Origin of the sequence: Vibrio parahaemolyticus (assembly GCF_900460535.1) — a bacterium.
In the GTDB taxonomy this organism is placed as follows: Bacteria; Pseudomonadota; Gammaproteobacteria; order Enterobacterales; family Vibrionaceae; genus Vibrio; species Vibrio parahaemolyticus.
On sequence record NZ_UHIL01000002.1, the window covers coordinates 805,539 to 1,036,224 of the forward strand.

The following is a 230,686-nucleotide window of genomic DNA, read 5'->3' on the forward strand; positions in this document are numbered from 1 at the left end:
CTGGCCCTTGTGTATTCCTAGCGTCTAAAGCTGCGGATTACATCAACGGCTACACCATCGCAGTAGATGGTGGCTGGCTAGCGCGCTAATCGAGTTGCGAGAAGGTGATGGTGGATACCACGATATTAGCGCAAGCTTTAGGGTTTATTAGTTTTGGTTTGGGATTCTCCGTCTTCTACCAGAAGAATGACAGGTACCTAAAAATCTTGATGCTGATTTTTAACCTCAATCATCTTCTCCACTTTTTATTGCTGGGTTCGATGGTCTCTGCGCTGAGCGCTTTGCTGTCGGCGCTCAGAACGACCACGGCGATTTTTGTCTCGTCGAAACGAGTTGCTGCTGTCTTTATTGTGATCAGTTTAGTCAGTGGCTTTTGGGTAGCAGAGCAATGGCGTGATTTATGGCCGATTATCGGGACGGTGATTGGTACATACTCGGTGTTCTGCTTGTCAGGGATCAGGATGCGCATTGGCTTTTTGCTCGGCGCGTCTTGCTGGCTAACCAATAATATTCTGGTGGGTTCCATTGGTGGAACGCTGTTAGAAATGACCGTGATCGTGATGAATTTATTGACGATTTATCGCTTACATCGTCAGCAATCAGAATCCATGATTAATCAATCAAGTTATTAGGTGAACCATGTTCGTATTTAACCAAGACATTCCGATGGAAGATCTCGGCGAGGGGATTTCACGCAAAGTACTGGCACACAGCGACAACATGATGTCGGTAGAAGTGCACTTTGAAGAAGGTGCAATTGGTGCGATGCACTCACACCCGCACGAGCAGCTGACTTACGTGCTTTCTGGTGAGTTTGAATTCACCATCGGTGATGAGAAAAAAATCGTCAAAACGGGCGATACTATGTACAAAGAGCCAAACATTGAGCATGGCTGCGTTTGTCTGAAAGCGGGTGTACTTATCGATACTTTCACCCCAATGCGCAAAGATTTTGTTTAAGAATTGAAATTTGAATGCGGAGTTTCCGCAGGAGTAACACATGAAAATTGCACTAATGATGGAAAACAGCCAAGCAGCGAAAAACGCAATGGTGGCTGGTGAGCTTAACTCTGTAGCAGGTGGCCTTGGTCACGATGTTTTCAATGTTGGTATGACGGATGAAAACGACCATCACCTAACTTACATTCACCTAGGTATCATGGCGAGCATTCTGCTGAACTCAAAAGCTGTGGACTTCGTGGTAACTGGTTGTGGTACTGGCCAAGGTGCATTGATGTCTTGCAACCTACACCCTGGCGTTGTTTGTGGTTACTGCCTAGAGCCATCAGACGCGTTCCTGTTCAACCAAATCAATAACGGCAATGCGATTTCTCTAGCATTTGCGAAAGGTTTTGGTTGGGCGGGTGAATTGAACGTTCGTTACATCTTCGAAAAAGCGTTCACAGGCAAACGCGGCGAAGGTTACCCAATTGAGCGTGCAGCACCTCAGCAAGCGAACGCGGCTATCCTAAACAACGTGAAATCAGCGGTAGCAAAAGACGTGGTTGAAGGTCTACGTGCTATCGACCAAGAGCTAGTGAAAACTGCAGTAGGCAGCACGCAATTCCAAGAGTGTTTCTTCGCGCACTGCCAAGTACCTGAAATTGCAGAATATGTGAAGTCGCTACTAGACTAAGCACTCATTTTATCGGGAAATAGGTTAAGGCCAGCCATTGTGCTGGCTTTTTTTGTTTTTAAGCCGGAGAGAATGCCATGCACGTTGCGCCGATTACTTCACTACAGACTTGGTTTCCTGAGCATCTCGTTTTGCCTTTGTGGTCTGAGCCTCAAATCCCCTCCCATCTGGTGCAAAGTTATCAAGAAAGAAATCCGAACGAGTTGTTACCAGATCGCGCAGTGTTTGAGATCACGCATCCCGAAATGGTCGTGTTTGAACCAGAGCAATCCAACGGGATTGGTATTTTATTGATGCCCGGTGGCGGTTATCAGCGAGTCTCGGTGGATAAAGAAGGGGCGGACAGCGCACGCGTGTTGAACCAAGCAGGTTTTACCGTGTTTGTGATGACCTATCGCATGCCAAATGAAGGGCATGAATTTGGAGCTTGGACGCCACTGGCGGACGCGCAGCGAGCAATGCGTTTGGTGCGTCAGTTGCCTTTGGCGTCTCATTTATCATCGATTGGTGTGTTAGGTTTCTCGGCTGGCGGACACGTTGCAGCGAGCTTAGCGACGAGTCACGCATTGGATATTTATCCTCTTCAAGATGAGGCGGACCGTGTATCTGCCAAGCCCGATTTTTGCGCTTTGATGTACCCGGTGATCAGTATGAACACCGACATTGCGCACATGGGCTCGCGTGCCGAGTTACTGGCTAATTTGGAACGTGAATCTGACCTTCTCCGATTCTCGCTAGAAAAACAGGTGACGTCAGACATGCCGCCTTGTTTTCTTTTACATGCCAGTGATGATACTGCCGTGAGCGTGGAAAACAGCATCGTGTTTTGGCAAGCACTTCGCCAGCACGAAATCGCGACCGAAATGCACTTGTTTGAGCAAGGTAAACACGGTTTTGGTATTCGCGATGCGCAAGGTTTGCCTGTCGCGGCGTGGCCGCAATTGCTCTCTGCATGGCTACAAAATCTGACCGAGAAAGCACGCAGATAGATCAAGCTCACGAAATAAATGAACCGTTGTTTTATTTTTATTGTTAACTGGTTTTGTAATTGCAATAATGGCGACATCAAATACTGAGGAGACTTCCCATGAACCCAATCAGTCGTGTCGCCATCATCGGCGAATGTATGGTGGAGCTTAAAAAACATGACGGCGTGCTACAGCAAGGTTTTGGCGGTGATACGCTCAATACCGCGGTGTATCTTTCTCGTCTAACCAAACAACACGGGGTCGAAACTTCGTATGTGACGGGATTAGGACATGATCCGTTTAGTCGTGAAATGCTAACGGCATGGCGTGAAGAGGGGATCAATACGGACATGGTCTATCTTTCTGAAGATAAGTTGCCAGGCATTTACGCGATTGAAACCGCCGAAGATGGCGAGCGTAGCTTCTTTTACTGGCGTAATGATGCGGCGGCAAAATACTGGTTGCGTGAGCGAGCATTGTTGTCGTTGGTGAAAGATCTTTGTCAGCATCAAATGATCTACCTGAGTGGCATTAGCTTGGCGATCATCTCGGACGATTGTCGTCAGATGTTGATTGAGCTGCTAACAATGTGCCGTAAAGAAGGTGTGAAAATCGCATTCGATAACAACTTCCGCCCTAAGCTCTGGCCTAACATCGAGCAAGCTCGTGATTTTTACTCAAAGATCCTCAGCGTCACCGACATGGCATTTTTGACCTTCGATGACGAGGTCATGCTGTGGGGAGATAAGCACGAAGATGAAGCGATCAGCCGTACGAAAAACTTTGGTGTGAAAGAGATCATCGTGAAACGTGGCGCGGACGACTGTTTTGTTGTAACACAAGATCAACAACATACCGTTGCGGCCTTGAAGGTCGATGCTGTGGTGGATACTACGGCGGCGGGTGATTCTTTTAGTGCGGGTTATCTTGCAAAACGAATTTTAGGCGGAGACGTTGCTGAGTCTGCGCTTGCTGGGCACAAAGTGGCTGGCACGGTTATTCAACATCGCGGCGCGATCATTCCAAGCCAAGCGATGCCAACTATTTAAGGAACGATGAAATGAAAGATCTGAACCAACAACTTTCAGAAATTAAAGTAGTCCCTGTTATCGCGATCAAAGACGCAGGTAAGGCAGTGAAACTGGCACAGGTGCTGATTGAAAATGGCCTGCCATGTGCTGAAGTGACGTTCCGTACTGAGGATGCCGCTTTAGCGATCAAAAACATGCGCGAAGCGTACCCAGAGATGTTGATTGGCGCGGGAACTGTGCTGACAAGCGCGCAAGTGGATGAAGCGATTGATGCGGGCGTGGACTTTATTGTGAGCCCAGGTTTCAACCCAACTACAGTGAAATACTGCCAACAGCGTAACGTGACCATCGTCCCTGGTGTCAACAATCCAAGCTTGGTTGAACAAGCAATGGAAATGGGTCTGCGTACGCTGAAGTTTTTCCCAGCAGAACCGTCAGGCGGCGTCGCGATGCTAAAAGCATTGTCTGCGGTTTACCCTGTAAAATTCATGCCAACCGGTGGCGTGAGCCCAAGTAATGTTAAAGATTACTTGTCTATTTCTTCAGTCTTAGCGTGTGGTGGTACTTGGATGGTACCCGGCGATTTGATTGACAACGAGCAATGGGATGAACTGGCGAAGCTGGTTCGTGAAGTTGCGGGAATTATCGAATAATTCCTCACCCCGGTTAGCGCCGAGAACTATCGTAGATAGTCGAACGATCTTTTGAGCAATTTGCCAACGCCTGCGGCTCCACCGTAGGCGTTTTTTTATGTGCAGTTTTGGCGAGTTAAAAGCCAGCTTTCCACTAGGCGCGACACAAAACAACGCGCCCAACACGGTTTACTTACCCATTTACTTACTTAGTTTTTTGTTTCTGCCAAGCACGTTTAGAGTGCTGGGTAGGTTGTAGTAGGAACAAGCTAAACAGCAACACGATGCAGCCAATTGCGACAAAGATGGATTGAGAAGAGCCCGCTAACACGACGCCGGCAAGAATCAGTAACATGCCCGCCAATGCTGTGATGGAGCCGACATAAAGTCCTTGCTTATGATTGATAGGGGACTGCTCCTCGTCGCTGATCGGTGTGGCTAGTTGAATCGCAAGTGCAGTGCGACTTTGCTGGATTGATGGTGACTCTTTGGCATAAAAGACCCGAGTAGACAGGAAGAAGCCTCCCGTCACCAGTAAATGAACGGCAAGCGTTGCGACCACGGACAGGTCTTTGCTTTCTCTTGGCGTTAATGGCAAGGAAGAGAACCACTGTGCATCAAAGATAAACATCATAAAGAGCGATACTGCGCATCCGACCATAACGGTGGCCCACCCCGACCAGTTTGGTGTTTTCAAACTGACAAGCGCAAGCAGAGATGGGATGTTGATTGGCATCTGAATGAACGCCGCGAACACAATCATCATGTCGAACAAGCTGTACGACTCAACAGACGACAGCAGCAAAGCTGTGACCGTGGCTAATATGCCAGATACTATCGTCGCAATTTTTCCAACCATCAACTGCTGACGACTGGTAGCATTTGGGTTGAACCACACTTGGTAGAGGCTTTTGACCACAATGCCAGCGTTGCGGTTGTGTGCTGATGAAAGCGGCGCAATGGTCGCGGCCACCAATGCCACCATCACCAATCCGAGTAAACCTTGAGGCATGTAATGTTGGATGTAGTAAAGATAAGCGGCGTTGTTCGCACTCTGCTCTAGTGCAGGATAGATCGCCAGTAAATCGATGTTTTGCGCTGCCACGAACCACGCTGGCATAAACCACAGTACAGGGGCAAAAACAAACAGCACACCAGCAACGAATGCGGCCTTGGTGGCGTCTTTATCGTTGGCGGTGGTCAGAAAGCGATAGCAGCTCAAGGTGTGGTTATTACTCATGGTTTGTTGCAGCAGCATGGCGATCGCCCACATCACAAACAGAGACGGCATCCTGATCTGTTCACCATAAATTGGCGTGGTGTACGCAAACACTTCGCTTGGTGAGTCAAAGCGTTGCAGTGCGGTATAGCCGATCACTAGAGTAATGGCGATCAGCAAAATTAATTGAATCACATTCGTCACAGACACTGTCCACGCGCCGCCACTCACGGCGATCAAAGTGACGATCACCCCCATAGCGAGAATGGTGGTCGACATCTCAATGGCAAAAACGGCAGAGAAAAAAGACGCCAATCCGTTTATCCAAATAGCACAGGCGATCAAAGTCAGCGGAAAGCTTAACCATGTGAATAGCTGTTCTGATGTGTGGCCAAACCGCACTCGAATCACTTCCATGGCGGTTTCTACGCGTAACCTTCGATAGCGACGCGCAAAAAATGCTGCCGCGACGAAAAATCCCAACGCATTTCCCCAAAAGATAAACATCACGCTGATGCCATCTTCATACGCTTTGGCTGCGGCACCCGTAAACGTCCACGCTGAAAATTGCGTCATGAATGCAGTCGCGCCAGCCATCCACCACATCATGGCTCCTCCACCTTGAAGGAAGTCGTTCGACGAGGTGGAAAAGCGGCGAAATAGCCACGCAGCGATCCCAATAAAGAGCAGATAGATCATTACGATCATCGAATCCAATAAAGTCATGTGTCATAGCTCACGAAAAAATTAAAACACCGTTTTAAAGATCACAAAAATACCGATAAGAACTTTATCAGTACGTAATAATGAATATATTAAAACAAGATTTATTATAAAATAAAATGGTGTTTCAAAATGAAAGTTAGATACCTTACTTCTGCACTCTTACTTGCAATGACTTCTGGTTTAGCGGCTGCCGCATCGGTGGATATTCGTCATGAATATGTGCCTGATCGTGATGGTGACGAACATCGAGATCGTATTTACGTTTCTCACCGTTTCGACAACCAAATCGGTTTTAGCGTGGAAGCAAAATGGAACTACAAAGATGGTCACATGGGCAATGCAGGCCATGAAACTGGCGTGAGCTACCGTTGGAAAGCGACCGACAATTTCTCTCTAACGCCGGGCATTAACATTGATGCCAGCCCATCGGGTGCGTCAGTGTTCAAGTACAACTTGACTGGCGCGTACAAAATCAATGACGAGTGGGATGTCGCTGCGCGTATTCGTCATGGGTACAAAAACACAGACGACTCGCGTTATAACCAGCTCAACCTTTACGCAAACCGTAAGTTTGAATGGGGCAAGCTTGGCGTAGAAGCGGAGTACAAAGATATTCATGGCGGTGAAGGTGGCTGGAAAGACAAAGGTCATGATCAGCTGATCGACTTTAAAGGCGAATACACCAAGTTAGAAAGTGGCGTGATTCCATTCTTCGCTATCGCGGCTATCACGCACAAGGGTGACGGCTCAGAGTTTAAAGATGAATATGTTCCTCGTTTCCGTGTCGGTTTGAAATACAACTTCTAACAAGGAAAAGTGACCATGAAAAAACACACTTTAGCCTTGTGTCTGGCGGCCATATTGGCCCCAGCCGCACACGCTGCTGAGATTAAGGTCGAAGACCTGACTTGGAAAGCGATCACTTTTGGTCAATCGACCGACATGAACTTTGGCTCAACCATTTTGCCTGAAAAAGTCGGCGTGAACCAAGTGACGGTCAATGGTGATGTTGTCGCTGCTGGTAAGTTAGCGTCCACATTTACCATTGAAAGCCGCGGCGGCAAGTTAGCTAACTCGCATGAAGGACTCACCTTTTACTACACCGAGCTACCAACTGATGTGAACTTTACCCTCAGTGCCGATGTGGTGCTTGAACAGCTTGGCCCGGAAACAGGCGCGACACCCAACCGCCAAGAAGGCGCAGGTTTGATGGTGCGCGACATTCTAGGTGCCGAGCGTTTAGTGCCGCAACCTGAGGGCCATGAAGAGTTTCCGTCTGCATCGAACATGGTGATGAACCTAATGCGTTCTCACACCCGCACGAACGATGGCATGACCAACATCAACGCATCGTTTCGTGAAGGCGTTTATCAACCTTGGGGAACACCGGGTAACCGTTTAAGCCGTGTCGATTATGTGGAAGGGGTGCCTTACGGCACGGCTGAAACCTACCGCATGACGCTGACACGCACCAATGATGGTTTCAAAGTCAGCTACCGTAATGGCGAAAAATTTGTTGAGCAAGCGGTAAAAGGCGCGAATGCCAATATCGTTGAAATGCAAAACTCAGACTCGCAATACGTCGGCTTCTTTGCGTCACGCAATGCAAAAATGACGGTGAGCAATGTCGATTTGCAGCTTGCTGCGGCGGATACCGTGGACGCTCCAAAATACGCGGCCAAGCAGGGCGAATTGGTATTCCAAATCGCTTCTTCACCTCGCTCTGCAACCAAGGAGTATCCGGTTCAAGCTCGTGCCAACTACTCGGGCGAATTTGAAGTTCTGCACAATGGCAAAGTGGTAGCGAAGCAAACCGTGACGGCGGGTGAGCTGTTCAGCCAGTGGCTGACACTTGATAGCGGCGCGAATCAAATGGAAGTGAGATTCACCGCCATTGACGGCCCAAACAAAGAGACACAAGCGCACCGTTACAGCGTTGACGTTGTTTCTCTGCCAGACCCAATGACGCTGTATGTTGCACCAAACGGCAGTGACAAAGGCAACGGATCTCAAGCGCAACCGCTTGATTTAGCTACCGCAGTAGAACTGCTTCCTGCTGGCGGTACCATCATTTTGAAAGATGGCGACTACCAAGGGATGGAAATCCCGCTGACAGCGAGTGGCAGTGTCGACAAGCTCAAGCACCTACGTGCGGAAGGAGACAATGTTCGCTTTGTTTCGGAACTTCGTCACGAGGCAAATTACTGGCATTACCAAGGAATTGAAGTCGCGGGTGCGCAGTTCATTGTTCATGGTAGCCACAACACCTTCGAAAAAATGGTGACACACGGCGCGCCAGATACTGGTTTCGTGATCACCTCTCCTGAAAACATTGGCCGCGCACTGTGGGCAAGTTACAACCAAGTGATTGAAAGCGAAAGCTACAACAACATGGATCCTTCGCAGATCAACGCAGACGGTTTTGCGGCCAAGATGCGTATCGGCGATGGCAACACTTTCATCCGTTGTTTGTCTCACCACAACATTGATGACGGTTGGGACTTGTTCAACAAAGTGGAAGATGGCGCAAACGGTGCGGTGACCATTTTGGATTCCATCTCGTTCAGCAACGGTCGCACACTCGATGTTGCCAACAAGGGTGGCACGATTGGTAACGGCTTCAAGCTAGGCGGCGAGGGGATTCCGGTTCCACATGTGGTGAAAAACAGCCTGTCTTTCAATAACAACATGGACGGATTTACGGACAACTTTAACCCTGGTGCACTGGTATTGAGCGACAACGTGTCGATTGATAACAAGCGCTTCAACTATTTGTTCCGTAAGAGCCCATATTCCGGCGAGATTGAGCAAGGCACGTTCACCAATAACCGTTCTTACCGATTCCATGTCAGCAGCAAATATGACGACGTGATCAACAGTGCGAAATCGACTGGCAATGCGTTGGTCGAAAATGGCACAACTTACACCAGTGATGGCAAAGCGGTCGACAGCAAAACGCTCGCGCTATTAAAGCAAGCGTCAGTGATTGATACCCAGCAAGCCATTCCGGGTAAGCAAGAGGCGATGCAGCTTAAGCAACTTATTCACTAACGAGTAACCACGGGCTCTCAGGAGCCCTTTTTTTCGTCAAAACTCACCTTACAACGGTCGCATTTTTACGCTTTTCGACTTGTCAGTGACAATCTCTTTTTGGTTCTAAGATTAACTAAGGGAATGCAGCAACGACGAGTATGGATCCGCAGTTATTTACAAGACGCTCACTATTGATCTTCATCACGTTTGAGCGCAAAAAATAAAAAATGAACCGTTGTTTTGATTTTTGTCTCAGTTAGTTTTGTTTTTGAAAATATAATTTATCTAAATTAAAACAGCGTTTCGAGGTTTCTATTATGGAATACGATTACTTAGTAATAGCAGGCTACTTTGCCCTGATGGTGGCAATCAGCTTGCTGTTCAAAAAAATGGCAAGCAATAGTACCAGCGACTATTTCCGCGGGGGCGGTAAGATGCTTTGGTGGATGGTTGGTGCCACAGCATTTATGACTCAGTTCTCTGCATGGACGTTTACCGGTGCAGCGGGTAAAGCGTTTAACGATGGCTTCGCAGTATTGGCTGTGTTTGTTGGCAACATGGTGGCGTACGTTTTCGCTTACTTCTACTTTGCTCGCCGCTTCCGCCAAATGCGAGTCGATACGCCAACTGAAGGGGTAAAACGCCGCTTTGGTAACACTAACGAGCAGTTTTTCACTTGGGTAATCATTCCGTTAAGTGTGATTAACGCGGGTGTTTGGCTAAACGGTTTAGGTGTGTTTGCTTCTGCGGTATTTAATGCCGACATCGTGACTACTATTTGGGTGACTGGCCTTGCGGTATTGGCTATCTCATTGCTGAGTGGTGCGTGGGGCGTAGTGGCGTCGGACTTTATTCAAACGCTGGTTGTTGCGGTTATCTCCATTGCTTGTGCGGCAGTTGCATTGTACGTCGTTGGTGGCCCTGGCGAGATCGTTGAGAACTTCCCTGGTGGCTTCATCATGGGCCCAGATATGAACTACCCACTACTGTTAGTTTGTACGTTCATCTTCTTCGTAGTGAAACAGCTGCAAAGTATCAACAACATGCAGGAGTCTTACCGTTTCCTTAACGCGAAAGACTCGAAAAACGCAAGTAAAGCTGCGCTGATGGCGCTTGTGATGATGCTATTTGGCGCGGTAATTTGGTTCATCCCACCTTGGGCTTCAGCAATCCTGTACCCAGATGCAGCAACGCAATACTCATCATTGGGTGCGAAAGCAAGCGATGCGGTTTACCTTGTCTTCGCTCGTGAAACAATGCCTCTAGGCACCGTTGGTCTGCTCATGGCAGGTCTGTTTGCGGCGACCATGTCTTCGATGGACTCTGCACTAAACCGTAACTCAGGTATTTTCGTTCGCAGCTTCTACTCAAACATCGTGCGTAAAGGCCAAGCTTCGGATAAAGAGCTACTGCGTGCTGGTCAAATCGCATGTTTGGTGAACGGCATCCTCGTTATCATGATGGCTCAGTTCTTCAACTCACTGAAGCACCTAAGCTTGTTTGATCTAATGATGCAAGTGGCGACGCTACTTCAATCACCAATCCTCGTTCCATTGTTCCTTGGCATCATCATTCGCAGAACGCCGAAATGGGCACCATGGGCAACAGTTGTGGTTGGTATGTTTGTCTCTTGGTCTGTGGTGAAAATCTTCACTCCAGAATTTGTTGGTAGCTGGTTCGGTATGGATGAGCTAACACGCCGCGAAGCAGGTGAAATGCGCACAATGATCACCATTGCTGCTCACCTTGTCTTTACTGCTGGTTTCTTCTGCCTATCGACTCTGTTCTACAAAGAAGAAACAGACACGCACAAAGAGACAACGGCGGAATTCTTTAAAGATGTGGACACCGAGTGTGTTGCAGAAGAAGGCCAAGACATTGTTGACCGCATGCAACGCGCGAAATTGGGTACGCTGGTTATCTACATGGCCGCAGGTTTAACACTGATGGTGTTGATTCCAAACCCACTATGGGGCCGCTTATTGTTCCTTGCCTGTGCAGCGTCAGTCTTTGCTGTCGGCTACGGCTTGAAGAAGAGTGCCAAGCTAGACACACAGCCCTCTAAAGTAGCCGCGACAACGACCCAATAATCTGAATTTTTGTTTTGGCTGCCCTCGCTTGGGCAGCCCTTTTGTGGAGATATATTATGGCTAAAGGTGATGTGATTACTCTCAACTTCGAAACGTTTGTTGATAGTGATACCCAAGTGAAAGTGACGCGATTAACGCCAACGGACATGATTTGTCACCGTAACTACTTTTACCAGAAGTGCTTTACTCAGGATGGAAAAAAGCTGCTGTTTGCAGGTGATTTCGACGGAAATCGCAACTATTACCTGCTTGACCTTGAAACGCAACAAGCAGTCCAACTGACGGAAGGTAAAGGTGACAACACCTTTGGCGGTTTCATTTCGACGGATGAGCGTGCATTTTTCTACGTGAAAAACGAACTGAATTTGATGAAAGTCGATTTAGAAACGCTGGAAGAACAAGTCATTTATACGGTCGATGAAGAGTGGAAAGGCTACGGTACTTGGGTGGCAAATTCTGACTGTACCAAGTTAGTTGGTATCGAGATTTTAAAACGTGATTGGCAACCGCTGACATCGTGGGAAAAGTTTGCCGAGTTCTACCACACCAATCCAACTTGTCGCCTAATTAAAGTGGATATCGAAACCGGTGAGCTGGAGGTGATCCATCAAGACACTGCGTGGCTAGGTCACCCGATTTACCGTCCGTTTGATGACTCAACGGTTGGTTTCTGTCATGAAGGTCCGCATGATTTGGTGGATGCGCGCATGTGGCTGGTCAATGAAGATGGCAGCAACGTTCGTAAGATCAAAGAGCACGCAGAAGGTGAATCGTGCACGCACGAGTTCTGGATTCCAGATGGCAGCGCAATGGCGTATGTTTCTTACTTCAAAGGTCAAACTGATCGCGTGATTTACAAAGCCAACCCAGAGACATTAGAGAATGAAGAAGTGATGGTGATGCCACCTTGTTCTCACCTTATGAGTAACTTCGATGGTTCTTTGATGGTTGGTGATGGTTGCGATGCGCCAGTTGATGTTGCAGATGCGGACAGCTACAACATCGAAAATGACCCGTTCTTGTATGTATTGAACACAAAAGCGAAATCGGCGCAAAAACTGTGTAAGCACAGCACATCTTGGGATGTGTTGGATGGCGATCGCCAAATTACTCACCCGCATCCGTCATTCACACCGAACGATGATGGCGTGTTGTTTACCAGTGACTTTGAAGGCGTTCCTGCGATTTACATTGCGGACGTGCCGGAGTCTTACAAGCACTGATTACATCAAACATGATGATGAAAAACGCCCGGTGATGCCGGGCGTTTTTATTAGGATGAGAGCTGGAATCGAAAAGACATGAACCACTATTGATTGGATTCCGCGTCTTCACGTTTAATCACTTTGTGCCCATCTTCAGACACGCCTTGCTTCCAATAGCTGCTGATGTAGATATTCTCGCGATCGACTTCTTTCTCATTGCGGAAATATTGGCGCAGCGCACGCATTGAATCGAACTCACACGCACACCATATCGAAGCGTTACCATCTAACCACTCGAGTTCGCGAACGCTATCAGCCAAGGCTTGCCCTTCGGTTAACCAAATCAACTCCATGTCTGCTGGCGCGTGTAGGGGTTGGATGTCGGCTGGAGACATCACGCTGATCACTGCATAGCCTTTGGCCTCTTCTGGCAACGTACGAATTTTCGCAGAAAGCGCTGGAAGTGCCGTCATATCGGCAGCCATGAAGAACCAATCCGCCTCAGTATTTAAGTTGGAGATGCTACCTGGCCCCACGATGTTGATCGTGTCGCCTTTTTGCGCGGCTATTGCCCAACGTGCTGCAAATCCGCATTGCAGATCTTGCGTTACGTGTCGGACGAAATCCACTTCGATTGAGCTGGTTTCTGGATGAAAACGTCGAATTGTGTAAGTGCGCATGATTGGTCGGTCGTCTTCTGACAGGATGCTCAGATCCGCGCCGCCCATATCGTTAAACAGTAATTTGATGTAACTGCCTTCGCAGTCACGAGGAAAGTGGCTCAGCGCCTCACCTTGCAAGGTAATGCGCTGCATGTTTGGAGTGATGGTTTCTGTGTCTGTGACAACAAGCGTTTTAGGTTGAGGCTTCTTTTTCATTGTTACTTTACTCGATAATTATTCTCTTTCTCATTTAAAGATTATCAAGTTCCCTAACAAGAGGGTAGCGTCTTTAAACAAATTTACACTGTGAATTAACGCCAAAGCCTCAAGAAAAATATTACCTTTATCCTTTCTCTAACCACGTAAAGTGAGTCGTTTTTTAACCATAAATGGACTTATATCATTGGAATCGTAGACAAAAGCAACAGAGCTGCCATGCTGTAGTTGAACCCCTTAATGCGTTTATCGGTGGTCAACCAACGCTGCAATTGCATGCCTGCCGCCGTCCAAAATGTCACCGATGGCAAGTTGGCTAAACAGAAGATACCGGCGATAAAAGTCAGTTCAAGCCAAGAACCGCCGCTGGTGTATACCGTAATCGCCGTCAACGCCATCGACCAACCTTTTGGGTTCACCCACTGGAATGCGACAGCCCCTAAAAAAGACATCGGGCGAAAATCGTGTTTTGCTTCGGTTTTGTCGCTGGTGGCGATTTTGTACGTCAAGTACAGCAAATAACTCAAGCTCAATACTTTCAAAATGGAGTGGGTGAGCGGGTAGGCATGGAACAGGCTCATCAAGCCAATGCCCACCAAAATTAACATGGCACCAAAGCCGAAGGTAATGCCCAACATGTGTGGGATAGTGCGTTTAAAGCCGACATTTGCCCCTGAGGTCATCAACATAATGTTATTGGGACCCGGCGTAAAAGTGGAGACAAAAGCGAACAACGCCAAAGCGCCCAGTTGATGATATTCCATAGATTGTTCCTTGAATCAGTTCTCGATAAGTTGAGAACAACTATAAGTAGAACTGAGGTCAATATTGTGCTTTTATTTGATGATTAGAAACTAAATAAGCAATGAAACATCATCATGGATAGATTTGACGAAAGAATATTGCAAGTGCTCAAACGAGACGGAAGAATCTCCAATGTGGAGCTGTCGGAACGCGTTGGTTTATCTCCATCTGCAACCTTACGCCGAGTGCAAGATTTAGAGCGTAAAGGCGTGATCAAAGGCTACCGAGCGGTACTGGATAATCAGCAACTTGGCGTGGGTTTTGTCGCTTATGTGTCGATTGGTTTGGCCTCGCACTCTAAGCAGGCGCAGCTGGGTTTCGAAGAGCATGTGCGTTTTGTAAACGAGGTGGTGGAATGTCACAACATCACTGGTGCGAACGAGTATTTGCTGCGTGTGGAAACGCAAGATCTCGCCGCTTATAAAGCGTTTCACGCTGATGTGTTGGGTGAGTGCGAACACGTCAAGTCGATCACAACCATGGTGGTGATGGACACACCAAAAGACGAGCGCTAGCCAAACGAGAGTGACAATTTTTGTGGCACACGAATTTGAAGTGACTCGAAAGAGTCAGTCGAGTATGAGAATGGTTCACAACAAATGCTGGAAAGCAGATGGCACTCTTACAATTTCCATATTTATTCTCACCTTCTAAATAATCCCATCCTGCTAGTTTTGCTTAAACCGCTTGTGTTTCAGAGCGGCGAGTCAGCAAAATTAAGGATGAACGATGAAATCACATGTAACACTTCCTCTTTTGAGCTTAAGCGCTGTTGCCGCATTGAGCTCATTTAACGTCAACGCCCATGGCTGGGTAGAGTTTCCAAGTGCTCGTCAAAATACGTGTTATTTAGACGGTGGCTTTTGGACCAACGAGATCCCTAACCAAGCGTGTAAAGCGGCTTTCGAAGAATCTGGCGCGTACCCGTTTGTGCAACGCAGCGAAATTGCGGCGAACGTACCAAACTACCGTGACATGGCACACGTTCAGGCGGTGGTTCGTGACGGTGAACTGTGTTCTGCCGGCGATGCGGCTAAGAAAGGCTTGAACATTCCTTCTCCAAACTGGCAGCGCACCAATGTTACGCCAGATGCAAACAACCAGATTGAATTGGTGTTTTACGGCAAAGCGCCGCACAATCCATCGTACTGGGAATTCTATCTCACCAAGCCAACTTATGATGATTCAAAGCCTCTTGCTTGGAGTGATTTAGAGCTGATCGACACCGCAGGTGATGTGTATGTTGATGCGGAAAAACGCTACCGTATTCAGGTGACTTTCCCTGCTGATCGTTCGGGCGATGCGGTACTTTACACTCGTTGGCAGCGTATTGATGTTGCTGGTGAAGGTTTCTACAACTGTAGTGACATTACGTTAAACGGAACAGGCACGACGCCACCGACTGACCCTGTTGATCCAACCGAACCGGGCAACAATCTGACATCTCTAGGCTACTTTGTTCAGCAAGGTTTTGGGCCAGTAGAGTCTGGCGATACGGTGCGTTTCCGTACGTTTAATGCGACGGGGAATGAAATTGTCGATATTTCACTACCAATCAGCACAAACAATACGGCTACTTGGGCGGCAGAAATAGCAGATCAATTTAACGCGCAGCAAACGGGCGATTGGTATGTGGGCATTTGGCATCAAGAGATGAATCACTACATGTTCGATAGTAAGAACGTGAATGCAAACCAAGTATTAGCGCCAAGTGCAGACTTCAGTTATGCGTTGTCACTGATCAAAGCGGATGTACCGCCACCAGTTGAACCAACCAACTTGTGGGACAAGACGGCCGTTTATAACCAAGGTGATGTGGTGACGCACAACGGCAAAGAATGGACTGCCCAGTGGTGGACGTCTGGTGAGGAACCTGGCACTACGGGTCAATGGGGTGTATGGCGTTAAGCCATTTATTCTGGCCCTGAACAGTAAAACCCTTCTCATGTGAGAAGGGTTTATTTTTTCAGTCTAAAACGACCACTTTGGTCGAGTGGTTGTCTTGAAAATCAGAGCACATATCGTTATTCGCTTGCTCTCCACTCGCTCCAGTTGAGCATCGCGTAGTCTGCCAGTTTTAGCATCGGAATGTCTTCGTGTGTATCACCGTAGGCATAAACAGACGCAAACTCGTCGAGCGAAAACGCCGCCTTAACGCGTGAGACTTTTCTTTCTAAACTGCAATCACCTTGCTGGTAAAAGCCACTCAGTTTTGGCTGTTCTGAGATCAGTTCACTGCACAGCAAGTGGTAACCGTTCGCCTCACACCAAGGCTTGAGATACGCATTGAGTGATGCCGACACCACTACAATGGTATCGCCTCTGTGTTGATGCCACGCCAATCTTTCCATCGCTTCTGGCCTCAAGTACAGCGGGATCACTTCATGGGCAAACTGAGCGCCAATCGCTTCAATTTGCTGCGTTTCTTTCCCTGAAAATGCAATAAAACTGCTGAGTGGGCGCATAACACGAGCGGGTAACACTCCGAGTTTGTACAGCGCATAAAATGGCATGATAGCGACCTTTCCTACTCGTTTGCGCAGACCATAAGCAGAATAGTGGAGGAAAAGGCTAAACATATCCTCTCGGGTGATGGTGCCATCAAAATCAAACAGTGCCAGTGACGGCTTAGTAGTATCGAGCAAATTCAGCGCCTATTTTTTGGTTTAAGATCGTTTTGTGTTTATTGATAAAACACCGCCAACCAGATGGTTTCTTGTGTTGGGTCAGTCCAGCTCACTTTGTGTTTGGTATGAGCGGGAATCGTAACGTGCTCGCCTGCCTCAAGTCGTTGCACTACACCTGATTCAAACGTCAGCTCTCCAGCTCCTTTAAGAACCAATACCCATTCATGTTCTTCTTGATCGTACCAGCCACTTTTGGGCGAGGTTTGCCCCGTTGAGACAATGCGTTCTATACGCAGGTTTTTGTGGGTCAGCAGGTCTTCGAACACTTCCTCGTCGAGGTTATTCGGTAAGTCTTTAAACAGGTTCATGGCCTTTCCTTAGAGAATGATCAGTCCAAAAGGCGCAAGCAATTGCTCTTGTTGCCAATCACAAATTTTAACACCAAACAGAGAAACGCGGCGAACATCCAGCCCGTCCAGTTCGACATGAGTCAGATCACACTGCTCAACGTTAAAGGTTCCCCATTGTTCTGGCGAGAATTCGCAGCGAGATAAATCCGAGCCTTTGAGAGTTGCCCCTGCGAGGTTCGCACCGTTCCAACGGTTTTCAAAGAGGTCACATTTTTCTAGTAACACTCGCTCGAAGTTACAGTAGGTGAGGTTGCAGCCAGTAATAAAAGCAGAACAGAAAAACATGGTGTTACTGACGCGATTAGCAAAGTTCGCACCTTGGAAGTTTGCCCCTTTGAGATCGCACTTACGCAGCTCCAAGCCCATACAATTTGCGCCGTTAAACAGGCTCATCGCCAACATACAGTTCGTAAAGCTGGCATCTTTTAAGTTCGCGAAGCGAAAACTACACCCTTCTAGCGCTTTGGATTCGATAAAGCGACAGTCGATGAACTTAGCATCGCGCAGATCGGCATGGTCGAAACTGCACATATAAAAGTGGCAGTTTTTAAAGGTGGCATTCTGAAAATCGTGATGAGAAAAGTTTTCTCGTTCAAAAATGAGATCGGTTTTTAACATGTCTTCTCCTTAGCTGCGAGCAGACTAGCACTCCAAGTGACTGATTTTCCAGAAAAATAACTTCTTTTATTTCAGTGTTTTACAAACCCCTTAAATCGCGATTTTAAGGGGTCAAACGAGAGTTTTAAGTGGGTTGTTTTTTGAAAATAGAAGACGTAGAGGAAGAAAAAAGTTTTTGCTGGCTACGAGCCTTAGCGAGAGGATTCGTGTTTCTGAGTAAGCATGGCTTCTCACACGCACAGTTTGCATTACAGAATTGTATCCGATTTGCATAATTTGTTGATCGGTATGGCGTTTCTCTATACAAAAAACCTATATTTTTCACAAATTGATTTCCATCAAAATAGTAGGGTTTCTATGTGCTAGATTGCGCGCAGCTCAAAAAAATATAGATGCCCGTGTGCTTCAAGGCGCTGAGTTTACTTGAAATCTAAGGCCAGTCAGCAGGCACACCTTTGGGTACGACATAACGAAGCCCTACAAAAGGAAATAAAAAATGAAAAAAACAATCTGCAGTCTAGCAGTGGTTGCTGCACTCGTGTCACCAAGTGTTTTCGCTCATAAACAAGGTGACTTCGTTCTTCGTGTTGGTGCGGCGTCTGTCGTTCCAAATGACAGCAGCGATAAGATTCTTGGTTCTCAAGAAGAATTGAAAGTGGATTCAAATACGCAGCTTGGTTTGACGTTTGGCTACATGTTCACAGACAACATCAGCCTAGAGCTTCTAGCAGCAACACCATTCAGCCATGATATTTCAACAGACTTGTTAGGTCTTGGTGATATCGCGGACACCAAACACCTTCCACCAACGCTTATGGTTCAGTACTACTTTGGCGAGCCACAAAGTAAGTTCCGTCCATACGTTGGTGCAGGTCTCAACTACACCATCTTTTTTGATGAAGGCTTTAACAACAAAGCGAAAAACGTGGGCTTAACTGATCTTAAGCTAGACGATTCATTTGGTTTAGCAGCAAACGTAGGCGTGGACTACATGATCAACGATCAATGGTTCCTTAACGCATCTGCGTGGTATGCAAACATTGAAACAGAAGCAACATACAAATTTGGTGGAGCGAAGCAAAAAACCGACGTCAAAATTAACCCTTGGGTATTTATGATCAGCGGCGGTTACAAGTTCTAAGAAAAGCGGTAGTTACACACATTACACGCGCATTACAATTATTGGCATGACTTTGGGGGCGGTTACGGGGACTGCCCCTTTTTTTATCTGCATTTCCGTGTGTATTAGATTGCACACGATTCAAGCAATAGTTCAAGGTTTAAAACTGGATCTTAACCTTGCAGATCATTTTATTGTTCCAAGATCGAAAAGTCCTACACTGGTCACATAATTGAACAAGTGGACAATATAAATGAGCGGCGACATCGCGAAGCATTCTTCCGCCAGATCTAAGCTGGTAAAAACTCTTTTCTTCACTCTTTGTGTTATCGCATTTGGTGCGATGTATTGGTCTTGGCAGTATTCAGACAGTCACCCAAGCACAGAAGATGCCTATGTTAGGGCAAAAATTTTGTCGGTAGCGCCTCAGGTAAAAGGCCAAGTGGTTTCTGTGGATGTCAAAGACTTCCAATCTGTTAACAAAGGTGACCTACTGCTGAAGATAGATTCACGCCCATATTTGTTGGCAGTGAAGCAAGCAAAAGCGGCATACCAATTGGCGGTCCAGCAACATGACGTTGCCGATAAGCAGGTAACTGAAGCTGTTGCGGGCTTAGATGCGGCGCGATCTAACCTGACAGAAGCGCAAGTGGAGTACAAACGTACGGATTCTCTAGTGAAACGCAAACTGGCGTCAGACCAAGATTTAGATACGGCGAAAAACAAACTAGCCAATGCCCAAGCGAGCCTAGAGCAAGCGCGCGCGACGGTAGAAAAAGCCATTGCGAACCGTGGTGAAGAAGGCGCAGAGGCTGCGGTCGTTCAACAAGCTGCAGCACAGTTAGCGCAAGCGGAGCTGAACTTGAGCTACACCGACATTACGTCACCAGTGGATGGCATTGCCGGTGAAATCAATACGCACGTAGGCTCGGTCGTTAGCGTGGGTCAAACGCTGTTCCCTGTGATTTTAAAAGACAGCTATTGGGTACGCGCGAACTTTAAAGAAACCGATCTTACTCATATTAAACCTGGCATGCATGCGGATGTGGTGATTGATATGTACCCAGACGTGGTGTGGAAAGCAACGGTAGAACAACTATCGCCTGCGAGTGGTACATCGTTCTCCTTGATGCCACCAGAAAACGCAACGGGTAACTGGGTTAAAATCAAACAGCGTTTCCCTGTACGTTTGGCATTAGAAGTACCGGCCGATGCGCCGCAACTTCGCGTGGGTGCGAGCTCAGAAGTCACCATTGATTTGCAAAGTAGCGTGCAATGAGCCATCAAATTACGGCAGACAAACGGGGGATTGCCACCGTCGCCGTGATGCTTTCTGCCATCATGGTGTTAATCGATATGACCGTTGCGAACGTGTCGCTATCGCACATGATGGGCGCGTTGGGCGCAACGGCAGACCAAATTACTTGGGTGCTGACGGGTTACAGCATGGCGGAAGCGATCTTCATTCCGATGACCAGTTTCTGGGTGTCGCGCTTTGGTGAACGCAAAGTCATGCTGGTTGCTGTGATCGGTTTTGTGATTGCCAGTGCGCTTTGTGGGCAAGCACAGTCTCTTGAAGAGATGGTGCTGTTTCGCATTATCCAAGGCGCTTTCGGCGCGTCGGTGATTCCATTGGCGCAGTCGACGTTAGTGCAGATTTATCCGTATGAGCAAAAAGGCAAAGCGATGGCAATTTTCTCCATCGGCATTTTGCTTGGTCCTATTTTGGGCCCAGTTGTGGGTGGCGTGATCACCGACAACATCAACTGGCGTTGGATTTTTTACATCAACTTGCCATTCGGTTTGATCTGTACCTCTTTGATTTATCGCTATATCCACATCGACAACAAATCCAAACCTAACTTTGACTGGTGGATCATCGGTTACATGGCGTTAGGTGTTGGCGCGTTGCAGTTTGTGTTGGATAAAGGTAACGAAGAAGACTGGCTCAACTCACGCATGATCCAGACCGCGATATTACTCGCTGTCATGGGGTCGGTGATGTGGATTTATCGCAGCTGGAAAACCAAAAGTCCAATAGCGCCATTATGGCTGCTTAAAGACCGAAATCTTATGGTCTCGTCGTTGATGATTGCCGTGGTGTCGATGGCGATGTTTGGTCTGACGACTCAACAACCTATGTTGTTGGAAAGCTTGCTGGATTATCCGGTCTCAACCACTGGCTTATTAATGGCACCGCGTGGATTGGCGTCAGCGGCGATGTTAATTTTGGTGATTAAACTCAATCCGCAATTCGATCCCAGAATCAAAATAGTCTTTGGCTTGAGCTGCATCGGGATTGGTAGTTATTTGATGACGCAATACTCACTGCAGATCGATACATTTTGGATTGTGATGCCGAGTATGATTCAGGGGATGGGGCTTGGTTTAACCTTCTCGACGCTGTCCACCTTGGCGTATTTAACGATTCCGAAAGAGCAATCTGTCGCGGCGGCAAGTATTTACAATCTGTTCCGTACGATTGGTAGTTCGTTTGGTATCTCTATCGCCACCACGTTCCAATATCGTGATAGTCAGCAGCAATGGCATGCGCTGGGAGAGGGTATTAATCCTTATAATCCTAACTTGCATGACTGGGCGGCCAATCAGGGGCTTTCCATTACCGACCCGGTTGCGTTAGACCAATACCAACAGATGTTGCAGCAGCAATCGCAAATGGTCGCGTTTGTGCACACCTTCCAGCTTGTGGGAGTGATGTTCGTGATCATGATGCCGATGCTGGTTTTCATCCGGTCGCGTGAATAACAACAAGTTCAGGTGAACCGTGTAAGAGAACGCCTCTCAAGTTGTGACAGCTTGAGAGGCGTTTTTTATTGGACGGCGTCAGTGAAAGAAGGACGTTTACTCAAACGTCACTTCGTCAAAATGCGGATTGGCTTTGAGCGCGCGCATTGCGACTAATTGTTCAGTCGGGAAGGCGGTGTGCTCACCATCCATATCTAAAAACAAGCACTCTTGTCGCTGCATGTCGTAGCCTGTGTCGAACGCGTTGCCCTGATGAGTTTCACCATTTTTTAGTGTGATCTCGATAGGGAGCTTAAACATACAGGCGATTTCAATAAAATCGTATTGGCTGCAAGTCACCATAGTTTTCTCCTTTCAAACCGACGCAGTATTCAGAAGGTTTGAGAACCGTATCCTTAAATAGAAGACGTTTGATTGAAACTGAATCTTCATCTTACACCTCATTTTGGTCACGAAATAGACATACACGCACGTTTTAATAAACCTACTGTTGAGCGTTCGCAAGCGAGACAAAACTACGATATGTCTGAGACGATACTTAAGCGCACATACCTAACGAGTGAACAAAAGACACAAAAGCCAAGTTCACTGATTCCGCCTCAAACCTACCATGCGCAGTTGGCGCACCGTGTTCACCACTCGCCTCAATTTGAAAACGGCCGCGTTAAAAACGAGATGCCAAATGTCCCTAGTCCACAATCATTCTGGCAGGTGTGTTGGAGTTATCTTGGTGGTAGAACGCCGTTGAGTCCTAACGAACATCTGCCACATTCCCCAATTCAACCCACGCAGTTTGCGCAGCGAAGTGAATCGATGCGCCTTACTTGGCTGGGCCATTCCACCATGCTGGTGGAGGTCGATGGCATTCGAATTCTGACCGATCCGGTATTTGATTACGCTTCTCCGTTCATCGCAAAAGCGTGGTTTGAACGCAATATTCCCAATACCCATGCCAGAGATTGTTTGCCGATTCCTGAAATCATCGTGATTTCGCACGATCATTACGACCATTTAGAAGCATCGACCATACGTTTCTACGCCGATAAACCCGTGACGTTTTATGTACCCTTAGGGGTTGGCAAGCATCTGATAAAGTGGGGCGTTTGCGCAGACAACATCGTGGAATTCGATTGGTGGGATAGCGTGCACTATGCTGGAATCGAACTGATTTGTACGCCTGCTAACCATAATTCGGGTCGTACTTATTTCGATAAAAACGCGACCCTGTGGGCTTCTTGGGTCATCAAAGGAAAAGAAGAGACGCTCTATTTTAGTGGCGATTCAGCTTACGATTCGCACTTTTCCGAGATCGCACAGCGATGTGGACCAATCGACATTGCCTGTTTGGAAGTGGCTGCCGATGTGAAAGGCCAAGGTTATCCGGTCGAAAACTGGGGGCACATGCAGGCTCATCATACCGTGCAAGCGTTTCGCGATTTAAATGCGAAAAAACTGTTGCCAGTACATTGGGCTACATACGAGCTATTTACTCACCGTTGGGACGAACCGATTTTAGATTTGCTTGCCCATTGTCAAAAAGAACATATAACGCTGCTGACGCCAATGCCGGGGGAGAGTTTTCACGTTCATCAAGAACATATAAATAAACAATGGTGGCGAGAAAAAGAAATATGTGAGCCAGCTAGAATTTTGACTTAATAATATGATCTTAATTCAATAATTATTTTGGAAATTAACCTTGTTATTTTCAGAATATAACAAGGATTTTACTGGTCATTGAAATTAAAAATTTCCATAGATTCACTTTCCAATTGTGATCTCACGCTTTTATAAATCGATTGGTGTCATTTTTTGATACTTTTCATCTGAAAATTTGCGCTCTTATCAGAAAAGTTTTAGTAAAAATCTTTGCCATCTTAATTTTACTCTTCAAAACAATTATACTGACTATTATCTTGATAAGCCCATAGAGCAATGGCTATAACTTGTTCTGGGTGGGTGAAATGTATCCAGTTAAAGAAAAGTAAAAAATCTAATGGATAAGACATGTTTTACGCCAACAAGATAGAATATTGAGACCAAAATCACAAGAGTAGGACTCTCTTGAATTTATCATCATGGATGCTGAATAAATAAAATACAGGCATTGTTCGATGAATAATTCTGCAACGTATTTACTTGCTGCTTTACGAGAAAAAATAAAAGAAAAAGGCATTGGATATTCCGAGCTTTCTATTGGACTTGGAATCCCGCTTTCTACCATAAAAAGGCAGCTTCACAATACGTCTCTTGGTTTAGATAAAATCTTGTTGTACGCCACGCACCTTGATACGGATTTGGTTGAGTTATCCATGCGAGGTAAGCAGCTGCAGCAAGAGAGTGAACAGTTTATCACCGACACCAACAGTGAGATTTTCCATCAATATCCTCACTTATTTGATTTTCTTTATCTTTTGCGTCGACCTGAGTGGTCTTTAGAAGAGATCGCACGGAGATACCAGCTGAGTGATACTTCCGTTGCGCTCTATTTACGTGCACTAGAAATGATGGATTACATTGAACTTAAAGGGGATAAACACTATCAATTTAAAGATACAGGCCGCTTTATTTTTGAAGAAGGTTCAAATTTAGACACGCTATTTGCACAGCGCTTTCGTGAAGAAGTGTTTAGCCACGATATTCGACCTCCAATTTGTGTTGGACGCATTGCGATTACCGAAGAACAAGAAGAAAAACTGGCAAATGAAGTGTACAACAAATTAATTGAGTTTGATGTTCAAAATAAAACCAGTGAAAACAGTCAACGACTAAAAAATGTTTTACTCACTTTTACGCCTGGTAATCAGATATTTTTGGCTGACACAATTCCGAATATTAATGGCGATTTATTAAAAGCCATCACTGTCGCTAAAGAAAAATAAAATAATAATTATTGGAAGCTCGTGCTTATTTAGTGCGAGCCGGGCTTCTGCACACTAAAAACACTCATTTATATAAATGAGAATATAAAAATAACGTAAATAATAGGGAAAAAGTATGTTTAAAAAGAGCACACTTGCCATTCTGATCGGGGCTACTATTTCGCTTGTTGGATGTGGTTCCAATGATAAAACTGAAATCCGTTTACCACAGGCGCCAACTTCAGAATTTACTAACGTGATTGATCGTACTGGTAATCCAACTTACCTGCGTGATTACGACAGTTATTCGAACCTGAAGTACAACGCACTCACGGACAACGGCGCGTGGCATGGCCATTTGCTACCTGAAGATGCGGCGGGTTATGGCGCTTTCGGCGGTATTATGCAAGTGACGCAAGAGTACGCGCATTTTATGTCTGGCCAAACGTTCGACAAGCTCACGTTGACCGACAAAGTGAGTGGCCAAACTTACGATTTATCGAACGCAGAAGCGAAAGTCTATTCCATTCCAGGGGCATTAGTGCAGGTGTTGGACTTGGATGATATTCACGTGCAAATGGTGCTGCGCTTCGTGACTGACCGCTCTTCGCTGGTGGAAACGCTCATCACTAATAAAACTGATCGTGATATGAACTTGGCGTTGGAGTGGGACGGCGAGTTGGTGAAATACGCGCTGTCGACGCGCAAAGACCAAACCGTGGCGCAGTACTACCCAGATTACAAGCGCCAGATTTCGACCATTGAGAACGGCATTAAAATTAACTTTAGCGAGATGAAAGACAACTGGGCGATCCGTAACGACCGCGATGCCGAGTTCCGCATTACCCGTTCTCTACCGACGAAGACGTTCACCAACGAAACCTCATTCAGTTCTACCGCGGAGATGAGCCTACCAGCTGAGCAAACATCGGCGGTTTATACGGCGTATTCTAACCTGCACAATGCGAAAGAAGTGCAGTCAGAATCGTTGAAATTGCAAGATGTGTTGGCGAATCCAACTCAATACATGGAAGCGTCGAAAGCGCGTTGGGACGGCTATTTAGCGAATGGTCTTATCAACAAAGAAGCGACAGCAGACCAAGCTCGCGTAGCGGTAAAAGCGATGGAGACCCTAAACGGTAACTGGCGCTCTGCGGCGGGCGATATTGAACAAGCGACAGTCACGCCATCGGTCACTGCGCGTTGGTTCTCTGGTAACTTAACGTGGCCGTGGGATTCGTGGAAACAAGCGTACGCGATGGCGCATTTCAACCCAGATGTTGCGATGGACAACATTCGCACGGTATTCCAAGAGCAAGTTCAAGCTGATGACAAGATTCGTCCGCAAGATAAAGGCTACTTGCTGGATGTGTTGACGTACACCAAACCTGTTAGTCGTGGTGGTGCTGGCTCTGAAAACTGGAACGAACGTAATACGAAACCATCGTTGGCGGCATGGTCTGTGATGGAGGTGTATTACGCTCTCGTGAACCAGTTTGATCGCCCAGAAGACGCGCAAAAATTCATTGATGAAATGTATCCGAAGTTGGTGGCATACCACGATTGGTGGCTATCAAACCGCGACCACAACCAAAATGGTGTGCCTGAATACGGCGCGGCAGTGGACCCAGCACACAACACGGAAGAAGGCGTGATGTACGTTTGGGTAGAAACGCGCGATCCTAACTTCACGACCATTATTCCAGCAGAAGACATCATCGAGCAAAACGGTAATTCTTATAAAGTAAAAGGCATGGCGTCTTACAATAAGATTCTCGATGAAGTGGATTACATGACGATTCACGTCGGCGCACAAGAAGCGGCGGGCTGGGAATCGGGCATGGATAACGCGGCTCGTTTTGGCTTTATCTACAACATCCACAATATGAATTCGCAAGCTGAAGACATCAGCAATCCAGACAGAAATGTGGATCAACTTGGTCGCTACGCGGCAAGTGCGTACGGCTTTGATAACAGCATCAAGCTGGAAGGCGAAGAGTGGGTGTACAGTAATACGTCAGCGGAAAACTTAGCGAAACTCGATCTTGCGAAGAAAGATTGGGAAGTTCGTTTTGCAGAAAACCGCACCAACAATAACGCAGCGGACGGCGAGCTGCTTGGCTTCTCTATGCTGCAAGAATCGGTGGATCAAGCCTCTTACATGTACTCAGACAACAAATACTTAGCGGAAATGGCGAAGTTGGTGTCCGATGGCGTAGAAGGTAAAGACCGCGCGCAAGAATTCCTGAACGGTGCCGAGAAAATCAAAACGTACATTAACCAATGTATGTTTGATGAAAGCACAGGATTCTTCTACGACATTCACTTAAATGTGGCTGAAGATGGCACTACTCCTGCGCCTCTTGCAAATGGCTGTGCGGGTTTGCCTATTGTAGAGCGTGGACGTGGCCCTGAAGGTTGGTCGCCGCTGTTTAATGGTGCAGCAACGCAAGAGCATGCCGATAAAGTGATCGCGGTAATGCGTGATCAAGACGAGTTCAACACGCCAGATAAATTCCAAGGAACGGGAGTGCCTTTGCCGACCGCATCGCAAACCAACCCTGCTTACGGTAAAGATGTGTACTGGCGTGGTCGTGTGTGGCTAGACCAAGTGTACTTTGGCTTCCGTGCGATGGAAAACTACGGCTACAAAGAAGAAGCGATTGCAATGGCGAATGAACTGTTTAACAACGCAGAAGGTATGACGGGTGACATGCCAATCCGTGAAAACTACAACCCAGAGACGGGCGCGGTACAAGGTGCGTCGAACTTCTCTTGGTCTGCGGCGCATTTGTACATGATGTACAACGGATTCTTCAAAAACTAGATCGCACACATTAGGCGCTTTGGATGACCCCCCCTAGCATTCGTAACGCTTAACGAACGATAATTCAGTGACAAATAAGACAAACCGGACTGTATTGGCAGTCCGGTTTTTTTATGCCTCTTGTCACAAAGATTTCAGTGCTGGGTCAGGGCGTGTTGCCATATCGAAAGCATCTCTTCACTAAACAAGTAAAAGCGCATGTCGAGTGCCGCGTATTCCGGTCTTTGGCAAACGGCCATCGCGACTTCTGCTGCTTCTTGGGGTGGGTAGCCATACACTCCGCAAGAAATCGCAGGCAGCGCCACACTTTGGCAGTGGTTGGCGAGCGCGAGATCCAGCGAACGTTGATATGCAGATTCCAACACCGCCTTTGGATCGGCGAATTTATCGTAAATTGGGCCAACGGCATGAATGACGTAACGCGCGTTTAAATTGCCAGCCTCAGTAATGCGTGCGTCACCAAACGGGCATCGAATACCGTCGACATCCTCAACGGCATAACACGCATTGATAAGCGCAGGCCCTGCTGCGCGATGAATGGCACCATCGACGCCACCTCCGCCGAGCATTCTCGGGTTTGCTGCATTCACGATGGCATCGACATGTGCGGTGGTGATGTCGCCTTGGACTAACGAGATCGCGTTCATTTTTTTGAGCCTTCTACAATGGTGAGAAACAAATGGTCAGTAACAGAGTTAAGTGTAGCTTACTCATCAATCACTTGAGGTTTTAACTCGACGACATTTCCTTCCGGATCATGAATATAGAGTGAGCGACCGAACCCTTGTGCGCCGTAGCGCTTCGCAAAATCTTCGGTTTCAATGCCGTTCGAACGCAGATATTCCAGTATTTCATTTTCGCAAAAAGGCGCTAGTTGCAGGCAAAAATGGTCAATATTACGACCATTTTGAACTGGTGGCTTTCCGCCAAGTTGCCCTAACTCGCTGTCCACCGTCACCACATCAATCAATGCGTTACCAGCCCTAAGCTGGGTTAAACCAAGCTCCATTACTTCGCGCTCGACTGGGCAACCCAAAATATCTCGATAGAAATGCAACATGGCGTCGAGGTTGCACGTTCTTAACACGACATGATCAAGGGCTTGGATTGCGATTGGGTTGTTGGTGGGCATGCTTCACTCCTTTTGTGCGGTTATGGAAAAGTATACGACCTGAACGTCCATATTGATCGTTAAGCCATTTTTAACATATGCACTTTTGGTCATAAAGAATGCATTTAAGAATAGAGAAAGAGTTTTTGGCGAAACGCCTTGATGTGCGACCGCGTCAGGCGTTTAGGCCTGCAGCAAATTGGTCACGCGCCCAAGCTCGCAAACATTGATGGGAAGTGCTGGATTCATCTCGTTTATGGAAAATCAGTTTATAGCTGACCGGCTCGGAAAACATTGGAGTTTGAATGACTTGCAGATTCAAAGCCGATTGCCATTTCTGCGCCAAAGACAGGGGAAGCACGCCTAAGCAATCGTGTTTCGCCACATAAAGCATCATGCCAGAGAGCGATGTTGTCATCATTTCCACATCACGCTCTTGCAGCCCTGACTGGTGAATTTCGGTGTCGCTAACTGGGAAGTCTTCGTCTCCGACAAATCGACAGTGCTTTTCAGAATAAAACCGTTCTTGTTCGATTTTTCCTGCGATACGTGGGTGATCTTGACGACAAATCACCACCATTGGTTCTTCAAAAATTGATTCACTGATAAACGATGGGTCATGAATGGTCGTTGGGCTAATAATCAAATCGATCTGTTTAAGTCGTAGATCATTCAATAACGAAGGTAAATCCGTATCGGCGCAAATGCTGATCGTGTTGGTTGGTGTGATGCGGTGGATCAGCGCCTCGTTACAGCTCAGGCGGAAAGTGCTTTGATCGGAAATGGCATCATTAATCATCGCAAACGCCTGATGAAATTTAGGTAGCAACTGATGCGCTACAGAAGTGAGTTTGATTTGTCGCCCATCCTTCACAAATAACGATTTGTTGGTTTCTTTTTCCAAACGCTTCATGGATGCGCTAATCGCAGGCTGAGTTAGCCCTAGGTGCTCTGCGGCGCGAGAGTAAGATTGATATTCAGCAACAATTAAAAAGGTTTGGATTAGATTAAAATCCATACGATACCTAAATAAAAATAATCACTAGATTCAGTGGGCGTCTCTTTGATTTTTGGGCTTGATGTTCGCCCTAGACAACCACCTTGAAATAAGCCTCCTTAACGTACTTACGAGCTAAGGAGGCGACAGAGCAGTGGTTCGTTAAAACGAATTATTTAACTACTTTGATCTCAGGCATTTGATACTCACCACTTTGGATTGCATCGTCAGCGCCGTAGAAACGCATGATGGCGTAGAACGGTTTTTCAGGTACTGGCAAGAAGTTTGGATCGTCTGCACGGCCTTTCTCGTTCGCACTCATGTAAATGGTGTAGTAACCGTCTTTGTCCGCTTTCATGGTTCGGTCGCCACGGCTGTGACGGTTTAGGTCGTTTTTCGCCATCAAACGGTTGTCGTTGCCGTAAATAGTAACAGACCAGAATTCGCTGACGTTCGGCGCTTTAAAGCGCATCACGTAATCATGCTTCGAACCATCCAGTTTTTGACCAGTGCTGTCGAAATCTGATTTACGGTAAGACGCTTCGATAGGTGGTAAGCCCCACTGACCAAGGTAAGTACCTTCTGCAAAAATATCGCGTGGCGCATCACCCAAGGTATCGCGTGTACCAAGCAACGTACGAGCATCTGTCATTTTAGGCGCAAGTTCGACGAGGTGTTCCATGCCTTTCTTCTCACCAATTTTTGCCAGTTTTAGCTGCTCAGGTGTGAAGTCAGTTTTGCATGGTTCAACGCCGATAGATTGGTATTTGTCCAACCACTGTTTGTCTGCACTACCCATCGAGCCATCACATAGCACGAAGTTCACGCGTTCAAGCCATGTTGAACTTTTTGGATCTGGGTACGTTCTTTGTACTGGTTTTGGCCCGTTCTTACCTAAATATTCCGATAGGGTACGAATGTTCCATTGGTCCATGTAGTTAAGCGCGACTTTCGCATCTTCGTCATTCACTGCCATGATGCGACCCATCAGCTTCACAAGATTGCTGTCTACGCGAACCACTTCGTCGACAGAAGCTGGCACTTCTCCTTGCCAATCTTGTGCTGCAAACATGAACTGGCCGCCTTTTGTGCCGCGAGTACGAGAACTGAACGCTGCGTTGGTGTAGTGGCCCATGTCCATTGTGTGCAAGATCCAGTAACGGCCTTCATCCATATCAGGCACGCTCACAATGACAGGTTCTGCAGCAACATCTAACCAACCCATAAGGTGAAGCGTATCGTTATTAATGGTTGGGTGAGCGGTGTAAGAGTCATCAGCTAGAGCTCGAATATTCTGAAAGCGGTTGAGCGGATAGTTGTTTTCTACCGCCGTGTGATAGAAAAACTTGTACGCTTCATCAATAGAGTAGCCGTAGATATAAGCATCTTCTGCAAGATCAACATTGGTGTTAGCCGCAAATACAGGGCTGGCTCCTAGCGCTGATAATCCCAATAGAGTAACGAGTAATTTTTGTTTCATGGCTGGTTTCATCCATTTGGTTGTGAGGATATGTTTCCAGCTAAGCTTAGTCGTTAACCCGTTTATTACAGAAATGAATTGTAGGTATTTAGTCTATATCAAAAGTGATATGCTTTGAGAAAAGCTAAAGAGATAACGTTGATGAACTTTGATTACAATTTGCTCAAGGTGATTGCGGTGATTCTTGAAACACGCAACACCACAACGGCTGCGGAGCGTTTGTGCACCAGCCAGCCTGCTGTGAGCCGAAGCTTGCGTAAAATTCGGGATTTGTTTAACGACGACATTTTAGTGCGTAAGGGCACCAATATGGAGCTCACGCCGAAAGCCGAAGAGATCAAAGCGCAGCTTTCTGGGATCATCAACGACATCGATAAGCTAGTGAATGTTTCTCATAGTTTTGATCCCGCGACCGAAAGCAGTGTGCTGCGTGTTGCGATTAACTCGTCCATTGCGCAATGGTTTTCTGCCGCGTTTACTCAGCTGCTAGCCAAAGAATCGCCGTTTATGAACTTGGTGATCGAAGACTGGACGGAAACCACGCCAGACAAAATCGATGCGGGTGAAATCGCTTTTGGTATCAACTATTTCCCTATGGAATTGCCGAAGCATCTGGTTCAGAAGAAAGGCGGGCGGGACGATTTTGCTCTGGCCTGTCGCGCGATGCATCCGCATGGTGGCAAACGCATGTACTTGGATGACATTTCAGAGTACGCGTACGCGGTTCACATCATCCAACATTGGAATGAAAAAGAAGATCACATCTCGCGCTTATTACAGCCTTTTTTAGTTGTCCCAAGAATTCAACTGCGTACCACGCACATCAACACCATTTTGAATTTGGTTGCGGATAGCGATGTGCTGTTTCCTTGTTCGCGTCACTTGATCAATCAGTTAGATAAGCGTTTTTCTTCTATCGAATTTGATGACGCGCTGCCGAAATTAGAGGGTAACTTCGGTTACGTTTACAGCGTAAAGCGCCGCAATGATCCGTTGATATTGTGGGTTAACAATACCGTTGAATCGTTGATGAAGTCGTTAGGCATTGAGTCGTAACAATGGTTGGTAAAACGGTTTGAACAACCGGGTTCGATAACGCATTGATCCCGGTTGTGTTGCTTGATGCAATTACTCGTATTCAGAAGCGTAAGTTTCTTCATAAGTGTGCGAGTAAAGCTCGAACAGGTTGCCGAATGGGTCTTCTAGATAAACCATTTTCGCAGGCTTGTTATCGTCTTCTGGGTGGTAACGCATGATGTCCATACGCACTTTGCCACCCAACGCTTCAGTGCGCTTGATTGCACTTTCAAAGTCGTCTGTCTGCAAACAGAAATGGAAGATACCGATGCGAGAAAAATCCACTTCATGGCGCTCTTGACGCTCTTTCATTTCAAATAACTCAAGTCCGATGCCATCGCTTGTCACTAGATGCGCAATGTTGAAGCCTTTAAAGCCCTCACCAAAGACCGCAATACACATTCTGCCAATTGCGGTTTCGCGCTCTTCAATCACTTTCGTGTTGCCCATAACGACTTTTAGACCAAGCGCTTGCGTGTAAAACTCAACCGCTTTATCCATATCTCCGACCATAATACCGACATGATTCATTTTCATTTGTTTGCTCCCAACATGTGTGCTTAAACGTTGTTTTGTTTCGATGTGGGAGAGTATATGGCGCGGTTTTAATTACATAAAATTATCATAAATTATAAAAATAATAATTTTATGTAATCAATATGAGCCAAGTTCGAGTTAATTGGCTAATGCCTCAACTGCTTGCTGTACCGAGGTGAAGTGTATTTTGATGATGCACCTTTGTGCGAGACAAAACTCATGCGACTGGATGAGTGACGTAACTTCCTCGACGGACAGAGTGCGTTCTTCCGGTTGTAAAACGGTGGTGTTCGAATCGTTGTATTGCAACCCGAACGTGTTGCTATTTGAGTCAATTACGTAATCATCTGGCCCCAAAATGAGCGCTTCGCATTCGGAATCAAGATCAGCATGAGAACGCAAATAGATAAGTTCATCGTCGCCATCGAGTTTCAATAAACATGGCCATGTAACCATGGGGCCTCCAGTGTAGTGGCTAAAATTGTTTCAATGTCTGAAAGGGCAAGGTGAGCGCTGGCATTCAAGGTGTTGACCTTAAACCGCAGTCAAAAATTACGTGTGTTGAGCAATAATCGAAAACAGCTCGTCAACCGTTCTTGCCACGTAATCTGGTTGCACGCTCCAATGCTCTGGCATCGCGCCGCTGTACGCTGCTGCAACGGCAATCACTTTACTTTGGCCACCCAACTGCTGTTCGATGTTGCGTGCGAATTGCGTGTCGGCTTCATGGTCACCGATGTATATCAGCTGTCGATTTTCTGCGTGACCAAAAATCGACTCAACGCATTTGATGCCACTGTACGCATCGGGCTTTTGATGCCCGTTCGAGACGTCATCATACCCGACGATGGATTTAAACGGCGCGCTGATGCCGTTGTCGGACAGCACTCGACGAATATTGCTTTGTGAGTTTTGAGAGCAAATGCCGTGAGGCAGCTGCGCAAACTCTTTAATAACGCCATCAATGCCTTCAAACAGGGTTACTGGTGTTTGGTTCTTCTCTTGATGCTCTGCCCATAAACCACCAGCTTTTAGCATTTCATCATGGGACATGCCGTAGTAATCCACGTAGAGCTCTTGCCAGTTTTTCGCCGCGTGGTTTGCGTAGTGATAGTTGGCTTCTGAATGGAGATATTTCGGTAAATTATCGCCAGTTAAATGCGGGGCTACGATGGATAAGATCGCTTTGGTGATGTCGATGTTTTTCGGTACAGAGTTTACGAGTGTCCCATCGTAATCCCACAATATGGCGTCTAATTTCATTCAACGTTCTCGTTGTTATTGATGGTTAAAAGCTGGAACCGGGTTGCTGCAAAAATGCTAACTCTTCAGGTGTGCTTTCTCTACCCAAGATGGCGTTGCGATGTGGGTAACGTCCAAATTGGTCGATGATGGCTTTGTGTTTTAGCTCAAAATCGTAGTTATTTTCAAGCCCTGATGCGCGAAACAATTTCTCAGCTTCGACATGAATGAGGCGAGATTCGCTGTGCATAAACGGCATGTACAAAAAGCTTAGCTGCTCAGGCGCTAATTCTTGATCGTGTCCTAACCGAATTGCTTCTTGAGCCAATGCTAATGCGAGCGGGTCTTGCGCAAACGCTTTTGGGGTGTTGCGATACACATTACGTGAAAACTGGTCGAGGACGATGATTTCGGCCAATCGTCCTTGTGCGCTGTCACGCCAATTAAACAGTTCACAACGAGCGGCTTGTTCTAGTACCGAGGCAAATCGTGACGCAATATGTTTGTCCAGTTCTGGGTTGTTTTCAAACCAGTTTTGAGGCGTTAGCTCCTCGAACCAGAACTTGATGATTTGTTGATGCATGGCGCTTCCTTTTATTGTGCCTTAATAGCAAAAAGCCAGAAGCGTGACTTCTGGCTCTTGGCGTGTTATCGACCGTAAGTCTCTACGATGTAACGTTCAAAATCGTCACACATTTGTTCGTCAGAGATGGCGTTGCTTGCCAGTTCTTTACTGCCGTCGACGACTTTAATCATCGCGTTTAGTGAAGCGACTGGTGCTCGTTTTCGCGTTGCAAGTGAGTCAATTTTCTTCTGCTGCACTTCCCACGCCTGTTCTGGGGATAGGTTACACACGTCTGCAAGGTACTTGGCGTTAAAGCCTTCACCAGTCAGGCTGACAATGGTTTCGTTGTGCGACAAATGATTGCCTGCGTGCCAGTAGTGTTTTGCCAACAGAGGGCCAATTTCTGGGTTATCCGTCAGATAGCCAAACTTCTCAAGGAAGTATGCTCGGGTCTGGTACACCGCCATGTGCGCGAGTAGGTAACCTTGATACGCACAAGCCGCTTCGTCGGATAGCAAATGTGGAATCGCCATCAGTGGGCGAGGGCTGCATTCCAAACCAAGGATCTGTTTTTCACAATCGCGAGCCAGCTTAGTGATGCGCTCTGGTGTTAACTCGTCATCGCTCAGTTGATATAACGCGCGCTCAAAGTACGGCACAACCAAGATGCTACGTTCTTCGTAGGCTTTGAATGGTTGACGACTGTTGATCATCGCTTGAATTGTCTCATCAGGAACCGAATTCCCTTCATCATCCAGTGCGTACTGTTTTAGCCAATCGGCATCGGTTAACAGGCTGTCACAGAACATCGACTGAGTTTCTGCATAAGCCATTGAAGTCGGCGCAAACTCCTGCGAAAAACAAGGCGCATTCATTTTTACGTTCGCAAAGTGTGCTGCGTGGCCACCTTCGTGGAACAGCGTGTTTATGCCATCGTAGCCGCTGCCCACTTGGTCTGGTTTGGCATTGCTGGTGAAGTTCACCTGTGCTGCGACCCATTCGCCTTGATTGTAGAAAGAAGGGATCGGGCCGTGGCAGAACCCGTTCGGGTACTTACCTTTGCGGTCTAACAAATCCAGCGTTAGCGTCGCGCCAGAGTAATCAATATTCAGACGACCAAACGATTCTACCCAGCGTCTCAGAGATTTAGAGAACGGCACGTATGGGTCAAGGTCACGCATGACGTCACCCGCGAACGAGTAAACAAAGTTGTAGCCTGTTAGTGCGCTTGCGCCTTTCTCTTTCGCCAAGTTTTCTAAGCTGTTTAGGTGCGCATCTCGCGTGCGTTGTTCGAAATCTTCCAAAATCTCGAATAGCTGCTCAGAGCTCATCTTTTCCGTTTTTTGCACGGAGTAATCAAAGAAGGTCGCATAACCCAGTGAGCGAGCGAACTGGTTGCGCAGTTTGATCAGTTCTATAAAGCCGTTTTGCAGTAGCCATTGTTCAAGGTTCAGCAACGCTTGATGAGCCGATTGGCGAACTTCTTCATGATTGCTGGTGCGAATGGTTGAGCTCAATACTGGCAGTGAACCTTCCACTTGCTTGCCGTTTTCATCGGTAAACGTTTGTACGTGGTTCTGTTTTTTCTCGAATAGTTCAGCTTCAAAGGCAATGAGCTGATTTTTCAACGCTTGTGCTTTTTCTCCCTCGATTGCGTGAGATTCAAACATCGCTAGCCAACCAGAAAGACCCGTAATGGTTTGCTGTTTCTCTTGTGGGTCGGTAATTGAGTCCGCGGCTTCAAGCTGTTGTTTGATGGCAGTAATTTGCTCGGCGTTGCTCAAAAAGCTTGTCCACGCCGTTTGTGCTTGCGTCGAGCCATCATGGTCATCGCTGATCCCCATGTAAGTTTCCCAAAAGAAATCTTCTTTGGTGCGGTGAATCGCGAGGTAACGTTGATTGAGGTCGTTGAGATAATCCGTTGCGGTCATTTTGATCCTTCAAATGGTTTCGTTATGTAGACAGTTGATTATTGCACGCTTGGCCGCGAGAAAGGAGCGACAATCTCATTTGTCGATTTTGCATCGCGTAAACGTGATTTTACTATTTGTTTACATTTTAAATGGTTAGTAGGTTATTTGTTGTGGCGCACCTTACGTTTGGGCGCTGATGGTATACAATTTATAAAATTTCTTGTTGCAGTCGTACAAAGCGGAAACGAAATGATAAATAAAGCAAAAATAACGTTGCTGACGCTAGGAGTGGTTTTAGCGGGATGTTCGTCAGTGACGGCTCCTAAAAAGGATGCCATTGAGAGTATTCAGCAAAAATGTGCGGTTATTCTGAGTAGTGATGTTTCTGATGATCACCGTTGGCAGGTGTATAACGAGCTGATGCAGGAATATGCGGTACATGCCATTAAAACTCAGGCTCAACTTGACCGTTTTGAAGCGTTTGTTCAGCGAGTGCAAAGTGATGATTCAGGTCAGCTGATTACTGAGCTGATTGAAGTCACTGACTGGGGATGCTCAAACGGTAATTATCTTGAAGAGATGGATATGTTCATTCAAGAGGTTCAAAAGTAAAAAACCGAGCGTTAAGTCGCTCGGTTTTTTGTTTTTGTAGCACTCTTTTTTGTAGACTCTAGTGCGCTGGCTCGTCGGGACGTTTACTCTTCTGGGTACTCGCCCATACCCTCAGTTTTGCCTTCTGCTCTCCAGTGCTCATTGGCATCATAAGCTTCATCGCATAAGTCCACGGTGTAGCCCATTTCAGTAATTTCTTTCAAAGTGAGGTTGTCAGCAATTTTGGCAATTTCGCCCGCTTTATTACGCAATTCCATCGTGTTTCCTCCGTTATCGCTCGCTTGCAGCAACGTGACTACGACGCCTAGTAACAAGGCATCGAAGTCTCTTTGCTTTAAGTATATATCCCTCTGTTCAAAATGAAGGATTAAACCCTTTTTTATGTGTGGTTAAGGCGTAATGATTTGAGCTACGCCTGCAATTTGCATCGACAGCATCGCGATAGCACGCTATTTGTGATTTATTGAGTGATTTATTTATAAGTTTGGAAAATCGAAATGGTGATTCTCGACCACTCCTTAGCACAGCAAATTGTTGATCGAACCATGTCCATCATTGGTCACAATGTGAATGTGATGAACTCAGCAGGCATCATTATTGGTAGTGGCGATCCAAAACGCGTTGGGCAAGTGCATGATGGCGCGGTATTGGCGTTGAATCACGGCGATTCGCTAGAGCTGAATGAGCAGCAATGTTTGACGTTGCAGGGTGTCAAACCCGGAATCAATATGCTGTTGAAATTGCATGGTGACGTGGTCGGTATTGTTGGTGTGACAGGTGAGCCGGAGAAAATCCGAGATTTCGCCAAACTGGTCAAAATGACCGCTGAATTGACAATCGAGCAAGCTGCGCTGGTGGAAAAATTTCAGTGGGACAGACGTCATCGCGAAGAGTTTATTCTGGCTTGGATCAATGGGAAACTGACCGATGAAGAGCTGAAAGATTGGGCGATGCGTCTTTCTATCGATGTTACTCAACCACGGGTGGCAACGGTGATTGAAGTCTCGACGCCGTCCGCCTCAAAAAGCATGAAGAGTGTGCGCAATATTGTTGAGCTGCTTGAATACCCAGAGCGTAACAACCTGGTTGCGATTGTCTCAGTGAATGAAATTGTGGTGCTGAAACCGTGTCATTCCGCCAAGCAGTGGGATAGCCAAATCGAAAGTGAACGCATTGATAAGTTGATGTCACGTTTAAGCGATCACGATTCGCATACGTTTCACATTGCGCTAGGGCAGCTGTTTAATGAGCCTAAAGATGTCGCGTTGTCATACCAAAGCGCGAAGCAGGTATTAGCCATTGGCAAGCAATTCTACCCAGAGAAACGTAAGTACCTGTTCGATGAACTTCGTTTGCCTGTGCTGTTAGCGCCGTTGGCGGATATTTGGCAAGGTGAACAAATTATTGATGGCGTGAAACGGTTGAAAGAGAAAGACAAATCTGGGCAATTACTGAAAACCCTAGATGCGTTGTTTGAATGCAATGGCAATGTGACAGAATGCTCTAAAATGCTGTTTATTCATCGGAACACACTGCGTTATCGGCTAGAAAAAATCACCGAGATAACAGGGCTGCCAACCACCAATTTTGTGGGGTTAGCGGAGCTTTATATTGCGACTCGGCTCTCAAAAATGGCGTGATATTGTGCATTTGCACAATACGCGTCATTTTTTGACCACATCATTTGTCACTCCGCCTAAAGGAATTCTAAAGCAAACGATTAATAATTCATGCGTCCCTACATGTTGAGTGAGCCAACACGGACTCGCTCAGCAAAATAAGAATAAATGGAGTTATCATGAACCTTATATTAATCCTGCTCGGGGTGATCGCATTTATTGTGCTCACGACCACCAAATTCAAATTACATCCCTTTTTAGCGCTGATCATCGCGGCGTTCCTTGCGGCATTTGCTTACGGCTTACCGGCAGATAGCATTGCCAAAACCATTGCTTCTGGCTTTGGCGGCATCCTTGGTTACATTGGTTTGGTTATCGTTTTAGGTACCATCATCGGTGTTATTTTGGAGAAAAGCGGTGCGGCGATCACTATGGCCGATACGGTCATCAAAGTGTTGGGTGAGCGTTTCCCAACATTGACTATGAGCATCATCGGTTACATCGTTTCTGTTCCGGTATTTTGTGATTCAGGCTTTGTCATTCTGAACTCGCTAAAAGAATCACTCGCGAAGCGTTTAAAAACCTCAAGCGTTGCGATGAGTGTGGCGTTGGCAACTGGCCTATACGCAACGCACACGTTTGTGCCGCCAACTCCTGGCCCGATTGCCGCTGCGGGTAACTTAGGCCTGGAATCTAACCTTGGTTTAGTGATTGGTGTGGGTGTGTTTGTTGCAGCGGTTGCGGCGCTAGCAGGTATGTTGTGGGCGAACCGATTCCAAAATGTAGAACCAGATGGCATTGAAGCCGCAGATGAAATTCAGCATGATTGGCAAGCACTCAAAGCGTCTTACGGCAAATTGCCAACGGCGAGCCAAGCATTCGCTCCTATTTTTGTTCCAATCTTATTGATCTGTTTTGGCTCTATCGCGAAATTCCCAAGCTTACCGCTGGGCGAAGGTTTTGTGTTTGATGTTCTGACTTTCTTAGGACAGCCACTAACTGCATTGGTGATTGGCCTGTTCCTTTCTGTTCGCCTACTCAAGTCAGACAACAAGATTGAAGAATTTGGCGAGCGAATCAGCCAAGGTATTACGGCTGCTGCGCCTATTCTTTTGATTACCGGTGCTGGTGGCGCATTTGGCGCGGTATTAAAAGCAACGCCGCTAGGTGAATACTTGGGTACGACGCTATCGGCGCTGGGCGTGGGTATTTTCATGCCATTTATCGTTGCGGCTGCGCTAAAATCGGCGCAAGGTTCGTCAACGGTTGCACTGGTGACCACATCGGCTTTGGTTGCGCCTATGCTTACGCAATTGGGGCTAGATTCAGAAATGGGCCGCGTATTAACGGTGATGGCGATCGGTGCAGGTGCGATGACGGTTTCTCATGCAAACGACAGCTTCTTCTGGGTAGTTTCGCAGTTTAGCCGCATGTCGGTGGGCTTAGCCTACCGCGCGCAAACCATGGCTACGCTCGTTCAAGGTGTCACGGCAATGGCATTGGTGTACATTTTGAGTCTCGTTCTCTTATAAGTCTCTGGAAATACGTATGAAAGTGGTAATTGCACCTGATTCATTTAAAGAAAGCTTAACCGCCAAACAAGTGAGCGAGGCGATCAAAACGGGTCTTGCTCGCGTATGGCAGGATGCCGAGTTTATTACGGTTCCGGTCGCAGACGGTGGCGAAGGCACGGTTCAATCTTTGATAGATGCAACTCAAGGCGAACAAGTATTCACAGCAGTGACCGCGCCATTAGGGAATGATGTCGAAGCGTTTTATGGCATCCTCGGCGACGGCGAAACCGCGGTTATTGAAATGGCGGAGGCCAGTGGGCTGCACCTTGTGCCGAGTGACGCTCGCGACCCAAAACTGACCAGCAGCATTGGTACCGGACAGCTGATCAAACACGCGCTAGACAGAGGTATTCAACGCTTAATCATTGGTTTGGGCGGCAGCGCTACCAATGATGGTGGCGTGGGCATGTTGACCGCGTTGGGGGTAGCGTTTCTTGATGAATCTGGTCATGCAATTACCCCAAATGGAGGCGGGTTAGCGATGCTTGCCTCCATCGATATTTCTGGTCTTGACCCACGTTTAGCAACTTGCGAAGTGTTGGTAGCGTGCGATGTTGATAACCCACTCTGTGGCGACAAAGGCGCGTCGGCTATTTTTGGCCCGCAAAAGGGAGCGACGGCGTCAGACGTCACTCTGCTCGATAACGCATTACGCAAGTTTGGTGAGTTGACGGAACAAGTGACGGGTAAGCACGTACTGACTCGTGAAGGGGCGGGTGCTGCTGGTGGTATGGGCGCGGCCTTGCTCGGGTACACGCCAGCACGTTTGCAACCGGGAATTCAGATTGTGCTAGAAACGGTTAAGCTTGCTCAGCATGTTGCGGATGCGGATATCGTATTCACAGGCGAGGGTCGCATCGATCATCAAACCGCACATGGCAAAACCCCGATGGGCGTTGCTAAGGTGGCCAAACAGTTTAATTTACCAGTCATTGCATTAGCAGGCTGTGTGGGCGACAACTATCAGGCGGTTTATGAGTGCGGAATTGATGCGGTGTTTGCTTGTGTACCAAGGGCGATGAGCTTATCTGAGGCCATGAAAGAGGCCGACGTCAACGTTGCTAATTTAGCCGAAAACGTCGCGAGAATATGGCAAATTAAGTCGCACTGAGGGCGATAACGATACGAGAAAACTCCACCTTTGCGTGGAGTTTTTTGTTGTTACCTGTTTGCGTGTGTGGGCATAAGTTCATTTAGCAAGAGCGAGTTAACAGACATGCTTGGCTATCAACTTTGCCAGTGTTTGCATCGCGTGACTCCAATCGGTTTCATGACCAAAGTTTGCCACGCTGAGGCGCACGCAATGTCGATATTGCTCTTGAGTGCCAAATACGGTGCCGGGAAGTAGGCTGATTCTGTGCTTATTGCACGCTTGATACAACGCATAACTGTCCGTGTCTTCGGGCAGGCGCAACCAAAGCAAGAACGAGCCTTGCACGGCGTTGATCTGGTACCGATTTTTTAGAGATTCGTATTCATCTAAGTATTGATGAAGCATCTGGATAAATCGGCGCATGTTGTTTTGATAAACCCGACCCATTCGCGCAGTATGCGTTCGATACTTGCCTGACGTTAGAAACGTTGCCACGGCTGACTGCATCAGGTTCAAACTGCCCATGTTCTCACACAGTAGATATTGCTCAATTTGATCTCGATATCTCCCCGCCAGCATCCAACCAATTCTCAAACGCGAATCGAGTGTTTTGGATAACGAATTCACGTAAATCACGCGTTGCTTGTCATCGAGCAAGCTCAAGCTTGGCAACGGCTTATCATAACTTAACCCGCCAAACACATCGTCTTCGATAATAGGAACATTGCCGGACGCCAATAGCAATCGCTGGCGCTTTTCTAACGGCATCATGGCACCAGTTGGATTGGTGAAGTTTGGCGTTACGATGATCGCTTTTATGTCCCATGTCGACATCGCTTTTGCTAAGGCTTCGGGGCACATACCGTCACGTGGGCAACTCGGAATTTCCACCACTTTGAGGCCGAGTGATTCGAGCATCAATAAATTACCAAAATAGCAAGGGGACTCCACCGCGACGATATCGCCTTTTTGTGTCGTTGCGCGCAGCGCTAGGCTAATGGCTTGTTGTGCGCCGTGCGTCACCATGATCTCATCCAACTTGGCTGGCGTGCCCAAATCTTGCGTGATTTTCGCCAGTTGTTTGATTAATAGGTGATCTCCGGGTGGCAATTGGTAATGGCTCGGTACATGCGTTTGCTGGCGGCTGTGACGGCCAATCTCGGCGTACAAGCTTTTGATCGCGGGGGAATCAATGTTTGGGTGGGCAGAGCCAGCGGGCAAACGCTCTTGGTATTCAGGATACGTGAGGATTTCTTTACAGATCGAGAGCAAATCCACACGAGTCGGATCCGGAATTGAGCGAGAGGTCGGCAAGGCGATTTTCACTCGATAACCCGATTTGGGAACCGAGTACACCAAGTTTTGCGCTTCCAGCTCTTGATATGCACGAATCACGGTGTTTTTGCTGACGTTTAACTCTTGGCTCAATGAGCGAATGGAGGGCAATCGATCATCCGCTTGATAAACGCCACCATTGATGGCTTGTTTGAGGTGTTTTTCCACCACGAGGTACTTATTCCCTTCACCGCTTCCCAATAAATCTGTACCCATAAAAACACTTCCATCTGTCACTTTTTGAAAACACTGTACCTAATTACATTAGCAGTATCTCAAAACATAAAACAAGCGTGAGTGAGACGAACATGTTAATCCGAGCCATCCCTTTTGTATTTGTCATCCTTTGGGCTTCTGGATTTGTTGGTGCGCGTTTTGGTTTGCAATATGCCGAGCCAGCGACACTACTTTCTATCCGAATGGCATTCAATGTCCTACTGTTTTTGGTTCTTGTGGCGGTATTGCGTAGAAGGTTGCCGACAGGGAAAGATTTTTGGCACAGCTGCGTGGTCGGGGCGTTAATCCACGGTTTCTATCTGGGCGGTACTTATTTCGCTATCGCTTTGGGTATGCCTGCGGGGTTGAGTTCGTTGCTGGTGGGCATTCAGCCGATTTTAACCGCGGCTTTGCTGGTGGCGTTTGTCCGTGAGGAATTTAAACCCTCGCAATGGTTGGGTTTGGCTCTTGGTTTTGTCGGTATCGCTATGGTATTGATGGGCAAAATGGAGTGGCAATCCGAGCAGCACAAAGTGTTGGCCATTGGTTTGTGTTTATTGGCTTTGGTTGGTATCACGCTAGGGACGCTGTATCAGAAAAAACATTGCCAACAAGTGGATATGGTTGGTGGTGCGACAGTGCAATATTTGGCCGCGCTCATCATGTTTCTGCCTGTTGCGATGCTGTTTGAAACCATGCAAGTGCAATGGGAACTGGAGTTCATTTTGACCGTGTTGTGGTTGGTCGTCGTGCTCTCTTGTGTGGCGATTCTATTGTTGCTGTACATGGTGAGAAATGGGGCGTCTTCGAGTGTGGCGTCTGTGTTTTACCTAGTGCCGCCAACGACGGCGATTCAAGCTTGGCTCGCGTTTGGAGAGTCGTTTGATTGGATGGGCATTTCTGGCTTTGTCCTAGCGGCTACGGCGGTGTATTTGGTGGTTAAAAAACCAGATCTGACGATAAAAAAGGCTATCAAAACGGAATATACCTAAATTAGGTAGGGACATTCACGTGCCAGTGAGTACAATTCTGCCTCATCTTAATCCGTGGAGCAGAGTGATGACGGCAAAGCCAGACCGAATGACCGCGATGCGTAATATCATCGACCAAGTAAAAGCTGAACTACCGATTTACGAACCGGAAACCTTTGTGTGTGGGCCGGAGGGGCAGTGCATCGGTTGTCCGAAGAAGTTACTGGAAATGGTGGATTCAGAGCTGAGCTATTGGGAATCGGCTATGGAGCGCGGCATTGTTCCGCAATTCGATGAAATTCGTCGTTTTGGCAAAATGTGCACGAATGTTCGTCGTGGTCTGGTGCGAAATAATGTGCCTTTACTCAATAGCTAGAGAGTAAAAATCTTCTAATATCTGATACATAGCGTCGTTTTGTTGCACTGCTCTTTGGCTGCTGTTCTCAAGTTTGAGTGGTGTTTGTCTCTTCTTACCCCTTGGGCCTTTAATCGTAAGAAATTGGCGATATATTGGCTCGGTCTCACATGGATGTGGGGCTATTGTCTTGGGCTAGTTGAGATAGGAAACGTGAAATCAAAGGGATTTACGCTGATGGAAATCACCATAGTGCTCACCACTTTGGCTTTCATCGCATTAGCTGCTTTACCAGTACTACTCGATATTCATCGCCAAGCATACGCTGCGATGCTGCACAGTTCTCAGTCTTCTTTAGGTACGGCTCTCAAATTCTTCCATGCTCAATCTGTGATTGATAACGCTTACGACCAAGAGCACGTTCACTACATTGACCGACAAGTCAAAACACGCAAAGGCATGCCAGAAGCCAGCGCCGACAGTATTCGTGCTTTATTAGAAATAGACCTGCCTGCCAGAGGCTACTCGAAAATTGACGTGCCGTGCAAAGGCAGTGATTTTTGTATCATCGGTCAGCAGCACCCGAACAGCGCTCATTTTGTCGCGATTCCTGATTATCAGTTCTTAGATAAATCGGGCTTTGATCGCGTGGTGTACATTTGGCCGCAGGGTTACACATTGGCAGAAGAAGCGTGCTACTTCTACTATGTGAATCAAGCCTCGACCGATTCAATTGTTCGAGGGCATGTGACGCAAGGGTGTTAGTCCCAATTAAGCTTTGTGAAAAACGGTTATCGAGAATCTACAAACCGGGGTTGTTCGAACGGTGTTGCGCTTTATTCAATACCATTTTTTGACTCATTAAGACCTTGCCATTTGGCAAGATCACTTCCCCAAGCTCTCCCTGATGTTCAAACCCAAAGCGTTCATACAAAGCAATCGCTGGTGTGTTGGTTTTGTATACGTTGAGTACGATTTGGTCGTAGCCAAACGCCCAACCGCGCGCGATTGCCATTGATAATAATTTCCGTCCTAATCCTTTGCCTCGGTAGTTTTTGTCGATGTGAATACCAAGAATACCGACGCGAATGAGTTGCCCGCCTTCGTAACCGCACATTTCTGCAGGGAAGATTTCAACGCTGCCGATCAGTTCTTGGCGGTCAAACGCGACAAACTGAGGGATGGATTCGCTCTCAACTCGTTGCAGGATGCTACGAAGTGTTGCGTTATCGGGGGCTGGAGAAATCAAAAACTCCCCCTCGGAGTACACCCGATTCCACAGCGCGGTGAAGCGCTCGAGATCGCTCACCTTGATGGGTCTGATTTGCATTCATCTTCCTTGATTAGTGCAGGTAACGGTTAGGGTATAAGCTCAGATAAACAGCGAATTTGATTGGGAATGGGATCGGCTGGTGCATCAGCGCCCGTTGGGTTAAACCAAATTGTGTTTACGCCCGCTTGCATGGCGGGATAAATGTCTTTGTGAGGTAAATCGCCGACCATGGTTATTTCACTCACGTTAACCCCTAACTGTTTTGCGACGGCGAGATAAAACTCAGGTTGGCTTTTAGCGATACCGAGGTTGGCAAAACAAAAATAGCCATTTAAGAATTGGTCCAAGTCGACGCGGACGAATGCACGTTGAACCTCTTCCATGTTGGAGTCAGACGCGCTGGTCGCAATGTAAATGGGATGATTTTGGGAAAGTACTGCCAGCGTTTCGGTGGCCTGAGGAACCGTTTCTACGTGTTCCCAATCGCACATTTTTCCTTGTGCGTGAGGGAAATCTACCATCAAGGTGTTCCCCCAATCGAAAAGATAAATCATGTTCGAATCTCCTTTATACCCAAGCATCTTGAAGTCACTTGGGTATATCAGTACATCATATCGCCTTTTCTAAAATCGGGGGACAAATCGAAGTGATAAATGCGATTTAGTCGGCTTTAGTCGTGAAAAGCGTTTAATTGCCGTTATCGTTACAAATGTTTCAGCATAATGCGTGAGTTAGTTTTAAAACCTTGATTATCGTAAAAACGCTGTGCTGGCTGATTGAATTCCATCACTTCCAATCGAACTTGCGTGGCATTGGCATCGCGCGCCCATTGCTCGCAAGCTTGGAGCAGTTGACGACCGATTCCTTGCTGTTTTTGCTCTTCATCGACAACGATCGTCCCCACGCGGCAAATTGGGTCTTTGATCAGAAAACTGACGGTGTCGTTTTGGGTGATCATCGCGGTTAAGAAGCCGAGAATTTGCTGTTCGCGTTCTGCAACCAAAAAGAGCCGCTCTTTGTTCTCAAGTGCTTGCGCAAGAAATTCGCGATCAGCTTCTGTAGGCGCAACAAAGGCTTCTGGCGCATTCGCAAAATGCAGTGAATTGATCTGCAAATTAAGCTGAAAAATTCCGTCTAAATCATTGGGAGTAGCTTGTCGGATATGGATTTGCATTCTATCTGCCTCCAGCAATATCGATAAATGATCCTGTGACATAAGAAGCTTCGTCACTCAGTAGCCAAGCGATCGCATTCGCCACTTCTTCTACTGTGCCGCCGCGTTTAAGAGGAATTTGAGGGCTCAGTCTATCCACTCGGTTTGGTTCTCCGCCGTCGGCATGCATATCGGTATAAATGAAACCAGGTCGAACGCCATTGACGCGAATATTGCGTTCTGCCAACTCCAGCGATAGCCCTTTGGTTAGGGTATCCATCGCGCCTTTTGATGTGGCGTAATCAACATACTCAAATGGCGCGCCTGAGCGTGACGCTCCAGAGGATACATTCACAATGGCACCGCCCGCACTGAATCGCTTCGCCGCTTCTCGACAGCAGAGGAAACAACTGACGACATTAGTGTTCATCACAGTTTGGAAGCGCTCCAAGCTGATGTCGGCCAAAGGCGATTGGGTAAACAGCACGCCCACGTTGTTGACCAAGTGCGTCACTGCACCAAATTCGCGTTCTGTTTCATCAAACAAGGAGAGCACTTGCTGCTCATCGGCTACGTCTGCGGCGATGGCAATGGCTTTCCCGCCGTTTGCTTGTATTTCTGCTACAACTTGGTCGGCGGCCTCTTGCTGAGTGCGGTAATTAACACAAACGCGATAGCCTTGCTCGGCCAGCTTTTTCGCGGTTGCGGCTCCAATGCCTCGGCTTGCGCCGGTAACGATGACTACTTTATTCAAAATACGTCCTTATTTTTGTCGCGAGTAGATTTTATCGGCGTAGTGTTTGCCACCGATTTGGTATGCGTCTGGAATGACTTGAGAGAGTTCGAAGCCGCATTTTGCGAGTACGCGCTCTGATGCGACATTTCCTTCGGTCACTGTGGCGGAAAAGCGGCGGATATCGTGCGTGGTTTCTGCCCAGTGCAGCAAAGCCTCAAGTGTTTCTGTGCCGAATTGCTGGCCATGAAACTCGGGCAGCAGCAAATAGCCTACTTCGGCTTTGTCTTCCTCTAGTACAAAACCCGTGATCCCAATAGGTTGTTGAGTATTTGCATCGAAAATGGTCAAGCACAACCAATGGTCACACTCTGGTGTCCAGCTCGCTAAACGAGATTCAAACTTGTCGCGTAACACTCGCTCGTCAGGTTTATCGAAGCAGAGAGCGATGACACTAGGCTCGATATGTAAACGCTGAAATAGCGCCCAATCTTCTGCTCTGATCGGGCCCATTTTGGTTCTGGGTGTAGATATGAGAGTCGACATGCACATCCTTAATGCATCGAGTTGAATTGCCAGTCTCTCATTCTCTTAGCTTATTGATCAAACCGTTCAATTTAGAAAAGTGATTTATGTTGTGAATGTCGAATTGTGCAAAAAATTTGCGTTAGATATGAATTCATGGGAGCTAAATAACGAAATTTCATTCTTGAGACGCAGAGAGCAACACGGTAATGATGTGGATCAAGAGTTATCTACCCACAAAGTAGTAATTTGCGACCTATAATTACATTTTATTTGGAAGTGTTGCGAATTATGTCAATAAAAAAACGATATATTGCATTGCTAGTTGCTGCTGGCGTTGGTGTGGGTTGGTTAACTTTGGGCGGCAGTGCAGCGGTGATGCACTACACGTCTGACACTGAGTTTTGTGTCTCATGCCATTCTATGGAAATCCCTTATAAAGAGTATCAAGGCTCAGTTCACTTCAGTAATGCAAAGGGCATTCGCGCGGAATGTTCTGACTGTCATATTCCTCAAGAACCAATGGATTACCTGATCACCAAAATTCGTGCGTCGAAAGACATTTACCACGAATTTGTGACTGGCAAGATCGACACGCCAGAGAAATACGAAGCACATCGTAAAGACATGGCTGAAACTGTATGGGCTCAGTTCCGTGAAAACGATTCAGCGACGTGTCGTTCGTGTCATGATTTCGATGCAATGGAAGAGTTTGAGCAATCACGCGATGCGGCGAAGATGCATGAATACGCGAAAGCGAACGATCAAACGTGTATCGATTGTCACAAAGGTGTGGCTCACTTTGCACCAGAAGCAGAGTTAGACAGCAAAGCATTCGAAACGCTGATGAGCTTCACGACGAAGACAGCTGCTAACGCGAAGGTAGTTTACCCAGTAACGACGATTAATATGGGTGAAATGGGTACCATCAATCCAACAACAAAACTGGAAGTGATGAGCGCGGAAGGCGACAACCGCACTGTTAAGTTGAACGCATTCCAAATGAAAGGTGCAGAACAAGTGCTTTACATGGGAGAAGGTCAACGTGCCATCGTAGCAACGCTAACAGAGCAAGGCCAACAAGCGCTTGAAGCTGGTGAATTTGAGGCGGATGTTTACGGCAACAAATGGCGCTCGGTTTCTCTAACAGGTGCTATTGATTCTCCAGTTGTAGACACGCTTGATCCAGTATGGTCATACGCAGAAGAGTTGGACAACGTTTACTGTGCAACTTGTCACGCGAAAATTCCTTCAAATCACTTCACAGTGAATGCATGGGGACCGGTAGCGAAAAGTATGGGTGATCGAACTGATATTTCAGCCGAGAACCTAGAAATTCTAACCAAGTTCTTCCAGCACCACGCGAAAGATGTGGTTGGTCACTAACGATAAATAGAAGGATAAGATTATGACTAATATGACCCGTCGCGGATTTCTAAAAGGCACTGGTATGGCGGCTGGTGCAATGGCATTCACTTCATTTTCACCTATGTCTGTTGCGTCTTCTAATGCTCGCGGCAAAGGCATTCTAACTGCGGGCCGCATGGGCCCAATGTTGTGTGAAGTACAAGATGGTAAGTTGGTTTCGACCACCAATGCTCTGCCTCAAACGGTACCAAATAGCCTACAAAGCACTGGTCCTGACCAAGTGCACACTAAAGCGCGTGTTAAGTACCCAATGGTTCGTAAAGGTTACTTGGCAAACCCATCAGCTCCCGAAGGCGTTCGCGGCAGCGATGAATTTGTACGCGTGTCTTGGGATGAAGCTTACAAGCTGATCCACGAACAGCACATGCGCATTCGTAAAGAATATGGCCCGGCTTCTGTGTTTGCTGGTTCTTACGGCTGGCGTTCAAGTGGCGTGCTGCACAAAGCACAAACCTTGCTGCAACGTTACATGAGCATGGCGGGCGGCTACTCAGGCCACTTGGGTGACTACTCAACGGGTGCTGCGCAGATCATCATGCCGCACGTTGTGGGCTCTATCGAAGTGTACGAGCAACAAACCACGTACCCAGTGGTATTAGAGCACAGCGATGTGGTTGTGCTTTGGGGCTTAAACCCAATCAACACTCTAAAAATCGCGTGGAGCTCAACAGACTGTGCTGGTCTTGAATTCTTCCATCAATTGAAAAAATCAGGCAAGACGGTTATTGCGATTGACCCTATTCGTTCTGAAACCATTGAATTCTTTGGCGAGAATGCGGAGTGGATTGCTCCTCACCCAATGACCGACGTGGCAATGATGATGGGTATCGCACACACCTTAGTGAAACAAGGTAAGCACGATAAAGCCTTCCTCGATAAATACACCGCAGGTTACGACAAGTTTGAAGCGTACCTGATGGGCGAAGAAGACGGCGTAGAAAAATCAGCAGAATGGGCATCACAAATCTGTGGCGTACCTGCGAAGCAACTTGAGCTACTGGCTGATATCTTCAGTAAAAACCGCACCATGCTGATGGCGGGTTGGGGCATGCAGCGCCAACAATACGGTGAGCAGCGTCACTGGATGCTGGTTACACTGGCAACGATGTTGGGTCAAATCGGTTTACCGGGCGGTGGTTTTGGTTTCTCTTATCACTACTCAAACGGTGGTAACCCTGCTCGTGATGCTGGCGTACTTCCTGCGATTTCGGCATCACTGGGTGGTGGCTCTTCTGCGGGTAACGACTGGGCAGTGTCTGGCGCGGTGCAAAGCTTCCCTGTGGCGCGTATTGTCGAGGCGTTGGAAAACCCAGGTCAATCCTACCATCACAACGGTCATGAACTGACGTTCCCGAACATTAAGATGATTTGGTGGGCTGGCGGTGCGAACTTTACTCACCACCAAGACACCAACCGCTTGATTAAAGCGTGGCAAAAGCCTGAGCTGATCGTAATTTCAGAGCCTTACTGGACGGCGGCTGCGAAGCATGCGGATATCGTTCTGCCAATCACCACATCGTTCGAGCGTAACGACTTAACGATGACGGGTGACTACAGTAACCAACACTTGGTGCCAATGAAGCAAGTGGTTGAGCCGCAAGGTGAAGCGCGTAATGACTTCGACGTATTCGCGGACATGGCAGATATGCTAGCACCGGGTGGCCGTGATGTGTACACCGAAGGCAAAACCGAAATGGAATGGCTGTACGGCTTCTACAAAGCGGCGCAACAAGGTGGCCGTGGCTCTCGCATTGCGATGCCGAACTTCAGCAAGTTCTGGGAAGATAACCAACTGATCGAGATGAAGTGGAACGAGAAGAACGCACAGTTTGTTCGTTACGCGGATTTCCGTGAAGACCCGATCATGAACCCGCTAGGTACGCCAAGTGGTAAGATTGAAATCTTCTCGAAAACCATTGAAGGTTACCAGTTGGAAGACTGTCCTCCACACCCTACGTGGATGGCACCAACCGAGTACACCGGCAATGCAAAAGATGGCGAGTTGCAGTTAATGACCGCGCACGCAGCGCATCGTCTACACAGCCAGTTTAACTACGCGAAGATTCGCGAAGAGTACGCAATTGCAAACCGTGAACCTATTTGGATTCACCCTGAAGATGCGAAAGCGCGTGGTATTAAAACGGGCGATCTAGTTCGTGCGTTTAACAACCGTGGCCAAGTATTGGTAGGCGCGGAAGTGACTGACCGAATCAAGCAAGGTTCAGTATGTATTCATGAAGGCGGTTGGCCGGATTTGGATCCGAAAACCGGCATTTGTAAGAACGGCGGTTGTAACGTGTTAACGTTGGATATTCCGACCTCTCGACTTGCAAACGGCTGTGCGGCGAACTCGGCACTGGTTCGTATTGAAAAATACACTGGCCCAGAATTAGAACTAACAGCGTTTGAACCACCAAAAAATGGCTAGAAAAAAGTAGCGCTTGAAAGCAAGAAGCCAGCGAATCGCTGGCTTCTTTTTTTCTAGTAATCGTTCACATTAGCGTGAAGCAAGAGAAACAAACGGCATCTGTTTCTTAATCTGAAATGTCGGGAGTAAAGTAAATACAATCGCGACAAACAAGACTGAGCCTATTAAATCTTCAGGGCGATGCATGCCCAGCCATAAGCGGCTATATGCGACGCTCATACCCCACATCCACAATGACAGTGCAGAGATATAGCACTTGTTCTGTAAGAACAACCCACCAAAGAAAGCCAAACAAATCGAAACGAAAATCGTATGGCCCGACGGGAAAGAATAGTCTTTCTCGCCTTGCCAATGGCGCGTCCGCCAATCACTGACTTGTTCAGAAATCTGGTTAATTACGTTGGCTTGCTGCTTTGTATCCAACTGATAAAACGTTTCTGGTGTTTCAATCAATTGTTCTGCTGCGAGCAATTCCGTGTATGGGCGCGGGCTTTCTGTCATCAGTTTTAGCCCCGTTTTGCTGGCAAAGCCAATCACAAGTAACAACCCTAACATTGAGAGTTTTTGTATCCACTCAGTGCGACTTGGTTTAAAGCGAAATAAAGAAAGCAGTAGCAGCGTTAAGGTAATTAAAAAGCCTTTGCTGCCAGCAGAATCAGTGAGCAAAGTAAAAGTAATACCCAGACTTTCAGGCACCTGTGAAGTGAGATTGTGATAAGAGCCAAACAGCGACATTGGGATGATGCCAAGAACAAACAAGGCGAGCATCATCAATCCATATTTTTTGGTTTTCATTGAGAGCGTTTTGTTTTTATTGAGGGTTATTCAACCACGTGAAAATAAGGGGCTTATCTTACGTTATCTGGCGTGAAAAACTTATCAACGCTTTGTCAATTTGACGAGAGAATGAAGGTTGAGTGATGAATTGATGACATTTATCCGGAGGGTAAAGGCGCTCATCCTTAAGCGTTGGGGTCTTAATCCATCAGAGAAAGTAAGTACTCTGCTGCTTTGGTTGGGTTTTCTGCATGACAAATGGCAGAAACCAAAGCCAAACCATGTACACCTGTCGCACTCAGGGCAGGAATGTTGGTTTCGTTGATGCCACCAATAGCGACGATTGGTAAAGACGTGGTGTTCAGCGCCATCTTCAAACCTTCGATACCCCAGTGTTTTTTGGTGTTGGTTTTGGTCGGCGTAGCGAAGATGGCACTCAAGCCGATGTAATCAATGGGCAGAGAATCCGCCTCTGCCAGCTGATCTTCAGTCTCAATCGATAAGCCGAGAATCTTGTTTGGGCCAATCAATTGGCGAGCGATCTCTGCTGGCATGTCTGACTGCCCGAGGTGAACACCATCGGCATCGACGGCAAGGGCAACATCAACACGATCATTGATGATTAACGGGACGCCAGTGCCTTCAAGGATCGTCTTCACGGCTTGAGCTCGTTCAATAAATGCACGAACGTCACCATGTTTTTCGCGCACCTGTACCATGGTGACCCCACCTTCTACCGCCTTTCTTACAACGTGTTTGAGAGTGGATAAATCTTGTTGGTCGTCGGTGACCAAATACAAACGATAGGCGTTCATTGTGTTTCCTTTCGCCTCCCACTTTCGTTGGAGTGAGAGGCGTTTAAAGCATTGAGAAGCGATTTATCTCACTTGTAATTTAAGACGTGTTGCCAGTGTTTCTTCATCCAGTTGGTAAAGCTCATCCAAAAGATGCATTTGCAAGCTACCTGGCCCTCGCGCTTGCTCTGCCGCAATTTCACCCACAACGCCAAGCACCGCTGCCGCAGCAAGGCCTGTTTCGTCGCCGATTGCTGCGAACGCGCCTGTCAGTGCGGTTAACGTGCAACCCATGCCCGTTACGTATGGCATCATCTCGTGACCATTATTCAGCTGGACGGTTTGCTCTTTTGTCACGATGTAGTCAGTTTCGCCGGAGATCACCACACTTGCTCCGTATTCTTCAACTAAGAAGTGAGCGGCCCCAAGGGCTGCATCACTACTGTCGAGTGCATCTACACCTTTGCTTTGCGCTTGCTCACCAGCGAGAGCAATGATTTCGGAAGCATTACCACGAATGATTAACTTGTTTGCAAGGCGGGCGATTTCGCGCGAGGTTTCAGTGCGCAGTGAACTTGCACCGCAACCGACAGGGTCGAGCACAACAATTTTACCGTTCGAGTTGGCTTGCTCGACGGCATAGCTCATGCGCGGCGTCCAAACGCTGTCTAGGGTGCCGATGTTTATCACCAAAGCGCCTGCAAACGACATCATTTCTGCCATTTCTTGCTTTGAATGCGCCATGATTGGCGAAGCTCCGATAGCCAACAAAGCGTTCGCCGTGTTGTTCATCACCACGTAGTTGGTAATGTTCACGACTAAAGGCTTTTGCTGACGCACTGCGGTTAATGCTTGAGTTATTTGTTCTATTAACATGAGATTCTCCAATTAACCTTATTGCGCGTTTAGACCTTGTTGCCAAAACGCCACTTCCATACGCGTTGCGGTTTTGAAGACCTGAATCAGGTTTTGACCGCGCTGGCTGTGGATGTCGATTTCAGCCAGCAACTGGTTAAAGTGTTCGGCCCCACTTGCCACGCCAGATTGGAACTCTTCACCGCCGTACAAGTTAATCCAACTTGCGTAAGGATTGCCTTCGAATACCGTGTTTTCATCTTCAATCAGCATTTTACCAATGACGGCGTAGCCGATGGAGCAAGGGGCGAGCGCGGCATACAAGTCAACTAAGTCGCCCGTCATTCCCGCATCCAATACGTAGCGCGTGTAAGCCACCGTGCCAAAATCTTCCGGCTCGTTTTCGAGATCCGATTCCGTTAATCCCCACTGGCCGCAGTAGGTAACATGGTGGGTAATCTCTGAATCTAAAAGCGCATGTACGCTTGGTAGTGCGCGGCGCATGTCGTCTAACGTACGTGCTTTGTAGATTGCTAGCGCATAAGCTCGCGCGTACTGTTTTAGGAATAAGAAATCTTGCTTCAAGTAATGCAGAAAACAAGGTTGAGCCAGTGTGCCTTTGGCTAATTGCTGCACGAAGGCATGCTCGGTGTATTCTTGCCAATCTTGGCGGCAAGCGTCGATCAAATCTTGGTATTTCATAATGGGGCAGCCTCGTAATTAGTCAAAGCTCGGTACGTAATCTTTTGCTTTTGGTAGCGTTTCGATGATTTTTTGTGAGTACATGAACTCGGCGTAATCGTCGTAGCGTTTTAGGTCAACTGCCGATGGGCGAAGCGCGAAACGAGTTAACGTGTCATTCCAAGCGCGTTGGTTGAGCTCGTTGTTTAGCGTGTCTGGTGAGTAAGCTACAAACTCTTTCCAGGACTCTTTCGGATGGTTGACGATGTAAGTGGTCGCTTGCTCCAGCGCTTTGTTGAACGCTTTGATAGCGGCTTTGTCGTAGGTTTTTGCATTCGCCACAAACACCAGTTCGTCATACGCTGGTACGCCGTGCTCTTCTGGGAAGAAGGCTTTGGCTTTGTAGCCTTCTAGCGCAAGTTGGTTGGTTTCGAAGTTGCGCAAGCCGCCCCAAATAGCGTCTACTTTACCGGATGCGAGAGAGGAAGAGAGTGCCCAACCGACGTTGATGATTTGCACGTCAGAAAACTTCACGTTCTCCTGCGCAAGCATGGTGCCGATTGTCGCCTCTTCGTTACCTGCGATCGCAATACCGATCTTCTTGCCTTTAAGGTCGCCAAGGTTGTCGTTCTTGCCGTTGTCCAACACCATCAATGTGTTGAGGGGGGTAGCAATCAAGGTCGCAGAGCGAATTAATGGCAAGCCAGCCGCTACGTCGATGGTTAAGCTCGGCTGGTATGAAATCGCCATATCGACTTTGCCAGCCGCAACTAGTTTGGGTGGTGTGCTTGGGTCGGCGGGTTCTTGGATATTGACCTTCAAACCTTGCTGTTTAAAGTAGCCGCGCTCTTGTGCGATCACGATAGGGCCATGGTTCGGGTTAACGAACCAATCCAGCATTAAAGTAAGCTCTTTTTCGGCAGCAAGTACGTTAGTTGAAACCATTGAAGCGAGCAGAGTAGCAGCGCTCATGAGTTTGTTTTTATTCACGGGGTTCTTCCTTTTTCTTTCCCTATTTGTTTTCCCAGGGAATGGCTTTTTTCAGTAATTTGTCAGTGGTGAAATAGAGTGCGATAGACAGCGCGGCGAGAATAAACAGTGCCGCGAACATCTCATCGATGATCATGCGAGCGTTGGCTTGCAGCATCAGATAGCCCAAGCCCTCACTTGAGCCGACCCATTCACCTACCACGGCACCAATCGGCGCAATAACCACGGCAACACGAATACCAGACGCTAACGTTGGCAGGGCGGCAGGTAGTTGAATATGGCGCAGTAATTGCCATTTCGATGCGCCCATGGTTTTGGCAAGATCGAGGTAACCAGTTGGTGTATTGCGTAAACCGTCGTAGCAGCATGTCGTGACGGGGAAAAAGATGATGATCGCCGCCATTACTACTTTCGATGCAATGCCGTAACCCAGCCAAAGCATGAGCACTGGCGCGATAGCAAATACTGGAATTGCTTGGCTAGCGATAAGAATCGGCAATAGCCAGCGTTTGAGCGGCTCGAACATCAGCATTTGCAAAGCGAATAGCAAACCCATCGATAAGCCGAGTGCGAGGCCAAGTAGGATCTCTTGTGCAGTGACCCAAGTGTGTTTGAGTAGCACGTCGTATCGAGTGATTAATCTATCCAATACTTCAATTGGCGAAGGCAAGATGAAGTTTGGCATGTCAAACACCACTACAATGAGTTGCCACAAACCTAAGATCACCGCTGCGCTGATCAGCAGACGCAACGCCGGATGAGTTACGCGTTCCTTTTTACTAATACGCGCCGAAACGGAGTTGTACTGAGTCATATCACTCATAGTCTTTCTCCAACTGATCCAAAATCGCTTGCTGCAATGTTGCGCATTCTCCATCAAGTAGGCGAGGTGGTGGCGAATCAGGTACATCAAGGTGCAGTGCTTGAGCAGGCGTGCCTTGCAACACATAGAGTTGGTGTGCCAATCGCACTGCTTCTTGTGGATCGTGCGTAATCAAGACAACGGTTTTGTCCTTTAGTAACTCGGCAGAGAGAGTTTGCAATTTGTGGCGAGTCACGGCGTCCAATGCTGAGAAAGGTTCATCCATCAAAACCAAAGGCTTGTCTTGCATCAGAGTGCGAGCAAGGGCTACGCGCTGTCGCATACCTCCAGAGAGTTGAGCGGGTTTGGCGTAAGCGTAATCTGCCAACCCAACGTGCTCTAACAAGTTGAGAGCGCGTTGTTTCTCATCCGCTGAATTTGAGTAGGCGTGAGAAAAGCGCGAGCTGAGGCAGACGTTATCCAGCACGTTAAGCCACGGTAGCAATAAATCCTGCTGAGCCATGTAAGCGACACGGTCATGCAGTGCGGCGCCATCGGTTGTGATGAGTTCGCCATGCCAGTCAACTTGGTCATCCAGTAGGCCAGCTAAGTAACGCAATATCGTGGTTTTTCCGCAGCCACTTCGCCCGAGTAATACCGTCCATCGACCGATAGGAATGACCATGTTCACTTTCGCTAAAGTCGGTGTTTGGCTGTCTTTGTATTGCAAACTGGCGTCGGAAAGCTGAATGCCAATCGCGTTAGCGAACATAGGTATGACCCGCAAAGAAGTGATGTACTGGTCCGTGACCTTTCCCCACTTCCAATTCATCCGCATGAGCGATGGCTTGGCTGATGTACTGTTTTCCTAAATGCACAGCTTTGTGCAGGTTGTTGCCTTGACCAAGGTAAGACGCAATAGCGGAAGACAGTGTACAGCCCGTACCGTGGGTGTTTTGGGTCGGAAAACGCTTGGCGCTGATTAACTCGACACTGTTTTGCATGATCAGCAGATCGTTGCTGTTTTCATCTTCTACAAGGTGACCGCCTTTGAGCAGAATGGCTTTGGCACCAAGCGCACGAAGGTCGTCAATCATGTCACTCATTTCTGCCTCAGATTGAGGTACAGGCTTACCTGTCAGTGCTGCACCCTCTGGCAGGTTAGGAGTGATGATGTCTGCCAGAGGAATTAGTTCTTCTTTTAATGTGCTGATTGCTGATTGCTCAAGTAGCAAATCGCCGCTGGTGGCGACCATGACGGGATCTATCACAAGATGTTTAGGCTGGTACTGTCTGATCTTGCTGGCCACCACTTTGATGATGTTCGAATCCGCCAGCATGCCGACTTTTACCGCCACAATATTGAGATCGGTAAACACCGCATCGAGTTGGCTTTCAACGTGATCAAGTGGGATAGGGAAAATGGCAGAAACGCCTTGTGTGTTTTGCGAAGTGATGGCGGTAATGACCGAGCATGCAAAACTGCCTGTTGCCGACATCGCTTTGATGTCTGCTTGAATACCTGCGCCGCCGCCACTGTCGGAGCCTGCGATGGTCAATACGATAGGGGTAGGTAAGGCTGGCGTCTGATGTGAATAAGGCTGTGATTGCTGTGTCATGGTCGCTCCTATTACAAGACGTATAGGAACTGACTTTGACCGCTGTGGGCAGATCGATTGTTCGATCGTTTCACTCGCCAAAGAGAGGCGGCGAAAGGCAAAGTGTGCATAGTTCCCTACGTCAGTGCTAACTGAATCAGGTTCAACGGGTCTCGAATTTCGATCTCAGCCTACGCTTATCACGTGGCCCCCCGACTATTTCGCTCGGATGATAACAGGACGCTAACTCAAGAGATACGTTTTTTGAGAGTAATTATTATTGAGTATTCAATTATGCGAAGTGAGGGATAGAGTAAGCTTCTTAATACTTTGTTGCGCGGAATTTTCCAGTGCAACGCTCTGATGAAAGAGCAGAAACTGGAATATTAAATAAAGAGTCGTGGTCTCTTTTGGCAAGGATTAGCATAAAACAAGGTTAAAAAACTGTTAAGATTTAACGCGTTGCCAATTTAACTTTACGGAATTTATCGGAAGTTATTTAGGAAGGCTAAGACGATCATCGAGCAAGGAGACTTCATGCTTAATTCTGTAACAGCGAAGGCAGTGATCGATCATGCTCTCTTTTTAGGAGCTGATTTCGCTGAGCTATTCGTTGAACATCACCAAACCAACACCGTCCAGATCGCATCTGGTGAGGTGGATAATGTAAATTCAGGTATCGATTTTGGTATCGGTATTCGCCTCTTCTTCGGTCACAAAGTGCTTTACGGTTACACCAACAGCACGGACGAAACCGAACTAAAACGCGTGACATCACTGCTTGCAGCGAAAGACAAGCGTGAGCAAATCGCGTCAGCGGGTTCTTTGAATTTGAACCGATACCCAATCCAACATGGTTGCAGCATGCCGCTAAGTAAGGATGCTAACCTAGATTCAAAAATCGCATTTCTATTGAAAGTTGACCAAGCTGCGCGTGCAGAAAGTGAATACATCAGCCAGTTCATTGGTAGTGTGCTTCAGCGCGAGCAGCAAGTGTCTATCTTCAACTCAGAAGGTTTGCATGTAGACGATACGCGTCACTACATTCGTGTTGCGGGTAACACAGTTGCCCAGAAAGGCAATGAGCAATCTTCTGGCATGGAAGGCCCGGGGGCACTTGCTGGTTGGGAATTCAGTGAGCAGATCGATGCGAAAGAGCTGGGTCAAACTATCGCGCAGCAAGCGCTGGTGAAATTGGGCGCGGATGCTTGTCCATCGGGTGAAATGCCTGTGGTAATTGGTAACGGCTTTGGCGGCGTTATCTTCCACGAAGCGTGTGGCCACCTGCTAGAAACCACTTCGGTTGCGAAGAAGGCGTCGGTATTCCACGACAAAATGGGTGAGATGATCGCTCATACTGCAGTAAACGCAGTAGATGACGGCACGATGACCAACGAATGGGGCTCAATCCACGTTGATGACGAAGGTTTGCCAACGCAGCGTACCCAACTGATCAAAGACGGTAAGCTAACTAGCTTTATGGTCGACAAAATGGGCGGCATGAAGACAGGTTACGAGCCAACAGGCTCTGGTCGTCGTCAGAACTACAAGTTTGCACCAACCTCACGCATGCGCAATACCTTTATCGAAGAAGGCGAGCATTCACTCGATGATATGCTTGCGGGAATCGAACGCGGTATTTACGCCAAGAAGATGGGTGGTGGCTCCGTTCAACCTGGGACGGGCGAATTTAACTTCGCTGTTCGTGAAGCGTATTTGATTGAAAATGGCAAAATTACCAAGCCTTTGAAAGCGGCGACACTGATCAGCACTGGTCCTAAAGTATTGAAAGAAATCAGTATGGTCGGTAAGGACATGGCACTTGCTCCAGGTATGTGTGGTTCAGTGAGTGGCTCAGTACCTACAACAGTCGGCCAACCAACCCTTAAAGTGGACAATATTCTGGTAGGAGGCGGTAACTAATGAGCCAAGAACAACAACTTCTTAACGCGGTTGATTATGTCCTGTCAGAAGCCAAACGCCAAGGTGCGGAAGCGGACGTGATTGTGAACCGTAACAGCAGCTTTTCGCTGAAAGCAAACCAAGGCAAGCTGGATGAGTACAAAGTCAGCTCAAGCCAAGTGCTGGGTGTTCGAGTCATTAAAGATGCCCGTGTCGCGACCAGTTATTCTGAATCACTAGAGCAACCAAGTTTAGATTTGATGCTCACCAACGCGCTGCAAAGTGCTCGTTTTTCTAAGCAAGATGAACATCAAACCATCAGCTGCGTAAACAGCAAAATCACCACTGATGTTGCAGAAATTGCGCAAGCCGATACCACATCGGTCGATGAGAAAATTGAACTGTCCCTCGCGCTTGAGCAAGGTGTTGTGGCTCTGCCTCACGCTTCAAGCTCACCATACAATGGTTACAGTGACGGTGAAACTCAGCTCATCATCGCGAATACTCAGGGTACGTTATGTCAACACTTCGAGCGATCGTTCACTTGTTACGCGTATACCTTATTTGAAAAAGATGGCAAACAGTCGATGGCAGGTAGAATGTCGCTAGGTCGCCGTTTTGATGAGTTGAATCCAACTTATTGCATTGAAGGCGGTTACAACCTTGCTCGCGACCTCCTTGATGGCGCACCAGTTGCGACAGGTAACTATCCAGCCATCTTCCACATCAATGCGCTAAGCAGCCTGTTTGGTGCATTTGGCAGTGCGTTTTCTGGTGTGAGTGCGATGAAAGGCATCTCGCCACTGGGTGACAAGCTTGGTCAAAGCGTAGCAAGTGAACTTCTCACCTTTACCGATGCGGCATATATGCCAAATGGTATGGCTATCGCAGGGTTTGATAGTGAAGGTTTTGCCACTCAAGACAATGTGTTGATCGCCAATGGCCAACTGAATACGCTATTGCACAATAGCCAAACAGCGAGTTATTTAGGTGCAGTGTCGACGGCAAGTGCATCTCGCAGTGCGAAATCGAGCCTAGACGTATCGGCAAATCATAAAGTGATTGCGACAGGCAACAGCAGTGCGTCAGAAATCAAAGCAGGTGAATACCTAGAATTAGTGGAACTGCAAGGGGTTCACTCTGGTGCAGATGCTGTCAGTGGTGATTTCTCATTTGGTGCGAGTGGTTTCTTGTGTCGTGATGGTCAACGTGTTCAACCTGTGCGCGGAATTACAGTTGCAGGTAACTTCTATAAGATGCTGCAAGAAGTAGAAGCTGTGGGTGATACGCAGCTTATTAATGATAGCCGCACTTTCTTCGCGCCAGATGTGCGTTTTGCTCGATTGTGTATTGGCGGTAAATAAGCGCGGCATAGAAAGTCAGAAACAAAAAAGAGGACTCAATCGAGTCCTCTTTCAGCATCTAGCAACGTGTACGCGAATAACTAGAATTCGCGGATATCCAGTTCGTTGTGGATCAATACTACACACTGAGAAGCAAACAGCATCTTAGGTCCAAGGCTGATTTTCTCAGTACCTAGGCGCTTCAAGCTGTTGAACGACTTCTTCGGCATCGGAATGTGGTCGGTTAGCAAGAAGCATGGGTTTTCACCAATTTCTGCATCACGAACAAATTCGCCTTTCTTGTCCAACATATAAAGTTGGTGGTCTTCCGCCAGTTCTTGAACCAAGCGTTCGAAGCTCACTGTACGAACCGTAATACCCTGCTCAACTTCACGAAGCTGCTCTTTACCCATACCAACAGATGCGTCCAACGCACGGGCAACGGCAGCGATCAACGTTGACTCGTGAAAACCACCAATATTGGTAATGTCGTTTGAACGAATGGTAATCGTGCGCGAGTAATCCTTCGTGCTCTCTAATACCAAATGGACAACCACATCTTCACGGTGAGATTGTGCCACGAACATGGTGTTCATCATGGTATGAGCAAGGATCTCGGTATGCGCCTCGTTACCAACACCTTCTAATAGTGCTTTGCTGGTGGTTGGCGCCGCGCGAGCTCGTAAAACAAAAGAGCGCATGAATTTAGCCTCTATATAGAAAGAGTGAATGCGCGGAAGTATATACCTAAGCAGGGAACGGATGCGAGTTTAATAGTAAATGTGAACTTACTTACAAAGCTTCGATTGTGGAGCTGGGTGTGCTCGTTAGAATAGGAGGCTACCCTGTTAGGAGTGGTATATGGAAATCAAACAGATAAATAAAGACATTTATAAAAAGAAAGTAAACTTTGTGATTGGCGGTTTTGTTGCGTTGCTCGCCATCTCCTCTCTTGCCTTTAGTACCTTGCTGATTGTTTTGTTTGGCAACACTGAAGTCGTACCAGAACAATCAACGGGCAATTTCTATTGGAATTTGATTGGTGTCGTTCTAGCAGTTGCAACTTCCCTCTCTTTATTGAATCAAATTAAAACTCGACCATACATGGAAGAGGTGCTGTACGTTTGGAAACTCAAGCAACTGCACAACAAAATCTTTCGTAAACTAAAAAGCATTAAAGCAGCCGCGAGCAATGACGATGTAAAAGCGCTCACTACACTTAAGTTCTATTACACCACGCAACGCCAAGTGTTTGAGCTAGACAACAACACATTGACGATGAGTAGTGTAAATAAAGAACTAGAGGCAATAGATCAAATCGAAGTCGACAAATCACTGCACCTTGATATTGCAAGCTTTGAAGAGGGGTGGGTAGACACATACTGATTGCTTATTTGCTACTTGAAGTTAACAACTGAGTACTAAAAACAAGCGTTTGAATGAGATTTCATCACTCGACGCTTTTTTTTGAATTTTTTTCTAAATAGGGGTTGCCAAGAAAACTCATCTCCCTATAATGCGCCTCCGTTGTCAGGGCAAAGCGGAAACGCAAAAGCAGTTGGCAATAAGGCGAAAAAGCTTCTAAAAATTAATTTTAAAAAGTGTTTGACACTGAAAAATAATTCCTTAGAATACGCCTCCGCTTCGATAGCAAAGCTTACGAAGCAAGCTCTTTAACAATATAGACCTATCAATCTGTGTGGGCACTCGTTGATGATGATCCAATTAGATATTTCTTTCTTAACGGAAAGTGGTATCAAATTAGGTTTCAATGAAACGAAGTGACCATTGAATCTTCGGATTCAGCACAGTCAATTCAAACATTACTTTATGTAATGTTCAGTATTCATTGAGCCGAACAAAATCTTAAATTGAAGAGTTTGATCATGGCTCAGATTGAACGCTGGCGGCAGGCCTAACACATGCAAGTCGAGCGGAAACGAGTTATCTGAACCTTCGGGGGACGATAACGGCGTCGAGCGGCGGACGGGTGAGTAATGCCTAGGAAATTGCCCTGATGTGGGGGATAACCATTGGAAACGATGGCTAATACCGCATGATGCCTACGGGCCAAAGAGGGGGACCTTCGGGCCTCTCGCGTCAGGATATGCCTAGGTGGGATTAGCTAGTTGGTGAGGTAAGGGCTCACCAAGGCGACGATCCCTAGCTGGTCTGAGAGGATGATCAGCCACACTGGAACTGAGACACGGTCCAGACTCCTACGGGAGGCAGCAGTGGGGAATATTGCACAATGGGCGCAAGCCTGATGCAGCCATGCCGCGTGTGTGAAGAAGGCCTTCGGGTTGTAAAGCACTTTCAGTCGTGAGGAAGGTGGTAGTGTTAATAGCACTATCATTTGACGTTAGCGACAGAAGAAGCACCGGCTAACTCCGTGCCAGCAGCCGCGGTAATACGGAGGGTGCGAGCGTTAATCGGAATTACTGGGCGTAAAGCGCATGCAGGTGGTTTGTTAAGTCAGATGTGAAAGCCCGGGGCTCAACCTCGGAATTGCATTTGAAACTGGCAGACTAGAGTACTGTAGAGGGGGGTAGAATTTCAGGTGTAGCGGTGAAATGCGTAGAGATCTGAAGGAATACCGGTGGCGAAGGCGGCCCCCTGGACAGATACTGACACTCAGATGCGAAAGCGTGGGGAGCAAACAGGATTAGATACCCTGGTAGTCCACGCCGTAAACGATGTCTACTTGGAGGTTGTGGCCTTGAGCCGTGGCTTTCGGAGCTAACGCGTTAAGTAGACCGCCTGGGGAGTACGGTCGCAAGATTAAAACTCAAATGAATTGACGGGGGCCCGCACAAGCGGTGGAGCATGTGGTTTAATTCGATGCAACGCGAAGAACCTTACCTACTCTTGACATCCAGAGAACTTTCCAGAGATGGATTGGTGCCTTCGGGAACTCTGAGACAGGTGCTGCATGGCTGTCGTCAGCTCGTGTTGTGAAATGTTGGGTTAAGTCCCGCAACGAGCGCAACCCTTATCCTTGTTTGCCAGCGAGTAATGTCGGGAACTCCAGGGAGACTGCCGGTGATAAACCGGAGGAAGGTGGGGACGACGTCAAGTCATCATGGCCCTTACGAGTAGGGCTACACACGTGCTACAATGGCGCATACAGAGGGCAGCCAACTTGCGAAAGTGAGCGAATCCCAAAAAGTGCGTCGTAGTCCGGATTGGAGTCTGCAACTCGACTCCATGAAGTCGGAATCGCTAGTAATCGTGGATCAGAATGCCACGGTGAATACGTTCCCGGGCCTTGTACACACCGCCCGTCACACCATGGGAGTGGGCTGCAAAAGAAGTAGGTAGTTTAACCTTCGGGGGGACGCTTACCACTTTGTGGTTCATGACTGGGGTGAAGTCGTAACAAGGTAGCGCTAGGGGAACCTGGCGCTGGATCACCTCCTTAAACGATGATTACTCACGATGAGTGTCCACACAGATTGATACGGTTTATAAAGTAAAGAGAAGAAGAGTTCCCAAACTCTTCAATCCAGTGTCCCGTTCGTCTAGAGGCCTAGGACACCGCCCTTTCACGGCGGTAACAGGGGTTCGACTCCCCTACGGGATACCATTGGGTCGTTAGCTCAGTTGGTAGAGCAGTTGACTTTTAATCAATTGGTCGCAGGTTCGAATCCTGCACGACCCACCATTCCTTCCATTAGGAATTAAAACTCAAAATATGGGGCTATAGCTCAGCTGGGAGAGCGCCTGCCTTGCACGCAGGAGGTCTGCGGTTCGATCCCGCATAGCTCCACCATATTTTGAAACAATGGGCGATTAGCTCAGTTGGGAGAGCACCTGCCTTACAAGCAGGGGGTCACTGGTTCGAGCCCGGTATCGCCCACCATCTTTAAGCGCATTCGATGAGTGCTTTTAAAAATGGTTACTTCATTAGAAGTGATTAGCTCTTTAACAATTTGGAAAGCTGACAAAACAACAATTTATTGTTGTTTGTAAAGTTCTCAATGTTTGTCTTTAAGACAAACACCAAAATAACACATTCAAGTGTTCTTGGAATTTGAGTCCGGCAAAATCGAGTCTGCATCATGTATAAAAATTGCAGACAACTTTGGTGACTTGTTCATCAGCTCGAAACTCCTTCGGGTTGTATGGTTAAGTGACTAAGCGTACACGGTGGATGCCTTGGCAGTCAGAGGCGATGAAAGACGTAGTAACTTGCGATAAGCCCAGATTAGGTAGTAACAACCATTTGAGTCTGGGATTTCTGAATGGGGAAACCCACGTGCATAAGCACGTATCCTTACCTGAATACATAGGGTAAGGAGGCGAACCGGGGGAACTGAAACATCTAAGTACCCCGAGGAAAAGAAATCAACCGAGATTCCGAAAGTAGCGGCGAGCGAAATTGGACTAGCCCTTAAGCTTTACACGCGTTAGACGAACGGTCTGGAAAGTCCGACGATACAGGGTGATAGTCCCGTAGTTGACGACGTGTGTTCAGTGAAATCGAGTAGGGCGGGACACGTGATATCCTGTCTGAATATGGGGGGACCATCCTCCAAGGCTAAATACTACTGACTGACCGATAGTGAACCAGTACCGTGAGGGAAAGGCGAAAAGAACCCCTGTGAGGGGAGTGAAATAGAACCTGAAACCGTGTACGTACAAGCAGTAGGAGCAGGCTTTGTCCTGTGACTGCGTACCTTTTGTATAATGGGTCAGCGACTTATATTCAGTGGCAAGGTTAACCATCTAGGGGAGCCGTAGGGAAACCGAGTCTTAACTGGGCGTTCAGTCTCTGGATATAGACCCGAAACCAGGTGATCTAGCCATGGGCAGGTTGAAGGTTGAGTAACATCAACTGGAGGACCGAACCGACTAATGTTGAAAAATTAGCGGATGACTTGTGGCTAGGGGTGAAAGGCCAATCAAACCTGGAGATAGCTGGTTCTCCCCGAAAGCTATTTAGGTAGCGCCTCGGACGAATACTACTGGGGGTAGAGCACTGTTAAGGCTAGGGGGTCATCCCGACTTACCAACCCTTTGCAAACTCCGAATACCAGTAAGTACTATCCGGGAGACACACGGCGGGTGCTAACGTCCATCGTGGAGAGGGAAACAACCCAGACCGCCAGCTAAGGTCCCAAATTACTACTAAGTGGGAAACGATGTGGGAAGGCTCAGACAGCCAGGATGTTGGCTTAGAAGCAGCCATCATTTAAAGAAAGCGTAATAGCTCACTGGTCGAGTCGGCCTGCGCGGAAGATGTAACGGGGCTAAGTAGTAAACCGAAGCTGCGGCAATATACTTTTGTATATTGGGTAGGGGAGCGTTCTGTAAGCGGTTGAAGGTGTGTGGTAACGCATGCTGGACGTATCAGAAGTGCGAATGCTGACATGAGTAACGATAAAGGGGGTGAAAAACCTCCTCGCCGGAAGACCAAGGGTTCCTGTCCAACGTTAATCGGGGCAGGGTAAGTCGACCCCTAAGGCGAGGCCGAAAGGCGTAGTCGATGGGAAACGGGTTAATATTCCCGTACTTCTTACAATTGCGATGGGGGGACGGAGAAGGCTAGGTGGGCCTGGCGACGGTTGTCCAGGTTCAAGTGCGTAGGCTTGAGAGTTAGGTAAATCCGGCTCTCTTTAAGGCTGAGACACGACGTCGAGCATCTACGGATGTGAAGTCATTGATGCCATGCTTCCAGGAAAAGCCTCTAAGCTTCAGATTGTAAGGAATCGTACCCCAAACCGACACAGGTGGTCGGGTAGAGAATACCAAGGCGCTTGAGAGAACTCGGGTGAAGGAACTAGGCAAAATGGTACCGTAACTTCGGGAGAAGGTACGCTCTCGACGGTGAAGTCCCTTGCGGATGGAGCTATTGAGAGTCGCAGATACCAGGTGGCTGCAACTGTTTATTAAAAACACAGCACTGTGCAAAATCGTAAGATGACGTATACGGTGTGACGCCTGCCCGGTGCCGGAAGGTTAATTGATGGGGTTAGACTTCGGTCGAAGCTCTTGATCGAAGCCCCGGTAAACGGCGGCCGTAACTATAACGGTCCTAAGGTAGCGAAATTCCTTGTCGGGTAAGTTCCGACCTGCACGAATGGCGTAATGATGGCCACGCTGTCTCCACCCGAGACTCAGTGAAATTGAAATCGCTGTGAAGATGCAGTGTACCCGCGGCTAGACGGAAAGACCCCGTGAACCTTTACTACAGCTTGGCACTGAACATTGACCCTACATGTGTAGGATAGGTGGGAGGCTTTGAAGCACGTACGCCAGTATGTGTGGAGCCGTCCTTGAAATACCACCCTTGTAGTGTTGATGTTCTAACGTCGACCCCTAATCGGGGTTGCGGACAGTGCCTGGTGGGTAGTTTGACTGGGGCGGTCTCCTCCCAAAGAGTAACGGAGGAGCACGAAGGTGGGCTAATCACGGTTGGACATCGTGAGGTTAGTGCAATGGCATAAGCCCGCTTGACTGCGAGAATGACAATTCGAGCAGGTGCGAAAGCAGGTCATAGTGATCCGGTGGTTCTGAATGGAAGGGCCATCGCTCAACGGATAAAAGGTACTCCGGGGATAACAGGCTGATACCGCCTAAGAGTTCATATCGACGGCGGTGTTTGGCACCTCGATGTCGGCTCATCACATCCTGGGGCTGAAGTCGGTCCCAAGGGTATGGCTGTTCGCCATTTAAAGTGGTACGCGAGCTGGGTTTAGAACGTCGTGAGACAGTTCGGTCCCTATCTGCCGTGGGCGTTGGAAGATTGAAGGGGGCTGCTCCTAGTACGAGAGGACCGGAGTGGACGAACCTCTGGTGTTCGGGTTGTGTCGCCAGACGCATTGCCCGGTAGCTAAGTTCGGAATCGATAACCGCTGAAAGCATCTAAGCGGGAAGCGAGCCCTGAGATGAGTCTTCCCTGATACTTTAAGTATCCTAAAGGGTTGTCGGAGACTACGACGTTGATAGGTCAGGTGTGTAAGTGCTGTGAGGCATTGAGCTAACTGATACTAATTGCCCGTGAGGCTTAACCATACAACACCCAAGGGGTTTTGATGGACTCGAAGCAAGAACAGAATTGAATGTGTAGAGAACACAAAAACAGCTTTCCGAATTAAAGAATTTGCTTGGCGACCATAGCGTTTTGGACCCACCTGACTCCATTCCGAACTCAGAAGTGAAACGAAATAGCGCCGATGGTAGTGTGGGGTTTCCCCATGTGAGAGTAGGACATCGCCAGGCTTTAAATATCGTTACTCGTACTACGTGTAACAACATCTTCAGTGTAATAATCTGATGATGACAATTTGTGGAGAGATGGCTGAGTGGTTGAAAGCACCGGTCTTGAAAACCGGCATACGTTAATAGCGTATCTAGGGTTCAAATCCCTATCTCTCCGCCACTATACAGAAAGCCTGCAAAGAAATTTGCAGGCTTTCGTCATGTTTGACGTTTGAGAATTAGATGGGATTTGTATTAAATCCCAAGTCGGTCACGACCCAGACTCTCTGTACAATTAAGAAGCCTCGCTAGAAATAGCGAGGCTTTTTTTATTTCAGCGCAAACTGGAAATGATAGAGGTTTAGAAAATCCCCGGTTGAGATCCCCTCCAAATTAGGCGCCCTGGTTCTAATATTCAGCACACAATCACTCAATACAAGGTTTGTTCTTAAATGAATGATCTTTAGCATACAGATGTTCCATTAAGGCTTTCGAACCTATCAAAGTGACGCTTTCTAAAGCAGCAAGCCTTAAACGCTGTGAGATTGAGCGGCTGGCAACTTGAGTTTTACTGTTGCACCACACCTTGCAGCTATTCAACTTCCCTTTTCTCTAGTTCATTCAGATACAAAAAAGCCCAAGCGATGGGCTTGGGCGTTCTTACATTTAATGTGTTTGTCGAGTGTATTAGAACTCTTTCGGTGCGAAGCCAGTCATCACGTCTAGGCGTAGTTCTTTACCCATTTTAGTCATAGGGTGAACGATAACCAGGCCGCGTACGCGTTTCTTCAGTTTACCGATGTCTGCCTGTTCTGCTTTAGTGATTTCACGAGAGAATGGCATATCTAACAGGCTTTTACGTTCTTTATTTAGTTCGTATGTTTGTTTGTGCTTAAGTTGGTTAAGCTTCTTTGTTAGATCTTCAACTTCATCCGTGAATTTAGAAATCATTTCGTGATCACCACGAGAACGTGCTGCATCCAGCTTACGTTGGCAGGTATCTACGCGGTTATGCAGCTTTTGAATATCAGTTTTAATGCTCATGGTAAATAGACTCAATTTTTTAATGGTCGAGGAGTATAGCATAGCTGAAAATCTACGCTCTACTATCCTCCTCGATTCTATGTTTAGTTGATTAGTTCATTCCCTGAAACTTGGCCGGAGAAGAAGGCTTCTACGTTGTTCAATGTCACAGATGCTATGTTATTCAGCGCTTCGTGAGTTAAGAAAGCTTGATGGCCAGTGAACAGAACGTTGTGGCATGCCGATAAGCGGCGGAAAACATCATCCACGATAACGTCGTTGGATTTATCTTGGAAGAACAAGTCCTTTTCGTTGTCGTACACATCTAAACCGAGAGCGCCAATCTTACCCTGTTTAAGTGCTTCGATAGCGGCGACAGAGTCGAGTAACTCACCGCGGCTTGTATTGATGATCATCACGCCATCTTTCATTTGAGCAAAAGCGTTTTCGTTCAATAGGTGGTAGTTTTCTTCGCTCATTGGACAGTGAAGAGAGATAACATCTGCATTGGCGTAAATCTCTTCAAGAGAGCAGTATCGTGCACCCATTTCTAAAGCCAGAGGATTTTCGTAAGGGTCGTAGCAAAGCAGTTCCATCCCTAAGCCTTTAAAGATTCGCATCGTGGCGATACCAATCTTGCCTGTGCCGATAACGCCAACGGTTTTGCCGAAAAAGTTGAAGCCAACTAATCCTTCTAAAGAGAAGTTGGCATCACGGGTGCGTTGATACGCTTTGTGGAGACGACGATTCAAACACATCATCAAACCGACGGTATGCTCGGCGACCGCTTCGGGAGAGTATGCAGGCACTCGCACAACTTGAAGGCCAAGCTCTTTAGCCGCTTGTTGATCTACTTTATCGAAGCCAGCACAACGCATCGCAATGAGTTTTGTTCCGCCCAAAGAAAGTTGTTTTAGAACGGGAGCAGAAAGATCATCATTGACGAAAGCGCACACCACGTCACAACCGTGCGCCATTTTTGCGGTTTTTTCGGTGAGTCGAAAGTCGTGATAGTGAAATTCGAAGTCGCGATTGTTCTTAATTTTATCAAAAGAGGCTTCGTCATAGGATTTTGCACTAAAAAAAGCAATGTTAATCATAGTTCCCTCCCAAAAAGTATGGGTTTTATAAATAAATCTACTTATAAAGTAATGCAACTTAGGCTTAATGAATAGCGAAATCTTTGCTTAAATCTCAGTAATATCAAGATGCGATTAGCACCGTCTTTTTTACGTCTCAACGTTATAATCAGATTGCTTTGTGAGCATCATCTGACTAGCATAGCTTCTCTTTTATTTCCTTCTGACTCTTGGTCTGGGCGTTCTGGCAATGTCGATAAAATGGTGTGCTTTAATTCTGTGTGGATTGGTTACGTTCAGTACGTACGCGGCTGTCGATCTGGTTAAAGTTGATAAATCGAAACGCAGAATGTACTTGATGGAAGATGGCATCATACTAAAAGAATATCGTATTGCATTGGGTGCTAACCCTAAAGGTCATAAGCAAGAAGAAGGCGACAACCGAACGCCAGAAGGCAGTTACACGCTCGATTACGTGATTGAGGATTCTGCCTTTTATCGCTCGGTGCACATTAGCTATCCTGATGCTATTGACACGTTAGAGGCGCACCGGAGAGGTGTCTCCCCGGGTGGGAACATTAAAATTCATGGTTTAAAGAATGGTGAGACGCAAGATCCTAGCTTTATTCAGAGTTTTGATTGGACCAACGGGTGTATTGCGCTCACCAATGAAGAAATGGATGAATTCATCCAGCTTGTCACCATGGGAACACCGGTCACGATCGAGTGGTAGGACTCGTTATCCCACGGGAGCTTTGAAAGGTTACTGCATAAAACGTTTTGGATGGTCACTAAAAATGCCATCTAATTGCGGAAGGTGCTTGAGCTTATTCGGGTTGTTGACCGTGTAACACATGACCTTATAGCCCGCTTCTTGCAGCTTAATGATCTGACGCGAACGAACCCAGTTAATATTTAGGTTACAGCTGTACGCTTTCACTTCATCTAACAATAGCCCGTCCTTTTTTGTAAAAAACTCACTTAAAACACCCAAACGATAACCTTCGCAATGCTGGTAAAGTGCTCTGATGACATCATGACTAAAGCTTGAGAGTAAAAGGTTCTCTCTAGGCATTGAACTTTCGGTAAGCACTTTTGCAAGCGTTTGTGCGACTTCATCCGCTGGATGGCGGTCTACTTTAACTTCAATATTCAGATTTAGACCTCGCTCAGTAGCCAAGCTCAATAGCTCCTCAAGAGTCATGATAGTTTCGCCAGCAAAATCTTCGCTGAACCAGCCACCGAAATCTAATTGTCTTAGTTCTTTCAACGTATGCGCATCAACTCGTCCTTTGCCATTGCTGCATCGATTTAACGTATGATCGTGGCAAACCACAAGTACGTTATCTTTTGTTGGCTGAACATCTACTTCTACCCATTTTAGGCCGAGATCAATTGCAGCTTGAACGCTGACTTTTGTATTTTCTGGGAACGAGCCGGCAACGCCGCGGTGACCAATTAACAGAGTTTCCATTTTGTTTGCCTTCTTGAATGAGATGTCCAGATTGTACTCGCTTTTGGCCGTTGATATAGAGGTGAAAGGCTTCTTCAGGGCGGTAACGTCACGATTCAACGGTGTAATTTTCACCAGACAAGCATGGTGCGGAAATGAAAGACTAGATTGGTAACAGATTCTGAGCTACAAAATGACGTTGGACTTTTATGTTCTTGCCGCTCATTTTTAAAGAGCGACGTATCTTTCAAGAGCCGCATTTTTTCAGGGAGAGTAAGATGAAAATTGGTGTGATTGGCGCTGGCGCCGTTGGAGTTGGTGTTTGCAATTATTTGCTCACGCTAGGCAGCGTCAGTGAACTTGTTCTGTTAGACCAAAACTTAGAAAGAGCTGAAGGGGAAGTCTTCGATTTTCGTCACACAGCGGCGTTAACCTTTTCCAAAAATACCCGCATTATTCCCTCAGATGATTACCTCGATTTGTTAGGTGCCGATATTGTTGTGATAACGGCAGGTGCGCAAATTCAACAAGGACAAACACGTTTAGATATCGCGGAAATCAACGCGAAGATTGGCGTCGAGATCGCTAGCAAAATAGAGCGTGTTGCGCCAAAGGCGGTTTTGATTGTCGTGTCCAACCCTTGTGACATTGTTGCTCATTTTATTACTACCAATACGGGCTTTGAGCCAAACAAAGTGATAAGCAGCGGGTGTGTTATCGATACAGCTCGCTTGATGAGTATTGTTGCTAACCGTGTGGATCTCGACCCTAAAAACATATTTGGTTATGTGCTGGGAGAGCACGGAAGCCACTGTTTCACACCAAAGAGTCTGATCTCTATTGCTGGCCAGCCTGCGGATTATTATTGCGATACGCACAATATCGAGAGAATCGATGCTGATGAGTTGCTCGAAGCGGTTAAGCAAGCGGGTTACGAAATATTTCGTCGCAAACATAATACGGTGCATGGTATTGCAGCCAGCGTATTTCGAATCATTCAAGCCATCAAAATCAATGAGCGCTCTGTGTTGCCAGTTGGCACGATGATGTCGGGTCAATATGGTGTGAGTGGCGTCGTGCTAAGTCTACCGACGGTGATCGGGAAAAAAGGTGCAGAGTCGGTTCTTACTCACCCGTTTACAGAAGAGGAGCTTGAAACATTACACTCTATCAGTATGAACTTGAGATCCATTGTTGAGAATGTCGCGCAATCGACAGGTTTGAAGTGCTGATTGTAAACAAAGAAATTCTCCGTTTTGCCTTATATAGCCTACTGTTTAGTAGGCTTTTTTGTGTCTTCCAAACAGAGAAAAGCCCCATAAACTATGGTTGTTTAATTTGCAAATGAGTAATAGAATGCGAACCATTTTTATTTAATTGGTAATTTGGCATGTCTCGAGTTCTGATTGTTGATGATGACGTTCCTTTGTGTGAGCTTTTAGAAGTAGTTTTGCAAGATGAAGGATATACCGTCTCTTCTGTGCATTGTGGTGAAAGCGCGCTGCAGTACATGGAGAAAACGCCAGTCGATTTAGTGTTGCTCGATGTGATGTTGCCAAACTTAAATGGGATGCAAGTTGCTCGTCGTATTTGCCAACGATTTGCTACGCCAATTCTGATGCTTACAGCATTGAACGATGAAAACTCGATGCTGGATGGCTATCAAGCGGGGGCCGATCAATACATCGGTAAGCCATTCAACGTCGCTGAGTTGCTAATGCGTATCAAAGCGATCTTGCGTCGAGTGGGCTTGGAGCGTCAACGCCAAACCATTTGTAATACCGCCCAGAGTATCAGTGATCAGCTAACCAGCTTACCGTTGACCAGCACAGAAGCGGAGCTTTTGAGCCATTTGGTTAAGAATCAAGGCGTGGTGATCTCCAAAGCTGAGCTACAGACAGAAGTGTTGAAAAAAGAACTCAGCCCGTTTGATCGCAACCTAGATATGCACATCAGTAACATTCGCCGCAAATTGGTTGAAGCGGGCTTATCTAAACAGCACATCAAAACGTTTCGAGGCAAAGGCTACAGTTATTTAGAATCTGTGGGCGCGTGATGAAGCTGGTGTGTCCATCCTACATAGCAAAACGCAAAGACAGCCTTGCGTTTAAGCTTTTCAGTTACATGACCGCGATAGTCATCAGCATTTTGCTGGTGCAAGCGTTAGCGGAACAAGCCTTGGTGAAAGCTATGTTGAAAGTTCCAAATAGCGTCAAAATGGAAATGTTGGATCTTGCTCACCAAGCCAACGTGCTGATTGAACATGGCGACATGGATGAGTTGGCTGATTGGGCGAACGCGCAGCAGTTCTATTTGTTTGTACTGAACGAGCAACTTCAACCAGTGACGCATCGTCTCATGCATCCACATTTTGAATTTAAGCTCCAATTCAAACGCAGCATTGATGATCAATTGGAAGACAAAGTGAATCGACCAATCATCAGCATTCCATTGGTTCAGCAGCACAACTTAGTCATTCAACTGCCGCATCGCTTACATCCTGCGAATGACTTCATACTGTACTTTTCCATTATCAAAGTGGTAATTGCCGCCGTGATTTTGGCTTTGTTCTCGCTTTTAATGGCACGCAACTTACAGCAACCGTTGGACAGACTCAGAGAGGCGAGCAAGAAGCTTTCTAACGGCGATTTTAATGTCAGTGTTGTGCAGGAGCTAAAGTCCAACACGCGAGAATTTAATGAACTCGCGCAAGATTTTGACCACATGACGAAAGAGATTCACTCGCTAGCGGAGAAGCAACGTCTTTTGATTCGCGATGTGTCCCATGAACTAAGAACGCCTCTTGCTAGACAGAACTTGGTTTTGCACCTATTGCGTAAAAGAGTTGGTGAAAGCGAACAAGAACTAGTGACGCGGTTGGAAGACGAAGCCAAAGAGCTGAATCATCTAATCAGTGACATTTTGGAATTTAGTCGCCTTGAGAATGCTCGCTACGACAAAGAGACCAAGCGTAGTGATCTTGAAGTGCTACTAGCCCCACAAGTTGAGCGTTGCAAAATCGATTTGAGGGAATCACAGAGCATTGTATTTATTTCTCGTGTGACCGAGCCGAGAGCTTACTGTGAAGATACTCTCGTGGTGCGTTGTCTGAATAATCTAGTTGGCAACGCTATCAAATACGCGGGTGAAGATGCTCGGATCGAAGTGACTCTGACTAATCAAGAAATCAATGGGCAGGCTTATCTGGTTATGTCTGTCTCTGACGATGGGCCTGGCATCCCAGAGAACAAGTTATCCGATATCTTTAACCCGTTTACCCGCTTGGATGCCTCGCGAGACAAAAAGCTTGGTGGATACGGCCTTGGACTGGCGATCGTTAAGGAATCGATGCGAATGATGGGTGGTTCCGTCAATGCAGAGAATCGTTCTCAAGGTGGTTTAACCGTGAGTTTGGTGTTCAGACAATAACGGGTAACAATGAAGTGAACTCGATTTGTGATCTGGATCTCGTATGAGCGGTTCTTCATCAGAGAGTTCTTTACAAAACTTTGCAAATGCAAAGAATGTAAATTTAATGCAAATGGTAATGCTTATCACTTATATTCACTCGCAAAATAAATAAGAGGGAATCACATTCACTGAATGTGCGACCCGAAAATAATCGGAGTGAAAGGATATGTTTACTAAGAGCCATTTGGCATTAGTGATCGGTGCGGTGCTAGCAGCGCCTGCAGTGGCAAACGTTCAAACAGATGAGCACCTAGTTGTAGAAGGTCGCGAGTTCGGCTACAAAGCTGATACCAACAGTACAGCGATGCGTATGGAAATGACGCAGCTAGAAACTCCGGGACAGGTTGCGGTCATCGACGAAACCGTCATTGATGAGCAACGCGCAAGTACTTTAGGTGAAGTGTTACGTAACGACGCGAGTGTAAGCGCGGGTGGTACTAGCCGTAACCGTGAACGTTTCTCGTTACGTGGTTTTGAACTAAGTAGCTCTGATGGCTTCTTACGTGATGGTCGTCAGCACTGGTCACATTACCGTCAGCCAATTGAGCTTTTAGAGCGCGTTGAAGTGCTAAAAGGTCCATCTGGTCTACTTTATGGTAAGTCTGAGCCGGGTGGCTTAGTAAACATGGTTTCTAAGAAACCAACAACACAAACACAGGTCAGCTTGAGCCAAGATATCGGTTCAAACGAACATTCGCGTACCGTACTTGATGTAAGTGGTTCTTTAAATGACGCAGAAACGCTACGTGCTCGCGCTATTTTTGCGAAAGAAAACTACAGCTCTTGGCGTACGTATGGCGATGGCACAAAGCCGCAAACTGACCGTGTTGTGGGTGGCCTGGTTGTTGAGTATGACATTACTGAAAACATCATGGTGTCAGCGCATTATGACCGTACAAAAGACGAAGGTAGCGTAGATTCAGGTGCTTACATCGTGGACGGAAAGCCAGTTCGTGGTGATAAGTACATCTGGGACGCTCAGTGGTCAAAAATTGATAACGACGTAGAAAACTACGGTATCGATATTAATGCTCAAGTGACTGATAACGTGAATGTGAAAGCGGGTTACAACCGTCAAGACTTTAAGCGTTTTGATGTAGAGTCTTACCCTAAGTTTGACAATTATGACAAAGATGGTGTGATTCGACATAAAGGGAACGAGCGCACAGATAACTGGGTATTCGATACCGCGTACTTAGACGTAACAACCAACTTCTCTTTGTTGGGTACAGAAAATACGTTTTTGGTGGGGGCGAACTACCTCGACTACAAATACGACCGCTTTATGGCTTTCCATGCAGGAGAGGATGTAGCGGCAGGCACGACAGTTACTCGTCCAGGAACCGTACGCTCGAAAAAATCCCCAAGACGCGAGCATGACACTTGGGGGATTTACGCGCAAAACATGATGACGATTAACGATTACTGGCAAGTACTTGCGGGTGCTCGTTATGACGAAAAGCGTGAAGATTCGCTAACAGAGAACCAAGTTTCTCCAAAGTTAGGTGTCATTTTCCACCCGACATCGAATGGTTCGATTTACGTGCAATACTCTGAGAGTTTTATGCCGCAAGGTGAAGTCAGCAACGGTAGTCGTATTTACATCAATGATGGTGAGAAACTCGACGCTGAGCGTGGTATCTCTTATGAAATCGGTACGAAGTGGGAACTGTTTGATCAGCGTTTATTTGTATCAGGTGCTGTATTTGATATCACGTTAGAAAATATCTCGCTGGATGTTGAAAGTGGTAAAGATGCTAGTAATCAGCTCCTACACAAGAAAACGCAAGGTGGTGAGCAAGTTCACAAAGGTGCTGAGTTAATGGCTCAAGGTTTTGTGACTCCAGAGTTGTCGCTAACCGCTTCTGCAATGTACTTGGATGCCGAGTTGAAGAAGGCAGAAAGATTTGAAGGCAACCGCCCTGCAGATGTGCCAGAGTTCTCGGCAAGTCTATGGTCTAGCTACAAGGTTCAGGACAATACGAACCTAAACCTTGGTTTGATTTATGAAGGTGATCGCTACGGTGATGCAAAGAACACCTTCAAGAAAGATGGGTACGCTCGCATTGATATGGGCGTGTCATACAAACATAAGTACGATGAAAACTTGGACATCATCGCTCGATTCAATGTCGAAAACTTATTCGATACTGACTACCTCGCAGGTGGTGGTAGCACGAACGGTGATCAAAAAGGCGCGAGTGGCGTAGTGGTTGGAGAAGAACGAAACTACATGGCGACAATCCAGTTCAAGTACTGATAACAATTTGATTAGTAAAGGGGAAGTCCGGTCTTCCCCTTTAGTCGTTTTTAGGAAATAGCATTTAAACTCGTATGAATCTAATGAAATCAAGTATCGCTCTGTTGATCTCATCCGTTTTGATTCCTGCTCAGGCGGCGAATTTAAACGATGCACAAGCAGTGCAGAGTAAAACTAACCAAGCATCAGCGGTTAGCCAAAAACGTATTGATGCAAGCGCAGAAAAGTCTCTGACGCTGGAAGCGGAAATCGAACAGCTTCAGGAAGAAGTCAGCAACTTGAAGATTTATCGTGATCATCTTTCAAGTTTGGTCGAAAGCCAACATCAAGAAGTGAACAGTTTGAACGAGCAAATTGAGCAGATTGCTCAAACTCGTCAGGGTGTCGTGCCATTGATGTATCACATGCTTGAAGGACTCAAGCGTATAGTGGCCAGCGACAAACCTATTCGTAAAGCTCAGCGTGAAGAACGCATTGCGAAGCTTGATGATCTGATGACGCGAGCTGATGTTGCCGACGCAGAGAAATTCCGTCGAATCCTAGAAGCCTACCAAATTGAAATGGACTACGGCACCAAGCTTGGTATCTACCAAGGCAAAATTAAACTAGATGCTAACGAAAAAGTGGAAGCTGATGTCCTTTACTTGGGCCGTGTATCTTTGGTTGCGCGTAGCCTGTCTGGTGACAAATTCTGGAGTTGGTCGCAACAGCAACAAGCCTGGCAGCCTGTTGGTTCGGAACAAAAGACCGAGCTAGATAAGGCGTTTGCTATGGCAAACAAACAAATTGCACCGAGTATGTTAACTCTGCCAGTGTCACTAACGGTTGCGGAGGGCAAGTAAATGATCAAGAAATGGCTATCGGTTGCTCTTATCTCAACCGCGGCGATGATGCCTCACACGACGTTCGCGAGTGATACGTTGTTGCAAAAAGCGCAGCAAGAAAATCGTCAGCAGCAAACGCACAATGCGTCACGTGAATCGGGTTTCAAGAAAACCGAACAAGAGCTGCAAGCAATTAAAAACAAGCTTGTTGCTGAGCGTGCAGCCCTTCAAGCCGAAGCTGATACATTAAGCGTCACGTTTAGTGAAAATGAAGCGGAACTGGCTCAGCTAGAAGAAAAATTGCGCTTAGAAACGGGCAGCCTAGGCGAACTATTTGGTGTTGTTCGTCAAAACGCGAAAGAGCTTGAGTCAGAACTGAAACACGCAGTGACAGGCGTAGATGCCAACTCATATCAAAAAGACATTGAAGCTATTGTCGCGGCGAAGTCTCTACCGACGTTGAAGCAGTTGCAAGCGATGTGGCGCAGTATGGAAGAGCAAGTTACCGCAAGTGGCGAACTGGCGAAGGTCTCTTTCACTTTGCTCGATGGAGAAGGTAAAGAACAGACAGTCAACGGTGTTCGTCTTGGCGCAATGGCACTACTTGATGACAATGGCTATGTGAAATGGAACGGCCAGCGTGGTGACGCAGTGAGCTATTTGCGTCAGCCAGAAAATGGTCCGACAGCGAGCGCATTCACCAACGGCGAATTGGATTCGTTAGTCATTGATCCATCGCGTGGCATTCTTTTAGAACAGCTAGCGAACTCGCCAACGCTGAAAGATCGTCTAAATGCGGGTGGCGTAGTTGGCCAGATCATCCTTGTTCTATTAGCGATTGGTTTGATTATCGCGTTGGTTCGCGGTGTGTCTCTTTTCATTGCTCGCCAAAAAATCGCGAAGCAGCTAAAGAATCCAACCAAAGCAGAAGATAACCCTCTAGGTCGCGTTCTTTCTGTTTATCAAAACGACAAACATCGAAGTGTCGAAGCATTAGAATTGCGTCTACTTGAGGCGGTGGTTGATGAGCAAACGCACCTTGAAAAAGGACTATCGATGCTCAAACTGCTTGCAGCGCTGGCACCAATGTTGGGTCTGCTAGGTACGGTAACGGGCATGATCGAAACATTCCAAGTGATCACTCAGTTTGGTAATGGCGATCCAAAAGTCATGGCGGGCGGTATTTCGATGGCGTTGGTGACAACGGTTCTCGGCTTGGTAGCCGCAATACCACTGCTTCTGGCGCATAATGTGCTGAGTTCTCAAGCCGAGAGCATTCGCAACATTCTAGAAAAGCAGGGTATTGGCTTAGTTGCTGAACAAGCAGAGCGCGATATGTCTAACAACAAAGGCAACCGTAACACGATAGCGGAGAACGCAGCATAATGGAGCAGATCCTACTCAACACTTTGGGTTTGATCAGTGAGGATTGGGCCAATACCTTGATGAGCTTTATGCAGCAAGGTGGCCAAATCCTATGGTGGTTGGCAGCCGTTGTAGCGGTGTGTTGGTTACTGGTTATGGAGCGAGTGGTTTACTTAACGACGGTATTTCCGAAGGTAAACAAACAGCTTCGTGAACAGTGGTTGGCACGGTCAGAGCACCACTCTTGGTATGCACATCAAATCCGCGATGGATGGATTGCAAAGGCACAAATCGAATTGCGCCAAAACCTTTCGACGATCAAGCTATTGGTGGCCATTTGTCCCATGCTTGGTCTGTTGGGTACTGTCACTGGCATGATTACCGTTTTTGACGTGATGGCCTCACAAGGCAGCAGCGATCCAAAATTGATGGCTTCGGGCATCTCTTTAGCAACGCTGCCTACTATGGCAGGTATGGTGGCAGCATTGGCGGGCATGTTTGTACATGCTCGTTTAAGCAAAGTATGTGAACGTAAAGCGATCCAATTAGAACAATCTTTAAGGAGTCAGAAGTGAGACTCGGACGCAGACCAAATCAACAAGACGAAGCTCAAGTCGATTTAACATCGATGCTTGATATTGTATTTATCATGTTGATTTTCTTTATTGTTACCAGCTCTTTCGTGCGAGAGTCTGGCGTGGAAGTGAACCGCCCTCAAGCATCGAACGTGGTCAGTCAAAAAGACGCAGGTATTTTCATCGCCATTACGGCAGCAAACGATGTATACATCGACAAACGCTTGGTCGATCTGGAACGCGTAGAAGCGTCTATTGAGCACCTATTGCTAGACCAGCCAGATGCATCGTTAGTGATTCAGGCTGATGAGCACGCTTACAACGGCACCGTTGTGAAAGTGATGGATGCCGCTAAAGGTGCTGGCGTGAAGAACATTGCACTGGCAGCGGAGAAACCTTAATGGGTAGGCTGTTAATTGCGTTACCAGCGTCATTATTGATCGCCGTGAGTTTGTTTAGCTTTATGGCGTGGATGGTCGATAACGGCAATCAACGCGCACCAAAACCGTCTGAGGCAGTGCGTTTTGATATGGTCATGGTTGAAAACGATGCCGATGTGCAGCGTCGTCAACGTTCAGTACCAGAGCAGCCAGAGCCACCTCAAGCACCAGAGCCGATGGAGCTGTCTCAAGCCAACACGCAAGTTGAGCCGATGAGCCAAGTAACACCGATCAGCGCGCTTGGGTTAAACACGGCGTTAGATGGTATTGCGATTAATGCGCCAAACCTAAAGGGAACCATGGGCAATCAACAAGCGTTACCGCTGTATAAAGTTGAACCTCGTTACCCAAGTAAAGCATTAAAACGCAAGGTTGAAGGCTATGTGATCATGCGCTTTACGATTGACACGACAGGTCGTCCAAAAGACATTGAAGTGATCGATGCAGAGCCAAAGCGTATGTTTGAAAAAGAAGCCATTAGCGCGTTGAAGAAGTGGAAATACCAACCCAAAGTTGAAAATGGTGTGTCAATTGAGCAGTTCGGACAAACCGCAAAAGTGGAGTTCAAATTAGGCAAATGATGAAGAAATTCTTAATCACAACGCTGCTTAGTTTGACCGCAGCCAGTGCGATAGCTCAAGAGCTTAGCCAGTACACCGCATCTAGAGTGCAGCGTGCGCACAGCCTAGCTCAAGAAGAGAAGCTTAAAGAAGCGATCTCAACTCTCGAATCGTTAGACCTATCGCGTGGTTACGATCAAGCGTTTGTTGCTCGTATGCTTGGTATTTTTTATTGGCAGAATGAGCAAGTTAAGCCAGCTATCAAGCAACTGGATTTCGCGGTAAGCAGCGGTTTATTGCAAGATGAGCAAGCGTGGCAAACACGTAAAATGCTAGCGGATATTTTGTTGAACGAACAACAGTTTGCTAAAGCCTTGCCGCACTATTACGAGTTGAGTAAATCCGTACCTAAAAACCAGAAAGCTCATGAAGTTTGGCTGCGCATCGCACAATCGCATTACCAGTTGAGCCAATGGAATAAAGTGTTATCAGCGATGGGTCGCTACGAGAAGTTTGGTCAGCCAGATGAACTCGGTCCATTGTCGATTAAGCTTTCGTCTGAACTGGAACTCAAAAAGTGGCAGCCTGCTATTGTCACCATCAAACGTTTGATTGCAATTGAGCCTGAACGAGTTGAGTGGTGGCGTCAGCTCGTCGCTTTGCATTTACGTGTCGATGACAGTAAACGCGCACTAGATGCAATGGCTTTAGCCAAGCTACAAGGTGTCGCGCTCAGTCAAGATGATTTTAAACTGCTGGCACAGCTTTATGCGAAACGTGGAATCCCGGAGCGTGCTGCTTTAATTATGGAGCAGTTGGAAGACCTTAACGTCGATAGCCAGTTAAAAGCTCAGCAGGCGACCTATTGGCAGATGGCAAAAGAGTGGGATAAATCCATCGATAGTTGGCGAATTGCCGCGAAGTTGGATTCTAAATACTACTGGAACTACTCTCAGCTACTTGTTCAAGAAGGCCACTACCAACAAGCATTGGCTGCTTTGGATAAGGTAAAAGGTCGTAATGCTGACGTCGCGCTCATCAAAACCAGAGCCTACTACAAGTTGAATCGATTGGATGACGCATTGGCGAATGCGAAACGTGCGAATGAAATCAAACCATCGAATCAAGCCAAAAGTTGGGTGAAATACTTAACCCAACGGCGTAAAGCGGAAGCAACACAAAGCTCTTAACGCAGAACAAATGAAAAGACCCGAAGTCATTCTCGGGTCTTTTTTTGTTTTTGAGCCTTAAATTACCTTGCTCTAGAAGGTGTTTATCGTTTCATCTCCACTAAACGTAAACAATGTAAATTAAATGCCAATAAGAATGATTATCACCTAAATTATGCTCCACATTTATTGGTGATGATTGTTTTCTATGTTGCTTAAAAGCAAAGGTGTTCAAACGTGGGCGCGCCGTCTACATATCTATATTTCGATGGCTCTTTTATTGGTGACGCTATTTTTTGCGCTCACTGGCATCACGCTAAATCGTCCTGAGCTGTTTGAGCGAAAAGAACCCATCATTCAACAGCACACCATCATCATCCCGCCGCAGACCTTGTTTTTGAACGGCGAAAGCTTCCAGCCAAACCGCGTTGCACTCATTGACTTTTTGACCCAAGAAGTGGCTTTACGCGGCACTCCATCTGCTTTGGACGTTTACACCGAAGTGGAGCAAGGTGAATTGGTGCTTGGCGAGCTCTCTCTGGATTTCAAAGGGCCGGGTTATAACGCCACGGTTTTCGTTGATATGACCACTGGCGACGCTGATATCGAAACCACCAATTATGGCGCGGTCGCACTGCTGAATGATCTGCATAAAGGTCGTAACAGTGGTGATGTTTGGAAGTGGTTTATCGACATCACTGCACTACTGATGGTGTTTTTCGTCCTGACCGGTGTATGCCTGTTATTGCCGAAGAAAAAGACGTTCAGAACATCACTACAGTGGATGAGCTTTGGCTCGTTGCTGTCGCTCGTCATTTATTTTGTTGCTGTGCCTTAACAGCCAGTTGTAGAGAAAAGCTTATGTTGAACACAGGCAAGTTACTTCGCCAAAACCTATTTTGCAAAGCGGCGTTGGTAGCGGCTTTAGCACCATGGCCAGTTTTGGCTGCGCCTTTACCTGATGCTGCCAAAATCGACTTTGAATTTGAATTGCCGAAGATCGATACCTCAATGTACGCCCGTCCTTACGTCGCAGTGTGGGTTGAAGATGAACAACGTCAATCCGTTAAAACCATTCAGCTTTGGGTCGGTAAGGATGAGTGGCTCAAAGACATGCGCAGCTGGTGGCGAAAAGTGGGTCGTTATGATCGCGATCTGATTGACGCTGTGACGTCTGCGACTCGCCCTGCTGGGCAGTATCGATTTGTTTGGGATGGTACTAACGACGCAGGCGAACGCCTTGAGCAAGGTGATTATACCTTACATGTTGAGGTCGTTCGTGAACACGGTGGTCGCAATTACTTGCGCCAAAAAATGACATTAGCGGACAGTGAGGTGCGCTACCAACTCAAACCAACTCAAGAGACGGGGGTCATCACCGTCAATTACCAAGTTAAGTGATAGAAGGACACAACAATGAAAACCAAAATGAAAGCAGTGGCGTTAGCAAGCGTAATGGCAATGGGATTCGCTGCAGCGACAACGGCACAAGCGCATCCTCGTTGGGTTTTGCCTTCGCACTTTACCGTTTCTAAAGAAGGTGGTGATTGGCTCACGTTCGATGTGACGGCTTCTCATGGCACATTTGTATTCGATAAGCCAGCAGGTAGCGAACAAGCTTTTGTCATCATGCCGGATGGCCGCTCTGAGCGTCCGAACTTTGTAATACGCGGTAAGCGTCGTTCGATGTTCGATTTCTTCTTTGTTGAAGAGGGCACGCATAAGGTTGCGATCAACAATGAGCCGAGCTACTACACCCAGTACAAAGCAGGTCGCCGCGATACTGTGAAGTGGGTTAGAGCCAATAAAGCTGAGCGCGCTGATGTGCTACCAGAAAAAACGCGTGATGTGGTGACTCAGCTAAGCTACACCCGCGCAGAAAGCTACATCACGGTCGGTAAACCAACAGAAAAAGCGTTAGAAATTGAAGGCAAATTGCTAGAGCTAAAACCGCTGACTCACCCATCTGACATCATTGAAGGTGAAGCGGTGACGTTCCAGTTCTTCTTCGATGGCAAACCTCAACAAGGTGTGACGGCAGAGATCACGCGTGAAGGTACGTTGTATCGCAACCATCAAGAGCAAATTGACGTGGTGAGTGATAAAGACGGAAAAATTACTTTTACGCCAGACGTGGCAGGGCGCTATCTAATGAAAGCGAACTACAAAGGTGAGTTGAACAATCACCCATTAGCTGACAAAACCAGCGCGAATGTACACCTAACGTTTGAAACTCTACTCAACTAATCGAATTAGGCTCAGCAAGCGATGAGCCATTTTGGAATCAACATGAACAACACTTCTATTCTTAAAGCTGCTCTGCTATTGGCTGGACTTTCTTCCTTTCACGCTTCTGCTCACTTTCCTCTAATGAGTTGTCATTTATCTCAAGATAAAGTGATTTGTGAAACTGGCTACTCTGATGGCTCAACCGCGATTGATTACGATGTCGAAATGTACGACTACGAAGATAACCTCATCGCCAAAGTCAGAACAGACAAGCGTTCTATTGCCGAGTTTTCTCATCCAGAGACTGATTTCTACTTGGTTTTCGATGCCGGTCATGAAAGCCCAGTTGAAGTGGATGTGGTTGAGCTGAAAGAGAAATGATCACACAAAAAGTTCGTCCCGATAACGGTAGCCGAGAAGGGAAATGGGTGGCACTTACCATCGCTGGTATTCTTGCTTGCGCCAGTGTTTTGATGCCTCTGCACCAAGTTGATTCTCCCCATTCTGCAGTGCTTTCTCATCAAATTCGAATCACGGACTTGCGCCAAGAAGAGCTCGGTTTGATTGCCGAGCTAAAACTGGCGCATGAAGAACTGCGCGATTTACACGCAGAGTCCGGTACTTGGCCAGATACGGAAGAGATGGCGTTACTGTGGATTGCTCCCTTTGTTCAAGATCAAAACTGGAAGCGTAAAGGTTCGCATCAATGGCAGAGCATTGGTGACGGGATCTACTTGGGCATCAGACAGAGTGAGCAAGGGGCGGCTTCAATGATTCTAGATAGTCGTCAAAGCCACGCCGACATTTGGCTAATCGATGCCCATGGTTTTACGCCAACCCCAACATTGAGCGAAGAAAGCCATCGCCATCAACAGGGGTGGCAACAGCTAATTCTCTCTTCTCCATCTTCTGCTCATCCTTCGCACACTTAACTCAATTCAAAGAATACATATTATGATCACACGTTCGCTTTTACGTTCCATGTTTGCATCTTGCGCTTTATTGGTCGCTAGCACGTCCAGTTTCGCGAGTGACAAAATGAAAATTGGTATCACGCTTCAGCCTTATTTCAGCTATGTGCACGCTGTTGTTGGTGACAAAGCGGAAATCTTGCCGCTGGTGGATGCTGGCTTTAATCCTCATAACTACTTACCGCAACCGAATGATCTAAAACGTCTTAATGAAATGGATGTCATTGTGGTGAATGGTATTGGCCATGATGATTTTGCATTGAAGGTGATCAACGCGTCGCAACGCGATGATCTCGTTGTCATTGAAGCCAACAAAGAAGTTCCGCTATTGCCAGCAATGGGACAATCAGTCGGGCAAGGCGCGGTGAATCCACATACGTTCGTTGGGCTATCAACAACGATTCAAAAGGTTTATACCATCGCGAGCGAGTTGAGCAAGCTCGACCCTGAAAATGCCGATTTCTACCGTAAAAACGCGCGTCAATACGCCAAAACTTTTCGCATGATGAAACGTGATGCCATGTTGTCGTTGGGCGAATTGGACACGGCGGGTATGAAGGTTGCGACAACGCACAACGCATACGGCTACATTCTGCAAGAGTTTGGTGTGGATGTTGCCGCAGTGATTGAGCCAGCTCATGGCGTGGAGCCGAGCGCGAGCCAACTGCAAGAGACGATCGAGAAGATCAAACGATCTGGCATTGATGTGTTGTTTTACGAGCTGAATATGCCAAATCGCTTTGTTGATACCATCGAAGAAGCGACAGGAGTTAAGCTCTACCGTTTTTCTCACATGACGCATGGGGAATACGAAGCGAACAAAGTGGAAGTTGAGATGCGCGAAAACGTTGAGACCTTGATTGAAGCGATGAAGTTCGTGGCAAGCAAACACGCACAGGAGAAAGCGTAATGCTTGGTCCTTCTATCTCGATAGATAATTTAAGTCTCCAATACGGTGACAACGTGATATTGCAAAATGTCACGACAACCTTCGAGCCGGGCAAGTGCCATGTGATCATGGGTCCAAATGGTGGAGGAAAAACCTCGTTGTTGCGCTCCGTACTTGGACTTACGCCTTTTACTGGCGATATTTCCGTTCACTGGCCGAATAAGACTCACAATAAGCTTGGCGGAAACGTTGGTTATGTTCCTCAAAAAGCGATGTTTGAAGCCAGCTTACCGCTAACGGTGATGGATTTTGTGTTGCTGAACCAAACACGAATCCCACTATTCTGGCGCCGTAAAACCAAACAAACACAACGTGCGTTGGCGCAATTAGATCGCGTCGGCATGGCCGCTCGCTCAGATCGTCGTATGGGGCAACTTTCTGGTGGTGAGCAACAGCGAGTGTTGTTCGCTCAGGCTTTGTTAGATGACCCAAGCTTGTTGGTGTTGGATGAGCCTACAACAGGGATGGACGAGCAAGGTGTGCGTTACCTTGAAGGGTTGATTCATGAAGTTGTCGCGCAGGGCAAAACGGTGTTAGCGGTTCATCATGATGTCACTGCGGTGCGTCGCTTAGATGCAGAAGTGCACGTTGTTAACCGTCAGATTGTGGCGTCCGGACACCACTCGGATGTTCTGAGCCCAGATCGTATTGAAACACTATTTAAGCACTACACAACCAAAGTGGAGGCGGCGTAATGGAGTGGTTACGAGCACTGGCGGTGAGTGGTGTAGACGCTGGATGGTTGAGCGACAGCTTTGCGTACGCTTTTATGGTGAACGCGATGGTCGCTGCGCTGATTTTGGGCCCGCTACTCGGCGGGCTGGGCACATTAGTGATTGCTAAGCGTTTGGCGTTTTTCTCCGAAGCAGTAGGCCACGCAGCACTGACGGGTATCGCTATTGGTGTTTTACTTGGTGAACCGCCAGAAAACCCAATCATAGGGTTGTTTAGCTTCTGCATGATCTTTGCGTTGCTGCTGCACTTCGTGAGAAATCGCACGAATGTACCTTATGACACGTTGGTCGGTGTATTTCTGGCGTTAGCTCTGGCGGTCGGGGCGGCGTTGCTGATGTACGTCGCACGTAAGATCAACATACACATGCTAGAAAACGTACTGTTCGGTTCGATTTTGACGGTGACCGATAGAGACATCACGTTGCTTGCAGTGAGCTGCTTGATCATCCTGCTGCTGCTGATTCCGACATTTAATCGCATTTTGCTCACGTGTATCAGCCCAGATATTGCTCGCGTGCGTGGCTTCAATACCAGCTTTTACGACTACCTATTCGTCATGATGATCACTTTAGTGACGATCGCCGCAGTGAAGATCATTGGTGCCGTGTTAGTGGGTGCGCTGTTATTGATCCCTGGTGCGACAGCTCGGTTGCTCACCAAGCGAATGGGAAGCTTTGTATTGCTTTCTTCTCTGCTTGCGACGGTTGCTTGCTTGGTTGGCACCATATTGCCAATGGAGCTCGACTTACCGGTGCCATCGGGCGCGTCGATCATCATTGTTTCCGCTGCTTTCTTCTTAACTGCAACGGTTTATCGAATTATTCGTAAAGCGTGATAACGCTTTTACCTACCCAACTTAAGTATCTCGACATGAAAATGAAAACTCTTACTTTAGGTTTAGGATTGATGGCGGTGAGTACATTGTCATCATTGGCGATGGCCAAAGATATTTTGACCAGTACCCTTGTGACTTACATGCTGTCAGAGCAACTGATGAAAGGAACGGGCGTGGAAACCACATATCTGCCTCCTAAACGCTATGGCATTGAACGCGTGGCGAATTGGTTTGCCACTAAAGGTGCAAACCAAGTTTCAGAGGCAGGAAAGAGCGCAACCGTGGCTATTACCATGAGAGCCATTTGGGACCAGGACCCGACGTATGTCTACGCACGACAAGGCAACATTCGTTTGATCGAAATTGATGCATCACAAGCGATTTCCCCTAGAGCTCAAGGCGTTGCGGCCTTAAAGCTGGAAGATGGAGCCACATCTAAATACGTTTGGTTGAACCCCAGTAATTTAATTCGTATGACAGCGATTGTCGGTGACGATCTGCAAAAGTTGTATCCACAGTTCCAAGAGCAAATCCAAAGTAACCAACAAGCATTAATGCTTAGCGTGCGTGAGTTGATTAACCAACAACAAGCAGTGATATTTGAAAAAGAGATCGATTCAATCGTGTTGATGAGTGAATCACTAGAAGATTTTGCTTCAGGAAACCAACTTTTTGTCGTCAAACGTCAGTTCAAACCAGAGTTAGAATGGAGTGAAAAAGACAAACTATCTTTAAAAGCTCAGTTTGAACAAGATAAAACACTATGGTTGGTGACGGATAAAAAACCATCAAAAACCTTAACTTCTTTGGTATCACCGGATCGCATACTGCAAATTGATAATATTGACCGCTGGGGCAGTAAGGGTATCAAAACTGAGAAGCCACTCGCACGGTGGAAGATGTAACACGTAAAATGCCACAGAAGTAATGATAGGGAATGAAAAGTTCCCTATTTTTTTGGGGCGTAGATCAAGAATTGAGTACAAATAACACCAGTTGCATAAGAAAGTGTTTGTTTCATTTATATTTCATTACTACTTTGTTATCTGTTCGTTGCGAACGATTCAGTTTTATTCTGTTTTGAAACGAACCGGTACAAACAACTATACGGATGTTAACAATGAAAATGAAAACTCTAGCCGTTGCAGTGGCGGCACTAGCATGTGGTTCACAGGCCTTCGCAGCAGAAGTTTATAACAGCGATGGTACATCTTTATCGATTGGCGGTCACGTTTCTGTTGGCGTGGGTGAGTATTTCGAAGATGAAGTGAAAGTTCACCAAGTGTCTCCGCGTATCAACGTGGCGGGTAAAAAGGACATTGGCAACGGTGTTACTGTAGATGCGAAAGGTGAGTGGGCTCTTAACTACCTTAAAGGTGGAGAGCAATCTTTCTCTACTCGTTTGGGTTACATTGGTGCAACCCATGAGCAGCTTGGTCGTGTTGTTGCTGGTACTCAGTGGGCACCTTATTATGATGTTGCGGGCGTAGCGGATTTGCCAATCGCGTTTGCTAACGATTTCTTATACGACAATCATAATAATCTGGGTACTGGTCGTGCTGAGAAAATGATCAGCTATCGTAAAAGTTTCCAATTCGGTGAAGGTTTTGCTTTCAACCTTGGCCTAGGTTGGCAGGGTGAAAACGATGACACAGGGTTGTCACTTGTACAAAACCCGAGCACTGGCCTTCCTGAGTATGTTTCTAAGGGAAACAAGTATGACCAACGTGGTCAAATCGCACTAAGTGGCTCTGTTGCGGGCTTCGGCATTGGTTACGTATACAGCGGCGGTGATGTTGAGATCTCTTCTTTAGGTACTAAGTCAGCTGAATCACACCTATTCTCTGTAAATTACGGTGAGTACGGTTCTGGTCTATACGCAGCTGTTGTTTACGGCATGAACGATTACTTCTACGAGATGCGTGAAGAGACATCTCAGCTTGAAGGTCTATTGGCGTACGGCGTAAATAACTGGACGTTCAGCGTTAACTACGAAGGCGTAGAAGACGACAAAGACAACAAGACAGTTAAGAGCGAAACAGCACTACAAGCTGAGTACTCAGTGACTCCTTCGTTCGTTACTTTCGTTGGTTACCAATTCGACCTAGGTAATGACTACAACAACGAAGAGAACGATTACTGGACTCTAGGCGCTCGTTACTACTTCTAATAAATAGGACAGTTTCTACTGCCTAAACACATTTATTGTGTTAACGCCTACTCGTTGTGAGTAGGCGTTTTTCTTTCCGCTTTGGTGGTGATTTCCCCCTAAGCAGGTGGAATGAGGTTTAGGCTTAAATTGCTTCTCTGCTTCGAGAATGTGTCCAAACAAAAATGCCCGCAGTGTGCGGGCATTTTTATGAGTGGTGTGTATATGCTTATTTTTTATCGAGCAAGTCGAGGAAGAACGCGTATTCCAGTGCATCTTCTTTCAAACGTTTGAATCGGCCAGATGCGCCGCCGTGTCCTGCTTCCATATCGGTTTTGAACAACAAGACGTTATCGTCGGTTTTCATTTCACGAAGCTTGGCTACCCACTTCATCGGTTCAAAGTACTGCACTTGAGAGTCGTGTAAGCCTGTTGTCACCAACATGTTCGGGTAGTTTTGCGCTTTGACATTGTCGTAAGGCGAATAACTCAACATGTAGTCATAGTATGTTTTGTTGTTCGGGTTACCCCATTCATCATACTCATTCGTGGTGAGTGGAATCGATTCATCAAGCATCGTTGTAACAACATCGACAAATGGAACATGTGCGCCAATACCGCGATACAACTCAGGGGCTTGATTAATAATGGCACCCATCAATAAACCGCCAGCAGACCCACCAACGGCGAAGACTTTGTCTTTCGCGCCGTAGCCTTGCTCAACCAAACCTTTAGTCACATCAATAAAGTCGTTGAAGGTATTCTGTTTGGTGAGTTTTTTACCATCTTCATACCAAGGTCGGCCTAGCATTTCAGAACCGCGAATGTGAGCGATTGCAAATACAAAACCACGGTCCAACAGACTTAGTCGTGTAGAGCCGAACGTTGGTTCGATGGTCGCACCGTAAGAGCCGTAACCGTATTGGTAAAGCGGATTTGTACCATCTTTCTTAAACAAGTCCTTACGATACACCAGTGACACAGGGACCTCTTTTCCATCACGTGCTTTGATCATGATGCGCTCTGATTGGTAGTTATCCGCATCAAAGTCACCCAATACAGGTGTCTGCTTCATGATTTCAGATTCGCCCGTTTTCAGATCGAAGTCGTAGTAGGTTCCTGGAGTAGTCAAGCTACTGTAGTAAATGCGAACTTTTTTGTTATCCAGTTCGAAGTTGCCTGTTAAGTATGCCGCGAACGCATCGTCATTAAATGTGAGCGGGAATTCTTTTCCTGTTGAAAGCTGACGCACAGTGACGCTCGCTAGACCGTTAGAGCGCTGCTCATAGACGAGGTGGTCATCGAATAGCTCGAAGTCAACAAGTTGAGTATTGTCGTCTGCGGCAATCACATCTTGCCATTTAGAACGATCGTGCATCTCCTCTTGCTTAACTTTCATCAAACGGAAGTTGACGGCTTGATAGTTGGTATAAATGTAATACCAATTGTCTAGCTTGGAAATGCTGTATTCAATGCCATCTTCACGAGGGTAGAACGGTTCCGCCTTCGCTTTAGGATTGTTCGCATCGATGATGGAGACGCCGCTGGTCTCTGTACTCGAATGCCAAATGTAAACCTCGTCACCATCTTTGCTTTTGCTTAGTGAGGTGTAATAGGCGCTGTCGGTTTCTTCAAAAATCAGCTCATCGCTGCTTTGTGGTGTGCCCAATACGTGACGATAAACTTGATAGCCTAGCAAGGTTTGTGGATCTTTTTTGATGTAATAGAACGCGTTGTTGTCGTTCTGCCATGCGACAGCGCTTGACGCCCCTTCAATTTCATCTTGTAAGTAATTACCTGTGGTCAGATCTTTAATCTTAATGGTGTAAACACGGCGGCTTAATGTGTCTTCGCCATACGCCAATAAGTTTTCATTCGGGCTGACGTACAGGCCACCAATACTGAAAAATTCATGCTCTTTCGCAAGTTCATTGACATCTAAGATGACTTGTTTGTCTTTACCAGCAAAATCTTTTGCTCGAAGATGAACTTCGTATTCGTTATCTCCGGTAACTTCACTTGAGTAGAAGTAGTTTCCTTTACGCACAGGAACGGAATTGTCGTCTTTTGCTATGCGACCTTTAATTTCTTCAAATAGCTCATTTTGAAGAGCTTCAGTGTGCTTGAGAACGGTTTCCGCATACTGATTTTCTTGCTCTAGGTGCTGCAAAATTTCTGGATCTTTACGCTCGTCGTCACGCATCCAGTAGTAGTTATCAACGCGAGTATCACCATGATTGGTCATCGCGTGAGGGATTTTTTTTGCAACCGGGGCTTGAGTTTGCTGAGCAACGATCTGTGATTGGGAATATTGAGTCATGGTTGGAGTTCCTTGATTGCTGCATCCGGCGATAAGCGCGACCGATACGGCCAACGTAGTTAAAGTGAAACGCATCTGTTAATCCTTATATTTTATACCTAAGTTGCCTCATCCTGAGGGTATGGACTTTGGTTTCATTGAGAGTTTTCAGGCTGGTCACGCTTTTGTTTTAGAGAGCAGAAATGTGGTTCGAGAAGTGAATACTCTCCCCATTTCTGAACGGCTCATTGTTGTGACCTGTTGGCTTGAAAACGCATTGTGTAAGCAACTGTTATTTTTAACAAATATCACTTCTAAAGTTAAATCATTCTCATCAATAAATAGAGGGAGTGTGATATGAAAAAAGGGACACACTATTTCGTGTGTCCCTTTTCAATGCTTTGGTCAGATTGAAATGGCGGTTAAATGACTTGTGGCATTTCGTTTGAGTGATCGTGTGCTCTGTGTACCCACAATAGGCCAAGCATCGCGACAATTGACATTGCCATCATCAAAACACCAAGCGGCATTTGGTTATGTGTTGGAAATAGTGATGCAAGCAAGGTTGCAATACCTGCGCCCAAGTTCTGCATGCCACCCAGAGTCGCACCAGCTGTCCCTGCGTGGTAAGGGAACGGAGCAATTGCGCCTGTTGTTGCCGCAGGGAACAGAATGCCCGCACCTAGGAAATAAATAGTTGCGCCACCTATTAACGTCAGTGCAGTTGTTACGCCAAACAAGCCTGGGATTAATACGACGGCTGAACCGATAAAGATCGACACCAAGCCAACGTTTAACGCACGACGCTCAGAGCGACGCTGCGCGATATAGCTAGACAAACCTGCTCCCACTAAGTAGCCCGGGATCGGCAAGATGAACAGCAAACTTACGGTAGTGGCTGGTAATGCCAATACACCACCTAGTAATACCCCAGCAGCTGCTTCGAACACACCTACGCCAGCAAACGTCGCAACTAGGCAGATTAAAAAACCTTGGAAGCGGCGGTCAGACAGAACGTGCTTGTAGCTTTTTGCCACTGGTTCGAACTTGCGTTTCTCTTTTGGCAGAGTCTCCATCATGCTGGTCATCATGGTAATCACCACCGCGATGCCGAAGAGGGCTAGAAATAGGTAGCTAGAGCGCCAACCAAATGCTTCTGTTAGGTAGCCGCCAAGTACTGGTGCCATTAGTGGTGAGAAAATCACGCACATGCTGATCAAGCTGTTTGCACGATGCAGCTCAGCACCTTCAAAGCAGTCGCGAGTTAGAGTTCGTGACATCGCGCCGCCACAACCGATCCCCAAACCTTGAATGAAGCTACCAGCCAAGAACCACTCAAATTGATGTGCAAATAGCGCCACCAAAGTACCTATGATGTAGATAAGTAGACCGACGATGATGATCGGTTTACGACCTAAGCGGTCTGATAGCGTGCCGTACGCAAATTGAGACAAGCCATATGGGATCAGGTAACAAGCCATCACTGCTTGAAGTGATGACGCAGATACCAAAAACTCACCCGCCATATGACCGATTGAAGGCACGTACATTGTCTGGGTCATTTGACCCACGGCAGTCAATATTGCGATTAAAAAGGTAAGTTTCGCTAATGGAAACGAGGCAGACATTTGCGTATCTCTCCAAAAAATTTAAGACGTAAAAACCCTTAGCTCTCCAAGTCGAAGTGCCAATTTATCGCTGGTGTTACGGGGTTATTTGCGCGAGATATTAGTGCTTGCCTATACAATTAGCAATCTAAAAGTGTGAACTTGAGCAAGATAAAAATCTATGATTTGGATTAGAAAAACTAATCCTTATTTTGTGGGGGTAAACGCATGATGCCATTTTCTCAATTCAGGGGAGGTTTCTATGTCGATTCGACATATGGTTCTTGCTAGATCATTGGTTCTACTGATAAAAACAGTAGATGAGAAAGTGCAAATCTTTAGTGTGGGAAAAAGCGAATCCTAGGTGAGGAAAAGGCTTAAAAAGCCGTGATAAAGAAAAAGGGAGCCGAAGCTCCCTTAGAAATGATTATGTTTATTCGCGGCCAGATGCGTATGCGTAAAGCATTTCTAGCGCAATGGTTGCTCCCGCTAGTGCGGTAACATCGCTGTGGTCGTATGGAGGCGATACTTCTACAACATCCATACCCACGATATTCATGCCGGCTAATCCACGAATAATTTTCAGCGCTTTGTCTGAGTTCAAGCCACCACAAACTGGTGTACCTGTTCCCGGTGCAAAGGCTGGATCCAAGCAGTCGATGTCAAAAGTAACATACACTGGCTTGTCTGCGACGGTGCGACGAATCTCTTCTAAGATCTCGTTCACCGACATGTCATTCGCTTGCATCGCATTAATCACATTGAAGCCGTGATCTTGCTGTTTGTACTCAGTACGAATACCGATTTGTACTGAGTTCTTCGCTGAGATCAAACCTTCTTTCGGCGCATGGTAGAACATCGTACCGTGGTCGTATGAACTGCCATTTGCGTAGGTATCCGTATGAGCGTCAAAGTGAATCAAAGCCATTTGGCCATGATGCTTTGCGTAAGCACGTAGGATAGGCAGTGTGATGAAGTGGTCACCGCCCAATCCCAACATGGTTTTGCCGCTTTTTAGAATTTCACTGGTTGCCGCCTCTAGACGGTAAGTGAAATCTTCCGCATCACCGCAATCGAACACAAGGTCGCCCGCGTCGATCACTTTTAGTTTATCCAATACGTTGAAGTCCCAAGGGAACTTCTTACCTTCCCATGCCAAGTTGACTGAGGCACGGCGAATTGCATCTGGACCCATGCGTGCGCCTGGACGACCAGATGTAGCCATGTCCAGAGGAACCCCTAGCACCACAACGTCTGCGTCTGCCGATACCGGATTACGAATGTACGGTAGACGTAAAAACGACATAGAGTTGGAGTAAAGCGAATAATCGGTTTTAGTAAACAAATCATTCATATCAGAAGTCCTCTAAATAGGTGTATCCCGCTAGACCTTGTTCTAGTTCTGCTAGGATTTGTGCTTGTTCATTGGCTTCAACTCGTTGGGAAACCAATTGTTTGTAATTGTCACGAATCGCATCCACGTCGATATGAACGTAGCGCATCATGTCTTCTACACTATCACCTTCATTGATGTAACTGATCTCAAATTGACCGTGTTCATCAACATTGACTACTGCACTGTGGGTATCACCAAATAGGTTGTGCATATCACCAAGGATTTCTTGGTATGCGCCTACTAGGAAAAAGCCCATTAGGTACGGTTTGTCTTTGCTCCAAGCTGGTACAGGTAGCGTGCTCTCGATGCCTTGACCATCAACGTAGTGATCGATCGCGCCATCAGAGTCACATGTGATGTCCAACATCACAGCACGACGCTCTTCCGCATCGCCAAGACCAGAAAGTGGCAGAACAGGGAACACCTGATCAATACCCCAAGCATCTGGTAGAGATTGGAAGAGAGAAAAGTTCACGAAGAACTTATCTGCAAGACGTTCGCTCAACTCGTCCAGAATCGGACGGTGGAAGCGATTCTTAGTGCTCATCTTGCGGCTTAGTTCGAAGTAAATACGCAGTGACAGTTGTTCTGCCCACGCACGTTGCTCCAAGTTAAGCACGCCAGTTGCGAATTGAGAGTGTACCTCTGCCAAATCACTTTGGGTATCGTTGTAGATCTCAATTAACGCACGAGCGTCTGTACCATCTTGTAAGTTTTCCCAGTTTCGCCACATGTTTTGTAGCAAAAGTGGTGCATCTACGCCCAGTTCATGCACTTCTTCCGGTTGGTATGTTTCGGTACCAATTACGTTCGAAATCAATACAGCGTGGTGTGCTGTCAGTGAACGTCCGGATTCAGAAATGATCACTGGCATTGGTTGTTCGTATTGCTGACACACATCGCCCACTGTGTTGACGATATTACGTGCGTACTCTGCAAGGCCGTAGTTCATCGAGTTCGATGATTGGCTGCGTGTGCCGTCGTAGTCGACTGCCAAACCGCCGCCCACATCGAAGTATTCGATGTTTGCACCCAGTGCGCGTAGTTCGCAGTAGAAACGAGCAGATTCGTTCACACCATTACGTACGTCACGGATGTTTGCCATCTGTGAGCCAAGGTGGAAGTGAACCAATTGCATTGCATCTAGGCTGCCTTCGCGTTTCAGACGTTCAATAACGCTAAGCACTTGCGATGCAGACAAACCAAACTTCGATTTTTCACCGCCACTTGCTTGCCATTTCCCTGCACCTTGAGAGGCGAGGCGAATGCGCAAACCAAGGCGCGGTTTTACGCCCAAGCTTTTCGCTTCTTCTAGCACCAGATCCAGCTCAGAAAGCTTCTCTAGTACGATGAATACTTTGTGGCCTAGCTTTTCACCGATCAGTGCAAGACGCACATACTCACGGTCTTTGTAGCCGTTACACACGATCACGGAGCTGCCTTGTTGAGCCAATGCAAGTACTGCCAACAATTCTGGCTTGCTACCCGCTTCAAGACCAAGCTGTTTGGTTTCTAGTTGAGCTTGGCTCGCTAGAATTTCATCCACCACTTCACGTTGTTGGTTTACTTTAATTGGGTACACCAACAGGTATTTGTTTGGATATTGGTATTCTTCAATTGCTTGGTTGAAAGCGTGGCAAATTCCATGCACACGTTGGTGCACGATTTGCGGGAAGCGCACTAATACAGGCAGATTTAACTGCTGCGCTTCTAGCTCATTTACAATGGCACTGAAAGGGATTTGATGTGCACGATCACTACGAGGTGATACGTAAACCTCGCCTTGGTCATCAATACCGTAGAAACCTTGGCTCCAGTAGTGAACGTTGTAGTCCGCGCGGATGCGGTCTAATTTAGTTGCTTTTTCCAACTCGATTCTCACAAAAATGTACTTAAGTCCTTAATTAATTAGAAGGAAAAGTACAAAAAAGCAAATCATGAGGTATTAACCTCATACCCTGACACGAACTCCGTGTGCGCGCATTAACGGATAAAAGTGCCTCTGAGTCTAATGATTAAAATCTATCATCTCGATTATGATTTGTTGTCGTCGTTGGGTGTGAACATTTGTTTACCGGAGCGTCGATTCTGCTGTTATAGTTGGTCTGACCAGCAAGGAAGCGGTCATGAAAAATCTCACTCAAATAAGGACATATTTTGCAGCTGCACAGAATTCAGGGATACATTCAGACCATGTATCTCGCCGAATATCCCGATAAATTAATGTTGCTTGATGGTGCAAGTCGAGCAGACATTCCTCACCTTAAAGATTTTATTGAACATCAACTCCATCGCCCTTTTTCTGACCTAAAGTTGGTCGTTGTGACTCATATGCATCCAGACCACGCTGGTGGCGCGCACAAGCTGCGTGATTTGACCGGATGCAAAGTGTTAGCCGCAAAGCGAGAAAGCCAGTGGTATGACGGTGTAGATGGTTGGTTAATGCATTTAACCGATTTGATGTTAGCGCGTTGGATGGCGAACCGGATGCGTAAACCAAAGCGAAACCTGTGGTATTCGCGCAAGTTAAAGCCCGATATCGAACTCATCGATGGTGAGTGTATTCCGGGGTTTGATGACTGGCAGGTACTAGAAACGCAGGGACATACCGATAGAGATCTGTCGGTTTATCATTCTGAACAAGATGTATTGTATGTGGCGGATTTGATGGTGCAGGTTAAGAAGCATCTTATTGCGCCGTTTCCCATATTTCATCCAAACCAATATCGCCAATCGTTAAAGCGCGTGTTTGAAATGAATCCGCAATGTTTGCTTTTGGCACATGGGGGAGAGGTGACTTTTGATGAGAAAGCGTATCAGCACATTCTGCATACTGCGCCGACTAAGCCGATGACCCATTGGCGAGTGACAAAAGTTAAAGCGAGGGGATTGTTGTTTGCGCTATTTCGTAGGAAGTAGATGAAGGCAAAGCCAGACGAGTGATGCTCAACAAAAACGTTCGATCACTCATCTGAAGCTACGGGGTTAAGACGCCAATAAGTGAGATTGGCTAGGGTCTACCAGCACTTTGTCTGCCATACCCTGACGACCTAACAACATCATGTAAGTCATTTTTTCACGGTTAGTCAGCGTAATGTCGATTGGCCATTCTTGGTCACCCAAGCGCAGCATCGTGGTGATTACGCAGCGGTGCTCAAAAGTACCGTTCGAAGACTTAACCTTGCGGTTTGCCTTTAGCTTCGCTGTGCAGCGAACCACTTGTTCTAAGTGATAAACATCCGGGTGTAGATCGAATGCAACGTAAGACTGACCATCTTTTTCAAAGCAATCAATGTTATCTACATGCAATGAAGATGTTTGTGCGCCCGTATCAATACGCGCTTCAAGGTGAGTAATCCCTAACTCTGGCAAGCAAATAGCTTCGGCATTCCCAATGATCATTTTCTGATTCATAGTGTCATCCTAGCGACGAGTAACAAGAGAGCCGGATTTTGGCTCTCTTGTGCGTTAAACAAAAATCAACCTTTACCGCGAGTACGGTTTGAATTTGGCTTAGCGTTTTTCTCGATAAAATCGAAGATCATACCAGCAACGTCTTTACCTGTTGCTAGTTCGATGCCTTCTAGGCCAGGTGAAGAGTTCACTTCCATCACCACAGGACCATTTTTAGATTGAAGGATATCCACACCACAAAGGTTCAAGCCCATCACTTTCGCTGCATTTACAGCGGTTGCGCGTTCTTCTTTGCTTAAGCGTACGAGTTGCGCAGAACCGCCACGGTGAAGGTTCGAACGGAATTCGCCTTCTTTTGCTTGGCGCTTCATTGCAGCAATAACTTTGTTACCGACAACAAAACAGCGGATGTCCGCGCCTTTTGCTTCTTCGATAAACTCTTGCACCATGATGTTTGCTTTCAAACCCATGAATGCTTCGATCACGCTTTCTGCCGCTTTATTTGTTTCAGCAAGTACAACACCGATGCCTTGAGTACCTTCTAGCAATTTAATGACTAGAGGTGCGCCACCAACGTTTTTGATCACGTCCTGAATGTTGTCAGGGTGGTGAGCAAAGCCAGTACGCGGCAAACCGATGCCTTTACGTGATAGCAATTGCAATGAACGCAATTTGTCACGAGAGCGGCTGATCGCTACAGATTCGTTGACACAAAATGTGCCCATCATTTCAAACTGACGCACAACAGCAGTGCCGTAGAAAGTGATGGATGCACCGATACGTGGAATAACAGCATCGTATTGCGGCAATTCTTCACCCTTATAGCGGATCATAGGGTTGTTGCTCGTAATGTCCATATAACAGTGCAGAGTGTCGATAACATCGATTTGATGCCCACGCTCTTCACCCGCCTGTTTTAGGCGCATGGTTGAATATAAATTCTCATTACGAGAGAGAATAGCAATACGCATGGCAATTCCTTAGTAAGTCAGTACCAAATTAAAATTAAAATTAAAATATAAGTATAGAGTATAGAATGTAGTAGGCAGGTGATCATGGTATGACATAACCTACTTACTTCAACGATTTAGAAGTGTGGTTGAACAACCACGTCGTCAGAGGTGCGCACCTTAGGTTTTTTTGTTACAAGTTTAAAACGAAAAAAAGCATTCGTTACGACAAAAATTATTTGTCGATTTATCGCGCCTTACAGCGATTGTGTGTCAATAGTTTAGCGAAGAAAACCAGTGAAAAAATCATGGGCATTGAGTTTGAAATTCGCGCAAAAAACGCTCGGATTTACTTGCGCAAGGCCATGCATATTGGAGTTATTGGAACAAAAATCACAGCAGAAACGTTTTTTTAGCCGCTATAAATTTTACGAAACTTATACAAAAGGTGGTCTTAACCAATGCACCCCCACTTTCTTTACGAAAGACGCTTATTTCCCAATGATGCCTGATAACACCTCTTTTATTGTGGTATAGCGCAGCGGTAATGTGCGCCCCCGTTTTTTGACTAAATACAAATCTTCATAAACGGTTTGTTTTAGCTGCGCGACGTGCAATTCTTCTCTATTTGGAAAGCTTTCTACTGCACTTTGAGGCAACACCGTAAATCCCAATCCTTTGCTAACTGGCAATAATATTTGGCTTAATTGATTGACGAAGCCCGAAAGCGGCATGTCACTCATTTTTATCTCTTTTAATTGTGGCTCTGCACATTGGTCAAAAAACAACGTCATATAGTGCTCGGCATCGGGATGGCCAATAACACCGCATTTTTGCAAGATCTCAGGCGTTAAGGGCTCGGCTTTATATGCGTGGGGAAGGATCAAGCACAGCGCTTCTCGACCGATTCGTTCGCTTTGGAAGAGGCTTTTGTTTGGAGCGTCAGTCACGATGCCGATATCAATACGGCCTTCAGAGATACCATTAAGAATAGATTGGTTTGGCGCGGCTTCTAAGTGGATGGACAAACTAGGATATTGCGTTTGTTGTTCTAATAGCGGGCCGTAAAGCATGAGCGCCAACGCACCGGAACAAGCGAGTTTACAATGGCCAGAATAGGCATCATCAAAGCTGAGTTCTTCTAGTAAGCTTTTTTCGCGTTCCTCTAGCTCCAGCGCATAGGCGTAAACCATACGACCTTGTTCGGTGAGCTCGAAACTTTTGTTCTCACGTTTGATCAGGGCATGCTGACAACTTTGCTCTAACTTCTTGATGTGTTGGCTAACACCGGGTTGAGTCATGTAGAGCTTTTCTGCGGTTTGCGTAAAGTGGCCGACTTCGACCAGAGTCTTAAACGTGTGTAACCAAACGGGATTAAGCATAGTGCGTGATGTGCTGTGGGCTTGCTAAGAGACGTTGAGAAAATAATAGCATGGCACTGCCCGAAATAAATCGGCTGAAGTGAATTGGGGTGGTTCGCGAATGGTAAATAGCAAACAAAATAAAACCCCGCCTGGTTTCCCAGACGGGGCTTATTCTCTTTCGCAGCAATCCAGCTACTAATAGGTGCTCCCTGCATCTATCCTTGATTGTGGCTAAGTCCTTTAACCGAGTTCCTTGTTCATCGCCTTCCTAGCGGTGTCCATTCTTGCCTATCATCCTGACGGGCGAACTCTATCCTAGAGCTTAACTACATCCTTGCTGATAACTCATCCTAAGCTACCAAATCTTCATCCTGAAGATACCTAGTCCATTAGGCTTTTTTCCTGTTCCCGCCAACATCCTGTCGACACAATCAGTATTGATGTTTTGCTGATTACTCTCAATCAGCTAGGTAAAAAAACTTTGGCAGCGAATATTATGAAAAATACTATAAGTTTTAATTTTCAATTGGTTATATACATTTTTTGATTTTATCTTAGTCAAAAATGGTCGTTTTGCTTACATCGCTTGTGAGAGATCTCGCACAAGGTGTCGAGCAAATGTCCGAATTGGCGTCGTTTTCATCTTGTTTAAGAATTTGCTCAAGATCACAACTCGATTTGTAGCCATAAAATTTGGCGATGGTGTTAGGTGAGATTTCCATTTCTCTGATAGCGAATTTTGCCCATTCATCGCGTGTCTTGTGCAGGATTTGGCGTAGCTTGATAGTGAAGTGGCTCATAAAAGCTTCCTTAGTTATCTTGTCTTTACGAGGCAAGAATAAGGAGAGGGACAACACCAAGTTGATAGTATGCCGTTTAATATCAATACTATTTCGGCGTGATGAAGATTATGCCGGCAATACTGATATTATTTGAGCGTGAAACAATACTATCTTGTGGAGTAGCCAATGGCGCACATCGAAAAAGTACCGCAGAGACCAGGTTTTTCTTGGCGCTATCGTCGCATTGATGAGGTAGAGAAAGAGTACGACCTCCATTTTCACGATGATGTGTTTGAGTTGGTCATCCATCGACACTTCACTGGCAGTTTGCATATTGGTCATCACGAATTAGAAGTGACTCACAACCAAATGCTATTGATCGCGCCTGGTGTGCCTCATTCAATTCACTCCACATTGGTCGAAAGCAAGTGCGAGACTCATGTGATTTGGTTTAAGCGTGAGTGGATTGCCAATTTGATGTTCTATTGCGCAGAGCTTAGAAAGCTTGACCCGCTTTTAAAGGCGGCCAATAAAGGTGTGGTGTTTTCTGAACGGACAGCTCAGCACGTTGTGGATCTTCTGCATGAGCTCATGACGTTTCCTGCAATGGAGCAACTATCGAGATTTCTCCATGTTTTGTCTCTGATTGCTCACGATGAAGGAGCGAAAACACTGATGACTCACTCGTACTTATCGATGAGTGAACACGAGCTACAGGAAAGAGAGCGCGTGGCAAGTGTTAACGCGTATCTCGAACAGCACTTTGCAACTAAGGTGACACTCGCAGACTTGGCGAACTACTTATCGCTGAGTGAAAGTGCGGTCACAAGATTGTTTCAAAAGCACTTTAAAGAGCCGTTTAGCCAACGTCTAATGAAATTGCGGATCAATCATGCCGCAGATTTGCTGCAATCTACGTCGTTGCCGATTGGGATTGTGTTTGAGCGAGTCGGATATCGTAATCAAGCTCTGTTTAATCGCCATTTTAAAACGTACAAAGGACTTACACCACGCGAGTACCGCCAGCATTATCAGCAGCGAATTCAGCCTTAATGGGAATGGTATGCAACTGCCAGTCAGAACGTGAAAAGAGTTACTCGACGGAAATTGATATGCAATTGGTATATTACTTGCAAAGTTTTTCAGGAATCATTATTAAGATTCAATGACAGTTAATTTAGGGAACTTGATTGCCATTTTTCTGTCATATCTCGTGAGTAATTTGACCGTGTCAGGAAGGTAATAATCGGTTTTAGGTGTCAAAAATGGCTGCAATAGAACCGTTTTTATCATTATGTTGTGAAATGAGTCACGGTTAAATAATTGGTTCCCTTATAGATTGAAGGGGATAAAAAACCTTAGACAATAAGCTCATAAAGAGCGTTACTTATAGAAGATGAGGGAGATTACTATGAAAAAAATGAGAAGAGCTCAGCTACATCGTGTTCGCATCCAGTACTGGAAAGATACGAAAGAAGCAACAGCTAAGAAATCATAGTTAACCATACTCGAAGTCCTTGAGCTGGCAATAGAATTCAAACGTTCTCTACGCATTGCCAGCTCCAAACACCACCAACACTTCAAATCTAATTTTAAATTCAGTTTCATCACCCATAAAAAAAGCCAGTCCGAAGACCAGCTTTCTCTAACGTATTTGCTTGCCTGCTATTACAGGTAGTTTGCGTCAAGCAAGTCGCCAGCTTTCGCGCTTTTCACTTCTGGACGAGCTTCTAACCAAGCAACGACTTGTGCTTTTTGCTCTTCTGTCGCGCTACCGTAACGTTCTGTAGAACATAGGAAGCCTTCAAATAGCTCCAGACCGCCGCCGCCAAAGCATAGACCTAGAGTATCAATGTAGTCGATAAAGTCATCAACGAATGCATCGTAACGGTCGAAGTCGTTGATGTCTGTTTCACAGCTGATCTCGAAACCTAGGATTGCGAACTCACCTAAGAACAGCTTTTTACGGATACGACGGTTCTTGTTATCGATTTTGTCTAATTTCATGATTCTCTCTCGTAGATGATTTGAGTACGTACACCTTATACCTTCTATCAGACTTTAGCCCAAGAAAAATCAGAATGAAGCGATACAGTTGGCGATTATGTAATCAAACCTAAGGATAGGTTGGCGTTGTTCACGATTTTTGAGCTTTGGAGTGTTGCATTGCTCGCTATGGGAAGTGAGAGAGGAGGAATATATGAAGAGTCGATAGGGATACGGAGTTGCCGCGTCTCGTTTATTGAGTGATCACATCATTGAAATACAAGTTTCATATAGATTGAGCATTTCTGTCATTTTTCTTCTCCAAACTTCTTGCCGTTCAACAATTTATTCACTAACTATAAGATCGGGAAAGTAAAAATGAGCAAGGAAACCTTCGACGCAACGCGTTATAACCAAAGCGATAACAAGCCTTTTGAAGAAGTACTAGAAGCGAGTCTATCTCGTCGTAGCATCTTAAAAGGTGGCCTTGGTATCAGCGCAATGACTGCGTTTGGTGCTTTTGGATTGGCGGGCTGTAACTCTTCGAGCTCTGGCACGTCGGCAAGTAACGGTTCTGGCGTTTCGAAAGCGGTACTTAACTTTGACTCAATTCCTGGCTCGTTGACTGATGCCGTTTCTATTCCACAGGGTTATACCGCTCAGGTACTGGTACCTTGGGGTACACCGCTGAATGCTCAAGGCAGCGCGTGGAAAAATGATGGCAGCAATACCAGCTCAGACCAACTTAACGCGTTGGGCATGCACCATGATGGCATGCACTTTTTCCCATTAAATGACAGTACGACCGACGGCCTGCTTTGCATCAACCATGAATACATTGATACATCAGCACTGCATCCAAACGGTCCAACAGTTGCGAATGGCGTTCGCACAATAGTTGATGAAGTTCGCAAAGAGATTAACGCTCACGGCGTTTCCGTTGTTCGTATTCAGCTAAAAGACAATATGTGGAAATTGGTGGATACCGATCCGCTTAACCGCCGATACACTGGTGCGACAGTGATGGATTTATCTGGCCCAGTCGCTCACACGGCGCTTACTGTGACGCGTTTTTCGCCTGATGGCAGCCAAGCTCGTGGTACGTTAAACAACTGTGGCAACGGCTATACGCCGTGGGGCACTTACCTCACGTGTGAAGAGAACTGGCCCGGTTACTTCGTTAATACGGGGACTCGCACAGAAGAACAAGATCGTATTGGTGTGGATGATAAGAGCACGCGCTACTTGTGGGAAACATTGGCAGGTAACGCAGAAGAGCGTTTAGATGAGTTCACGCGTTTTAATGTTGCACCAACAGGCACCAGCTCTGCAGACGATTACCGTAACGAAGCGAACGGCCATGGCTACATTGTAGAAATTGACCCATATACCCAAAACTCTCGTGCGAAAAAACGTACCGCGCTTGGTCGCTTCCGCCACGAAGGTTGTGCTTTCGGTAAGCTAGAAGAAGGCAAACCCGTAGTATTTTACTCAGGTCATGATTCTCGTTTTGAATACCTTTATAAGTTCGAATCTACAGCGACTTGGGATCCTGCTGATGCAAATCCTGCGAATCGCTTGGCGACGGGCGACAAGTACATGGACGAAGGCACACTTTACGTTGCGCGTTTCAATGAAGACAGCACAGGTACTTGGTTGCCGCTAACGCTTGATAGTGTGACGACATCTGGTGGTACGCTTGCTGATCATTTTAACTCGTTAGCGGAAGTTATCATTAATACGGCTGGCGCGGCTGACCTTGTTGGCGCAACGCCAATGGATCGTCCTGAATGGTGCTCGGTTGACCCGTTCACGGGCTCTGTATACCTCACGCTAACCAATAACACGCGCCGCACAGACGAAACGAATCCAGCAAACCCACGCTTAAACAACAAGTTTGGTCACGTTATTCGTTGGGATGAAGGCAATTCTGCGACAGACTTTACTTGGGATATCTTTGTTTTTGGTTCGCCTGCAAATGGTGATGCAGACACAAACCGTTCTGGCTTGAATGAGCTTAACCAGTTTGCAAGTCCAGATGGCTTGGCATTTGATGGTCGCGGCATTCTTTGGATTCAAACTGATAACGGCGCAGATGAAGTCACGTCTTACACCAACGACCAAATGTTGGCGGTTGTACCATCTAAACTCACGAATGAAAATGGCGCTCAAGCAGTGATCGGAGCAGACAACCAAGCAGAGCTGAAACGCTTCTTTGTTGGTCCAAACGGTTGCGAAGTGACAGGCTTTACCATTAGCCCAGATTACAAATCGCTATTTGTTAACATTCAACACCCTGGTAACTGGCCATACAGTGATGATGCCGCGCAAGAAACTCCGGCTGGAACTACAGTTCGTCCTCGTGCTGCAACCGTTGTGATTCGTCGTGAAGATGGTGGCGAAATAGCGGTTTAATCTCATAGTGTATTAAGACCTTAAAACTCAAGCCCTGCAATTGCAGGGCTTGATGTTTAGGCTTATGTCTCGCTGTCATTCACATATGTGCGTTAGCGTTTTAACGAACCACCTGCGGTACGAATCACATCCTGATACCAGTAGAAGCTCTTTTTGCGTTTACGTTCTAAAGTGCCTTGTCCATCATCGTGACGATCAACGTAGATATATCCGTAACGTTTGCTCATTTCTGCCGTTGAGTTGGCTACTAAATCAATCGGCCCCCAACTGGTGAAACCCATTAATTCCACGCCATCAAGAATGGCTTCGTGCGCTTGCACTAGGTGATCGTTGAGGTAGGCAATGCGGTAGTCATCTTGAATTTCGCCATTTTCGTCAAATTCATCTCTCGCTCCCAAACCATTTTCCACGATAAAGAGCGGCTTTTGGTAGCGATCGTGCAAGAAGTTCAGCAAAATACGCAGACCTTTGGGATCGATCAACCAGCCCCATTGGCTCTTTTCCAAATATGGGTTCGGCACGCTCTCAACAATATTGCCGACTTCCTTTTGTTTCGGATCCGCGCTCGCACAGCCACTGGCGTAGTAGCTAAAGGAGATAAAGTCGACACTGGCCGAGGCGATGTCTTCTAAATCGCCGTCTTCCATCTGGATCTCGATGCCATTTTCACGGAAATAGCGCTTCATATAACCAGGATACTGACCACGAGTTTGCACATCACCGAAGAACAACCACTTGTTGTTTTCATGCATGGCGGCTAACACATCATCAGGGTTACAAGTGTATGGGTAGTTCATGGCACCCAGTAACATGTTGCCGATTTTGCCATTCGGTACAATTTTCTGGCACAGCTTCACTGCTTTAGCATTCGCCACCAATTGATGGTGAATCGCTTGGTAAATCTGTTGCTCTGTTGCGTCTTCTGGCAAACCAACCCCAGTAAATGGTGCATGCAGAGACATGTTGATTTCGTTGAAGGTAAGCCACAGTTTGACCTTATCTTTGTAGCGTTCTAACACGGTTTTAGCGTAACGCTCGAAAAACTCGATCACTCGACGATCGCCCCAACCACCATAATTCTCAACCAAGGCGTAAGGCATCTCGTAATGAGAAAGCGTCACAAATGGTTGCATGTCGTGTTTGGCTAGCTCATCAAAAATGTTGTCGTAAAACGCCAGTCCTTCTTCGTTTGGCTCCAGTTCATCGCCATTAGGAAAAATACGACTCCAAGCGATGGACAAGCGCAGGCAGGTGAATCCCATCTCTTTAAACAGGGCAATATCTTCTGGATAGCGATTGTAGAAATCGATCGCAAGATCTTTGATACCTGGTGTTCGTTCTTCACGCGTTTGATGCGGGCTCAGAATACCGTTTGGCAACATATCTGATGTTGATAAACCTTTACCCCCAAGGTTGTATGCCCCCTCTACTTGGTTTGCAGCAATGGCACCACCCCAAAGGAAGTTATCTGGAAACTTAATCATGTTTCTCACTCTTTTATCATTAGAAAATTGCAGTTACTTGGATTTTTCTTTGCTTGAGAATAGTGCAGGTCACATCACGATTCTTGTAGCCAGATCGACTTTCTGAAGGGCGATTTGTTCGGTTTTAGAAAAGACGCCAACCGAAGCCAGATCCGATAGCCGCTTGGGGGTTGAGTTGCGAGTATCACTGCTGATTTTTGAATAAATATCTGTGTAAGTCACTTTTAGTTGGCTCAATCAATCGTATTGGCGAGCTGAAATCGCAAGATGAACGACATACCGGAACCAGGATTGCGTTGTGCTGTGACTTGCCCATTCATGTCTCGCATGTTGTTCGCGGTGATTGACAGTCCTAAACCCAAGCCCTCTCCGATTTTTTTGCTGGTTTGAAATGGCTCGAAAATGGTGTCGAGTTGTTCTAGTGCCACGCCACAACCGTTGTCACTGACCACCACTTCAACGTGGTTGTTAGTTGGTGTTACAACGATTGAAAGTTGGGGATTGTCCCTAGATTGCATTGCATCAAGCGCATTGGATATCAGGTTGCCAAGCACTTGTTGTAAGCGTTGTTCTTCCCCCTGAATTTGCGGTAGATCGCTAGGTATTCGCACGCGAACATCCACATTCGCTAGCTGAGATTGATAGACACGCAGCGTCTCTTCCAACGCGCTGGTTAACGCTAGTGCTTGTAGCTTTTCAGGTTTGTTGTACGCGAATGTTTTGAGCTGGCTCGTCATGCTTGCCATGCGGTCAATCAGCTTTTGCACGAGCACATTATTGGCCTTCATCATGGCGGTTTCGCCGCGTTCTGCTAATAACTCGTTGGTGGTGAGAAGGGTGCGCAATCCGGTAAGAGGTTGATTCAACTCGTGGGTAATCGCGCTCGACATGCGGCCCAACGCCGCCATTTTGCTCGACTCAATCAACTGCTCCTGAGCTTGACGTAGCGCTTGCGTGCGCTCTTCTACGCGCTGCGCTAGCTCTTGGTTGATGAGTTGTAGCGATTGTTCAGCCTTTTTGCGTTTACTGATATCGATGAGGGTGGCAAGAAAATACAGCTCTCCGTGCCAAGGAAAGGTCGTTAATGAGAACAGCACCGGGAAAACGCTCCCATCACTTCGCCTTGCCATCGTTTCAACGGCACTGATTTCTGCCAGCTCCTTATGTTTTGGTAGATCTCTGAGCAGTGTGAGCGTGGTTGAGTTGGGATTACCTGCATCAAACAACTCCCAAGCAAAAGTTTGACGATTGACGTTTTCTGGCAAACAAAACAGCCGCTTAGCCATTGGATTGAGATCGAATAGCTGTCCTTGCTCATTGATCAACAGTAACCCAACGTGAGTTTTGTTGATCATCTGCTTAAGTCGCCTTTGGGATTCCTCCAGTAGAGCCTGAATACGCTGTTGGTTCTGGTTTTTCTGGTGCCGTTGTAAACCGATGATGACCAACAAAATCATCAATAACAGCAGTGCAGCGACACTCCAAGCAATGACATTAATGGCTTGTTGAACTGGCTTGGTCGGGATGAGATAGCTGACATACCAATTGAGGTCATCCAATTTAACGGTATGGGCAAAATAGCGTTGTTGTTCCAGTGTCCAAAAATGGATCACGGTGTTGTCGTAGAGCTTTTGTGTTTCCTCATCTACTGCATGGTTTGGCTCATTGAACCAGTCCGCGTTGTAAGTGGTACTGCTCGACAGGAAGAAACGCTGATGGCGGTTTTGCAGTGTAATAATGTCTTGGCTGGTGATGGTTTGTTCCGTCAGAAGGCTCAAGTTAATTTGTACGACGACAATACCCGCGATGTTGAGGCCATCAAAAATCGGTGCCGATAAATAATACAGAGGGCTCGAGCCTTTGGTTTTATTTACCAGAGAGACGCCTTCACCTTGGCGATGAATCTGTTCAACAATGGCACGTCGATCTGAACGGCTAAATCGTTCATCGATGAGGCTGGAAACCAACACTTCACCAGAGGTGGAGAGGATCAACCAACCTTCGGTATTCGCGGCTTTGTCGAGTTGGGTTAACTGGGCTTGCAGCGGTTCATAGTAAGTCAAATTGCCTTTCACAAACGCAATAGTTTCGGGATTGTTGGTGACTAAATAAGGCAGGTGATAAAAGCGTTTCAGTGCTCGGCGGACTTCGCCGATGTAATCCAGTAGTTTTTGTTGCGCTTCGGTTTGCGTTTGTGCGCTGAGCAATTGGTGGGCGATTTCACGACTAGCACTGTAAGAAAATAGCACCATCGCGCTTGCAAAAATCACAAGCAACCACGTTTTCCCTTTTCCGCTGAGCGTCATACCGACTCCATCCAAGTACTCGTTTTCTTAAGATAAGTTATTGATTTTCAGTTCTGCCTCATCTTGATTGATGACCCAATCCACATGCAGGTTTGCCGATTTAGATTTTTCCTGTGCGGTTCACAGCGATTACTTATCCAGATTGAGACAGAGTGCGCCTAACTGATTGGATGTTAAAGAGTTGTAATTAAGAAGTGAGATCTAGCTCCTTTTCTCCCTCGTGGTTTTTGCTACCGTTACGAAAGACGTTTTAAACAGGCAGTAATTCATGGCTTTTGAAAGCACCCCCAACATCGCACTTATTGAAGATGATGACATTGTTCGTCAGGCAACTAGCCAATGGCTGCAACTGGCCGGATTTAACGTTGAGGCATTCAGTACCGGTGACGCTGGAAAGGCGGCGATACTAAGTCAAGACTTTGATGCTGTTGTCAGCGATGTTCGCTTGCCTGATAGCGATGGCCTATCGATTTTAGAAAGCCTTATTGACCATCATATCCAAGCGCCCGTTATCCTGATCACCGGACATGGGGATGTGGATATGGCAGTGAGTGCGTTGCAAAAGGGCGCATTTGACTTTATTGAGAAACCATTTCAGCCAGAGCGACTCTCGCAACGTGTGACGGAAGCGGTCGAGACTTATCGAGCGCAGACGTCAACGCAAGATCGTCAAGAATATCTCGCGAGCGTAAGTGGGCTCGAGGAAGTGCTGATTGGCCGAAGCCGGGTCATGCAGCAATTGCGTGAACAAGTTGCAAAGTTAGCGCGTATTGATACCAACGTCATTATTTATGGTGAAACGGGCTGTGGCAAAGAGCTAGTTGCCACCAGTCTGCATAAAGAAAGCCAACGCAAATCACATCGTTTTGTGCCAATAAACTGTGGCGCGATTCCCGAAAATCTGTTCGAAAGTGAGCTGTTTGGTCACGAGCCCGGCGCTTTTACTGGAGCAAGTAAACGACGGATTGGCAAACTCGAATACGCCGACAAAGGCACGCTGTTTTTTGATGAAATCGAGAGTATGCCGCTTTCAATGCAAGTGAAAGTGCTGCGCTCATTGCAAGAACATACTGTCGAGCGAGTTGGTGGTAACCAGCAGATCAATGTGGATTTGCGAGTGATCGCTGCCGCGAAAGAAGATCTCAACGATCATGAAGAGTTCCGTCAAGATTTGTATTATCGACTTAATGTTGCACAGATCTACTTACCGCCGCTTAGGGAGCGAGAAGAAGACGCGTTGATTCTGTTTGAGCACTTTGCATTGCAAACAAATCCAGACAGTCGACCGTTGAGTGATGCCGACAGAAATGCCGTGCTTTCTTACGCTTGGCCAGGAAATGTGCGCGAATTACGTAACGTTGCAATGCGTTTCGCGCTGGATGATACGGTTTCTGTGATGGAAATTCTTTCTAGCCGCCCGTCGTCAACTACGGAAGATACTCAAGCGGGTGTGCCACTGATGATTCAGCTGCACAACTTTGAGCGCAAAGTGTTGCATGATTCCTTAGTGAGGCACCAAGGACGGATTAATGAAGTGATGCAAGAGCTCGATTTACCACGCCGCACCTTAAATCAGAAAATGCAAAAATTTGGTCTGAATCGCTCCGATTACACCGATTCGTGAATGGAATAATAGGAGCGATGTCGTTTTACCTTTTTGTTATGCGCTTTTGGTCGGTGTTTGGATGAACTTACCACCCACCTCGCTTTCATCTTGGAATGTCGTGACTTGATTTCGCCCGGTGTGCTTCGAACAATACAGTGCTTCGTCGGCTCGGGTGAGTGCGTCTTGCAAGCGGTCATTGGGCATTAACTCGCTGATGCCGAAGCTCATCGTGACTTGGTTTTTAAAAGCAAGCAGCGACGTTTCACGTTCAATGCTGCGACGTACTAACTCGGAATAGGCTTTCGCGTTTTCGGCATTGGCAAGCAACACAATCATAAACTCGTCACCACCAAAGCGAACGGTACATGCTGACTCTGGTAACGTTTGTTTAAAAATAGTGGCGATGGTTGCCATGACTGAGTCGCCAGTTGTGTGCCCGTATTGGTCATTAATGGTTTTAAAATCGTCCACGTCAGTCATAACGATGCTGATTGGCGTATTTTTTTCGCGTGCTTGATTCACAAGGTTAGGCACAATGACTTCCATTGCACGTCGATTGTATAACCCAGTTAATGCATCCAAATGAGAAAGATCGTTGATGGATTTCACCAATCTTGCGTTGATCAACCACAACATACTAAAACTCAAAGCAACAATGAGGCAGATACTAAATAGAAACGTCAGCTGGTGGATGATACCTGCATTCATAAAACTGGTGACTTCTGGTGCCCAAATGCTCCAAACGGTTCTGCCCGCCATAAAAGCACTAAACCCAAAGAAGGCGTACGCCATCACTTGAACGGGCAGTTTTAGATCGTCTCTTTTTCCCTTGAACATCGCAACGCCACTGCAGAAGGTGACTAAGCTCAAGTAGATACTAAGAAAAATGATTCGGCTACGAATAGATGGCGAATAAAAGGTGAAGTAATAAAAAAGGCCACTGAATACCGGTACCAGAAACGTGAGTACATGAGCGCACTTGAGGGGGAATTTACGGAAAATGCTTACGCCATATAACGTGAGCAAAAAGCCGATGATAATGATGGTATTGGAAAGAATGATCGTCAGCCAATCTGGGGCTGAGTCACGAAATCCCAATAAAAAAGGGCCTAAGCCAATAAACAGCAGAGAAACGGCGAACGTTTTTAATCCTTTAATTTTGCTCTGAGTATATTGATAGCAAAGCAGGCTAATAGCATAGATACAAGAAAACAAAATGATAATAAAGTTGAGGGTTCTTATATCTAAATAGTGACTCTCCATATGTGCTCCACAGCGAACCATTACTCGGGCAACTCCTTTGCCCGTCATCAATAAACGTCCAGTATGTTAGCGTAATTATAGAATGATGTCTTAAGTTAAGCGGCTATTCGTTGACCAGCTCGAATTCTTTGATTTCTTCTGCTTTTTTAGTGAACAAAAGTCCGATCGTTGCCATGATGACACTAGGTACAATCCAGCTCGCGAACTCATTATACAAAGGCATGTTGTGGCTCATCCATTGGTCTGCAGCTTCTGGCATGTAGCCCAAAATGTGCAGAGCATCGACACAACCAAATGCTAGTGCGGTGAACGCGGTAAGCATCAACATGAACTGAGACATTTTGTTGCGAACGGGTGCCATCATCATCAAAGCAATCGCCACAGGATGAAGTGCCACAACCGCAGGTAAAGTGATTGCCAATAGCTGCTCTAAACCGATGTTGGCGATAAAGCCTGACAGTACCATGGTGATGACGACACAGATTTTGTAGTTCACTTTGCTAAAGGTGTTGTCATAGAACTCGCTGCCTGCGGTTGTTACGCCAATCGCTGTGGTTAAACAGGCTAATACCATGACTGCACCCAACAATACAGAGCCAAACGCACCAAAGTGGTTGAAGGTGAACGCCGTTAAAATATCGCCACCATTGCTAAACTCTGAACCTAAGTAAGAGCTAGTGGAACCGATGTAAGACAACGAAATGTAAACAAACGCCATCGCGACAGCGTACATTAAGGCTGCAATTAGAGTGTATTTCGCCGTTGCTCTCGGGCAGTCCACTCCCATGCTGCGGATGGCACGGAAAATGATCCAACCAAAGCCAATTGAGCCCAACGCATCCATCGTCATGTACCCTTGCGTCAAACCTTCTGCAAACGCACCACTCACGTATGGGCCACTGGCTTGTGTCAACTCACCTGTTGGGTAAATCAAGGCAGTGACAGACATGATGATCAAAATCGCCATTAACGCCGGTGTTAGGATTTTGCCTAAGTTATCAACCAACTTTCCTGGGTAAAGCGCAAACCAAATGGTTGCTACACAAAAGGCAATCGTAAACGGCACTAATGCCGCCTCACCAAAGATTGGGGCGAAGCTAAATTGATAGGCGACGGTAATGGCTCGCGGAATCACAAATGCTGGCCCGATGACGATGAAGACCATTACCCAAAAACTGGTTGCTAGCGGTTTTGGTAGCGCAGCGGTTAGCTTGTCTGAGCCATTAACTATCGCCACCATTACCAGTGCTAAAGCAGGTAGACCCACGCCAGTTAAAAGGAATCCAGACATTCCACTCAAAAAGTTTTCACCCGCTTGGTAACCCAAAAATGGAGGGAAGATAAGGTTACCTGCGCCCAAATACATGGCGAAAGTCATAAAGCCTAAGGCGGCGATATTGCGTGCGCTTAACATTGTTATTCCTCTTACACGTTTCGCTTGGAAGAAACTGAAAGGAATGGGAGAGAGTATGTGGTTGTTCCCGTCAGCTTCTTCTCAAGCTGACAGAAATTTTAGATGTAGCCTGTCAGCTCTGAATCAGTTCCAGAGAGAGCAGGAGGATCGCTGCAGCAACGCCGGATGGGCGTTTTAATGCGAATGAAGATTGCGCAGTTGCTGACATGAGAGATCCTTAATGACGAAAAAATACCAAGGAATACGTTTGCCTTGGTGTTCGTTTACCCTAACGAACTTAATGGGATCGGCACAACCCCAAAGGAGAAAATAAGTCGATATGGTTAATCTTTATCTTTAAGTTAGTGGTTTAAACTGGAATTTAAATCTTAAAATGGAATAAATAACTTTTCAGTTTGTTAACATGACCGTTTTTGTTGGAATTTTGTTCATCATTTGGAGTTTTTATCTAAGCTGTATTGCTCAATAAGTGAACGCTAATTTATGGTGGTGCTCGACTTGATATGAACTAGATACGTTTTTAGACCTATTTCGCTAAGAGATGTTGCGTTGGGACACTCCGCGACAGAGTTGAATGCTTGTTTGTTATCGGCAAAAACTTGCTCATGGCTAAAAAGGGCAAATCTTTTGTATCGATCACAATTCATTAACGTTTTGCGAGGTTGTACCGCTTAGTCTCATTCTATCGTCGGCAATATCTTGCTTATTGCTTTACAGGTAAATGAGCGAGTTTTTGCTCATTTTTGGCTGGGATATTATATTTATTAAATAAAAACAATGAGTTGAAAATTGGCATTTAAGTTGCTCTTAGCGTTTTGTTGTTAATAAAGATTTAACATGATGTAAATCCATAATCGTGAAACGACTACACGGAGAGTAATAATGAAAATGAATAAGCTCGTAAAAGCACTGGCTATTGCTGTGACATCTTTTGGTATCGCGACAAATGCAGCGGCCGAAGAGCGCAGCTACATCCTTGCGACCGCTTCTACTGGTGGCACTTACTACCCAGTTGGGGTAGCTTTGGCGACATTAAGTAAAGTGAAACTCGCACCAAAGCACCACTTCTCCCTTTCTGCTATCAGCTCTGCTGGCTCTGGTGAAAACGTCAAACTATTGAATGAAAACGAAGCGCAATTTGCGATTTTGCAAGGTTTGTACGGTGCGTGGGCTTGGTCGGGGGAAGGTCCTTATGAGAAAAGCGGTCGCCAAGAAAAGCTGCGTTCAGTCTCAATGTTATGGCAAAACGTTGAACACTTCATTGTTCGTAGCGATTTAGCAAAAACCGGTACGGTTAGTGATCTGAAAAACCTCGAAGGGAAAAAGTTCTCTATCGGTAAAAAGAACTCCGGTACTGAGAACTCAGGCCGTCAGATCATGAAAGGCCTGAGTGTTGACCCAGATAAGTTCAACCTTGCCTTTATGGGGTACGGCGGCAGTGCAAGTGCGCTACAAAATGGCACCATCGATGGTATGAATACGCCAGCAGGTGTTCCTGTTGGGGCGGTGACGCAAGCATTTGCGGCGCTAGGCAAAGATATCTCGATACTTTCGTTCACTGACGAGCAAATCAAGCAAGCCAACGGCAACTACAAGTTGTGGACCAAGTACGACATTCCTGCCAACACTTACCCAGGTTTAGATAAACCAATCACGACGATTGCTCAGCCCAACTTCCTTGCGGTTCGAGACGATATCTCGGAAGAGGACGTTTACCAACTGACCAAAGCCATTTACGAGAACCTTCCGTTCTTACAAGGCATCCACAAAGCAACCAAAGCGATGGCGATCGAAAAAGCGATTTCGGGGCTTCCTTTACCGCTGCATCCGGGTGCGGTTCGTTACTACAAAGAAATGGGAATCGAAATCCCATCTGAACTGATGGCGCAATAACGCCAACTTCGCCCCGAGTGCATCTCGGGGCCTTTATTTTGTTTTGAACATTGAAAAAGCCGTTAGAGCTTGGAGTAGGATATGAGCGACTCTATGGAAAAGGAATTGCAGAAATTTGAGCTGCCCACGCGCACCGATTTCCCGTGGGTAACCACCACCATCACGGTGTTCGGCGTGGTACTTTCTGCATTGCATATTTGGTTTAACACCTTATCGACGTTACCGGAACTCTGGATATCCGCGACGCACTTTGCTGGCTTTGCGGTAATTTGTGCACTTTGGTATCCGGCTCATATCTCTTTGAAGCAGAGCAAAATGGCTCTTGCGGTCGATGTGCTTATCGCAGCAGGAGCTATCGCCTGTTTGCTTTACATTCCTTATGCCGAAGATGCGTTGTATGAACGTGGTGTTAAGTTTGTCACTAGCGACTGGGTCTTTGCCATTATGGCGATATTGATCGTCATCGAACTGATTCGCCGCACCATGGGGTGGTTTATTCCTGTGTTGATTGTGATCTGTTTGAGCTACGTTGTTCTGTGGGGAAAATGGGCGACGGGTATTTTTCATTTTCCGGGGTTGAGCATGGAAACCCTGCTTTACCGTAGTTTTTACTCTTCTGAAGGCATGTTCGGTTCTATTTCTCGCATCAGTTGGACATTCGTTTTTATGTTCATCCTCTTTGGTGCGTTTTTAGTACGCTCTGGCGTTGGGGATTACATTATCAATGTCGCTCGTGCAGCCGCAGGCAAAATCATCGGAGGACCGGGTTTCATTGCCGTGCTTGGCTCGGGTTTAATGGGCTCTGTGTCGGGATCTAGCGTGGCGAATACCGTGTCGACAGGGGTGATCAGTATCCCGTTGATGCAAAAAGCAGGTTTCCCTTCGCGCTTTGCTGCAGGGGTTGAGGCTGCGGCTTCTACTGGTGGTCAGTTGATGCCTCCGGTGATGGGCGCGGGCGCGTTCATTATGGCGTCTTATACTCAAATTCCTTACGTGGATATCATTGCTGTATCGTTTGTACCTGCGTTGATTTATTTCTTGTCGGTCGCGTTTTTTGTGCGTATCGAAGCGAAGCGTAGCGGCGTGCAGAAAATTACAACCAGTGACGAATCGCTTATCAAAGTTCTGGTGAGTGGTTGGCACAACCTCATTCCTTTGGTGGTTCTGGTGACGTTGCTCGTGAAAGGTTTTACACCCACTTATGCGGCAGGCCTTTCCATCATTTCTGTTGTTGTCTCTTCGTGGTTTTCGAAAGATCACAAAATGGGACCAAAAGCGATCATCGAGGCGATGTCTCAAGGCGCGAAGAACATGGCAACCACCGCTGTCTTGCTGGTGGGTATTGGTTTAGTGATCAACGTAATCAGTACCACAGGCATCGGCAACACTTTCTCTTTGATGATCAATGGTTGGGCGAATGGTGATTTGTTCATCATGCTCGTGTTGATTGCTTTGGCATCGTTGGTTTTAGGTATGGGCTTACCTGTGACAGCGGCGTATATTGTTCTGGGCACTTTGTCTGCACCTGCCTTGTATAAGTTGATTGCCGAGAACCAACTTTTAGAGTTGATGGTTTCAGGGCAATTACCTGAGCAAGCGAAAGCGATCTTCATGCTAGCGGCACCAGATAAGCTCGATCTTCTCAATGCGCCAATGGCGCTGGAAACGGCGAAAGAAATGTTGTCAATGGTTCCTGCTGATTTTGTTGAAACGCTACTAGAGCAAAGTCTGGGTTTAGAGGCGGTTGGCTTGGCATTGTTGGCTGCGCATTTGATCATATTCTGGCTTTCGCAAGACAGTAACGTTACGCCACCAGTGTGTTTAACCGCATTCGCAGCGGCGACCATTGCGAAAACGCCACCAATGCGAACAGGCTTAATGGCTTGGAAAATTGCGAAGGGGCTGTACTTGGTTCCATTGTTAATTGCCTATACCGGATTGGTCAGTTGGGATGTGACATCAGTAATTACGGTCGGCTTCTTTGCGATAGTGGGTACTTACGCGCTCATTGGAGCTATTGAAGGTTACTTAGAAGGACCATTGAATATATTGATGAGACTGGTTCTGCTTACTATCGGTGCGCTTTTGGTTTGGCACGACATTCCAATCTTAATTCGTGTGGTGTGCTGCGCGGTATTCGTTGCCGTGTTTGTTTACAGTGGGCGCAAGTTCAAATTGCAACAGTCTCAACTTTCGGTTTTATAAGAGGTCGTATGAAATCAGTCTATGACTACATTGTTGTGGGTGGTGGTATCGTTGGTGTGTCCACGGCTTGGCAGCTCCAACAACGCCATCCAGAGTGTTCTATTTTATTGGTTGAGAAAGAGTCTGGTTTTGCTAAGCATCAAACCGGGCATAACAGCGGCGTTATCCACGCGGGTGTGTATTATGCGCCGGGCAGTTTAAAAGCCGACTTTTGCAAACGAGGCGTAGAAAAAACGCTCTCGTTTTGCTCTCAGCATAATATTCCGGTCGAAAACTGCGGAAAGTTGTTGGTTGCAACTAACGAGCAAGAAGTCGAACGAATGAACGCCCTTTATGAACGCTGCCACGTCAACGGGATTGATGTGGAATTGCTTGATGAAGCGCAGCTCAAGTTGGCGGAGCCGAATATCACAGGGTTGGGCGCGATTTACGTGAAAACCACCAGTATTGTTGATTACCGCTTGGTAACAGAGCATATGGCACAGGAGTTCCAAAGTTTAGGTGGTCATATTAGCTTGAGAACCAAGGTGGTTGCCGCCGATGAGAAAGATGAAGAAGTACAACTGACTTGCGTTTCCGATGGACAATCTATGCAGCTGAACTGCAAGTTTCTAGTCACTTGCAGTGGATTGATGGCCGATCGGATGACAAAAATGATGGGCATTCCGACCGATTTTCAAATCGTGCCTTATCGCGGTGAATACTACCGATTAGACAGTAAGCATAACCAAGTGGTGAATCACTTAATCTACCCAATTCCAGATCCAGATTTGCCATTTTTGGGGGTGCATTTGACTCGTATGATTGATGGTTCTGTGACGGTTGGTCCAAATGCCGTTCAGGGTTGGAAGCGAGAAGGGTATGGAAAAGTGAACTTTAACCTGCAAGATACACTGCAAATGCTGAGCTTTTCTGGCTTTTGGAAAGTCACACAAAAGCACTTAAAAACGGGCTTGGAAGAGTTTAAAAACTCGTGGTGGAAGCCTGGGTATTTGAAACTGGTCAATAAATATTGTCCGAGTATTCGTGTTGAGGATCTCCAGCCTTACCCTGCAGGGATTCGCGCGCAAGCGGTGTTGTCGGACGGCACTCTAGTGCACGATTTCCTATTTGCAGAGAGCGCAAGAAGCCTTCACGTGTGTAATGCGCCTTCCCCAGCGGCCACATCTGCCATGCCTATCGGAGAGTACATTTGCGATAAGGTCGATGAGAAAGTGGTAGCTAAAGTCGTCTAGTCAGACATAAAGAGCCAGTTTTGAACACTGGCTCTTTCGTTTCATCAGGTTTTTGTTGGTGGCATTCTACTTCGGGCAAAGTTCGCCTTTTTTGGCGTGTCTTTCGATCATGTAATCGCCTCTTGCACTGCGTAAGACCATTGCGTTCCACACTTCACCGTCTTGAAGCTCGAACTCAAACGCATAGTGAGTGCCCGCTACCACTTGAGTGCGTACTTCGTTGATGTTTTTTAATTTATCTTCGGCGTTCATCTGGTACAAAACCATACTCAACGAGCGCTGCGCTTCTGGAGTAACTTGAGAAACTTGCCATCCACCGGGTTGACTCTTTTCTGCCGAACAAATTGCCTGCATTTTCTTTTTCATCGCGGGTGAAACTTGCTTGTCCACGGCGTAGACATTGTTGGTGATCGTGAGGATTGCAAGAGTGGCTGCGGCTCCCCAATATTTCCTAACACTCATAAAGACACTCCGTTATTTGTCCTTGATTGAGTATAAGCACGGCTGTGTTGCTTTACATAATGAGAAGAAGTTGGAACGGAAAGTCGTACAAAATAATGGTGAGTCTTTTCGATACATAAATGAGCGCCGCTTCACTGAAATTTGTCCGAAAAGTGCACTATATTGAAAGAGTCAGAGACATGGGGTTTCTGGCTTTCTTTTATCAGGAGGACGAAGACGATGAGAATTAAGGATATTCTCGATAGCCGTTTGGTGCTGTCGTTCTGGTACAACCTAGACTACTGCTTGTCTCTTCTTAGTAAAATCTCTTCTCGTTAATTTCCTCAATGCTCTCGCATTGAAAAGCATCTGATCTATTTTTTCTACTCTTACGCTTTAGCGCGTAGGGCCATGTGTACAAGGAAATTAACAATGAAACGTATTCCAGAACCTTTCCGTATCAAAATGGTTGAGCCAATCAAAATGACCACGTTGGCTGACCGAGAAATCGCTCTCCAAGAAGCGGGTTACAACCCATTTTTATTGCGCAGTGATGACGTGTATATCGATTTGCTTACCGATTCCGGCACAGGGGCCATGAGCGATAACCAGTGGGCTGGCATTATGTTGGGGGATGAGTCTTACGCGGGTAGTCGTAACTACTACAACTTATGCAGCGCAGTGGAGCATTTCTTCGGCTACAAACTGACGGTGCCTGCACACCAAGGCCGAGGGGCGGAGCAGATATTGTTCCCTGCTCTGATTGAACGTATGCGCCAAGTACGTGGCGGTGAAACGCCGGTGTTCATCTCGAACTATCACTTTGATACCACTGCGGGGCATATTGAGCTCAACGGCGGTAAGGCTATCAACGTTGTGACGGAAGAAGCGTTCGATACCACGACGCCTTACGATTGGAAAGGTAACTTCGACCTTAACAAACTGGTAGAAACGATTGAAGAGCATGGCTCGAAGAACATCTGCGCCATCATCACGACAGTGACGTGTAACAGCTCGGGTGGCCAACCGGTATCGATGGAAAACATGCGCAGCGTGTACGAAATTGCCACCAAATACGATATCCCAGTGGTGATTGACTCGGCTCGCTATTGTGAGAATGCTTATTTCATCAAACAGCGTGAAGAAGGCTACGCTGACAAATCGATTTTGGAAATCATTCGTGAAATGTATCAATACGGCGATATGCTCACGATGTCTGCCAAGAAAGATCCAATGGTGAACATTGGTGGCATGTGCTGTATTCGAGATCATCAAGAGTTGTTCCAAGCGGTGCAAACGCGCTGCGTTCCTATGGAAGGTTTTGTCACTTATGGGGGCATGGCTGGGCGCGATATGGAGGCTTTAGCCCGTGGCTTGTATGAGGGCGCGGATGAAGACTTCCTGCATTATCGAATCAGTCAGGTGCAATACTTGGGCGAGCGTCTGCGGGAGGGGGGAATTCCAATCCAATATCCAACTGGTGGCCATGCGGTGTTTGTTGATGCGGCGAAAATATTGCCGCACATTCCAGCCGATCAGTTCCCAGCACAAGCCTTGTGCAATGCGTTGTATCTGGAGGCTGGGATTCGAGCTGTTGAGATTGGCTCATTGTTGCTCGGACGTGACCCTGAAACGGGTGAACAGAAAGCCTCTGAGCTTGAATTAATGCGCTTAACGATTCCACGTCGAGTCTATACTAACGACCACATGGACTATATCGCGGATGCGTTGATCGAGTTGAAGAACCGAGCTCATGAATTGAAAGGTTTGATGTTCGAATATGAGCCTCCGGTTTTACGTCACTTTACGGCTCGCTTCCGTGAAATTGATTAACCTGAAGTAGGTTTGACACCTAGATAACTAGGTATCTAGGTACTTAAGTAAAGGGCAAAAGGCCGCGAGTTACGCGGCCTTTTTTGATTTTGTCTGTTCAGTTCATTCCGAGCGGATATTACGCCAGCTCTAACGTGATGCGCACGAACTGTTCGTCTTGATATTGCACTTCATAATTGAATGTGCCACTGGCATAAATACTGCCAAGGAACAATGAGCGCTGACTCATTGGGCCACGGAAAAGCATCGAAATTGGTGCAATCATGGCGTTATTGTCGTCGAAATGTTGGTTTAAGTTATTTGATAACACACACAGCAAACAGCCATGCTGGTCATGCGATAAGTCGACATCTTCAGGACGAGAAAGCAGTACCGTGGTACCGAGTTTTTTCTCAATTTCGTTAATTAGTAGCAGGTAGCTATCTAAGTGAGGTTGCGGGTTACTTGGTTTATTCGCGTCAACACAGCGTTCAAGTAAGGCTTCAAGGTTGCCATTTTCCCCTTTCGCCTGTTGAGTCAGAGACTTTAACGGCTTTTTAATCAGTTTGTAGCGATTGCTTTTCAGTTTGGGCTTTAGCCATTTTTGCAGCAGATCGTTACGCTCTGTTGTAGGGAGAGAGCGTGAAGACGCATGGATTTTGAAGTGCAGGTGCAATAAGGCGTGCACTGCAAGCTCGCTCAGAAGTTGGTTAGCATCTGCGGATTGTCTTGCCTGCTTAGAACTTTGCATTACACTCAAACGAAATTTAAGAAGAAGGATAATGGTGCCGAGAGAGGGACTCGAACCCTCACACCTAAGGCACTAGCACCTCATGCTAGCGTGTCTACCAATTTCACCATCTCGGCATCATGATGCTCTGCATACACAGAGGCCTCAAAAAGAAGCACTCCAAATTGTATAACCAAACTCCATCTGTTGGCGAGAGTAAAATTGCTCATTTTTGGTGTTTCACGTTTGATTGCGTATTTATTGGCCGTTTTTGATCTTTTTACCATAAAGAACCGTCCCAATGCCCTTACTTTCCCTACCAGTATGGCTGCAAAATAGCAGGTTTGCATAAATTTTGAACGCTTGAACGTTTGCGTCAATAAATGTGATGAATATCTCGTTCGCTTGGCTATACTTGCGTCCCGTTTAAGCGGGAATTAGGGTTTAGTTGTTCAGGACCCTTACCCATACAAGCCGTCACAAGGAGCAGGTTGAGTTATAAACTCACCAGCAGTGAATGACCCCACGGACCGGACCAGCTAAGTTCAATTGCTTGTATAAGGTAAAAATTAAGATGTCGAACTATCCGTTCAGTCTACATTCTGGATCTACGAGTGCTTTGCCACTCGGTACGTTGTCCCTTTCTTCTGCCAATTCCTTTGGTTCTCTTTTCTTTTTCAACGTTCAGTAGGTCCGACTCATGAGTGTTCTATTTAGTTTATTTGGTATTGTTGCACTACTAGGTTGTGCTTTCCTACTGTCTGAGAGCCGTTCATCCATCAATTGGAAAACTGTGTCTCGCGCTTTGTTACTTCAGTTGGGCTTTGCCGCTCTGGTGCTTTATTTCCCGATGGGACAAGCCGCACTAGCGAGTTTAAGTAATGGCGTTGCCGGGTTATTAAGCTTTGCTGATGAAGGGATTCGATTCCTTTTTGGTGATCTCGCTTCTACTGGTTTCATCTTCGCTATTCGTGTCCTTCCTATCATCATTTTCTTCAGCGCTCTTATCTCTGCCCTTTACTACTTGGGCATCATGCAAAAAGTAATTCAATTTATCGGCGGCGCTATCCAGAAATTCTTGGGTACCAGTAAAGCGGAATCACTCGTTGCAACGGGTAATATCTTCCTATCTCAAGGTGAGTCACCACTTCTTATTCGTCCGTTCCTATCAAACATGACTCGTTCTGAGCTATTTGCAGTAATGGCTGGTGGTATGGCATCGGTAGCGGGCAGTGTGCTTGGCGGCTATGCCGGCTTGGGTGTGGAGCTGAAATACCTTATCGCTGCGAGCTTCATGGCAGCACCTGGTAGTTTGCTAATGGCGAAAATCATCGTTCCTGAGCGTCAAACGCCAAGCGATTACAACAACATTGAGCTAGACAAATCAGAAGAAAGTAACGTTATCGATGCACTAGCAAGCGGTGCGATGGGCGGTATGAAAGTCGCAGTGGCTGTCGGTACTATGCTGATTGCTTTTGTGAGTGTGATTGCGATGGTGAACACAGGCCTAGAAAACCTAGGTGAAATGTTTGGTTTTGCTGGCGTAACACTGCAAGCGATTTTGGGTTACCTATTTGCACCGCTAGCATGGTTGATTGGTGTGCCAAGCCACGAGATCCTAGCGGCTGGTTCTTACATTGGTCAGAAAGTTGTAATGAACGAATTTGTGGCGTTTATCGACTTCGTACAGCACAAAGCGACACTGTCTGAGCACACTCAAGTGATCATCACATTCGCTCTATGTGGTTTCGCGAACATCGGTTCGATTGCGATTCAGCTAGGTTCTATCGGTGTGATGGCACCTGAACGTCGTAAAGATGTAGCAAGCATGGGTCTTAAAGCGGTAGCGGCTGGTACGCTAGCGAACCTAATGAGTGCATGTCTAGCAGGTATCTTTATCTCGCTTTAATATGATTGAGCAATAAATGAAAACCCGCCGATGTGGCGGGTTTTTTTATGGTGTTGGGAAAGTCGTGTGAGTCAGTGCAAGAGCATTCCCGAACCATGTTTATTCGATGTTATTTGGGGGATTTAGGTACTAACCCATAAGGGATCGATTTGAATGCTTTCGGGTGCGCTTGATATGTTGGTGCCTTGTGCACACCTTTCCAATCTAAAAGCATAATCGCGAGCACATTGCGATGTTCCCCATACTTTAGATCAAAGTCACCATCAACGGATGGGATCATCCCTTGTTCGGTGCTGATGGCATCTCGAATCGCTTGGCGTGTTTTCTCAACGACGGGATCGTGGTCAAGGCCAGCCAGTAAAAATGAAATACCTACTTCGGCAATGATGTCTTCTTTTGCTCGCAATAAAATCGTGTCGATGTTGTCGCGGAAGTAATCATAAATCCATTGATGATCCGCTTCATTCACGCGCTTTTGATAATACTGAGAGTCGGCAAAGATGATGTGCGTCATGCCATAGATTTTGTTGCCGTATTGCTGAGCAGAGAGCTTTTTATCATTGTCGTCGGGGTAGGTCGCTCGGAATGCTTCAATGAACGCGTTCACCACATCTTGTTCACCCAGTTGACGCAGCCAATAGACCTGATTTGCCAACTGCGCCGCCCATGCTTCAATCATCTCTTTATCGGTGGCGTAGCGAGTAAAATCGTAACGACGAATGATTTCTCGCAGTGTTTTATCTTGTTGGTGCTTTAAGTCGTACTCATCTGCTCTCGCCATCGCGCCCAGTAAATCGACGCCAAGATACAAATACTCAGGGTGATGTTTTGTTACGGTATAACGACGTTGGCTGCGCTCGTCCTCTTTTTCTTGGTAGCGAGTAAGCCGCTCAGAGGAATACAAAATGATGTCTTCTGGTTTGACGACGTCATTCGCGAAGCGATTCAATCGGCTTGCGACTTGAGCCATGTCTGTCCAAATGGTTGCGTAGTATTTTTCATCTAAGGTTTGGCGGAACATACGCAGCCCAAAGTGGCCTTCCTTAAAAGGAGGGAGCGTGAATAACTCACGTTCGTATGTGTCGCGAATCAGCTGTGCTGATTGAGAGTAATTAAGTGCAGGTATCTCTTCTTGAGATGCCTGAACATTCAAGATGAGTGAGCAAGAGAGCAAGACCGCCAAGCTGATAGGTTTGATACGCATAAATCCATTCCCTGATATAACCTGGATGTAAACTTATCATCAATGTTTGTTAAGAATGTAAAACCTGAGTCAATAGTTCAAAATATGTCTAAAAGTCAGGTTGATACGTTCTCCTTTTGGTTTGGCTGTTTTGGGAACGCAGTGTCTCCAATGGTGCTGAAGCTCCCCAGCCATGATCAATAATGCGCCGTGGCCGAGCTCATATTCTATTTGAGTTTTACAATGTAAATTTCGTAGCACAAATCGGCGCGTATCACCTAAGTTCAACGAGGCGATCACCGGGTTTCTGCCCAGCTCTGGTTCATTATCTTGGTGCCACCCCATCGAGTCCTGACCGTCGCGATACAGATTCGCCAATACAGAGTTGAACGGGGTGTTGGCAAGGCTTTCACAGCGAGCCTTGAGTGATAACAGCTCAGACGTCCAAGGGTGAGGTGCCATGGTTAAACCCGAATAGGTGTAAGGCGCATCGCCATGCCAAGTCTGCAAACGAGGTTGAAGTACCGATTTCCCGAAAATGGTTATGCGTTCTTGTTGCCAAGGCAAGGTACTCATAAGCGTTGAAAAGTACGTATCCGCTTCTTGCTGAGAAAGAAAGTTTGGCTGATAAAAGAGCTTACCTTGGCGTACCTCTTGCCAATCCGTACTTTCAAATAAATCGCCTCGTCCTTGCATCCCGTTGCCTATTTAAACCATAAAAATTTCAGATAATTATTACCTTTGCAAAGGCTATTGGTTATTCTTGTAGATAATAAGAATTTTAACAATAAAAGAATAATTCTCGTAGTAACGGACGAGCTAGTGGGGAGCTAATGCGTTATTCACCCAGAAAGCAGTGCTATTTTGCACTGTTCTTTTTCGCTTTTGTTGCCTTGTGTGTTGGTGTTATTGAGCTGTTGCATCAGAATCAGCAAGACCTTCAGCAAGAGCGCGTGCAAGTTGAAGCCAAAGAACAACTGTCTATCCTCCGCTCCAATTTGGAAGCGGTACTCATGGCTGATATTTACAAAGCCAGCACATTAGCGACGCTAATCACTTTGCTGCCAAATAGCGAAGAAGAGGAGCTAAGCATTGCCGCCGATCGTATTCTTAACAAAAGTAAGCACATCACGGTCATCGGTATTGCGGAAAATGATGTAATTAGCCATATATTCCCAACTCAAGGCAACGAGCGCGTCCTTGGTCTGGATTACCGTAAAGTACCAGCGCAATGGGTACAAGTTCAAAAAGCCAAAGATATTCAAGAGATTTTCATCGCGGGGCCTGTGTCGCTTGTTCAAGGTGGGCGAGGGCTTATTGTACGCGTGCCAGTGTTTCGAGACCCACCAATCAACAAAGAGTATTGGGGGGTGATCAGCGCTGTGGTGGATTTTGATGGTTTAATGCGAGAAACCGGCGTATTCGACTTCTCATACCATTATCCTTTGACGATACGTGGTTATGACAGCGGCGGCGAATATGGGGATATGTTCTTTGGTGATCCTAATCAAACGGGCAAATTGTACGCCAAAGAGCATGTGCACTTCCCTTACGGTGGCTGGAGCATGGCGGCCTACGCGGGTGGGCAGCTTGAGCAACAAATTTCGTGGTTTGAGCTGAACATCGTCAGAATCATTGGCTATCCCATTCTCATTGCACTGAGTATTGCGTTGATCGTGATTTACCGTTTGTACATCATCGCTGACGACCGTGCGCTGCATGATGAACTGACGCATTTGCCCAATCGCCGTTACTTTATGCAGTCATACAAGCAGCAGTTTGAAATCGCTAAGCGCTATAAAAAACGTTACAGCTTTGCGTTGATCAATATAGATCTAGACCGATTCAAACATATCAATGATACCTTCGGCCATGACGCGGGTGACAAGGTGTTGATTGCCACCGCAGAGCGCATCAAAAGCAGCTTGAGACGTTCAGACATGGTCGCGCGAATGGGCGGTGACGAGTTTTTAGTGGTTGTACACAATTTGGGAATGGAAGAGCACGTGCAGAAGTTACTGCAAAAGCTCAGGTTGGCGTTGTGTTCGACGCCCGTTATTTATGACGAAGAGCTGATCTACCTACGCGTGAGTATTGGTTACGCCATCTTCGATCCGCAAATGACTTCTCCAGAACAAATGATGAAAATCGCCGACGAACGGATGTATCAACAAAAACACGGTGGATAAAAAAACAAAGCCCAGATTGGTTCTGGGCTTTGTTGTATTTACAGAGTGAGAAAGATAGGGAAGGCAGAAACTGCGCCCCCCAAGAATTCTCTATGCCAACTTGAAAGCACTTAGCTGATGCTTCAGCTCCATCGCTTCAGCTTGGTAACCGGAAACAATCTGGTTCAAGTCATCAGCGTGCTGACCCGTTTTGTGCGCGATGCTCGCCAGTACGTCGATATCTTGGTCGATGGCTTCACATGCTTTAGATTGCTCAATGGTTGAGTGCGTAATGGTGCTGATGTGATTGTTCACGTGTTCGATGCTGCTTTCGAGTAAAGACACACTCTCATTCACTTGTTGCACTGATTCAAACGTGTCGTCACTGGCTTGTTTGCTCTTCGCCATGCTTTCTACTGAGAAACGGGTTTTCTCGCCAATTTGGTCCAACAGTTTGCTGATGTTCTCGGTAGCTTCTTGGCTGCGCTGCGCCAAATCACGCACTTCAGAAGAGACAACCGCGAAGCCGCGACCATGCTCGCCCGCACGAGCGGCTTCGATTGCTGCGTTAAGGGCTAATAAGTTGGTTTGTTCAGAAACGCTGTTGATGGTCTCGACAATTTGGCCAATGCTCTGCGTGTCGTTCGCCAACTCTGCCATGCATTGTTCAGTGGCGTTGATTTGCTCCAACAAGCTTTGTACGGAGCGGTAAGACAATTCACTTTGGGTCTGGCAGTCGACCACTTTGTTATTCATGGTTGTGGTGTCACCCATTGCGCGCTCTGCGGACTGAGCGATTTCCACACTCGATTGTGCGAGTTCAGTCATCGCGGTTGCGATGTTGTCGCACTTCGCGATGGTAGAGCGGCTACTGCTATCAAGATCTTGCGCAGATTCAACAATGTTTTGTAGTCGATTTGAGCTCTCGTTATTGGTCTTAGTGACGTCAAACAGCAGCTTTCTGAAGTTAGAGATCAAAGCATTAATGCTGTTCGATATGGAAGCGATTTCATCTTTGCCGCGAGAATCGAGTTCAACCGTCATATCGTGGTGCTCAGACATACTGCGCAGGGTTTGTTTTAGGCGACCAACGCGGCTTCGTAGGCTTGCAACCAACCCCCACACCATCATGATCATAAGCAGAGAAATCACAGTAGTCGCAGCCATCAACAAGTTACGATTTAACGTGGCTTGCTGCGCGGAATGTTCTGCTGCACTGAGCATCTGATCAACCATTTGGTTGCGCAACTGGTTCATGAGACCGATGCGCTCGGTTGCCATAGGAAACCATTCAGTTGCTTGAGGCCCCTGAATGCTGTCTAGGTTGGCACTCTGGTTAAGGAAGGATTGCTGTACTTGCTCAACCTTCTTCCACGCAGGATTGCTTTGGTGCGATTGCAATGACTGTCGATATTGTTCTGGGAATGCAATTTGCGCTTTTCTTGATGCGTAATCACCCGATTGGATGTATCCCTCAATGTTGGAGAACAAAACAGATGTGGCGCTTCCTTTCGCAAATACCCCATTAAGTGCGCCGCGTGCTTGGCCTGCACGCTCTTTCATCACGATTACAGAGATCAACGCATCGCCAAGCGTACCTAGCTCTCGGCTTTGAGTCTGTGCAATCAAAACGTCAATGTTGTCGATGATGAGCTGATTCAGATTGGAGTAATAACCAAAAGGTGCAATTTGAGGCGAAAGGCGATCAACCCCTTGTCGAACCTGATTGAGTCGATTGAGCTGCACTTGGACATCTTGGAGTAAGTCGTAGCTATCGCTGCTGCTAATTAATGGCGTGTTAAGTTGAACCAATGAATTGATCGCGTCATCGACTTTTTTTCTTTGCTGAGTCAGCTTTTGCACGATTTCAGTTTTGCCTTGGCTACCCAGTACGCCGGCTGTTAGTCCACGTTCGACGGCGAGATTATGTGCTAGGTTGTCGTAGTGGGTGATTAAGGTCACTAGCTGCTGATCTTTCAGGGCTTGGTGGGACTGAGTGTTTAAATTGATGGTGTGCTGAACCGCAAGAAAAATAGCAAGTAATAATGGGACGCCTGCAACAACACTGACCATGATATAGAGGGGAAACTGACGAACGAACGCAAACATAGAGCTCTCCTAGGTACCAACCGTGAAATCCATTTACTGAGGTATTTTTCCTCATTAATTAGCAGTATAGGGTAAAAATATGAAAGCTAATGGATAATCATAAAGTAGTAGTTGGTTTTTTGCTGAGAAAGTGATTAGTAGCAATGTAACAAGTGGCATATTTGCATGCTATTGCATTTTGCAAATGCAATTTGCGAAAGTTCTGGTTAATAATGCATCGATATGCACCTGGATCTATTAAAAAACGGCTTTTTTAAAGTTGGCACGCATCGTGCTTTATCTAGAGTGACCCTTATTAAGCCGAGGGTCACCTAGCCAACTGACGTTGTTAGTGAATACACATTGTTCACAAGTATATACCGCCAATCACCTTTCTTGTGATTGGCGTTTTTTCTTTCTAGAGACCGATAATATTCACATTGTCACCCGTCTCGTCCGCTTCCCCGCATTTGCTGTAACAGCTTGGTTGTCTTGGACATACCGCCCCTCTTGAACAAATCAATCTTGCTTGGCTTTGAATGCCGCGTTCTATCCAATTGATATTTAAGATTTTAGCGATCGTAGTTAAGTCTTTTTTGATATGAGGCGGAATAACACTGCTTCCGCCGGAAGCGACACAGAGAGACTTCAACTCTTCCGCTATGGAAACCGCATCACCGCCTTGTGCTGAAATCGCAGGGTTTAAATCTATCCCTGCGCACAACACTCGGTTGTTCCCCGCCGGGTCAAATACGTTGACCGATTCGCAGCAATAAATGCGTGGCTCGTCACCCACATTCAAAATCGAGATTTGCGCAGAGCTCGTATCTAAAGGTTGGGATAGGCGTCTGAATACCGCCCAGTGTTGGCATGGGTCATTCACTTTGCGCATGTTGCCCCAAGGAAGTGGGATGCCATTCCCTCGATACACGGCTTTAAGCTTGCCCGGCCCGTACGCGTCGAAATAGTGCCAATGGGGATATGGTGACACAACGGTCATGCGGCGCATCGCAACGGATGGTGAAACGCCTGCTTTTTTATGAACATCAATTTCGTAACCGGAGCGGTCGAGCAACTGACGAAATGGCACTTTAGGGCAAAGCAGAGCTCCTGCAAAAAAGCTGGACTCAAAGTCTCGCCAAGCTTGCAGAATGTCTTGCGAATTTAGCTCAGAGTTCGACACGGGGCTGTCCATTTGTTCCCAGTTATTCTGATGTCCGATGGAGAGCACGTTATTCATCGCGTCGCTGCTATGCAATACGCGGTGGCCAATGTATACCGATAAGTCGTATTTTAAACGGGTAGGGTAGTCGCGCATCCGTTTGTTGAGATAAATGGTGCCCGGAGGTTCCATGAATGATGTAATCAATTGCTTGGCGTTTACGCCCAATTCATCGATGACATCTTGAGGTGCTCGGTCAACCCAGCGGATATCCAAGCCCATACTTTTGGCAATGTCGATCAAATCCTCAACCGACAAATTAAGGCGCTTCAATCCCACTTCTTCGGCGGCACGTTCTAAATCAGGAAAATGGTTTTGATGGTTCTCTTGGTGCGCGCGGATCAGCAAGTGAGCAAATTGACGACCTGTGATCCCGGTTTGAGACAGCATTTCTGGAATAGCAATCTGAAGAATGTCATTGGAAAACAGGAAGCTCGGTTCTAGCGCCATGCCATTAATCCCGCCTCGATTCCCTTTGTTGGGGGTAATGGCTTCTAATTCGGGCTCATCATCTAAAAACCACGCCGGATCTTTTTGAAAAACTTCTGCGATTACCTCGAGCATATCGATACTCGGGACGCGTTTTCCGCGCTCAATCATCGAAAGGTAAGAAACCGACGGCGCGTACTCAGGATTAATCCTTACACAACGGGCAGACAAATCTTCCATCGTTAAATGGTTGTTTTTTCTTAGGTTACGAATTTTCGTACCAAGAAAATGGGACTGACGAATAAGGCTTTTTGACACAGACATTTTGTAAAATTCACATTGTAAAATTTTTGTTGTGAAATTGTAGTCAATATTTCGCTAGTCTACATAATGAGCAGGCAAGGAAATTAACCATCAACTTCACAGAATTGCCTGAAACTTAAATAAAGGATTTAAGTTTTTACTCTAGGACGAGTTTTTAAGTGCGAGGATATGACGATGAATATGCTGAACTTCGATAAAAAAGAGATGCAACAACAACAACGCCCATTTATCGCTGAAGCCGTATTTGCCGTCGAAGCGGTAAGTGCTGAGCTGCAGAGTGAGAAACAAGTAAAAGCGAAGCAACTACTAGACCGCATGTTCCCATTGGAGAACGGGTCGCACCAAGATGTATCAAGTTACATGATTGATTACCGCCATGTTTTGGCTTATTTCAAAGACGGTACACACAGCGGCCTGAAAAGCCCAAAACACTTCGTGGCGTACACTGGTGAAAAGGAAGATCCAAAATCGATCTTGTTCAAAGATGATTCAGGCAACCACGTAGAAGTGCTGTTTGGTTGCCATAAAGGCACAGGTTGTGTGGAGTTGATGGACATCGATGACATCCAATTGGAAACTCGCATTACGTTCAATCCAGAGCTGACAGGCAATGCGCCAACCGCGATGCGTCATTGGATTAGTCTTATTAAAGGCGACAAGAAAGGCAAACCGATGGCGTGTAGCGAAGACAAAGAGTACACCGCAAAAAATGGTGACGACTATGTTCTTAGCTACTGCTACAGCATTGATTAATCAAATATAAGCCCAAGTAGCCTGCTTTGGGTATGTAGGACGAGAAAGTAGAAACCCCGCGCTAAACAGTGCGGGGTTTCTTTATTTGTTCTAACCGTCTTTACTGTCTTACCAGAGAGGTTAGCTTAGATAGGCATCACTCGGTTTCGACCGAGTTGTTTTGCTTCATAAAGCTGTTTATCGGCTTTGTTGACTAGTGAATCTACGGTGTCACCAACTTCGAACTCTGCCACACCAAAAGAAGCAGTAATGCTATGAACTTGTGTGCCCGATCGTTTATCACGTACGCGCAGCTTTTCAATCATGCGGCGCAGGGTATCTGCATATTGGCGGGCGATTCGTAGGGATTTGTTTGGCACAATTAACGCAAATTCTTCGCCGCCGAAGCGGTACGCACTCACGCCATCGCGACAGCTCTGTTGCAGTCGACGCGCGATCGCTTTCAATACTGTGTCACCAAATAGGTGCCCATAGTTATCGTTGAACGCTTTAAAGTGGTCGATATCCAGCAAGATGAGAGTCATCGCCTGATTAGCGTTAATCAGCATGCTTAAATCAGTATCAAAGGCACGACGATTGTAAAGATTAGAGAGTCCATCAAACAGCGCGTCTTTTTGTACTTCGGCTAATTGATGCTTCAAACGAGAAATTTCTTCACTCGCATTGGTGAGTTGACGGTTTAAGAATTTAGTTGAGTGGCGAATCTCATGAGATTCAGCAACGAGTTGGCGGATCACCACCATCACTTCTTCGATGCTCAAGCTGTTGTCTTCAACTTTTTCTAATTTGTTGAAGCTTTTATCGACCATCGCAGAGAAAGAAGAGGTATCTGACAAAGTATCACTCATGGAGCTCGACACTTCATGCAATAGTACTTCTACGTTGGTTTTGAGATCTTCTAAACTGGTTTCTGCTCTACTGGCCACGTAGTTGTTGTAAAGCTGTTTGTTCGCTGCTGGTGGACAAATACCGTAGTGTTCTAACACTTCGTCCATCTCAAAATTGAGTTCTGGAATGGTTTTGTCTACGTAGGTATACCAAAGCGCGTAGTTTGCGGGGGTGGCAGCTACATGATTTTTGATCATTAGTGGCACCGCTTTTTTTAAGTTAGCGGTCGATTTCTTAAACTCGTCAGTCATTTCTGCGATGTTACTAGCAAAATGGAATTGGATTTAGATTACCGGATATTAACTAATATCGCTTTAATTTTTATCATTTTTGCTTGGTTTATATAAAAAAATGAGCAAATAGCGGTGATATTCATAAATCTGAAATTTGATTTTATAAAATTGCGGTTTAAAAAGTGAACGATTTAGGATGGAAATACGATTTGGCTCTTATGTTCACGGTTCATGCAAAGAGCATGGAAAGCGCTGTAGTTAGTAAGAACGGATGATCCGCTTGCGATGCCGAGCGTAAAACAAATCAGTACATTTAGCTCCTCGCCTAAGGACGTTTTTTGAAAAAGAAAATAGGGCTTTACTGGTTTACGTTTGACCTAAGACTTCACGATAACTCGCTATTGGTTGATGCCTCATCTTTTCTGGATGAATTGGTTTGCTTGTATTGTCGCCCTTCAGTAACTCCTTTTCTCCATCATTTTGCTCAGGAGGCAGCGCTCGGACGAGCTAGGCAGAAATTTATCGATGCGTCTTTGTGCGAACTGAATGACGCACTCGGCCAGTTAGGTCAGGGACTTTGGACGCTAGATATACCCCCGTATCAAGCCCTCAAATATGCCATTCAATATTTGGGTGTCACTCATCTTTATGCAGACGCAATGGCTGGCTCGGATGAACAGAGCATATTGCACAAGCTGCAAGATGAATACCCACACCTTGTCATTGTTCAGCACTCTGTACGCAGTTTGTTCGGCGAAAGCAAGCTGCCGTTTACGTTGCCTGATCTGCCCGAGACTTTTACTCAGTTTAGAAAGTGCGTTGAAGGGATAGACATCACCCACCCAATAGATGCGCCGAGCTACCTACCACCAATGCCAAAAGGCGTTCAACTGCCAACTTTATCCTCTTCTTACTTTGATGAGTCTGCGCTGTTTTCTGGCGGAGAACGGAGTGGTCTTGCGCATTGTCGGCGTTACTTTTCTTCTGGCTTGGCAAGCTCATATAAAGAGACGCGCAACGGACTCGACGGGATGGCGTATTCCACCAAATTTTCACCTTGGCTTGCGCTTGGTTGTGTGTCGCCAAGAATGATTTATGCCATGCTCAAACAGTATGAACAAACCCAAGGGGCGAATGATTCGACTTACTGGATTTACTTTGAATTGTTGTGGCGCGAATATTTTTATTGGTACGCAAGGTGTTATCAACAAAGGCTGTTTCGGTTTGGTGGTATTCGCAATCAACCGCCGTTAACCAGCTTTTATGCGCATCGTTTTCAGCAGTGGAAAAACGGCACCACACCGTATCCCATTGTCAACGCGTGTATGCACCAACTGAATCACACTGGTTATATGTCTAACCGTGGTCGCCAGTTGGTTGCAAGTTGCCTTGTTCATGAACTGGGGCTGGACTGGCGGTATGGCGCGGCCTACTTTGAAACGCAGTTGATTGACTACGATGTCGGCTCGAATTGGGGAAACTGGCAATATTTAGCGGGAGTAGGGGCAGATCCGAGAGGCTCTCGTCAGTTTAATTTGGAGAAGCAGACACAAATGTACGACCAAAATCATGAGTTCATTGAACGATGGCAAGGGCGTGACAGCCGAGCGCAGCAAGACGTTGTCGATATGGTCGACTGGCCAATCACAACTCTGCAAGAAAATGGAGATAAATAAATGCGTTATGACACGGTGCGATTGATTCTCGGCGACCAACTCAACAGCGAACATTCCTGGTTTCAGCAAGCGGATGATGCCGTGCTTTACTTGATTGCTGAGCTCAAGCAAGAAAACACTTACGTTACGCATCACATTCAAAAGGTGTGCGCTTTCTTCTCCGCGATGGCTATTTTCGCTCAAGAGAAGCAAGAACAAGGGCATCATGTTCTGCATCTAACGTTGGATGACACTGCCGCTTTTGACGATCTTGACCAAGTATTGCAGCACTACGTTCGTGAAGTTGGGGCAAGTAAATTTGAGTATCAACGGCCAGATGAATATCGACTGTTGGAACAACTGACCAAGTTGAAATTAGAAGGTGTTGTCAAACGTTGCGTCGACACTGAGCATTTTTTACTGCCTTTTGCAGAAATAGAACAGCAGTTCCCGCAAGGCAAACACGTCATGATGGAGCACTTTTACCGACGGATGCGCAAGCGCTTTGATATTTTGATGCAAGACGGTAAGCCAGTGGGTGAAAAGTGGAATTACGATGCCAACAACCGTAATAAACTGAAAGTGAAAGATATCGAGCAATTACCCAAACCGCTGATGTTTAGCCTGAATGTTGACGAGATTGTAGAGCGACTAACGCGACACAAGATCTCGACCATCGGTTCACTAAATGGTGATTTGTTATGGCCAGTGAATCGCGCTCAAAGCCTATCTTTGCTCGCGCATTTTTGTCAGGTTTGTCTCCCTCATTTTGGTCGGTTTCAAGATGCGATGACGGCGGAGCACGAATCCAAATGGAGTTTGTATCACAGTCGTTTGTCGTTCTCGATGAACAGTAAGTTACTGCACCCCAAAGAGGTAATCGATGCTGCACTTAGTGCGTATCAATCAAACAAACACATCGATATTGCGCAGGTAGAAGGATTCATTCGTCAGATCTTAGGTTGGCGGGAATTCATTCGGGGTGTGTATTGGGCGAATATGCCGCAGTATCCGCAGAAAAATGAGCTCGAAGCATCACGTGATTTACCCGACTACTTTTGGACAGGAAAAACTAAGATGGCTTGTATGCGTAATGCAATAGGCCAGTCTCTCGACTATGCCTACGCCCATCATATTCAGCGTTTGATGGTGACGGGCAACTTTTGTTTGCTCACCGAGATGAATCCTGACCAAGTGGATGCGTTGTATCTCGGCATTTATGTCGATGCGATTGAGTGGGTGGAAATGCCCAATACACGCGGTATGGCATTGTTTGCCGATGGTGGCATTGTTGGCACCAAGCCTTATGCCGCAAGCGGGTCGTACATCAACAAAATGAGCGATTACTGTAAAGGTTGCCACTATGACAACAAGGCGCGCAGTGGTGAAGGCTCTTGTCCGTTTAATAGTCTTTATTGGCGATTTATGGACAAGCATGAAAAGCGACTCGCTACCAATCCACGCATCGGCATGATTTTCCGGTCTTGGGACAATATGGAAGCTTCGCAGCGTCAAGCGATTCTTGAGACGGCTGAACGCTATATCGCGGATTTGGAGCATTTGTGATGAACATTTTGATCGTCGGTGGAAACGGAGGGATTGGTTTGGCGATGGTCAAAGAAGCACTAGTGCGCTTTCCGCTGGCACAAATTCACGCGACCTATCGGCGCACAAAATCCGATTATGAACATTCAACCTTGATTTGGCACCAGGTCGATGTCACGGATGAAGCGCAGGTCAAAAATTTGAGTCACGCGGTTAACAGTATCGATTGGGTGATCAACTGTGTCGGTATGCTGCATACGCCAGACAAGGGGCCGGAGAAAAGTCTCAGTATGGTGGAGCCTGACTTTTTTCTGCAAAACATCGCCGTTAACACCTTGCCAAGCATGTTGCTCGCTAAGTATTTCACGCCACTTTTAAAGCGCAGTGGTGCACCGAAATTTGCGGTTGTATCGGCCAAAGTCGGCAGCATTAGCGACAATCGTCTTGGCGGTTGGTACAGCTATCGAGCCTCGAAAGCCGCGCTGAATATGTTTCTCAAAACCATGTCGATTGAATGGCAACGCACGCTTAAAAATGGCGTGGTCTTGGCATTGCATCCGGGCACGACCGATACCGCGTTGTCTGAACCGTTTCAAGCGAATGTCCCTGAGGGCAAGTTGTTTACGCCAGAGCGCGTTGCCAGTGATTTAATGGGGCAGATAGCAAAAGCCGCCCCGCAAGATAGCGGGGCGTTTTTGACGTATGATGGTGAGCGTTTGCCTTGGTAAGCGTTACGGGTTTTTCTCTGGTTTGCTGCGTCGGCAGCGTTCAGAGCAATAAATCACAGTCTCCCAATTTCGCGCCCATTTCTTGCGCCATGAAAAAGGTCGCTCACAGACGGGGCGCAGCTTTGTTGGTAAGTGCGATTTAAAGCCTTTCATCATACTAATTCTCAAACGCTAACCAGTCCTCATTATTGTTCAAACAAGAACAAATAGTCGCCGTAACCCAATTGTGCCATTTTGCTTACTGGCACAAACTTCATCGCTGCCGAATTCATGCAGTAACGCAGCCCGGTTGGTTTTGGGCCGTCGGTAAATACGTGTCCTAGGTGAGAATCACCAAACTTACTGCGAACTTCTGTTCTAGGGTAAATCAACTTGTAATCGGTTTTTTCGACGATGTAACCTGGGTTGATTGGCTTAGTGAAACTTGGCCACCCCGTACCCGATTTGTACTTGTCGGTAGAAGAAAACAACGGCTCACCAGTTACGATGTCGACGTAAATGCCGGCTTCTTTATTGTCCCAATATTCGTTATCAAACGGGCGCTCGGTACCTTCTTCTTGCGTTACGTAGTATTGCAACTCAGTCAACGTAGACTTGATCTTCGATTGAGACGGCTTGTTGTATGCTTTTATCTTCGACAGCAGTTTTTTCTCATCGATAAGCTGACGCAGTGTTTTCGGATGTTCTTTGCGATCGTCACCAAACACTTCATCCAAGTATTTGTCTCGACCGGATGCGTAACGATAGTACTTGTACTTCAGGCTGCTCTTTTTGTAGTAATCCTGATGGTACGCTTCTGCTGGATAGAATGTCTCAAACTTGATCAACTCAGTTTTAAGCGGTTTTGGATAAACCTTTGCATTGTCGATTTCCATCATAAACTGCTCTGCGATCTGCTTTTGCTCTGCGTTGTGGTAGAAAATAGCAGGTCGATACTGTGGACCTCGGTCGACAAATGATCCTTTATCGTCGGTTGGGTCAATGTGGCGGAAAAAGTAATCGAGTACTTGTTCGTAATTCACCACATTCGGGTCGTATTTCACTTCGATGGATTCAATGTGTCCGGTTTTTCCAGAAGATACTTGGCGATAGGTTGGGTTTTTCACGTGCCCGCCGGAGTAGCCAGACGCCACATCCAAGACGCCAGGAAGCTGTTCTAAGTCCGATTCCGTACACCAAAAACAGCCGCCAGCCAGTGTGGCGATTTCTGCATTCTCTAAAGCCTTCATCTTATCCATCGTATCGGCGGTGCCTGTTTTACTCAAAAGTAGAAACAAGACAGGAAGTGCGAAAGAGAATCCGACCAATAACTTAGATATTTTCTTCATAGCTACCTCAACGTTGTTTTCCGTAGAAAGTGTGACTGAAATAAAAAGTGCTACGTAAATAGAAAGGCAACAGAGCGAAAAAATTACAGCGATTTTTAAAATTCCGTTGCCCTTTTTGATAAGAAAGATACAGTATCGGCACGAAATACACCGCTCAATCGGGCAAAAGTTACACCCAACGAGCGATGCCAAAATGAGGTAAACCATGCAAGCAGAAGTTAAATGGGTCGAAGATTTTAAATTCCTCGGTCACTCAATCGTGATGGATGGTAACGGTGGTGCAACGGCACCAAGCCCAATGGAGATTGTTACTCTTCAGTAATTTAATACCCTTGCAGCACTTGATTTTGAGTTGTAAATGTAATGTTGTCAGGAACCACTCAAAAAGGAGTGGCTCAATCTACTAAGAATGAATCGTACAGGACGTTTATTTAGTTGTTTGTCCCATACAAACGAGCGCCCATGTCTTTCTTTCCAGTTGGTCGTTCTTCTTTATTAGAAAAACCCAAGCAATGGAAAGTAACTTTGTCGCTAAGACCTTGTAGCTTAGGAAGTGATTTGATATTGATGCATAGACAGACAACATGAATTTGTTTGTTGTAGTTACTTGGAAATCTTCCCACTATGTCTTCAATTGTCGTACCAGTATCAATTACTGAGTCGATGATAATAACGTCTTTATCCATAGAAACTAAGTCGATACCACTACAACCCTGATGGTATGTTGAGTATTGACCATCAAAGTTATGGACAAAACCATTTGCAATGAAGTTACCAGAGCGATCCATTGAAATGACTTGATAGTTATCTTTATTGATATCTACCTTTGTGTGGAAAGATCGTTCAATTAACCGACCAATATTAAGGTGACGCTCTCTCAGGTTTGATGGTTTCAAGTCGAAATCAAATTGAGCTTTGTACTTTTCTCTTAATTCTTCACTTTGAGGCAATAAATAGTGATTCAAAAATGTAATATCAGAGAAGCGCTTACTTGCAAATTCACCGTTTTTATCAGTAGCGTTTAAGAGCCCGAAATCAAGATTGTTCTTTAAACAATAATCTTCTGCTTCTTGAAACTCAATTTCAGACAGTTCTTTAAGTTTATTTGTAGTTTTCACATTTCGATAACGTGTTTGATTTATATTGTCACTTGTAATATTTTTATTGATTTGAACGGATGATGCATTAAGAAAAATCAATCCATCACTAACCGAACGGTTTTCAGTAGCCATAGCATGGATTCGGATTCCTTTTTCAATGTTATCTACAAACATATGTCCATCAAAAAATGAATATGTGTTTATTTCTTTATCATTATATAATTGATAGTGGAATTTATTGATAATTTCCTCACGTTTCTGTGTAGAGAGGCTATTGATTTCTTTGATGGATGTATTTTCTTGTTCTAAGAAAGAAAATAAACGAGATGATGTTTGAACTGCTACACCACCCTCGACACTATCAGCAAGAAATTTTGTTGCTGTGGTTTTACCAGAACCCTCTAATCCAACTACGAAGTAAAGCTTGTTATTCATTTGTTATTATTCTCGTTTAAATATTGTATTGATTTAGCAGCTATTCTTTCTAAGTTTCCTGAACTTTGCAGAGCAACCTTAATATTTGATTCTCTGTTTATTGTTGCACATGAATAACAGGCTTCTTTAGGTTTATCATCAGATAGGTAGTTGATAACTTGCTCTGAAGTAGTGCCATCATCAATAAGCAAACCTTGATCATCCCAACCTTTTTTAGCTATTCGAGAGCAACTAAAAATACGGCTGCGTTCTAAAGTAACATCGAACTTTCTATAAAAACATGTTTGCCAATGACGTGAGGTTTCTTCTTTGCTGTTATAAACCTCTGAAAGAAGATCATCCCAGGCATCTTTACGTCTAAAATCAACATTACCTTTAAAATTATGGCCTTGAAGGAAATCAATCCATGCTGATTCGAAAGCATTTGTTTTGATATAGTCACTTATAACAATGCTATCCAAGACGTTAAGTAAGTCAGAAGGTACACCTTTTGGATATAAACCATTTGTTACTAATTCAATTTCATTTGATATGTTCAGCGAACTTATCTTTATAATAGTAGATTTTAGATCTTTAAACAGTGTTGCTTCGCCGCCAGCAATAACAATTTTATTTATTTTTATTCCGCACTTTTTTAAATTTACTAATGCAGATATATGTTCATCTACACCTGATTTATTGTAAGGAGATAATTGGTTAGGAACATTAAAACCACAACCAATGCAATTTAGGTTGCATTGAGAGTTAACCGATATCTCTAACTCTCTAATTATTCCTTCGGAAAATACATTTGCCACTTTCCTTACTCTGGATGTAGAGTTATTTGCCAAACTATTTGTTTGCTTTTCTTGTTTCAAGTTGCTTCCTTACAATGTGATACTTATAGATGAATTTTTTTGGTATTATTGAAATTATATATGAATAACTACGAATATGAATAGGTAAGCTTTAATTAGTTGGTTTTTAATCGATATCATGCCCACATCTGCTGCAAACGTGCTTTGTTGCGTAATTCGAGGGAACTAAATCAGAAGGTTACGATCTGATCGGCTAAGTAAGTTAATTCCCTTAGTCTCATGCCGAAACCTCGCTACAAAACAACGAACTGGAAACAGTACAACAAAGCCTTAATCAACCGTGGTTCACTCACTTTCTGCATTGATGAAGAAACCATTCGCCAGTGGAAGCAGAGTAAACAAGATAAACGTGGTAGACCTCGTCAATTCAGCGACTTAGCCATTACCACTGCACTTATGGTGAAACGAGTTTTCTCAATGCCGTTGAGAGCATTGCAAGGGTTTATCGATTCTGTTTTTTCATTGGCTAACGTCCCTATAGTCTGTCCACATTACAGTTGTATAAGTCGAAGAGCTAAGCAAGTCGAGGTTTCATTTAAACCCAAGACTAGAGGTGTAATACAGCATCTAGCCATTGATGCGACGGGTCTCAAGGTTTATGGCGAAGGTGAATGGAAGGTCAAGAAGCATGGTACTGACGGGAATCATAGGGTCTGGAGAAAATTGCATTTAGCGGTAGATACCAGCACTCATGAAATCGTCGCGGCAGAACTGAGTTTATCTAATGTTACCGATGCAGAAGTCCTTCCTAACTTGCTCAAGCAAACACGCCGAAGAATTATCGAGATATCTGGTGATGGCGCTTATGACACAAGGGATTGCCACGATGCCATACGGTTCAAGCGAGCTGTTCCACTCATCCCTCCAAGAGAAGGGGCAGCCTTCTGGGAGAATGGTCACCCTAGGAATTTAGCGGTAGGTTGCCAGAAGCTCTACGGCTCCAACAATAAGTGGAAAAAGCGGTACGGCTATCATAAACGCTCACTATCCGAGACAGTAATGTATCGAATGAAGCAGTTGTTAGGTGGGCGATTAAGTCGGAGAAACTACAATGCTCAGGTTGGTGAAACTTACGCCATGATTAAAGCGTTGAACAAACTTACAGGGCTTGGTATGCCTGAAACTCAGTGTATTGTAAAAGAATTACTCAATTGTAGGCAGTTTGGTTCTCTGATCGAATTACGCAACAAAGACCTGTAAACGGTTAGTCTACCCATTTTTCGAGGTTTTCCTATGTTCATGCACTTTCGGCAGATTGAGGCGCTACCAACAGATTTGACCGACGTTGGCACGGAGGATAGTTTCTTGTTGTAGGGTTGCTTCTCTAGCTCGCTCTCTTTCTTGTTGTTCGATTTGGTTTCTTAGCTTTTCATCGTTAATTTGTTCGATTACCTGCATTCTCAATTGTGCTGTATCTATGAAGTACGTTTTTTAGTAGCCTCATCAAAACTAAGCATAGAGAAGTCTACGATATCCGAAACCCACTTGTGAGCGATGGTCAATTCTTCGGTCATGTAAGGTTGTCGGTAGTTAGTATTTCATGACCAGTTTACCGTTAAGCTCGGATTCATGGTTTGCCTCATTGTCCAAAACGAATACATTAGCTTTATTGGCATAGGCTATGTCGAGAGTTGTGAATTTTTCAGAGTCAAAGTCAAGAAATACCCAAGTGATATAGGCATCGCTGTTTTTATAGAATTCTTCTCGACTAATGATAACGTCAAGAAACGTTGTCGATACTTGAAGTGCGAATACGACTTCTCGGTTATCCGAGGCTAAACGTGCTGAAATATCAGGTCTACGCCAGCGCTTGGCTATACCAATAGGGTTCTTTTCTCGGAATGCTTTTTCTATATGGATCTCATCAGAGAATAGGGGATCTGACTGAGTAGTTCCGCTAACCTTTGTTTACCCTCTTTGTGTTGTCGTCCCTCTTTTTGACCGTTGTATTTCATCGCTTGAATCTCTTCCATTGTGAGATTCGTGGTAGTTTTGATTGGGCAGTCTTCTGAGTCTTTTACGTGAGCAAAGAATGTGGTTCTTTGAGGTGTGGCTCTTAAAAGTACGGGTTGAAAACAAACATTACAAAGAGCCAATGGGTTTGTTTTTCTGTTTTTGGCAATTGCGGTTCTGAATTGGAAGTATTCCTGTTCTTCACAAGAATCTAAGAACTCATTAGCATCAATTACCTTATCTTCCCGAGTCAAAAATACAGAAGTCATGTTCCTCATGGACGGTTCCTATACTACCGAGTATTAAAACTGATTATGCTCATTGTTGATTATTGCATGAAAGCACAGAGCTAAAGAGTATGAGCTGCGTCAAATATAATTGTGATGGTTTGGCACTTATGGATTTGTGTCTCTAAATTATTTGATTTCATCGACATAGGAAACAAGTCTATAATCATATGCAACATGGATGCGTAGGGGAAAAAATGAAGATAATACTGGTAGATGCTGAGAATGTAGGCCTGAAAGGTGTGGAGAAGATTGCTCCATCTGTATCTGATAAAGTTTTTGTCTTTTCAAAGTCAGAGAACATAGAGCAATTTTGTGAAAAAGAAATGTATCAGCACATCTCAGATTATCCATCAGGAGCTAACCAAGCCGATTTTTGTATTATTGCGTACCTAATGAGATTTCTGACTCACTATGACCTTAAAGCACTCTCGCAAGTAGTATTTGAGCTTCATAGCAGTGACTTAAATTTAATCTCCGCATTTCGGTATCAATGCAATAGGTTTAGTGTTAAATCGGAATCTGTTCAGACGAAAGAAAGCTCAAAAGTTGTCGCTTTGCCTGTTGAGCAGAAAAAATCTAAGGCTGACAATGCCGAAGAACGATTGTACGCTGCTTTATCTAAGCCAAGAGCCTTAGATGAAGCATTGCAGAAAGAGCTACGCTTACCACGACAAGCTTTTACAAAGGCTATCAACGCTCTTTCATCAAGTAATAAGATCGTTCGATCTGCTGAAACAAAGAAGAAATGGGTTCAACGGTAGGTTTAGCCAATACAGTGGTAAACTAAATACCATCGGTAAAGAGCAAATAGATAGAAGCCACTCGATAGAGTGGCTTTGTTGCATAAAGTAGGAAATAAGTATTATGAAAGCAGAAGTAACGTGGATTGAAGATTTAAAATTTGTTGGTAAAACAGATAAAAATCAAGAGATTATAATGGCAAGTGGTGACAGTACTTATTTCTCACCAATGGAAATGGTGCTAATGGCCGCTGGTGGTTGTAGCTCTGTGGATGTTGTGGATGGTTTAAAAAGCGCAGGCCAAAAGGTGGTATCTGTTAACGCTAAGCTAACCACTGAGCGTCGTGAAACCGCGCCGCGTATCTTTACGCAAGTGAATATCCACTTTGAAGTGTCAGGTGATGAGCTTGACCCAGAAGTCGTAGCAAAAGTGGCGGCTGACTCGCTAGAAAAATACTGCTCGGTTTGCCTAATGCTTGGCAAAGGTGTCGAAATGACACACAGCTGGGAAATCGTGTAAATCGATACCCTCCGCAGAATGAAAAAATAGCAAAATAGGAAAGAGAAAAGTGCAGGCTTTTCTCTTTTTTTCTTGTGCAATTCGCGTACTGTGTGTTTGGTCTGAAGTAGTAGGAATTTTCCAATGACCGAACTAGAAAAAATGATGTCCGGCCAAGTATTTGATGGCATGGACAAAGAAATTGACGCCATTCGAACTCAAGCCACTCTTGCCCTGCGCGCCTTCAATAACAACACTGACGAAAGTAAGCGCGACGAATTGCAAAAACAGCTGTTTGGCAAAGCGGGTCTTTGCATTGTTCAAGCCCCTTTCCATTGCGAATTCGGTAAAACCATCGAAATCGGCGAAGAAACCTTTATCAACATGAACGTGGTCATGCTCGATGGTGCCAAAATTACCATCGGGAACAACGTGCTCATTGGCCCGAGCGTGCAATTGTATACCGCTTCTCATTCTGTTGATTACCGAAGTCGCCGACGTTGGGAAACGTTTTGTAAACCCATCACGATTGAAGATGATGTGTGGATTGGCGGAAATTCGGTCATTAACCAAGGTGTGACGATAGGTGCTCGCTCAGTAATTGCGGCGAATTCAGTCGTTAACCATGATGTGCCGCCAGATTGTCTATACGGAGGCACACCAGCGAAGTTGATTCGTCGTCTCAACGAAGAAGAGTAAGAATCGATAGTGATGGCATGATGACTCGCTTTACAGGCGTATGAGAATCATGCCATCAGAAAGGGATAATTCGTCAAGGAGTCTAAAATGTCGAACAAGACAGAAGTCCTCATGTGCCCTACATGTGGGGTAGAAACGCATCATGTCGTGGTGTTAGTTAGAAAAAAAAGTGGCTTTGAAGGCGATAAAAATCGCAACAAGAAAGAGTTCATCGCTGGCTTTCTCAAAAGTGTAGTGTTCGGCGCCTTCCTTGCATCTATGGATGAATTTGAACGTCACTTGATCTGCGAAAACTGTGGTCATAAAACCATTCAACAGTAACTGATAGTCTTTCTTTCTCTGCATAAGCTCATAAGTGCGGTTTGAAGCACTGGTTATTCAAATCGCATTATCCTCTTTTAGTGCTTTTGCTCTTCTTATGTTCCTCTCTCAAAAATGAGTCACATCAGTACGCATTTTAACCGCTTGGATGCAGGTAACTCACTGCTATGTAAAATAAATTTTGGTGGGAAATACGTGTTTCAGCTCGATGTTTAACCTCTGTTTATCGACACGTTTTGAGTCAGTAAACACTTAAATTTCGTTTACTTTATGTTGTACGCAGTGCAATTGTGTGAAATTGGTCACATTAGTGTTTAATTTATGAAAAAATAATTAATGAATAGTAATTCACAAATATGCTGACCGTATGTGCTATTTAGTTTTGACTTATCTTTTGATTATTCACTTGGTGAATGTTTTGTTGTTTTTAGATTGACTGAGGGTTTGATTTTCTATTCAAACTTGTGAAAGGTTGAATCGATATATTAGAAAACATGAATTTGATCTTGTTTCTATCTTTTGTTTTAAATGCGAAATTCATTATTAACAACGGATGGTTTTGATGATTTCTCTTGTGTGTATCCCACCAATTTTAGAAATTGAAAATTAAACTTTCTCAATACAATAACGACTAAAATTAAACGGAATGACGTTCTTATATTTTATTGTATTTTAACTTATACATTTTGACTCATTCATTTTAACTGTTTTTGTTGATTTTAAGTTGTTGATAATAATTGTCTTTTAACTTTTGTTTTAATAGCGTTGCTTTGCTGCTTCTTTAATGTTGTGGTGCGTGGCTTTATTTATAAAAAGTCATTTTAAAGTACGTTTTTAAGCAACGTAGAACGCGACAATACTCAGATAAATAGTATTAAAAAATTAAATAAGGATTTAACCATAAGAGTAATTTTATGGTTGATAGGTTTATTGGGGTTGATTATCTGAATTTTTATGGAATTTCATCCTAATAATCTGTTTGTCTTTAAGTTTATTCTAATGAACTTAATTCTCATGGAAGTTTCAAAACATGCAGCACACAACAAAGTGGATGATGACGCCGCTTGCAATGTTGTTGGGTACGCTGTTTTCAGCGCCATCATTCGCGGTGGAAACGAGTGTAATTGATAGCACCAGCACGCCTGAATCTACACAAAATGAAGGAGACACGTCCTGTATTGTTTGTAAGTTTAGTGGGGCCGTTTACCTATCTTACGATACAAACATTTACGATAAAGACGACTACCGTTCTGTCCGCAATTTCTCGTGGGGAGGCGATCTCGTTTATTCCTTTTCGAGCGACACAAAAGCCTATTTTTCTACGGGTGGCTATCGTGCCCTAGAAGATGAAGTCGGCACCTACGCGACAGATTCGGTGTTGGGCTTGCAATACACGAACCTATATCGCTTTGGAGATACAGGGAAAATCGGCGTTGCGGGTCAGGTCACCATTCCAACTTCAGAAACATCTCGTAAAGATGAACTGCACACCGCGGTTCGTTTAGATGTGCCGATCTCTTTTTCAGCTTGGAGCGTCGATTTTTCGGTTTCGCCAAGACTGAGAAAAAATTTCCACGAATACAAAACCATGGGTGGACGCTCGCTGACTGAGTGGACTTACTCGTTGTTTGCTGTTGCAGAAAAGTCGTGGGAATCGTTCGCAGTGGGGATCACGGCGTTAGGTGGTAACAGCATCAGTTATCAAGGTACGCGCAGAAGCAGTTGGCAGTATGAAGGGGCGTTGTACGGCACATACGAGTTTGATGAAAGCTGGTCATTGCTACTCGCGGCGTCATCAACGGGTTTCTATCAAGATGCAGAGCGAGGCACCTTGGGCAACATCGATTTGTTGGACCAAGAGAAAGCGTCTTACATCGCGACAGTGACTTACTCCTTCTAGGAAAATAACAACAATTAAGGATATCCAAATAATGTTTAAAAAATTGACTCTGGTGTCAGCAATAACGGCCGCACTTGCAGGCTGTGGCGCAGATGATCAGGCGTATGACTATGTCGAAAGAGATGCAAAAGAAGTCGCAGTAAAAGATCTTAAAGACGGTCGTTGGTTTTACGTTCCGACGACTGGTGCCGCGCCACGCTTTGCTCTGAACCAATTCCCATTCTTGCAAGGTTCACCTCGTTACGTTGAGCTTTGTTTTACCAAAGAAGGTCTGGAAGTTCGCAGTTACGATAAAAACTACCCAGACGCGCATCTAAGCAAAGATGCTAATAACTACTGCGGTGAAGAGAAATTTGTCGCAGACGACGACGGCGTTAACTTCGCGCAAGTGCTGACGATTCCGGGTGACTTTGCGGCGTATCGCTGTCAAGAAGACGCGCATGGTGATTGCACCAACAAAGAAGAAACCAATGAAGACGCAAGCCTAAACTACAAGAAGAAAACCCACTTCACTCCTCGCCCTGAAGATCTCGAAATTGCAGAATTCAATATGGAAGATCTGTATGGCATTACCGAGGGCATTGATGAAATTGGCGCACCACGATTGATCTCGTGGGACTTTGACCCTAAAAACGGTCTTCTCAATTTCGAACTAGAGCGCACGTTCCGTATCGATTTAGATAATATTTCCGACTACATTAACTTTGCAACGAAAGCGAGCTTGGATGAAGCGCTTGTAGATGGCGCATTTAAATCTCGTTTCTACTACTCGTTAGTGCACGAAAGTGAAGTGGCAACCGAAGGTTACCAACCGATCTTGTACCCAGTGGGTGATGAGAACGACATTGGTTTCTTCACCACGTCGACGAAAAAGCTTAACCCAGTCACGAATAAATACGACCGTGATGTGGTTTACCTCAATCGTTTCAACCCAGATCAAGGCTCTATCAAATATTACTTGAGCGACAATTTCTTTGAAGAGAAGAACAAGTTGTTCTTGGATGCAACGCTGCAATCGATCGACAAGATGAACCAAGCGCTGAATGTATTTGGGGCGGATACAGGCAAGCCTGAAATCGAGATTGTGAACAAAACCAAAGCGGCTGGTATTCACCCAGGTGATCTGCGTTACAACGTGATTAACCTGATTGACGAGCCTCTAGCGAACGGTCTGCTTGGCTATGGCCCGTCGGTTTCTAACCCGATGACGGGGGAAATCATCAAAGGCCACGTGAACCAATACGCAGGCGTTGCAAGAACGGGTGTGCCTTTCTATTGGGATAACTTGGCGCGTTTCTATAATCGTAATCAACTGAACTTAGATGGCTTAGATCCATTGCCAACCAGCAGCGAATCTGTGAAAACAGAAGTCGCGGATAGAATTGAAGCGCTTTCTACAATGGCGGCGATGGCGAGCCTGAAATCGGATGAAAACATTCATGCGCCGCTCGTTTCAAAAGAAGACATCGTTTCTGGAAAAGCAGCGACGAAGAGCCCAACTCAGCTAATGAAAAACTTCAATGATGACATGGAGTTTGAAAAGGTGGTTGAAGCTGAAGAGAACCGTTTGTCTTTCTGGGCAGAGCACAACGTCTATCCAATCGAAGCGTCGTGGGTTTCTTCAACCAACAAGGCCATGTTGGACAACTTGAAGTTGGATGACGCGCGTTACTTTGAGATCAAACTTGATGACGCAGGTAACGAAGTATCGCGTCAGCTTAAGCGTTGGAAATACCTGCCAAAAGAGTTGCAAGTGAAAGCCGCAGATGCGATTACGGTTGCGACTTACAGCAATACGCTTGTTCACGAGCTTGGTCATAACATGGGTCTGCGCCATAACTTTAAAGGCTCAAATGACAAAGCGAACTACTACACGCTAGAGCAAGCGCATCAACTTGGTTTGAACAACATTCCTGCTTACAGTTCGACGATGGACTACGCACCAAGCATGTTGGATGAAACGCCAACTTGGGGTCTGTACGATATTGCGGCGTTTAAGTTTGGCTACGGTCGTAAAGTCGAGACGATTCAAGATTCTTCAGGTTCAGCTCCTGCACCTGTTGCGAAACCGGCAGACAGTGCGAGTGATGAAGACAAAGCAGCATACGCTCGTTACCTCGCTGATCAGCAAGCCTACCAACAAAGCTTTGCATACAAGTTTGGCAACAATCCAGACAACACATCGCTGATGGTGTGTTCTGAAGTGAAGGCGCTAACGGGGAACGAGAAAGGCAAATCACTCTACAACTGTGACTTCAGCCGATTCGATACCGCTGCGTTGTCTGATGATCCAGAACTGAATGCGAAAACTCGTTATGGCGCACTTTACTACCTAGATAAAGTGAATGAAATTGAGCGTAAGTCTTACGATTTCTGTACCGATGGGAACGTTTCTCTAAACAGCGACTGTAACCGTTTTGACGAAGGTACAAACCTAGAAGAAATTGTTTCTTACGAGTGGCAGAACTATCTCGATAGCTATGATCGACGCAACTTGGAGTTATATGGGACGACGGGATTATTCTCGTCCGATTATCCTGGTTACTTAGTGCGCCGTTATATGGAAATGAGCGCTATCCGTGACAAGATGGAAGATCTTGAGCGCATCGATAACCTGTACACCAATCTTGGTTACACTTCGTCAACGGATAAGCCGGGTGATTTCTTATTGCGCATTGCTTCAAACCCTCAATACTGTAGCGAAGGCAAAGCCGATAACTCATGGTTCTGTGATTACGCGAATGGGGCGAAAAAATCCGCGGCGTTCTTCCTTGATATCTTGCGCACACCAGAGCATCAATGTGTGATAGAAAATGCGGCAGGCAACCAAAAAGTGATTTCTTTTGGTCAACTGTTAGACAACAACTCACACCAAATTCCGGCTGATTACGATCTTTCAACAGCCAGCTGTTTTGATGATTTGGCAGCACGCTTTATCGAAGATTCAGATGAGGGCTATATAGCTGTTGCGGAAACTGCGAATGGACGCTTCCTAAACTCAATTGGTAGCTTTGACCCGGATTATCCTTGGTCAAATGCGGTGTCTGTGTTGGGCAACTGGCCAGACAAAGCGTTGGCGAGCCACTTCTTAGCACGTCGATTCTCGAACCGTTTTACCGATGAGGTGAGCTTTGCATCGCTGCTTGATATCCCTGGGGTGCAAGCTGAATACGAAGACATCATGGGCAACATCGTGGCAAATGACGCGTTAAATACGCCAGTTAAATTGGTGGGTAAAGACGGTAAGGAATACACCAATCTAAAAGGTGTTACCGTGAACCTACACATCACTGAGCAAATGGAGTCCCTACCACCAATGCCTCGTGGTATTGCAAGATTCCTTGATATTGGTGCAGAAGGCCGCGGACGTGTTGGCGATGTCATCTTGAGAATGGGTGTGCGCCAAATGAAGTCTTACGACTACACAGTGAAGACTCGTGGTCAATCTCAGTTTGATACGTTTACGAAGCAGCAAGACCGCTACGGTATTATTGCGGGTGACAAGGTTGAGTTTGTTATCGACGGCGAGAAGTTTGTGGCAACAAAAGCAAACAAGCTGGCTTACGACTACGCAAATCAACTGGTGACGTCCAAAGGTTACGATCTAAAAACGTACCTAGATAGCTATGAGCCTGCAACACTAAACAAGGTTGCAGAGAGCATCGATAGCGCTTGGGGGCCATTCCGAACAGCGATTGTCCCAGCGTTCCACGATCCTGTATTGCTGCTGGATGCACCAATGGTCAACGCAATGAAGCGAACCATTGATGCGGATATCGCGGCAGGTGTGCTGTCGTTTAGCCAGTCTTTCATCAACTTTACGACAGCGAATGTGACTTCGGGTGATTTGGTCATCGATGCAACTTCGGGCACATTGAGCTATAAAGGTGGTAAAGCGCACGATGAGCTGAAAGCGTTCGAAGCTTACACAGATGCGATGCTTTTGATTTACAACGATCACGCCGAAGACATGATGTTCGCGGTCGACAATGTGTACGCAGGGTACATGGCGTCTTCAGATGCTGACAAAGAACTTTGGCTGAAAGATCTCAATATGATTCAAGCGTATTTGCGTGGTGATATCGGCGCTGTGGCTGGTGATTACTACAAGATGCTTGATCGCCTACCAACTGCAGTGAGTTTCCAGTAAATAACTCTTAATTCACTCATACAAAGGCCTGCAGCAATGCAGGCCTTTTTCGTCATAGGATTGATGGAATTTAGGAGTGAAAGATGATCTGTCCGTCTTCTGTCATCACAAGTGTCGCTTTGCTTTGTTCGATAAGTTGAGCAGCATAAGAAGGGGTAACGGCCTGCATATCACCTTTAGATCGAAGAGTTAAAGACTCCCACGCTTGATCTCGATATTTCCCTGCTTGGGTGTATTGAATCAATACTTTCATAGCTTCACGCTCCGGTGTGGTTGACGTGCTACTTAAGTTAACGATTTTAGGTTGGTTGCGCATCTGTTAAAAATGAAACATTAGTTTAACCAAATGTGCCTTTCCAAATATCGCGCATTGAGCAGAGCAATTTAGAATCCTTGTGATGAAGGGATGAAAAACACTCAATCTTTCGATTCATACTGCGCAATATAATGTTTGAGAGATTTGGTTTCCGCACTCTGAAACTCTTCATCATGCATACGCAGTGCTTGGATACGGTCGAGGCGGAACTGGCGGTAGTCATCGCGCAATTCGCACCAGGCGACCAGCGTCCAGACTTTGCCCCAAAAGAACTGGCCTAACGGTTGGATTTTTCTTTCGGTCACTTGTCCGCTTTCATCTTGGTAATCCAAACTGACCTTAAACTGATGATCAATCGCGTGGCGCAGAAGCTGCCCTCGTTTGGCAGTCTCGGATTGGGTGTGATAATCGGGCACAATCAGCGGACAATCTTCCACTTGTTGTTTGAGCTTATCTGGCAATACCGAAAGTATTTTGGTGGACGCAGAGTGAGACGCTTCGGCAAGTTCGGCATCCGACCAAGCTCGAACCATCCGCATACCCAGTTCAAGCGCCATCATCTCTTTTTCTGAGAACATCAAAGGCGGCAGATGAGAGCCAGCTTGCAACAGGTAGCCGACACCTGCTTCACCTTGAATCGGAACACCAGAACTGAGCAACGACTGAATATCGCGATAAATCGTACGTTCGCTAACTTCCATTCTTTCTGCGAGCTCTTTCGCTGTCACGGCGTAACGCTTTGCGCGCAAAAGCGTCAGTAGCTCAAACAGTCGTTCTGATTTGCTCATGATGTTCCTTATCTAGACCTACTGGTTGTTAGTGGTAGTGTGGCTGATTACTTCTCTAGCTCACTGCACATTTTTAAGTTGTGATGTTTAAGCTCGAAGCTTTCGCAGTCAATCATTGATAACAGAGGCTGAAATTCAACGGCTTGCTTAATCTGTTTTCCCGCCTGTTTTGCATCGTCCATTGAACGCCAGTAAATGATGTCTGTCCACACATCGTCCGTCGCTTCGTGACTGAGTGAGCGGTACAAAAAGCCCGGCAGATTCTTCACAAACGTTTGTGACTGTTTGGCAGCGGCGATCACGTCTTGCTCTGTTGTGCCTGCGGTTAGACGAAATTGCACAGTTTCGATAACGGTTTCCATATTGTGATTCCTTATTGGTTTTGGCGGATTGCCTGTTGAGTTCCAAATAAGGTTACGCGGATGGAATGTCAGAACATGTCAGTAGTGAAATCTCACTCACTTGTCATCAATATGGTTATTTTTCTGGGCTGTTGTAACGATCCCAGTAAGGTAAATCTGTGCCGAGTTTTTCGCTGATAAAATCGATAAAGGCTCTTACTTTCAACGGCATGTGCTTGCGCTCAGGAAAAACCGCATAAATGGCGTGTTCTGGTAGAGAATACTCTTCCATCACCGGTTTTAGATTTCCTGCGGCAAAGTCTCTTCCTGCAATAAACGTTGGCAGTTGCGCAATGCCCGAACCTCTTAACAGCAACTGGCGAATGGCTTCGCTGTTATTGACGATAAAGTTTCCTTTTGGAAGTACCTTGTATTCGCTGCCGTTGTTGATGAACATCCATTCGACGCCGCCACGGAAATAGGAGTAGCGCAGGCAGTTGTGACTGACTAAATCACTTGGTTTTTGTGGTGTTCCAAACTCCGCTAAGTAATCTGGCGAGGCACAAAGCACACTTTTACAAGGGGCGAGACGTTTTGCGATTAGATTGGAAGAGGTGAGTTCACCAATACGGATCCCCAAATCAAAACCGTCTTTAACCAAATCGACCATTTTGTCTTCGAGGTTTAAATCCACTTCAATTTTCGGGTAACGAGCGAGAAACTCGCTGATCAAAGGCGCGATATGCAGCACACCGAAAGACATCGGCACGGTAATTTTGAGCCGACCTTGTGGAGAGCCTTGCAGTTCCGATACCGCGTCTACGCCTTGCTGGGCTAGGTTGAGCGCTTGAGAGGCGTACTCAAAATAACGTTCTCCTGCTTCGGTCAGGCTCAGCTTACGCGTAGTTCGATTAAGGAGACGAATGCCCAAATCGTCTTCTAGTTGGTTGATGCGTTTACTGATCGCCGATTTCGTCAGATTCAGCTGTTTGGCCGCAAGGGAAAAGCTGCCGCATTCGACAACAGCAACAAAAACGGGCAGGGAGGCAATCGCGTTCACATCAATCTCCTATTATCGTGAAGCATTTATTGTTGAGCACAAGGATACAATTAATTTCCAATTATAGAGATTATCTTCAAGAAGAAAACAATCTAGACTATGCACCAGTATTACGACCTTGATTTTGGGAAGAAGAAAATGAAGTACGATTGGATCCTGTTTGACGCTGACGAAACCTTATTCCACTTTGATGCTTTCAAAGGTTTGCAGCTTATGTTTTCTCGCAAAGGCGTAGATTTTACTGAACAAGATTTTGCTCATTACCAAACCGTAAACAAACCGCTTTGGGTGGATTACCAAGACGGCAAAGTAACGGCAGATGAGCTAAAACATAAGCGTTTTACCGAGTGGGCTGAGAAGCTGAATACCACAACAGCAGATCTCAATAGCGCATTTTTAGAAGCAATGGCCGATATTTGCAGCTTGTTGCCAGGTGCAAAAGAGCTGATGGAAGCGCTGCAAGGCAAAGCTAAAATGGGCATCATCACCAACGGTTTTACAGAGTTGCAAGCAATTCGCCTTGAGCGCACAGGGATGACTGAGTACTTCGATAAAGTGGTGATCTCTGAACAAGTGGGCGTAGCAAAACCGGACTTAGGTATTTTTGAATACGCGATGCAGCAAATGGGCAACCCATGCAAAACGCGCGTACTGATGGTGGGTGACAACCTGCATTCCGATATTCTGGGTGGTAATAATTTTGGTATTGAAACTTGCTGGTTAAATACCACAGGCGCAAGCGTCGATGAGCGTATCGCACCAAATTACACCGTTGAGTCTTTGAGTGAACTAAAGAACATTTTGGTGGCGTAACTGAATCGGGTATTATTCCGCAGTAACCCTCAGAAAAATCAAGGAATAACCATGTCAGACATCAAACAGCTAGACAGCAAAGTCGTTTACCAGAATAAGTGGATGACGGTGCGTGAGGACAAAATTTTACGTCCGAGCGGCGCAGAGGGCATCTATGGTGTGGTCGACAAACCTGATTGTGCTGCGATTCTGGCTATCGATAACGGGATGATTCACTTGGTTCAGCAGTACCGTTACACCGTAGGTCAACGTTGTTGGGAGATCCCACAAGGGGCGTGGGAATCAAATCCAGATGCGGATCATCTTGAGCTTGCCAAAGGCGAGCTGCGTGAAGAAACGGGCATGCAGGCGAGCGCCATGGCGTATGTCGGCGCGCAGTTTATCGCATACGGCTTTTTGAATCAGACATGTCACGTCTACTTCGCCACTGATTTAACGGACGTGGGCAATCAACTCGACAGTGAAGAAGAGGATTTGATCACTCGCGCTTTTTCTGTTGAGGAGTTCGAACAGATGATGATCGACGGCACGATCAAAGATTGTGTCACCATCGCCGCTTATGGTTTGGCGAAGCTGAAGAAATTCATTTAGTTATCCATGATGATTTTTTAATGAAAACAGCGGCCTAGTGCCGCTGTTTTTAGTTTGGATGAGCTCGTTGAGCCATCGCTTACTCGTCGATTTTCTTACCTAAGATTTCCACTTGCGCTTTTTTGGTCACCCCCGCGACTTGCAGCGCTGTGCTGCCAACCGATTCATAGTTCAACTCGATCTTGTCTAATTTCGCGTTATCTTTTGTTGGTAGGCTTAAACTTCTTGATGACATGCCTTTAGTCAGAACACCTAAACTGTCGAACGTCTTTTCCTGACCATCTTTCATGATTACTTTAACGCTTTTCAGATCGACCGTACCTTGCGTACATTTGATTTTGATGTGGCTAAAACGAGCGTTAGCAAATGGGGACAGTGGATTGACTGTGTCGGTTTCCGATTTAAAACTGACGGTCTTATCTGCAATCTTATCCCAATCGTTGTCTCCTGCAACCGATTGGAAAGAGGCTATAGCCGCTAAAAGACAGAGTGCGATGGTGTTGAACAGTTTCATAGCTTTTCCTTACCTTAGGTTTAGATATTCTGTTTAATCAGTTCGATGACGTGTGTGACTTCGTCTTGAGTTAAAGCCCCTTCTTTCACGAATAAAATTTCGCCTTGTTTATTTTGTACGATAATCGCAGAACTTTCTTGCTGCAGATCCCAAGTTGTTGCTAATACGCCATTTTTGTCTAACACCATGGAAGACCAAGAGAATGTCTTTTTGCTGTCCTCTGCCGACGATTTAACAAATGTACCGGTTCCCCAAATGGCGTCTTCTTGGTTGATCACGGTTGTGGTCTGATACTGATCTTCAGGAAAGTGAGCGGCAGTGATTGCTGACATCAGCGGCGCGTTCATCTCTTTGGCTTTACTACGACCTGCAATGGCTTGTATCACACGGACTTTGCCTAACATCTGCTGAGTTGCCCAAGGTTGATAAGCCACATCGTCTCCTTGCAGCGTCATTTCGCCATAGGTATCAATGCTGACGGAAGGGGTGGTTTGACCGACAGAAAGGTTATGAGAGAAGGCGAATGTCGGGGCGAGTGCGAGTAAGAGTGACAGAACAGATGGAGTTTTCATTGGGGGTTCCTGTAACGAAGTGAGGTTAGAGCGAATCAAAATAAGGGGCAAATACGATGCCCCTTATCGGATGTGGCGTTTAGTTAGAAAGTACAACGCGCGCATTTAGCGGTTGCAGCGGACGATTGTTTTGTCCCATGACTTCCATCAGTTTCGCGGCTTGATCTTTGGATAAGGTTTGAGTGTCTTTAAGCACAAACCAGCGCACACCTTCTGAACATGGTGGTGTGGTTAAAGAGCCGTTAAATCGATAGTAGTTTGCAGTTTTTGGCAGTAAGTCGTTAATCTCAAACGTATCTTTAAAGAACGTGGTTTGATTCTCTTGTGGGATTGCGTTGATCAGTTTAGACAGCGCTGCGTTTTGATCGCCAGCATCAAACATCACCGAAATTACCGCCAACTCGCCGTCTGCGTTGGCGTGTACAAAGTGCGCTTCAAGTGGATATTGGCGGCCTTTGATTTGGTTTTCTGAAGGTGTGTGGAAATGGAACTGTTGCAGTTCGAACGTCTCGCCATCGATGGTGAAGCTGTTACGTCCGTTCACTTGCGCTTGCAGCGTATGACCATTGTTGGTTAAACCAATGACCTGACCAGTGTACGAAAGGTTCAGTGCTTCCAGTTTTGCATCGGCTGGGTTGTCGATGTTGATTGGGCTTTGGTTTTTCGTGGTTGCGCAGTCTTTGGCGATTTCTCCCCAGTGTTCTGGCCCGTGTTTGTCATTGCCATAGCCCCATTCCGAAGCCTGAGCCGCGCTTAGAGTGAGAAGTGAGAGGGAAAAAGCAAGTAGTGTTTTGTTCATAATAATGTCTCTGTTCGGTCGCTTTGATAAGCGTTGTTACAAGGCAATGACCTAGAGGTTTGATCACTGCCTGACAAATTAGAAACGGTGGCTGAGTTGGGCACCAATTAGGAACGCATTTGAATGGGTCACGCCCGTTACCATAGGTGCAGGAACACCTTCATACGCGTACTCTTCTACGTTGACATCTTCACCAATCAAGTACGTCATGCCGATGTCAACCGTGGTATCTGATGACCATTGGTAAGAGGCACCTGCAGATAACCAGTGACGGTTCGAATCTGGGATAGAAAGCGAAGTCAGCTCATCGACAGGTGTTTTGTCGAACATGTAACCCGTGCGAAGTGTCCAACGTTCATTGGCGTACCAAGTCGCACCGATGGAGTAGTGCGCGGAGTCTTGCCACTGAAAATCTTTTAGCAACTGATCATCAGCTTTCAAGCTGTCAAATGCTGACCAACCAATCCACTGCACAGAATAGTGCAGGGCAAATTTAGGTAAGACGCGGTGATAACCGGAAAACTCCGCAATATCCGGTAGTGGCATAGCAAGTGAGTCGTACGATTCGCCAGCAAAGTGGATGTCGCCCTTGGCATCGATGTTAGGGCTGTGCTTGTAGCTTAAACCTAAGCGATGACGTTCGTTAAACTCGTACATCATGCCAATGTTCGCGCCAAGCCCAATGCCGCTAGCTTCCACATCAAGTGCGTTGCCTTTTAAGGCTCCGCAACGTTGTTCTAGTTCGTTTCCAAGTATGTTCCCACCAACGCAAACACCCACGTCCATATCGCGGTACAGTTCACCAGAGCCGTAAATCACATCAATACCACCACCGATACTAAAACGGTCGTTCACCTTGTATGCCAAGCTTGCGCCAAGGTTGACACTCGCTACGCTGGTGACACCGCCAAAAACAGGTGCGCCATAGTTTGGTTTAAACTCCATGTCGGTTCCGAAGTTGGAGTATGCCGATAAGCCTAGATGCCAGTCGTCGTTGATAGGGTGAATAAAGTAAAAATTGGGTACAACGGCTGGTTGACCAACGCCATCGACGTCATCAATGTCGGTCACGGTTTGAGAGAAGGACGGGGTAATTTCAACTTGAGGGGACGGAGGAAAACCGCCCATACCAACATTGACATCCGCATTAATGTTAGCTCGATGATATTGCGCATTTTTAACGGTAACGTCAGGTTTGACGTAAGTGACACCGAACGATAAGGCATTTTGTTTAAACAGCGTCATCGCTGCGGCGTTACGGCTGACTACAGACGCATTATCACCAATGACGGCATCACCAGCAAAAGCACGACCAAGACCCGTCGCCGAATGTTCGTTAATTTGAAAACCACCGGCATACGCCGTCGATGAGGCTAACCCGATTAATAAATAAATCGGTGAAAGAGTTAATTGTCGCTGCATGTTTTTTCTCATGAATTAATTAGAGGTTGTATTGCAACGAAAAGCAGTAAAATAAACAAATCTGACCAGTATATTTAGGAGTAAAACTAACAGTATGTTGACAATAAATAAATTTAACTTAATAAATATTTATTGATGAATTTATTAATGGTTCATGTCGTGAATGTGGTGATTATTTTACGTGTAAATTAAACTCAGAGCCTCTATTTTTATTTTTGCGGTATTACTTCTCTATTTTTATTGTGCTGACTGTTCCCTAACAAACAGAGGCAAATCCAGCGATAAAGTGTCCGTGATGGAAACTCTGAGTCATTTGTATTTCCATTGCATCCCAACGTTGGTAGTTCGAATCAGCAAGAGAACTATCGTTTTAAACCCACATGACACACTCCTCTCGGTCTTACCTGTGTTATGTGGGTATTTTTTATTTAACTTGTCACTTAACTCCTCTTGAAATTCAATAATTAAAAATGGTCATAATGAAATTTAAATGGATGGCATGTTGAATAATTTTGGATTTTACTGGTTTGTTGGTATTTAAAAGTTTTGTTTATAATACTTATAACTTGAATTTCTATATTAAAAATGATCTTTGTTATATTTATTGAATGATAAAGTTTTGAAGTAGCTATAATATCTCGGATTTTTCACATTAGCGATGTTATTCCTTCAGTATCTTGACGTTAATTTACCTATCTTTACGTCTCGTACCCTGTACGGCTAAGAAAAATAGCAGTATAAAATCAAAACGATTATTTACTTCACTCCTGCTATGAAACTCAATAAAAAATGGCTCGTTTTGTGTGGCCTACTTGCTATTGGTGCTGGTGGTTATCATTATCTGCAACGTCCAGAACCCATTTCTCCTTACGCGACAGAAGTCGTTCGCAAAGGCAATATCGAAAAGGCGGTATTAGCCAACGGCATGTTGCAAGCGTCCAAATTGGTGAATGTAGGTGCGCAAGTATCTGGGCAAATTCAACGCCTCGCTGTGAACTTAGGGGATGAGATCAAACAGGGGGACTTGATTGCACAGATTGACAGCCTGACTCAGCAAAACAGCCTCAAAGAAGCCCAGGCGTCTCTTAATAGTCTCAACGCTCAGTACCAGGCTAAGCAAGCGCAGATTAAACAAGCAAACTATGAATACGTGCGCCAAAAAGGCATGTTGGCAGCGAAAGCGAGCTCACGAGCTGATTACGAGAATGCCGAGGCGACGCTCGCCATCTACAAAGCCGAGTTAGCGCAACTGGATGCCGAAATCGAGAAAGCCAAAATCAACGTCGACAATGCGCAGTTAGATCTCGGTTACACCACTATCAACGCACCGATGGATGGCACGGTGGTCTACACCGCGGTGGAAGAAGGACAAACCGTAAACGCCAATCAAACCACGCCAACGATTATCGAGTTAGCCAAGTTAGAGACGATGACGGTGAAAGCCGAAATTTCGGAAGCCGATGTGATTTTTGTTCACCCAGGCCAAACGGCGCTGTTCACCATTTTAGGCAAACCGAATCAGCAGTTTAAAGGCACATTGCGCGCCATTGAGCCGGGGCCAACCATCATGGATGGCGATGACAGCGATCTGAGCATTTCAGATAGCGACGCCATTTACTACAACGCTGTATTTGATGTGAAGAACCCGCAAGGTATTTTGCGCATCGGCATGACTGCGCAAGTTTCGATTGTCCTTGAGCAATCGGAAAATACCTTGATTGTCCCTTCACAAGTGCTGCAAAAATCTGGCGGCAAAGGCAACTATACCGTGCCAGTGCTTGAACAGGGCCAAGTGGTGCAAAAGCCCGTGACAGTGGGTATCAACAACAAAGTGAACGCAGAAATTCTCTCAGGTTTGAAGGAGGGCGACCAAGTTGTTCTTGGCAATGCTATGGATGGAGAATCATCAAGCCGAGGTGATCGTCGTCGACCTCCGATGAGGTTCTAAGATGAGTGACGTGCTTTTAAAAGTTGAGGATGTAACTCGACGATTTGTCTCTGGCGACGAGTCGCTTACCGTGTTGAACCACATTAATTTAGAGATAAAACGCGGTGAAATGGTCGCGATCGTGGGTGCATCAGGATCAGGTAAATCGACGCTGATGAATGTGCTCGGCTGCTTGGATAAACCGTCCAGTGGTCGATACTTCATTAATGGGCAAGATGTCTCGACGTTGGAATCCGACCTACTGGCGGAACTGCGCCGCGAGTATTTTGGCTTTATATTCCAGCGTTACCATTTGCTGGGGGACTTAACCGCGGTGGCAAACGTGGAAGTACCTGCGGTTTACGCGGGAGTTCCTCATCGTCAAAGAACGGAGCGAGCGCAGTCGTTATTGGCTCGCTTGGGGCTGGAAGATCGTTTGACTCACAAGCCCAGCCAACTGAGTGGTGGCCAGCAACAGCGCGTGAGTGTTGCTCGTGCACTGATGAACGGTGGTGAGGTGATTCTTGCTGATGAGCCCACTGGCGCATTAGACAGTCACAGTGGGCAAGAGATGATGGCACTGCTTAAAGAGTTGCATCAACTTGGGCATACGATCATCTTAGTGACTCATGATATGAACGTGGCGAACTTTGCGGATCGCATCATTGAAATCAAAGATGGTGAAATCATTGCAGATACGCCAAATGCACAAGTTGTAATCAATGAGCAAGCAGCAAATACACCGAGCGCGTCTTTTCATCGCCCAGCGCAAGCCGCCAGTAAGTGGTGGAAGTGGGACAGTTTTATTGACGCGCTCAAAATGGCGCTGCTGGCGATGTCTAGCCACAGAATGCGCACGTTTTTGACCATGCTCGGCATCATTATTGGTATAGCCTCGGTGGTTTCCGTGGTGGCACTAGGTAATGGTTCACAACAGCAAATTTTGTCGAATATTTCATCCATGGGAACAAACACCATTGATGTCAGGCCGGGCAAAGGGTTTGGTGACCGCCGCTCCGGACGAGTGAAAACGCTAACCGCCGACGATGCTAAATCGTTGGAGAGTCTACCTTTTGTCGACAGTGTCACGCCGTCTTTATCCAACAGCTTAACCGTGCGTTACGCCAATCAGGATGCAACCGCGTCTGTGGAAGGGGTTGGGGAAGATTATTTTCGTGTGCGCGGTTATGAGATCGCCAAAGGTCAGTTTTGGGATGAAGAGAGCGTGAATTCGCTCGCCCAAGAAGCAGTGATTGATGACAACACTAGAAAGGAAATGTTTGCGGATAGAAATCCGATTGGTGAAGTGATTTTTCTAGGTTCATTGCCAGTGCGTATTGTGGGTGTCACGCAGAAAAAAGAAGACGCGTTTGGTAACAGCGACGCACTGAAAATTTGGGTGCCATACACCACCATGTCGGGACGAATGATGGGACAACGCTACCTCAACGGTATTACTGTACGGATTGATGAGAATGCCCCAAGCGCAGCGGTAGAACAGAGCATCATCAACTTGTTAAAAATGCGCCACGGTACAGAAGATTTCTTCACGATTAACACTGACACCATTCGTCAGAGCATCGAGAAAACCACCGCCACCATGACGTTACTGATCTCAGCGATTGCGGTGATCTCCCTAATTGTCGGGGGAATTGGCGTAATGAACATCATGTTGGTGTCGGTGACAGAGCGCACGAAAGAGATCGGTGTGCGAATGGCTGTGGGTGCGCGGCAAGCGGATATTTTGCGTCAGTTTTTGATTGAAGCGGTACTAGTGTGTTTGTGTGGTGGCATTGCTGGTATTGGCTTGGCGTTTTTGATTGGTTTTGCATTCAGTACATCTGGCAGCAGCTTCCAAATGATTTACTCAATGAGCTCGATCATCTGGGCGTTTATTTGCTCAACGTTGATTGGCATCGCTTTCGGCTTTTTACCCGCTCGCAATGCAGCCAAACTCGATCCGATAGAAGCGCTAGCGAGAGACTAAAAATGAGTAACACAATGAAATTCAAAACTCGATTGGTCGCGGCTGCCTTAAGTGCAGTGTGGTTGTCAGGTTGTGGTTCGCTTATGCGTAGTGACTATCAAGCTCCTGAGGTGCAAGTGCCTGCAAATTGGCAACAGATGCATGTTGCGGGTGATGTCAGTATGGATCCTTGGTGGTTGGCGTTTAACGACCCAACGCTTAATCAATACATTACTCAGGTGTTGGCTCAAAACAACGATTTGACGCTGGCAACGCTAACGCTAAAGAAAGCGCGTTTACAGCTGGGTTTAGCGCAAGATGACCTTTTCCCTACGTTGAGTTCTTCCACATCAGGACAAGTTCAAAAATCTCTTGATAGCGGGGAATCGGCAGATAGCTACAGCACTAACTTGTCCGTCAATTACGAGTTGGATTTGTGGGGAAAAATCTCGGCAGACGTTGACCAAGCCAAGTGGACGGCGATGGCAAGTCAGCAAGATCGCGAGGCGACCGCACAAAGTTTGGTGGCAACGACGGCATCGTTATATTGGCAAATCGGCTATCTGAAACAGCGTTTAAACCTCAGTCAGCGTAATGTGGAAGACGTAGCTCAAACGCTACAATTGATTGAAAAACAGTACCAACTTGGCGCTGTGGATCAGTTAGATGTGCTTGAAGCCAAACGTACGTTGGCAAGCTTACAAGCGCAGCAAAGTGAGTTTGAACAGAGTTTACTTGAGGCAAACAACGCCTTTACGATTTTGTTCAATCAACCGCCGAAGAGCATCAGTGCAAACATCCAAATGCTGCCTGAAGGCGATATGCCATCGTTGAGTGTTGGTGCTCCGTCTGATTTATTGATCCGCAGACCCGACATTAAAGCAGCGATTTACGAAGTCAAAGCCGCGCTAGCAAATAAAGACGCAGCAGATTTGGACTACTTGCCCAAGCTGACGCTCACAGGGGCTTTGGGTGGATCGTCACAAGCGCTTAAAGACCTGCTTTCCAACCCGATTGGCAGCTTAGGTGCGGATATGACGCTACCGTTTTTGCAGTGGAATGAGATGAAAAATAGCCAAGCCATTGCCGATTTAGACTATCAATCGGCTATTGTGAGTTATCGCCAAGTGTTGTACGCCGCATTCCAAGATGTCGAAAATGCCTTGTCGGCACGCGAGAAATTGAAGTATCAGGCGGCGCGTTTACAAGAACAGTATGATGCCGCAAGTGCCGCTGAGTCCATTTATGCTGCGCGGTATCAGTATGGCTCGACGTCGATCATGGACTATTTGAATGCACAAGAAGACACCAGAAACGCGCAAGCTTCTTTGTTGGAAAACCGCTACAACCAGTTTCTCACTCAGGTTACGCTTTACCAGTCTTTAGGAGGAACCGACGTCGCGCCACTGTAACTTGTTTAGCGTTGCGACTGCTGTGATCACAAAGTTCCTTCGATAAAAATGGCCACGATGTGTCGTGGCCATTTTGCTTATCAACGTGTGTACGAAGATAAGGTATCAACTCAGAAGCCGTGTCTGGTTAGAAACGGTACTCTGCTAAGTTGTTGCTACTTTCTAGCATTTTCTCTGCAACATAGCGGTGAGTTGCTGTTGTTGGATGCGTGACATCCCAGAACACAAACTTCTCAGCACCAGATGCTGCACACTCAGAGCGCAATGCGTGGGTGTACATGTAATCGACAGACGATGAGCGGTTGATGTCCAAACAAGGATCACTCGCGTTCACGAAACCGTGCTCTTCTGGCGCAGAAGTTAGCGTCTCGAACAAGGCGTGAGTATCAAACAACGTGATGTTGTAACCTTGCGCTTTGTAGTACATCGCTTGTGCCTTGATGAACTCGTTCATCTCAAGCACTTTCGCACGAATTTTGTCGATCTCTTCTTGTGTTGAGTACTTAAACTGAGGCGCTTTCGTCGCATCTGGCAGTGTCATCAACATGAAGTTCTTCGCACCTGCGTCCGTCAAACGAATCAGTGCTTCTGCATAATCCGCTTTCACTTCTGGAACGCCACGGTTGTAGTTCATGAAGTCATTCAAACCAAACTCAAGCGTAAACAAGGTGTTTGCTGGTTTGTAGTTCTTCGCCAGTTTTGCGTAGGTTAAGTACGAAGAAACTTGATCACCAACCCCTGTTAGCGCGATGTATTGGTTCTCACCAGCCGCGCCGCCAACTGCCCAGTTGTAGAGCGGAAGGTTCTTCGCTTTGGCAATGTATTCTGTCCACACAAAACCGTTGGAGAAGTGACCTAAGAACCAGCTGTTCGGGTTAGGGAAGCGCCATTGTGATGCGTTAAATATGTTGCCTGTATCAGACAAGCTGTCACCGAGTGCAACCACTTTGTTGATTTGATCTGGCTGCATTGCTGCGTCGTTGCTCCAGATCGTGTGGTTGTATGAGAAGCGATTGTCAGCGGCGAAGAACGTAATGTCTGCGTTCTCGTTCGCCAAATCTAATGTTGCTTCACAACGCTGACGGATAACGTTTTGCGACGTGTTGGTGTAGAACATGTTTTTAAATGAAACGGAGCTCCACCAGTAGCCGTCAATGGTGAAGTAGCTACCATCTTCGTTTTTTGCCCATTCCCAATCGGTCGCCGGATCATCTTTCGAGTAGCTGGTGCGATACCAACAGCGAACATAGGTATAGGTTTGGTTTTCTTGCGTGCTGATCACTTCAGACGCTGAAACCATTTCTGGTGATAAGGTTGGCTCTTCGGCAACTGCAGAAGCAAGCGGGAGTAATGCAGTTAATAGTGTGATTGTTTTTTTCATCATTCACTCTTCTTGTAATGGTTATTGACCCAAGCACATTGAAAAAATACTTGGCTATAACATTGTTTAGATGAGAATTTTTCTCACTAAACCCTCTAATTCTGAGTAAATACTCCAGACAGTCAACAACTAAATATTCATTATTTTGATTTTGGCATCACGGTCAAAAAAATCATTCAGCATAGCAATCGATTAAATGGCTCATATTTAGAATAATTACTCACTAACATTAATTTAACATGCATTTTTTGTTAAATAAGTGATTGCTTTATAAGGTTTTGTTGATGCTTTTTGATGTTAACTAAAAATGTTGATTGAATGATATTTTGTACAAATTTGTATATTCATGAAACAAATTGTTTGGCATTTTTGGACGATGAACTATAGCTGAGTGACTCATGTATACATCGCAATGATGATTTTTCATGAGGATATAGTGAATAAAAATTAGCTCAACTAAGGAATAGGGCAAATGCACTACACAACAAGTAAAAAACAAGGCTTATTTACATTGTCTGCTGTCGCCGTCGCGCTGACTGCTTCCATGTCAGCATTCGCGGCTCCACCGATGGGATTCGACGAATCCAAGTTGCCGACGAAATACATCGTCAAATTCAAAGAAGATCCGGTAAGCCGATCTTCGATGGGGGGCAACTCGTTTTGGGGACCACGTATCGCGCAAGAATCTGTTTTGCAACAGGTGAAAGCACGTAAAGTGGAAAAACTAGGTAACCGTGCCATTTACAGTGTTGAGCTGGATGGGGATGATCTTGAACCACTGCGTAACCGTGGTGATGTGGAATACGTGGAAGTCGATCCTCCGCGTTACCTGCTAAGTGAAACGGTACCTTGGGGTTACAACGCAGTGAATGCTCAACAGTTGGATGACTTCAATGCAGGTAACCGCACGGTTTGTATCATCGACTCTGGCTACGATTTGTCGCACAACGATCTGAGCGGTAACCGTGTTGCTGGTACCAATGACAGCGGCACAGGATCATGGAGTGATCCTGGCAACAACAACGCGCATGGTACTCACGTAGCGGGCACTATCGCTGCGATCGCGAATACTGAAGGCGTGAAGGGCGTGATGCCAAACCAAAACGTGAACCTTCACATCGTGAAAGTGTTTAACGAAGCGGGCTGGGGTTACTCTTCTGGTCTTGTGAAAGCGATACAAACGTGTGCTGATAATGGCGCAAACGTGGTGAACATGAGCCTCGGTGGTAGCCAATCGAGCCGCACGGAGCAAAATGCACTGAAAGCGATCTACGATCAAGGCGTACTGTTAATCGCTGCGGCGGGTAACGACGGCAATACTGCGCACAGCTACCCAGCGTCTTACGATTCTGTCATGTCAGTTGCAGCGGTCGATAATCAAAATGATCACGCGGCGTTCTCGCAAGCGACGGATCAAGTTGAAATCGCGGCGCCGGGTGTGGCGATCCTGTCCACCGTAACAGTAGGCGAAGGTAAGTTGTCTGACATTACGCTAAACGGTGTTAGCCAGTTTGACCGTGGCATCGTGCCTCATAACCGTTTGGTCCACAACGGCACGGAGTTTGTACCAGCACCAGTTGCAGGTTCAGTCACCGCGACATTGGCAAGCTGTGATGTGTCTGGTGGCAACTTCAACTGTGGCGACATGTCAGGCAAAATCTGTCTTACTGAGCGTATTGGCAATCAATCTTCAGGTACATACCCAGAGGTGGATGCAGTCCGAGCATGTTACAACGCGGGCGCAAGCGCGGCGATTGTATACAGCAACGCGGCATTAGCTGGGTTACAAAACCCTTTCTTAGTTGACCAAAACAACGCTTATCGCATGGTGTCGGTGACAGTTGATCGTGCATTTGGTCAAGAGCTATTGGGTTACGTAGGCCAAGAGATCACGGTTGCAACTACATCAGGTGAAGACTACGAGTACTACAACGGCACTTCGATGGCGACTCCGCACGTAACGGGCGTAGCTGGCTTGGTGTGGAGTTACCACCCAACGTGTACCGCAGCGCAAGTACGTAACGCGTTGATCAAAACCGCGACAGACATTGATGTTGCAGGTCGAGATAACCGCACAGGTCACGGCCTAGTGAATGCGGAAGCGGCGAAGCTGTTCTTGGATGCGGGCTGTAATGGTCCTGACGGTGGCGGTAGCTCTGTAGATTCTAGCTACTCAAACACTAACCCTGTTGCGATTCCTGACAACAAAACCTCTGGTGCCATCAGCGCACTGAATGTCGATCGCACTGGCGACTCAGGTACTGTAAGCATTGACGTAGATATTAGCCATACTTACATCGGTGACCTACGAGTGACTCTGACTTCACCGACAGGTGGACAAGTCGTGCTTCACGACAATACTGGCGGCAGCGCTAACGATATTAAAACCACTTTCCAAGTTGATTTCTCTGGTTTTGAATCACAAGGTTCTTGGGAACTAAAAGCCGTCGACAGTGCCAGAAGAGACACAGGTACAATCAACAGTTGGTCTCTGACATTTCAATAAGGAGTGACTATGAAGAAGCTGACCTTACTTTCCGTAACGGCGGGGAGTTTGACCGCGCTATTGGCGATTGGCATGAGCGCCACCAGCCTTGCCAACAACCAAGGCTTTCCTCTTGTGGATGAGCGTCCAACAAGTGCAGAGCAACAACCGGCTCGCTATTTTGTGAAATATCACAAAGGGAAAGAAAGCGAAGTGAGAGCGCTTCTTCGTCACAACAACCTTGAAGTGGTCGATGCTTTGGTGAAACAGCAAGTGTTGGTAGTAACCGGCTCTCAAGAAGATGTCGACAAGCTTTCCACCAGCGATGCGGTTGAGTACACCGAGCAAGAACCAACGAGAAAGTTGCTGTCCCAATAAGATAGCCTCAATAAGAAAAACGCCCCTCACGTGAGGGGCGTTTTTTTTGAGTGCTTTTCTATGGCTAAAGCCTCTCAGAGATGAATGCCGACGAGCCTAATTCCGTATTCATCAGAGAGAAAACTTAGCGAACAATCAAACCAAGTAGGATACCTACCGCGCCGAAGTCAGCATCACTGAATGTTGTGTTTGCAAAGCCAAGATCACCCAGTACTGGCATTAGGAATACAGGTAGGAAAGTAATCAGTAGACCTTGTGCAAACGCGCCTAGAATTGCGCCGCGACGACCACCTGTCGCGTTACCAAATACACCTGCCGCAGCACCCACAAAGAAGTGTGGAACGACACCTGGGATAATCACAGTAAGACCCATCACGTACAGCAGGAACATGCCCACTAGACCGGCTGCAAAGCTCGATAGGAAGCCCACCAATACCGCGTTTGGCGCGTATGGGAACACAACCGGACAATCCAGTGCAGGTTTTGCGTTTGGAACCAGTTTGTCTGAGATGCCTTTAAATGCAGGAACGATTTCTGCGATAACCATACGTACACCTTGCAGGATAACGTACACACCACCTGCAAATGTGATGGATTGCATTAGCGCAAACATAGACCAATGTTTACCGCCACTGACTTCACGGACAAAGTCACCGCCAGCGAATAAACACGTCACCACAAAGATGATGCCCATTGTGAACGAGATAGCCACTGGTGTATCACGTAGGAACAGCAAGCTTTTAGGGACATTCATCTCTTCAGTAGAATGTTCTTTGTTACCAAACTTGCTGCCAATGAAACCAGCTAGGACGTAAGAAAGCGTTGAGAAGTGACCAATCGCAACGTCGTCTGAGCCTGTTACTTGCTTCATGTATTTGTGCGCAATTGCAGGGAAGAACACCATTACAGAACCCACAACCACAGAGCCAAGAGCGATCAGTGGAACACCTTTCATGCCGCTAGATGCCAGAATCGCCGCCACCATCATCGACATAAATAGCGTGTGGTGACCTGTTAGGAAGATGAATTTCCACGGCGTGAAACGAGCGATCAGAATGTTCACCAACATACCGAAGAACATGATCATCGCCATCTCTTTACCAAACGCTTCTTGCGCGATAGAGACGATAGCTTCGTTGTTTGGTACCACGCCTGTAATGCCAAATGCGTGTTGGAAAATGGTCGCGAAGTCGCCTAGCGAGCTCACAACTAAGCCTGCACCTGCGCCAAGTACGATGAAACCAAGAATGGTTTTTACCGTGCCTTTAATGCACTCGGTGACTGGTTTTTTCTGGGCAATTAAGCCGATTAGAGCGATGAGACCGACCAGAACCGCTGGCTCTGATAGGACATCGTTCATTAAGAAACTGAAGAATTCCATAACGCCACCTTATAGAGCGCCAAGCTCTTGAAGTGCCACAGATAAACGCTCTTTCATTGCGACTTTGTCGACCATGTTATCAAGCGCTACGATACGTTGCTCAACGCCAAGTGCTTCCAACTGTTCTGCAATGTCTTTTGTGCCGATGAAAATGTCGCAACTTGTGCCTTTTGCTGAGCCAAGATCGATGTGATCCACAGCGGCATCGACGTTCAATTCTTTTACGATGCTTTTGATGCTCATTTCCATCATTAGGCTAGTACCAAGACCGTGACCGCAAACAACCATAATTTTCATAATTCAGACCTTTTCTTTTTTATAGGGGGTATACCCATTTGTGAATGGGGTATGTCAGGAGTAAAACTTAGTATTTGTCGATGATCGCAAGAACATCTTCTTTGCTTTGAGCGTTGCAGATGGCCTCTACGTGCTCTTCATTCATAAACAATTCCGCCAGTTTCGAAATCGCATCAACGTGGCTATTACTGTCCGTTGCCGCTAGCGTGACCAGCATTTTTACTGGGTCATTTTCTTCAGAGTTAAAATTGACGCCGTTTTGGATCACCGTGATCGCCAGTGACAAACGGTTAACGCCATCTTCAGGGCGAGCGTGTGGCATCGCCATGCCCGGACCTACCACGTAGTAAGGACCAAGCTCTTCGTGCGAGCGGTAAATTGCTTCAACGTAACTTGGTTCTATCGCGCCATTTTCAATCAAAGCTTCACAAGATTTGCTGATCGCATCTTTCCAGTCGGTTGCGTCAGAATGGATGCGAATGACATCAGAGGTAATCAGTTCACGTAGCATTGGAATGTTTCCGATTTGTTGTTTTGTTGCTGCGTACTTTATCGATCAATTTGCCAGAAAAACCTGAGAGTGATCACAAATGGTAGCGCTATCTGATAGCGCTACCATTAATTGTGATAGCGCTATCATTTTTATCAGGCATCGAAGTTTCATATGCTGGTGTTCGAGTTCTAATGCGCTAATATCAAAACCATTAAAGCGCTGTGATAAGATGTCGCAGCTGAAATTAGAGAACATTAAATAAAAACAATGAGCGAACCTCGCAAACGAAGAAGTACCGGCAATGTCACTTTGGCTGATGTCGCCAAACAAGCAGGCGTAGGCACGATGACGGTGTCGCGAGCATTACGAACGCCAGAGCTGGTATCCGATAAGCTGAGAGAAAAAATTCAACAAGTGGTTGATGAGCTCGGCTATATCCCGAACAAAGCCGCAGGGGCACTCGCATCTGCAGAAAGTTATTCCATCGCTCTAATCATTCCGTCACTGTTTGAAAAAGCATGCGCGCATTTCTTACCAAGCTTCCAACAGGCGTTAAACAAAGCGGGTTATCAACTATTGCTGGGTTACAGCGACTACTCGATTGAGCAAGAAGAAAAGTTGCTTTCGACTTTTTTAGAGAGCCGTCCTGCGGGCGTTGTACTGTTTGGAAGTGAGCATAGTCAGCGAACGCATCAACTGCTAGAGGCGTCAAATACGCCAGTGTTAGAGATTGCCGAACTGAGCTCAAAGGCTAGTTATCTCAACATTGGCGTGGATCACTTCGAAGTGGGTAAGGCCTGTACCAGACACCTGATTGAACAAGGTTTTAAGAACGTTGGTTTTATTGGGGCGCGCGGGAATCACTCGACGTTGCAACGCCAGTTACACGGTTGGCAAAGTGCGATGATTGAAAACTATCTCACCCCAGATCATTTTCTGACGACTCATGAAGCTCCATCTTCACAATTGGGTGCGGAAGGATTGGCGAAGTTATTGCTGCGCGATTCAAGCTTGAATGCTTTGGTGTGTAGCCATGAGGAGATAGCAATTGGTGCGCTCTTTGAGTGCCATCGCCGCGTGCTCAAAGTCCCGACCGACATTGCCATTATTTGCCTTGAAGGCTCTTCTATGGGGGAGCACGCTTACCCAAGTTTGACATCGGCAGAATTTGATTACGAGCGCATGGGCACCAAGGCGGCAGAAAAACTGTTGCATGCCATCAAAGGTGAGCCAGAAGAAAGGCCAACCAGTATGGGCTTTAAGCTAAAGCGTCGAGCAAGTACCGCGATTAACTGAGACTTCCGCTTTCCATAAATACAAAAAGCCTCTCAATATGGAGAGGCTTTTTACATTCTGAATTCGCGAGCGAAAACTACGGACGTTCGCCCGCGGCTAGGCGTTGTTCGATATCTACGATCACCTCTGGCAGATCGGAGATGGTGTCGATTAAGTAGTGAGGTGCACTCTTGATAAACTTCGCGCGTGCTTTTTCACGAGCTTTCTCTAAGGTTGCTTCGTCTGCGGCTTGGTATTCTTCAAGTGTCAGACCCGCTTCGTTACCAGAAAGTAGCAGACCCACCGTCCACATGCCCGCATTGTGACCTTCAAAGATGCCTGGTGCTGAGTCGTCCACTTTGACGCATGCTTTAACGTCGGTTACATCAAGCTCAATCACGTTTTTCAGTGCCATGAACGGCGCAGGGCGACCGCCTTGTGGCAGATCGTCCGTTGCTACTACGTAATCTGGTTGGTAGCCGTAGTCCGCTGCAACTGGAATCAGTACGTCCATCACTTCGCGAGGGTAACCAGAACAAGAACCGATCTTGATGCCTTTGTCTTTCAGACCGTTTACCACTTCAACTGCGTTGAGGATTGGTTCTGCGTGGTCAGCCACTTTTGCTTTTTGCAGAGGCATAAATGCCGCGTAAATTGCGTCGATGTCTTCGTTGGTCATTGAGCGCCCAAACTTCTCATTCCAACGTTTATCAACTGCAGGGATGCGACCCACAGCTTGGATGTGGTCCCACTTACCAAGCCCCATTGGTTCACGCGCTTCTTCAAGACCGATTTCAAAATCAAAGCCTTGTTTGAACGCTTCCACAAAGATACTGGTTGGTGCAAAAGAGCCGAAATCGACGATAGTGCCAGCCCAGTCAAAGATCACTGCTTGAATTGGTGAGTTGCTCATGTTCAATCCTTTTTCTTGCTTGCCAGGGCGCTTGCCTTCACGCTGGAAGCGCGCTCTGGATAAATTGTTTCTTGTCGAGGTTAGAAGTAATTAAAGTCTTTACACACTTTGGCGATCGCTTCTTCGAAGATCGCCAACGCTTCTGTCAGTTGCTCGCGAGTGATGATCAGCGGTGGGCTGAGTTGAATCACATTGCCTTGTGACACCTTGAAGCTCACTCCGTTGTTGAGGCATTGGTACAACACAGCTTCCGCTTCGTCATACGCGCGTGCTTTGCTTTCGTGGTCGGTGACCAGTTCAATGCCCCACAACATGCCGATGCCACGTACATCACCAATCACTGGGTACTTGGCTTTCATCTCTAGCAGTTTTTCACGCATGAACTGGCTGTCGGCTTTGACTTTATCTAGCAAGCCGTCTTGCTCAATGGCTTCCATGGTTGCCAGTGCTGCAGCACAACCGATAGGGCTTTTCTCATGAGTGTAATGACCCATGGAGATTTGCTCGGCAGTGTTGTATTTATCTTTGGTTACCATGGCTGCGATAGGCACTAAGCCTCCGCCCAAACCTTTACCGATGCAGAGTATATCTGGCTCGATGTCGTAGGCTTGGTAGGTGAACCATTCACCGCTGCGACCCATGCCGTTAGGAATGTCGTCGATGATCAGCATGACATTGTGTTTGTCACAGATTTCACGGATGCGTTTCCAGTAGGCTTTACTTGGCACTTGAACATCCGTGTTGCGAACTGCTTCTGCGATAAACGCGCCCACGCCACCTTCTTTCTCAATCACGTATTCAAGGTAATCGGCGTAATGCACATCGCTGCCGTCCGCGACTGGGAAAGCGCCACGGTAAGACACCGCTGGTGGAATGCGCTCAACACCTGCCATTAATGGTCCCATGCCTTGGCGGAAACACGCTTCACCACCCACTGAGATGGCATCCAGCGATGCGCCGTGGAAGGAATCCCAAAGAGACACTACCTTGCAGTTGCCCGTGATGTGGCGCGCTAGTTTAAGTGCCATGCCAACCGCAGATGTGCCACCCGGAGCAAACAAAACGCGGTTTAATTCTCCACCACAGATTTGCGTGAGTTTTTCGGCACATTCAATCGCGGTCTCGTTGGTAAAACGACGTGGTGAAAACGGCAGTTTGGCAATTTGCTCTTGCACACGTTTAATCACATGCGGATGACCGTAGCCCAGCTGATGGACGTTGTTGCCATGGAAGTCCATGTACTTTTTGCCGGTAGCATCTTGGATGTAGATGCCTTCCGCTGCTTCCAAGGTATCTAAGCAAGGCGTCGACATAGCTTGATGAAGAAAGACCTCGGAATCGCGCTTCAATAATGCTTGCGTGCGTTCGTCGTCCATCGACACATTCCAAGCTTGGCGCGCCGGTGTCGTGTTGACATCGCCTTCACTACGAAAATGGGTCGGTTTGATATTCTGAGTCATAGTGCTCTCTCAATCAGAAAACAGCTTTACGCAACTTGCCAGTACATTGCTTTTTCAATCGCACCGATTAAGCGCTCGATATCTGCTGGGTAAACTTCACCAATGTTGCCAATACGGAAGCAGTCTGCGTTTGATACCTTACCCGGATAAATTACAAAACCTTGCTCTTTCAAACGTGTGTAGAACGTTTTGAACTGGTAATCACTGTGAGTCGGAGAGTAGAAAGAAGTGATGATTGGCGAGTGAAGGTCATCACTCAGTAGTGGCTCAAACCCCAAAGAACGCATACCTGCAACCAGTGTTTTCTGGTTAGTTTGGTAACGGTTATGACGAGCCTCAATGCCGCCTTCTTGTTCCAGCTCTAGTAATGCTTGGTAGAAAGCGCGAACCGTGTGCGTAGGAGACGTGAAACGCCATTTGCCGTGGTTCACTTCCATGCAGTGCCACTGGTCGTAAAGGTCAAGGCTCAAAGAACGTGCCTGACCTTGGCACTTTTCGAGTTCCGTTTGTTTCGCAATCACAAAGCCAAAGCCCGGCACGCCTTGAATACATTTGTTTGCAGAGCTGATCATAAAATCGATGCCTAGTTCTGCGATATCGATAGGAATACCACCAAAGCTCGACATGGCATCGAGAATCACCACTTTACCGTGTGCTTTTGCCGCAGAAGCAAATGCCTCAATTGGGTTAAGCATGCCAGTGGTTGTCTCACAGTGAACAATTGCCACGTGTGTGATAGCAGGATCCGATGCCAATGCAGTTTCCACCTCGTTCAAGTGTGGCTGTGATGTTTCGCCTGGGGAAACTACATGGCATGGAATATTTAGGTATTCAGCGATCTGAGCGATACGCGCACCGTAAGCACCGTTGTCGACAACCAACAACTTTCCATCTTTGCCAATGGCACTGCCAATCGTTGCTTCCACTGATGCGGTGCCGCTACCTTGCATTAGTACGCTGGTGTAGCCGCTATGCTTTGTTGCCAGTTTTACAAGCTTAGTGCGGATCACTTCGACAATGTCTTTGTTGTATTCATCATCCCAAGTACACCAGTCTTTTAGCATGGCTTCACGTACTGTTTCAGAAGTAGATAGAGGACCTGGAGTCAGTAGTAGGTATTCGTTTTTCATCTCGATTTCCATCAGAATAATTTAATTGGTCTACACCAGAAGTTGGATTCACTCTAGCAAGGATGAAAAAGGGTCGTAAATAGCCATTCAGTGAATTTCATAAAACTTTCATATCCAAAATTTCACCGATCAGTTGGTCGCCTATTTATCGATAATTTTCTCAAAACTGCCATTTTATGGTCATGAATTCGTCACATTGGCGAAGTAGGGTAATTAGCGTCAACTGGTACAGACCAAAATGAAAACTTAGCCAAATTAACTGGAGAAAATGATGAAAAACCGTTTGATGAAAGGATCGCTGGCTGCGCTTGTCTCTCTGCTTGCTACCAATGCAATGGCTGCACAGGAAGTGACGGTTTACACCGCTTTCGAAACTGACATTCTTGCTAAATACAAGTCTGCGTTTGAGAAAGATAACCCAGATATCAAGATTAAGTGGGTTCGCGATTCAACTGGTATCATGACGGCGAAATTGCTGGCAGAAAAGAACAACCCTCAAGCTGAAGTAGTTTGGGGTCTTGCTGGCTCGTCAATGGCATTGCTAAAAGAAGAAGGCCTTTTAAAACCATATACACCAAAAGGTTTGGCCGATCTTCACGCGAACCTAAACGACCCTCAATCAAACCAAGCTTGGTTCGGTAACGATGCATTCTTTAACGCAGTTTGTTTCAACGAAGCGGTAGCGAAACAACTTAGCTTACCGAAACCAACGTCTTGGGAAGACCTAACAAAGCCGGTTTACAAAGGTCACATTGCAATGCCGAACCCAGCGTCTTCAGGCACTGGCTACATGCAGGTGTCTGCTTGGCTACAAAACATGGGCGAAGATCAGGCATGGAACTACATGCGTGACTTAGACAAAAACATTGCACACTACACGCACTCTGGTTCTAAGCCATGCGTTCAAGCGGGTATGGGCGAAGTGGCCATCGGTATTTCGATGGCGAGCCGCGGCGCGAAGCTGAAAACACAAGGTGCACCACTAGCGGTTATCACACCAAAAGGCATCGGCTGGGAATCAGAAGCGGTTGGCCTAGTGAAAGAGTCGGATGCAGCGAAGCGCGTTGTCGACTGGTCAATATCTAAAGCAGCAAATGAGCTTTACGTAGAAATGTACCCAGTGGTTGCACATAAAGAAGTGAAAGCGACCGTATCTAACTTCCCGAACGTTCAAGAGAACATGGCGAAGATGGATTTTGCGCAAATGGGTAGCAAACGTGCAGAAATCTTAGCGACATGGTCTGAGAAATTTGACGCGAAATCAGAGCCAAAATCATAAGGGTTACGACAAATCCGATTGTCAAAGGAGAGCGGTTGCTCTCCTTTTTTGCATCTTGCGAAAAGTAGAGGCACATTAGTGGCCGGATACTCAGGTAGAAAAGAGGAAGTGCATGGAAATCCAACGTATTAATGCGGAGCAGACATTGCCGCTTCGACAGCAGGTTTTATGGCCAAGCAAAAGCATTGAGTTTTGCAAGGTTGATGAAGATGAAACTGGCTATCATTACGGGAGTTATGTGAACGGAGAGCTGGTGGGTGTGGCGTCAGTCTTCTTCAACAATGGCGCAGCAAGACTAAGGAAGTTTGCGGTATCTTCAAGTCAACAAGGTAAAGGGATCGGCTCTCGAATGTTGGAGACGATGATTGAAGATGCTAAGGCGTTGAACGCAGCGGTATTCTGGTGCGATGCGCGTGAGTCGGCGTTGAGAATTTATCAGAAGTTTGGATTACAGAAAGAGGGTGAGCGCTTTTATAAATCAGACATTCCGTATTTCAAAATGAGTTTAGATTTAAGCGTTTAATGTCGAGGGCGTTCATCTATTTGTCATCTTCTGGCTATAAATTTGTCATTGGAACGTAACACTCCAAAACTAAAGTTGGTATATACCATTTGGAGCGTGTGTTATGTCAACTAACCAACATTACCTAAATATCGAAAATGTAGTGAAGCAATTCGGACAGTTCACGGCATTAAAGAAAATCTCGCTAGCGATTGAAAAGGGCGAGTTCGTTTGTTTTTTAGGCCCTTCTGGCTGCGGTAAAACTACGTTGTTACGTGCAATTGCAGGTTTAGATCTACCTACTTCTGGCGCGATTTTTCAAAACGGTCAAGAGACCACATTTCTACCACCAGAAAAGCGTGATTTCGGCATTGTGTTTCAGTCTTACGCGCTGTTTCCAAACCTCACCGTACAAGAGAACATTGCGGTGGGTTTGAAAAACCAAGGTATGTCAACCAAAGAGGCGCTGGAGAAAGTAGAGCAGTGGCTCGAAACGATAGGCTTACCAACCTCAGGGCAGAAGTTTCCTAACCAGTTGTCGGGCGGTCAGCAACAACGTGTGGCGTTAGCGCGAGCGCTTGCTTTATCTCCGGGACTGCTTCTTCTTGATGAACCTTTATCTGCGTTGGACGCAAAAGTACGTGTTCACTTACGTGATGAAATTTGTAAGCTGCAACGCAAGCTGGGCATCACTACCATTATGGTTACGCACGATCAGGATGAGGCGCTTTCGATGGCAGATCGAATTGTGGTGATGAACCATGGCGTAATTGAGCAAGTCGGCACGCCTCAAGAAATCTACCAACAACCGGCAACGCGCTTTGTGGCCGAGTTTGTCGGCAGCATGAATTTTATCGAGACATCTGTCGTGACCGAATCTCAGGTGCGTATTGCGGAGACTCTACTGCCAGCACCAAGTTTAACCAATCGTAAGATTCAACGTGGCGATCGCTTTGATTTAGCGGTACGTCCCGAAAACATCAAGTTTGTCGAAAACTACCGCAACTCGCTGCCTGTACGCATTACCGCTACCGAGTTTTTGGGCGCATTTTTCCGCGTGGATTGTGAGCTACAAAACGACAGCCAAGCGAAACCAATCGTTGTTGATGTGCCAGTCGAGACGGTGCAAAACCTCAATATTCGCATTGGTGATGTGCGTTACATCCAGTTCTTGGAAAGTGGCTTGCACGGTTATGTAATCCCTTCTCAGGGGAATGCGTTTACAAAAGCGTTGGCGGCATAGGTGCAAACATGGATGCGAAGACAATGACGATGAATAGCCTGACGACTCAAGACAAAGCGAAATCAATGATGGGACGCATTAGCCGCGACAATCTCGTGCTGTTTGGTTTGTTGGCGGGTCTTTCCACGATGATGATCTTGTTCATCTTGATGCCATTGTGGGCGATGCTGGCCAAAAGCGTACAAAACAGCGATGGCGAGTTTGTTGGGCTAGCCAACTTTGCGACTTATTTTTCTTCTTCAAGCTTGTGGGTTTCCGTTGGTAATACGTTTAGTTTGGGACTCGTTGTAACGACGGTGGTCGGTATTCTGGCCTTTGGTTACGCTTACGCACTCACGCGTTCATGCATGCCATTTAAAGGTCTATTTCACATCTTAGGTACCGCGCCAATCCTTGCTCCCTCACTTTTGCCTGCGATCAGCTTGATCTTCCTCTTTGGCAATCAAGGGGTTGCGAAAGAGCTACTTGGTGGTCACTCAGTGTATGGTGTGATTGGTATTTCAATGGGGTTGATCTTTTGGACCTTTCCTCATGCTCTGATGATTTTGACCACTTCGCTGCGTACTTCCGATGCCCGTTTGTATGAGGCCGCTCGTGCTCTAAAAACCTCACCGATGAAGACCTTTTTTATGGTGACGTTACCTGCGGCGAAATACGGTTTGATCAGCACTCTAATTGTCGTATTCACGTTGGTGATCACCGATTTTGGTGTGCCGAAAGTCATTGGCGGAAGCTACAACGTTCTGGCGACCGACATCTTCAAACAAGTGGTGGGCCAGCAAAACTTTGCCATGGGTGCAGTAACCAGCATCATGCTGTTATTTCCTGCGGTAATGGCGTTTGGTGCAGATCGTTGGGTGCAGAAAAAACAAAAGAGCTTGTTTGATACTCGCTCTGTACCTTATCAACCAGAACCCAACAAAACGCGTGATGGCCTTTGCTTTGTATACTGTTCACTGATTTCTGTCGCAGTACTGGCAGTGTTAGGCATGGCGGTGTACGGCTCTCTAGTGACATTTTGGCCGTGGAATAAAGCGCTGACGCTAAACAACTACAACTTCGCAGAGATGAGTACCTATGGCTGGAGCCCGTTCTTTAACTCTCTCACTTTAGCTGGTTGGACTGCGCTGATTGGTACCGCTGTGATTTTTGTCGGTGCCTACTGTATTGAAAAAGGTCGTGCGTTTGGGCCAGTTCGTCAGGCGATGCAAATGCTGAGCGTGGTGCCAATGGCGGTGCCGGGCATGGTTTTGGGTTTGGGATACATCTTTTACTTCAATGATGTGAACAACCCATTGAATGTGCTTTACGGTACGATGGCGTTTCTGGTGATTAACACCGTAGTGCACTATTACACAGTCGGCCACATGACTGCGTTAACCGCTCTCAAGCAACTGCCTTCAGAGATAGAAGCGACGGCAGCATCGGTCAAGCTGCCTCAGTATAAGTTGTTCTTCAAAGTGACCTTACCGGTTTGTATGCCTGCTGTTTTGGACATCGCAACCTACTTGTTTGTTAATGCATTGACCACCACTTCTGCGGTAGTATTCCTGTACTCAACCGATACGATTCCTGCTTCGGTATCGATTCTAAACATGGACGATGCAGGCCAAACGGGCGCAGCTGCTGCGATGGCCGTGATGATCATGATTGCAGCCGCGATTGCGAAGATCGTTCAGATGACGTTGGGGAAGTGGTTAGAAAGTCGCACTCAGGCTTGGCGTAAAAGATAAGGACACCTCGTGCAGTACGTAAAAATTAAAGATTCGATTGTTGAACAGATTGAAGCGGGCATGCTATCACCGCGTCAGAAATTGCCTGCGGAGCGCAAGTTGGCGGAGTCGTTCGACACAACCCGAGTTACGTTGCGCGAAGCGTTGTCGTTATTGGAAGCCGAAGGGCGAATTTATCGTGAAGATCGCAGAGGCTGGTTTATTTCACCTGAGCCACTACGTTACGATCCTACTCAAACACTTAATTTTCCGAACATGGCGAAAGCGCAAAATCGCGTGCCAAAAACGGAGCTGATTGCGGCAAAGGGTACTTTAGCTAACAAGCAATCTGCGCGCTTGTTACAACTGCAGCCGTTCTCTGATGTTTTTCGTGTCGACCGCGTTCGATATTTGGAAGACAGACCTGTGGTGTATGTGACCAACTATATTCGTCCAGAGATCTTCCCCAATTTATTGAGCTTTGATTTGACCAACTCGCTGACCGACATTTATCGCGAGCACTTTGGTGTGGTGTATCAGAAGACGCGTTACCGTATTTCTACCAGTACCTTGCTTGGTGAAGTCGCGCAAGCGTTGCGAGCAACATCGGGCACTCCGGCAATGGTTGTTGAACGTACTAACTATAACCAACATGGCGAGTTGATTGACTGCGATATTGAATACTGGCGTCACGATGCCATCAGTATTGAGTCGGTGGCAGAGCTCAATCACTAACGTTCGCATTTTCATATTCAAAGGCTCCATCTCGGAGCCTTTGCTTTGTCTAAACGGGAAAACAAATGGATTTCTTGGCAATCGCACTCGTTGTATTTTCTGCGGTTTTGCATGCTGGTTGGAATATCTTGGGTAAAAACCATTCCGGATCAGGCGTGGCATTCACGATGGCTGCAAGCCTGTCTGCTTGTGGAGTGCTTACCCCATATCTGATTTGGTATTTAACCACGCTCGGTTGGACTTCGTTGCCAGTTGAGTTTTGGGGAATGCTGGCTTTTAGTGGAATAGCGCAAATTGTGTATCTCGTCGGTTTGATCATGGCGTATAAACATGCCGATGTTGGTGTGATTTACCCAATTGCACGCGCTTTGCCGGTCATGATGGTGGGAGGGTTCAGTGTTGCACTCGGCCATGCGCTTTCATCTCAACAGTGGCTTGGTTTTGTGTTGATCACCTTTGGCTGCATTTTGGTTCCGTTGACTCATGTTCGCCAAGTTTCTTTGGTGGCGTATCTAAATGTAGGCGTGTTTTGGGCGTTGATCGCGGCAATTGGCACGACAGGTTACTCTGTGGTGGACAAAGAGGCATTAACGTTACTGACTCAGCAAGCATCAACTATTTTCAACGATCAATACAGCGCGATCTTCTATCTTGGTGCGCAGTTTTGGGCGATGGGCTTACCCGTTTTACTTTGGTGTCTGATCACCGGAAATGATCAAGAGTTGCAAGCGGCTTGGCGAATCCGAAAAAGTGCAAGTATGGCTGGCATTATGATGGCATCGACTTATGGATTGGTTCTGTTTGCGATGACGATGACAGACAACGTGAGCTTAGTTGTCGCGCTGCGCCAGATCAGTATCGTATTTGGTTTATTGATGGGCATTTGGTTGCTTGCGGAAAAATGGTATCTCACCCGAGGTATCGGTGTGGCTTTCATCCTGGCAGGCATTGTGTTGTCTTTAGAAGGTGCTTGAAGCGCATCAACTAAAAGGCACCGGAAGTTCAAACTGACTGCAGGTGCCTTAGAAAAGAGGGATGAGTTAGAAACGCATTTGTGCGCCAAACATCACGCCACCAGAATCAAAATCGCTGTTTTTGGCGTAATTGTATTCTAAGTTCAAACCAAAGTGTTTATAGCCCCAAGCGACACCTGCTGCGGCTTCTCCGCCAAGGCTAGACTCGTCATATTCTTTATTCTGACCATTGTTTTTAAGCGTGTAACTTAACGTGTAGTAAGTGATACCGCCTTTACCGTAAAGCTCAAAACCAGCACCCAAAGGGTAGCTTACGTAACCGCTGATTCGCGGACCGCCATAACTCACGTCGGTGATTTCTGATATTGGGCTAATGAGTACAGAACCAATGCCGTTAAACGCGCCTTTGTAACCCGCTTCAAGGCCGAAGTTTTGGTCGAACATGTAACGGTAATACACATCCCCTAAGAACATGTCGCCGTCATCATGGCCATTATTGACGTCATAACTGACGTTACCATAGCCTAAATTCGCCCCCACAATGTGTTTGGTTGGCTCGGCATGAGCGGTGACAGAAAGTGCAGACAACAAGCATGCTACGGCGTATTTGTAAGACATAAGGACTCCGAATAGTAAACGAATAAACAAGATGTCGCGTGATACGCTGGATTAACGCAGACGCGTCGCAAACTCAGCTTTGGTGTTGTCTAGCCACTCATAACGACGGCGGTACATCGAGCGTTTAGAGCGAGACATTCCCTCAGTATCGCGGCGCGTATCATTCACTTTTAATGCGTAGAAATGGCGGTTGTATTCAATGCCTCCCAACTCTTGCCATAGTGCGTCGTAGTCAGTTTTGATGCGTCCTTTACTGTAACGTCGTGCTGCATATGTGTGAGATTGCGTTTTTACGGCGAGTATGGTGTTTACTTCCCAGACTTGAGCGATGAGTGTTAGCAAACTCACCATCAAGCTTTTTGGTCGCTGACCGTACAGTTTTCGAGTCAGTTTTTTGATTTTTGCGTTGTTTTCTTCACTGCTTCGAGGGCCTTGTAGGCCACCAATCATAATGCAGCGCCCAGTGTCTACATGACCAACGGTAAACGAAAGTGTGTAGAAGTTGCCGTCTTCAGCGTTGTGCAGCACAAGACTCATGTCGCCTTCTTTTTGGTAACGTGCTTCGTAAACCAATCGAACCGAGTACTCGATGTCATCGATTTCAAATGAGGTCAGCGTTAAGCCTTTTGAATCAGTGTAAATCTCGGCAATGGTCTCTTTAGAAAGCAGTTCTGAAATCGTTTTGTAGTGATCAACCACCAAGTTGGAGCGATCAAAAGCAGAGTTATTCTTAATGATGTACGGGCGAAACGGTTTTTCTAGGAATCGGTGTGTACGCGTACAAAGCATGTCTAACAAAGACGATTCAATGTTATTCGCAAGGTGTTTGAATGCTCGTTTGTAGTAAAGCGCACGCATGATGAACTTCATTCTATATACCCAAAGAGGGTTATAGGTGTTGGCGTACTCATCAGCATAGATCACTTTAGTATGATCAAAAATGGATTTATTTGCAGTCATTTTCACTCCCGACTCACTTAAGAGCTTGTCTTAACTGGGGTTCTGTTTTAACAGCACGAGAAATAACAGCGAGGAACACGAAAATGGAGAGATGCACAAGGCATAAATAGGAGGTGTGTTCTTGCTGATTCCAACGTACTCAAAATTAATTTTGAACAGTGTTCGTTTGTTCGGGATTCTAAGAGAAAAACCACGGCAGGTATTGTATGAGTGAGTAAGGAAGTGTCAGGACACTTTGCCGCGTGGCGTCATTTTTTCTTACGCGCAGCGATAGTTTTTCTTGCTCGTTGAAACTGCGCATCGTTTGTACAGTGAGCTTCTCGAAAACAAGTTCATGAACGACACGAAGGAAAAACAATGGCACACCCATCTTACTGGTTTAAGCAAGCGCTTGAACTTGAACAGCCTCAACCAGCTAAGCCACTGAATGAAGATATCGACGCTGATGTCGCGATTGTTGGTGGTGGTTACACCGGACTTTGGACCGCCATTATGATCAAACAGCAAGCTCCGAAAAAGCATGTTGTTGTGATAGAAAAAAGCCTGTGCGGCAGTGGCGCGTCTGGAGCGAATGGTGGTTGCATGCTGACTTGGTCGACAAAGTTTCCGACCTTAAAACGTTTGTTTGGTGAAGCTCAGGCTGCTTGGTTAGTTGAAGAGTCCGAACAAGCCGTGCTTGAAATTGACGCGTTTTGTAAACAGCACCATATTGATGCTCAGTTGTCGCTTAAAGGCGTGTATTACACGGCAACAAATCACGCGCAAGCGGGCAGCATGCAACCTGTCGTCGATGAGCTTTCACGTTTAGGCGTCAATAGTTGGCGTCGCTGCAAAGAAGATGAGCTGCACGCGAATACAGGCTCGCCCCGTCATCTTGAAGGTTTCCATTCTTCGGTTGCTGCTAGCGTCCAGCCCGCCTTGTTGGCTAGAGGTTTGCGCCGAGTTGCATCAGAAATGGGGATCGAAATCTTCGAAAACACACCAATGACCAAATTGGATTTTGGCCAACCAGCTACCGTGTACACTCCTGATGCACAAATAAAAGCAAAGCAGGTCGTGCTGGCATTAAACGCATGGATGGTGGAGCACTTTACGCAGTTCAAAAACAGTATCGTGGTGGTTTCTTCCGACATGGTCATCACCAAACCGCTTGGTGAGTCGTTACGGAAAACGGGCTGGCAAGCGGGAACGAGCGTGTTAGATTCGCGTATTTTTGTTCATTACTACCGCGATACGCCAGATGGTCGCCTCATGTTAGGCAAGGGAGGCAATCAGTTCTCTTTCAACAACCAAGTGGACGTGATGTTCAATAAACCAACTCGTTATCAAAATCTTCTAAGGAAGTCATTCGATAAACTGTTCCCGAGTTTGAAAGAGGCGGAGTTTGAATACTCATGGACAGGAGGATCCGATCGCTCAACCTCCGGCTTTCCATTTTTTGGGAAGTTGAACGAGCAACGTAATGTCTTTTATGGTTTTGGTTATTCAGGTAATGGTGTTGCGCAGACTCGCATGGGCGGAAAAATCCTCTCTTCTATGGTGTTAGGGTTGGATAACGAATGGACTCGAAGTGGCTTAGCCAAAGGACCATTGGGGCATTTCCCTCCAGAGCCGTTTCGCTGGATTGGCGCAATGGCGGTGCGTAATGCGGTACGCCGAAAAGAAGAGGCAGAAGATTGTGGTCAAAAGCCATTTATCTGGGATAAGTGGCTGGCAAAACTTGCAGGGCCAGCAGGCAAAGCGGATAAGCTCGACTAAACTGAAGACTTTAGCCACAAACGAGACAGTTTGCAGTGAAAGTCGTTGGGGCGGACTTTCGCCTTGTGTTAGCCTCTCTCTTTCAAGCTCAGATTCAAAAGGTGAGTAACAGAATGAAAATATTCAGCAACTTCGACAGCGGTAGCATCCATGTCGTTAAAGCGGATGATAAAAATGACATCCAACTGAAAATCCCTAACGACAACATGTCGGAATTCTACCAATGGTTCCACTTCCGCTTAGAAACTGAAGCAGAGCAGTCTCACACCATCAAACTGCTCGATCTAGCGAAGTCAGCATACCCTGAAGGTTGGCAAGGTTACGACGTTGTTGCGTCTTATGACCGTGAAGAATGGTTCCGTATTCCTGCTGAATTTGATGGTGACACATTAACGTTTACTGTGATCCCAGAGCGCAGCTCTATCTATTTCGCATACTTTGCACCGTACACTTATGATCGCCATCTCGATCTACTGCACATGGCGCAAAGCGCGCACCACTGCAAGCTAGATACACTGGGTCATACCCTAGATGGTAACGACATGAGCCTACTGACTTTTGGTGAGCCAGAAGAAGGCAAAAAGAAAATCTGGATGATCGCGCGTCAGCATCCGGGCGAAACGATGGCCGAGTGGTTTATGGAAGGTATGATTCAGCGTCTGCTGGATGAAAACGATACGGTTGCCCGTGCACTACTTGAGAAAGCAGTGCTTTACGTTGTACCTAACATGAACCCAGATGGTGGTATTCGTGGTCACCTACGCACGAATGCGGTTGGTGTAAACCTAAACCGTGAATGGCAAACGCCTTCAATGGAGAAAAGCCCAGAGGTGTTCCTTGTTCGTGAACGCATGCTCGAAACGGGCGTGGATATGTTCTTAGATGTTCATGGTGATGAAGCGATCCCATACAACTTTGTTGCAGGCTCTGAAGGCATCCCATCGTACGATGAAAACTTAGCGGCGCTGGAAAATGCATTCAAACAAGCACTGTTGACTATTACGCCGGAGTTCCAAGATGAAATTGGCTACGACAAAGACGAACCAGGCAAGGCAAACCTGACGGTTGGTTCAAACTGGGTTGCCGAGCAATTTAAGTGCTTATCGTACACAATTGAGATGCCATTCAAAGACAATAACAACCACCCTGATCCGTTGTACGGTTGGTCTCCTGAGCGCAGCGTGATGTTTGGGCAAGATGTGCTTGCAGCAACACTTGCGGTGACTGACAAAATTTAAATGCAATAGTTCCACAGCATTGATTCATTACCGAACAGCTCATCTTTGATGGGCTGTTTTCTTTCCTGTTATTCGCATTTCTTATTGTAAAAATTAGTTGCCATTCATCCATTTACTGAGTTCTTCTCAAGTTTGAGAAACTGCAAAAATAGGGTGATTTGCATCACAGAAAAGTGCTAAGAGTGTGATATTCTCCGCAACGAATTGACTATGGCTAAACCAATGTCGTTGGATTTTCTCCTCAAATGAGAGCCCACGTTTAGATAATTAACGTGTGATCGAGAGGTGGTGGTATCCGTGTTACATCATTGGCGTTCGAATATCATTTTTTGATTCCTTCCTACGAAATTTAGCTGTTTCTATTCAACTAAAAAGAGAAAGTTGCGGCTTCACATGATAAGCAGCGACTTGCTTAATTTGTGTTGCTTTTTGTACAAGAAAAAGGAAAAAAATAATGAAAAAAATCGCTATTGCAGTGGCTACTGTACTTGCTGGTGGTGTGATCTCTAACGTTGCACTTGCTGACACTTACATTGGCGGTAAAGTAGGTTACAACTCTCTAAACGATGCATGTTACCTAAACGAACCTTGTGACGACGACAGCTTTGCAGCTGGTATGCACATTGGTTACAACTTCAACGAATACGTTGCTGCAGAATACGGTGTTGATTACCTAGGTGATTTCACGGCTAACTTCAAAAAGCCTGGTCTAAACACAGTTGATGGTGACCTTTGGGCGTTGACTCTAGCTCCTAAATTCAACCTACCTCTAACAGATTCTTGGAACCTGTTCGCTAAAGTAGGTGCGGCATACATGATGGCTGGTGACGAGAAAGACTTCGTTCCAACTGGCTCTCTAGGTGCTGAGTACAAAATCAACTACAACTGGAGCCTACGTGCTGAATACCAACGTTACCAAGACATGTCTGACGACATTATTGATGACATGGATTCTGACTTCTTCGGTATCGGCTTCAACTACAAGTTTGGTTCTGAGCCAGTAGTTCAAGAAGAAGCAGTTGAAGAAGTGGTAGAAACACGTCCATCTACTCGTATCGTTGAGCACGTGTACCCAGCTCAAACAGCAACAGTACAATTCGGCCTAGAAAGCGCAGAAGTGAAAGATGCATCAGCACTTTCTGGTACAGTTGATCTAATGAACACTTACCCACAAGCTAAAGTTGAGATCACTGGTTACAGTGACACAACGGGTTCTGCTCAGTACAACCAACAGCTAACTGAAAAGCGTGCTAAAGCGGTTGCTAATGAATTTGAAGCGAAAGGTATCGCTGCTGACCGTATGACAGTTAAAGGCATGGGTGAAGCAAACCCAGTTGCTAGCAACGAAACTCGTCAAGGTCGCGAAGCGAACCGTCGTGTAGAAGTAGTTGTTCCTGCGTTTGAATACCAAACGACTGAACAAGCTCAATAATTTGTTGCTATAGCCAACAAAGCAAAAAGCCAGCGTTTATCGCTGGTTTTTTTGATCTTGTCTTCAAACTTATGCTTGCATGGAACCGAGACGGTTGTTGGGCTGTATATTGAAATGACGGCGGCGGCGTGCGCTTTGCTTGTTGTTCATCATTCTGTCATCACAGATTCATAATATCGATGCTCCGTTTAGTAGGAGAGCATGATGCAAAACCTCCCACCACTTAATGCCCTGAAAGCCTTTGAAGCAACAGCCCGTTTGCGAAGCTTTACAAAAGCTGCAAAAGAGCTAAATGTCACTCGCGCGGCGGTTAGCCAGCAAGTTAAATCGTTGGAACTTCAGTTAAACGCGATACTTTTCGAGCGCAATGGTGCGCAGCTTTTGTTAACACAAGCGGCCCAAGCCTACTTGCCTGTTGTTAGCCAGACTTTGCAGATGCTATCTGTAGCAACTCAACACCTTTTTGCTCGCCAGAAAAATACTCAACTGACGCTTCATGTCGCTCACAGCTTTTGTTCTCAATGGTTAATGCCGCGCTTGGCCGATTTTCATCGTCAGCACCCTGATGTCGTGGTAAAAATTTCAACGACCGCCAACACGGTACCGAATGCTAGCGCCATTGCGGATGTGGAGATCATCAACGGTTATGGAGATTGGCAATCAGAGCAGGCTGTTCAACTTACCCAAGAAAACTGGATAGTAGTGGCGAGCCCTGGTTTTTTAAATCTTAATTCGGTCATTCATCTTACCGATATCGCGCTAGCGCCAAAACTGTGCACGGGCGGATACCATGAATCGTGGCAAGCTTGGCTGCGTTTTCAGGGCTATAAAGGCAAAGTGAGTAAACCTATCGCCGAGTTTGAACATTCCTTACTAGCCATTCAAGCGGCGGTGAATCAGTTAGGCATACTGCTTGTAAGGGACTTTTTAGTGGAGGATGAGCTACAACAAGGACTTTTGGTTCCGATTGGTGGATGGTCCATGCCAAGCGCCAGCGCGCATCATATAGTGGTAAGGGAAAGCGATAAACCGCAAGTTGAGGCTTTTACTCATTGGGTCATGCAAAGTCTATAAGCTTAAAAGTCCTGCATCTTCGAATAAGTGCAAGTGGTTTCCTGCGATTGAGCTAACAAAGTTGGGTGCTTTTTGGTCGGTAGTTAAAACAAGATTCGTTACTTAAGGTATAAAATGACGCTTGTTTCAATCGTCGCCCCAAATCTGATCGAACAAGGAAAAGTCATGGAAATGCTACAAGGTGGTCGGGATAATGCCATTTATCGTTCAGGTGATCGCGTTAGTCGTCCGGCAAGCTCTTGGACGATGACCGTCCACCAGTTGTTAAATCACCTTCATTCCAATGGATTCACGCAATGCCCCAAAGTGATTGGGATTGAGGGTGGTAAAGAGTGGTTGAGCTTTGTGGAAGGAGATACCTTCAACTATCCACTGCAAGGTTCTATTGCTTCTGTTACTGCACTTTTATCCGCGGCCAAAATGTTGCGTAGAATGCATGATGCTTCAGAAGATTTTCTCATTTCACATCAAAGCGAAGTGTGTCATTGGATGTTACCTGATCGAGTCCCCCAAGAGGTGATTTGTCATGGGGATTTTATGCCATACAATGTTGCACTAAATGGTGAAACCGTGGTTGGTGTATTCGATTTTGATACCGCACATCCTGCTCCTCGTTTATGGGACGTTGCTTTTTCCATTTACGGTTGGGCTCCTTTTAAAACGGATGAAAATGACCGAATGGGCAACTTGGAACAGCAAATTCAACGCGCCAAGCTGTTCTGTGACGCGTATGGCTGCTCGAAATTAGAGCGAGAAAATCTGGTGGATGTGATGACGTTAAGGCTCACGGCTTTGGTTGATTACATGAGACTGATGGCAAGCAGCAGGGATGAGAGATTTCAAGCTAATTTGGAAGAGGGACATCACATCGCGTATTTGCAAGATATCGATTATCTGCGTCAACATCACCAAGCGATTACTTTAGGCATACTAAAAGAACGTTAGTTTTCAATCACGTGTTTAATCTTATCAAATAACCATAGATTTAATGGTGCATGTTGCTGTGAACGCCGACAACTCATCACGTAGCTGACATTCAATTCTAAGCGGTTCGGTAGTGCGATACTTCTGCATCCCTGCGGGACATGGTCACTCATCGTGATACCGAAATGATCGGTTTGAAGGATGATTTTGTGGATCATCGCTGGGTGTTCTATTTCCACTTTTGGCGACGCATTAAAACCAATGTTCTTCAAGCGTTCCAACAGAGGGTATCGGTAGTCATTCCATCCTGGTGTTTTGAAGAGTAAAAAGGGGTAGAGCTGCAAGTCATCAAAATCTTGCGCTGGATGCTCTTTGCGAACAAAAAAGACGGCCTTTCCTTTTCCCAGCTCTTTTTGTGCGACCGATTGAGGTAAGTCCTCATCAAAGTAGTGGATTGCGACCGCATTTTCACCATCTATTAAACGGTTTTTAGCTTCGTTTCCCCAGCGCAGAAACGAAAATTTGGCTCGAGGTGCTTGTTTTAACAGGCTCAAGTAAAGCTCATCGCCGAAGTAATCCCAAAATAGCGTGTTGGCATAAATCGACAGTTGCCCATCAAAGGTCTCTGGGGAAAAGTTTTGCGGCTTAATGGAGTCCACACTCATCAGAATCTGTTCGAAGTGTGCCATGTTTGTTTCGACAAACGTCGTCGGTTCAAAGCCATGTTTCGTTTGCACAAACAGAGGATCATCGAACTGGGTTTTCATCTTGGTGAGGTTTTTACTGATGGCTCCGGATGTTTTTCCTAACGACTCTGCGACTAACCGAACATTGCGCAGCTCATACATGCGCTTCAGCACAAGAATGTTTTGAATATCCAGATTAATCGCCATTCTTTACTCCAACAATTCGGCTCGTTTCACATCATAGCGTTGAGCTGATCATCCAAAGACATCAAACGGTCAATTTTATTGAGGCATCTATCCGGAAGTGAAGAAAGGGGATTTCCATTTGGTAAATCAGGAGTTTCCTCGTCTTGCCCCCTTTGCGTTGATACAGTTTCTACATCGACACAGGTACAGACAATAACAGAGGTGATGTATGAAAAAACTAATCGCATTAGGCTTGATGGTTTGCTCAGCGAATGTGGCATTTGCTGCGGATGGCTCATACACAGGTACCATTGACATGACAATGAGTAATACGAACCAAGTGGATGTTGAACGCGCAAACTCGCAACTTACGTTGAAAGGCCGTAATGAAGCGATGTACGGCGGTGTGATGATTCAAAGCGATGCATCTACCCAACCCATTGAACTTCGTGGCCGCCGCGATTAATCGGCCACGTTGTCATTACGAAAATGCCGCGATGAATTCGCGGCATTTTTGTTTGTTGATTGCGTATGTAATCAAGTGGCGGTGCGAAAGCGATTAGCTCTGTACCTCGACACCCGCTTCAATCTCGACAGGTTGCGCTTGTGCTTCGCTTTCTTTTGCTGCATCCAGCATTTTTCGAATAACAACAGATGCTGCCATAGCAATCGCCACCATCACAACCGCTAGTACAGTAAGCAATTGGAAGTAATCACCGTATACGGTTTGTACGATTTCTTGAGTGATCTCTTGGCCTTTTTCCATCGCAATCGACGTTGAGAAAGCGGCACCAACGATACCACTCAGTGCGATAGCAACGGAGAATAGACTAACCGAGAAGTTCTCGATGTGTTTTGGTGCTACAGACAGAATGAATGCCACAACCATTGAACCAACGATAACTTCCGCAATGGCTTGGAAGAAGTGAATCGCCAAGAAGATTTCAGGCATGATCACCACATCTTCACCAACGGTTGTGACCGCAAACGTTAGGATGCCAAATGCAATTGCAGTGAGTACAAACGCCATCGCGATTTTAGTTGCTGTAGAAAGGTGAACATCGCGTTTTTCAAGCATACCGAAGAAACCCGCAACAATAGGGCCACCAACCATACACCAAAGTGGGTTCATTGCCATTGCTGCTTCTGGCTCAAGTGGGATAAATCCAAACAGTGAGCCTTTCAAAGTATTGATTGCCACCATGTTCATTGACGTCATCATTTGTCCGTAGTAGACGAAGAAACACGTAGTCAAGAAGGTCACAATGAGGATGGTGCCCATCTTCAATGACTCGGCTTTGCTGGCTTTCAGCATTAAAGAGACGAAGTAAAGAATCGCAGCGCCACCGATGGCATAAACGATGTTTTGACCAATATCCATGTTTGAGAACATGAAGAACACCAACGCGATCATGGCGACGGAAATCAGTGCGAAGAATACCCAGTTTTTCAAGCTTACCGCTTTTTGGTCAAGTTCAGCGGCTACACCAGTTAGGCCCTTTCTGAACATCAATAACATCACAAGCGCAGCGCCTGCCATGACGGCAGAGATGGTAAAGCCGCCGTTAAAGCCAATTACCAGCACGATCATCGGGAACAGGTACTGGCCTAAAAAAGCGCCGACATTGTTCACGGAATAGTTGATTGGGTAACCTTTTTCGAAATCTTCTTGTGATTTAAAAGTGCGTTTGTAAAGACTTGGGTAAGAAGGTGACATCAAACCACGGCCGTAGCTTGCTAGAGCGATACCGCACATCGATAAAGGAACGTTTGTCGCCGAAGCACCAAGTACCAGCAAAACGTAACCCGCAGCGAACGCCAGAAAGGCGATGGACAGAGAGCGGTAAGCTCCTAAAAACTTATCCGCAATAAATCCGCCAGCGATGGCAAACAATGGCCCAATGGCAGAAAAAGCGCCCACGATCATCATCGTATCGGCTTCGTTGTAATTTAGATCTTCTAGAAAAAAGCGAGTTAAGCTCACTAACACGCCATAAAATGATAAGCCAAACATCATTTGGCAGAACATCATAGATTTGTTTAGTTTATTCCACATAATTTTGTACTCACATTAGCGGAGAAAGATAGTGATTATTTCTGTTAAATGTTACTTAAACGAGATATTGAGTATTGAAATAATTGTCGCATAACTAACAAAAGACGCACTATATTTTCTAATGTGAAGTTTGTTATTTGCTTATCCGTTGTTCTAGATCAAGTTGATAAATGTAGTTATAAAAACTAATTTATAAATTATTATCAAAACAAAATGCTAATAAAGAATTTAACGTATTGAAAAATAAATGATGGAAAGCAGGCGAGTATTGATACAAGGAAGGGAAGAAATCGCACTGTTGATGCTAAGTGCCACCAACAATGCGATGTGTAAAGAAAGATGCAAATTATGCGTACTTATTATTCACATGGTGGTGCCATATGGATGATTGCCAAACCACCTAGAGATGTCTCGCGATATTTCTTATTCATGTCTTTACCAGTTTGGTACATGGTTTCGATAACTTTATCTAATGAAATAAGACATTTGCTAGTGCGCTTTAGTGCCATTCGTGATGCGTTAATCGCTTTTACTGCGCCCATCGCGTTGCGTTCAATACAAGGCACTTGAACCAGTCCCCCTATTGGGTCGCAGGTCATACCGAGAGAGTGTTCCATTGCAATTTCAGCTGCGATACAAATTTGCTCGTTGCTGCCTCCTCGCAAGGCGGTTAGGCCAGCCGCTGCCATAGAAGAGGAAACTCCCACCTCACCTTGACAGCCGACTTCCGCCCCAGAAATGGACGCGTTGGTTTTGTATAAAATACCAATCGCTCCAGCAACGGCGAGAAAGTCTTTTAATTGCTTAAGATCCAGCTCTTTGATGAATCGATGGTAGTACATCAATACTGCTGGGATAACGCCTGCGGCACCGTTAGTTGGTGATGTGACGACTTGCCCGCCTGCCGCGTTCTCTTCGCTGACCGCAAAGGCAAACAAGTTAATCCAGTCCATAATCTCCATTGGATCATTTTCAACTGCTGCATTCGCTTCTAGTTTTTTCAACAGATTCGGAGCTCGGCGAGTGACGTTCAAGCCCCCTTCAAGGATCCCTTCAGTATCGAAACCACGCTGCATACACAGTGACATCACTTTCCAAATTTGTTCAGCTCTATGGTCAATTTCTTCTTGCTCTCGAAATGCCAGCTCATTTTGCAGGATCATGCCACCAAGGCTGAGGCCATTTTTCTCTGCTTTTTCCAACATTTCGTCTGCGGATGAAAAAGGGAAAGGTACTTCTGCGCTGGCTTGTTGGCTGCCATGTTCGAGCTCTGCCGCTGTCGCAATAAAACCACCACCGATAGAGTAGTACGTCTCAAAGGCGACTTGATCTCCTGCGACATCGAGCGCGGTGATCGTCATACCATTTTCATGCAGCGGCAGGTTGTCGCTGTGAAATACAATGTCGTGGTCGTAGCTAAACTCAATTTGATGAGAGCCAGCTAACGATAATGTATGGTTTTCGATGGTGTGTTGCAGTGCACTTTTGGCACTGGTCATTTTGATGGTATCGGGCTTATTGCCCATCAACCCTAGCACCGTAGCTCGGTCGGTGTGGTGTCCTCTACCAGTCAGTGATAAAGAGCCATATAAGTCAACTTGCACCCGACGTACTTTCGCCATAGAGTCGCTAAGTAGTTGAGTGAAATGGAATCCGGCGAGCATAGGACCGTTAGTGTGGGAGCTGGATGGCCCAACACCGACCTTAAAAATATCGAAAATCGACAGCATAATTGACTTCCTTCAGCAATGAACCTTTCATAGGTCTCTAGAACAATGTTGTTAACTAGATGTTAATGCCTGTAAGGCGGTTGGCAAAGAAGATTTTTGTAACTATGCCAAAGACCACACAACAGTGACTTTGTCGCAGGGAAAATTGAGAGAGAAGTATGAAGTTAGGTAACGTGGTCATCGTACTAGGTAAGCGATTGGTTAATAACCAATTGAGTGCTGAAGGCATCTCGAGAGTCGAAGCACTAGCCGCTAAGATCCTCGAAATGCCAATGGAGAATACTGCTCTCGTATTTTGTGGTGGAAAAACGCAAGGACAAAGCATTTCGGAAGCTGATGCTATGTATGCATATTTTCAGACCCTGAATACGTCGCTGGCCAAGCCTTTTCCGACAAGCCAAATTCTGCTTGAAAATCGCTCTTTGAATACGTTTGAAAACATGCGAAATGCAGCGAAAGTTCTGTGTGAAAGCGGTTTATTTCCGTTACCGTCTCAAGCGACGGTTGAGGTCATTTTGCTATCAAATGCCTATCATCTTGAGCGCATATTAGAAATTCAAACGTTAATGGATGAGCAAGGCTTACTGCGCGTGCTCAAATCTCAATGTGCGTCCGTGGGTTTAGACTTACACATTTCTCTAGATATTCAGAAGCACATTAGCGTGCCATACCCACATCAAGGGCCACAGGCAGAAGCGTTTCTTTTACTTGATGAACTGACGACGTATCGAGTGTATCTGGAGGGCGTTAAAAGTGGGGCATTTCAACGAGATTTAACTAGCGTTCGAGCGCAACCTTTGCTGCGGGCTGAACAAGCAATAAATCAACTTCGCGCTTTACCGTTAGAAATGGATGTTTTGCAGCAAATTGCGGAAATGAAAAAGGCCATCGAAATGACGGCCTCTGATGAGTCGGTTGCAACAGCAGAGCGAGCATTGGAAGTGTTTCATCCCATTTTAACTGCGCTCAATCGCCGTTTAGATCCCGAGTCTATTCAGTGATTTCGCGTCGCATACGAACAGCACTCAACGCAATCAGACAGTAGCAAAGCAGCTCCATGCCTTCTTCCGAAATGTTCTTAACATCGCGGATGTAGCTTTCATTCATGACTTGTTGCCAGAAGCTTCCCATACCGTAAAGGCGAGAGAAAACAAGCAGTAGAACCACGGCACCAATCAAGAGCTTCATGTGCGGAACTTGTAGAATGCGTGCCATTTCGTTCACTGTACCTTTACCACCTTGGTAAGCTTTTGCGCAAGCCAGAGCAGTGACGGTTAACGCAGGGAATACCCACGATCCGTGACGGATCATATCCATCCAGTAGTCCAGTTCGCGAATGATCAACACAGCGAAGAAGCCGGAAATCAAAATAGCGGCGTGTTTAACTTGTTCTTCTTGCTTAGAAAGTTGGAAGAACGACCATGAAGCAATCGCCAGCATGATCACTTGTAAGGTTTCAGTGATAGAGACTTCACCCAAACTTGATCCCAATACTACGTAATCAAGACGAATACTCAGATTGACGAGAATACTGATCGCAACAATCATCAATGCGCTTAAACACGATTTGTAGATGATGCGTTTTGACTCATCAGTAATCACGTTGTTTTGTGCCGTTTCGGCTTGTTTAACTATTTGTGTTTTCATCCTGACCACCTGTTTCCAGAAAAATGTGGAAGAAATGTGAATTTGTGTGATGTTGGGCATGATTTTATTGACCAAGTGGAAAGTATTGTCAGGGGAATGTCAGGAATAGAACGCTGTTCGATATTATATTTGCATACGGTAAAGTCAGAGTAGTGTGAGGTTCATGTAGGAAAATGCGGATATCAAAGCACAAAAAAGGAGCCGATTGGCTCCTTAGTTATTGAATAATATTACTATTTATTAGATTCGAGTTTATTGCTCGTCACTCTCTTTGTGGTTGTTACGGTAGTATTCCCACTGTTCAACACGTTCATCGTCAGAAAGCACACAGTAAGTTACACGCTCACCGTTCTCTGACACAGTGTCCAGTTCACCACCTTGTTGTACACAGTAAACGGCCGCCGGATTGGCAACAGAGGTGTACTCTGTTGAGCGAGTTGCGCCGTCATAGGTTGAACAACCAGCAAGTACCATTGTCCCTGCCGTAGCCATCATTAAACTTGTTTTTTTCATCTTTATCTCCGCATGGGATAGGCGAGTATTGCCTTGATTATAGGCAACTTTCGTCAATTATTGTCTTATCGATGTTAAAAGTAAGAAGGGCGTAGACATATTTAGAAGAATTTTAGACATTTCTCATAAAGAGCTTGCTAGTACGTCACATCTGTTGCGGATACATAGTGAATGTATCGAGCGTAAGCCGCTCAACAAAACGCGATCTCGTGAACGGTTTAGTACACTTTAATTGGGTTAGGTATCGCTACTTTGGCTTGCTTATTAACACAACGATGATTTAAAGGGTGAACTCCGGTAGTATGCGCGCATCATATTTACGGCGGTATTTTCGATGAGACATTTACAATCGACCATTCATCCAGAACTCGATCATCTGGACGATAAAATTATCTTTCAGCGTAATGCAGCGCGTGCCATTGTACTTGATGGTGAAGATGTGTTGTTGCTCTACACAGAGCGTTATCACGATTACACGCTACCTGGTGGCGGAATTGATGAAGGTGAAGACGTTATTGCTGGGCTAGTCCGTGAACTCGAAGAAGAAACGGGGGCGCAAAATATTCATAGCATCAAACCATTCGGCATTTTTGAAGAGTTTCGTCCTTGGTACAAAGACGATGCTGACGTGATGCACATGATTTCGTACTGTTACACATGCAAAATCGATCGTGAGCTGGGTGAGACAGCGTATGAAGATTACGAAGTGAAGAATGGTATGCGTCCAGTTTGGATGAATGTCCATGAAGCGATAGCACATAACGAAAAGACGATGGCAGAAAGCCCGAAGAAAGGAATGAGTATCGAACGTGAAACGTTCTTACTTCACCTGATCGCTAAAGAGTTGCTTTAGCTGTCACCAGAGTGCCGAAGACTGAGCTCATACCTATTGAATGGGAATGAGCTTCAGTAAGCGTTGTTTAGAAGTGGTTAGGAAGATGTGTTTAGGGATTTCATCATTCACTTCTTTACGCAATTAAGCGCAATAAAAAAGTCCGAGCTCCCCCCCGGAACCCGGACTTATTCCAGACGCGCAAGCGAAGCGTCATCTCGATATTCTGAGTTTTGTTTCAAACTATGAAAACAATAGCCGTTTTATATTTAGTGTGTAAATAATTAATAGGTCCAACCATTGTTTTTCATATTTTTTGCACACGTAATGTGATGCATATCTATCCAATAAACAAGTGCAAATTGGACTATTATCAGTAAACCACTACTCTTTCTTATTCTTGAGATACATTACCTTAACTTTTTTGCACACGTTTGCATCGAGATCACGAGTTTTTAAATTAGCAGAACAGGATCTTGTAATTTTACGTTCTTCTGACATTCGTTGTTTTGGTGATTATTATCACAAATTAACGAGTGGAGGAAGTCGACTAAAGTCGATCAGAGGCTGTGATGGTGCCGCAGATTCAGCAGCAAATAGAAGCAATGGCTGAAAAGAAGAGTGTTGTAACTGCCCGATATCTATCAGTTTTTCCAAGGCGAAGAAACGACTGACGTACTGATGTGTTTCTTTTGGCAGAGTGAGCTGTTGGAAGTCATCGGTGCCCGCTTTCTTTATAGCGCGAGCAATTCGGCCTTCTCCTGCATTATAGGCCGCCAGCGTTAATGCGAGGTTTTGATCAAACTTGTTGTATAAAAACGCCAGATAGTCCAATGCAGCTTTCGTGCTGGCTTGGGTATCGAAACGCTCATCCACATTCGAATCAACCGTTAAACCAAAGCGCATCGCTGTTGCAGGAATCAATTGCCATAATCCCGCGGCGTTGGCGTGAGAAACGGCTTTTGCGTTGTAAGAAGATTCTAGCATTGGCACCAAAACGAGACTTTTGGGCAGTGACTTGCTTTTGAGTTGCTTAAAGATGTGGTCGAGAAGTGGATTGACGGAAGTGAAACGTTGGTCGATTTGTAATTTGTAAGGCGCAAGAACCTGATACTGCTGCTCTATATCAGTAGTATTGGGCTTTGCCTGACAAAGAAAAGAAGTGCTGAACAACAAACAGGCAGAAATAAAAAGGCCTACAGTATCCAGCCGAGATGGCGGCTGAATCTGTAGGCAAGACGACCATCGTTTAAAACGATTTATCTTCATAAGTGTGTTGCACAGGTTGTTTGAGTTGACTGACTAACTCATGGAACGCAGCAGAGCTTTGGCCATTGCTCTGGTTGTATTGTTGGCACTGCTTGATGAGTGTCTCCAATAACGTCCACTGTTTTCTCGCTTGCGCCCCAATCTTGGCAGGCAAAGCGTTGAAAATTCTTGTTACGCTGGAGTCATTACACGGTAACCCCAGCTCACGCATGCATTGGCTTCTTTCATTAGAAGAGCGGCTCAGCTTATTGAGTATTGGTGTTTGTTGCTGAACGTTGGTGTTCAGTGCTTCACCATCAAACTTCAAATACAACGCCTTTTGTTGTTGAAGTAGGGTCAATAATTGCTGATACAGTTTGATGTCTTCAGAAATTGAACGAACAAAATACTGAATTCGCTGCGATGCCGCGCTTGCCATGGGTATATTCCTAATGCTGTGCTTTTACTCGTGACCAGTATGGAATTGCATAATTGCCTTAGATAGCGCTTTTGTATCTAGGCTCAATTCGCCGCGTGCTAGCGCGTTACGAACTTGCTCAACTTTTTCCATATCGACGTCTGGTAGCGATTTCATTTCTGCTTGGGCACGATCAATTGCTGCTGTGTTTGCTTGAAACGCAGGCTCGCTTACCTTGGTTTGTTCCATTGTTTCAACAGGCTTTTTGCTTGCTTGTTGGAAATTTGTTTGTGGGACATGACCGCCCGCGACTTTGTCGATTTTCATGCTGTGGTCCTCATCATCATGTTCTAAATCCAATAGGCGACAAGGATGTGGTGAACATTAAATTTTATTTTTGTACTCGATACTCACGTGATGTGACGAGAGGCAAAATTGAAAAATGTTACGTTGAGTCCAAAATCAAAACTGAGTATGAACTTGGTTTCTTCCTGTCACAACCGCTCGAATGACTCTGCCAGAACTGAGGTTTTCTACCTCAATCTGTTGGCCTTTCGCTCCATCTTCTAAGGCGACACCTTTGGTGCTTGCACTAAATCCATCTTTGCTAGCAATGATGATGATTTCATTGCCTTTCTCAATCAAAGCGGGGGCACTTAAGTTGGTTGGATCGACGACTTGTCCGGCGCGGAGTCGACGCGTGGTTTCCAAGCCGATGGCGTGTTTAGGATCGGTGTAGAAATCGTCCGAGCGCGAAATGGTTCGAGTTTCCAATTTCAGATGATTGGCTGTCACCACTTCACTGCGACCTACAGTCGTCGCCGCAACCACCACTGGCAGTGTGACCGAGGATTTGATCGTGACATTGATTCGCCATGGAGCAGTGAGATCTTCGCAACTGACGGAACGCTTTAAGTTACCGACTGGCAAAGGTTGGTTATCGCGACCCGTGATCACTAATTTGGCATCGCATTTGGGTAAATGGTTGGCAGAACCTGGCACCCACAAATCGTACTCCAGTTGGTACTCGCCCCACTGGTTGGACTTGGCTACGCGGTCTACTTCTTGTTCAAAATGTTTCGCGACAACGGCCTTTAGCTCCTCCGATGAGAAGGTGGTTTGGTCCGGACTGGCGAAAGTTTGTCCTGCCGAAAGAATTCCTAATAACAGTATCCACTTTGAGGAAATTAGAGTTTTCCCCCTAATTTTTTTGCTTTCCGTAAACCGGAAGTTTGGTTTCCACTCTTGTTTGTAAATCATTGATAAATATAAATAAATTTTATGGCACGTATCTTGTTTGTATCTTGGCGTATTCGAGCCGACTGTAAGGAAAGATGCATGGCGATCACATTTGAAAATGCTTTAGGTGTACATCCAGAGGCACTCAATTTTCGCGTTCAGCGTACCAAAGTCCTCGCCAGTAACCTAGCAAATGTTGACACCCCTGGGTACTTGGCGAAAGACCTAAGTTTCACCACTGTTATGAACCAGATGTCGACAAACGGTGTGAGTAATTCTGTACCTAAGCTGCAGGTTCAGGCCCAGTATTCGGTGCCGTACCAAAACAGTAAAGATGGCAACACTGTGGAACTTGGTGTTGAACAAGCGAAATTCACCCAAAACAACATGGACTTTCAAACCAGCCTGACGTTTCTCAACATGAAATTTAACGGCTTGGCGAAAGCGATTGAGGGACGTTAATTATGTCATTCACTGATATTTATTCGATTACTGGCTCTGCGATGACGGCGCAAACCGTTCGCCTAAACACGGTTGCCAGTAACCTTGCGAACGCGGATGCGGTGTCTGCAAACCCAGATGATGCGTACAAAGCACTTAAACCTGTGTTCGCTACTGTGTATCAAAAAACGCAAATGACGACAGAAAACGGCATTTACCCAAATGCTGAAGTTCGTATTGTCGATGTGGTGCAAAACAAAGGTCAGGCGGAAAAACGCTTTGAGCCAAATAACCCACTCGCTAACGGCGAAGGTTATGTTTACTACCCAGACATCGACGTGGTTGCGGAAATGGCGGACATGATGTCAGCGACTCGCAGCTTCGAAACGAACGTGGAAGTGTTGGCAAATGTGAAAAGCATGCAGCAAGGCTTGCTTCGTTTAGGGCAGGGTAGCTAATGAGTCTTGCACAGTACACGGCATTATCGTCGGACGCTCCGGTTAAAGCGGCAGCAAAAGAAAACAGTGGCATTGCGCCAAACCCAACGGATAAGAACAGCGCGTCTTCACTTCAAAATGAGTTCATCTCTTTGATGGTGGCACAAATTCAAAACCAAGATCCGTTAAACCCGTTAGATGGCACAGAGTACGTCGGTCAGTTGGCGCAGTTCTCTCAAGTTCAAAGTACCGAGAACATGTCGAAGGTCATGCAAAACAGCATGGTGCTACTCGACAACATGCAAGTGCTATCGACCGCTGGTTTGGTTGGTCAAACGGTTTACGTGAATTCAAAAGAATTCGAACTGGGTGATGGTGCGCAAAACGGCAAAATCGAACTGAGTCATGGTTCAAACCAAGTGACTTTAGTTGTGAAAGATCAGTTCGGTCAGAAGACGAACGTACCACTTGGCGCTCACGGCGCTGGTGACGTTGAGTTCTCAATCAATCCAGAAGAGCTTGGCTTAAAGCCGGGCAAATACACGGTATCTGTAGAAGTTCAAGAAGGCCAAGCGAGCCCGAATGTTCTACTGGCTGGCACAGTTGAACAGGTTCGTATTCCGAGTTCAGGTGGCGCAGCATTGGTCAATGTTAATGGCGTTGGCAACGTTCCTTTCTATCAAATCACTCAGTTTGGTGCTTAACCAAATAAGCAAATCAGAGGTCTTTTATGAGTTTTAACATCGCACTTAGTGGTCTGGACGCGACCAACACAGAGCTAAACACGATCAGCCACAACATTGCCAACGCTTCAACGTATGGTTTTAAAGGTGCGCGCACAGAGTTCGCAGCGGTATACAACGGCATGCAACCTGGCGGCGTAGAAGTTGCGTCTATTTCACAAAACTTCGATAAAAACGGTTCAATCACGGGTACTGGTCGTTCAATGGACTTGGCGATCAACGGCAGCGGCTTCTTTGTGACAAAAGATCACATGGGTCAAACGCTTTACACTCGTTCTGGCGTATTTGGTACGGATAAGAGCAACTTTGTAACAGCGAACAATGGCGCGAAGTTGCAAGGTTACAGCGTAGATAGCAACAACAACTTGATGACGGGTTCTGTAGGTAACATCCAAGTATCAACATCGTCACTCAACGCGAAAGCGACAGATAAGCTTGATTTTGTTGCGAACTTCGATGCAAGTGCAAAAGCGATTGATAAAGCGGTAACGCCGTTCGATCCAGCGGATCCAACTTCGTTCAACTCTTCTTACACGACACAGGTGTACGATTCACTTGGCAACTCTCACACCGTGACGCAGTACTTCACTAAAACGGCAGACAACGCATGGGAAGTAAACGTGCAAGTCGACGGTGGTAAAACTCCTGTTTCAACCATTCCTGTGACGTTTAATAAAGACGGTACGTTAGCGGCGCCAACAGGCTCTTTCAATGTGGCATTCCCAGCTGCGGGCGCAAACGCAATGAGCGTTGATATCAACCTAAAAGGCAGCACGCAATTTGGTGCCGCGTTTGGCGTGAGCACAAACAGCCCGAACGGTTACACATCTGGTGAGCTTGCAGGCGTGCGCGTTGAAGACAACGGCATGGTTTACGCAACTTACACTAACGGTCAATCACAGCTTCAAGGCCAAGTGGTTCTGGCTGATTTTGCTAATACGCAAGGTCTAGCAAAAGTGAGCGGCACTGCGTGGACACAAAGCTTTAGCTCTGGTGCGCCGATCATGGGCGTTCCGGGTTCTGGCACGCTGGGTAACTTGACTCCAGGGGCATTAGAGGGCTCAAACGTCGACCTAACCAGTGAGCTTGTGGCACTGATGACAGCACAACGTAACTACCAAGCGAACGCAAAAACGATTTCGACCAGCGACAAGCTCACTCAAGCCTTGTTCAACGCGGTGTAATAGGAGCTCTGCATGGATAGCTTGTTATTTACAGCAACCTCCGGTGCAAGCCGAGTTCTTAAAGCGCAACACGTTCGTTCGAATAACTTGTCGAACGCGGATACCGCAGGTTTCCGTGCGGATATGGAACGTGTTCGTAGCGTGGAGTTACAAGGCCCGGGCTTTGATGGCCGAACCATGGTGGTCACAAACTCTGCATCAACGCGTTTTGATTCTGGCGACGTTGTGAAAACAGGTCGTGCGCTGGACGTTGCCGTCATGGGTGAAGGTTACCTTGCGGTAGAAACGCCAGCGGGTAACGAGGCTTACACGCGTGCCGGTAACATTCAAATCGATACCTTTGGCGCAATGTCTATCAACGGGTTCCCGGTTGTGGGTGAAAACGGTCCGTTGGTGGTGCCTGATTATCAAAAAATCGAAATCAGTGAGCGTGGCCTTGTCTCGGTTATTCCACCGGGCGGCGGTGCAGAAATCGCAGTCGGCACATTGAAACTGGTGAAGCCAGAAATCAATCAGCTGCAAAAAGAGAGCGACAGCTTGCTTCACAGCGTTGATGGTGTGCCATTTGCGGCGGATGAAACCGTGCAATTGGCACCAGAACACATCGAAGGCAGTAACGTATCGGCGATCGATGAGCTGATCGGCGTGATGTCGCTAACGCGTAACTTCGAGATGCAAGTACGCATGATGAAAACTGCAGAAACGTTGGCGCAAGCCGGTAACAAATTAATGGCGGCGAGATAAGTCTCGCCCCAAAAGGAGATAACCAATGCATTCGGCATTATGGGTAAGTAAGACAGGTATGGCAGCGCAGGACACGAAGATGACTGCCATTTCCAACAACTTAGCAAACGTAAACACCGTCGGCTTTAAGCGCGACCGCGTTGTATTTGAAGATTTGTTCTACAGCATTCAGCGTCAGCCTGGTGCACAGGTGGATCAGGTAAACGAGCTACCTAGCGGTGTTCAACTGGGTAGTGGTGTGCGCGTTGTCGGCACGCAAAAAGTGTTCACGCAAGGTAACACACAAAACACGACTCAAGACCTAGATCTAGCGGTAATGGGGCAAGGCTTCTTCCAGATTGAAAACTCTGACGGTCAGATTATGTACACGCGTAATGGTCAGTTCCACATCAACTCAGAAGGTTTGATGGTGAACAGTCAAGGTCTACCGCTTGAGCCACAAATTCAAATTCCTGACAACGCGACCTCTTTCTCGGTTGGCGTAGATGGCACAGTGACAACAACAACGGCAGACGATCCAACACCTCAGCAGCTTGGTCAAATCACACTAGCAAAATTCATCAACCCAGCCGGTCTTGAAGCCGTTGGCGGTAACTTGTTCCGCGAGACGGAAGCAAGTGGCCCAGCCGATGAGCTGATTGCCGGCGCAGATGGTGCAGGCAGCATCAAGCAAGGCGCGCTAGAAGGCTCTAACGTGCAAGTTGTGGAAGAAATGGTCGACATGATCACGACTCAACGTGCTTACGAGATGAATGCCAAAGTCGTATCAGCAGCAGATGACATGCTGAAGTTTGTCTCGCAATCGATGTAATGATGAAGTTGGTGATGATGAAGGAAAAAGCAATGAAATGGCTTTCTAAGAGTTGGGCAGTAGCCGTCGTGTTGCTGGTGGGATGTGCCGGACGTCAGGAGTTTATTCCGCCTCAGCCAAATGCTGAGGAGTATGCGCCGCCGAAGTTGGATTACACCTTACCAGACGCTCAATCTGGTAGCCTTTATCGTCACCAATACACGATGACTCTGTTCCAAGATCGTCGTGCGTACCGAGTCGGTGATGTGCTAACCGTGGTGCTTTCTGAAGAGACTTCTTCAAGCAAAAAAGCCGGAACCAAATTTGGTAAGAGCTCAGCGGTGAACTTTGCTGCGCCAACCATCGGCACTAAAAAGTTTGATGAACTTGGTGTGAGCATTGACGGCAGCCGAAATTTCGATGGCAGTGCATCTAGCTCGCAAGGCAACAAGCTCCAAGGTGCTATCACGGTCACGGTGCATGACGTGTTGCCAAATGGCGTATTGCGCATCAGTGGCGAAAAGTGGCTGCGCCTAAATCAAGGTGATGAATTCATCCGTTTGACGGGCATTGTTCGCGTCGATGACATCACTCGCAATAACCAAGTTTCTTCTCAACGAATTGCGGATGCTCGCATCACTTACGCTGGTCGCGGCGCGTTGGCAGACAGCAACGCTGCTGGATGGCTGACTCAGTTCTTTAACAGCCCATGGGTACCATTCTAATGAAGCCAATCAATACCTTTTTTTCGTCTTTCCTACTGGCATTGACCTTAGGGCTTCCTGCGACTTCACAGGCTGAAGTGGAAATTCCTATTATGGATTTGGTGGATGTTCGAGGCATCCGCGAAAACCAATTAGTCGGTTACGGTTTGGTGGTTGGTCTTGCCGGCCAAGGCGACCGTAACCAAGTAAAATTTACCTCACAATCCATCACCAACATGTTGCGCCAATTTGGTGTTCAGATTGATGACAGCATGGATCCTAAACTGCGTAATGTAGCATCGGTAAGCGTGACGGCATCGGTAGACCCTATGGCTGGGCCGGGCCAAACCTTAGATGTGGTCGTGTCATCCATTGGTGATGCGAAAAGCTTGCGCGGCGGTACGCTGCTTCTTACGCCGCTACGCGGTATAGATGGTGAAGTGTACGCCATCGCGCAAGGTAGCGTTGTTGTGGGCGGTTTATCTGCTGAAGGTAAAAGTGGTTCAAAAGTCGAAGTGAATACGCCAACAGCGGGTCGTGTGCCGAATGGTGCAACGCTAGAGCGCGAAATCAAAACAGACTTCAACCAGCGCGATGAAATCACGCTGAACTTGCGCAAACCAAGTTTCACCACTGCAAAAAACATCGCACGTGAGATCAACAATACGTTTGGTCCGAACGTGGCTGTTGCCATCAACAAAGCACGCGTGGATATGCGAGCGCCGAAAGACACGCAACAACGCGTGATCATGATGTCGATGCTGGAAGAGATGAGCGTCGTAGAAGGTCGTAAGCCTGCACGTATCGTCTTCAACTCCCGTACTGGCACTGTGGTGATTGGCAAGAATGTCAAAGTTGGCGAAGCGGCAGTAAGCCATGGCAACTTGACGGTGCGAATTTCAGAATCAGAAAAAGTCAGTCAACCGAATGCGTTTGCTGATGGTGAGACAAAAGTCGTGAATCAAACGGATATTGATGTAAACGAAGAGCTCGCTCAAATGGTGATTTGGCCTCCGGGTACAGAGCTCAATACCATTGTCGATGCAGTCAACAGCTTAGGCGCAACCCCAACCGATTTAATGTCGATTCTTCAGGCACTAAATGAAGCGGGTGCGTTAAATGCTGAACTGGTCGTGATTTAAGGAGTGAACGATGAAACTAGATGGTAGCAGCGATCAAGCTCAATTGAACTCAATGCTTTATCACGACAACAGTGCGTTGGCGAACATCAAGCACAGTCGTGATCAAGAAGGCGCGCTCGAAATGGTGGCGGGTCAGTTTGAAGCTATGTTCTTACAACTGGTGCTGCGTCAAATGCGCAGTAGCAGCGACGTGTTAGCGGACAAAGACAGCCCATTTTCAAGCAAGCAACAAGGCGTTTTTCGCGACATGTACGATGGCCAGTTGGCGATGGAGTTGGCGAAAAAGCAAAGCTCTGGCATCGCTAATATGCTGATTCAGCAGTTGAGCCCTTCAATGCGCGAAGTGGCCTTCGATTCGGCGCGCAATGTGTCTTCTGCAAATGACGGTAAACCGGTCGATTCTGAATCGATATCACAGCTTGAACTCGAAGAAATTACCGACCCATTTAACTCAACGGCTCAAGCGGTCGCCTCAGTTAAACAAGTGCTTGGAGAAGCCGGTATGACGACCGCTTTTTCTCAGCCGCTGATCAGGAAAATGGAGCTGTAAATGAACCTAGTTAATATCGCCCTCTCAGGTTTAAACGCAAACCGCGTTGCACTTGACGTGACGGCGCAAAACGTTGCGAACGTCAACACGCCAGGATACAGCCGTCAACAAGCGTTGATGGCGACAGTTGGTGATGGTAAGTCCAACCGCTTAAGTTCTGGCATGGGTGTGGAAGTGACCAGCATCCGCCGTGTAACTGATCAGTTCTTGGTTAAACAAACTTGGTCTACCAATAGTTTGGCGGCTTACGCGGCTGGTTACACCAGCAACATGAGCCAACTAGAAAACACCTTGGGTGCAGACGGATTTAGTATCTCTGCTGGCTTAGATTCGCTTAACGCCGCGCTTAACGACGCGACAGTGAAGCCAGAATCGATGCCTTACCGCCAGCAAATCATCAATGAATCAGAAGCGTTGGCTCGACGCTTCAACACACTAACTCAGTCTTTGCACAACCAACATAAAGACATGAATGATCAGCGCACTGCTGCGCTGACTCATGCAAACAGTCTGATGTCGAACATCGCTCACGTGAACAAGCAAATCGTTGAAATGCAAGGTACAGGCGGTAACCCTGCTCAATTGATGGACACGCGTGAAAAGCTGATCGGTGAGCTGTCACAAGTGATCGAAGTGAAAACAACCGATCAACCGGATGGCAGCATGCAGGTGACGTTGGTTTCTGGTCAGCCGTTAGTCATGGGCTCGGACTTTGGTCAACTGTCTGCGATTCCTGATCCAAGCGATCCGTATCTTGCGGATCTGCACGTGAATTTTGCTAATCAAAGCTTCGCTATTGGCGATTCGGTCGGGGGCAAGTTGGGTGCCATCAACGATTACCAAACCGACGTTCTAAAGCCAAACCAAGTGGCGCTTGATGATATGGCAAAAGCTCTGGCAGATGAGTACAACGCGGTACTTGCTACAGGTAAAGACTTGAAAGGCAATGCTGGCAAACCACTGTTTAACTACGACCCTGATAACCCAGCGGCAAGTTTAACCATCACAGATTTGAGCGCGGAAGAATTGGCGTTTTCAAGCGATGGTACGCCGGGTAACGCGAATGTTCTTAAATCTCTGATTGATTTGAGTAACAAACCGGTTGCGGTAACGGGCTACGGCTCAGTGAGCTTAAACGATGCCTTTACCTCAATGGTTGGCCAAACGGCGATCAAAGCGCGTCAGGCTGATGCGGATTACCAAGCAAAACTGGCAATGAGCAAGCAAGCGCATACCGCTCGCGACAACGTAAGTGCAGTGAACAGCGATGAAGAAGCCGCGAACTTGATGACGTTTGCTAACGCGCACAATGCCAACATGAAAGTGATCAGTACGGCGAACCAGCTGTTCGACTCTGTATTGCAGTTATTCTAGAGGAAACCCAGATGCGAATCAGTGATAACCAATTCAGCCAAATGATGCTGCAAAGCCTGCAGAGCAACAGCGCAGGCCTTGGGAAAGTACTTCAACAAATGTCTACACGTGAGCGACTGACTAAGCTGTCTGATGATCCAATGGCGTCTATCAAGCTGCTTAACTTGGAACGCGAAAACAGTGCGATTGCTCAATACCAAAGCAACATCGCAAACCTGAAAACAACGCTTTCAAGCCAAGAGACACACCTAGACTCAGTGAGCGAAAGTTTGAAAAGCATGCGTGACATTGTTCTTTGGGGCGCGAACGGTTCGTTGACGGATCAAGACCGTAGCGGCATGATCACCGAACTGAAAAGCTACCGTGACTCCATCGAATCGTCTTTCAATGCGCAAGATGAAGAAGGCCACTTTCTGTTTTCGGGCACAAAAACCGATACCGCGGCTCTCAATAAATCAAGTGGCGCTTATGTAGTCGAAGGCAACAGCGATGTTCGTGTGGTGACGGTGGCGAAAGGCGTGACCATGGATTCGAACATGACCGCACAAGAGATCCTAGATATTGGTGGCGGCAAGAACGTTCTTAATCAAATCGACGCTTTGATTGCAGAATTTGAGAAGCCGAGTCCGAATTTTCAAGCCGAAGTGGACGCTAGCCTAAACGCCATCGATGATACGATGGCAAACGTACTAGGCGCGATGACGGAAATCGGTGGTCGCCATAACAACCTAGATTTGATGGACGGCGCACACAGCGAAAACAAGTTGTTTGTCGACAAAGTCTCTGGTGACTTATCTGCATTGGACTACGGTGAAGCTTCGGTACGTTTAAGCAACTACATGGCTGCTCTGCAAGCTACGCAGGCGAGCTACGTGAAGATCAACGATCTTTCATTGTTTGACCGTATTTAAGGTTAGGAAGTTCTTTTATGGTAATGAGTACAGTAGAGGTTAGAGCCCATAGCATACGCTTGGGTGGCCAAGAACAAGCCTCTATCATGCCAACCCGCTCTGCGGATTCAAGCAGTACGATCAAACCGCGTCCAATTCAAGTTCAGGCTGACACCGCGTCAGCCTATTCTGTTTCAGGCATTCAACTGACTCAGGGACAGCAACAAGCAACAGCGGTACAAATTGCTTCAAAATCACTGCAAACCATTGGTAAAGAGCTAACGCACATTAAGCGTGGGTTAACTCAAGCCGTTACGCAAGGCACACAAAATGTGCCGGGGTTGCAAGATACGCTTGTGCGCTCTAAAGCGAACATTCAACGTGTTGTGGAACAAGCGCGTTTTGATGGCCAGAAGGTGATTGATAACGAGTTGAATCTCAAATTGGATAAAGCCGATATTCGTCGCTTCTCTATCCCAGGTTTGAATGTGCATCGTCTCAGTGACCGAGCGGAACAAATTCGTTTGGATTTCCCTCAGGGCCAAGCGGTGATGATTCAGTTTGACGGTCAATCGGACGGCGCACGCACGGTGAAAATGCTCGACCGCAGTTTAATTGCAATGGGCATGCGCGCATCATTGGCTGAAGACGGCACCATTTTGTTTGAAGCGCGCGATACCGCTTATCAACAAATGCAGCAGAAGGTTTTGGTCACGGGCGAAGGGCATCGCTTCCCAGCTGGTCAGCCAAATGTGCTGAACTTGAAATCTGAGCCGGACGGCATTGCAGAGCTGAGTTTTGATTTAGGCTCTCGTGATGGCATCAAACAGACGATCTCGAAAGTCAATCAGTACTTAAGACAAGTGCAAACCAGCTTAGAAGAAGCGAAAGCTTTTCATGGCGAGTTGAACACGCAGATGCGCTCAATCCAAAGCAAAAGTCATCAACTTTCGGTAGATGAAGTGAACGCAAAACTGGATGGTTTTATGGAGACGTCTGGTCAGTTTACCTCGACGTTCCAAGCGTTAAATGCGCAAGCGAATGTTCGTCGTCATACGGTGGTTGCATTGTTGAAATAACGCCGTTTCAAAGAACACTCCAATGATTCCCGGCTTTACATTTTTGCTGCCCCCCAATAACGGCGAAAATGCATTGTCGGGAATCTCTCTTTTCCGCTTATCTTTTTGTGTTGAAGAACGTCGATTATGGCTCAGAGGTCTGAGCGACTGAGCGATGCAGTTTTTGAAATAGCCACCCCAAAGCAATAAGTGATGCCCCCAAGCCTAAGAAGCTGATGGCGCGCCAGAACCCGTCCAAAGAGCTTACATCCCACAAGAAGACTTTCAATGCCACAAAGGCCAGTATAATTAAGCCGATGCGTTGCATCATCATCGCCTTGTGAGTGACACCGCGCCAAGTTAAAGCGCCACCAACCATTAATCCTGCCACTGAGTAGCTAAACAACTCTGCCATACTGGTCGGTTGAAACAGCGTCATTGACGTGGTTTGCCAGAACTGTCGAATCGACATCCCTAGCCAAATGGCCGCTAATGCAAAGCCAAGACATGCGACCGCTAATCGGTGTACACGCAGCGTATTCCAGCGTCTAACGACCGCAGCAATGAGAATGCACGCTGGCAGAAGCCAACCTAAACTCAGCATGTTGAACACAGGCATGGCTTGTGCCGATACGTTGTTGGTGATGAGTGGCGATTCAACGCTGTTCAGCCATACCGTCAATAGCGCGAATACGCCCCACAATAAGTAGCTGTAGGCTTGATAAACAAGGGTGAGCTGCTGAGCAAATTGGCTGCGATAACTGTAAACCAAGCCCATAACCAGAGCTTGGTTGGCAAAGACCACGGCACTTGTGAAATCGATGTGCCCCAAATAGCCGTATTGTCCCGTTAACCAGTAGTTGGTTTGGGTGAACAACGCCATTAAGAACACATGCAAAAACGCCCCTTCAAACCAGTTGGTCAGGTCGGAATCTTGTTTCGCTAGCACGCTTCGGGCATAGGCTAAGATAGCCAATGACGGCACGTAACTAAGAATGACCCAAGCCCAATGCCCACTTTCAACCGGCTGCCATTGTGGAATAAATGGCAGCAACGTGAGACGAACTACCAAAATACCCATCACGATTTTGACCGCCCAACTTGCTGGGCGAAAAAAACCGGCTTGGATTTGCAGTGCCATCACCGCGACTTGTATCGAAATGGCAGTGGTGAGCCAAGTGTCGCTTAACCAAACGAAAGCGACGCCAGAAATCAGAGCGTGAACGACCGCTGAACATTCAAGTGCAAGAGAGCGAAGGCGCTGGCTAAGGAACGCATAATAGGCCGCGATGAGCGCGCAGAACAACGTCCAGTACAGGGCGTAACCGTGCATGAATTCGTCAGCATAAAACAACGTGACCAAACCCATCGTTGGTGCTAGCACCAACAAAAGCACGTTGCTGATTTGCGAACGGTCACTCAAAGATTGGCAATAGGTTCTAAAGCCAATCAGCGCAATACTCACCGCCAGTGCGAATAAAATGCTGGCCTCTCGCTCTAACATATACAGCGCATCAAACGCGATGGTGAGAACAATCAGCGCGGTTGCCGAGACGAGTATGGATGGCAAAAATACACGTAACGACCAGCCTGTACGCAGTGCTGGTAGCCAGATGATCGCCACAAGCAGCGTATAACAGTACGCCATTTGTAGAGTGTTCAGTTCCGGCATTCTGGTGATAGCAGAAAAGGTCAATAACGCTACTGCAAGAGAGGTCGCGGTTGGTTGATTTGTCCACTTGCTTTGATAGTGGCGAAAACGAGGATTGAGCATCCAACCCATTCTGGGAACCGAGAAAATGAGATACAAAGTGATGGAGAGATAAATCGCGAGCCAAGAGAACAGCAGTTCAGTTGGAATACTCTCAATCAACAGCAGCATCCATATGACATGCGGAACGGCGATGCTTGGCGCAATCCATGCCCGACGCACTTTTTGCATCAATAAGGTTGCCGCGAACGAAATCGCGCAGATGTATCCGGCTAACAAAAAGTAGTTCGGTTCATTACCTCCAATCCAAAGCGGAGCGGTGTAGCCACCGATTAAACCGAGCACCGCCATTAACGGCCCTTGTCGTAATGACAACGCTAAACTGCAAAATGCCGCCGCAGCCAAGATGATCAACGAGACACTTGGCGTCAGCATTTGATAAACCACAAAAGCAAAAATGACGGTGCAGTAAATGCCCGTTAGCCCCGTTCCGGTGACAGCAGCAGGCACATAGGTAAAGCCTTGAGCGCGTGCGGCGCGATCCGGGTTGTTTTGCTCTTTTCGATGAAACCACTCGCCAGCGAGTACCATAAGTAACGAGAGTGAAAAGGCAAAAGAAACACGCATAAGTGGCGAAAACTCAATATGGCTGCCAATTACTTGCACCAGATAGCCGCCACCGATCAACATGGCTAATGCGCCGACCCAAACTAGCCAGTTCTCTTGGAAGTTAGCAATGAGTTTTTGCGCGTGCTTCTGGATTAGTGGATCTTCTTGCTGAGTAAACGTCGCCAACTGAACTTGTGTTTGCTGGCTTTGGTTGAGTTTGGCTTGCTCTTGCTCGCTATGAGTTGCAAGGTATGAAGGCTCAAATTCAGGCTCGATGTTGCTTGGAGCGCTTAATGCCGAGTCGCCAGAGTCTGAACGCATTGAAGAAGCCGCTCCAAGGCTGGATTCCGATGTGTCAGGCTCTGGTTGGGAGGCTTCGAGTTTCGAATCGCGACGCGTGCTGACGCGAAGAGAGGCAACTTCTTTCTGTAATTTCGACAGTTCTTTTTCCAGCAACGATATCCGACTGGCGGCTTTCAAACCGATCAATATGGCAAAAAAAGCCGTGATCAGCGCAAGTGTCGTAAACAATCCATTTCTCCCTATCCTTGGTCGTTTGTCTCACACGATAGATGATTCTTAACTTTGAGCACGTACACTAAAGCTTAGTTCATGCTCTATGCCTGAGCGTTTTATGATGCTAGGTTCCGCGTGAAATTTTGTACCCACTTTACCTTGCTCCGAGGGGAACCGCGAGAATGACGCAAGTCTTGATGCAGTTTCTGGACGACTTTTCGGCACACATCGCCGCTAAGTCACTGGGTATAAACTATATTCATAATTCTAAGGGTCAACGCATCCTAGCGCTGTGACGCTAAAACAACGATAAAAATAGGTGACGATAGATGCAAGTGGGTAATGAAGCGCTGGTGCTGTCAGCGGTAGGGGTCATTGGTTTGGGCTGTCAGTGGTTAGCTTGGCGGCTGCGCTTGCCAGCCATTTTGTTTTTGCTGTTGGCTGGCCTCATCGTCGGGCCATTTATGCAATGGCTCAAACCCGATGAAATTTTGGGAAACTTGCTCTTTCCGCTGGTCTCATTAGCGGTGGCAGTCATTTTATTTGAAGGCAGTTTGACCTTAAATTTTAAAGAAATTCGTGGCGTGAGTGGGTCGGTATGGAGCATTGTTTCCATCGGGGCGATCATCTCGTGGGCGGCAACCAGTGTTGCGACACACTATTTCCTTGGCTTTACATGGGAGCTCGCCATGTTGTTCGGCAGCTTAACCGTCGTCACGGGGCCGACAGTTATCGTGCCGCTGCTTCGGACGGTAAGGCCTAACAGTACACTTGCCAATATTTTGCGCTGGGAAGGGATCTTAATCGACCCTCTTGGTGCGCTATTTGTGGTGATGGTGTATGAGTTTATCGTGTCGCACAGCGCCGTAAACAGCATGGAAGTCTTTGGCACCATCATTGCCGTAGGTGTCATTTTAGGTGTGGCGTCTGGTGCAGCCGTAGCGACGGTATTGCGTCGAGCGTGGTTGCCGGAATACTTGCAGCCTTTTGCGGTTTTAATGGTGGTACTGGGCGTATTTTCGGTCTCTAACCACATCGAATCTGAAGCGGGGTTATTAACCGTTACCGTGATGGGTATGTGGCTTGCCAACGCGAAAGACATCAACATTCAGCAAATTCTGCATTTTAAAGAGCACTTGACCATTTTGTTGATCACTGGCTTGTTCATCTTCCTTGCGGCTCGAATCAGCTTGGATGATTTTGCAGCGCTGGGCAGTGGTGCGTTGCTGCTGTTTGTCTTTATGCAGTTGGTGTCGCGCCCGTTATCGATTTTTCTTTCTACGATGCGCAGCAACTTGAACCTTAAAGACAAGCTCTTTTTGTCTTGGGTGGCACCACGCGGTATTGTTGCTGCGTCGATTTCTTCTCTGTTTGCGATTAAATTGACCGAATACGGAGTCGATGGAGCAAGCTTACTGGTGCCAATGACCTTTATGGTGATCATCGGTACGGTGGTATTACAAAGTGCCACTGCTCGCCCTATGGCGATTGCATTGGGTGTCGCTGAACCTGCGCCGAGAGGCTTCCTACTTATTGGGGCGAACCGAGTCGCACGTGAAATTGGCCAAGCGTTAGCGCGTTATGATCGACGTGTATTGATGACGGACTCAAACTGGGAGTACATCAGCCAAGTTCGTATGATGGGCCTGGATTATTATTACGGTAACCCGATTTCTAGCCATGCGGATGACAACCTGAACATGATTGGCATTGGTCAAGTGGTCGCACTCACGCCAGATCAACACTTCAACATCATGGCTTGTATGCAATTTGTCGACGAGTTTGGCGAAGATAAAGTGCATTGTCTGCAAAAAGTGAAGACGAATGGAAACGGCAGTGAAAAGCACTCTGTTGCTCAGGAGTATCACGGCAAGCTGTTGATGGGGGGCAATGTTAGTTACACCCAGCTAGCGAGCCTGTTAAGCCGAGGTGCGGAAATCAAGCACACCAAACTGAGTGAGAACTTCACTTACCAAGATTATTTGGAACATCACAAAACCAATTTGGTGCTCCCGCTGTTTAATGTCGAAGACAAAGGCAAAATCCAATTCTGTGATGATCCGGATCAGTTTGCGCCAAGTACGACAAGTACCATTGTGTCGCTAATTCTGCCTGAAAGCGCACAATAGAACGCAAAACATCTATTTCACCGCCTTTAAGTTGGCATCCTATCCGTTTGTTATCCAAGCTTAGGGAGTAACTCGCCGTTATCGTTTTAAACGAGAGGGTGGGTTTCTCTTCCTATAATTTCAGAGTAAATAACGATTCATTGCTGGTTTCGGAAATGCAATGCGCCTATTTCAGAAAATTCGCATTGACGTTACTGATAAGGATGGCAATACTGCGCGACTGTTTTACTTTAGGGTGACATTATGGCTCCGCAAACTAACCGAAAAGACTTACATTTAGACGCTGTTTTACATCATGACATGAGCATGAAAAAGAAAACGGCGGGTTTTGAGTCTGTCGAGTTTGAACATTGTGCGCTGCCAGAATGTGACTTCAACACTATCGATTTATCGACTGAGTTTCTTGGCCATCGATTGGCGCTGCCGTTTTTGATCAGCTCCATGACGGGGGGAGCGAGAGACGCCGAAACGATCAACTGCCGCTTAGCTGAAGCCGCAAGCGAGTTAGGTATCGCGATGGGTGTGGGCTCTCAGCGGATCAGCTTAGAAGAAAGCCAGCACTCTGGCTTGGGTAAAACCATCCGTGAACTCGCGAAAGGTGTGCCGCTGTACTCAAACTTAGGAGCTGCTCAACTGCGTGACAAAGGTAAGTTGGATAACGCGCAACGTGCGGTTGAGGCGATTCAAGCAGATGCCTTGTTTGTGCACGTTAATCCGATGCAAGAAGCGTTTCAGAAAAACGGCGATCACAATTGGATTGGTGTATTGCACGCTATTGAGCAACTAAAGCCGCGCGTTAACGTTCCTATCATCATCAAAGAAGTGGGCTTTGGTATTAGCGGTGACGTGGCGCAGCGACTGGTTGATGCTGGCGTGGACGCGATTGACGTCGCGGGCGCTGGTGGCACAAGTTGGAGTGCGGTTGAAGGGTATTGCCAAGACAACCCTCACATGCAGCGCGCAGCCGAGCTTTTTCGTGATTGGGGTATCCCGACGGCAACGTGCTTGGCTCAAATACGTGCGCAGCATCCTAAATTGCCTTTGATCGCCTCTGGTGGTATCCACAATGGACTTGAGGCGGCGAAAGCCATTCATTTAGGCGCGAACCTCGTAGGTCAAGCTGGTGCAGTATTGAAAGCTGCGACCATCAGCACGCAGTTGGTGGTCGATCATTTTGAACAAATGGCGTTAGAGCTGCGTTTGGCCTGCTTTGGCACTGGATCGGCGAAGGTGAACGCGTTAACTAAAGCACGTCGTCTGTAACACCAGATATGGTGTGATTATCACAGCGTCGCTCAATAAATTTTCGGTGTCTTAACACGTAGACTGATAATTTCGTTATAGTTGATACAAAAGTCACTTTGATGAACAACGCTTGTTGAAGTGATGGGTATTTAATTGTTTGCAACTGGAACCTGAATTTATGAAAAAACTAGTCATGCTGATGTTAGCTGTGTCTGCTTTAACTGCTTGTAGCGATGAAGTGGGCACCGAAGGCTGGTGTAACGACATGCGCGATAAGCCAAAAACAGAATGGACAGCAGACAATGCCGTCGATTTTGCAAAGCACTGTGTTCTTCAAGATGGTGTTGGCAGCGAGCAATGGTGTGAGAGCTTGAAAGACAAGCCAAAAGGTGACTGGACAGCAAACGAAGCAACCAGCTTTACTAAGCACTGCATTTTCTAAGTACTGAACTTGCTTAACACGATGTCTCTCATGAAGAGCGATGGCGTGGTTAAACAAAATATTAAGAAAACACCAAGCATCTTGCATGGTGTTTTTGTATCCGAAAAGCCCGTTTTACATTTTCGTTTCATTTTTGAAAACCTGCGTTACCCGTCTTTAATTTGTCGTCTTGTGGTGGCATGGTGACGAGACCATCACCAACCTCACGTAGGTTCATAATAAAAAAGGGACTCAAATGGAAGTACTCAAAGGCTCATGTCTGTGTGGCAAGGTAAAACTCGAAGTGGCGGATGAATTCAAATACATGGGCAATTGCCATTGCTCTGAATGTCGAAAATTTACTGGCTCTGACTATTCATCGGCGGGCGGCATTGCTCTGGATAAGTTGCTTGTTATCCAAGGGAAAGAGGATATTCAAACTTATCAGAAAAGTGAAAATACCGAGCTATGTTTTTGTCGCCATTGCGGCTCAAGTTTGTATTCGAAAAAGAATAACGGAATCGTCAATATTCGCTTAGGTGTATTGGATGATGCCCCACCTCACAAACCAAGCTTTCATATTTTCGTGGCGTCAAAAGCGCCGTGGTTAGAAATAACCGACAACCTAACCCAGTTTGAGGCAGGGCCAAAACTTTAGAGAAAATTCCGTTGTTATCGCGGGGCGAATATCAACGCCTCGCGGATTAAAATTCCACTGCACACGAACGCATTTTCTGAACTCTTCAGACTTCTACTTCGCTTGTCATGTTCATTCTCAAAATGACAAAAAACACCCTTATCATCATAACTCTTTGTTAGATAAATAATTTAATTTAGGCACCATAATTGCTCCTTCTTGCATATGACCAACGTCCGGTTAAAGAAGGGGAACATTATGAGAACAGGGAAACTAATCGCGCTTTCTGGCTGCTGCTTATCATTTTCAGCCAGTGCGCTTATGACCAGCGACTTTACCTTTGAATCTGGTAGTGACAGTTCAAATTATTCAGCTAAAGGTAAACCCGTTAATACCTATTCGGTCGCAGAAACCTTGCCGCAAGATGTACTTAGCAACGTTTACTCCATGTTGCCAGAGGGCACACTCGTCAACAGCGCCTTTATCGCGCCAGAACGTTATTCCAGCATTGATATCGATGAAGAGTTGAATGGCGCGGAGTTCGCAACCGCAAAAGTCACCTTTTTGAATGAAGGGGCTGGGTATCGAAATACGCTCGGTTATTTTGTTTTTGATACCAATAACCCGCCGATCAATAAAGATGAAATCGCAGCGCATGTGATCATTTTCCCTAACACATCGAAAGCGCCAGATGGCGAGATGGAAGAAGGTGACACTATCGACCTGAATGTGCAGCTCACTGCCGGTCAAACGCTTGCGTTCTTCATTATTCCGAATGGTTGGGGCTGGTCTGGCTCATACAACAACATTGCCAGCCTTGGCAGTTGGGGCACGCCATTTTATAGCTATTCCAATCTAAACCCAGAGTCGACTTCAGAAAATCGTCGTCATAACGTGGCTTTTATCGATACGCAAAACGAGTTCTTAGTGCTGGGTTTTGAAGATATTTATCGCCCTGATGGCGACAATGATTTCAATGACTTGCTGTTTACCGTCGAAGTGAGCCCATTCACCGCCATTGATGGCGTCAACACTGATGGTTCCACGGATTCGAAATACGAGCCATTGGTGCAAGAAAACAACCCAGAAGTGACGGTGACTTCGGTTTATCCAAGCTCAGACACGTACGCGACGATGGCGTTTGAAGATCGCTGGCCGCTAATGGGCGACTACGATTTCAACGATGTGGTGTGGCGTTATCGCGTTACCGAACTGCTAAATGGTCAGCGTGAAATCAAAAACATTACATTCGATTACACCTTACAGGCGATGGGAGCTGGGTTCTCCAACGGTTTTGCGGTTCATCTACCAAATGTTAACCCTGCCAATATTGCGTCGACCGTGTTGACTCGAAATGGCGAACCCGTCACTCATCAAGTGGTGCAATCTGGCGGTGAGGCGGTGCTTGTGGTCTCAGAAAACTTGCGCAAAGACTTAGAAGCATTGGGTGAGTTAGACAGCAATTGTACTTTTTATCGCACTCAAACCGCGTGTGTGAGTCAGCAAACGTCAGATGTTCTGAATTATCAACTCACCGTTGGGCTATCGACGCCTGTTTCACGTGAGCAAGTTGGCTATCCGCCTTACGATTCATTCATCTTTGCTTCGAAAGACTCGTATCACGGTGATTTTACTGCCACACCTCCGGGTATGAGTTGGCAAACGCACTTCAAGTCCTTTGCGGGAACCAGTGAGATGAATAACTCTTTTTTCAACCTGCATGATGATAACTCCGGCGGCGCTGAGTCATTCTTGACGAACAACAACATGCCGTGGGCGATCAACATTCGTGACGAGTGGGATCATCCGATTGAAAACGTCGACATCAGTAAAGCGTATCCCGATTTCCCAACTTGGGTAACCAGCAGTGGCGAGTCAGAAACAACGTGGTACCAAGCCTCAACCGCTAACAAAGTAATTCCTGCAACTCAGCAGTAAGGAGCCTGACATGAAACATTCTACAAAACTGCTTATGACGACGTTGATTTCGGCATTAATCGTAGCTTGTGGAGGCGGCGGTGGAGGTGGTGGCTCAACCACGCCTCCGGCACCAACACCGACGCCATCGGTTCAGGTTCTCGACAATACGGCTGACATCGTGGCGGAACGAGACTTCTCATTCGATATTGGTGAAAAAATTACCTTGTCTGTGAATTATACCGGTTCGACCGAGGGGGCGTTGCACTTGTATTCGAAAGCGGCGTATACCACCGTAAATGGCGATGTGATTGCCGACCCGACATCTCGTATCACGACGTTGTATCCAAACATGGCGGGTGACGTAGAGCTCGAAGTGAATGGAAACTGGACACATCTTTATGCGCAATGGGTGCCGATGAGTGCGCAAGAGTCTGAGCAAAATTGGTCGATTGCGCTAAACAATTCCAATAACAACTACCACATTGATTTTTAGAACCGGACTTTGCGAATAGTGGGGAGCGTGTGCTTAAAAGGAGTTGAGCAACGTACATAAAACTAGGGGAAGTCGCAGAGCGCGTTGCCGCTAATCAGCAACGCGCTCTGTTTTTTCCAGATGAAAACGGGTCATGTAGTAACAAAACGAGGGATTATTGGGCGTTTTGCAACTCTTCCAGGCCGCCTGCATTGTGCAGATTTGTGAACCCTTGCGATTGCAAATATTGATAGGCTTGGCCCGAGCGGTTACCACTGCGACAATACAGCACAATCAATTGATCTTTTTTGACGTCTTTAAAATGTTTATCAAGCTCAGATAGAGGGAAATTCACCGCATTGTCTAAATGCCCCTCAGAGAACTCTTGCGGAGTGCGCACATCGACGATCATTGCGCCTTGCTCTATCAGTTGCCATCCTTGTTCCGCGCGTTCAGAAGCCGCTACGTTAGGAGCGAGCAACCCTAAGCTCAGCGTTGCAAGAAACAGAGAAATTGCCTTTTTCATTCTTTCTTCATCCTTATCAAACTATGTGTGCTACTGCGTAAAATAGCCTCCATCATAGACTCATTATGACGGATGGTGAATGAGAATTTTTGATAGAGAATTTTATTTAGTTCGATAAAAAATTTTTATTGATTTTCCCCCTTGAACTCCAATTTTTCGACCTTATTATTTTCATCGAAAACGAGCAGACGACTCGTTAATCCATCTTTATGTTCAAACTATGTCTTTTATTTTTGGTTCTAAGTAGGAGGCACTTCAAATGAAAATTCGTCCTTTAAATGACAAGCTAATTGTTGAAAGACAAGAGGTGGAAAATAAATCTGAAGGGGGAATCGTTTTAACTTCTCAGTCGGTTAAAAAATCAAACCGCGGGAAAGTCATTGCTGTTGGTTTAGGTAAACGCCTTGAAAATGGCGAACGCGCTGCGATGGAAGTCAAAGTGGGCGACCAAATCATTTTCAATGACGGTTACGGCGTGAAAACCGAGAAAATTGACGGCGCAGAATACTTGATTCTGTCCGAATCTGATGTGTTAGCAATCGTTGAGTAATTATTTTTGTAGTAGTTTTTTGAGGAGATAATTATGGCTGCAAAAGACGTATTATTTGCTAATGACGCACGTCAAAAAATGCTGAAAGGTGTGAACTTACTGGCGGACGCAGTAAAAGTGACACTAGGCCCTAAAGGCCGCAACGTTGTGCTTGATAAATCTTACGGCGCGCCAACGATCACTAAAGATGGCGTGTCTGTAGCGAAAGAAATCGAACTGAAAGACAAGTTCGAAAACATGGGCGCACAAATGGTGAAACAAGTGGCGTCCAAAGCGAATGATGAAGCGGGTGACGGTACAACGACGGCTACCGTACTGGCGCAATCTTTCATCAATGAAGGTCTTAAAGCGGTAGCCTCTGGCATGAACCCAATGGACCTAAAACGTGGTATCGACAAAGCCACTGAAGCGGCGGTTGAGAAACTACGTGAAATGTCTAAGCCATGCAGCGACAAAGAATCCATCACCCAAGTGGGTAGCATTTCTGCAAACAGCGATCGCGCGATCGGTGAAATCATTGCAGAAGCGATGGAAAAAGTGGGTCGCAATGGCGTGATTACGGTGGAAGAAGGCCAAGGTCTAGACAACGAATTGTCTGTGGTTGAAGGTATGCAATTCGACCGCGGTTACTTGTCACCATACTTCATCACTAACCAAGAAAATGGCAGCGTAGAGCTAGACAACCCTTACATCCTATTGGTGGACAAAAAAGTCAGCAGCATCCGCGAGCTATTGCCAGTGCTAGAAGAAGTGGCAAAATCTTCTCGCTCGCTATTGATCATTGCTGAAGACATCGAAGGTGAAGCGCTAGCGACATTGGTTGTGAACAACATGCGTGGCATCGTGCGTGCGACGGCGGTGAAAGCACCTGGTTTTGGTGACAACCGTAAAGCGATGATGGAAGACATTGCGGTACTAACCGCAGGTACGGTCATCTCTGAAGAAATCGGCCTAGAGCTTGAAAAAGCAACGCTAGAGCAACTAGGTAGCGCGAAGAAAGTGACCATCACCAAAGACACAACAACCATCGTGGGTGGCGCAGCAGAAGCAAGCGCGATTGCTGATCGTGTGGCTTCGATTGAAAAACAAATCGAAACAACCACCTCTCAATACGATAAAGACAAGCTTCAACAACGTGTTGCGAAGCTTTCTGGCGGCGTAGCGGTGATCAAGATCGGCGCTGCAACCGAAGTTGAGATGAAAGAGAAGAAAGACCGCGTGGATGATGCGCTACACGCTACTCGCGCAGCGGTTGAAGAAGGTATTGTTGCTGGTGGTGGTGTTGCTCTAACTAAGATCGCGAAAGAATTGGCGGATCTAAAAGGCGACAACGATGACCAAAACGTGGGCATCCGAGTTGCGCTACGTGCAATGGAAGAGCCTCTTCGTCAAATCGCAACCAACGCAGGTGACGAAGCTTCAGTTGTGGCGAATGCTGTCAAAGCGGGTGATGCCGATTACGGTTACAACGCTGCGACAGGTGAATACGGCAACATGATCGAAATGGGTATCTTGGACCCTGCGAAAGTAACACGCTCAGCGCTTCAATTCGCAGCGTCTGTTGCTGGCTTGATGATCACCACTGAAGCGATGATCACCAACCACGTTGAAGACAAAGAACTTGATATCTAACGTTACCAATCGTTAGTGATTAAGTAAGCGTTAAAACAACAATAACATTGCAAAACCTAAGCGGGCTCGCTTGAGCCCGCGAATCAGTCATTTGAGGTAAGTGTTATGACCCGTTTGCCTGCGTTTTCTTTCTCAATATCTGAGCCGGGCGGTAATGAAGCTTCGTCAACGTGGCCGACTGCTATTCACTTCCCCCTCGTTCCAGCTGGGCCAGAGTTTTCGATCGAAAATGCTCTGCCTAAACGTCCGACAGTGACGATATTCACTATCGATCTGTCTCAGTTACTTAAAGGGGATGCTCGGGTCATTCATTAACTGCATCGAAACAGCCAGCGTAAGTTGGCTGTTTTTTTTCATTTCTGGGTGTAGGTCAAACTATTGATAATGTGAATCGTTTTCGTCACGTTGATGCAGTGTATTCAATATGTTAGCTTGAATTGGGACTGTTCCCAAGTAAGGTGATAAAATAATGAATAAGAAAATACTGCTTCCCCTAATGTTAGGGATTTCCGCTACTGCTGCTGCTTCTGATAACAAGGTTGTAGAAAGTGTCTTGATTGATAACATCGCGCTAGAAGGTTACGTGAAGAAAAGTTATGAAGTCGTGATGCAAAGCGAGCCTGAGCTTTTCCCGTACGAGTTTCGTGGTAGCCGTGTGCAGATGAAGTTACTGGTTGAGTTATTCCATAACTCAAAGAACGATAAAAAAGCGGCTCGCGTGATCACTCTAGGGAATGGTTATGTACCAGGTAAGCCGGGTGTAAAACACACTTTTGATGCAGCGATTGTTGACCGTTTTACTCAAAACTACCCAGTTGCGTTCGATTACAGCATCTATCAAGCTGGTGGCACGCCTGTATTTAGTGAGGATTACTCACCGCAAAACGAAGCTAATGATGTTTCAGTATCGACAACCACGGTTGCACCGTCTATCGGCTTAACCGCGACTGCAACACCGGGCTCGGCACCAAGTTTTTCTGGCTCGTTGACGACCGATCTCGGTGTGGCTTATACCTCTCGTTACTCAAGTAAGGATTACGTCACCGCAGCCAAACCAAAGGCTTCCATGGAACGCGGTATGGGCGTTAAGTGGACCACCTCTCTTAGCCAAATTTACACCAACGACTACCAGTACTACGGTAAATGGGCGGGTGTTTACCACTACACAGGTTGTTCAAACGAAAACCTATTACCAGAAGAGAACTTGCCGCGTTTGATCTACGGTTTCAAACCGAAATTCCAGTACGTGTTCACACCAGAATTTGAGCGCGGAGAAGAGCCCAAAACGGAGATGATTGCACGAGCGGGCATGAAAGAAGTTGACGAAGGTTTCTCTCGCAATGCGTGTAACTGGTACGATCAAGGCACAACGAGCCATTACACTGAAGCGCAAATTCGCTTCACGATTGATTGGGATAAGCTCACCGTTATCACTCAATAAACGTTTCACTTACCAGACCTAAGGTTTGTGGATTGTAATGCGGCTCCAGTAGCCGCATTTTTTGTGTTCAAACTCTGACCGCAAACGTATTAAGCCTTTAAGCCCAGCATCGCGCCGAAAATGACCAAACCCGCCCCACATGCTTGATTGAGTCGATGCTTAATCTTCAACAAGAAGGCTTGTAATTGGGGGGACGTGAATAAAACTGCAACGATAGAAAACCAAATGCCGTGCAGCGCAATCATATAAATCCCGTAAAATAAGGCGATATGTTGCTGACTAGAATCGGGAGAAATCACTTGGCTAAAAATACTCAGAAAAAACAGCATCGTCTTAGGATTGAGTAAATTACACAGAAATCCCTGCATGAAAAATCGCCACATTGAATACTCGCTCTGTTGAATGGTTTCTGAGTTTGGCGCAGGCTGCGAGGAGAATATTCCTTTAATCCCAAGGTAGACAAGATAAGCAGCCCCAAGATAGCGCACGAGATTAAACAACCATTCATTTTGTGAAATTAAGTAACTTATCCCCAGCATGGAGTAAGCGATGTGGATGCTTATCGCTATGCTGATACCAATCGCACTGTATACGCCAGCTTCTCGTCCTTGATTTAAACTGTTTCTTAATACCAAAACAAAGTCTGCGCCAGGGCTAATAACAATAAGCACGCCCAATAGCGCAAGAGTTACAAATTCCATATCGGTTTCCTGTTTGAATGATGAAGTCTGTGATGTAGCGGAATTGTAGGCGTCTTTGTTACTGACTATAATCGAAAAATATTCCCATATTGGTGAGAAAAACTCACAGATGCGTCACCTAAAATCTTTCTATGTCTTCCACGTTGCGGCGAGCTCTTCAAGCTACACTGAAGCGGCTGAAAAACTGAACATCACCCACGGAGCCGTGAGTAAGCAGATAAAGCAACTTGAGCAATATCTGTCGCAACCTTTGTTTTTGAAAGAGGGCAGGAAAGCCGTGTTGACGGCAGAAGGTGAATTACTCAAGACATACACAAAAACGGCATTCCAAACGCTAGAAACAGGCGTGAATACACTCATTCAAGAAAAGCATCAGCATCTTGAAGTGTCTTGTGAACCGACATTAACCATGCGTTGGTTGATGCCAAGGCTTGCTGCGTTTAATGATGAACACCGTGCTGATGTTCGTTTGTCGACGGCTGGAGGCCCGGTAACATTAGGATCGACAGGGCTTTCGATGGCGATTCGTCGAGACGATTTTGCTCAGCAGCACGATTACAACAAAACCATTCTTGTTGAAGAGTGGGTGGGGCCAGTATTTTCTCCTGAGTATTGGCAATCCATTCAAGACGATTTGGATGCAGTTCGATTGTTGAATAGCCAAACTAGACCGCATGCTTGGGCGGATTGGCAGCAATCAACACGTTGTGAAACCTTCAACGGCAACACTCAGCAATCATTTGCGCATTTTTATTTTTGCATACAAGCCGCGGTGGATGGCTTAGGCGCGGCGATGGGATCGTATCCTTTTGTTATGGACGATATTAAGCGCGGTAATTTGGTCGCGCCATTTGGTTTTGTGCTATCAGGTTGCAATTATGTTTTATTGAGCCAAGATAAAAAGCGTACAGAACTCGAACATAAATTCATCACGTGGTTACAAACGCAAATGGTAGAGTGTGTACCACTACCATCGCAGCAAAATACGCAAGGCGAATAGAAGGCGTAGAGCGTGATTACGTCAGTCAGTTTGATGGAAAAGGGCTTAGGAAATTGGAAATGGAAAACCTCAATATTGTTGAAATCAAATCATTTGTTCCAGCGAAAGATTACGCGCTCTCAAAACGTTTTTATGAGGCGATAGGCTTTGATATGGCGTCAGACTTCGGTGATGTGGCGTACTTCTCTCAAGGCAGTTGCGCGTTTCTTTTACAGAATTTTTATGAGCCAGAACACGGCAACAACTTCATGATGCACTTGCTCGTAGAAGACGCAGAAAGCTGGCATCAGCACTTGTCCAAAGTGGGTCATGAAGAATTTGGTTCGCGTTTAACTGAGCTGGTCGAGCAACCTTGGGGTATGCGCGAATGTTGTTTGTTTGACCCTAGTGGCGTTTTATGGCGAATCGGTCAGAACATGAATACTGATTAACGCCAGTCCTCTTTTCACCACATCCATATCGCGCAGGTATTGAAATCTCGATACCTGCGCGTTTTTGTTTTTTGCTTAACCTTGCCAACGTTTCTCGCGCACTCATGCCTTTTTCGAGGTGGTGTGTGATGGACTGACCCCAAAAAGCTCCTCAAGCAGCATGGCTTTGAGTTCTGCTCTGACTTCTGCCCCGCCGATTAACGCCAAAAGTGCGAGCCCGCCTGGTATGAGAATCACCATCAATATTGGTCTTAAAATATAAGAAAAGCAGAATATGGTCGGCAAGAAAATCAATCCTTGGCCTAGTTTGTTTAATACGTACATGAGCGATTCCTTTTGTTTTTATATGAAATTGAGCGTGCTCATTTTTATAATTGAGCGCGCTCAATTTGTCAATGTCAGCCGCTCAAGGTATGATCCTTTCAGGCTCATTAAGCAGATACATCAATGACGAAGCGACAACAAACCAGAGACAAAATCCTAAAAGCCGCGTGGGCATCTTTTGCTCAGAATGGCTATGACATGACGACCACAAGGCAGATTGCGAGAGAAGCAGGAGTCGCCGATGGTACGGTGTTCAGCCACTTCCCGACCAAACTGTCGATTTTGCGCGAAGGGATGCTGACGCAACTGCAACAGATCAGCCAAGAGACGCTAGTCAGTGTGGAAGGTAAGACAGATATCGACATTGGTTTGGCGCTGACGGAGAAATACTATCGCTACTATTTTGCGAACGTCGAGTTGAGCCGAGCCTTGTTGAAAGAGGTGATTTGGGATTTGGATTATTACCAGTCGTTTAACCAAGCTTTGTTTCAATCTGCGAGCGTAAGTTCTGTTCTTGAAGACAAAATGCCGTTGATTTTTGACTGCTACTTTATGACGCTAATCGCACATTTAAGTCGAGCAGAACCAGATGTTGAAGCTGCGCTTACAGATCTTCATGCTAAGTTTCAGCAAATCATTCCCATTGAATCACTTGGCTAATGGCTAAAAGTCGTATCTGAGATCCAGCATTTCAAACAACATCGGTTTTGATGAAGCCTTCTTGTTCGAGCGTTCAAAGGTGTACAGGAGCGTTAACCGAGCGGTTGATTGATTCGGCTATGCTATCGACGCGAGACAGGTCGATCTCATCCACCCCAACTTTTGGTGGTGATTGCATGGCTGAGTAGTTATAGAGAAATCGATAAATCGCTTGCCACTGTTTAATGCGCTGCAAACTCAAGTGGGCAGCGTAGCTTGGTGGTAACCATTGGGTATAACGGTTCCAAAACTCGCTGTTCCAATTCGGGTGTGCCGGGATTAATTCGTCTATCGATTCCGATGGTCTTGCGCTTTTTGGAGTCAGCCAACCCATCCCCACTTGCCAACTCCCATATTGATTTTGGATGTTTCCACGACGCCACGTTTCATCCCACCAACTCATCTTTTGCTTTGCATGATTTAAGCTCAGGTTTTCCTCACTTTGTCCAATATGGCAATAATAGAGTTGCGTCGTGCCCCGCTTAATGGCGGAGGTAAAAGCGGTGATCGCTGCCCCTCGTAAAAAGCTTTCATGTTCGAGGACAAAGCGTTTCGGCACTTTGTTAGCAAAGTATTTCGCCAAGTTTTGCATGTGCGCGTGCGCAGCAAAAACTGGGCGAGTGAGTAGCACTTCTTTTGATTTCGCGTGCGAACCATCGCAGTAAGCGAGTTGGTCAAATTGGCTGCGGCTAAGAATTTTGTCGTAAGTGCGCTGTGCTTGGAGAAATACATCTGATTCGTTTGGCATTTCTTCTTGCTGCGTTAATTGGTAACGGCTTTGCTCCCAAAGCGGTTGAGGAATGACGTGCTCTGACATCTCTGTCTGAGGAAACCAAGCGTTGTCACTGAGCAAAAGCACGTAACCCGTTTGGGCATCGGCGCTGCATAGTGTCCAAATATGCGCTGCACGTTGTTCTCGACCATGGTGGCGAAAACCAGAGCGCGCCACTTGAACAAAGGAACGAGTTTGGATATTCGAGAACGATAAGTGACGTTCGTATAAGCGACTAAAAGTGTCCAGCATACTTGCCAAACGTTCAAGATATTGTGAAAAACGGCGATGATTCAAGCCCAATTTATACTGTAAATCTTTGGGTGAAACCTCGGCCAATAGAGCATCAAGCAGTGGTTGGAGTGTGTGGGATTCTTTGTTCGGGTTCAGCAGCGTTGCGGTTTTTTGACAGCAGCGACACTTTACTCTTGGGCTACCGACGGCGGTTCTCCCGTAACGTTGCCAAGCAGGTAATCGGCATTCGCAATGAGGCAATAGCTTCAACTCAAAGGTTTGCTGTTGTAGTTGATGAGCCAATGCGAGTATCGGCTCGTTAATCAAAACCGGAGGATAAGCACCACACTCAGGGCAATGCCACGCATCGTAGCCAAGCCGATTTGAGCGCGAATACAAACTGAGATCAGGTACGCCGCAATTAGGGCAGCCAAATGATTTACAGCCATTGTATTCTCGACGAAAAGTCATGGTGCTTATCCTTTGAGGTTATTTGTCAGAGACTCACTCTTTGACGCTGACATCCACTTGGCGACCCAGAGCCGGAACGATAACGTCTTTCTTGGCTTTAAATTGGTCAATCAATACTTGGGTGACTGAATCGCCTTGCGATTCTAACGTGCCCTTTTCAAATACATGATAACCGTCACCCCCGCTCGCTGCGTAAGAGTAAGTGGCCACTTTGTATGATTGCGAGTCGTTCACTGGTTTGCCATTTACGTTCAGGCTGAGCAGGCGTTTACCTTGCGGTTTTGCGTTGTCGTAGTGCGCTTCAATACCGGAGAATTGTGCCAGACCGTAAGGCAAGGTGTAGCTGTACTCCAACAGTTCTTTCAACTGTACACCGTTGAGTTTTACGACGGAAAGTTTATCTGTGAATGGGAAAAGATCCATTACGTTTTCCATCGTTACTCGGCCTTTGTTGAGGTCAACGCGAATACTGCCCGAGCTGATCATACCCACATCCGCTTTAGCGGCTTCGCGCATCATATCTGCTACTAAATTACCTACGTTGGATTCGCGATAATAACGTCGGTACGCCGTGTCATTAATGGTCGCCAACTGCTGACCAAGCTCTGGGTATTGTTTGCGAGCGTTGGCGATAAGATCGCTGGTTTTCTTGTCGCGTTCAAGTTTGTCTGACTCGACAGGGATCAGTTTTCCGTCTAGCAGTTTTACGTCGTGCTTTTCGGTGTCTACGGCAAATTTAGTGTAACCCAAG

The 230,686-nt window shown here is 46.4% G+C and carries 214 protein-coding genes, 6 tRNA genes, 3 rRNA genes, 1 pseudogene and 1 riboswitch (2 of these 225 only partly in view); of the genes and pseudogenes, 130 read left to right on the top strand and 94 right to left on the bottom strand.

Going from position 1 to position 230,686, the window contains the following annotated elements; genetic code table 11:
• The 7 genes from kduD to DYB02_RS20600 all read left to right on the top strand — a co-directional run.
• On the top strand, positions 1-89 hold the 3' portion of the coding sequence (gene kduD, locus DYB02_RS20570; RefSeq protein ID WP_005482916.1) for a 2-dehydro-3-deoxy-D-gluconate 5-dehydrogenase KduD. 673 nt of this gene lie to the left of the window's left edge; the window shows 89 of its 762 coding nt (coding positions 674-762); its start codon lies beyond the left edge, outside the window; the stop codon is at positions 87-89.
• 18 nt (positions 90-107) lie between these two features.
• The gene (locus tag DYB02_RS20575) at positions 108-632 is read left to right on the top strand and encodes a YgjV family protein (protein ID WP_029804022.1); all 525 of its coding nucleotides are present in this window, start codon (positions 108-110) and stop codon (positions 630-632) included.
• Positions 633-639: 7 nt separating this feature from the next.
• Complete coding sequence (locus DYB02_RS20580) at positions 640-960, top strand: cupin domain-containing protein (RefSeq protein WP_005467181.1); 321 nt, start codon at positions 640-642, stop codon at positions 958-960.
• A gap of 40 nt (positions 961-1,000) precedes the next feature.
• Positions 1,001-1,636: an RpiB/LacA/LacB family sugar-phosphate isomerase gene (locus DYB02_RS20585; RefSeq protein WP_005460779.1), complete on the top strand. Its 636-nt coding sequence runs from the start codon at positions 1,001-1,003 to the stop codon at positions 1,634-1,636.
• 77 nt (positions 1,637-1,713) lie between these two features.
• Positions 1,714-2,625: an alpha/beta hydrolase gene (locus DYB02_RS20590; protein ID WP_021821221.1), complete on the top strand. Its 912-nt coding sequence runs from the start codon at positions 1,714-1,716 to the stop codon at positions 2,623-2,625.
• 98 nt (positions 2,626-2,723) lie between these two features.
• Complete coding sequence (gene kdgK / locus DYB02_RS20595) at positions 2,724-3,653, top strand: 2-dehydro-3-deoxygluconokinase (protein WP_005482884.1); 930 nt, start codon at positions 2,724-2,726, stop codon at positions 3,651-3,653.
• Positions 3,654-3,664: 11 nt separating this feature from the next.
• Entirely contained in the window at positions 3,665-4,288 is a 624-nt protein-coding gene (locus tag DYB02_RS20600; RefSeq protein ID WP_005460834.1) for a bifunctional 4-hydroxy-2-oxoglutarate aldolase/2-dehydro-3-deoxy-phosphogluconate aldolase, read from the top strand.
• Positions 4,289-4,472: 184 nt separating this feature from the next.
• Here DYB02_RS20600 and DYB02_RS20605 read toward each other — a convergent pair whose 3' ends face one another.
• On the bottom strand, positions 4,473-6,212 hold the full coding sequence (locus DYB02_RS20605; protein ID WP_029804021.1) for a sodium:solute symporter family transporter: 1,740 nt from the start codon (positions 6,210-6,212) through the stop codon (positions 4,473-4,475).
• Between the two features lie 129 nt (positions 6,213-6,341).
• Between DYB02_RS20605 and DYB02_RS20610 the strand changes: the two genes are divergently transcribed.
• From DYB02_RS20610 to DYB02_RS20625, 4 genes are all read left to right on the top strand, one after another.
• A complete protein-coding gene (locus DYB02_RS20610; RefSeq protein ID WP_005482845.1) occupies positions 6,342-7,019 on the top strand; it encodes an oligogalacturonate-specific porin KdgM family protein in 678 nt (225 codons plus the stop codon).
• Positions 7,020-7,034: 15 nt separating this feature from the next.
• Positions 7,035-9,263 (top strand): right-handed parallel beta-helix repeat-containing protein, encoded by a 2,229-nt coding sequence (locus tag DYB02_RS20615; protein ID WP_029806481.1) that lies wholly within the window; start codon positions 7,035-7,037, stop codon positions 9,261-9,263.
• A 299-nt stretch (positions 9,264-9,562) separates the two neighbouring features.
• Positions 9,563-11,335 carry a sodium:solute symporter family protein gene (locus DYB02_RS20620; protein ID WP_005487072.1) on the top strand — a complete coding sequence of 591 codons (1,773 nt, stop codon included), beginning with the start codon at positions 9,563-9,565 and terminating at the stop codon, positions 11,333-11,335.
• Between the two features lie 56 nt (positions 11,336-11,391).
• Complete coding sequence (locus tag DYB02_RS20625) at positions 11,392-12,558, top strand: oligogalacturonate lyase family protein (RefSeq protein ID WP_029807190.1); 1,167 nt, start codon at positions 11,392-11,394, stop codon at positions 12,556-12,558.
• Positions 12,559-12,644: 86 nt separating this feature from the next.
• Here DYB02_RS20625 and DYB02_RS20630 read toward each other — a convergent pair whose 3' ends face one another.
• Together DYB02_RS20630 and DYB02_RS20635 are read right to left on the bottom strand one after the other, a co-directional pair.
• On the bottom strand, positions 12,645-13,418 hold the full coding sequence (locus tag DYB02_RS20630) for a siderophore-interacting protein (RefSeq protein ID WP_029806492.1): 774 nt from the start codon (positions 13,416-13,418) through the stop codon (positions 12,645-12,647).
• A gap of 179 nt (positions 13,419-13,597) precedes the next feature.
• Positions 13,598-14,182, bottom strand: coding sequence for a LysE family translocator (locus DYB02_RS20635; RefSeq protein ID WP_025523178.1), 585 nt, complete (start codon positions 14,180-14,182; stop codon positions 13,598-13,600).
• Positions 14,183-14,296: 114 nt separating this feature from the next.
• Here DYB02_RS20635 and DYB02_RS20640 point away from each other — a divergent pair, with 114 nt between their 5' ends.
• Entirely contained in the window at positions 14,297-14,737 is a 441-nt protein-coding gene (locus DYB02_RS20640; RefSeq protein WP_005482841.1) for an Lrp/AsnC family transcriptional regulator, read from the top strand.
• A 214-nt stretch (positions 14,738-14,951) separates the two neighbouring features.
• Positions 14,952-16,130 carry a lytic polysaccharide monooxygenase gene (locus DYB02_RS20645; protein ID WP_023623110.1) on the top strand — a complete coding sequence of 393 codons (1,179 nt, stop codon included), beginning with the start codon at positions 14,952-14,954 and terminating at the stop codon, positions 16,128-16,130.
• A gap of 116 nt (positions 16,131-16,246) precedes the next feature.
• Here DYB02_RS20645 and DYB02_RS20650 read toward each other — a convergent pair whose 3' ends face one another.
• The 3 genes from DYB02_RS20650 to DYB02_RS20660 are packed head-to-tail and all read right to left on the bottom strand — an operon-like array spanning position 16,247 to position 17,877.
• Entirely contained in the window at positions 16,247-16,867 is a 621-nt protein-coding gene (locus tag DYB02_RS20650) for an HAD-IB family hydrolase (RefSeq protein WP_015312770.1), read from the bottom strand.
• Positions 16,868-16,905: 38 nt separating this feature from the next.
• Positions 16,906-17,217, bottom strand: coding sequence for a cupin domain-containing protein (locus tag DYB02_RS20655; RefSeq protein ID WP_020841649.1), 312 nt, complete (start codon positions 17,215-17,217; stop codon positions 16,906-16,908).
• A 9-nt stretch (positions 17,218-17,226) separates the two neighbouring features.
• A complete protein-coding gene (locus tag DYB02_RS20660) occupies positions 17,227-17,877 on the bottom strand; it encodes a Qnr family pentapeptide repeat protein (protein ID WP_005460782.1) in 651 nt (216 codons plus the stop codon).
• Positions 17,878-18,373: 496 nt separating this feature from the next.
• Here DYB02_RS20660 and ompW point away from each other — a divergent pair, with 496 nt between their 5' ends.
• From ompW to DYB02_RS20675, 3 genes are all read left to right on the top strand, one after another.
• Positions 18,374-19,018 carry an outer membrane protein OmpW gene (gene ompW / locus DYB02_RS20665; RefSeq protein WP_005460838.1) on the top strand — a complete coding sequence of 215 codons (645 nt, stop codon included), beginning with the start codon at positions 18,374-18,376 and terminating at the stop codon, positions 19,016-19,018.
• A gap of 232 nt (positions 19,019-19,250) precedes the next feature.
• Positions 19,251-20,276, top strand: coding sequence for an HlyD family secretion protein (locus DYB02_RS20670; RefSeq protein WP_005460787.1), 1,026 nt, complete (start codon positions 19,251-19,253; stop codon positions 20,274-20,276).
• Positions 20,273-21,763 carry an MDR family MFS transporter gene (locus DYB02_RS20675; protein ID WP_005460814.1) on the top strand — a complete coding sequence of 497 codons (1,491 nt, stop codon included), beginning with the start codon at positions 20,273-20,275 and terminating at the stop codon, positions 21,761-21,763. Before DYB02_RS20670 ends, DYB02_RS20675 begins: the two co-directional genes overlap by 4 nt.
• Positions 21,764-21,859: 96 nt before the next feature.
• Here the strand turns inward: DYB02_RS20675 and DYB02_RS20680 are convergent, their stop codons facing one another.
• Positions 21,860-22,105: a Rho-binding antiterminator gene (locus tag DYB02_RS20680; RefSeq protein ID WP_005460845.1), complete on the bottom strand. Its 246-nt coding sequence runs from the start codon at positions 22,103-22,105 to the stop codon at positions 21,860-21,862.
• A 180-nt stretch (positions 22,106-22,285) separates the two neighbouring features.
• Here DYB02_RS20680 and DYB02_RS20685 point away from each other — a divergent pair, with 180 nt between their 5' ends.
• From DYB02_RS20685 to ygjK, 3 genes are all read left to right on the top strand, one after another.
• On the top strand, positions 22,286-23,422 hold the full coding sequence (locus DYB02_RS20685) for an MBL fold metallo-hydrolase (protein ID WP_029805907.1): 1,137 nt from the start codon (positions 22,286-22,288) through the stop codon (positions 23,420-23,422).
• 455 nt (positions 23,423-23,877) lie between these two features.
• On the top strand, positions 23,878-24,645 hold the full coding sequence (locus tag DYB02_RS20690) for a hypothetical protein (RefSeq protein WP_017447041.1): 768 nt from the start codon (positions 23,878-23,880) through the stop codon (positions 24,643-24,645).
• Between the two features lie 115 nt (positions 24,646-24,760).
• A complete protein-coding gene (ygjK, locus tag DYB02_RS20695; RefSeq protein WP_021450375.1) occupies positions 24,761-27,451 on the top strand; it encodes an alpha-glucosidase in 2,691 nt (896 codons plus the stop codon).
• Between the two features lie 134 nt (positions 27,452-27,585).
• Here ygjK and DYB02_RS20700 read toward each other — a convergent pair whose 3' ends face one another.
• From DYB02_RS20700 to DYB02_RS20715, 4 genes are all read right to left on the bottom strand, one after another.
• Positions 27,586-28,098 carry an O-acetyl-ADP-ribose deacetylase gene (locus tag DYB02_RS20700; RefSeq protein WP_029805905.1) on the bottom strand — a complete coding sequence of 171 codons (513 nt, stop codon included), beginning with the start codon at positions 28,096-28,098 and terminating at the stop codon, positions 27,586-27,588.
• Positions 28,099-28,157: 59 nt separating this feature from the next.
• The gene (locus tag DYB02_RS20705; protein WP_029805903.1) at positions 28,158-28,583 is read right to left on the bottom strand and encodes a VOC family protein; all 426 of its coding nucleotides are present in this window, start codon (positions 28,581-28,583) and stop codon (positions 28,158-28,160) included.
• A 154-nt stretch (positions 28,584-28,737) separates the two neighbouring features.
• Positions 28,738-29,580 carry a LysR family transcriptional regulator gene (locus DYB02_RS20710; RefSeq protein WP_029805902.1) on the bottom strand — a complete coding sequence of 281 codons (843 nt, stop codon included), beginning with the start codon at positions 29,578-29,580 and terminating at the stop codon, positions 28,738-28,740.
• Between the two features lie 151 nt (positions 29,581-29,731).
• A complete protein-coding gene (locus tag DYB02_RS20715) occupies positions 29,732-31,039 on the bottom strand; it encodes a DUF1254 domain-containing protein (RefSeq protein WP_029845803.1) in 1,308 nt (435 codons plus the stop codon).
• A gap of 141 nt (positions 31,040-31,180) precedes the next feature.
• On the opposite strand from DYB02_RS20715, the gene DYB02_RS20720 reads away from it, so the two are divergent.
• Positions 31,181-32,095 carry a LysR family transcriptional regulator gene (locus DYB02_RS20720; RefSeq protein WP_029806227.1) on the top strand — a complete coding sequence of 305 codons (915 nt, stop codon included), beginning with the start codon at positions 31,181-31,183 and terminating at the stop codon, positions 32,093-32,095.
• A gap of 72 nt (positions 32,096-32,167) precedes the next feature.
• Here the strand turns inward: DYB02_RS20720 and DYB02_RS20725 are convergent, their stop codons facing one another.
• The 5 genes from DYB02_RS20725 to DYB02_RS20745 all read right to left on the bottom strand — a co-directional run bounded on the left by DYB02_RS20725 (position 32,168) and on the right by DYB02_RS20745 (position 36,391).
• Complete coding sequence (locus DYB02_RS20725) at positions 32,168-32,653, bottom strand: VOC family protein (protein ID WP_025588940.1); 486 nt, start codon at positions 32,651-32,653, stop codon at positions 32,168-32,170.
• A gap of 138 nt (positions 32,654-32,791) precedes the next feature.
• The gene (locus tag DYB02_RS20730) at positions 32,792-33,109 is read right to left on the bottom strand and encodes a DUF4144 domain-containing protein (protein ID WP_029853215.1); all 318 of its coding nucleotides are present in this window, start codon (positions 33,107-33,109) and stop codon (positions 32,792-32,794) included.
• A gap of 96 nt (positions 33,110-33,205) precedes the next feature.
• Complete coding sequence (locus DYB02_RS20735) at positions 33,206-33,916, bottom strand: HAD family hydrolase (RefSeq protein ID WP_015312782.1); 711 nt, start codon at positions 33,914-33,916, stop codon at positions 33,206-33,208.
• Positions 33,917-33,941: 25 nt separating this feature from the next.
• Positions 33,942-34,478: a DUF924 family protein gene (locus tag DYB02_RS20740; protein ID WP_005460763.1), complete on the bottom strand. Its 537-nt coding sequence runs from the start codon at positions 34,476-34,478 to the stop codon at positions 33,942-33,944.
• A gap of 65 nt (positions 34,479-34,543) precedes the next feature.
• On the bottom strand, positions 34,544-36,391 hold the full coding sequence (locus DYB02_RS20745) for a M3 family metallopeptidase (RefSeq protein WP_025556317.1): 1,848 nt from the start codon (positions 36,389-36,391) through the stop codon (positions 34,544-34,546).
• Between the two features lie 231 nt (positions 36,392-36,622).
• Between DYB02_RS20745 and DYB02_RS20750 the strand changes: the two genes are divergently transcribed.
• Positions 36,623-36,985: a hypothetical protein gene (locus tag DYB02_RS20750; protein ID WP_005482939.1), complete on the top strand. Its 363-nt coding sequence runs from the start codon at positions 36,623-36,625 to the stop codon at positions 36,983-36,985.
• Positions 36,986-37,068: 83 nt separating this feature from the next.
• Here the strand turns inward: DYB02_RS20750 and DYB02_RS20755 are convergent, their stop codons facing one another.
• Complete coding sequence (locus DYB02_RS20755) at positions 37,069-37,242, bottom strand: hypothetical protein (RefSeq protein WP_164493538.1); 174 nt, start codon at positions 37,240-37,242, stop codon at positions 37,069-37,071.
• A 240-nt stretch (positions 37,243-37,482) separates the two neighbouring features.
• On the opposite strand from DYB02_RS20755, the gene DYB02_RS20760 reads away from it, so the two are divergent.
• From DYB02_RS20760 to DYB02_RS20770, 3 genes are all read left to right on the top strand, one after another.
• Positions 37,483-38,625, top strand: a complete 1,143-nt coding sequence (locus DYB02_RS20760; protein ID WP_005460816.1) for a sugar diacid recognition domain-containing protein — start codon at positions 37,483-37,485, stop codon at positions 38,623-38,625.
• Between the two features lie 158 nt (positions 38,626-38,783).
• Entirely contained in the window at positions 38,784-40,136 is a 1,353-nt protein-coding gene (locus DYB02_RS20765) for a GntP family permease (protein WP_029804372.1), read from the top strand.
• Between the two features lie 16 nt (positions 40,137-40,152).
• Positions 40,153-41,289, top strand: coding sequence for a glycerate kinase (locus tag DYB02_RS20770; RefSeq protein ID WP_029804374.1), 1,137 nt, complete (start codon positions 40,153-40,155; stop codon positions 41,287-41,289).
• A gap of 96 nt (positions 41,290-41,385) precedes the next feature.
• On the opposite strand, the gene DYB02_RS20775 is transcribed toward DYB02_RS20770, so the two are convergent.
• Positions 41,386-42,822, bottom strand: a complete 1,437-nt coding sequence (locus DYB02_RS20775; protein ID WP_029804375.1) for an aminotransferase-like domain-containing protein — start codon at positions 42,820-42,822, stop codon at positions 41,386-41,388.
• 92 nt (positions 42,823-42,914) lie between these two features.
• On the opposite strand from DYB02_RS20775, the gene DYB02_RS20780 reads away from it, so the two are divergent.
• The 3 genes from DYB02_RS20780 to DYB02_RS20790 all read left to right on the top strand — a co-directional run bounded on the left by DYB02_RS20780 (position 42,915) and on the right by DYB02_RS20790 (position 44,913).
• Entirely contained in the window at positions 42,915-43,814 is a 900-nt protein-coding gene (locus DYB02_RS20780) for a DMT family transporter (protein ID WP_029804377.1), read from the top strand.
• 67 nt (positions 43,815-43,881) lie between these two features.
• Positions 43,882-44,169 (top strand): hypothetical protein, encoded by a 288-nt coding sequence (locus DYB02_RS20785; protein WP_005459922.1) that lies wholly within the window; start codon positions 43,882-43,884, stop codon positions 44,167-44,169.
• Positions 44,170-44,385: 216 nt separating this feature from the next.
• The gene (locus DYB02_RS20790; RefSeq protein WP_005459924.1) at positions 44,386-44,913 is read left to right on the top strand and encodes a hypothetical protein; all 528 of its coding nucleotides are present in this window, start codon (positions 44,386-44,388) and stop codon (positions 44,911-44,913) included.
• Between the two features lie 37 nt (positions 44,914-44,950).
• Here the strand turns inward: DYB02_RS20790 and DYB02_RS20795 are convergent, their stop codons facing one another.
• The 5 genes from DYB02_RS20795 to DYB02_RS20815 all read right to left on the bottom strand — a co-directional run bounded on the left by DYB02_RS20795 (position 44,951) and on the right by DYB02_RS20815 (position 47,853).
• Positions 44,951-45,478 carry a GNAT family N-acetyltransferase gene (locus DYB02_RS20795; RefSeq protein ID WP_029816087.1) on the bottom strand — a complete coding sequence of 176 codons (528 nt, stop codon included), beginning with the start codon at positions 45,476-45,478 and terminating at the stop codon, positions 44,951-44,953.
• A 29-nt stretch (positions 45,479-45,507) separates the two neighbouring features.
• Positions 45,508-45,975: an HAD family hydrolase gene (locus DYB02_RS20800; protein WP_029804381.1), complete on the bottom strand. Its 468-nt coding sequence runs from the start codon at positions 45,973-45,975 to the stop codon at positions 45,508-45,510.
• A 149-nt stretch (positions 45,976-46,124) separates the two neighbouring features.
• Complete coding sequence (locus DYB02_RS20805; protein ID WP_029804383.1) at positions 46,125-46,595, bottom strand: GNAT family N-acetyltransferase; 471 nt, start codon at positions 46,593-46,595, stop codon at positions 46,125-46,127.
• Position 46,596: 1 nt separating this feature from the next.
• A complete protein-coding gene (locus DYB02_RS20810; RefSeq protein WP_025505353.1) occupies positions 46,597-47,328 on the bottom strand; it encodes a glucose 1-dehydrogenase in 732 nt (243 codons plus the stop codon).
• 9 nt (positions 47,329-47,337) lie between these two features.
• Positions 47,338-47,853 (bottom strand): GNAT family N-acetyltransferase, encoded by a 516-nt coding sequence (locus DYB02_RS20815; RefSeq protein ID WP_029804386.1) that lies wholly within the window; start codon positions 47,851-47,853, stop codon positions 47,338-47,340.
• A 270-nt stretch (positions 47,854-48,123) separates the two neighbouring features.
• Here DYB02_RS20815 and DYB02_RS20820 point away from each other — a divergent pair, with 270 nt between their 5' ends.
• Together DYB02_RS20820 and DYB02_RS20825 are read left to right on the top strand one after the other, a co-directional pair.
• Positions 48,124-49,218: a NapC/NirT family cytochrome c gene (locus DYB02_RS20820; protein ID WP_029804387.1), complete on the top strand. Its 1,095-nt coding sequence runs from the start codon at positions 48,124-48,126 to the stop codon at positions 49,216-49,218.
• A gap of 22 nt (positions 49,219-49,240) precedes the next feature.
• Positions 49,241-51,688, top strand: a complete 2,448-nt coding sequence (locus DYB02_RS20825; RefSeq protein WP_029804388.1) for a trimethylamine-N-oxide reductase 2 — start codon at positions 49,241-49,243, stop codon at positions 51,686-51,688.
• A gap of 69 nt (positions 51,689-51,757) precedes the next feature.
• On the opposite strand, the gene DYB02_RS20830 is transcribed toward DYB02_RS20825, so the two are convergent.
• The 8 genes from DYB02_RS20830 to thiD form a co-directional block, all read right to left on the bottom strand.
• Positions 51,758-52,483 carry a phosphatase PAP2 family protein gene (locus DYB02_RS20830; protein ID WP_029804390.1) on the bottom strand — a complete coding sequence of 242 codons (726 nt, stop codon included), beginning with the start codon at positions 52,481-52,483 and terminating at the stop codon, positions 51,758-51,760.
• Positions 52,484-52,665: 182 nt separating this feature from the next.
• A complete protein-coding gene (gene thiE / locus DYB02_RS20835; RefSeq protein WP_005459945.1) occupies positions 52,666-53,280 on the bottom strand; it encodes a thiamine phosphate synthase in 615 nt (204 codons plus the stop codon).
• 63 nt (positions 53,281-53,343) lie between these two features.
• Entirely contained in the window at positions 53,344-54,135 is a 792-nt protein-coding gene (gene thiM / locus DYB02_RS20840) for a hydroxyethylthiazole kinase (RefSeq protein WP_005497806.1), read from the bottom strand.
• Between the two features lie 18 nt (positions 54,136-54,153).
• Positions 54,154-54,816: a thiaminase II gene (gene tenA / locus DYB02_RS20845; protein WP_005497807.1), complete on the bottom strand. Its 663-nt coding sequence runs from the start codon at positions 54,814-54,816 to the stop codon at positions 54,154-54,156.
• An 18-nt stretch (positions 54,817-54,834) separates the two neighbouring features.
• A complete protein-coding gene (locus tag DYB02_RS20850) occupies positions 54,835-55,785 on the bottom strand; it encodes an ABC transporter substrate-binding protein (RefSeq protein ID WP_029804391.1) in 951 nt (316 codons plus the stop codon).
• 22 nt (positions 55,786-55,807) lie between these two features.
• Positions 55,808-56,608, bottom strand: a complete 801-nt coding sequence (locus tag DYB02_RS20855; protein ID WP_023623067.1) for an ABC transporter permease — start codon at positions 56,606-56,608, stop codon at positions 55,808-55,810.
• Positions 56,601-57,359, bottom strand: a complete 759-nt coding sequence (locus tag DYB02_RS20860; protein ID WP_029804394.1) for an ABC transporter ATP-binding protein — start codon at positions 57,357-57,359, stop codon at positions 56,601-56,603. The genes DYB02_RS20855 and DYB02_RS20860 overlap by 8 nt, the downstream gene beginning before the upstream one ends.
• Positions 57,349-58,206 carry a bifunctional hydroxymethylpyrimidine kinase/phosphomethylpyrimidine kinase gene (thiD, locus tag DYB02_RS20865; protein ID WP_029802768.1) on the bottom strand — a complete coding sequence of 286 codons (858 nt, stop codon included), beginning with the start codon at positions 58,204-58,206 and terminating at the stop codon, positions 57,349-57,351. The genes DYB02_RS20860 and thiD overlap by 11 nt, the downstream gene beginning before the upstream one ends.
• A gap of 96 nt (positions 58,207-58,302) precedes the next feature.
• A riboswitch (TPP riboswitch) is annotated at positions 58,303-58,410 on the bottom strand.
• A gap of 312 nt (positions 58,411-58,722) precedes the next feature.
• On the opposite strand from thiD, the gene DYB02_RS20875 reads away from it, so the two are divergent.
• Positions 58,723-60,108 (top strand): TldD/PmbA family protein, encoded by a 1,386-nt coding sequence (locus DYB02_RS20875; RefSeq protein ID WP_017447009.1) that lies wholly within the window; start codon positions 58,723-58,725, stop codon positions 60,106-60,108.
• Positions 60,108-61,451, top strand: coding sequence for a TldD/PmbA family protein (locus DYB02_RS20880; RefSeq protein WP_029846737.1), 1,344 nt, complete (start codon positions 60,108-60,110; stop codon positions 61,449-61,451). Before DYB02_RS20875 ends, DYB02_RS20880 begins: the two co-directional genes overlap by 1 nt.
• A gap of 80 nt (positions 61,452-61,531) precedes the next feature.
• On the opposite strand, the gene trmY is transcribed toward DYB02_RS20880, so the two are convergent.
• Positions 61,532-62,131 (bottom strand): tRNA (pseudouridine(54)-N(1))-methyltransferase TrmY, encoded by a 600-nt coding sequence (gene trmY, locus DYB02_RS20885; RefSeq protein ID WP_029806939.1) that lies wholly within the window; start codon positions 62,129-62,131, stop codon positions 61,532-61,534.
• A 160-nt stretch (positions 62,132-62,291) separates the two neighbouring features.
• On the opposite strand from trmY, the gene DYB02_RS20890 reads away from it, so the two are divergent.
• From DYB02_RS20890 to DYB02_RS20935, 9 genes are all read left to right on the top strand, one after another.
• On the top strand, positions 62,292-62,816 hold the full coding sequence (locus DYB02_RS20890; RefSeq protein WP_029806938.1) for a DUF3087 domain-containing protein: 525 nt from the start codon (positions 62,292-62,294) through the stop codon (positions 62,814-62,816).
• 482 nt (positions 62,817-63,298) lie between these two features.
• Positions 63,299-64,851 (top strand): 16S ribosomal RNA (locus DYB02_RS20900).
• 89 nt (positions 64,852-64,940) lie between these two features.
• Positions 64,941-65,016, top strand: a tRNA-Glu gene (locus DYB02_RS20905).
• A 2-nt stretch (positions 65,017-65,018) separates the two neighbouring features.
• Positions 65,019-65,094 (top strand) — tRNA-Lys (locus tag DYB02_RS20910).
• A gap of 32 nt (positions 65,095-65,126) precedes the next feature.
• A tRNA-Ala gene (locus tag DYB02_RS20915) sits at positions 65,127-65,202 on the top strand.
• A gap of 14 nt (positions 65,203-65,216) precedes the next feature.
• Positions 65,217-65,292: transfer RNA gene (locus DYB02_RS20920), tRNA-Val, on the top strand.
• Positions 65,293-65,556: 264 nt separating this feature from the next.
• Positions 65,557-68,447 (top strand): 23S ribosomal RNA (locus DYB02_RS20925).
• A 91-nt stretch (positions 68,448-68,538) separates the two neighbouring features.
• Positions 68,539-68,654, top strand: a 5S ribosomal RNA gene (gene rrf, locus DYB02_RS20930).
• The 16S, 23S and 5S rRNA genes sit together here with 5 tRNA genes alongside, the layout of an rRNA operon.
• A gap of 69 nt (positions 68,655-68,723) precedes the next feature.
• A tRNA-Ser gene (locus DYB02_RS20935) sits at positions 68,724-68,814 on the top strand.
• A 506-nt stretch (positions 68,815-69,320) separates the two neighbouring features.
• On the opposite strand, the gene DYB02_RS20940 is transcribed toward DYB02_RS20935, so the two are convergent.
• Positions 69,321-69,677 (bottom strand): YibL family ribosome-associated protein, encoded by a 357-nt coding sequence (locus DYB02_RS20940; protein WP_005467110.1) that lies wholly within the window; start codon positions 69,675-69,677, stop codon positions 69,321-69,323.
• A gap of 83 nt (positions 69,678-69,760) precedes the next feature.
• On the bottom strand, positions 69,761-70,756 hold the full coding sequence (locus DYB02_RS20945; protein WP_029853095.1) for a 2-hydroxyacid dehydrogenase: 996 nt from the start codon (positions 70,754-70,756) through the stop codon (positions 69,761-69,763).
• A gap of 229 nt (positions 70,757-70,985) precedes the next feature.
• On the opposite strand from DYB02_RS20945, the gene DYB02_RS20950 reads away from it, so the two are divergent.
• Complete coding sequence (locus DYB02_RS20950; protein ID WP_029804481.1) at positions 70,986-71,468, top strand: L,D-transpeptidase family protein; 483 nt, start codon at positions 70,986-70,988, stop codon at positions 71,466-71,468.
• A gap of 30 nt (positions 71,469-71,498) precedes the next feature.
• Here DYB02_RS20950 and DYB02_RS20955 read toward each other — a convergent pair whose 3' ends face one another.
• Complete coding sequence (locus tag DYB02_RS20955) at positions 71,499-72,209, bottom strand: glycerophosphodiester phosphodiesterase family protein (protein WP_020841689.1); 711 nt, start codon at positions 72,207-72,209, stop codon at positions 71,499-71,501.
• A gap of 257 nt (positions 72,210-72,466) precedes the next feature.
• Between DYB02_RS20955 and DYB02_RS20960 the strand changes: the two genes are divergently transcribed.
• From DYB02_RS20960 to DYB02_RS21055, 20 genes are all read left to right on the top strand, one after another.
• Entirely contained in the window at positions 72,467-73,420 is a 954-nt protein-coding gene (locus DYB02_RS20960) for an L-lactate dehydrogenase (RefSeq protein WP_029804480.1), read from the top strand.
• A gap of 158 nt (positions 73,421-73,578) precedes the next feature.
• Positions 73,579-74,244: a response regulator transcription factor gene (locus DYB02_RS20965; RefSeq protein WP_005459337.1), complete on the top strand. Its 666-nt coding sequence runs from the start codon at positions 73,579-73,581 to the stop codon at positions 74,242-74,244.
• Positions 74,244-75,617 carry a sensor histidine kinase gene (locus DYB02_RS20970; protein ID WP_005459362.1) on the top strand — a complete coding sequence of 458 codons (1,374 nt, stop codon included), beginning with the start codon at positions 74,244-74,246 and terminating at the stop codon, positions 75,615-75,617. Before DYB02_RS20965 ends, DYB02_RS20970 begins: the two co-directional genes overlap by 1 nt.
• 208 nt (positions 75,618-75,825) lie before the next feature.
• Positions 75,826-77,919: a TonB-dependent siderophore enterobactin receptor PeuA gene (gene peuA / locus DYB02_RS20975; protein ID WP_024701591.1), complete on the top strand. Its 2,094-nt coding sequence runs from the start codon at positions 75,826-75,828 to the stop codon at positions 77,917-77,919.
• A 74-nt stretch (positions 77,920-77,993) separates the two neighbouring features.
• The gene (locus DYB02_RS20980; RefSeq protein ID WP_029798432.1) at positions 77,994-78,761 is read left to right on the top strand and encodes a DUF3450 domain-containing protein; all 768 of its coding nucleotides are present in this window, start codon (positions 77,994-77,996) and stop codon (positions 78,759-78,761) included.
• Positions 78,762-80,129: a MotA/TolQ/ExbB proton channel family protein gene (locus tag DYB02_RS20985; RefSeq protein WP_029804478.1), complete on the top strand. Its 1,368-nt coding sequence runs from the start codon at positions 78,762-78,764 to the stop codon at positions 80,127-80,129.
• Positions 80,129-80,683: a MotA/TolQ/ExbB proton channel family protein gene (locus tag DYB02_RS20990; protein ID WP_005497833.1), complete on the top strand. Its 555-nt coding sequence runs from the start codon at positions 80,129-80,131 to the stop codon at positions 80,681-80,683. The genes DYB02_RS20985 and DYB02_RS20990 overlap by 1 nt, the downstream gene beginning before the upstream one ends.
• A complete protein-coding gene (locus DYB02_RS20995) occupies positions 80,680-81,084 on the top strand; it encodes an ExbD/TolR family protein (RefSeq protein ID WP_005459364.1) in 405 nt (134 codons plus the stop codon). Before DYB02_RS20990 ends, DYB02_RS20995 begins: the two co-directional genes overlap by 4 nt.
• The gene (locus tag DYB02_RS21000; RefSeq protein WP_005484262.1) at positions 81,084-81,704 is read left to right on the top strand and encodes an energy transducer TonB; all 621 of its coding nucleotides are present in this window, start codon (positions 81,084-81,086) and stop codon (positions 81,702-81,704) included. Before DYB02_RS20995 ends, DYB02_RS21000 begins: the two co-directional genes overlap by 1 nt.
• Positions 81,701-82,873: a tetratricopeptide repeat protein gene (locus DYB02_RS21005; RefSeq protein ID WP_029804477.1), complete on the top strand. Its 1,173-nt coding sequence runs from the start codon at positions 81,701-81,703 to the stop codon at positions 82,871-82,873. The genes DYB02_RS21000 and DYB02_RS21005 overlap by 4 nt, the downstream gene beginning before the upstream one ends.
• Positions 82,874-83,060: 187 nt before the next feature.
• Positions 83,061-83,690: a PepSY-associated TM helix domain-containing protein gene (locus DYB02_RS21010; RefSeq protein ID WP_005459339.1), complete on the top strand. Its 630-nt coding sequence runs from the start codon at positions 83,061-83,063 to the stop codon at positions 83,688-83,690.
• A 23-nt stretch (positions 83,691-83,713) separates the two neighbouring features.
• Positions 83,714-84,253: a DUF2271 domain-containing protein gene (locus DYB02_RS21015; RefSeq protein WP_005479631.1), complete on the top strand. Its 540-nt coding sequence runs from the start codon at positions 83,714-83,716 to the stop codon at positions 84,251-84,253.
• A gap of 15 nt (positions 84,254-84,268) precedes the next feature.
• Complete coding sequence (locus tag DYB02_RS21020; RefSeq protein ID WP_025499814.1) at positions 84,269-85,099, top strand: DUF4198 domain-containing protein; 831 nt, start codon at positions 84,269-84,271, stop codon at positions 85,097-85,099.
• 42 nt (positions 85,100-85,141) lie between these two features.
• Positions 85,142-85,462 (top strand): hypothetical protein, encoded by a 321-nt coding sequence (locus DYB02_RS21025; protein WP_005497843.1) that lies wholly within the window; start codon positions 85,142-85,144, stop codon positions 85,460-85,462.
• On the top strand, positions 85,459-86,013 hold the full coding sequence (locus DYB02_RS21030) for a DUF6162 family protein (RefSeq protein ID WP_029804474.1): 555 nt from the start codon (positions 85,459-85,461) through the stop codon (positions 86,011-86,013). Before DYB02_RS21025 ends, DYB02_RS21030 begins: the two co-directional genes overlap by 4 nt.
• Positions 86,014-86,035: 22 nt before the next feature.
• Positions 86,036-86,962, top strand: coding sequence for a metal ABC transporter substrate-binding protein (locus DYB02_RS21035; protein ID WP_015312818.1), 927 nt, complete (start codon positions 86,036-86,038; stop codon positions 86,960-86,962).
• On the top strand, positions 86,962-87,696 hold the full coding sequence (locus DYB02_RS21040; protein ID WP_021821266.1) for a metal ABC transporter ATP-binding protein: 735 nt from the start codon (positions 86,962-86,964) through the stop codon (positions 87,694-87,696). Before DYB02_RS21035 ends, DYB02_RS21040 begins: the two co-directional genes overlap by 1 nt.
• Positions 87,696-88,571 (top strand): metal ABC transporter permease, encoded by an 876-nt coding sequence (locus tag DYB02_RS21045; protein ID WP_005479618.1) that lies wholly within the window; start codon positions 87,696-87,698, stop codon positions 88,569-88,571. The genes DYB02_RS21040 and DYB02_RS21045 overlap by 1 nt, the downstream gene beginning before the upstream one ends.
• Before the next feature lie 35 nt (positions 88,572-88,606).
• Complete coding sequence (locus DYB02_RS21050) at positions 88,607-89,476, top strand: TroA family protein (protein WP_029804472.1); 870 nt, start codon at positions 88,607-88,609, stop codon at positions 89,474-89,476.
• Positions 89,477-89,691: 215 nt separating this feature from the next.
• Positions 89,692-90,741 carry a porin gene (locus DYB02_RS21055; RefSeq protein WP_005459338.1) on the top strand — a complete coding sequence of 350 codons (1,050 nt, stop codon included), beginning with the start codon at positions 89,692-89,694 and terminating at the stop codon, positions 90,739-90,741.
• 208 nt (positions 90,742-90,949) lie between these two features.
• On the opposite strand, the gene DYB02_RS21060 is transcribed toward DYB02_RS21055, so the two are convergent.
• The 4 genes from DYB02_RS21060 to speA form a co-directional block, all read right to left on the bottom strand.
• The gene (locus tag DYB02_RS21060) at positions 90,950-93,115 is read right to left on the bottom strand and encodes a S9 family peptidase (protein ID WP_025605095.1); all 2,166 of its coding nucleotides are present in this window, start codon (positions 93,113-93,115) and stop codon (positions 90,950-90,952) included.
• A 326-nt stretch (positions 93,116-93,441) separates the two neighbouring features.
• Positions 93,442-94,647, bottom strand: a complete 1,206-nt coding sequence (gene emrD, locus DYB02_RS21065) for a multidrug efflux MFS transporter EmrD (protein ID WP_029806165.1) — start codon at positions 94,645-94,647, stop codon at positions 93,442-93,444.
• Positions 94,648-95,059: 412 nt separating this feature from the next.
• Positions 95,060-95,980: an agmatinase gene (gene speB, locus DYB02_RS21070; protein WP_005393578.1), complete on the bottom strand. Its 921-nt coding sequence runs from the start codon at positions 95,978-95,980 to the stop codon at positions 95,060-95,062.
• Between the two features lies 1 nt (position 95,981).
• Positions 95,982-97,892, bottom strand: coding sequence for an arginine decarboxylase (gene speA / locus DYB02_RS21075; protein ID WP_021451067.1), 1,911 nt, complete (start codon positions 97,890-97,892; stop codon positions 95,982-95,984).
• 323 nt (positions 97,893-98,215) lie between these two features.
• Here speA and DYB02_RS21080 point away from each other — a divergent pair, with 323 nt between their 5' ends.
• Positions 98,216-98,941 carry an MBL fold metallo-hydrolase gene (locus DYB02_RS21080; RefSeq protein ID WP_021450327.1) on the top strand — a complete coding sequence of 242 codons (726 nt, stop codon included), beginning with the start codon at positions 98,216-98,218 and terminating at the stop codon, positions 98,939-98,941.
• 66 nt (positions 98,942-99,007) lie between these two features.
• On the opposite strand, the gene DYB02_RS21085 is transcribed toward DYB02_RS21080, so the two are convergent.
• From DYB02_RS21085 to DYB02_RS21105, 4 genes are all read right to left on the bottom strand, one after another.
• Complete coding sequence (locus tag DYB02_RS21085) at positions 99,008-99,436, bottom strand: ATP-dependent zinc protease family protein (protein ID WP_005459284.1); 429 nt, start codon at positions 99,434-99,436, stop codon at positions 99,008-99,010.
• A 65-nt stretch (positions 99,437-99,501) separates the two neighbouring features.
• Positions 99,502-100,407, bottom strand: coding sequence for a 30S ribosomal protein S6--L-glutamate ligase (gene rimK, locus DYB02_RS21090; RefSeq protein WP_005459235.1), 906 nt, complete (start codon positions 100,405-100,407; stop codon positions 99,502-99,504).
• A gap of 470 nt (positions 100,408-100,877) precedes the next feature.
• Complete coding sequence (locus tag DYB02_RS21100) at positions 100,878-101,768, bottom strand: LysR family transcriptional regulator (protein WP_020841706.1); 891 nt, start codon at positions 101,766-101,768, stop codon at positions 100,878-100,880.
• A gap of 536 nt (positions 101,769-102,304) precedes the next feature.
• Positions 102,305-102,550 carry a hypothetical protein gene (locus tag DYB02_RS21105; RefSeq protein WP_024701580.1) on the bottom strand — a complete coding sequence of 82 codons (246 nt, stop codon included), beginning with the start codon at positions 102,548-102,550 and terminating at the stop codon, positions 102,305-102,307.
• Between the two features lie 168 nt (positions 102,551-102,718).
• On the opposite strand from DYB02_RS21105, the gene DYB02_RS21110 reads away from it, so the two are divergent.
• On the top strand, positions 102,719-103,585 hold the full coding sequence (locus DYB02_RS21110) for a helix-turn-helix domain-containing protein (RefSeq protein WP_021484466.1): 867 nt from the start codon (positions 102,719-102,721) through the stop codon (positions 103,583-103,585).
• Positions 103,586-104,200: 615 nt separating this feature from the next.
• Here the strand turns inward: DYB02_RS21110 and DYB02_RS21115 are convergent.
• Entirely contained in the window at positions 104,201-104,539 is a 339-nt protein-coding gene (locus DYB02_RS21115; protein WP_005459294.1) for a YggL 50S ribosome-binding family protein, read from the bottom strand.
• 357 nt (positions 104,540-104,896) lie between these two features.
• Between DYB02_RS21115 and DYB02_RS21120 the strand changes: the two genes are divergently transcribed.
• The gene (locus tag DYB02_RS21120; protein WP_029804455.1) at positions 104,897-106,933 is read left to right on the top strand and encodes a PhoX family protein; all 2,037 of its coding nucleotides are present in this window, start codon (positions 104,897-104,899) and stop codon (positions 106,931-106,933) included.
• Positions 106,934-107,025: 92 nt separating this feature from the next.
• On the opposite strand, the gene DYB02_RS21125 is transcribed toward DYB02_RS21120, so the two are convergent.
• Together DYB02_RS21125 and DYB02_RS21135 are read right to left on the bottom strand one after the other, a co-directional pair.
• Positions 107,026-108,417 (bottom strand): glycoside hydrolase family 1 protein, encoded by a 1,392-nt coding sequence (locus DYB02_RS21125; protein ID WP_029804457.1) that lies wholly within the window; start codon positions 108,415-108,417, stop codon positions 107,026-107,028.
• A gap of 233 nt (positions 108,418-108,650) precedes the next feature.
• A complete protein-coding gene (locus DYB02_RS21135; RefSeq protein ID WP_029804458.1) occupies positions 108,651-110,723 on the bottom strand; it encodes a sensor histidine kinase in 2,073 nt (690 codons plus the stop codon).
• A 268-nt stretch (positions 110,724-110,991) separates the two neighbouring features.
• Here DYB02_RS21135 and DYB02_RS21140 point away from each other — a divergent pair, with 268 nt between their 5' ends.
• The gene (locus DYB02_RS21140) at positions 110,992-112,347 is read left to right on the top strand and encodes a sigma-54-dependent transcriptional regulator (RefSeq protein ID WP_029804459.1); all 1,356 of its coding nucleotides are present in this window, start codon (positions 110,992-110,994) and stop codon (positions 112,345-112,347) included.
• A gap of 36 nt (positions 112,348-112,383) precedes the next feature.
• Here DYB02_RS21140 and DYB02_RS21145 read toward each other — a convergent pair whose 3' ends face one another.
• Together DYB02_RS21145 and brnQ are read right to left on the bottom strand one after the other, a co-directional pair.
• Positions 112,384-113,592 carry a GGDEF domain-containing protein gene (locus DYB02_RS21145; RefSeq protein ID WP_029804460.1) on the bottom strand — a complete coding sequence of 403 codons (1,209 nt, stop codon included), beginning with the start codon at positions 113,590-113,592 and terminating at the stop codon, positions 112,384-112,386.
• A 103-nt stretch (positions 113,593-113,695) separates the two neighbouring features.
• A complete protein-coding gene (gene brnQ / locus DYB02_RS21150; RefSeq protein ID WP_029804461.1) occupies positions 113,696-115,006 on the bottom strand; it encodes a branched-chain amino acid transport system II carrier protein in 1,311 nt (436 codons plus the stop codon).
• 882 nt (positions 115,007-115,888) lie between these two features.
• Here brnQ and DYB02_RS21165 point away from each other — a divergent pair.
• The 3 genes from DYB02_RS21165 to lhgD all read left to right on the top strand — a co-directional run bounded on the left by DYB02_RS21165 (position 115,889) and on the right by lhgD (position 120,339).
• Positions 115,889-116,899, top strand: a complete 1,011-nt coding sequence (locus tag DYB02_RS21165; protein WP_005484315.1) for a TAXI family TRAP transporter solute-binding subunit — start codon at positions 115,889-115,891, stop codon at positions 116,897-116,899.
• An 81-nt stretch (positions 116,900-116,980) separates the two neighbouring features.
• Positions 116,981-119,104: a TRAP transporter permease gene (locus DYB02_RS21170; RefSeq protein WP_025623321.1), complete on the top strand. Its 2,124-nt coding sequence runs from the start codon at positions 116,981-116,983 to the stop codon at positions 119,102-119,104.
• Positions 119,105-119,112: 8 nt separating this feature from the next.
• Positions 119,113-120,339 carry an L-2-hydroxyglutarate dehydrogenase gene (gene lhgD, locus DYB02_RS21175; protein WP_005459316.1) on the top strand — a complete coding sequence of 409 codons (1,227 nt, stop codon included), beginning with the start codon at positions 119,113-119,115 and terminating at the stop codon, positions 120,337-120,339.
• 66 nt (positions 120,340-120,405) lie between these two features.
• Here lhgD and DYB02_RS21180 read toward each other — a convergent pair whose 3' ends face one another.
• Positions 120,406-120,801: a cystatin domain-containing protein gene (locus tag DYB02_RS21180; RefSeq protein ID WP_005459310.1), complete on the bottom strand. Its 396-nt coding sequence runs from the start codon at positions 120,799-120,801 to the stop codon at positions 120,406-120,408.
• Between the two features lie 411 nt (positions 120,802-121,212).
• On the opposite strand from DYB02_RS21180, the gene DYB02_RS21185 reads away from it, so the two are divergent.
• Positions 121,213-122,613: a tryptophanase gene (locus DYB02_RS21185; protein ID WP_029862192.1), complete on the top strand. Its 1,401-nt coding sequence runs from the start codon at positions 121,213-121,215 to the stop codon at positions 122,611-122,613.
• A 118-nt stretch (positions 122,614-122,731) separates the two neighbouring features.
• On the opposite strand, the gene DYB02_RS21190 is transcribed toward DYB02_RS21185, so the two are convergent.
• The gene (locus DYB02_RS21190) at positions 122,732-123,343 is read right to left on the bottom strand and encodes a DUF2913 family protein (RefSeq protein WP_017448027.1); all 612 of its coding nucleotides are present in this window, start codon (positions 123,341-123,343) and stop codon (positions 122,732-122,734) included.
• A gap of 32 nt (positions 123,344-123,375) precedes the next feature.
• Positions 123,376-123,459 (bottom strand) — tRNA-Leu (locus tag DYB02_RS21195).
• A 563-nt stretch (positions 123,460-124,022) separates the two neighbouring features.
• On the opposite strand from DYB02_RS21195, the gene DYB02_RS21205 reads away from it, so the two are divergent.
• Positions 124,023-125,231: a NupC/NupG family nucleoside CNT transporter gene (locus DYB02_RS21205; RefSeq protein ID WP_005484332.1), complete on the top strand. Its 1,209-nt coding sequence runs from the start codon at positions 124,023-124,025 to the stop codon at positions 125,229-125,231.
• A gap of 109 nt (positions 125,232-125,340) precedes the next feature.
• On the opposite strand, the gene DYB02_RS21210 is transcribed toward DYB02_RS21205, so the two are convergent.
• Positions 125,341-126,435 (bottom strand): DUF3541 domain-containing protein, encoded by a 1,095-nt coding sequence (locus tag DYB02_RS21210; RefSeq protein ID WP_029805174.1) that lies wholly within the window; start codon positions 126,433-126,435, stop codon positions 125,341-125,343.
• Between the two features lie 69 nt (positions 126,436-126,504).
• Positions 126,505-127,110, bottom strand: coding sequence for an alpha-ketoglutarate-dependent dioxygenase AlkB family protein (locus DYB02_RS21215; RefSeq protein ID WP_029805176.1), 606 nt, complete (start codon positions 127,108-127,110; stop codon positions 126,505-126,507).
• 137 nt (positions 127,111-127,247) lie between these two features.
• On the opposite strand from DYB02_RS21215, the gene DYB02_RS21220 reads away from it, so the two are divergent.
• On the top strand, positions 127,248-128,603 hold the full coding sequence (locus tag DYB02_RS21220; protein ID WP_005479983.1) for a diguanylate cyclase: 1,356 nt from the start codon (positions 127,248-127,250) through the stop codon (positions 128,601-128,603).
• Positions 128,604-128,693: 90 nt separating this feature from the next.
• Here the strand turns inward: DYB02_RS21220 and DYB02_RS21225 are convergent, their stop codons facing one another.
• Together DYB02_RS21225 and DYB02_RS21230 are read right to left on the bottom strand one after the other, a co-directional pair.
• Positions 128,694-130,691 carry a methyl-accepting chemotaxis protein gene (locus DYB02_RS21225; RefSeq protein WP_029805178.1) on the bottom strand — a complete coding sequence of 666 codons (1,998 nt, stop codon included), beginning with the start codon at positions 130,689-130,691 and terminating at the stop codon, positions 128,694-128,696.
• 397 nt (positions 130,692-131,088) lie between these two features.
• Positions 131,089-132,645, bottom strand: a complete 1,557-nt coding sequence (locus DYB02_RS21230; RefSeq protein WP_005479975.1) for a DUF3612 domain-containing protein — start codon at positions 132,643-132,645, stop codon at positions 131,089-131,091.
• Between the two features lie 174 nt (positions 132,646-132,819).
• On the opposite strand from DYB02_RS21230, the gene DYB02_RS21235 reads away from it, so the two are divergent.
• Positions 132,820-133,398 carry an aldolase/citrate lyase/malate synthase family protein gene (locus DYB02_RS21235; RefSeq protein ID WP_029805180.1) on the top strand — a complete coding sequence of 193 codons (579 nt, stop codon included), beginning with the start codon at positions 132,820-132,822 and terminating at the stop codon, positions 133,396-133,398.
• A 125-nt stretch (positions 133,399-133,523) separates the two neighbouring features.
• Here DYB02_RS21235 and gefA read toward each other — a convergent pair whose 3' ends face one another.
• Complete coding sequence (gefA, locus tag DYB02_RS21240; protein WP_005479978.1) at positions 133,524-134,537, bottom strand: diguanylate cyclase GefA; 1,014 nt, start codon at positions 134,535-134,537, stop codon at positions 133,524-133,526.
• A gap of 320 nt (positions 134,538-134,857) precedes the next feature.
• Here gefA and DYB02_RS21245 point away from each other — a divergent pair, with 320 nt between their 5' ends.
• The 3 genes from DYB02_RS21245 to DYB02_RS21255 are packed head-to-tail and all read left to right on the top strand — an operon-like array spanning position 134,858 to position 138,447.
• Positions 134,858-136,195, top strand: coding sequence for a DASH family cryptochrome (locus DYB02_RS21245; protein ID WP_029805182.1), 1,338 nt, complete (start codon positions 134,858-134,860; stop codon positions 136,193-136,195).
• A complete protein-coding gene (locus DYB02_RS21250; protein ID WP_029805184.1) occupies positions 136,196-137,740 on the top strand; it encodes a cryptochrome/photolyase family protein in 1,545 nt (514 codons plus the stop codon). It abuts the gene before it with no gap.
• The gene (locus tag DYB02_RS21255; RefSeq protein WP_029846646.1) at positions 137,740-138,447 is read left to right on the top strand and encodes an SDR family oxidoreductase; all 708 of its coding nucleotides are present in this window, start codon (positions 137,740-137,742) and stop codon (positions 138,445-138,447) included. Before DYB02_RS21250 ends, DYB02_RS21255 begins: the two co-directional genes overlap by 1 nt.
• 3 nt (positions 138,448-138,450) lie before the next feature.
• On the opposite strand, the gene DYB02_RS21260 is transcribed toward DYB02_RS21255, so the two are convergent.
• Both DYB02_RS21260 and msrB read right to left on the bottom strand, forming a co-directional pair.
• Positions 138,451-138,600, bottom strand: a complete 150-nt coding sequence (locus tag DYB02_RS21260) for a DUF2256 domain-containing protein (protein ID WP_161793079.1) — start codon at positions 138,598-138,600, stop codon at positions 138,451-138,453.
• A 32-nt stretch (positions 138,601-138,632) separates the two neighbouring features.
• Positions 138,633-139,775 carry a peptide-methionine (R)-S-oxide reductase MsrB gene (gene msrB / locus DYB02_RS21265; protein WP_029804754.1) on the bottom strand — a complete coding sequence of 381 codons (1,143 nt, stop codon included), beginning with the start codon at positions 139,773-139,775 and terminating at the stop codon, positions 138,633-138,635.
• A gap of 205 nt (positions 139,776-139,980) precedes the next feature.
• On the opposite strand from msrB, the pseudogene DYB02_RS21270 reads away from it, so the two are divergent.
• Positions 139,981-140,091, top strand: a pseudogene (locus tag DYB02_RS21270) (osmotically inducible protein OsmC); the annotation flags it as partial.
• A 115-nt stretch (positions 140,092-140,206) separates the two neighbouring features.
• On the opposite strand, the gene DYB02_RS21275 reads toward DYB02_RS21270, so the two are convergent.
• Complete coding sequence (locus DYB02_RS21275; protein WP_025526343.1) at positions 140,207-141,310, bottom strand: phosphoribosyltransferase; 1,104 nt, start codon at positions 141,308-141,310, stop codon at positions 140,207-140,209.
• Positions 141,307-142,167 (bottom strand): GTP 3',8-cyclase MoaA family protein, encoded by an 861-nt coding sequence (locus DYB02_RS21280; RefSeq protein WP_025526344.1) that lies wholly within the window; start codon positions 142,165-142,167, stop codon positions 141,307-141,309. The genes DYB02_RS21275 and DYB02_RS21280 overlap by 4 nt, the downstream gene beginning before the upstream one ends.
• A gap of 219 nt (positions 142,168-142,386) precedes the next feature.
• Here DYB02_RS21280 and DYB02_RS21285 point away from each other — a divergent pair, with 219 nt between their 5' ends.
• A complete protein-coding gene (locus DYB02_RS21285; protein WP_370446085.1) occupies positions 142,387-143,367 on the top strand; it encodes an IS5 family transposase in 981 nt (326 codons plus the stop codon).
• A 330-nt stretch (positions 143,368-143,697) separates the two neighbouring features.
• Here the strand turns inward: DYB02_RS21285 and DYB02_RS26165 are convergent, their stop codons facing one another.
• Positions 143,698-144,027 carry a DUF6035 family protein gene (locus DYB02_RS26165; RefSeq protein WP_219583154.1) on the bottom strand — a complete coding sequence of 110 codons (330 nt, stop codon included), beginning with the start codon at positions 144,025-144,027 and terminating at the stop codon, positions 143,698-143,700.
• Positions 144,018-144,398 carry a DUF7830 domain-containing protein gene (locus DYB02_RS21290; protein ID WP_049874817.1) on the bottom strand — a complete coding sequence of 127 codons (381 nt, stop codon included), beginning with the start codon at positions 144,396-144,398 and terminating at the stop codon, positions 144,018-144,020. The genes DYB02_RS26165 and DYB02_RS21290 overlap by 10 nt, the downstream gene beginning before the upstream one ends.
• Before the next feature lie 206 nt (positions 144,399-144,604).
• Here DYB02_RS21290 and DYB02_RS21295 point away from each other — a divergent pair, with 206 nt between their 5' ends.
• The 6 genes from DYB02_RS21295 (at position 144,605) to DYB02_RS21320 (ending at position 152,719) form a co-directional block, all read left to right on the top strand.
• On the top strand, positions 144,605-145,171 hold the full coding sequence (locus DYB02_RS21295) for a hypothetical protein (RefSeq protein ID WP_025623867.1): 567 nt from the start codon (positions 144,605-144,607) through the stop codon (positions 145,169-145,171).
• A 103-nt stretch (positions 145,172-145,274) separates the two neighbouring features.
• Entirely contained in the window at positions 145,275-145,670 is a 396-nt protein-coding gene (locus DYB02_RS21300) for an OsmC family protein (RefSeq protein WP_021821296.1), read from the top strand.
• Positions 145,671-145,793: 123 nt separating this feature from the next.
• Positions 145,794-146,348, top strand: coding sequence for a sugar O-acetyltransferase (locus DYB02_RS21305; RefSeq protein ID WP_005459239.1), 555 nt, complete (start codon positions 145,794-145,796; stop codon positions 146,346-146,348).
• An 87-nt stretch (positions 146,349-146,435) separates the two neighbouring features.
• Positions 146,436-146,669 (top strand): hypothetical protein, encoded by a 234-nt coding sequence (locus DYB02_RS21310; protein WP_005393681.1) that lies wholly within the window; start codon positions 146,436-146,438, stop codon positions 146,667-146,669.
• Positions 146,670-147,699: 1,030 nt separating this feature from the next.
• Entirely contained in the window at positions 147,700-148,569 is an 870-nt protein-coding gene (locus tag DYB02_RS21315) for a hypothetical protein (protein WP_017635076.1), read from the top strand.
• Positions 148,570-148,600: 31 nt separating this feature from the next.
• Positions 148,601-152,719 (top strand): M66 family metalloprotease, encoded by a 4,119-nt coding sequence (locus DYB02_RS21320; protein ID WP_029803469.1) that lies wholly within the window; start codon positions 148,601-148,603, stop codon positions 152,717-152,719.
• A 70-nt stretch (positions 152,720-152,789) separates the two neighbouring features.
• Here DYB02_RS21320 and DYB02_RS21325 read toward each other — a convergent pair whose 3' ends face one another.
• The 4 genes from DYB02_RS21325 to DYB02_RS21340 all read right to left on the bottom strand — a co-directional run bounded on the left by DYB02_RS21325 (position 152,790) and on the right by DYB02_RS21340 (position 155,224).
• Positions 152,790-152,972 carry a hypothetical protein gene (locus DYB02_RS21325; protein WP_005393690.1) on the bottom strand — a complete coding sequence of 61 codons (183 nt, stop codon included), beginning with the start codon at positions 152,970-152,972 and terminating at the stop codon, positions 152,790-152,792.
• A gap of 164 nt (positions 152,973-153,136) precedes the next feature.
• On the bottom strand, positions 153,137-153,823 hold the full coding sequence (locus DYB02_RS21330) for a helix-turn-helix transcriptional regulator (RefSeq protein WP_005497912.1): 687 nt from the start codon (positions 153,821-153,823) through the stop codon (positions 153,137-153,139).
• 47 nt (positions 153,824-153,870) lie between these two features.
• Positions 153,871-154,185, bottom strand: coding sequence for a hypothetical protein (locus DYB02_RS21335; protein ID WP_005497913.1), 315 nt, complete (start codon positions 154,183-154,185; stop codon positions 153,871-153,873).
• A gap of 115 nt (positions 154,186-154,300) precedes the next feature.
• Positions 154,301-155,224 carry a LysR family transcriptional regulator gene (locus tag DYB02_RS21340; RefSeq protein ID WP_005384329.1) on the bottom strand — a complete coding sequence of 308 codons (924 nt, stop codon included), beginning with the start codon at positions 155,222-155,224 and terminating at the stop codon, positions 154,301-154,303.
• Positions 155,225-155,362: 138 nt separating this feature from the next.
• On the opposite strand from DYB02_RS21340, the gene yjjG reads away from it, so the two are divergent.
• Positions 155,363-156,037: a pyrimidine 5'-nucleotidase gene (gene yjjG, locus DYB02_RS21345; RefSeq protein WP_005374109.1), complete on the top strand. Its 675-nt coding sequence runs from the start codon at positions 155,363-155,365 to the stop codon at positions 156,035-156,037.
• Between the two features lie 51 nt (positions 156,038-156,088).
• A complete protein-coding gene (locus tag DYB02_RS21350; RefSeq protein WP_017635078.1) occupies positions 156,089-156,628 on the top strand; it encodes an NUDIX domain-containing protein in 540 nt (179 codons plus the stop codon).
• 79 nt (positions 156,629-156,707) lie between these two features.
• On the opposite strand, the gene DYB02_RS21355 is transcribed toward DYB02_RS21350, so the two are convergent.
• The 4 genes from DYB02_RS21355 to DYB02_RS21370 all read right to left on the bottom strand — a co-directional run bounded on the left by DYB02_RS21355 (position 156,708) and on the right by DYB02_RS21370 (position 159,935).
• A complete protein-coding gene (locus DYB02_RS21355; protein WP_029805882.1) occupies positions 156,708-157,142 on the bottom strand; it encodes a DUF2541 family protein in 435 nt (144 codons plus the stop codon).
• A 20-nt stretch (positions 157,143-157,162) separates the two neighbouring features.
• Entirely contained in the window at positions 157,163-157,714 is a 552-nt protein-coding gene (locus tag DYB02_RS21360) for a YtfJ family protein (protein WP_005480925.1), read from the bottom strand.
• A gap of 79 nt (positions 157,715-157,793) precedes the next feature.
• Positions 157,794-158,513: a carbonic anhydrase gene (locus DYB02_RS21365; RefSeq protein ID WP_020841751.1), complete on the bottom strand. Its 720-nt coding sequence runs from the start codon at positions 158,511-158,513 to the stop codon at positions 157,794-157,796.
• Between the two features lie 78 nt (positions 158,514-158,591).
• Positions 158,592-159,935 carry an OmpP1/FadL family transporter gene (locus tag DYB02_RS21370; RefSeq protein ID WP_029805884.1) on the bottom strand — a complete coding sequence of 448 codons (1,344 nt, stop codon included), beginning with the start codon at positions 159,933-159,935 and terminating at the stop codon, positions 158,592-158,594.
• A 772-nt stretch (positions 159,936-160,707) separates the two neighbouring features.
• Between DYB02_RS21370 and DYB02_RS21375 the strand changes: the two genes are divergently transcribed.
• Genes DYB02_RS21375 through DYB02_RS21385 form a run of 3 tightly spaced genes read left to right on the top strand, consistent with a single transcriptional unit; the run spans position 160,708 to position 165,240 of the window.
• The gene (locus DYB02_RS21375) at positions 160,708-161,883 is read left to right on the top strand and encodes an efflux RND transporter periplasmic adaptor subunit (protein ID WP_025442480.1); all 1,176 of its coding nucleotides are present in this window, start codon (positions 160,708-160,710) and stop codon (positions 161,881-161,883) included.
• A 1-nt stretch (position 161,884) separates the two neighbouring features.
• Positions 161,885-163,849 carry a MacB family efflux pump subunit gene (locus DYB02_RS21380; protein WP_029805885.1) on the top strand — a complete coding sequence of 655 codons (1,965 nt, stop codon included), beginning with the start codon at positions 161,885-161,887 and terminating at the stop codon, positions 163,847-163,849.
• Between the two features lie 14 nt (positions 163,850-163,863).
• On the top strand, positions 163,864-165,240 hold the full coding sequence (locus DYB02_RS21385) for an efflux transporter outer membrane subunit (protein ID WP_029805886.1): 1,377 nt from the start codon (positions 163,864-163,866) through the stop codon (positions 165,238-165,240).
• Positions 165,241-165,367: 127 nt separating this feature from the next.
• On the opposite strand, the gene DYB02_RS21390 is transcribed toward DYB02_RS21385, so the two are convergent.
• Positions 165,368-166,624 carry a type 2 secretion system lipase gene (locus DYB02_RS21390; RefSeq protein WP_017448010.1) on the bottom strand — a complete coding sequence of 419 codons (1,257 nt, stop codon included), beginning with the start codon at positions 166,622-166,624 and terminating at the stop codon, positions 165,368-165,370.
• Between the two features lie 469 nt (positions 166,625-167,093).
• Here DYB02_RS21390 and DYB02_RS21395 point away from each other — a divergent pair, with 469 nt between their 5' ends.
• Together DYB02_RS21395 and DYB02_RS21400 are read left to right on the top strand one after the other, a co-directional pair.
• Positions 167,094-169,127 (top strand): S8 family serine peptidase, encoded by a 2,034-nt coding sequence (locus DYB02_RS21395; RefSeq protein WP_029806560.1) that lies wholly within the window; start codon positions 167,094-167,096, stop codon positions 169,125-169,127.
• Positions 169,128-169,136: 9 nt separating this feature from the next.
• Entirely contained in the window at positions 169,137-169,484 is a 348-nt protein-coding gene (locus DYB02_RS21400; protein ID WP_005464009.1) for a hypothetical protein, read from the top strand.
• A 124-nt stretch (positions 169,485-169,608) separates the two neighbouring features.
• Here the strand turns inward: DYB02_RS21400 and ulaA are convergent, their stop codons facing one another.
• From ulaA to DYB02_RS21415, 3 genes are all read right to left on the bottom strand, one after another.
• Positions 169,609-170,865 carry a PTS ascorbate transporter subunit IIC gene (gene ulaA, locus DYB02_RS21405; protein ID WP_025442483.1) on the bottom strand — a complete coding sequence of 419 codons (1,257 nt, stop codon included), beginning with the start codon at positions 170,863-170,865 and terminating at the stop codon, positions 169,609-169,611.
• Positions 170,866-170,874: 9 nt separating this feature from the next.
• The gene (locus DYB02_RS21410; protein WP_005463968.1) at positions 170,875-171,162 is read right to left on the bottom strand and encodes a PTS sugar transporter subunit IIB; all 288 of its coding nucleotides are present in this window, start codon (positions 171,160-171,162) and stop codon (positions 170,875-170,877) included.
• A gap of 67 nt (positions 171,163-171,229) precedes the next feature.
• A complete protein-coding gene (locus DYB02_RS21415; RefSeq protein WP_005463973.1) occupies positions 171,230-171,673 on the bottom strand; it encodes a PTS sugar transporter subunit IIA in 444 nt (147 codons plus the stop codon).
• A gap of 249 nt (positions 171,674-171,922) precedes the next feature.
• On the opposite strand from DYB02_RS21415, the gene DYB02_RS21420 reads away from it, so the two are divergent.
• Positions 171,923-172,951 carry a LacI family DNA-binding transcriptional regulator gene (locus tag DYB02_RS21420; protein WP_005463961.1) on the top strand — a complete coding sequence of 343 codons (1,029 nt, stop codon included), beginning with the start codon at positions 171,923-171,925 and terminating at the stop codon, positions 172,949-172,951.
• 76 nt (positions 172,952-173,027) lie between these two features.
• Here DYB02_RS21420 and phnX read toward each other — a convergent pair whose 3' ends face one another.
• From phnX to phnW, 3 genes are all read right to left on the bottom strand, one after another.
• The gene (gene phnX / locus DYB02_RS21425; protein WP_029804996.1) at positions 173,028-173,843 is read right to left on the bottom strand and encodes a phosphonoacetaldehyde hydrolase; all 816 of its coding nucleotides are present in this window, start codon (positions 173,841-173,843) and stop codon (positions 173,028-173,030) included.
• Between the two features lie 80 nt (positions 173,844-173,923).
• Positions 173,924-175,303, bottom strand: a complete 1,380-nt coding sequence (locus DYB02_RS21430; RefSeq protein WP_029804994.1) for an aspartate aminotransferase family protein — start codon at positions 175,301-175,303, stop codon at positions 173,924-173,926.
• Between the two features lie 26 nt (positions 175,304-175,329).
• Entirely contained in the window at positions 175,330-176,433 is a 1,104-nt protein-coding gene (phnW, locus tag DYB02_RS21435) for a 2-aminoethylphosphonate--pyruvate transaminase (protein ID WP_029804992.1), read from the bottom strand.
• 268 nt (positions 176,434-176,701) lie between these two features.
• Here phnW and DYB02_RS21440 point away from each other — a divergent pair, with 268 nt between their 5' ends.
• From DYB02_RS21440 to DYB02_RS21465, 6 genes are all read left to right on the top strand, one after another.
• Positions 176,702-177,712 carry a putative 2-aminoethylphosphonate ABC transporter substrate-binding protein gene (locus DYB02_RS21440; protein WP_029804990.1) on the top strand — a complete coding sequence of 337 codons (1,011 nt, stop codon included), beginning with the start codon at positions 176,702-176,704 and terminating at the stop codon, positions 177,710-177,712.
• Positions 177,713-177,824: 112 nt separating this feature from the next.
• Positions 177,825-178,235: a GNAT family N-acetyltransferase gene (locus tag DYB02_RS21445; RefSeq protein ID WP_029804988.1), complete on the top strand. Its 411-nt coding sequence runs from the start codon at positions 177,825-177,827 to the stop codon at positions 178,233-178,235.
• Between the two features lie 103 nt (positions 178,236-178,338).
• Entirely contained in the window at positions 178,339-179,457 is a 1,119-nt protein-coding gene (locus DYB02_RS21450) for a putative 2-aminoethylphosphonate ABC transporter ATP-binding protein (protein WP_024703157.1), read from the top strand.
• A gap of 8 nt (positions 179,458-179,465) precedes the next feature.
• Positions 179,466-181,190: a putative 2-aminoethylphosphonate ABC transporter permease subunit gene (locus tag DYB02_RS21455; protein WP_025557413.1), complete on the top strand. Its 1,725-nt coding sequence runs from the start codon at positions 179,466-179,468 to the stop codon at positions 181,188-181,190.
• A 9-nt stretch (positions 181,191-181,199) separates the two neighbouring features.
• Entirely contained in the window at positions 181,200-181,904 is a 705-nt protein-coding gene (phnR, locus tag DYB02_RS21460) for a phosphonate utilization transcriptional regulator PhnR (RefSeq protein ID WP_005463955.1), read from the top strand.
• A gap of 65 nt (positions 181,905-181,969) precedes the next feature.
• On the top strand, positions 181,970-182,878 hold the full coding sequence (locus DYB02_RS21465) for an EamA family transporter (RefSeq protein WP_025558804.1): 909 nt from the start codon (positions 181,970-181,972) through the stop codon (positions 182,876-182,878).
• 66 nt (positions 182,879-182,944) lie between these two features.
• Here the strand turns inward: DYB02_RS21465 and DYB02_RS21470 are convergent, their stop codons facing one another.
• Together DYB02_RS21470 and DYB02_RS21475 are read right to left on the bottom strand one after the other, a co-directional pair.
• Positions 182,945-183,496, bottom strand: coding sequence for an outer membrane beta-barrel protein (locus DYB02_RS21470; protein WP_029804985.1), 552 nt, complete (start codon positions 183,494-183,496; stop codon positions 182,945-182,947).
• A 51-nt stretch (positions 183,497-183,547) separates the two neighbouring features.
• The gene (locus DYB02_RS21475; RefSeq protein WP_029804983.1) at positions 183,548-184,456 is read right to left on the bottom strand and encodes a VirK/YbjX family protein; all 909 of its coding nucleotides are present in this window, start codon (positions 184,454-184,456) and stop codon (positions 183,548-183,550) included.
• A gap of 357 nt (positions 184,457-184,813) precedes the next feature.
• Here DYB02_RS21475 and DYB02_RS21485 point away from each other — a divergent pair, with 357 nt between their 5' ends.
• From DYB02_RS21485 to DYB02_RS21510, 5 genes are all read left to right on the top strand, one after another.
• A complete protein-coding gene (locus DYB02_RS21485; RefSeq protein ID WP_029806050.1) occupies positions 184,814-186,214 on the top strand; it encodes an FAD-dependent oxidoreductase in 1,401 nt (466 codons plus the stop codon).
• A gap of 113 nt (positions 186,215-186,327) precedes the next feature.
• Positions 186,328-187,452, top strand: coding sequence for a M14 family metallopeptidase (locus DYB02_RS21490; RefSeq protein ID WP_005481455.1), 1,125 nt, complete (start codon positions 186,328-186,330; stop codon positions 187,450-187,452).
• 454 nt (positions 187,453-187,906) lie between these two features.
• A complete protein-coding gene (locus tag DYB02_RS21500; RefSeq protein WP_015312861.1) occupies positions 187,907-188,884 on the top strand; it encodes an OmpA family protein in 978 nt (325 codons plus the stop codon).
• Positions 188,885-189,088: 204 nt separating this feature from the next.
• A complete protein-coding gene (locus DYB02_RS21505) occupies positions 189,089-189,958 on the top strand; it encodes a LysR substrate-binding domain-containing protein (RefSeq protein WP_024703151.1) in 870 nt (289 codons plus the stop codon).
• Positions 189,959-190,123: 165 nt separating this feature from the next.
• Positions 190,124-190,903: a phosphotransferase enzyme family protein gene (locus tag DYB02_RS21510; RefSeq protein WP_029806052.1), complete on the top strand. Its 780-nt coding sequence runs from the start codon at positions 190,124-190,126 to the stop codon at positions 190,901-190,903.
• Here DYB02_RS21510 and DYB02_RS21515 read toward each other — a convergent pair.
• Entirely contained in the window at positions 190,900-191,775 is an 876-nt protein-coding gene (locus tag DYB02_RS21515) for a LysR family transcriptional regulator (protein WP_029806054.1), read from the bottom strand. The genes DYB02_RS21510 and DYB02_RS21515 overlap by 4 nt on opposite strands.
• A 208-nt stretch (positions 191,776-191,983) precedes the next feature.
• Between DYB02_RS21515 and DYB02_RS21520 the strand changes: the two genes are divergently transcribed.
• Complete coding sequence (locus DYB02_RS21520; RefSeq protein ID WP_029806057.1) at positions 191,984-192,220, top strand: VPA0252 family protein; 237 nt, start codon at positions 191,984-191,986, stop codon at positions 192,218-192,220.
• 93 nt (positions 192,221-192,313) lie between these two features.
• On the opposite strand, the gene DYB02_RS21525 is transcribed toward DYB02_RS21520, so the two are convergent.
• Positions 192,314-193,810, bottom strand: coding sequence for a peptide MFS transporter (locus tag DYB02_RS21525; RefSeq protein ID WP_005463935.1), 1,497 nt, complete (start codon positions 193,808-193,810; stop codon positions 192,314-192,316).
• A gap of 359 nt (positions 193,811-194,169) precedes the next feature.
• Positions 194,170-195,540, bottom strand: coding sequence for an L-serine ammonia-lyase (locus DYB02_RS21530; protein ID WP_029805268.1), 1,371 nt, complete (start codon positions 195,538-195,540; stop codon positions 194,170-194,172).
• A gap of 158 nt (positions 195,541-195,698) precedes the next feature.
• Here DYB02_RS21530 and DYB02_RS21535 point away from each other — a divergent pair, with 158 nt between their 5' ends.
• The gene (locus DYB02_RS21535) at positions 195,699-196,541 is read left to right on the top strand and encodes a YdcF family protein (protein WP_029805270.1); all 843 of its coding nucleotides are present in this window, start codon (positions 195,699-195,701) and stop codon (positions 196,539-196,541) included.
• On the opposite strand, the gene DYB02_RS21540 is transcribed toward DYB02_RS21535, so the two are convergent.
• Together DYB02_RS21540 and DYB02_RS21545 are read right to left on the bottom strand one after the other, a co-directional pair.
• The gene (locus DYB02_RS21540) at positions 196,531-197,187 is read right to left on the bottom strand and encodes a hypothetical protein (RefSeq protein ID WP_005481502.1); all 657 of its coding nucleotides are present in this window, start codon (positions 197,185-197,187) and stop codon (positions 196,531-196,533) included. The two genes, DYB02_RS21535 and DYB02_RS21540, sit on opposite strands and share 11 nt — an antisense overlap.
• A gap of 252 nt (positions 197,188-197,439) precedes the next feature.
• The gene (locus DYB02_RS21545; protein ID WP_023624800.1) at positions 197,440-197,700 is read right to left on the bottom strand and encodes a putative hemolysin; all 261 of its coding nucleotides are present in this window, start codon (positions 197,698-197,700) and stop codon (positions 197,440-197,442) included.
• A gap of 334 nt (positions 197,701-198,034) precedes the next feature.
• Here DYB02_RS21545 and DYB02_RS21550 point away from each other — a divergent pair, with 334 nt between their 5' ends.
• Positions 198,035-198,553, top strand: a complete 519-nt coding sequence (locus DYB02_RS21550) for an NUDIX hydrolase (RefSeq protein WP_005464022.1) — start codon at positions 198,035-198,037, stop codon at positions 198,551-198,553.
• 501 nt (positions 198,554-199,054) lie between these two features.
• Here the strand turns inward: DYB02_RS21550 and DYB02_RS21560 are convergent.
• The 4 genes from DYB02_RS21560 to flgA all read right to left on the bottom strand — a co-directional run bounded on the left by DYB02_RS21560 (position 199,055) and on the right by flgA (position 201,458).
• Positions 199,055-199,801, bottom strand: a complete 747-nt coding sequence (locus DYB02_RS21560; RefSeq protein WP_025526789.1) for a lytic transglycosylase domain-containing protein — start codon at positions 199,799-199,801, stop codon at positions 199,055-199,057.
• Entirely contained in the window at positions 199,782-200,219 is a 438-nt protein-coding gene (flgN, locus tag DYB02_RS21565) for a flagellar export chaperone FlgN (protein ID WP_005463929.1), read from the bottom strand. Before flgN ends, DYB02_RS21560 begins: the two co-directional genes overlap by 20 nt.
• A 24-nt stretch (positions 200,220-200,243) precedes the next feature.
• Positions 200,244-200,525, bottom strand: a complete 282-nt coding sequence (gene flgM / locus DYB02_RS21570) for a flagellar biosynthesis anti-sigma factor FlgM (RefSeq protein ID WP_005464040.1) — start codon at positions 200,523-200,525, stop codon at positions 200,244-200,246.
• Between the two features lie 135 nt (positions 200,526-200,660).
• Entirely contained in the window at positions 200,661-201,458 is a 798-nt protein-coding gene (gene flgA / locus DYB02_RS21575) for a flagellar basal body P-ring formation chaperone FlgA (protein WP_029805273.1), read from the bottom strand.
• A gap of 78 nt (positions 201,459-201,536) precedes the next feature.
• Between flgA and flgB the strand changes: the two genes are divergently transcribed.
• From flgB to DYB02_RS21635, 12 genes are read left to right on the top strand one after another with little or no spacing between them, the layout of a single operon-like run.
• Entirely contained in the window at positions 201,537-201,899 is a 363-nt protein-coding gene (gene flgB / locus DYB02_RS21580; protein WP_005463947.1) for a flagellar basal body rod protein FlgB, read from the top strand.
• A gap of 2 nt (positions 201,900-201,901) precedes the next feature.
• Positions 201,902-202,336, top strand: coding sequence for a flagellar basal body rod protein FlgC (flgC, locus tag DYB02_RS21585; protein WP_005464013.1), 435 nt, complete (start codon positions 201,902-201,904; stop codon positions 202,334-202,336).
• A complete protein-coding gene (gene flgD / locus DYB02_RS21590) occupies positions 202,336-203,019 on the top strand; it encodes a flagellar hook assembly protein FlgD (RefSeq protein WP_005463939.1) in 684 nt (227 codons plus the stop codon). The genes flgC and flgD overlap by 1 nt, the downstream gene beginning before the upstream one ends.
• 26 nt (positions 203,020-203,045) lie before the next feature.
• The gene (gene flgE, locus DYB02_RS21595; protein ID WP_005463978.1) at positions 203,046-204,242 is read left to right on the top strand and encodes a flagellar hook protein FlgE; all 1,197 of its coding nucleotides are present in this window, start codon (positions 203,046-203,048) and stop codon (positions 204,240-204,242) included.
• Between the two features lie 12 nt (positions 204,243-204,254).
• Positions 204,255-204,986: a flagellar basal body rod protein FlgF gene (locus DYB02_RS21600; protein ID WP_005464045.1), complete on the top strand. Its 732-nt coding sequence runs from the start codon at positions 204,255-204,257 to the stop codon at positions 204,984-204,986.
• Positions 204,987-205,011: 25 nt separating this feature from the next.
• Positions 205,012-205,797, top strand: a complete 786-nt coding sequence (gene flgG, locus DYB02_RS21605; protein ID WP_005481471.1) for a flagellar basal-body rod protein FlgG — start codon at positions 205,012-205,014, stop codon at positions 205,795-205,797.
• 32 nt (positions 205,798-205,829) lie between these two features.
• Positions 205,830-206,501, top strand: a complete 672-nt coding sequence (flgH, locus tag DYB02_RS21610) for a flagellar basal body L-ring protein FlgH (RefSeq protein ID WP_011106240.1) — start codon at positions 205,830-205,832, stop codon at positions 206,499-206,501.
• Positions 206,501-207,622, top strand: coding sequence for a flagellar basal body P-ring protein FlgI (locus DYB02_RS21615; protein WP_005463987.1), 1,122 nt, complete (start codon positions 206,501-206,503; stop codon positions 207,620-207,622). The genes flgH and DYB02_RS21615 overlap by 1 nt, the downstream gene beginning before the upstream one ends.
• Before the next feature lie 10 nt (positions 207,623-207,632).
• Positions 207,633-208,172: a rod-binding protein gene (locus tag DYB02_RS21620; protein ID WP_005463927.1), complete on the top strand. Its 540-nt coding sequence runs from the start codon at positions 207,633-207,635 to the stop codon at positions 208,170-208,172.
• Complete coding sequence (gene flgK / locus DYB02_RS21625) at positions 208,173-209,546, top strand: flagellar hook-associated protein FlgK (protein ID WP_005483982.1); 1,374 nt, start codon at positions 208,173-208,175, stop codon at positions 209,544-209,546.
• An 11-nt stretch (positions 209,547-209,557) separates the two neighbouring features.
• On the top strand, positions 209,558-210,457 hold the full coding sequence (flgL, locus tag DYB02_RS21630; protein ID WP_005497981.1) for a flagellar hook-associated protein FlgL: 900 nt from the start codon (positions 209,558-209,560) through the stop codon (positions 210,455-210,457).
• Between the two features lie 17 nt (positions 210,458-210,474).
• The gene (locus tag DYB02_RS21635) at positions 210,475-211,515 is read left to right on the top strand and encodes a flagellin (RefSeq protein ID WP_029804656.1); all 1,041 of its coding nucleotides are present in this window, start codon (positions 210,475-210,477) and stop codon (positions 211,513-211,515) included.
• A gap of 124 nt (positions 211,516-211,639) precedes the next feature.
• On the opposite strand, the gene DYB02_RS21640 is transcribed toward DYB02_RS21635, so the two are convergent.
• Positions 211,640-214,345 carry a DUF2339 domain-containing protein gene (locus tag DYB02_RS21640; RefSeq protein ID WP_029804657.1) on the bottom strand — a complete coding sequence of 902 codons (2,706 nt, stop codon included), beginning with the start codon at positions 214,343-214,345 and terminating at the stop codon, positions 211,640-211,642.
• Between the two features lie 314 nt (positions 214,346-214,659).
• Here DYB02_RS21640 and DYB02_RS21645 point away from each other — a divergent pair, with 314 nt between their 5' ends.
• The 6 genes from DYB02_RS21645 to DYB02_RS21670 all read left to right on the top strand — a co-directional run bounded on the left by DYB02_RS21645 (position 214,660) and on the right by DYB02_RS21670 (position 221,175).
• Entirely contained in the window at positions 214,660-216,459 is a 1,800-nt protein-coding gene (locus DYB02_RS21645) for a cation:proton antiporter (RefSeq protein WP_029804658.1), read from the top strand.
• 243 nt (positions 216,460-216,702) lie between these two features.
• The gene (gene fni / locus DYB02_RS21650; RefSeq protein ID WP_005481444.1) at positions 216,703-217,722 is read left to right on the top strand and encodes a type 2 isopentenyl-diphosphate Delta-isomerase; all 1,020 of its coding nucleotides are present in this window, start codon (positions 216,703-216,705) and stop codon (positions 217,720-217,722) included.
• A 160-nt stretch (positions 217,723-217,882) separates the two neighbouring features.
• Positions 217,883-218,146 carry a DUF3012 domain-containing protein gene (locus tag DYB02_RS21655; protein ID WP_005481466.1) on the top strand — a complete coding sequence of 88 codons (264 nt, stop codon included), beginning with the start codon at positions 217,883-217,885 and terminating at the stop codon, positions 218,144-218,146.
• A gap of 235 nt (positions 218,147-218,381) precedes the next feature.
• The gene (locus DYB02_RS21660; RefSeq protein WP_029804659.1) at positions 218,382-218,783 is read left to right on the top strand and encodes a GFA family protein; all 402 of its coding nucleotides are present in this window, start codon (positions 218,382-218,384) and stop codon (positions 218,781-218,783) included.
• 237 nt (positions 218,784-219,020) lie between these two features.
• Positions 219,021-220,700 (top strand): LruC domain-containing protein, encoded by a 1,680-nt coding sequence (locus DYB02_RS21665; protein WP_029804660.1) that lies wholly within the window; start codon positions 219,021-219,023, stop codon positions 220,698-220,700.
• A gap of 10 nt (positions 220,701-220,710) precedes the next feature.
• Positions 220,711-221,175, top strand: a complete 465-nt coding sequence (locus DYB02_RS21670; protein ID WP_015312876.1) for a hypothetical protein — start codon at positions 220,711-220,713, stop codon at positions 221,173-221,175.
• Positions 221,176-221,329: 154 nt separating this feature from the next.
• Here the strand turns inward: DYB02_RS21670 and DYB02_RS21675 are convergent, their stop codons facing one another.
• Positions 221,330-221,680 (bottom strand): rhodanese-like domain-containing protein, encoded by a 351-nt coding sequence (locus DYB02_RS21675; RefSeq protein ID WP_005481539.1) that lies wholly within the window; start codon positions 221,678-221,680, stop codon positions 221,330-221,332.
• Positions 221,681-221,939: 259 nt separating this feature from the next.
• On the opposite strand from DYB02_RS21675, the gene DYB02_RS21685 reads away from it, so the two are divergent.
• The 4 genes from DYB02_RS21685 (at position 221,940) to DYB02_RS21700 (ending at position 225,303) form a co-directional block, all read left to right on the top strand.
• Complete coding sequence (locus DYB02_RS21685) at positions 221,940-222,230, top strand: co-chaperone GroES (RefSeq protein ID WP_005373989.1); 291 nt, start codon at positions 221,940-221,942, stop codon at positions 222,228-222,230.
• 33 nt (positions 222,231-222,263) lie between these two features.
• A complete protein-coding gene (gene groL / locus DYB02_RS21690; protein ID WP_005463958.1) occupies positions 222,264-223,862 on the top strand; it encodes a chaperonin GroEL in 1,599 nt (532 codons plus the stop codon).
• 105 nt (positions 223,863-223,967) lie between these two features.
• A complete protein-coding gene (locus DYB02_RS21695) occupies positions 223,968-224,177 on the top strand; it encodes a hypothetical protein (protein ID WP_005464025.1) in 210 nt (69 codons plus the stop codon).
• A 154-nt stretch (positions 224,178-224,331) separates the two neighbouring features.
• Entirely contained in the window at positions 224,332-225,303 is a 972-nt protein-coding gene (locus DYB02_RS21700; RefSeq protein WP_005463923.1) for a leukocidin family pore-forming toxin, read from the top strand.
• Positions 225,304-225,392: 89 nt separating this feature from the next.
• Here the strand turns inward: DYB02_RS21700 and DYB02_RS21705 are convergent, their stop codons facing one another.
• Positions 225,393-226,004 carry a LysE family translocator gene (locus DYB02_RS21705; protein ID WP_029806673.1) on the bottom strand — a complete coding sequence of 204 codons (612 nt, stop codon included), beginning with the start codon at positions 226,002-226,004 and terminating at the stop codon, positions 225,393-225,395.
• 109 nt (positions 226,005-226,113) lie between these two features.
• Here DYB02_RS21705 and DYB02_RS21710 point away from each other — a divergent pair, with 109 nt between their 5' ends.
• Positions 226,114-227,004 (top strand): LysR family transcriptional regulator, encoded by an 891-nt coding sequence (locus DYB02_RS21710; RefSeq protein WP_025553338.1) that lies wholly within the window; start codon positions 226,114-226,116, stop codon positions 227,002-227,004.
• 59 nt (positions 227,005-227,063) lie between these two features.
• On the top strand, positions 227,064-227,435 hold the full coding sequence (locus DYB02_RS21715) for a VOC family protein (protein WP_005395273.1): 372 nt from the start codon (positions 227,064-227,066) through the stop codon (positions 227,433-227,435).
• Positions 227,436-227,537: 102 nt separating this feature from the next.
• Here the strand turns inward: DYB02_RS21715 and DYB02_RS21720 are convergent, their stop codons facing one another.
• Entirely contained in the window at positions 227,538-227,759 is a 222-nt protein-coding gene (locus tag DYB02_RS21720; protein ID WP_005481464.1) for a hypothetical protein, read from the bottom strand.
• Between the two features lie 123 nt (positions 227,760-227,882).
• Between DYB02_RS21720 and DYB02_RS21725 the strand changes: the two genes are divergently transcribed.
• A complete protein-coding gene (locus tag DYB02_RS21725) occupies positions 227,883-228,419 on the top strand; it encodes a TetR/AcrR family transcriptional regulator (protein WP_025623567.1) in 537 nt (178 codons plus the stop codon).
• Between the two features lie 73 nt (positions 228,420-228,492).
• Here the strand turns inward: DYB02_RS21725 and DYB02_RS21730 are convergent, their stop codons facing one another.
• Together DYB02_RS21730 and DYB02_RS21735 are read right to left on the bottom strand one after the other, a co-directional pair.
• Positions 228,493-229,935: a hypothetical protein gene (locus DYB02_RS21730; protein ID WP_029803794.1), complete on the bottom strand. Its 1,443-nt coding sequence runs from the start codon at positions 229,933-229,935 to the stop codon at positions 228,493-228,495.
• A gap of 33 nt (positions 229,936-229,968) precedes the next feature.
• Positions 229,969-230,686 carry the 3' portion of a bifunctional metallophosphatase/5'-nucleotidase gene (locus tag DYB02_RS21735; protein ID WP_029803792.1) on the bottom strand. 848 nt of this gene lie beyond the right edge of the window, so 718 of the gene's 1,566 nt are visible here — the last part of the coding sequence; its start codon lies beyond the right edge, outside the window; the stop codon is at positions 229,969-229,971.

Coding starts and splice junctions, on each gene's coding strand:
- DYB02_RS21365 (WP_020841751.1), bottom strand. CDS start 158,513: ATGAACAAAACACTACTTGCTTTTTCCCTCTCACTTCTCACTCTAAGC.
- DYB02_RS21185 (WP_029862192.1), top strand. CDS start 121,213: ATGAAACGTATTCCAGAACCTTTCCGTATCAAAATGGTTGAGCCAATC.
- DYB02_RS21000 (WP_005484262.1), top strand. CDS start 81,084: ATGGGTAGGCTGTTAATTGCGTTACCAGCGTCATTATTGATCGCCGTG.
- flgE (WP_005463978.1), top strand. CDS start 203,046: ATGAGTTTTAACATCGCACTTAGTGGTCTGGACGCGACCAACACAGAG.
- DYB02_RS21125 (WP_029804457.1), bottom strand. CDS start 108,417: ATGATTAAGTTTCCAGATAACTTCCTTTGGGGTGGTGCCATTGCTGCA.
- DYB02_RS21615 (WP_005463987.1), top strand. CDS start 206,501: ATGAAGCCAATCAATACCTTTTTTTCGTCTTTCCTACTGGCATTGACC.
- DYB02_RS21385 (WP_029805886.1), top strand. CDS start 163,864: ATGAAATTCAAAACTCGATTGGTCGCGGCTGCCTTAAGTGCAGTGTGG.
- DYB02_RS20585 (WP_005460779.1), top strand. CDS start 1,001: ATGAAAATTGCACTAATGATGGAAAACAGCCAAGCAGCGAAAAACGCA.
- DYB02_RS21505 (WP_024703151.1), top strand. CDS start 189,089: ATGCAAAACCTCCCACCACTTAATGCCCTGAAAGCCTTTGAAGCAACA.
- DYB02_RS21730 (WP_029803794.1), bottom strand. CDS start 229,935: ATGACTTTTCGTCGAGAATACAATGGCTGTAAATCATTTGGCTGCCCT.
- DYB02_RS21055 (WP_005459338.1), top strand. CDS start 89,692: ATGAAAATGAAAACTCTAGCCGTTGCAGTGGCGGCACTAGCATGTGGT.
- DYB02_RS21715 (WP_005395273.1), top strand. CDS start 227,064: ATGGAAAACCTCAATATTGTTGAAATCAAATCATTTGTTCCAGCGAAA.
- DYB02_RS20970 (WP_005459362.1), top strand. CDS start 74,244: ATGAAGCTGGTGTGTCCATCCTACATAGCAAAACGCAAAGACAGCCTT.
- DYB02_RS20940 (WP_005467110.1), bottom strand. CDS start 69,677: ATGAGCATTAAAACTGATATTCAAAAGCTGCATAACCGCGTAGATACC.
- DYB02_RS21500 (WP_015312861.1), top strand. CDS start 187,907: ATGAAAAAAATCGCTATTGCAGTGGCTACTGTACTTGCTGGTGGTGTG.
- DYB02_RS20755 (WP_164493538.1), bottom strand. CDS start 37,242: ATGGAATTGCGTAATAAAGCGGGCGAAATTGCCAAAATTGCTGACAAC.
- DYB02_RS21300 (WP_021821296.1), top strand. CDS start 145,275: ATGAAAGCAGAAGTAACGTGGATTGAAGATTTAAAATTTGTTGGTAAA.
- DYB02_RS21375 (WP_025442480.1), top strand. CDS start 160,708: ATGAAACTCAATAAAAAATGGCTCGTTTTGTGTGGCCTACTTGCTATT.
- DYB02_RS20890 (WP_029806938.1), top strand. CDS start 62,292: ATGGAAATCAAACAGATAAATAAAGACATTTATAAAAAGAAAGTAAAC.
- DYB02_RS21395 (WP_029806560.1), top strand. CDS start 167,094: ATGCACTACACAACAAGTAAAAAACAAGGCTTATTTACATTGTCTGCT.
- flgB (WP_005463947.1), top strand. CDS start 201,537: ATGGCGATCACATTTGAAAATGCTTTAGGTGTACATCCAGAGGCACTC.
- fni (WP_005481444.1), top strand. CDS start 216,703: ATGGCTCCGCAAACTAACCGAAAAGACTTACATTTAGACGCTGTTTTA.
- DYB02_RS21370 (WP_029805884.1), bottom strand. CDS start 159,935: ATGCAGCGACAATTAACTCTTTCACCGATTTATTTATTAATCGGGTTA.
- DYB02_RS20610 (WP_005482845.1), top strand. CDS start 6,342: ATGAAAGTTAGATACCTTACTTCTGCACTCTTACTTGCAATGACTTCT.
- DYB02_RS20710 (WP_029805902.1), bottom strand. CDS start 29,580: ATGGATTTTAATCTAATCCAAACCTTTTTAATTGTTGCTGAATATCAA.
- DYB02_RS21705 (WP_029806673.1), bottom strand. CDS start 226,004: ATGGAATTTGTAACTCTTGCGCTATTGGGCGTGCTTATTGTTATTAGC.
- DYB02_RS21040 (WP_021821266.1), top strand. CDS start 86,962: ATGCTTGGTCCTTCTATCTCGATAGATAATTTAAGTCTCCAATACGGT.
- DYB02_RS21535 (WP_029805270.1), top strand. CDS start 195,699: ATGAAGTTAGGTAACGTGGTCATCGTACTAGGTAAGCGATTGGTTAAT.
- flgM (WP_005464040.1), bottom strand. CDS start 200,525: ATGAAAATCGACAAAGTCGCGGGCGGTCATGTCCCACAAACAAATTTC.
- DYB02_RS21485 (WP_029806050.1), top strand. CDS start 184,814: ATGGCACACCCATCTTACTGGTTTAAGCAAGCGCTTGAACTTGAACAG.
- DYB02_RS21170 (WP_025623321.1), top strand. CDS start 116,981: ATGAGCGACTCTATGGAAAAGGAATTGCAGAAATTTGAGCTGCCCACG.
- DYB02_RS21045 (WP_005479618.1), top strand. CDS start 87,696: ATGGAGTGGTTACGAGCACTGGCGGTGAGTGGTGTAGACGCTGGATGG.
- DYB02_RS21470 (WP_029804985.1), bottom strand. CDS start 183,496: ATGTCTTACAAATACGCCGTAGCATGCTTGTTGTCTGCACTTTCTGTC.
- DYB02_RS21310 (WP_005393681.1), top strand. CDS start 146,436: ATGTCGAACAAGACAGAAGTCCTCATGTGCCCTACATGTGGGGTAGAA.
- DYB02_RS21415 (WP_005463973.1), bottom strand. CDS start 171,673: ATGCTACGTGAACTGATTACCTCTGATGTCATTCGCATCCATTCTGAC.
- DYB02_RS21560 (WP_025526789.1), bottom strand. CDS start 199,801: ATGAAGATAAATCGTTTTAAACGATGGTCGTCTTGCCTACAGATTCAG.
- DYB02_RS21325 (WP_005393690.1), bottom strand. CDS start 152,972: ATGAAAGTATTGATTCAATACACCCAAGCAGGGAAATATCGAGATCAA.
- DYB02_RS20990 (WP_005497833.1), top strand. CDS start 80,129: ATGGAGCAGATCCTACTCAACACTTTGGGTTTGATCAGTGAGGATTGG.
- DYB02_RS21020 (WP_025499814.1), top strand. CDS start 84,269: ATGAAAACCAAAATGAAAGCAGTGGCGTTAGCAAGCGTAATGGCAATG.
- DYB02_RS21105 (WP_024701580.1), bottom strand. CDS start 102,550: ATGAGCCACTTCACTATCAAGCTACGCCAAATCCTGCACAAGACACGC.
- rimK (WP_005459235.1), bottom strand. CDS start 100,407: ATGCGTATTGCTATTCTCTCTCGTAATGAGAATTTATATTCAACCATG.
- speB (WP_005393578.1), bottom strand. CDS start 95,980: ATGAATGATTTGTTTACTAAAACCGATTATTCGCTTTACTCCAACTCT.
- flgL (WP_005497981.1), top strand. CDS start 209,558: ATGCGAATCAGTGATAACCAATTCAGCCAAATGATGCTGCAAAGCCTG.
- DYB02_RS21015 (WP_005479631.1), top strand. CDS start 83,714: ATGTTGAACACAGGCAAGTTACTTCGCCAAAACCTATTTTGCAAAGCG.
- DYB02_RS20735 (WP_015312782.1), bottom strand. CDS start 33,916: ATGAAATTAGACGCCATATTGTGGGATTACGATGGGACACTCGTAAAC.
- DYB02_RS20955 (WP_020841689.1), bottom strand. CDS start 72,209: ATGGAAACTCTGTTAATTGGTCACCGCGGCGTTGCCGGCTCGTTCCCA.
- DYB02_RS20740 (WP_005460763.1), bottom strand. CDS start 34,478: ATGCATCAACAAATCATCAAGTTCTGGTTCGAGGAGCTAACGCCTCAA.
- DYB02_RS21180 (WP_005459310.1), bottom strand. CDS start 120,801: ATGAGTGTTAGGAAATATTGGGGAGCCGCAGCCACTCTTGCAATCCTC.
- flgN (WP_005463929.1), bottom strand. CDS start 200,219: ATGGCAAGCGCGGCATCGCAGCGAATTCAGTATTTTGTTCGTTCAATT.
- DYB02_RS20615 (WP_029806481.1), top strand. CDS start 7,035: ATGAAAAAACACACTTTAGCCTTGTGTCTGGCGGCCATATTGGCCCCA.
- DYB02_RS21315 (WP_017635076.1), top strand. CDS start 147,700: ATGCAGCACACAACAAAGTGGATGATGACGCCGCTTGCAATGTTGTTG.
- DYB02_RS21005 (WP_029804477.1), top strand. CDS start 81,701: ATGATGAAGAAATTCTTAATCACAACGCTGCTTAGTTTGACCGCAGCC.
- DYB02_RS21190 (WP_017448027.1), bottom strand. CDS start 123,343: ATGCAAAGTTCTAAGCAGGCAAGACAATCCGCAGATGCTAACCAACTT.
- DYB02_RS21670 (WP_015312876.1), top strand. CDS start 220,711: ATGAAACATTCTACAAAACTGCTTATGACGACGTTGATTTCGGCATTA.
- DYB02_RS21440 (WP_029804990.1), top strand. CDS start 176,702: ATGATGAAAAACCGTTTGATGAAAGGATCGCTGGCTGCGCTTGTCTCT.
- DYB02_RS20770 (WP_029804374.1), top strand. CDS start 40,153: ATGAAAGTGGTAATTGCACCTGATTCATTTAAAGAAAGCTTAACCGCC.
- DYB02_RS20660 (WP_005460782.1), bottom strand. CDS start 17,877: ATGTTAAAAACCGATCTCATTTTTGAACGAGAAAACTTTTCTCATCAC.
- DYB02_RS21380 (WP_029805885.1), top strand. CDS start 161,885: ATGAGTGACGTGCTTTTAAAAGTTGAGGATGTAACTCGACGATTTGTC.
- DYB02_RS21510 (WP_029806052.1), top strand. CDS start 190,124: ATGGAAATGCTACAAGGTGGTCGGGATAATGCCATTTATCGTTCAGGT.
- flgK (WP_005483982.1), top strand. CDS start 208,173: ATGAACCTAGTTAATATCGCCCTCTCAGGTTTAAACGCAAACCGCGTT.
- DYB02_RS20825 (WP_029804388.1), top strand. CDS start 49,241: ATGACTAATATGACCCGTCGCGGATTTCTAAAAGGCACTGGTATGGCG.
- DYB02_RS20580 (WP_005467181.1), top strand. CDS start 640: ATGTTCGTATTTAACCAAGACATTCCGATGGAAGATCTCGGCGAGGGG.
- DYB02_RS20880 (WP_029846737.1), top strand. CDS start 60,108: ATGAGCCAAGAACAACAACTTCTTAACGCGGTTGATTATGTCCTGTCA.
- DYB02_RS21540 (WP_005481502.1), bottom strand. CDS start 197,187: ATGAAAACACAAATAGTTAAACAAGCCGAAACGGCACAAAACAACGTG.
- DYB02_RS20670 (WP_005460787.1), top strand. CDS start 19,251: ATGAGCGGCGACATCGCGAAGCATTCTTCCGCCAGATCTAAGCTGGTA.
- DYB02_RS21360 (WP_005480925.1), bottom strand. CDS start 157,714: ATGAAAACTCCATCTGTTCTGTCACTCTTACTCGCACTCGCCCCGACA.
- DYB02_RS20575 (WP_029804022.1), top strand. CDS start 108: ATGGTGGATACCACGATATTAGCGCAAGCTTTAGGGTTTATTAGTTTT.
- DYB02_RS20605 (WP_029804021.1), bottom strand. CDS start 6,212: ATGACTTTATTGGATTCGATGATCGTAATGATCTATCTGCTCTTTATT.
- DYB02_RS21085 (WP_005459284.1), bottom strand. CDS start 99,436: ATGAATCAGAAAATGATCATTGGGAATGCCGAAGCTATTTGCTTGCCA.
- DYB02_RS21645 (WP_029804658.1), top strand. CDS start 214,660: ATGCAAGTGGGTAATGAAGCGCTGGTGCTGTCAGCGGTAGGGGTCATT.
- DYB02_RS20800 (WP_029804381.1), bottom strand. CDS start 45,975: ATGATTTATCTTTTCGATTGGGGGAACACCTTGATGGTAGATTTCCCT.
- DYB02_RS20980 (WP_029798432.1), top strand. CDS start 77,994: ATGAATCTAATGAAATCAAGTATCGCTCTGTTGATCTCATCCGTTTTG.
- groL (WP_005463958.1), top strand. CDS start 222,264: ATGGCTGCAAAAGACGTATTATTTGCTAATGACGCACGTCAAAAAATG.
- DYB02_RS20795 (WP_029816087.1), bottom strand. CDS start 45,478: ATGCAAATCAGACCCATCAAGGTGAGCGATCTCGAGCGCTTCACCGCG.
- DYB02_RS21355 (WP_029805882.1), bottom strand. CDS start 157,142: ATGAAACTGTTCAACACCATCGCACTCTGTCTTTTAGCGGCTATAGCC.
- DYB02_RS21260 (WP_161793079.1), bottom strand. CDS start 138,600: ATGAAAGGCTTTAAATCGCACTTACCAACAAAGCTGCGCCCCGTCTGT.
- kdgK (WP_005482884.1), top strand. CDS start 2,724: ATGAACCCAATCAGTCGTGTCGCCATCATCGGCGAATGTATGGTGGAG.
- DYB02_RS21250 (WP_029805184.1), top strand. CDS start 136,196: ATGCGTTATGACACGGTGCGATTGATTCTCGGCGACCAACTCAACAGC.
- DYB02_RS20625 (WP_029807190.1), top strand. CDS start 11,392: ATGGCTAAAGGTGATGTGATTACTCTCAACTTCGAAACGTTTGTTGAT.
- DYB02_RS21220 (WP_005479983.1), top strand. CDS start 127,248: ATGCGTTATTCACCCAGAAAGCAGTGCTATTTTGCACTGTTCTTTTTC.
- DYB02_RS21035 (WP_015312818.1), top strand. CDS start 86,036: ATGATCACACGTTCGCTTTTACGTTCCATGTTTGCATCTTGCGCTTTA.
- DYB02_RS20630 (WP_029806492.1), bottom strand. CDS start 13,418: ATGAAAAAGAAGCCTCAACCTAAAACGCTTGTTGTCACAGACACAGAA.
- DYB02_RS20635 (WP_025523178.1), bottom strand. CDS start 14,182: ATGGAATATCATCAACTGGGCGCTTTGGCGTTGTTCGCTTTTGTCTCC.
- DYB02_RS21675 (WP_005481539.1), bottom strand. CDS start 221,680: ATGAAAAAGGCAATTTCTCTGTTTCTTGCAACGCTGAGCTTAGGGTTG.
- flgA (WP_029805273.1), bottom strand. CDS start 201,458: ATGATTTACAAACAAGAGTGGAAACCAAACTTCCGGTTTACGGAAAGC.
- DYB02_RS21445 (WP_029804988.1), top strand. CDS start 177,825: ATGGAAATCCAACGTATTAATGCGGAGCAGACATTGCCGCTTCGACAG.
- DYB02_RS21685 (WP_005373989.1), top strand. CDS start 221,940: ATGAAAATTCGTCCTTTAAATGACAAGCTAATTGTTGAAAGACAAGAG.
- DYB02_RS21660 (WP_029804659.1), top strand. CDS start 218,382: ATGGAAGTACTCAAAGGCTCATGTCTGTGTGGCAAGGTAAAACTCGAA.
- DYB02_RS20820 (WP_029804387.1), top strand. CDS start 48,124: ATGTCAATAAAAAAACGATATATTGCATTGCTAGTTGCTGCTGGCGTT.
- DYB02_RS21165 (WP_005484315.1), top strand. CDS start 115,889: ATGAAAATGAATAAGCTCGTAAAAGCACTGGCTATTGCTGTGACATCT.
- emrD (WP_029806165.1), bottom strand. CDS start 94,647: ATGTCTGCCTCGTTTCCATTAGCGAAACTTACCTTTTTAATCGCAATA.
- brnQ (WP_029804461.1), bottom strand. CDS start 115,006: ATGTTAAGCGCACGCAATATCGCCGCCTTAGGCTTTATGACTTTCGCC.
- DYB02_RS20745 (WP_025556317.1), bottom strand. CDS start 36,391: ATGACCGCAACGGATTATCTCAACGACCTCAATCAACGTTACCTCGCG.
- DYB02_RS21305 (WP_005459239.1), top strand. CDS start 145,794: ATGACCGAACTAGAAAAAATGATGTCCGGCCAAGTATTTGATGGCATG.
- lhgD (WP_005459316.1), top strand. CDS start 119,113: ATGAAATCAGTCTATGACTACATTGTTGTGGGTGGTGGTATCGTTGGT.
- DYB02_RS21475 (WP_029804983.1), bottom strand. CDS start 184,456: ATGACTGCAAATAAATCCATTTTTGATCATACTAAAGTGATCTATGCT.
- DYB02_RS20675 (WP_005460814.1), top strand. CDS start 20,273: ATGAGCCATCAAATTACGGCAGACAAACGGGGGATTGCCACCGTCGCC.
- DYB02_RS20705 (WP_029805903.1), bottom strand. CDS start 28,583: ATGCCCACCAACAACCCAATCGCAATCCAAGCCCTTGATCATGTCGTG.
- DYB02_RS21050 (WP_029804472.1), top strand. CDS start 88,607: ATGAAAATGAAAACTCTTACTTTAGGTTTAGGATTGATGGCGGTGAGT.
- DYB02_RS20730 (WP_029853215.1), bottom strand. CDS start 33,109: ATGGTTACATGGCCATGTTTATTGAAACTCGATGGCGACGATGAACTT.
- DYB02_RS21700 (WP_005463923.1), top strand. CDS start 224,332: ATGAATAAGAAAATACTGCTTCCCCTAATGTTAGGGATTTCCGCTACT.
- DYB02_RS20965 (WP_005459337.1), top strand. CDS start 73,579: ATGTCTCGAGTTCTGATTGTTGATGATGACGTTCCTTTGTGTGAGCTT.
- DYB02_RS21520 (WP_029806057.1), top strand. CDS start 191,984: ATGAAAAAACTAATCGCATTAGGCTTGATGGTTTGCTCAGCGAATGTG.
- DYB02_RS21110 (WP_021484466.1), top strand. CDS start 102,719: ATGGCGCACATCGAAAAAGTACCGCAGAGACCAGGTTTTTCTTGGCGC.
- DYB02_RS21025 (WP_005497843.1), top strand. CDS start 85,142: ATGAACAACACTTCTATTCTTAAAGCTGCTCTGCTATTGGCTGGACTT.
- DYB02_RS21215 (WP_029805176.1), bottom strand. CDS start 127,110: ATGCAAGGACGAGGCGATTTATTTGAAAGTACGGATTGGCAAGAGGTA.
- DYB02_RS20685 (WP_029805907.1), top strand. CDS start 22,286: ATGTCTGAGACGATACTTAAGCGCACATACCTAACGAGTGAACAAAAG.
- DYB02_RS21320 (WP_029803469.1), top strand. CDS start 148,601: ATGTTTAAAAAATTGACTCTGGTGTCAGCAATAACGGCCGCACTTGCA.
- ompW (WP_005460838.1), top strand. CDS start 18,374: ATGAAAAAAACAATCTGCAGTCTAGCAGTGGTTGCTGCACTCGTGTCA.
- DYB02_RS20985 (WP_029804478.1), top strand. CDS start 78,762: ATGATCAAGAAATGGCTATCGGTTGCTCTTATCTCAACCGCGGCGATG.
- DYB02_RS21295 (WP_025623867.1), top strand. CDS start 144,605: ATGAAGATAATACTGGTAGATGCTGAGAATGTAGGCCTGAAAGGTGTG.
- DYB02_RS20945 (WP_029853095.1), bottom strand. CDS start 70,756: ATGATTAACATTGCTTTTTTTAGTGCAAAATCCTATGACGAAGCCTCT.
- flgC (WP_005464013.1), top strand. CDS start 201,902: ATGTCATTCACTGATATTTATTCGATTACTGGCTCTGCGATGACGGCG.
- DYB02_RS20875 (WP_017447009.1), top strand. CDS start 58,723: ATGCTTAATTCTGTAACAGCGAAGGCAGTGATCGATCATGCTCTCTTT.
- DYB02_RS21720 (WP_005481464.1), bottom strand. CDS start 227,759: ATGTACGTATTAAACAAACTAGGCCAAGGATTGATTTTCTTGCCGACC.
- DYB02_RS21145 (WP_029804460.1), bottom strand. CDS start 113,592: ATGGAGAGTCACTATTTAGATATAAGAACCCTCAACTTTATTATCATT.
- DYB02_RS21225 (WP_029805178.1), bottom strand. CDS start 130,691: ATGTTTGCGTTCGTTCGTCAGTTTCCCCTCTATATCATGGTCAGTGTT.
- DYB02_RS20690 (WP_017447041.1), top strand. CDS start 23,878: ATGAATAATTCTGCAACGTATTTACTTGCTGCTTTACGAGAAAAAATA.
- DYB02_RS21030 (WP_029804474.1), top strand. CDS start 85,459: ATGATCACACAAAAAGTTCGTCCCGATAACGGTAGCCGAGAAGGGAAA.
- DYB02_RS21545 (WP_023624800.1), bottom strand. CDS start 197,700: ATGAAAAAAACAAGTTTAATGATGGCTACGGCAGGGACAATGGTACTT.
- DYB02_RS20960 (WP_029804480.1), top strand. CDS start 72,467: ATGAAAATTGGTGTGATTGGCGCTGGCGCCGTTGGAGTTGGTGTTTGC.
- DYB02_RS21665 (WP_029804660.1), top strand. CDS start 219,021: ATGAGAACAGGGAAACTAATCGCGCTTTCTGGCTGCTGCTTATCATTT.
- DYB02_RS21490 (WP_005481455.1), top strand. CDS start 186,328: ATGAAAATATTCAGCAACTTCGACAGCGGTAGCATCCATGTCGTTAAA.
- DYB02_RS21515 (WP_029806054.1), bottom strand. CDS start 191,775: ATGGCGATTAATCTGGATATTCAAAACATTCTTGTGCTGAAGCGCATG.
- DYB02_RS20655 (WP_020841649.1), bottom strand. CDS start 17,217: ATGAACCTGTTTAAAGACTTACCGAATAACCTCGACGAGGAAGTGTTC.
- DYB02_RS21465 (WP_025558804.1), top strand. CDS start 181,970: ATGGATTTCTTGGCAATCGCACTCGTTGTATTTTCTGCGGTTTTGCAT.
- DYB02_RS20645 (WP_023623110.1), top strand. CDS start 14,952: ATGAAATCACATGTAACACTTCCTCTTTTGAGCTTAAGCGCTGTTGCC.
- DYB02_RS21205 (WP_005484332.1), top strand. CDS start 124,023: ATGAGTGTTCTATTTAGTTTATTTGGTATTGTTGCACTACTAGGTTGT.
- DYB02_RS21410 (WP_005463968.1), bottom strand. CDS start 171,162: ATGAAAATTATGGTTGTTTGCGGTCACGGTCTTGGTACTAGCCTAATG.
- DYB02_RS21120 (WP_029804455.1), top strand. CDS start 104,897: ATGAGCAAGGAAACCTTCGACGCAACGCGTTATAACCAAAGCGATAAC.
- thiD (WP_029802768.1), bottom strand. CDS start 58,206: ATGACACAGCAATCACAGCCTTATTCACATCAGACGCCAGCCTTACCT.
- DYB02_RS20950 (WP_029804481.1), top strand. CDS start 70,986: ATGTCGATAAAATGGTGTGCTTTAATTCTGTGTGGATTGGTTACGTTC.
- DYB02_RS20785 (WP_005459922.1), top strand. CDS start 43,882: ATGACGGCAAAGCCAGACCGAATGACCGCGATGCGTAATATCATCGAC.
- DYB02_RS20760 (WP_005460816.1), top strand. CDS start 37,483: ATGGTGATTCTCGACCACTCCTTAGCACAGCAAATTGTTGATCGAACC.
- DYB02_RS21080 (WP_021450327.1), top strand. CDS start 98,216: ATGTATCTCGCCGAATATCCCGATAAATTAATGTTGCTTGATGGTGCA.
- tenA (WP_005497807.1), bottom strand. CDS start 54,816: ATGAAATACCAAGATTTGATCGACGCTTGCCGCCAAGATTGGCAAGAA.
- DYB02_RS21455 (WP_025557413.1), top strand. CDS start 179,466: ATGGATGCGAAGACAATGACGATGAATAGCCTGACGACTCAAGACAAA.
- DYB02_RS21430 (WP_029804994.1), bottom strand. CDS start 175,303: ATGACTCAGAATATCAAACCGACCCATTTTCGTAGTGAAGGCGATGTC.
- DYB02_RS20680 (WP_005460845.1), bottom strand. CDS start 22,105: ATGGTGACTTGCAGCCAATACGATTTTATTGAAATCGCCTGTATGTTT.
- DYB02_RS20725 (WP_025588940.1), bottom strand. CDS start 32,653: ATGAAAATGAATCATGTCGGTATTATGGTCGGAGATATGGATAAAGCG.
- DYB02_RS21115 (WP_005459294.1), bottom strand. CDS start 104,539: ATGAAATTAGACAAAATCGATAACAAGAACCGTCGTATCCGTAAAAAG.
- DYB02_RS21550 (WP_005464022.1), top strand. CDS start 198,035: ATGAGACATTTACAATCGACCATTCATCCAGAACTCGATCATCTGGAC.
- DYB02_RS21600 (WP_005464045.1), top strand. CDS start 204,255: ATGGATAGCTTGTTATTTACAGCAACCTCCGGTGCAAGCCGAGTTCTT.
- DYB02_RS20750 (WP_005482939.1), top strand. CDS start 36,623: ATGATAAATAAAGCAAAAATAACGTTGCTGACGCTAGGAGTGGTTTTA.
- DYB02_RS21210 (WP_029805174.1), bottom strand. CDS start 126,435: ATGCGTATCAAACCTATCAGCTTGGCGGTCTTGCTCTCTTGCTCACTC.
- DYB02_RS21140 (WP_029804459.1), top strand. CDS start 110,992: ATGGCTTTTGAAAGCACCCCCAACATCGCACTTATTGAAGATGATGAC.
- DYB02_RS20640 (WP_005482841.1), top strand. CDS start 14,297: ATGGATAGATTTGACGAAAGAATATTGCAAGTGCTCAAACGAGACGGA.
- DYB02_RS21285 (WP_370446085.1), top strand. CDS start 142,387: ATGCCGAAACCTCGCTACAAAACAACGAACTGGAAACAGTACAACAAA.
- DYB02_RS21530 (WP_029805268.1), bottom strand. CDS start 195,540: ATGCTGTCGATTTTCGATATTTTTAAGGTCGGTGTTGGGCCATCCAGC.
- DYB02_RS21010 (WP_005459339.1), top strand. CDS start 83,061: ATGTTGCTTAAAAGCAAAGGTGTTCAAACGTGGGCGCGCCGTCTACAT.
- phnW (WP_029804992.1), bottom strand. CDS start 176,433: ATGAAAAACGAATACCTACTACTGACTCCAGGTCCTCTATCTACTTCT.
- DYB02_RS21635 (WP_029804656.1), top strand. CDS start 210,475: ATGGTAATGAGTACAGTAGAGGTTAGAGCCCATAGCATACGCTTGGGT.
- DYB02_RS21450 (WP_024703157.1), top strand. CDS start 178,339: ATGTCAACTAACCAACATTACCTAAATATCGAAAATGTAGTGAAGCAA.
- thiM (WP_005497806.1), bottom strand. CDS start 54,135: ATGTTAATAGAACAAATAACTCAAGCATTAACCGCAGTGCGTCAGCAA.
- DYB02_RS20855 (WP_023623067.1), bottom strand. CDS start 56,608: ATGAGTGATATGACTCAGTACAACTCCGTTTCGGCGCGTATTAGTAAA.
- DYB02_RS21710 (WP_025553338.1), top strand. CDS start 226,114: ATGCGTCACCTAAAATCTTTCTATGTCTTCCACGTTGCGGCGAGCTCT.
- DYB02_RS21135 (WP_029804458.1), bottom strand. CDS start 110,723: ATGACGCTCAGCGGAAAAGGGAAAACGTGGTTGCTTGTGATTTTTGCA.
- DYB02_RS20830 (WP_029804390.1), bottom strand. CDS start 52,483: ATGAAAACCAAAAAATATGGATTGATGATGCTCGCCTTGTTTGTTCTT.
- DYB02_RS21290 (WP_049874817.1), bottom strand. CDS start 144,398: ATGAGGAACATGACTTCTGTATTTTTGACTCGGGAAGATAAGGTAATT.
- gefA (WP_005479978.1), bottom strand. CDS start 134,537: ATGACTGACGAGTTTAAGAAATCGACCGCTAACTTAAAAAAAGCGGTG.
- flgH (WP_011106240.1), top strand. CDS start 205,830: ATGAAATGGCTTTCTAAGAGTTGGGCAGTAGCCGTCGTGTTGCTGGTG.
- DYB02_RS20805 (WP_029804383.1), bottom strand. CDS start 46,595: ATGCAAATCCATATCCGACAAGCTACTCCCAATGATTTAGACGGAATT.
- DYB02_RS21230 (WP_005479975.1), bottom strand. CDS start 132,645: ATGTCTGTGTCAAAAAGCCTTATTCGTCAGTCCCATTTTCTTGGTACG.
- DYB02_RS20790 (WP_005459924.1), top strand. CDS start 44,386: ATGGAAATCACCATAGTGCTCACCACTTTGGCTTTCATCGCATTAGCT.
- DYB02_RS21350 (WP_017635078.1), top strand. CDS start 156,089: ATGTCAGACATCAAACAGCTAGACAGCAAAGTCGTTTACCAGAATAAG.
- yjjG (WP_005374109.1), top strand. CDS start 155,363: ATGAAGTACGATTGGATCCTGTTTGACGCTGACGAAACCTTATTCCAC.
- DYB02_RS21655 (WP_005481466.1), top strand. CDS start 217,883: ATGAAAAAACTAGTCATGCTGATGTTAGCTGTGTCTGCTTTAACTGCT.
- DYB02_RS21060 (WP_025605095.1), bottom strand. CDS start 93,115: ATGCGTTTCACTTTAACTACGTTGGCCGTATCGGTCGCGCTTATCGCC.
- thiE (WP_005459945.1), bottom strand. CDS start 53,280: ATGAACGCCTATCGTTTGTATTTGGTCACCGACGACCAACAAGATTTA.
- DYB02_RS21275 (WP_025526343.1), bottom strand. CDS start 141,310: ATGAATAACAAGCTTTACTTCGTAGTTGGATTAGAGGGTTCTGGTAAA.
- DYB02_RS21330 (WP_005497912.1), bottom strand. CDS start 153,823: ATGAGCAAATCAGAACGACTGTTTGAGCTACTGACGCTTTTGCGCGCA.
- DYB02_RS20600 (WP_005460834.1), top strand. CDS start 3,665: ATGAAAGATCTGAACCAACAACTTTCAGAAATTAAAGTAGTCCCTGTT.
- DYB02_RS21255 (WP_029846646.1), top strand. CDS start 137,740: ATGAACATTTTGATCGTCGGTGGAAACGGAGGGATTGGTTTGGCGATG.
- flgG (WP_005481471.1), top strand. CDS start 205,012: ATGCATTCGGCATTATGGGTAAGTAAGACAGGTATGGCAGCGCAGGAC.
- ulaA (WP_025442483.1), bottom strand. CDS start 170,865: ATGGAATTCTTCAGTTTCTTAATGAACGATGTCCTATCAGAGCCAGCG.
- DYB02_RS20775 (WP_029804375.1), bottom strand. CDS start 42,822: ATGGGTACAGATTTATTGGGAAGCGGTGAAGGGAATAAGTACCTCGTG.
- DYB02_RS21235 (WP_029805180.1), top strand. CDS start 132,820: ATGAATATGCTGAACTTCGATAAAAAAGAGATGCAACAACAACAACGC.
- DYB02_RS21525 (WP_005463935.1), bottom strand. CDS start 193,810: ATGTGGAATAAACTAAACAAATCTATGATGTTCTGCCAAATGATGTTT.
- phnX (WP_029804996.1), bottom strand. CDS start 173,843: ATGAGCAACTCACCAATTCAAGCAGTGATCTTTGACTGGGCTGGCACT.
- DYB02_RS20620 (WP_005487072.1), top strand. CDS start 9,563: ATGGAATACGATTACTTAGTAATAGCAGGCTACTTTGCCCTGATGGTG.
- msrB (WP_029804754.1), bottom strand. CDS start 139,775: ATGAAGAAAATATCTAAGTTATTGGTCGGATTCTCTTTCGCACTTCCT.
- DYB02_RS20715 (WP_029845803.1), bottom strand. CDS start 31,039: ATGAAACAAAAATTACTCGTTACTCTATTGGGATTATCAGCGCTAGGA.
- DYB02_RS21695 (WP_005464025.1), top strand. CDS start 223,968: ATGACCCGTTTGCCTGCGTTTTCTTTCTCAATATCTGAGCCGGGCGGT.
- trmY (WP_029806939.1), bottom strand. CDS start 62,131: ATGCGCTCTTTTGTTTTACGAGCTCGCGCGGCGCCAACCACCAGCAAA.
- DYB02_RS21725 (WP_025623567.1), top strand. CDS start 227,883: ATGACGAAGCGACAACAAACCAGAGACAAAATCCTAAAAGCCGCGTGG.
- flgD (WP_005463939.1), top strand. CDS start 202,336: ATGAGTCTTGCACAGTACACGGCATTATCGTCGGACGCTCCGGTTAAA.
- DYB02_RS20590 (WP_021821221.1), top strand. CDS start 1,714: ATGCACGTTGCGCCGATTACTTCACTACAGACTTGGTTTCCTGAGCAT.
- DYB02_RS20815 (WP_029804386.1), bottom strand. CDS start 47,853: ATGTCGACTCTCATATCTACACCCAGAACCAAAATGGGCCCGATCAGA.
- DYB02_RS21100 (WP_020841706.1), bottom strand. CDS start 101,768: ATGCTTAATCCCGTTTGGTTACACACGTTTAAGACTCTGGTCGAAGTC.
- DYB02_RS20720 (WP_029806227.1), top strand. CDS start 31,181: ATGAACTTTGATTACAATTTGCTCAAGGTGATTGCGGTGATTCTTGAA.
- DYB02_RS20700 (WP_029805905.1), bottom strand. CDS start 28,098: ATGAACGCGATCTCGTTAGTCCAAGGCGACATCACCACCGCACATGTC.
- ygjK (WP_021450375.1), top strand. CDS start 24,761: ATGTTTAAAAAGAGCACACTTGCCATTCTGATCGGGGCTACTATTTCG.
- DYB02_RS20780 (WP_029804377.1), top strand. CDS start 42,915: ATGTTAATCCGAGCCATCCCTTTTGTATTTGTCATCCTTTGGGCTTCT.
- DYB02_RS20765 (WP_029804372.1), top strand. CDS start 38,784: ATGAACCTTATATTAATCCTGCTCGGGGTGATCGCATTTATTGTGCTC.
- DYB02_RS20860 (WP_029804394.1), bottom strand. CDS start 57,359: ATGTTCGCTAACGCGATTGGCATTCAGCTTTCCGACGCCAGTTTGCAA.
- DYB02_RS21400 (WP_005464009.1), top strand. CDS start 169,137: ATGAAGAAGCTGACCTTACTTTCCGTAACGGCGGGGAGTTTGACCGCG.
- DYB02_RS21420 (WP_005463961.1), top strand. CDS start 171,923: ATGAGCGAACCTCGCAAACGAAGAAGTACCGGCAATGTCACTTTGGCT.
- DYB02_RS21390 (WP_017448010.1), bottom strand. CDS start 166,624: ATGATGAAAAAAACAATCACACTATTAACTGCATTACTCCCGCTTGCT.
- DYB02_RS21620 (WP_005463927.1), top strand. CDS start 207,633: ATGAAACTAGATGGTAGCAGCGATCAAGCTCAATTGAACTCAATGCTT.
- DYB02_RS21335 (WP_005497913.1), bottom strand. CDS start 154,185: ATGGAAACCGTTATCGAAACTGTGCAATTTCGTCTAACCGCAGGCACA.
- peuA (WP_024701591.1), top strand. CDS start 75,826: ATGTTTACTAAGAGCCATTTGGCATTAGTGATCGGTGCGGTGCTAGCA.